Raw genomic sequence first — 230686 nt, forward strand, 5'->3', positions numbered from 1 at the left:
AATAATTGCAGATGCTAGTTTCATAACAGGCTCCCAGTCTGGGTCCGTCATATCAGTTACTAGAACATCACCCTTACTCACCAAATCCATTTCTGATAAGCTGTTAATTATTCTGATTTGACCAGCTCCAATTTTTTGACCAATTGCGCGACCTTCTATAAGAATTTCAGAGGTTTCAAGGAGCTTATAGCGCTCAATTTTCTGAGAACTTTGTCGACTTTTAACAGTTTCAGGCCTTGCTTGAACAATATAGATTTTGCCATCAGATCCATCCAGAGCCCACTCAATATCCATTGCTCTTCCATAATGCACCTCAATTTTCATTGCATATTCAGCAAGTTCTTCAATTTGAGCATCATTTAAACTAAATCTTAGGCGCTCTTGAGCGTCAACTTCAGTGGTTGTAACTGGTGAGCTTGATTTTGCATCTGAATAAATCATTTTTATTGATTTAGAGCCAAGACTTCTAGACAAAATTGCTGGCTTTCCTGATTTTAGTGTTGGTTTATGAACATAAAATTCATCTGGGTTTACAGAGCCCTGAACGACAGTTTCGCCAAGTCCATAAGCAGACGTAATAAAAACAACTTCGTCAAATCCAGACTCAGTGTCTAGAGTAAACATTACTCCACTTGCTCCAATATCACTTCTAACCATTTGTTGGACTCCAGCAGAAAGAGATACCATTTCATGTTCAAAACCCTGATGAACTCTATAGGAAATGGCTCTATCGTTATAGAGTGATGCAAATACTTTTTTAATAGAACTCAAAATATCATCGATACCGCTAACATTCAGATAAGTTTCTTGTTGACCGGCAAAAGATGCTTCAGGTAAGTCCTCTGCAGTTGCTGATGAACGAACTGCAAAGGTTACAGATGGACCATATTTTTCAGTTAATTTTTGGTAACTTTCAACAATAGATTTATGAAGGTCATCGGGAAATGGCGCGTCTTCAACCCACTGACGAATTAATGCTCCAGTTTTGGTGAGCTCTTTAATGTCAGTAATATCTAGCGAAACTAGAAGTTCATTGATTTGAGTTTTTAAATGTGAATGATTTAAGAAAGATTCAAATGCCTCAGCTGTTGTTGCAAAGCCCCCAGGAACTCGAACACCTTGCGAACTCAGCCCACTAATCATTTCACCTAAAGAAGCATTTTTACCTCCAACCTTTTCAACATCAGACATGCCAACATCATCTAGCCAGACTATATTTTCAAACATTAAGGTCCTTTTATATTATTTATTAACTCAAGATTTGATGAAGTAGCATTCATTTTGACACAAAATGTAATACAAGAGTTTTTCATCAAAAGTATAATTTTAATACATTAAAAATGAAGTGAATTATAGATTGTAAAGTATTTCATAATTTGATAATGATACTATATTGCAATTGAATATTATTCCTACTATTTGCTTTTATATGGGCTTTTTTGACGATAGAAAAGTACAAAAAAAATGTATAATTTATGGTTCACAATATTTTCAGGGGTTTAAATAATGGCGACACAAATTGAATTAGCAAATGCTATCCGAGCCTTGAGCATGGATGCTGTGCAAAAAGCAAACTCTGGGCACCCTGGCGCCCCAATGGGAATGGCTGATATTGCAGAAGTTTTATGGAATAAACATTTAAAGTTTAATCCATCAAACTCAAATTGGTCAAACAGAGATCGATTTGTGCTATCAAATGGTCATGGATCAATGCTTATCTATTCTTTACTGCATTTGACTGGGTTCGATTTAAGTATCAATGATCTAAAAGATTTTCGTCAACTTCACTCTAAAACACCTGGACATCCAGAATATGGTTATGCTGATGGAGTTGAGACAACGACAGGCCCATTAGGTCAAGGTATTTGTAATGCAGTAGGCATGGCAATTGCGGAGCGAACTCTTGCTGCTCAGTTTAACAAGCCAGGCCATTCTATTGTAGATCACCATACGTATGCTTTTATGGGCGATGGTTGTCTTATGGAGGGGCTGTCGCATGAATCTTGCGCAATGGCTGGGACTCTTGGTCTGGGAAAACTAATAGCTTTCTGGGACGACAATGATATTTCAATCGATGGGCATATTGGTGATTGGATGGAAAAAGGGGTCCCTGGTCGCTTTAAATCTTACAATTGGCATGTTATATCTGATGTTGATGGCCATGATTCTGAAGCTATCAATGCTGCTATAGTTGAAGCCAAAGCAATGAATGATAGACCCACCTTAATATGCACTCGAACTGTAATTGGTTTTGGATCTCCTAATCTAGCAGGCTCTCATAACTGTCATGGCGCACCTTTAGGTGATGAGGAAATTGCAAAAACACGAGAAAAACTTGGTTGGAATTATGGATCATTCGAAATTCCTGAAGAGATTTATGAGGGCTGGGATCATAAGATTAAAGGTGCTGAAGTAGAAGATGAATGGAATGAAAAATTTAAAGCTTATAGTGTTAGCTTTCCAAGTGAAGCTGCTGAATTTCTGCGTCGAATTTCTGGAAGCTTACCAGATAATTTTGACTCTAAAATGAACGACTTTATTGCTAAAACACAGCAAGATATGCCCAATATAGCATCACGTAAAGCCTCCCAAAATACAATCGAAGCAATGGGCCCCATAGTTCCTGAATTATTTGGTGGATCTGCAGATTTAACTGGTTCAAATTTGACAAATTGGTCTGGAAGCGTTGCAGTTAACGCTGAAAATGCAGATGGAAACTATATCTCCTGGGGAGTTCGTGAGTTTGGTATGGCTGCAATGATGAATGGCATGGTTTTGCATGGTGGCTTTAAGGTTTATGGCGCAACATTTCTTATGTTCATGGAATATATGAGAAATGCTCTTCGAATGTCTGCAATGATGAAGATTGGAACAATTTTTGTATATACCCATGATTCAATTGGTCTTGGTGAAGATGGTCCAACTCATCAGGCTGTTGAGCAGATAGCTACTATGAGAGTCATACCTAACTTTCAAACGTGGCGAGCATGTGATGCCATTGAGTCCGCAGTATCATGGAAAATAGCTATGTTAAGAGGTGATGCACCTACTGCATTAATTTTCTCTAGACAAAACTTGACCCCAATGGAGCGAACCATTGAGCAAGTGAGTAATATTGAGAAAGGTGGATATGTGCTTAAAGATTGTAGTGGCGATGCTGACATAATTTTAATTGCTACTGGCTCAGAAGTTTCATTGGCAGTTGATGCTGCAACAATGATGAGCGATAAGAAGGTTCGTGTTGTATCAATGCCATCCACAAATGCGTTTGATGAGCAAGATCAAGGATACAGGGATTCAGTATTATCGCCTGGAGTTAAGCGCGTTGCTATAGAAGCCGGTGTCGCGGAGTCATGGTATAAGTATGTAGGTCTTGAGGGAGGGATAGTGTCAATGACCACATATGGTGAATCAGCCCCCGCTGGAGAACTATTTAAACATTTTGGGTTTACAGTGGATAACGTAATTTCCACCGTTAACAAAGTTTTAAGTTAATTTTTTTAATAGGAGTTTAAGATGACAATAAAAGTTGGAATTAATGGTTTTGGCCGAATTGGTAGAATGGTTTTTCGTGCAATCGATAAGGATTTTGATAATTTAGAAGTAGTTGGAATTAATGACTTACTAGATAATGATTATCTATCTTATATGCTGAAATATGATTCAGTACATGGAAGATTTGGTAAAGATGTCTCAGTAGAAGGAAATAATTTTGTCATTGATGGAAAAAAGATTCGTTTAACTGCTGAGCATAATCCTGCAGATTTAAAGTGGGGAGATGTTGGTGTAGATTTAGTTATTGACTGTACCGGTTTTTTCTTAACAGAAGAGGGCTGCCAGGCGCATATAGATGCAGGTGCTAAAAAAGTAATACAGTCAGCCCCTTCTAAAGATCACACACCAATGTTTGTATATGGCGTTAACCACGACTCCTATGATGGTCAGTCGATAATATCAGCTGCTTCATGTACCACAAATTGCTTAGCTCCAATTGCTAAAGTGCTTAATGATGAATGGGGCATTAAGCGTGGCTTGATGACTACAGTCCATGCAGCAACAGCGACTCAAAAAGTTGTTGATAGCCCTTCTTTGAAAGACTGGCGTGGTGGCCGAGGTATATTAGAAAATATTATTCCATCATCAACAGGAGCAGCAAAAGCGGTTGGTAAGGTTCTGCCTGAACTTAATGGTAAATTAACTGGAATGTCTTTTAGAGTTCCCACTTCTGATGTTTCAGTTGTTGACTTAACTGCTGAGTTGAATGATGAGTCGGATTATGAGGCAATTTGCGCGGCAATGAAGTCAGCTTCTCAGGGCCCAATGAAAGGCGTTCTAGGCTATACAGATGAAAAAGTTGTTTCGACAGACTTTGTTGGAAGTACTTTTGCTTCAATATTTGATGCAGAGGCAGGCATGTCAATGGACTCTACATTTGTTAAAATAGTCTCTTGGTATGATAATGAGTATAGTTATACGTGCAACTTGTTGCGTTTAGCTGAACACGTTTCACAATAGTTTTAATTTGACTTGGGGGTTTAATGAATTTACTTAAGATGACTGATCTTGATTTAAGCGGAAAGAGAGTTTTAATTAGGCAAGATCTAAATGTCCCAATAAAAAATGGTGAGGTAACCAGTGATAAGCGTATTTTAGCCTCATTACCAACTATTACTCACGCACTTAAAGCTGGCGCTAAGGTTATGATAATGTCACACCTTGGAAGACCAGATGCTGGTGAGTTTGATGAAAAATATTCACTTAAACCAGTAGCTAAACATCTTTCTGATTTACTAGGCCATCCAGTAACTCTTGAATCAAAATGGCTTGATGGTGTAGAGATGAATTTTGGTGAAGTTGTTCTTTGTGAAAATGTCAGATTTAATGTTGGTGAAAAAGAAAACGATGAGGCCTTGTCAAGACAAATGGCATCTTTATGCGATGTTTGTGTGCAAGATGCTTTTGGGACTGCACATAGAGCCCATGCCTCAACCTACGGAGTTGCTGATTTCGCACCAATTGCCTGCGCGGGTCCGCTTCTCGTTGGTGAGCTTGAGGCTCTTGGTAAAGCACTTGAAAACCCAAAAAGACCAATGGTTGCTATTGTTGGAGGATCAAAAGTTTCAACCAAACTAACTGTTCTAGATGCACTTTCTAAAATTGTTGATCAGTTAGTGGTTGGTGGAGGTATTGCTAATACATTCATTGCGGCTCAAGGCTATAGTGTTGGTCAGTCTCTTTGTGAGCATGATCTTATTCCTACAGCCCAAGCATTAATGGAGCATTGTCAAATCCCTATCCCAGGTGATGTAGTATGCGGTAAAGAATTCTCTGAGTTTGCAACTGCAGAAAGTAAAAATTCAAGTAGTGTTGCTTCTGACGACATGATTTTTGATATTGGCCCTAATTCTATTGAAGAGTTATGTGAGATTATGAAAAATGCAGGAACCATAGTTTGGAATGGGCCTGTTGGCGTATTTGAATTTGAGCAGTTTGCAAATGGTACTGAGAAAATAGCGCATGCAATTGCAGATTCAGATGCCTTTTCGATTGCTGGTGGCGGTGATACCTTGGCAGCAGTTAGTAAATTTAATATCGAAGATAAAATATCCTACATCTCAACTGGTGGAGGTGCATTTTTAGAATTTCTAGAAGGAAAGAAACTCCCAGTTGTTGAAGTGTTAGAGAAAAGAATGCAGGAGAAAAATAATTAATAGAAGAACAAAAATTTTAGCCACTCTTGGACCATCAACTGACGATCCTAAGGTTTTAAAAGGAATTTTAGATGCTGGCGTAAACGTTATTCGAATTAATTTTTCGCATAATAATGAAAAAGAACACTTAGAGCGAATTGCTCAAGTCAGAAAGTATGAAAAAGAAAATGATACCTTTATTGGTGTATTGATGGATCTGCAAGGACCAAAAATTAGAATTTCTTCTTTTATAGATAATAAGGTATTACTTAGCAGGGGAGATCAATTTACTCTTGATGCGGAGCTACCAAAATCTGAAGGGACTCAGACTGCAGTTGGGATAGCTTATAAACAACTCCCAAATGATTTAAGTGCTGGAAATACTTTACTGTTAGATGATGGAAAAATAATTCTCAAAGTTTTGCAGATAGATGGGCCAAAAATTTTAACCGAAGTTCTACAGGGCGGAACTTTATCTAACAATAAGGGAATAAATTTACGTGGCGGCGGCCTAAGCGCAAGCGCTTTAACTGAAAAAGATAAGCAAGATATTCATACTGCGGCTAAGGCGGATGCTGATTATGTCGCTATTTCTTTTCCTATACATGCAGATGACATTCGTCAGACCAAGAGGCTTCTTAAGGAGGCTGGATCGAATGCTAGTGTTATTGCAAAAATTGAGCGAGCTGAAGCATTGCAAGAGGATGTTATTAATGAGATTATTCAAGAATCAGCTGGAATAATGGTCGCACGTGGTGATTTAGGTGTTGAAATTGGAGATCCCCAGCTTCCTGCGCAACAAAAACGCCTAATCTTATTGGCAAGGGCAAATGATAGATTTGTTATTACAGCAACTCAAATGTTGGAATCAATGATTACTAGCCCTATACCAACTAGAGCAGAGGTTTTTGACGTAGCAAACGCAGTTTTAGATGGAACTGATGCAGTGATGCTTTCTGCAGAAACTGCAGTAGGTGCTCATCCTGTAGAGGCAGTCAAAACAATGAGTGATGTCTGTTTGGAAGCAGAAAAAAGCCCAACAGCAAAAGTATCTCATCACAGACTTCATGAGCATTTTGAGGGTATTGATGAAACAATTGCTATGAGCTCAATGTATGCTGCTAACCATTTGGGTGCAAAGGTGGTGGCAACTCTCACTCAAACTGGAAAAACAGCGCTTTGGATGTCGAGAATTAGTTCTAATATTGCAATTTTTGCAATGTCAGATAATTATAAAACTTTAAAAAAAGTTACTATTTATAGAGGAGTCTATCCTTGTTATATAGATAAAACAAGTGCGGATGATTGGAATCATGTTAATACCCATGTTATAGAAAATCTGGAGGATAAATCCCAAGTTGAGAAAGGAGATATTGTTATTGTTACAAAGGGGATGCATAAGGATAAATCAGGTGGTACAAACCTGATGAAAATTTTGCGTGTAGGCGATGGAAATTATTAAAAGTAAATTATAAGGGTGAAAAATTATGATAAATAATCAAGAAGAATTAAGACAAACTGCAAATTTATTGGCTGCTAGAGGCAAAGGACTGCTTGCAGTAGATGAGTCTACTCCGACTATAGGAAAACGACTTGCTGGGATTAATGTAGAAAACACAGAAGAAAATCGTCAAGCCTATCGTGGAATGCTCTTTACTGCAGAAGGAATTGGTGAATATATTAGTGGAGTCATCCTTTTTGAAGAGACACTTTATCAAAACCACCTTGATGGTGAAACTATGGTTTCTAAAATTAATAAGCTGGGAATAATTCCAGGCATTAAGGTAGATAAAGGCTTAAGTCCATTAGCTGGGGGGCATGAAGTAGAGACGTGGTGTAAGGGTCTGGAAGGTCTTGCTGAAAGAACTGCTGAGTACTATAAACAAGGAGCACGTTTCGCAAAATGGCGCGCTGTATTGCAAATTACTGCTGATGGATGCCCTACAGATCTTGCAATAAGGGAGAATGCTTGGGGCCTTGCAAGATATGCAAAAATTTGTCAGGTGTCAGGACTTGTTCCCATTATTGAGCCTGAAATTTTAATGGATGGGAATCACACTATTGAGAAGACAGCAGAAGTTCAAGAGAAGGTCTTGGTTGAAGTCTATAAAGCTTGCTCAGAAAATAGTGTTTTCTTAGAGGGAACATTATTAAAACCTTCAATGACTGTTTCTGGCGCTGATAATTCCAATAAAGCTGGCTCAGAAGAGGTTGCCAAGATGACAGTTCGCACAATGAATCGTTGTGTGCCAGCTGCAGTTCCAGGAATTATGTTTCTTTCGGGCGGGTTAACTGAAGAAGACGCTTCTGTTTATCTTAATACTATGAATAGTATTGAACATAAGAGCGCTACCAGTTTGACGTTTTCTTATGGAAGGGCTTTACAGCAATCATGTTTACAGGCTTGGAAAGGAAGTGATATTGAAGCAGGCCAAAAAGCCTTAATGGCAAGATGCCAAGCTAATTCAGAGTCTTCTACTGGTGATTATGTTGCTGGTTCTCAGCCTTCATCTCAAGACACATTATTCGAAGCTGGTTATAAGTATTAATCTTTGCTTTTTATCAGATTTAGACTTAAGAATTTAGTTTAAAGCTTAAAGCGTATAATAAAAGGCCCGAATTATGTCGGGCCTTTTGTATTGTAAAAACAAAAACGAATGAATAAAAGTAAATATTACCCAGTAATTGTTGTTGGTGGAGGCCATGCTGGAACTGAGGCAGCTCTTGCATCAGCTAGAATGGGTGTCGATACATTGCTAATAACTCATAATGTGGAGACACTTGGGCAGATGAGTTGTAATCCTGCGATTGGTGGTATTGGTAAGGGCCATCTTGTAAAAGAGATTGATGCAATGGGCGGCATAATGGCAAAAGCTATTGATGTATCAGGTATTCAGTTTAGAACACTTAACGCATCTAAAGGGCCAGCTGTAAGAGCTACCAGGGCTCAAGCAGATAGAATATTGTATAAAGCAGCCATAAGAAGCAAAATTGAAAATCAAAAGAATCTAAGTTTATTTCAGCAGCCAGTTGACGATTTAATTATTGAAAATAACAGAGTTAAAGGCGTTGTAACGCAAATGGGCTTGGAGTTCTTTGCAGATAAAGTTATCTTAACTTCAGGTACTTTTTTAGGTGGAATTATTCATATTGGCAAACAGAATTATCAAGGAGGAAGGGCTGGTGATGCACCAGCTAATGTTTTATCTGAACGGCTACGTTCTTATGACTTAGGTGTAGGGAGGCTCAAAACAGGAACTCCACCACGCCTTGATGGAAGAACAATTAACTATAATGTCTTACAAAAACAAGAGGGTGATACCCCACTACCAACCTTCTCATTTATGGGGAGATCAACTGATCACCCAGAACAAATTCCATGTTTTATTACACATACGAATGCAAAAACTCATGAATATATTACTAATGGTCTAAAAGACTCGCCACTCTATAGTGGAAAAATAGAAGGCGTTGGCCCTCGATATTGCCCTTCAATTGAGGATAAGGTTGTTAGATTTGCAGAAAGAGACTCACATCAAATATTCGTTGAACCAGAAGGACTTACAACTCATGAAGTGTATCCAAATGGCATTTCAACATCGCTAGCATTTGAAGTTCAAGAGGATTTTGTTAACTCTATTAAAGGTTTTGAAGATGCAAAGATCATTCGTCCAGGCTACGCCATTGAATATGATTTTTTTGATCCAAGAGGGTTAAAACAAACACTAGAAGTTAAGAAAATATCAGGTCTTTTCTTTGCAGGACAGATTAATGGCACTACTGGTTATGAAGAAGCCGCTGCACAAGGTTTGCTTGCTGGAATTAATGCTGCATTACAGATTCAAGAGAAAGACCCTTGGACCCCTAAACGGGACGAGTCTTATATTGGCGTTATGGTTGATGATTTGACGACCAAGGGGGCATCAGAGCCTTATCGGATGTTTACCTCTCGAGCTGAATATCGCCTTTTACTTCGAGAAGATAATGCTGATGAGAGATTAACTCCACAAGCTAGAAAAATGGGACTAGTTGATGATTTACGTTGGCTTTCTTTTAATGGAAAATATGAGCAAGTAGCGAATGAGAAAAAACGTTTAAAGTCTTTTTGGGTTCAGTCAGGAGACGCCCAAGCAGAAAAAGTTTTGGGAATAAAGCTTAGTCATGAATATAGTTTAGAGGCTCTGTTAAAAAGACCAAATATTGACTATAAGCTGCTCAGTAAGATCGAAAATGCAAAGCCCTTTCTGGAAGATAGGATGATTATCGAGCAAGTAGAAAATCAAATTAAATATGAGGGCTATATAAAACGACAATTAGATGAAATTGAAAAATATCGTAAAAATGAGAACACTAAGCTTTCATCAAATATTGATTACAGTGAGATTAAAGCCTTATCCAATGAGGTTAGGCAAAAGCTTAATGAATACAAGCCTGAGACAATTGGTCAAGCTAGTAGAATTCAAGGCGTAACCCCAGCATCAATTTCTATTCTATTGGTTTTTCTGAAAACTTACAAAGCCCTGTCATGAATGAAAACGAGAGGCTGCTCTGTGAAGGGGCGGAGTTAATGAATGTTGATCTTTCAGAGTTTCAAGTGCAGCAGCTCCTTAGGTTTCATGCATTAATTATTAAATGGAATAAGGTATACAATTTAAGTGCCATACGCGACCCTCTAGAGTCAATTAAAAAACACTTTTTGGATAGCCTTTCAATAGTATGTTTCATAAAGCCTGGATTATTACTAGATGTCGGCTCTGGCGCTGGCTTACCTGGGATTATCATTGCAATTATGATGCCTAAAACTAGTGTTTTTGTCATCGATAGTGTTGGCAAAAAATGTCGATTTATGCAAACTGTAAAAACAGAACTGTCTTTGACCAATCTGACAGTAGTTAATAGTAGAGTTGAGTCATTTAGTTATCATGAGTCTTTTCCTCAAATAACATCCCGAGCATTTTCAGATGTTGCGAGTACTATTGAAAAAGTGAAACATTTAATAGCGGATGATGGTCGCTACTTAATGATGAAGGGTGACAATATTGATGAAGAAACTATTCAAAAAATGAAGGCAAAAGTGCATATTTTAAAAGTTCCATTTGTTTCAGATAATCGTTCACTTTTAGAAATTCAGCTATAATTTTTATTTATGGAAATAATAGACTCTCATTGCCACATAGACCGAGTTGACTTAGATGCTTTTGGAGGAAGTATTGAGTCAATGCTCAAGCATGCCAGTGAGCTCTCTGTAAAGAAATTTCTATGCGTCTGTATTGATTTGGAGCATTTTGATCAAGTTCACGATCTTGCATTAGCGCACTCTAATATATATTCATCAGTTGGCGTGCATCCAACAGAAACTAATTGTAAAGACCCAACTACAGAAGAGTTACTTGAATATGCAACAAGCGACAGAATCATTGCAATTGGCGAGACTGGTTTGGATTATTTTCATGTCAAGGAGGATCAGGCTGGCTGGCAAAGAGATCGCTTCCGTAGGCATATTAAGGCGTCCAATATTTCAGGCAAGCCTCTGATTATTCATACTAGAGAAGCTAAATCTGATACTATTAAAATTCTCTCTGAAGAGAAGGCTGAGTCAGCTGTTATGCATTGCTTTTCTGAGGATTGGGAAACTGCCAAGGCGGCATTAGATCTTGGTTATTACATTTCTTTTTCGGGTATTTTGACTTTTAAAAGTGCTCAATCTTTGCGTGATGTTGCAAAAAAAATACCTGCTGAGCGTCTTTTGGTTGAAACAGACTCACCATATTTAACCCCTGTTCCAAATAGAGGAAGGCCTAACAGCCCAGCCTATACATACTATGTAGCAGAAAAACTTGCAGAAATTCGTAATACGAGTATTTCTGAGATTGCTAAAGTTACTACTGATAACTTTAATCGGCTATTTTTTTCGTGACTTTATGACTACTCATGATGCCCCAAGATATATAACTGTAGATGAGTTTTCAATTGGACAGCGTCTTGATAATTATCTAATTAAGCAGCTTAAAGGTGTCCCAAAGTCTCGCATTTATCGCATTATCAGAAAAGGTGAAGTCCGCGTTAATAAAGGCAGAAAGAAAGCAGACTATAAGCTTGTTTCTGAAGATATTATTCGAATTCCACCTATTAGAACCTCTACTGAAAAGGATATTAAGCCATCTGATGGACTACTTAAGTTGCTTAATTCCTCAATTCTTTATGAGGATAAAGGCTTATTAGTTCTAAATAAGACACATGGAATGGCAGTTCATGGGGGAAGTGGTGTTACTATTGGAATTATTGAAGCACTTAAAAGTCAATACAAAGAACCGATTGAACTTGTCCATCGGCTTGATAGAGGAACATCAGGGTGTTTGATTCTTGCAAAAAAACGGTCAGTCTTAAAATCATTTCATGAGCAGCTAGTTCATCATCAAGTGGAAAAGCGTTATATTGCACTTGTTAAAAATAGCTGGAGTAAGAAAAAGCATACCATTGATGCGCCAATTTATCAAAACTCAAGGAATAGTGTTATTGATTCGAAAGGAAAAGACTCAGTAAGTCATTTCCACCCTATTAAAAATTTTCTTATGGGTGATGAAAGTGCCTCGTTAGTTGAAGTTGTTATAGAAACTGGAAGGACTCATCAAATCAGGGTCCATGCAAAGCATGCTGGGCATCCAGTTGCCCAAGATGATAAGTATGGCGATAATAGTTTTGATCAATTGATGAAAAAGAAAGGGTTGAGTCGACTTTTTTTGCATGCTAAATCAATTGTTTTTACAAACCCTATTACTAATGAGATACAAAAGGTAACGGCCCCATTACCAAATGATCTTGAAGAATTTTTAAATAAACTATGAATGCGTATATTCGCTTAATGAGGCTTGATAAGCCTATTGGGTCATTACTACTTTTATGGCCCACATATTGGGCTTTATTTCTAAGTGCAGATGGATGGCCTGATTTAGATATATTGTTCATTTTCACTTCAGGAGTTTTTATAATGAGAACTGCTGGGTGCGTTATAAATGATTTTGCAGATCGAAAAATTGATAAGCACATCGTAAGAACTCAGCAAAGGCCTCTTGCTACTGGAGAAATTTCATCTAACTCCGCGCTAGTATTATTTGGCCTATTATTATTGATTGCATTAGGCTTAGTTCTTCAAACTAATATCTTAACTATTAAATTGTCTTTAATTGCCGTTCTTCTGGCAACTTTATATCCTTTTACAAAGCGCTGGACTAATTTACCGCAACTAGTTTTAGGTGCTGCATTTGGAATGAGCGTACCTATGGCTTTTAGCGCTCAAACTGGAGTGGTTCCTTTAACTGCATGGCTAGTTTTTATTGCAACCCTAGTTTGGACTTTAATTTATGACACTTTTTATGCGATGGCTGATCGCGATGAAGATTTAAAGATTGGAGTAAAGTCAACAGCAATTCTTTTTGCAAAATACGATCAAATTATTATCACTTTGTTGCAAATTTTATTAATTATTGTGCTTATATTAATTGGCAATGTTTTCGATTTAGGATTAATTTATGACTTTTCTTTGGTGATTATTTCATTTTTTATGATTTATCATCAATTTCTACTGAAAAAACGCCAAAAAGAAGAATATTTTAAGGCATTTCTTAATAATAATTTCATTGGTATGACTGCATTTTTAGGGATTTTTCTTTCGGTAATCATCAAGTCATAAGTTTTGTTGTTTTTTTGCAACATTTGAGCAAAATTACGTCATTTTGGCCTATTTTTTTGCTTTTTTTCATCAAGAAAACTTGACACTCTGTTTTTGTTACTATAAAAAGTCCATCAATCAGCAAGTATGTTGATTATTTTAAAAACAAATGGAGAGAAAATATGTTAAGTAATGTAACTGGTTGGATAAAAAAATTAACTGAAGCTGGTGTGGGTCTTGTAGCACTAGCAGTTGTTGTTCAAGTAATATTTGGTTCAAGTGCTTCATTCCTACCTGGCGATGTTGTCGCTAGGCTTACTGATATGATCGGCGCACTTGGTGGTGCTGGCTTAGTTGGTTTAATTACAGCAGGATTGTTGTACACGATCTTTTCTAAGTAATACGTATTAACTCAATAGAAAACCCGCTATAAGGCGGGTTTTTTATTATTTGAATGAAATTTTATTAAGTACTTAATTTTATTGTGCTAAAGCTAATTTTTTAGTCATCACGCACCTAGAAAACTTGACATAGTGATTTTGATACTATAAAAAGTTTATCAATCAGCTGGAAATCTGGTTGTCTTAAAACAAATGGAGAGAGAGTATGTTAGATAATGTAATTGGATGGGTAAAAAAATTAACTGAAGTAGGTGTAAGTTTTATTGCACTTGCAGTTGTTGTTCAAATAATTTTTGGAAGTCAAGCTGCATTCTTACCTGGCGATATTATCGCTAGACTTACGGATATTATTGTTGGACTTGGAGCTGCAAATTTGGTTGGTTTAATTGCCGTTGGTTTGCTGTACAAAATCTTTACTAAGTAATACATATTAACTCAACAAAAAACCCGCCACTAAGCGGGTTTTTTATTATTTGGAAAAGATGGAGTTAAATCCCTCGAAGAAGCTCATTAATTCCAACCTTAGACCTTGTTTTAGCGTCAACCTGTTTAACTATAACGGCGCAATAAAGTGAATAGCTTCCATCTGCCGATGGAAGGTTGCCAGAAACTACAACTGATCCTGCAGGTATTCGTCCATATGATACTTCACCCGTCATTCTATTAAAGATTTTAGTTGATTGGCCAATATAAACGCCCATTGATATAACAGCACCTTCTTCAACGATAACACCTTCAACTACTTCTGATCTTGCTCCAATAAAGCAGTTATCCTCTATGATTGTTGGACTCGCTTGTAAAGGTTCAAGCACCCCACCAATGCCTACGCCGCCTGAAAGGTGAACATTTTTGCCAATTTGTGCACAAGAACCTACAGTTGCCCATGTATCGACCATTGTTCCAGAATCAACATATGCACCAATATTTACATAAGATGGCATTAAAACCGTATTTGAGGCTATATAAGAACCTCTCCTTGCAGTGGCTGGAGGAACTACTCTAACACCCGACGCTTGAAACTCTTCAGCTGTGGTATTTGCATACTTGGATGGCACTTTGTCATAGTACTGCGTATAGCCAGATTGCATAGGGACATTATCTGCAAGCCTAAATGAAAGCAAAACAGCTTTCTTTAGCCATTCATTAACTTCCCAGTTGCCGATACTTTTTTGCTCTGCAACTCTAGCTTCTCCTGAGTCTAGGAGGTGAATTGCCTCATCAACAGCTTGTTTAATTTCATTGCTTGCAGAGTCAGGGGTGATATGCGCTCGATCTTCAAATGCAGCTTCAATAATATCTTTCATAATTGTCATAATAAAAAAAAGTTAATTATATCATTTAGAGTCCATTTGGACTTCTCTAATGATCGTGCTGGTGGTTATGATGATGCTCATAAGTTGCCATCAAGTCATGGATTTGATCAGCAAATAAGTCATTAAATTGAGCATCTTTCAATATGGATTCGGGGAGTCCCTCACAGCAGATATGATGATAAAGGCAAAGAACTTGAGTTGATTCTTTCATTACTCTATGAAGATCATGTGACACCATAAGTACAGCACAGTTTTGCTTTTGATGAATATCCTGAATTAATTTATAAAGCTGCATTTGCCCATCAACATCAAGGTTTTGTGCTGGTTCATCTAAAATCAACACATTAGGCTTATTTAGAAGCGCTCTAGTTAGTAAGACTTTTTGCAATTCACCACCTGAAAGATTTTTGAGCGGCATTTTAAGTAAATCTTCAATACCAGTAAGCTCACAAGTTTGACGCGTGAACTCACGATCAAATTTTTGATTTAATGTCAAAAAATCAATAACAGATATAGGTATGTATGGATTTGCTGTAAATGATTGAGGCGTATAACCAAATTTTAAATTATCGCTATGTATTATTTCTCCAGAATCTTGTTTAATAACACCTAAAAGAATCTTAATTAATGAGCTTTTTCCAGCGCCATTAGGACCTATTAATGTAATAAACTCACCAGGATGAAGTTTAAAGCTGACATCATCAAGGATATTTTTCCCATTATGACTAAGGCTAATATTGTTTAGAGTTATGAGAGCATCTGACATTAGTATATTTTATCTAACAATTCATGCATGAGCTCAAAATATAAAGTTTGAAAGTTTAAATTCATCAAGTAGTTTCCAATAAAAAAACTTGGTTTAGAGGTAAAATTTGAGAATGAATCAGCAACTCATTTTAGTAGATGGCTCGGCGTTTTTATTTCGCTCCTATTTCTCAACGCTATCTCAAAACTTGACAAATGAAAGTGGCTTTCCTACTGGAGCTATGTTTGGTGTTGTAAATGCGATAAAACATCTACAAAGGAAGTATCAGGACGCAAAGATTATTATGATTTTTGATGCAAAAGGTTCAAATTTTCGTCACGAAATGTTTCCTGACTACAAAGCCAATAGAAGCCCAGCAGAGGATGATTTAGTTGTTCAGATTGAACCCCTTTATAAAATAGTTAGGGCAATGGGCTTTCATTTTTTATGCGAGCCGAGTGTCGAAGCAGATGATGTCATTGCGACGTTATCTAAGCTTGCTCGTGAAGAGGGCATTGAAACAATTATTGCTAGTGGGGACAAAGACCTTTTCCAATTAGTCGGAGGCAATATTAAGCAACTTGACATGAAAGGTAAGCTCTATGGTGAGGAAGAAATTAAAGAGAAAATGGGAGTTAATCCAAACCAAATATTAGATTTACTGGCATTAACGGGGGATTCAGCTGACAACATACCTGGAGTGCCTAGTGTTGGACCAAAAACTGCGTCAAAGTGGCTTGAGCTTTATGAAAACATTGAAGGCGTTAAGGCTAATGCAGAAAAGATTGGCGGTAAGGTTGGTGAAAAACTAAGGGAATCTTTTGAGATATTGGATCTTTCTTATAAATTAGTTCAGCTAAAGTTTGATGTCAAGCTTCCTTTAAATATCTTATTAGATGAGCCCGGAGAAAACAAAGAGGAGTTACTAGATCTTTTTAGAGAGTATGGTTTTTCAATGTGGCTTAAGCAATTAGGTGAAAAGACTGTACCTAAAATTGCTCAAAATGATGAGCAGGTGACTGATGAAACTCCCAGCCCTGTTTCTAGTATTGCTCTTAAAGAATATTCTCAAAATCTAATACTTACAGATGAAGACTTTTCTGGATTGCTTACTAAGCTGACCAATAGTGAATCTTTTGTATTTGATTTAGAGACGAATAGTCTTAACTATATGGAGGCTGAGATTGTTGGCCTTGTTTTTCTTATTGAGAAAGATAGTTATTATTTACCAGTTGCACATGACTACTTAGATGCGCCAGTTCAGTTGGCTAGACATAAGGTAATGGCATCTTTAAAGCCCTTGCTCGAGAATAAAGCTATTGGCAAAGTTGGTCAAAACTTAAAATATGATGCCCATATTCTTGCTAATATTGATATTAGTCTAAATGGCATTATTGACGACACTATGTTGAAATCTTATTGTTTGAATTCAGTTGCAAGCCGCCATAATATGGATGATTTAGCCTTACATTATTTGGGGCACAAAACAATTCATTATGCAGATGTTGCTGGTAGCGGAAAAAAACAACTAACCTTTAACCAGGTTGATATTAGTGAAGCAATGCCTTATGCGTGTGAAGATGTCATTGTAACAAATGAGCTAAATAATGTCTTGGAATCAAGGCTTCAAGATTATCCTAAAGTGATGCTGCTTTATAAAAGCATAGAGATTCCATTAATAAAAATTATGTTGAAATTAGAAAGAAATGGTGCGTTTGTTGATGAAACTTCACTCTTTAACCAACAGATTGAGGTTAAAGCTGAAATGATGAAAATTCAGACTGAAGCATATGAGGTTGCTGGCGATGAATTTAATCTTGAGTCTCCAAAACAAATTCAGCAAATTTTATTTAGTGAAGAGGGTTTTGGCCTAGAGCCAAAAAAGAAAACAGCAAAGGGCCAGCCTTCAACAAATGAAGAAGCTCTAAAATTACTTGATCACCCGTTAGTTGATTTAATAATGGCTTATCGTACTTTAACAAAACTAAATTCTACTTATTTAGAGGCCTTACCAAAACAAATTAACAGAAAGACTGGAAGGCTTCATACCTCATATCATCAAGCAGTAACTGCAACTGGTAGGCTTTCTTCTTCAAAACCTAATTTTCAAAATATTCCAATTAGAACAGAGAGGGGTGCTCAGATTAGATCAGCATTCATTGCAAATAAAGATAATGCAATCCTTGCTGCTGATTATTCTCAAATTGAGCTTAGAATAATGGCGCATATTTCACAGGATAAGAGCTTAATTGAGGCTTTTAATAATAATGTTGATGTTCATAGTGCAACAGCCTCTCAAGTTTTTGATACTGAGCTTTCAAATGTTACTAAAGATCAGCGCCGAAAGGCTAAGGCGATAAACTTTGGCTTAATTTATGGTATGAGTGCGTTTGGTTTGGCTAAACAAATAGATGTCTCTAGAACTGAAGCTAAGCAATATATTGATGGTTATTTTGAGAATTATCCTGGTGTCTTAAGGTTTATGGACGAAACTAAAGAAAGGGCTAAAGAGCAGGGATTTGTAGAAACAATTTTAGGTAGGAGGCTATATTTGCCTCAAATTAATTCGAAAAATAAAATGCTGCAGCAACACGCACTAAGAACTGCAATTAATGCTCCTATGCAAGGCTCCTCTGCAGATATTATAAAAAAAGCTATGCTCGATATCCAGTCCTGGATTGATAGAGAAAATAATGGAGTAAAAATGATCATGCAAGTTCATGATGAGCTTGTATTTGAACTTCGAGCTGATAAAGCTAAAGAGTATGGTGAAATTGTTAGGTCTATGATGTCAGATACTTTGAAGTTAAGTATTCCATTAGAGGTTGATGTGGGAATTGGAACAAACTGGCAAGAGGCTCACTAAACCTTAAGTATAGAATTTGAGTATCGACTTATTGATGTGTTAAATTAAAATAGGCTCTAATAACCAAAAAAGTAATAATGAGTTAATTATATGAAAGAGCAACTGCAAAACCTACTTACTAAATGCATCCATGATTTAATTGATCAAGGATTACTTAGTGAGATGCCATCAAAAGTTCGGCTAGATCACACCAAAGATAAAAGTCATGGTGATTATGCAACAAATATAGCCTTAATGCTGGCAAAGCAGGCTAAAACCAGCCCACTGAATCTGGCGCAAGCTATTATCGACCAATTAGATGGCGCTGATTTTATTGAAAAAACAGAAATAGCCGGCCCAGGGTTCATTAACTTCTTTCTGTCAGACAAGTCGAGTACTGCCGTGATAAATGAAATTATTGAAAGTGGTGATGGGTATGGAACATCTAATATAGGAGCAGGCCAAAGTATTCTTTTGGAGTACGTTTCAGCGAATCCAACAGGACCTCTTCATGTTGGACATGGAAGAGGGGCCGCTTATGGGGCAACTGTTTCTAACCTACTAAGATCTGTTGGTTATAAAGTTGATAATGAGTACTATGTAAATGATGCGGGTAGGCAGATGGACATCTTATCTGTAAGCATTTTCTTGCGATATTTAGCGCTCTGCGGAGAAACAATAAGGTTTCCTGATAATGGCTATCAAGGAAAGTATATTAATGATATCGCCAGTAATATTATGCAGACTTATAGTGACGCTTTTCACAAAGAATCCGCATTAGTTTTTGAAGGTATCTGCAAAGATGAGCTTGAAGGAGGAAACAAAGAGTCTCATATTGATGAGTTAATTTCAAGGTCAAAAGAGTTATTGGGTGAAGGCTTTAAATCTATTTTTAAAGTAGGTATTGAAAGTATTCTAAGTGGCATCAAAAAAGATCTAGCTGATTTTGGAGTGGTCTTTGAAAAGTGGTTTTCAGAGCAATCTTTGATTGATAACGGCCTTTCTGAGGCTAGCATTAAAAGACTTCAAGACAGTAAGCACGTTTATAAAAAGGACGGCGCCCTATGGTTTAAAACAACGGATTATGGAGATGAAAAAGATCGTGTAGTAGTCCGTGATAATGGAAATCATACTTATTTTGCTTCAGATATTGCCTACCACCTTGAAAAATTTGAGCGAGGCTATGATAAAGTAATTAATGTTTGGGGAGCTGACCATCATGGTTATATTGCTAGAGTTAAGGCTTCTGTAGCTGCATTTAATCATAACCCTAAAAAATTAGAAATCCTTTTGGTTCAATTTGCAAACCTTTATAGAGGTGGAAAAAAAGTACAAATGTCAACTAGAAGCGGGTCTTTTGTGACCCTAGAGGATTTAAGAAGTGAGGTAGGAAATGATGCCGCACGTTTCTTTTATATCCTTAGAAAGTCAGAGCAGCATATGGATTTTGATCTAGACCTTGCCAAATCAAAGACAAACGAGAACCCAGTTTTCTATATTCAATATGCCTATGCTCGAATTAACTCTGTTTTTAAGCAAGCGCAAGAAAAGGGCATAGTGTTTAATTATCAAGATGCTGATTTAGGATTATTATCAGAAGAAAGTGAAAAATCAATTTTAAGAGAGCTAAGTCGTTATAAAGGTGTCATAGAGTCTGCTGCCATGCAGTATGAACCTCACCAACTTGCTTACTATTTACGTGAATTGGCTTCTCAATTTCATAGTTACTACAATGCCTGTCCTTTTATACTGGATGATCAAGATCTTACCCAAGCTAGGTTGACAGTGATCCACGCAACGAAACAAGTTCTCTTTAATGGGCTAACTATTCTAGGGGTTAGTTCGCCAGAGTCAATGTGAATGATCAGAGGCAAAGAGATCAAGCACTAAATATAGGTGATTCTTTCATTGTTCAAGCTCCTGCTGGCTCAGGAAAAACTGAACTTATAACTCAACGTTATTTAAAATTACTTAGCTCTGCAGATGTGCCAGAAAATATTTTAGTTATGACATTTACCAACAGAGCGGTGGATGAGTTAAAGCATAGAATAATTAGCTCGCTTAATCGAGCAAGATTGCACCCACCTGAAGAGCCACACAAGCTCAAAACCTTTGATCTTGCCAATAAAGTGTTAGAGCAATCAAGTCTGAAAGATTGGAATTTACTGAATCACCCCTCTCGAATAAAAATAATTACTATTGATTCGCTGTCAAGTTTAATTGTCTCAAGGTACCCATCTATTGATCAATTAATCCCACCTCAAACAATGATTAATACTTATGAGTATGAGCAAATTTATCAAGAGGCAGCAGAAAATACCCTTCTACTAATTGAGGAGAGTGAGTATCAAGCTAGCATCTCATCTGTTTTGTTGTACCTTGATAACCATGTTGATAGGTTCTATCGGCTCATAGTTCAGATGCTCTCAAAGCGAGAGCAGTGGCTACCAAAACTATATATTGAGGGTGCTCTTGATATTAATTTATTAGAAATTCTAGCGCAAGAATTAATTGTTGAATATCTTGGAACCTTGAGAGGTGCAGCATCTGGTTTGCTTGATAAATCTTTTTTTAATTTATTAGAAGTTAGTACCAGGCATGATGTTTCTAAGATTAAAAAGTTACCAGGCTCAACTATCGAAGATTTGAGTGATTGGCAAACTATTTCTGAGTTACTTTTAACGAAAAGTACTGGGAACTGGAGAAAGAAAATTGATGCTAATATTGGATTTCCAGCTGAACTTAAGGAAGAAAAACTGATATTTAAAGAAATATTAGAGAGTTTTGATTCTGAAGTTGAATTCAAAAAAATACTTAATAATTTATCTAACTTACCAAGTGCGTATTTTCCAGAATCAACGAGTAAAAGTATCAATGATATTGCACAAGTCTTAAAGTTAAGTGTTGCAGAGTTGAAGGTAATTTTTAAAGAAAAAGGTTTGCAAGATTTTTCAGAAGTTGGTATGCAAGCTATTAATGTGCTTGATAGTCGTGAAGAGGTAAGTGATATTGCGCTATTGTTAGACTATCAAATTAAGCATCTACTAGTTGATGAGTTTCAAGACACTTCATATTCACAATTAAGCTTAATTGAAAAGCTTGTTGATAGCTGGCAAGAGGGAGATGAAAAGTCAATCTTTTTTGTGGGTGATCCAATGCAATCAATTTATAAATTTCGTGAATCTCAAGTTGGAATTTTCCTTGAAGTCATGAAAGGTGGTATAGGTAGTCTTAAAATTAAGCCTCTAGTATTAAGGGCTAACTTTAGGTCAAATAAAAGTATTGTTGAGCAAAATAATAAGATTTTTTCTCAAATATTTCCAAACCAAGATAATTTATTGTTGGGCGCTATTCATTATTCTGAATCAAGCTCTGCTTCAAATATTGAGCAAAATGATGCGCTCACTTTTTACCCGTTTAGTGTAGATCAAGATTCTGAAGAAGCGGAGATGGTGGTTAGTATTATTAAAAAATCTATTTTAAATAATCCACATCAAGAGATTGCAGTCCTTGTAAGATCTAGATCTCATTTAAATGCCATTACATTATTGCTTCAGGAAAGCAGGGTTAATTTTGAAGCCTTAAAAACTGAGCCATTAAGGTCTAATCTTTTTACCAGAGACTTGCTAAGTTTAGCTAGAGCATTGCTTAGTTTGGCGGATCGTTTAGCTTGGCTTTCTATTCTCAGAGCTCCATGGTGTGGCTTAAAGTTAGAAGATTTATTAGTTTTTAGTGATTCAATAGATAAGACAATTTTTAGTCAGTTAATAGATGATGATATCGTTAAAGATTTGAGTGATGATGGTATTTTACGTTCTAGGCATTTATTCCTAGCAACTGAAGAGGCTATTTATAGTGAAGGTAAGTTTTCTTTTGTAGAGCGTTTTTCTTATGCCTTAAGTCAGCTATGTAATGAGATTGAACTTAATGAGCAAGAAAAAAGTATTAGATCTCAATTTCTTTCATTACTGAATCATTGCGAACTAAGTCAAAGTTTAGATATCAAGACAATTGAATTGATGGTTAAAGATTTATATGCACCCTCCCAGTCTGCCTCTGTTAAGTTAATGACAATTCATCAGGCTAAAGGCTTAGAGTTCGATACTGTAATTATTCCTGGCCTTGGTAAAAAAGGAAAAAATGACTCACTATCCTTAATACAAATTCAAGAGTTTTCAAATAATAATATTTTGCTGGCACCTTTAAAATCTTCTTATGAAGACTCTGAGAGTAAAACTTACCTTTATTTGCAGTACTTACAAAAACAACAGGCACACTTTGAATTAATGAGAGTTCTGTATGTTGGGATGAGCCGAGCAAAAGATAAGATTCATTTGTTAGGTAGCGTTTCAAAAACTGGAAGAGCTGTCAGTGGCTCATTGCTGTCATTTTTAAGTAATTATTTTCAACAATCTATCGATGACATTCCAATTCAAGATGCAATAATTCCAGTAGAGACTTCTTTGCCCAAACTTCAGCGTAATAAGATGCTTTCAACTCTTTCTAGTCGAGTCATTAATGACATTAAGCAATCTAAAAATATGCCCAGTAATATTGATCTAATTTATCAAAGTGCATTGGGCTCAATAGTGCATTACTTTCTAGAGCATTATTTATTTGAGCCATCATTTGAAAGTATTGACGCAAGATTTAAGGAGTTTGGATTGCCGACAAAACTAATTCAGTCATATACTAAAGCTGCCTCTCTTTTACTTCTCAATACAAAGCGTGATAAAGATTTTGAATGGCTATTTAAATATCGAGACTCTACTGAAGTAGAAGCCGAATATAGTAATTCAAGTAAAACAGTAATAATTGATCGATTGTTTATTGAAGATGGCACTTTATGGATTATAGATTTCAAGACGGCATCGCTTAACGATGGTGAATCTATGAGCTCATTTATTGGGCGGCAAAAACAGTCACACCAAAAACAAATCAAAATATATCAAGAGGTTCTTGATGATTTTTTTAAACTCCCTTCAAAGGTTGCTCTTTACTGCCCAGCTGCAAGTCAGTTAATAATAATTTAATTGTTTTTGTATTGAAAAATTGCTGGACAAATTCCTTAATTGTACTTATGATGATTTCCAATTTATTAAACCTATAAATATATGACTAAGAAAAATGATATCGTTGGATGGATTGATTACACTCAGAAATATGGTGATAGAAAAATAAGAACCATTAATCCTGATGTGCAGAGTGGCTCAACAGTTCTGTTTAATCATTTTGAAGATATGCAGTTAGCAATGGATCACAATTATCCTGGTGTTGACTATGGAACTCATGGGCTATCTACTCAAAAAGCCTTTGAAGAAGCGATGTGTAAGCTTGAAAATGGTCATATTTCTTATGCATTTCCCTCTGGTATCAGTGCTATTACAAATACACTAATGGCCTTTACTAAAAGTGGGGATGAGGTTTTATTGTGTGACAATGTTTATAGTCCTACTGCAAGCTTTTGCCATAATATTCTTGAAAAATATAATGTAAAGATAACGCATATAGAGTCCAATATAGGTGCTGAAATCAGGCACTATATTAATGATAAAACTAAATTAATTTTTTTAGAGTCTCCTGGCTCTAATACATTTGAAATACAAGATATTTCTGCAATTGTTAAAGAGGCAAAAAAAGCTAACGTACTATCAATTTTAGATAATTCATGGGCTACACCTCTTTTCTTAAAGCCTTTGGATCTTGGTATCGACATTACCATTCAATCTGTAACTAAGTATATTTGTGGCCATTCTGATATCTTGTTGGGCTGCGCAACGGTAAACCAAAAATATGCGGATGAGTTTTCTAAATATTTTGAAACTGTTGAAAATTACGCCAATCCACAGGATTGCTATCAGGCTTTGAGGGGACTGAGATCACTAAAGGTTCGTCTAGAGGCGCACCAAAAATCAGCCTTTGAAGTTGCGAGATGGCTTGATAAGAATGATATTATTGAGACTGTAATTCATCCTGGTCTTGAGTCACACCCTCAGCATGACTTATGGAAGAGAGATTTTAGTGGCGCGTCAGGGCTATTTGCTTTCACATTCAAAAAGTCATATTCAGATGAAAAAATTGCATTATTTGCAAATTCACTTGAAATATTTGCCCTTGGCTTTAGTTGGGGAGGTTATAAAAGCCTCTTAACTGCAAGGCCATACAAGCGAGATGGAGAATGGGTTCATGATGGAAAACATCTAGTTCGACTTAGCATAGGGCTTGAAGACTCAAGTGAGTTAATTGAAGACCTAAAACAAGGCTTCAGGGTTCTTGGGTAGTATTTAAGACTTATCCCTTTTATCGTTTACAACTGTAACTCGCTGCATGTGCCTGAATTCTGGCAAGTAGTCAAAAACTGCATAATGTTGAGTAATGCGATTATCCCAAATAGCAACTGAATTATCTTCCCAGTGAAATCTAACTTGGAATTCAGGTTTTGAAATATGCTGAAATAAAAATTGCAGTATATGATCACTTGGACCTTGACTTTCATTGACAATATTACGAGTAAAGGATTGGTTTATATTTAAATATTTGAGACCTGAAATGGGGTGAGTTCCAATAACTTTATGAACTGCTGAGCCAACGTTCTTTAGAGCATTATTAACCGAATCGATACCACCTTCTTTGTAAAAGTCATTTCTAAATGTACCCATATCATGAATCGCTTCAAGTTCTTCTAGGTGGTCTTTCCATCCATTTGGAAGCTGATCATATGCAGCACTCATACTAGCCCAAAGCGTGTCACCACCAACTTTAGGAACCTTTACGCCATGTAATATGCTTGCAAAGGGAGGACTTTCTTTAAAAGTAAGGTCTTTATGCCAATCATTTGTATCTGGCCTATTATTTGCATCATTTTTAAGTAAAACAATGCTTTGATATCCTTCAACATGTGGGTAGACAGGGTGACCTGGATCAATTTCGCCAAGACTCTCTGCTAATTTTAGGTGAGTTTCTGGGGAAATATTCTGGTCCCTAAAAAAAACAACTTGATGCTTTATGAGTGCGCTGTATATTTGCTCAATGGTCCCACTATTTAAATCCTTATTTAGTGAAACTTTTGAGATTATTGCTCCAATTGAAGGAGTTAGCGGAGTGACTTTCAACATCATAAGGTCCAATAGAGTTTTAAAGAATTTTATTACAAAACAATCACCAATTATTAATTATTATTTTTCAACCACCATAACAGAATAAATAATTGAAAAAATAACAATGGAATGACTGATAAAAGAACTACTTCCCAGCTAAAATTAAAAACAAACCAGCCTGCTGAAAGTGCTGCAAAAGCCTGAAGACCAAAAACTAAAAAATCATTGATTGATTGAACTTTAAACTTTTCATTTTCACTATAGGATCTTGGGAGTAGGTTTGTTCCTCCTATAAATAGGAAGTTCCATCCAAGACCAAGAAAAACTAAAGACCACCAGTAACTGCTAAGAGCATGGCTACTGTATGCAATGAAGACAGAAGCAAAGAAAAATATAACTCCAAGGAGCATCATCCGAGTAAGCCCTAGATATTTAACAATGTAAGCTGTAAATAGTGACGGAAGAAACATTGCGATAACGTGAGCTTGAAGAACTGATTTAGTATGGTGAAGTGAATAGCCATCCATTATATGCATACTGACCGGCGTGGCTGTCATTACAAAGCTCATAACAACATAGCCTGTTGTCGCCGCGCAAACTGCAACTATGAAAGAGCCTTGCTTAATAATTTTAAGCAATGACCTTTTAGAATTATCAATTTGCTGCTTAAACTTTTCAGCTGGCTTAAAGAAGCACATCAATATAAATGCAATTATAAACAAAAGGGAGAGGATGACGAAAGAGCCAACAAAGTCGGTATCAAAGTAATTTTTGCCTAAAGTTGCAATTTCCGTGCCAAGAAAAGCAGAAATTAGCCCACCTAAAAGAACAACTGCAGTTGCTTTTGGTCTTTGTTCAGGCTCCACACTTTCAATCGCTGCAAACCTAAATTGCTGCATAACCGCAACTGTACCACCTAAACAGAAAGACGCAAAACAAAATAAGTAAAATGATTTATTGATGATTGAGAATATACACAGGCCGATTAGAAATATGGTGAAAATGCAAGAGCTCAAAAAAACTTTCTTACGACCAAAAATTGACATCAGCCGGATGGCTGGAATAATACTTACAGCAGTGCCTACTACAATAGTTGCAACTGGTAAGGTAGATAAACTTTTTAAGGGCGCAAGAACGCTTCCAATAATGCCCGCGACAAATAGCATAAAAACGCTAAGGGACATAAAGAGGGCTAAACAGGCAGTTAATATCCAAACATTCTTAGGAAGATTTAACATTGAGCAGTTATCCTGTGAGGTAGAAAAAATTTATTTCTTCTGAGGCCGCTTCCATTTGCTCATTGTTGATTGTTTATTGCGACTCAAGGTAAGCTTATCATCGGGGGCATCTTGAGTAATAGTTGAGCCCGCTCCAATGGTTGCATTTTTTCCGATCGATACTGGGGCAATTAATTGACTATTTGAGCCTATAAATGCTCCATCTCCAATTATTGTTTGACTTTTATTTACACCATCATAGTTGCACGTTATTACGCCAGCACCAATATTGACACCCTTTCCAATTTGACTATCCCCGATGTAACTTAAATGGGATACCTTTGAGTTGTCATCAATTGTTGATTTTTTTACTTCAACAAAATTGCCAATCTTTGCATGACTACCTATTTGAGTTTCAGGACGAATGCGGGCAAAAGGCCCAATACTAGTGTGACTTCCAATAACAGAGCCTTCAATCATTGAATTTGGCATGATATGAGCATTATCACCGATTTTAGAGTTTTTTATAATGCAGTTTGGCGAAATTAGAACATTTTTTCCTAACCTAACTTCACCTTCAAAAACAACATTTACATCGATAATACAGTCATTTCCAAAAGTTAAATTACCCCGACAATCAAAACGACTAGGGTCTTTAATAGTGAGGCCATTGATCATTAGCTCTTCAGCATTTTTTAACTGGTGAGCCCTTTCAGCCTTGGCTAAGTTATTTTTATCATTTATACCCATTACTTCTGCTGAATTTTCACAAATAAATGAAGCAATAGTAACATTATCTTTGGCTGCTTTTTCAACAATATCAGTAAGATATAGTTCGCCCTGCGAATTATTTGGCTCAAGCTGGTTTAAGTACTTTGTTAATAATGCACCAGTAATAGCCATAATGCCCGTATTAATTTCATCAATTTTAAGTTCTTCAGTATTAGCATCTTTATGCTCAATAATTGATTTAATGGATTTTGAAGAGTCTCTTATGATTCGGCCATACCCTGAAGGGTCATTTTGAATTACTGTTAAAAGAGAAAAGCCAGTCTTATTTGCTTTTTCAAGCAACTTTAATAATGTTTGGGTTTGAATTAAAGGAACATCACCATATAGAATAAGACACATTGAGTTTTCTTGAATATTAGGGATTGCCTGAATTACTGCATGCCCAGTTCCAAGTTGATTTTTTTGTAAAACCCATTTAATCAAATTATTCTGTGTTGATTTTTTTACTGATTCTGAGTTATGGCCAATAATTACATTAATTGAGCTTGCCAAGGGCGTTGCTGCATCTATGACATGCTGGATTAAAGTCTTATTACCAACTTCATGAAGAACTTTGGATACACTTGAGTTCATTCTTGTGCCTTGACCTGCAGCCAAAATGATTACATTGACTTCATTATTAGTTGATTGATTTGGCATTAAAAGTATAGTGTTAGGTAGTAAAAAATAGTTTGTATAATGTTACACTTTAGAAATTAAGCTAAGTGAAAATGCGTAAAAAATTACTTGCTGAGTTAATTGGAGCTTACATCCTGGTCTTTGCTGGAACTGGAGCCGTGATGATTAATGATATTACTGGAGCTCTTGGCCATGTTGGTATAGCGCTAACATTTGGCTTTGTCGTAGTGGCACTAATTTATAGCTTTGCCCATTTATCGGGAGCTCATTTTAATCCTGCTGTGACGATAGCTTTTTGGTCAATAGGAGAATTTGATAGTAGGAAGGTTATTCCATACATTGGCGCTCAGATTTTGGGCGCGATAGCTGCAAGTGCAAGCCTATATTTTTTACTTAATGAGAACTTTGTCACCATGTCCGAGGTGAGCTATCTTGGTGCGACTCTTCCTTACGGCTCAGTAACTCAAGCCTTTGGGTTTGAATTGATTTTGACTTTTATATTAATGATTGTTATCTGCTCCTCTGCGGTTCATGGCAAAGCTACAAAAGATTTTGCGGGATTGGCTATTGGCTTAACAGTTGGCCTTGAGGCAATGTTTGCAGGGCCTATAACGGGCGGTAGTATGAATCCAGCTCGAAGTATTGGGCCTGCAGTGATGAGCGGTAATTATGAGCATCTATGGATTTATATAGCGGCGACTATCATTGGCGCTGTAATTGCTGCGCAAGTATTTTTAAAGCTTTTTCAATCCGAGTCTTAATTAGTTCCCATGAAAAAAGTATTGGTTTTGTGTACTGGAAATAGCTGTAGAAGTATTATTGCGGAAGCGCTAATCAATAGTGAGCTTGGTGAGAGAATTGAAGCATATTCGAGCGGCGTATCTGCTAGCGGCTTAGTAAATCCAAATGCAAAAAAAATATTAGAAGTTAAGAATATTTGGAAGGATGAGTACCACTCTAAAAGACTGGAAACACTCTTGCATATTGACTTTGACCTGGTCATTACAGTTTGTGATAATGCAAGTCAAACCTGCCCTATATTTCCAGGAAAAACAGAGCTAGTTCATTTAGGTTTTGATGACCCAGATGGCAAGGATTTTGAAGAATTTGAGGCGTGTTATAAGCAGGTCAAATCGAAACTAATTCCACTGGTAAAATATTTTTTAAATTAGTTACTTTTTTTTAGTTATTTATATAAAATTCGTTTTTTTAGAGGTAGTGATAAGTAGTACTAAATAATTCTTTTTATGGAGATAAATAGTTATGACTAAATCAGGAAATATTACTAGTTTATTTGGAAAGTCGCCAATAAGCCCTTTGCAAAAACACATGAAGCAGGTTCATTCCTGTATCAAAGAGTTTGGAGTTTTTGCTAAAGCTGCTCAATCTGAGGATTGGGACAAGGCGCAAGAAGCTCGAGTTTCAATTGGAAATAAAGAGAAAAAAGCTGACCAGTTAAAGAAAAAATTAAGAATGAACTTGCCTAGTACTTTTATGATGCCTTTCTCAAGAAGAGATTTGCTTGATGTTCTCTTAATCCAAGACTCTATTGCCAACATTACTAAAGACCTTGCTGGCTTGATGATGACTCGTCATATGGTTTTTCCTAAAGAGTTTGCAGAGGACTTTATAAAGCTTGCTGATCTTTGTATTAAGACTTCAGCTTCTGCAATGGTAGCTATTAATGAACTTGATGAGTTGTTAGAAACAGCGTTTAGTTCTCGTGAACGTAAAATTGTTGCAGAGATGGTCAAAAAAATTAATGTCCTAGAGCATGATACTGATGTAGCTCAGAATGATATTCGTAATAAATTATTTTTGCTTGAATCTGAATTACCTCCTGTAGATGTCATGTTTTATTACCGAGCTATTGAGTGGTTAGGCGAGACCGCTGATGCTGCCCAAAAGGTAGGGTCACGTTTTGAAGTAATGTTAACTAAATAACCGGAGCTCTTCATGGAAATTATTGTACAAAATAGTGATATTCTTATCATGCTGGCTATTGGTTTTGGTTTGTTTATGGCTTGGGGTATTGGTGCTAATGATGTTGCAAATGCAATGGGAACATCGGTAGGCTCTGGTGCAATTACATTTAAGCAAGCGGTAGTTATTGCAATTATATTTGAGTTCGCTGGAGCAGTTCTTGCAGGCGGCGAGGTTACGGCAACGGTTCGAAAAGGCATTCTTGATTCTGGATCATTTGTCTCTAATCCAGAATTACTGGTGTACGGAATGCTTGCTTCACTTTTAGCTGCAGCTACCTGGCTATTGATTGCATCTTCTCTTGGTTGGCCGGTTTCGACAACGCACTCTATTGTAGGGGCGATTGTGGGATTTGGCGCTGTAGGAGTTGGAATTGATGCTGTAGCTTGGGGCAAGGTCTATGCAATTATAGCGAGTTGGGTCATCTCTCCAATTATTGCTGGAACGCTTGCAATTGTAATCTTTAAGAGCTTACAGAGCAATATTATTGATACCGAAAAGCCTCTTGAGAATGCTAAAAAATACCTCCCTTTTTATGTATTTTTTGTTGGTTTTATTATCTCTTTAGTGACACTACTTAAAGGACTTAAACATGTTGAATCCTTAAAGCACCTTGGCAAAGATCTACCTACCAGCATGATGATTGCAACTGCAGTGGGAATATTGGCAGCTATTCTTGCAGCTATTATTATTAGGCGTATTAAGATCAATCCCGAAGATGACAGTGACTTTTCATACGCTAATATGGAGAAATTATTTGGTGGACTAATGATTATAACTGCCTGTGCAATGGCATTTGCGCATGGATCAAATGATGTTGCTAACGCAATTGGACCTTTAGCCGCAGTCTATAGTATTGTTGAATCAGGAGGGCAGATCGTCTCTAAGAGTGTCTTACCTTCATGGATATTACTAGTCGGAGGCGGCGGCATTGTCTTTGGCCTAACAACTTTTGGTTACAGGGTAATGAAAACAATTGGTAAAAGTATTACGGAGCTTACGCCTAGTCGTGGTTTTGCTGCTGAACTTGCTGCAGCAACAACTGTTGTTTTTGCTTCCTATACAGGCCTTCCAGTCTCTACTACGCAGGTATTGGTGGGAGCTGTACTTGGTGTGGGCATTGCAAGAGGCCTAGCTTCACTTAACTTGAGAGTTATTAACCGAATTTTTCTTTCTTGGATTATTACGCTTCCAGCTGGCGCCATAATGTCGATTTTATTTTTCTTTATGTTAAAAGGTATTTTTGGCTCGTCATAATCTAATGAAGTTTAGTAAAATGTTTAATAATAAAACTATAAGTAGAGATGCATTATGACTTTAGAAGAGGTCCAGAAAAAACTTGAACTAGGAATAGAGCAATCTGAAGTCACTATGGAGGGTGATGGTTGTAATTGCTCTGCTGTAATTGTTTCACCTATTTTTGAAGGACTATCTTTATTGCAAAGGCAGAGAGCAGTTTTAGCAGTGGTTAAAGAAGAGATAAAGAGCGGTGAGCTTCATGCATTAAGTGTTAAAACATTTACCCCTGCAGAGAGATAGTATATAATTCACGTTCTTTTAAATTTGAAGATATAAAGTTATGCAAACAGACATTCATCCTTCTTACGATACTATTAAAGTTGTGTGCAGTTGTGGTAATTCATTTGAAACGCGCTCAACTTCGGGTAAAGACGAACTTCATCTTGATGTTTGTTCAAGTTGTCACCCTTTTTATACAGGTAAGCAAAAAATTATGGATACTGCTGGACGTGTTGAGAAATTTAAGTCACGTTACGGCGCATTCAAGCGTTAAATATTAATTGATTCACTCTAAAGGCCACAAATGTGGCTTTTTTTGTGTCAGAAGCAAAGCAAAATAAATCTCTACAATGATTATAATCAACCTTTTACTGGGAAAAAATAATGGCATTTGACTACATTAATGCGTTACTAAAAAAAGAAGTATCGCGTACTCCAATTTGGGTGATGAGGCAAGCAGGCAGATACTTGCCAGAGTACCGTGCCACAAGAAAAATAGCTGGTGATTTTTTAACTTTATGTAAGTCAAGTGATCTGGCGTGTGAAGTTACCCTTCAGCCCCTTGAGCGTTTTGATCTTGATGCGGCAATTCTTTTTTCTGACATATTAACTATTCCTGACGCTATGGGGTTGGGGCTTCATTTTGTTGAGGGAGAGGGGCCAAAATTTACTAATCCTCTTCACACGCTCAGCAGCATTGAACACTTAGCCAAGCCAGATGTTGGAACTGAGCTTAATTACGTTAGTGAAGCAGTTTCTGTAATCAAAAAAAACCTTAAAGGCAGAGTTCCATTAATAGGCTTTACGGGAAGTCCATGGACATTAGCAACATATATGGTTGAGGGCGGCACTAGTAAAACTTTTTCAAAGGTAAAGGGCTTGATGTATGAAAACCCAAAGCACATGCACCAACTGCTTGATGTTCTGGCTGATACTGTCATAGACTATCTAAATTCTCAAATTGAGGCTGGTGCGGATTCAGTAATGATTTTTGATACCTGGGGTGGGCTTCTAAGTATGGGTAGTTATGAAAATTTTTCATTAAGGTACATGTCAAAAATTGTGGATGGGATTCACCGTAGCTATGAAGGTAGAACGATTCCGGTGACACTTTTCACTAAAGGCGGCGCTGCATGGCTCGAGCAAATTGCTGCAACTGGATGCGATGCAGTGGGTATTGATTGGACAATTGAGCTTGGTGAGGCGGAAAGGAGAGTGGGCTCAAAAGTAGCATTACAGGGTAATCTTGATCCATCAGTGCTTTATGCATCACCTGACGTAATCAAGGCTGAAGCTTTCAAAGTTCTTGACCAATTCAAGGGGCAAACTGGGCATGTTTTTAATCTTGGGCATGGGATTACTCCTGATGTTAACCCAGAAAGTATGAAAGTTTTAGTGGACGCAGTTCACTCATACCCTACCAAAACTAAATAATCCTAATAATATGGACATTAAATTGAGTTTAACTTTGTCTATGTTAAAATTTAATTAAAAAATAGCATCAATAATTATGTCACGAATCTTAAATATTTTCAAACAACTCGAAGCTAGGAACAAGACTGCTTTTATTCCATTTATCACTGCTGGCGATAGTGGCCTAGATAACTCAGAGGCATTGGTTTTTACTTTGGCAGATAGTGGCGCAGATATTATTGAGTTAGGGATGCCTTTTTCAGACCCAATGGCTGATGGGCCAGTAATTGCAAAATCACATGAGAGGGCTGTTGCAGGCGGCGTTAACTTGCATGATGTTTTTGCAATAGTTGAGAGGTTTAGAGAACATAACCAGTCTACTGGTATCGTCTTAATGGGTTATACAAATCCAATTGAGGTGTTTGGCTATAAAGAATTTGCGCTCAGAGCTCATGAAGCCGGAGTAGACGGAATTTTGGTTGTTGATATGCCTCCAGAAGAGGTCCATGATCTTAAGGAAGAGCTCGACAAGGTTGATATTGATCTTATCTTTTTAGTCGCCCCTACAACCACGGATGAACGCTTACAATATATTGCAGAAATGGCTACTGGCTACATATACTTTGTTTCATTGAAGGGCGTAACAGGCGCAGGAAATCTCGATGTTGCATCGGTTAATCATCATTTAGAAAGAATGAGAAATTATTTTAAATTACCAGTGGGAGTTGGTTTTGGAATAAGTAACGCTGAAGTTGCGAAACAAGTTGGCGAGAATGCTGACGCGGTAATTGTGGGCAGTGCTCTAGTTTCAATTATTGAAGAATTGTCCAGTGACAAAGATACAATGATTACCAAGGTTGGGAATCTGGCAAAGGAAATCTCAAATGCTATTAATTAATTTACAAATACTATGAGTTGGTTAGAAAAAATTATGCCATCTATTGGCATAAATATTAAAAAAAATATTCCAGAAGGAATTTGGAGTAAGTGCCCAGAGTGTAGACGAGTTCTTTATCAAGAGGAGCTTGAGCGTCTTCATTATGTTTGTCCAAAGTGTGACCATCATTTAAGAATATCTGCAAGAAAACGTATAGAAGGGTTTTTGGATATTGAGCAGCAAAATGAGATTGCTGCTAATATTGAGTCTGTAGACCCACTCAAGTTTAAAGATCAAAAAAAATACAAAGATCGTTATCATGATGCCCAAAAAAAGACCAAGGAAAAAGATGCGTTAGTTGTTAAAACTGGAGTGTTAAAAGGGATGCCAATTGTTGTTGCAGCTTTTGATTTTAGTTTTATGGGTGGATCAATGGGGTCAGTTGTTGGTGAAAAATTTGTAAGAGCTGCGAATATTGCTATTGAAAACCAACACCCTTTTGTTTGCTTTTCTGCAAGTGGCGGCGCTAGAATGCAGGAAGGCCTTTTTTCTCTAATGCAAATGTCAAAAACTTCGCTTGCTGTTAAATTATTAGCTGATAATAAAATCCCATTTATCTCAGTCTTAACTGATCCAACTATGGGTGGCGTTTCAGCTAGCTTAGCAATGTTAGGCGATATTCAAATTGCTGAGCCCAATGCAAGAATAGGTTTTGCAGGAGCCAGAGTTGTTGAACAAACGGTTCGAGAAGAGTTACCTGAAGGTTTTCAAAGAAGTGAATTTTTACTTGAGAAGGGTGCTATTGATATGATAGTGCATAGGTCAGACTTACGTCAAAAAGTTTTTCAGATCCTCTCCGCACTTCACCTTAATAACGAAAAATAATAGTAATATTTTTTAAGTGAATCAATTGGATAAATTTTGAAGATATTTTTGGCCAATCCTAGGGGCTTTTGTGCTGGCGTTGATCGTGCTATAGAGATAGTCGAGCGTGCAATTGAAAAACATGGCTCACCAATTTATGTCCGTCATGAGGTCGTTCATAATAAATTTGTTGTAAGTAACCTAAAAAAGAAAGGCGCAATTTTTGTTGATGAGATTAATGAAGTTCCAAAGGGAAGTGTTGTAATTTTTAGTGCGCACGGAGTATCACAAGCTGTAAGAAAAGATGCTGCTGAAATTTCAGATATTATTTATGATGCAACTTGTCCGTTAGTAACGAAAGTTCATAAAGAAGTCACAAGGCGCCAAAAACAAAATCATCAAGTTATTTTGATTGGCCATGCCGGTCATCCAGAGGTTGAGGGAACCTTAGGACAGTCAAATTCATCTAGCCGTATTACTTTAGTAGAGTCAATTAAAGACATTAAAGATCTAGAGTTGTCTAAAGATTTGGACATTTCCTATACAACACAGACCACTTTATCGGTTGATGATACCCAAGAGATTGTTGACTCTCTTAAAGCTAAATTTCCAAAAATTCAAGCACCTAAAAAAAGTGATATTTGTTACGCAACTCAAAATCGCCAGGACTCAGTCAAGTCTATGATTAAAAATTCAGAAATGCTCCTTGTTATTGGCTCAAAAAACTCTTCTAACTCGAACCGACTTAAAGAGATTGCAGAAAATGCAGGTAAGCCCGCTTATTTAATTGATGGAGCAACTGACATTGAAAATGATTGGCTGAATGGTATTACTTCTATTGGAGTTACAGCTGGTGCATCAGCTCCAGAAGTTCTAGTTCAGGCAGTGGTGTCTTATCTGATGATGAATGGTGGTCGTGAAATTATTGAAGTAAGCGGCGCTAGCGAGTCTGTAAATTTTCCAGTGCCTGAGGCGCTAAGAGTCTAAAAGTATTAATTAAATTAATAGAAGATTAGGAATTTGAACTTATGAAAAAATATGGTATTTATGGAATTGGTTCTGCAATAGTTGATACTGAAGTTATTGTTAGTGATTCATTTTTAAGTGAAAATGATATTGGTAAAGGCTTGATGACTCTTGTTGACGAAAAACGACAAAAATACTTAATGGAGGAGCTGACCAGTCAACGCGTGCCTGTTAAAAGGAGTTGTGGAGGGTCTGCATGCAATTCAGTAGTAGCGGCCAGTAGATTTGGATCTTCAGCTTTCTTTTCTGGCAAAGTTGCAAATGATGAAGAAGGTATTTTTTTTGTTAAAGATTTAAATCGTGCGGGCGTGGATTTCCATCAAGTTGATCCTTCTAGTGGAACCACTGGTAAATGCTTGGTAATGATTAGTCCGGATGCAGAGCGAACCATGAATACTTATTTAGGTGCTAGCCTGGAGCTTTCATATCGCGAAGTTGATGAAGGGGCTTTAGCATCTTCAGAATGGCTATATATTGAAGGCTATGTTGTGACTGATGATGAAAGAACAGCTGTTGCAAGAGATGCTATGATCTATGCTAAGAAGAGCGGGGTTAAAACCTCATTAAGTCTTTCTGATCCATTTGTTGTTGAGGTTTTTTCGGATAACATAAGAACAATTATTGGTGACGACGGTGTGGATTTAATTTTTTGTAATGGTGATGAAGCTAGGAGTTTTACTGGAACTCATACAGTAGAAGCGGCTGCTGAAGAATTAAAGAAACATGCTAAAACCTTTGCTATTACAAGAGGTGCAGGTGGGTCATTAGTTTTTGATGGAATCAATATGATTCATACCCCAGGTGTTCTTGCAAGTGCAGTTGATACGAATGGTGCTGGTGATATGTTTGCTGGTGCTTTTTTATATGCACTAGGTCTTGGTAAGGACTTTTCTTGGGCTGCTGAGTTTGCTAATGCTGCTTCATCGAGGGTGGTTAGTCAATTTGGACCAAGAATAAGGGTGATTGAATATATTAGCCTTAAGCAACAATTTAATATTCAATAATGAAATAGTAGGGAAGGGATTTAGAGTTAAAAAAATGCAGCTTCTATTCTGGACTATTAGGTTTTAGGTTACTGGTTCTATAAAATGATATCTTATGTCTCATTTTAATCTATAATTTTCTTCAAGGGGCTAAGGTACTTGAGGGACATAAAATGAAAAAAGCAGTCAGTAGGTTATTTCAGTTAAGAAAAGCGTTAGATGAATGTGAAAAAGAATTTGGATTAGGCGAGTTTTCAGAAGTCGAAAGAGCGGTTTTTTCTTTCATCACTTCTAATTCTAATGTAACAATTACTGCAATAAAAAATGATCCATACTTCTCTAAGTATTCATTATCAACTATAAAACGTGCAGTTTTATTTCTAACTTCTAATGGTATAGTTAGTGCATATCAGTCTTCAACTGATAAGCGCGAGATGATATTAAAATTTGATTAGTATTATGTAAGATATAATAAGATTGAATTTGTTAGTTTTTAACTAATATTGTTTCTTAGAGGCATTGCTAAGTTTGCAAGCTAGTTTGTGCAGGCCTCTTTAAAATACTAAGCACGAGATTCTCCTTAGACTCGTAAAAATCATTTATGATGGTTCGATAAAATTAAGGAAATAAAAACTCTTTCTTATTACATATATAGATGTTGCAAGTCTGATGTAGGTTTTTTACAGACTCTAAACTTGGATAAAACTATGAAAGAACATAGTTACTCATATCTCCTTGATAATTCAGTTATTGTTAACAAGGGATTAGTTTGATGCAAAAGAATGTAACAGAATTTCTATACCAAAATATCATAGCATTTCTAGTCATTGTCTTTGTAACATTCATTAATGGCCAAGCATTTATTAATGGAAATATTATTTGGCTCCCTATTGGGGCAGTATCTTTATGCTATCTTTTATTTGGCTTTAATATTTTTATAGCGGTTTTTCTGGCTATAACATTGTCATCTATGTGGTTTCATGACTCATCTCTTATAGGTATAAATCTTTTACATCTCGTAGGCACATTCTCGCCACTATTAGCCATTGCTAGTATGAAATTTTTTAAATTGTCATATTTTTTTGACGGTGAAAGGATAGTCTTTCAGCACTTACTTTTTTTAGGGGTTCTTACCGCCCTATATAATACAATTATGAAGTTTTTTGCTTATTCATACCTCACTTCAGCAAACGGAGGCCCACTCTTAATTGATGCTTCTCAATTTATTAAAAATTATTTAATTGGAGATATTCTAGGCTCTCTTATTATTTTGTTTTTTGCTGCTTTAGTTATTGTGCCTGGAATTCGATACCTTGCTCCTAACTTTGTGCCATCCGAATATAAATCTAAGTAGACTATAATTATTGGCTTTTCTAAGCTAATAATTAAACTAGGTTACTTATTAATTTACTTGCACTTCTAATACGAGAAAAATCAGCCTCCATAGTTTCATTAGATATTAGAGTATTTTGGTTTTTTAATTGAAACTGCTGTGGTTTCATTTGAATTAAATTAATAATTTTTGATGTATCAATGAGATTTTTTTCATTTAAAGTTATTTCTAGCTTCTCATCATAAATATTAATTTTGAGTATCCCTATTTCCTTAGATTGTATTTTTAATGAGGTTGATTCAAACAGGTTATTAGTTTGATCTGGGAGGAGGCCAAAACGATCAATCATTTCTATTTTTAGATCTTTTAATTCATCATCATTCACAGCACTTGCAATACGCTTATAGAGAACTAATCTCTCATGAACATCTGGTAAGTAAGTGTCAGGAATGATGCAAGCAATGCCTGAGTTAATTTCAACTTCTTCAACTAATGCATCTTTAATATCAAATTTGGTATTATTTTTTATTGCCTTAATAGTGCGTTTTAATAAGTCATGATATAAATTAAACCCAATTTCTGAGATTTTACCGCTTTGATTTTCTCCTAGAAGATCTCCAGCACCTCTAATCTCAAGATCATGATTTGCTAGCATAAATCCGGCTCCAAGCTCCTCTAGTGAGGCTATAGCGTCTAGTCGTTTTCTTGCATTTTCTGAAATTGACTGGTGAGACTTAATTATAAGATAAGCATATGCCTTATGATGAGATCTGCCAACCCTGCCTCGAAGTTGGTGAAGCTGGGCAAGTCCAAAGTTTTGTGCATTATTGATAATAATTGTATTAGCACTTGGAATATCAATTCCAGTTTCAATAATTGTAGTGCAAACTAAGAGCTGAAAGCGCTGATGATAAAAATCAGCCATTATTTGCTCAAGTTCTTTACTTGGCATTTGGCCATGCGCAATTCGAATTTGAAGATTTGGCATAAGATCGCTCAAAGACTCTGCCATATTATCAATTGTATCAATATCATTATGTACAACAAAAATTTGCCCACCTCGATGTAATTCACGAGAACATGCTTCCTTGATAGTATTTTTATCCCATTCATCAACAAAGGTCTGTATTGCTGTTCTTTTAGCTGGAGGAGTAGCAATAATTGACATTTCTCGAAGTGAACCTAATGCCATGTTTAGTGATCTAGGAATAGGTGTTGCAGTCATAGTCAATATGTCACTTTGACCACGGATTTTTTTAAGTGCCTCTTTTTGCTTTACGCCAAATCGATGTTCTTCGTCAATAATAATCAAACCTAAATTATGATATTTAATAGTTCCTTGAATCAGTTTATGAGTCCCAATAATAATATCAATCTTTCCATCATTAAGATGAGATTTAATTTCATTTTGTTCTTTTGTGTTTTTAAACCTTGAAAGAGATTTAATTACAATTGGAAATTTGGAGAAACGGTCATTAAAAGTTTGTTCATGTTGGTTAGCTAAAAGTGTCGTAGGAACAAGAATTGCAACTTGCTTGCCAGATTCAACAGCTATAAAAGCAGCTCTCATTGCAATTTCAGTTTTACCAAACCCAACATCTCCGCAGACTAGTCGATCCATTGGTCTTTCAGATTGCATATCTAAAAGAACATCATCCATTGTTTTTAATTGATCTGGTGTTTCCTCAAATGGGAAGCTAGATACAAAAGAACTATAAGAGTCATTTGGCGCTGGATAAGCAAATCCTTTTTGAGATTGACGCTTTGCATAAATTTCTAATAGTTCAGCGGCCACATCATAAAGTGCTTCTGCTGCTTTTCTTTTTGCTTTGGTCCACTGCTGACTTCCTAACTTATGAAGAGGAGCATTATCTGAACTTGCACCAGAGTATCTAGAGATAAGGTTAAGGGCTGCAATGGGAACCATTAGTACTGAGCCATTTGCATACTCAAGTGAAAGAAAATCTTGTTGATTGCCATCAAAACTTCTACTTTTAAGTCCTAAATATCGGCCAACACCATAGTGCTCATGAACGACAGGATCACCTAACTGGATCTCAACAAGACTTTTAATTGCTTCATCAAAATCTTTATGTTTTGCTCTTCGTCTTCTCCGCTGTTTTACAGCATCTTTTCCAAACAAATTATTTTCAGTAATAATTGCAATTCGCTCAAAAAGAACGCCTTCACTCAGACTTGCATTAGTAATGCAGAGTCCATTATTTTGATTATGAAAGTCACTCCAGTTAGAGCAATCATTTACTTTAAGTTGGTGAGTGGAAAGTAGATCAGTGAGAACACTTTGCCTACCTTCTGATTCACAAACGATTAATACTTGCCCATCAAAATTTTCAATAAACTTAATTAACTTATTAAGTGGCTTTTTTGTTTGGGCTTCTATTTTAAGTGGGGGAAGTATAGAAGATGAGAAGTTATAGCCTTCTTCTTTTTCTATTTTTGAGCTTTGTATTTGTATTTGTTTTTTATCTGAAAGTTTTTTGAAAAATCTTTCAGTATTTAAAAATACTTTATTAATTTCTAGAGGGAGTCTTTCTAGTGAACCCTTACAATATTCAAAACGCTCTAATAATTCTTTAGCTTGAAGCTCCATCGCTTCGTTAAGTCCTTTTTGATAAAAGATTACAGGCTCACCCAAAATATAATCAAATAGAGTTTCAGTTTTTTTAAAAAATAAAGGTAAATAAAATTCTATTCCGCCTGGATAACGTCCTTCACTAACTTCGCTATAAATGAATCCATCAGTATTTCCAAATTCAGATAAATAGTTATCTTTAAAGATTGAAATACTTTCACTATCTGTTGCAAATTCTCGAGCAGGCAGTAATTTGATTTCTTTAATAATTTCAATTGACCTCTGCGAAGATGTATCAAAAGATCTGATTGAATCTATCTCATTATCAAATAGGTCAATTCGATATGGATTTTTAGTGCCCATTGGGTACAAATCAATTAGGGCGCCCTTAATGCAAAACTCACCTTGCTCCATTACAGTTGTAACTCTGCGATATCCTATTTTTATAAGACTTTCAGAAAATGACTTAATCTCAAGATTTTGTTTAGTTTTTAGGTGAAGGCTATATATTTCAATATAATTTTTTGGACATAATCTTTGAGATAACGTCTCAAGTGTTGTTATTACGATGCCAGACTTAAGAGAGGGTAGTTTTGAAAGTGTTTCTAACCTCGATGAGACAATATCTGGATGTGGCGAAAAATGGTCAAAAGCTAAAACCTCCCAACTTGAAAAATCTAATATTTCTAAAGAGGTATTAAAAAAATTGAGTGCTTTTCTAACCTCATCATAATGAGTAATATCTTTTGCAATATAGAGCACTACTTGCTTTTGAGATTCAGCAAATTCAATAAGCGCTAGTGCTTCAGAGGAGCCATAGAGAGATCCCCAATAATTTTTTAAGCCAGATGAGAAAGGCTTAAATTCTTCTGAATATAAAATGCTCATAAGATATGAACATTTTCCTTAGCTAGCATTTTAATAAGTTGGATTATTGGCAGTCCAATTAGACTGTTAGGGTCATTGCCCTCCATACTGCTAAATAATGCAATTCCTAGTCCTTCAGACTTGAAACTACCAGCACAATTAAGAACATCTTCTTTATTTAGGTAGGACAAAATTTGATTATCAGAAAGTTGTTTAAAGGTAACTTTGAAAAGCTCAACATGAGTTTGAATTTTTAAGGTTTCAGTATTTAAGAGAACCAATCCAGTAAGAAATGTAATAGTTTTTCCAGAGCTTTTCTTTAGCTGCAAAAAAGCATTCTCATGACTACCTGGCTTTGTAAAAATTTCATCATCTTCATTATTTCCATTACCAAGGGTAGCTACCTGATCTGATGCAATAATCAAACCTGAATGAGATTTGGCGACCTCTAGAGCCTTTTCTTTAGATAAGCGATTAACTAAATTAAAAGGAGATTCTCCATTTTTTCTTCTTTCATTAATGTTTGGCGCTGCTGCTTTAAAGTCAATACGAAGCTTCTCTAAAATAGCTTTTCTAAATGGCGACGATGAGGCTAGAATGAGTGACACTAGAAGTTTAAAAATTGTAAAATATTCTAATATTTTACTTCAATCAGGCAGAATTTATGAGCTTATCAATAGTAGTCGCAATGGATGAAAATCGTCTGATTGGTAAAGACAATAAGTTGCCATGGCATCTTCCTGCAGATCTTGCTTATTTTAAAAAAATTACTACGGGAAAGTCAATTGTAATGGGTCGAAAAACATATGACTCTATTGGCAGGCCTTTACCAAATCGTCGTAATATTGTAATTTCTCGAAATTTAAAAACTTTAATCACAGGCTGTGAAGTTTTATCTAGCATTGATGATGTCCTCTCAATCACTGAAGATGAAGATGAGGTAATGATCATTGGGGGAGCAAGTCTTTGCGAGCAATTATTGCCCCAAGTTAGTAGACTTTATATTACAAAAATTGAAGGTAAATTTGATGGGGATATCTATTTTCCAGAATATGATGAGTCGGATTGGCGACAGGTTAGCTGTGACTCCCATCTTCCTGATGCATCGAATCAGCATGCTTATCACTTTCTCGTCTTAGAGAGGCAATCATGAAAAATATTATTTTATTTGGTTTAATAGCTTTGTACCTATCAGGCTGCGTTTTTACTAAAGTTGTTACTGTTCCTATGAGGGTTACTGGAGCAGTTATATCTGTAATACCAGTAGTTGGCGATGGAGTAAATAGTGTCTTGGGCGCAAGCGCTGATGTAATCGACGCAATACCTATTTAACTTGCTTGAAGTAACTGCTTACTTTTAGCAGCAAGAACTTCTTTTAAAGCTTTTGGCATTACTTTGACAAAATGAGTTATTTCTTCATTCCAATTGCTGAGTATTTTTTCAGCTATTTTTGAGCCAGTCAATTCGAAATGATTGGTTATAAATTCAAATAACTCTGAAGTGGATTCTTTATCCATTGGATCAAAGTCTATCGTAGATGAATTAGACCTCCCCTGAAGAGTTAAGTTAGGATTATATACAAAGGCTATTCCGCCGCTCATCCCGGCGCCAAAGTTACGACCAACTTCGCCCAGTATTACTGCGCGCCCACCTGTCATATATTCACAACCATGATCGCCAATTCCTTCAACAACAGCAATCAGTCCAGAGTTTCTGACACAGAAACGCTCTGAAACCTGTCCTGATAAATACATTTCACCTCCAGTAGCACCATATCCACAAACATTTCCAGCAATAATTTCATTATGCGCTAAGTAGGTGGAGTCTTTTGGTGGATAAATAACAATCCGACCACCAGACAGGCCCTTACCAACATAATCGTTAGCATCACCCTCAATCGATAGAGTTACTCCATTTGCAAGAAATGCCCCAAAAGACTGACCTGCAGAGCCTTTAAAATCAATATCTATTGAGCCATTTTTTAGATTATTACCATTTCTAGTTTTGACAATATGTGAGGAAAGCATAGCACCAACAGCTCTGTCAACATTAGAAATGTTTGATTTAAATTTAACTTTACCATTTCCTTCAATAGCCTTTTTTGATTTAGCAATTAAATCATGATCCAGTTGTTCATTGAGTTGATGGTCTTGTTTTATAGTTTGATAGGTGCCCGCATTCCTATATTGATTATCAGCAGGTGTTAATATCTTATTAAGGTCAATTGAGTCTTGCTTCCAGTGATTTATTGCTTTGTTCATCTCAAGCACATCAACTCGACCAACCATGTCAGTTAGTTTTTTAAACCCAAGTTCCGCCATAATAATACGTAAATCCTCTGCCACCATAAACAAGTAATTAACGACATGTTCTGGCTTACCAGTAAACTTTTTACGTAAGACTTTGTCTTGAGTTGCAATGCCAACTGGACAAGTATTGAGATGGCATTTCCGCATCATAATGCAGCCTAATGTTATAAGTGGTGCTGTAGAAAAACCAAACTCTTCAGCCCCTAATAATGCAGCTATTGCAACATCTCTACCTGTCTTTAGTTGCCCATCAGTTTGAATAACTACTCTTGAGCGCAAATCATTCATTACCAGTGTTTGGTGAGTTTCAGCAACGCCTAGCTCCCAAGGAAGTCCTGCATGTTTAATTGAGGTTAACGGAGAGGCGCCAGTTCCACCATCATGTCCAGCAATAACAATATGATCTGATTTTGCTTTAGTTACTCCTGCAGCAACAGTTCCTACACCAACTTCAGAAACTAGCTTGACACTAATTCGAGCTGCAGGATTAGATCTTTTAAGATCAAAAATAAGCTGTGATAAATCTTCAATAGAATAAATATCATGATGCGGTGGTGGGCTAATTAGACCAACACCCGCAGTTGAGCAGCGTATTTTGGCAATAAAATCATCCACCTTGCCACCAGGAAGTTCCCCACCTTCACCAGGTTTGGCGCCCTGTGAAACCTTAATTTGGAGTTCATCAGCATTATTTAGGTAGTCAATGGTAACACCAAATCGACCAGAGGCCACTTGCTTGATCGCGCTTCGCCTAGAGTCTCCATTGGCATCTGGAGTCCAACGATTTGGATCTTCTCCGCCCTCACCAGTATTTGATTTACCACCTATTTGATTCATAGCAATTGCAAGAGATTCATGGGATTCTGGAGATATTGAGCCCAAGCTCATTGCTCCTGTAACAAATCTTTTGACAATCTCTTTTGCTGATTCAACTTTATCAATATCAATTGAGGTGCCTGATTTAAATGACATGAGCCCTCTAAGAGTGCAATTTCTAGTACCCTCTTCATTAGATTTTTTAGCAAATTCCCAGTAAGCATGTTGATCATTACTTCTAGCAGCCTGCTGCAAGCTTGTAATAGTTTCTGGCTCCCACATATGTTTTTCACCACCACTTCGCCAAGCATAATGACCAAGATTATTGAGCGAGTTAGAGAGAAATGCTTTTTTATGTTGCTGTTCAGATTCAGTTTGAATGACGTCAAATCCAACACCACTAATGCGACTCGCCGTTTCGAAAAAGCATTTATGCATGACCTCATCAGACAAACCAACAGCCTCAAAGATTTGAGCGCCCTTATATGAAGCAAGTGTTGAAATGCCCATTTTAGCCATCACTTTGAGCATTCCCTTTGCTATTGCCTTACGATATGCACTGACTATAGCCTCATCATTTTCTAGATTTACTAAGTTATCTCTTCTTGCCTGCCATAAGGCTTCAAAAGCTAGGTAAGGATTAATAGCATCTGCACCAAAGCCCGTCAATAGGCAGAAGTGATGAACTTCTCTAGCCTCACCAGTTTCAACAATTATTCCAACTTGAGTTCGCTTATGGGTGGCCACTAAATGCCGGTGAACTGCAGAAGATGCTAGGAGTGCGCTTACAGCATTTCGCTGAGAGTCAATTTTTCTATCAGATAATACGACAAGGCTATGACCATCATTAATAGCTTGGGTGCTTTGTACGCAAATTGAGTCAAGCATTTTACTTAGGCTCTGGCCTTCGTTTATGTCATAGGTGATATCAATTGTTTTACTTGTCCATCCTCGATGATTGCACTCTTTGAGTGAGGATATTTCTTCATTTGTTAGAATTGGGTGATCAATGATTAATCGGTTTGCATTTTCAGCTTTATTCGTAAGTAAATTTCCTTCAGGGCCAATTGAGCAGCTTAAGGACATCACAACTTCTTCACGAATTGAGTCAATAGCTGGATTAGTAACCTGAGCAAAAAGCTGTTTAAAGTAGTCATAAATTATTCTTGACTGATCTGAAAGGCACGCAAGTGCCGAGTCATTGCCCATTGATCCAACTGGGTCTCTCAGCTCAGTTACAAGAGGCAGTAGCATAAACTTAAGAGTTTCAGTGCTATAACCAAAGGCTTGTAAGCGGTTGATAAGTGTATCTGGAAAAAAACCTTTTTCACTAGTATTGGTTTTTAAATCAGATAGAGATATTTGTTGCTCTTTTAGCCAATCACCGTAAGGGTTTTTAGACGCAAAGCTATTTTTAATCTCATCATCATCAACTAACCTGCCTTTTTCAAAATCAACAAGAAACATTTTTCCAGGTCTGAGGCGGCCCTTTGTTTTAACATTATTAGTTGCAACATCTACAACACCTACTTCAGATGCCATAATCACACGATCATCATGCGTTAGATAATAACGTGACGGTCGAAGACCATTTCTATCAAGAACAGCTCCAATATATCTTCCATCTGTAAAGGCAATAGACGCCGGACCATCCCAAGGCTCCATTACATTTGAGAAATACTCATAAAAAGCTTTTTTCTCTTGACTCATTTCTGTGTCATTTTGCCAAGCTTCTGGAACCATCATTAATACCGCTTCCTGAAGAGATCTTCCATTCATTAATAGAAATTCTAGAACATTATCAAAGCTACCAGAGTCAGAAACTTCAGTTTCAATTATGGGTAACGTTTTTGATAAATTATCTCCAAAAATCTCACTTTCTAAGACTCCTTCACGAGCCCTCATCCAGTTAAAGTTACCTTGACGAGTATTAATTTCACCATTATGGGCCATAAACCTGCAAGGCTGTGCACGATCCCATGAGGGGAATGTGTTGGTTGAGAAGCGTGAGTGAACCATTGCTAAATAGGTGCTGAATTTCTTATCATTTAGATCTGGATAAAAGTCTAATAGCTGCGAGCCCATTAGCATGCCTTTATAAATAATTACCCTAGTAGAAAGACTACAAATATAAAAAAGCAATGCTTGAGAAAGTGACTCATCAGTCCGAATAATCTTCGAGACATTTTTTCGAATAATATAAAGAACCGCTTCAAAAGCCTCTGTAGCGATATTCTCTGAGTTACCAATAATAAGTTGTTTCATTACTGGCTGTGAGTTACGAGCTGTATCTCCTACATTTGCTTTATCAGAGTCAACAGGAACATCACGCCAACCAATTAAAGTTTGCCCTTCGTCCTTTATAACTTTTTCAATGACTGAAATACAATGTTTACTTTCTTTATTATCTTGAGGTAGAAAAACATTACCAACACCATAACTTCCAGCATTCACTTCAATGCCAAATAGCGTTTTAATTTCCTCAGAAAAAAATTCGTGAGGTATATTGGTTAAGATTCCAGCACCATCACCAGTATTTGCCTCACAGCCACACGCACCACGGTGGTCCATCCGAGAGAGCATTTCTAAAGCATCTTTCGTAATTTTATGAGAAGAATGACTCTTGACGTTGGCAATAAAACCAACACCACAATTCTCCTTCTCATTATTAGGATGGTAAAGTCCTCGAGCCTTTGGGAGGTGTAATTGTTTATTTTTCATGGAAACTGAATGTAAAACTGAAAATATATAATACCTTATTTTAGCTGATTTTTAAACTTCAAATTTGTCTACTTATATTGTTATAGTGGGGATATTAAGGTAGAATATTTTTATTTTATTACTAATATGTTAGCAATTATTTCACCTTCAAAAACGCAAGATTTTTCTCAATGTGATGTTGATTTTTACTCTCAAACTCGCAACTTAGATAACTCCAGTGAGTTGGTTAGCATTTTAAAAAAGAAAAGCCAATCTCAAATTTCTAAACTGATGTCATTGAGTGAGAAATTATCTAAGTTGAATTTTGATCGCTTTCAAAAGTTTAAACTGCCGTTCAATCGAGAAAATGCAAAGCAAGCAATACTTGCTTTTAAAGGAGACGTTTACAACGGAATTGATGCCCCAACTTTGTCAACTGATGATCTTAATTTTGCGCAAGACAGTGTTCGAATGCTTTCTGGCCTTTATGGCGTTATAAGGCCACTTGACCTAATACAGCCTTATCGTTTAGAGATGGGAACAAAGCTTTCTAACTCTAAAGGCAAGGATCTTTATGAGTATTGGGGAACAGAGATTAGTGATGTCCTCAATGAGGATGAGTCTGAACTTATAGTAAATCTTTCATCCAATGAATACTTCAAAGCTGTAGATAAAAAAACACTAAATGCGAATGTTTTGGATATTGTGTTTAAGGAAAAAAAAGGGGAAGTATACAAAGTTATAGGTATTTATGCTAAGCGCGCAAGAGGTTTGATGGTGAATTACATTATACGAAATCGATTGAAGAGTCCGGAGGGACTAAAAGATTTTGTCGATGAAGGCTATAGATTTGATAAAGAACTTTCTAGTGACTCTTCTTGGGTTTATCTCAGAGACTAAAGCCCACAATATTTGTAAAACTATTTAAAGTGCCTCTGATTCCTTTGACTGGTATTATTTCCAGTCTTTTACTGTGTAAAAACTACTAATGATTAAAGTATATACTTCGCACTCTTGCTTTTACTGCACAAGAGCAAAAAACTATCTCGATAATCTTGATATTGAATATGAAACGCTCAACATTCAGGAAGACAAAGATGCGCGAGACTTTTTTGTTAAATCTGGCTTTAGAACTGTCCCTCAAATTTTTGTAAATGATAAGCTCTTATGTAAGGGTGGGTCTGATGGATTAGCACAAATGAGCAAAGAAGATATTCATAATAAAGTTTTTGAGATTACTGGTTCACGCATTTAAATATCTCTAATTCCAGCAACGCCTTGGGCGCCTATACTCAAAGCTTTTTCAACTAGATTTTTCTTCATCCCGCCAAGTAAAAAAACTGGCAAATTACACTTCTCAATAATGCCAGAGGCATCTTCCCATCCTAAAGGTATAGAGTCTGGATGAGTGAGTGTCTTTTCTATTGGTGATAAGCTGATGTAATCAGCAGAAATATTCTCTGCGTGCAGCGCCTCATCTATGTTATGGGTTGATGCGCCAATTAGTTTTTCTTCAATAACTGGCCTTTCTTTTAATGACATTAGCTCCAAACTCGTTAGGTGCCAGCCATCACAAGGTTCATTAAAGGTTTTGTTTGGTGTATTTAGGATAAGTTTTGCCTGATTTTTTTTACAGAGCCTGTTTATTTTTTTTATGTAAGTATGATCAAGATGAGTCTTACTTCTTAGTTGTATAAATTTAACCCCATTAGTTAACTGTTTTTTACATTCGTTAATGACTATATCAGATTGATGATTATCAGGCGTAATCCAATAAAATTTTGGAAGTGAAAATTTATGAATAATTCTCCACATAGTTGGAAGTAATTTGAAATTTTTGAATTTATCTGCACTACTCCAAGTAATTTCTTGTCCTTCAAACCCTAATGGTTCGCCAAGATAATCATCAACACTATAAACCGATAAATTGATAGTTTTTTCAGGATAGATATGCTGAATCTTTTGAACTAACTTACAGCCTTTAACGGTAATTCCTGTTTCTTCAAAAAGTTCTCTTTTGATTGCGCTAAGGTGATCTTCTCTTGGCTCTACTTTTCCGCCAGGAAGCTCCCAATAACCCGCCATAAATTGATTTTTTTGACGCTTAGCAATAAATACCTCATTGTTACTATTGTGTATTATCCCGACTACTACTTCAATACTGGTATTTTTATAAAGCACGATTTTAATTTCAGGTATTTGATGGATGCATTTTCTATTATCACCGTTAACGCAAGTCCGAGGTAAAATAACGACTTTAATATTTAAAATTATATAGTGAAACTTGACAAAAAAATCCAATCACTTATGCCCTTTAAGGATAGCCTTAAAACCAACCTTATGGGAATTGAAAAAGAGGGTTTACGCGTCTCAGATGATGGAAGTATTGCTCAAACGCCGCACCCAGAGGGATTAGGCTCTGCTCTTAAAAATCCTGCAATTACTACAGACTTTAGCGAGGCTTTACTTGAATTAGTCACTCAGCCTTTAAAGGGGGCTGATCAAGTTCTAGATGAGCTCACGACAATCCACAATTATATTTACCACCACTTGCCAGAAAATGAGCGATTTTGGCCTGCCAGTATGCCCTGTATATTAAGAGGTCAAACCAATATACCTATTGCGAATTATGGCAGTTCAAATTTAGGAATGATGAAAACAGTTTATAGGCGCGGCCTCTCTAATCGATATGGCAGTGTAATGCAGGCGATTGCTGGAATTCATTTTAACTATTCATTTTCATTAGAGTTTTGGCAGTCATATCGTGAATTAATATCACCAAATGATACTGACTCCAAGGGCTTCATGGATGTTCACTACATGGGACTCACTAGGAATGTTTTGAGATATGGCTGGCTAATTCCCTACTTATTTGGAGCTTCTGCAACAGTCTGCAAGTCATTTATGCATGACTATCATGAGCATAACCTAGAAGAATTTGATGACAACACTTTATATTTACCCTATGCGACTTCCCTAAGAATGGGCGATATTGGTTATCAGAATTCTCAGGAGGATGAGAAAGGAGTTAAGGCCAACTATAATAGCTTATGTCATTATATATACAGTCTTCGTGCGGCAATGAAAACTAGCTGTGAGGATTTTGAAAAGATTGGTTTAAAGAAAAATGGAGAGTACCAGCAGCTCAATACAAATATCCTTCAAATCGCAAATGAGTACTACTCTTCTGTTCGTCCAAAGCCTATTTTATATGGAAATGATAGGCCTCTTAGAGCTCTAAATAATAATGGTATAGGTTATATTGAAATACGATCACTGGACATTAATCCTTTGCTTGAAGTAGGAATTGATAAAGAGCAAATTGAGTTTTTAGAAGCCTTCTTATTATTCTGTCTTTTGGAGGACTCACCAGCGATTTCATCATCCGAATTAGTAGAAATTGACTCAAATGCTCTCTTGGTTGCTCACCAAGGTAGACAGCCTAACTTAATTCTTGAGCATGTTGGTGAGAAAGTAACTCTTACTGATTGGGGTGAGAGTCTTTTTGAAAAAATAAAGCAATGCTCAAAGCTATTAAGTGATGCGCATCAAGAATCGGTAGAAAGTATTTCAATTCGAATTAATAATCCTGATTTAACGCCATCAGCAATAATGCTTAATGAAATGCAGCGCCAGGAGAAAGGTTTTTTCGAATTCACTGACCAATATAGTCATAAATATAAAACACAAAATCAGGAGAAAGCTTTTGTTAAAGACTATTTCCTTAGATTAGATGAGCATTCAATTAGATCTATAAAAGAGCAACAAGAAGTTGAATCTAAAGATGTTATAAATTTTGATCAATTTTTAGAAAAGTATTTTGAAGATGACGCTTAAGATAGATACTATATGCGCATTAGCAACTGCCATTGGCCAAAGCGGAATTGGAGTTGTAAGAGTGTCAGGCCCTCTATCTAAAGTTATCTCTAAAAAAATACTACAAACGGATTTAAAGCCAAGGTACGCTTTTTATGGGGCTTTTTATGATAATGAAGGCAACACTATTGATAAAGGAGTAGCAATATACTTCCCTGGACCTAACTCATATAGTGGTGAGGATGTTGTAGAATTCCAGGGTCATGGCGGTATGAGCGTTATGAGAAAGCTTCTAGAAATTGCTTTATTTTTAGGAGCAAGACTTTCTGAGCCTGGAGAGTTCAGTAAAAGGGCCTTTTTAAATGGCAAGATTGACTTGGTTCAGGCTGAAGCAGTTCAAGACTTGATTCAATCGAGTTCAGAAGAGTCTGCCCTGAGCGCTGTAAGATCCTTAACGGGTGAATTCTCAGAAAAGATTAATCATTTACTTGCAGAGCTAACTTCATTAAGAGTTTTTGTCGAGGCAACTATTGATTTTTCTGATGAAGAAATAGATTTTCTTGAGTCTCACCAAGTCTCAACTAAACTTAAAAATTTAAAAGATTTACTTAAGAATATACTCGAGAGTGCCAATCAAGGGGCAATTTTAAGAGATGGACTTCACGTTGCAATTGCTGGAAAACCTAATGCAGGAAAGTCTAGCTTGCTTAATGCACTCACAAAACAGCCGAGTGCAATTGTTACAGATATTGCTGGAACCACTAGAGATGTTTTAAAAGAAACAATTCATATTGATGGAATGCCGCTTCATATTATTGATACAGCTGGACTTCATAACAGTGATGACATTATTGAGCAAGAGGGCATTAAAAGGGCATATACTGAAATTAATAATGCAGATGTAGTTTTACTGGTATTTGATACAAAAGACAATTCACCTGATTTCTCAATACTGCCTGATTTGGTTAAAAATAAACCAGTTATATGTATAAGAAATAAGATTGATCTGTCAAATGCTAGATCTGAAGTTAGAAAGCTAGACAACCAATTGGAGGTTAGTCTTTCAGCCAAGAATGGTGATGGAGTTGACTTGCTAAGAAAGACACTAGCTCAATTTGCCGGCTTAAATTCTGATGGTGAAGGAGTTTTTCTTGCTCGAAAAAGACATATTGACTCAATTGATCAAACTCTTATATACATAAATAGTGCTCTTAAGCAATTAGAGGGAGGGGCGAGTGAGTTAGTAGCAGAGGATTTGCGTCAGGCAGGTATGTCTCTTGGGCAAATTACTGGAGAGTTTTCATCGGATGATCTATTGGGTGAAATCTTCTCTTCATTTTGTATTGGCAAATAGCGTACAATTATTTCTTATCGAAAGAAAAAATAAAGGAAGTTAGAAAGTTCAAAATAAGTCTCTAAATTATTGATTTTAATGGCTATTTATAGGTGATTTAACCTATCAATTTAGACCCATTAAAGTTTATTTGATAAATATTCGTAATATCACTTGACGATACTATTTGAGCATGTATAATTTCCCGCTTTCACCGACCAAAAAGAACTTTTTTAGTTGGTAGCTCTTTAAAAATTTATCAAGCAACTTGTGTGGGCACTCGTGCAAGAAATTGTGCAGTGCACATAAAAAACAAAAGCAGATAAGCTTTTTAAAAAATTGAACTATTGGTTATAAAATGCCAAGTGTTCTAAAAAGTCAAAGATTAAACTGAAGAGTTTGATCCTGGCTCAGATTGAACGCTGGCGGTATGCTTAACACATGCAAGTCGAACGGAAACGATACTAGCTTGCTAGTAGGCGTCGAGTGGCGGACGGGTGAGTAACGCGTAGGAATCTACCTGATAGTGGGGGATAGCCCGAAGAAATTCGGATTAATACCGCATAATCTATTCGTAGTAAAGTGGGGGACTTTCGAGCCTCACGCTATCAGATGAGCCTGCGTAAGATTAGCTAGTTGGTAGGGTAAAAGCCTACCAAGGCGACGATCTTTAGCTGGTCTGAGAGGATGATCAGCCACATCGGGACTGAGACACGGCCCGAACTCCTACGGGAGGCAGCAGTGGGGAATATTGGACAATGGGGGCAACCCTGATCCAGCAATACCGCGTGTGTGAAGAAGGCCTGAGGGTTGTAAAGCACTTTCAATTGTGAAGAAAAGCTAGTGGTTAATAGCCATTAGCCTTGACGTTAACTTTAGAAGAAGCACCGGCTAACTCCGTGCCAGCAGCCGCGGTAATACGGAGGGTGCAAGCGTTAATCGGAATTACTGGGCGTAAAGCGTGCGTAGGCGGTTTATTAAGTCAGATGTGAAAGCCCCGGGCTTAACCTGGGAACTGCATTTGAAACTGGTCAACTAGAGTATGGTAGAGGAAAGTGGAATTTCTGGTGTAGCGGTGAAATGCGTAGATATCAGAAGGAACATCAATGGCGAAGGCAACTTTCTGGACCAATACTGACGCTGAGGTACGAAAGCGTGGGTAGCAAACAGGATTAGATACCCTGGTAGTCCACGCCGTAAACGATGATAACTAGCCGTTGGGGGGATTTACCCCTTAGTGGCGAAGCTAACGCGTTAAGTTATCCGCCTGGGGAGTACGGCCGCAAGGTTAAAACTCAAAGGAATTGACGGGGACCCGCACAAGCGGTGGAGCATGTGGTTTAATTCGATGCAACGCGAAGAACCTTACCTGGTCTTGACATCCTGAGAACTTTCTAGAAATAGATTGGTGCCTTCGGGAACTCAGTGACAGGTGCTGCATGGCTGTCGTCAGCTCGTGTCGTGAGATGTTGGGTTAAGTCCCGTAACGAGCGCAACCCCTATCCTTATTTGCCAGCACATCATGGTGGGAACTATAAGGAGACTGCCGGTGATAAACCGGAGGAAGGCGGGGACGACGTCAAGTCATCATGGCCCTTACGACCAGGGCTACACACGTGCTACAATGGGAAGGACAAAGAGCCGCGAAGCCGCGAGGTGTAGCTAATCTCAGAAACCTTTTCGTAGTCCGGATTGGAGTCTGCAACTCGACTCCATGAAGTCGGAATCGCTAGTAATCGTAGATCAGAATGCTACGGTGAATACGTTCCCGGGTCTTGTACACACCGCCCGTCATACCATGGGAGTGGGTTGCACCAGAAGTGGCTAGTCTAACTTTATTGAGGACGGTCACCACGGTGTGATTCATGACTGGGGTAAAGTCGTAACAAGGTAGCCCTACCGGAAGGTGGGGCTGGATCACCTCCTTAAGAAATGTACGAGTGTTCACACAAGTTGTTTGATAATATTAAAGAAAGAGAAAAAGACCAATAACCCAAATTCAATTTAATTGATATTAAGGGTCTGTAGCTCAGTTGGTTAGAGCGCACCCCTGATAAGGGTGAGGTCGGTGGTTCAAATCCACCCAGACCCACCATATTTTTTCTGGGTTATTAGTTTTTCTATTGGGGCTATAGCTCAGCTGGGAGAGCGCCTGGTTTGCATCCAGGAGGTCAGCAGTTCGATCCTGCTTAGCTCCACCATTTTTCTCAAATGAAAACTTAAATAAGATTTATTTATATGTCTTATTTAAGTTTTTATACCAAGCCTTGGTTTATTCCTTGGTTCGGAGCTCTTTAACAATTTGGATATGAAGTAAAGTTTGTTAAATACAATACAACGTAAAAAGGTGTATTGCATTGACACAACAATTTCAAAAAATATGGATTCTCATTGATAGATTTATCTATCATTGAAAAAATAGAATTCACCGATTGTATCGTAAGATGCAGTTAGTGACTTCTCGGTGTAAAAAGAACCATTAACCCAGATACTTTGGGGTTATATGGTCAAGTGAATAAGTGCATACGACGGATGCCTTGGCAGTAGAAGGCGATGAAGGACGTGATAATCTGCGATAAGCTTCGGTTAGCTGATAATAAGCTTTAACCCGGAGATCTCCGAATGGGAAAACCCAGTGATCATAAGATCATTATCCTTAACTGAATACATAGGTTAAGGAGGCAAACCTAGGGAACTGAAACATCTAAGTACCTAGAGGAAAAGAAATCAACCGAGATTCCCTTAGTAGCGGCGAGCGAACGGGGACCAGCCCTTAAGCAATTTTGAGATTAGTAGAATGTTCTGGAAAGTTCAACGACACAGGGTGATAGTCCCGTATACGAAAATCTTTTAATTGTGAAATCGAGTAAGGCGGCGCACGTGAAACGCTGTTTGAATATGGGGGGACCACCCTCCAAGGCTAAATACTCTCTACTGACCGATAGTGAACAAGTACCGTGAGGGAAAGGCGAAAAGAACCCCGGGAGGGGAGTGAAATAGAACCTGAAATCGTATGCATACAAGCAGTGGGAGCAGACTTGTTCTGTGACTGCGTACCTTTTGTATAATGGGTCAGCGACTTACTTCTCAGTAGCAAGGTTAACCATTAGGGGAGCCGTAGGGAAACCGAGTCTTAAATGGGCGTTTAGTTGCTGGGAGTAGACCCGAAACCGGGTGATCTATCCATGGTCAGTGTGAAGGTTAGGTAAAACTAACTGGAGGCGCGAACCCACTTATGTTGAAAAATGAGGGGATGAACTGTGGATAGGGGTGAAAGGCCAAACAAACCCGGAGATAGCTGGTTCTCTCCGAAATCTATTTAGGTAGAGCGTCGCGTATTACTTCTGGGGGTAGAGCACTGTTATGGCTAGCGGGTCGTCAAGGCTTAGTAAACCATTGCAAACTCCGAATACCAGAAAGTATGAGCGCGGCAGACACACTGCGGGTGCTAACGTCCGTAGTGGAAAGGGAAACAACCCAGACCGTCAGCTAAGGTCCCAAAATTATAGTTAAGTGGGAAACGATGTGAAAAGGCCCAGACAGCCAGGAGGTTGGCTTAGAAGCAGCCATTCCTTTAAAGAGTGCGTAATAGCTCACTGGTCGAGTCGGTTTGCGCGGAAGATTTAACGGGGCTAAACTATATACCGAAGCTGCGGATCGCAATTTATTGCGATGGTAGGAGAGCGTTCTGTAAGCCGTTGAAGGTGAACTGTGAGGTTTGCTGGAGGTATCAGAAGTGCGAATGCTGACATGAGTAACGATAAAGGGGGTGAAAAACCCCCTCGCCAGAAGTCCAAGGTTTCCTACGCAACGTTAATCGGCGTAGGGTTAGTCGGCCCCTAAGGCGAGGCAGAAATGCGTAGTCGATGGGAAACGGGTTAATATTCCCGTACTTCATATAACTGCGATGGGAAGACGGAGTAGGTTAGCTCAGCAAGGCGATGGTTGTCCTTGTTCAAGCGTGTAGAAATGGTTCTTAGGAAAATCCGGGAACCTCTATTTCAAGGCGTGATAACGAGCCCTCTTTTGGGCGAAGTGAGTGAGACCATGCTTCCAGGAAAATCCTCTAAGCTTCAGGTTATATGAAACCGTACCCCAAACCGACACAGGTGGACGAGATGAGAATTCTAAGGCGCTTGAGAGAACTCGGGTGAAGGAACTAGGCAAAATGACACCGTAACTTCGGGAGAAGGTGTGCTCTTGTTATGTGATATCACTTGCTGATTGAGCAAAGAAGAGCTGAAAAAACTAGGTGGCTGCGACTGTTTATTAAAAACACAGCACTCTGCAAACACGTAAGTGGACGTATAGGGTGTGACTCCTGCCCGGTGCTTGAAGGTTAATTGATGAGGTTAGCGCTTGCGCGAAGCTTTTGATCGAAGCCCAAGTAAACGGCGGCCGTAACTATAACGGTCCTAAGGTAGCGAAATTCCTTGTCGGGTAAGTTCCGACCTGCACGAATGGAGTAACGACGGCCACACTGTCTCCACCCGAGACTCAGTGAAATTGAAATTGCTGTTAAGATGCAGTATACCCGCGGCCAGACGGAAAGACCCCGTGCACCTTTACTACAGCTTTGCATTGAACTCTGATCCTACTTGTGTAGGATAGGTGGGAGGCTTTGAAGCTTTAACGCTAGTTAGAGTGGAGCCACCCTTGAAATACCACCCTGGTATGGTTGGGGTTCTAACCTTGGTCCGTAATCCGGATCGGGGACAATGCATGGTGGGTAGTTTGACTGGGGCGGTCTCCTCCTAAAGAGTAACGGAGGAGCGCAAAGGTATCCTCAGCACGGTCGGACATCGTGCAATGAGCGCAAAGGTAAAAGGATGCTTGACTGCGAGACTGACACGTCGAGCAGGTAGGAAACTAGGTCTTAGTGATCCGGTGGTTCTGAGTGGAAGGACCATCGCTCAACGGATAAAAGGTACGCCGGGGATAACAGGCTGATACCCCCCAAGAGTTCACATCGACGGGGGTGTTTGGCACCTCGATGTCGGCTCATCACATCCTGGGGCTGAAGCAGGTCCCAAGGGTATGGCTGTTCGCCATTTAAAGTGGTACGCGAGCTGGGTTTAGAACGTCGTGAGACAGTTCGGTCCCTATCTACCGTGGGCGTTGGAGACTTGAGGGAAGCTGTTCTTAGTACGAGAGGACCGGAATGGACACACCTCTGGTGTTTCGGTTGTCACGCCAGTGGCATTGCCGAGTAGCTATGTGTGGAAAGGATAACCGCTGAAAGCATCTAAGCGGGAAGCCCCTCCCAAGATTAGGTCTCCCTGATTATTTAATAATCCTAAAGATCCTCGAAGACTACGAGGTTGATAGGCTAGGTGTGAAAGTGCAGCAATGTATTGAGCTAACTAGTACTAATTGATCGTGAGGCTTGACCATATAACACCCAAGATATTTGGAGATGTTGTTGTGTCAACAGGCAATATGCCTTATAAACTTTACTTAATCCATTTTGTTATACCTTTTTGGTATAAAAACTTTTTAATTCACTTGAAATAAGTTCAGACTTAATTCAAGTAAGCAGTTTGCTTAGTGACAATAGCAAGTGTGACCCACCTGATCCCATCCCGAACTCAGCAGTGAAACCACTTAGCGCCGATGGTAGTGTGGGGTCTCCCCATGTGAGAGTAGGACATTGCTAGGCTTTAATTCTAAATACCCCGACCTTTTAAGGCGGGGTATTTTTTTTTCTGAATCTTAATCACGTAAAATATAACCACCATTATCCCAAGCATCATGCAGATAGTTTATGACTGATAACTTTAAAGTAAGGAGTATTGCTAGCGGAGTCAGCGTAATTGATTCTGGCTATTTCAGTAATGACTTTGCAGCTATATATATTATTAAGCAGAATAATAAGGTTGCGATTATAGAAACTGGAACCACCTTTAGTATTTCTAATGTTCAAAAAGCACTTGAGAATGATAGCCTAAGCTTTTTGGATGTTGCTTATATAATCCCTACTCATGTCCATCTTGATCATGCAGGTGGTGCAGGTGAGCTTATGAAGCAATGCCAAAATGCGACTCTAATAGTTCATCCTCGCGGGGCGAGACACTTGATTGATCCTACCAAGCTAATAGCTGGAGCTATGGCTGTGTATGGCGAGCAAAAATTTAAGAAGTTGTACGGTGAAATTATTCCAATTGAGGCAAGCAGAGTTATTGAGGCTGATGACAATTTTATTTTAGATTTTAATGGAAGAGAGTTAAAGTTTATTGATACCCCAGGACATGCAAGACATCATTTTTGCATTTGGGATAGGCAAACAGAATCGATGTTTACTGGTGATACGTTTGGCATCTCTTATCGTGATTTAGATCATAATGATGAAGTGTATATTTTTCCAAGCACAAGCCCAGTTCAGTTTGATCCAGAGGAATTGATTAAAAGTATACATAAAATAATGAAGTACAAGCCTAAGCGAGTCTGCTTAACACATTTTGCTGCAATTAGACCAACTCAAAAAGTAGTTGAACAGTTGATAGATGGTATCCATTTTGTTAGCAATTTGGCAAAAAAATATGCAACTGAGGGTGATGCTGAAAAAGTGATTCAAGAAAAGATGATGAATTATTTTTTAGAAGGAATTAAAAAGATTGGCGTCAAAGACCTTGATTTTTGCAGAGAAAGGTTAGAGCTTGATATCAAAATAAATACTCAAGGTTTAATTTATTGGCAAAAAATAGTATAAATTGAGACTTGAATTTCATTAATTAAATATTAAATAAGTATCATATAGCTCTGCTTTCTAAACTTAACTATGAAAAATCTTTTACTATATCTAAACCATTATTTTGCGAAGGTTCCAGGGCAGCTTATACCTTACCGTAAAACAGTTCTTGCATTAGCATTGCTATCCACTATTTTTATGGGGTATGGTGCTTCTCGCTTTGTTTTAGATACTTCATTTGATGTTTGGTTTAGTGAGTCTGATCCTGCAATTGAAGCTTTGGATGATTTTCGTGACCAGTTTGGGAGTGACGATGGTTTATTTATTGTTTATGAGGCTAAAGATGGCGATGTATTTTCAAATAAATCTCTAACACTAATCTCTGAAATAACAGAGGTTTTAGATAACTATAGACAGATAAGTGATGATGTTTGGCTTGAAAAATATGGACTAACTCCTGAAATTGTTGAGTCATTAACTCATATTAAGCGTGTTCAGTCACTATCTAATATTAGAATTCAAAAAAATGAAGATGATGTTTTAAGTTCGCCTCGTTTAGTTCCTAAAAAAATTCCAAGTGACCCCTTGGTTTTAAGTGAAATTAGTTCTGAGGCAGATAATCAGCCAAGTTTGCCGCTCTTTATGTTCTCAAAAGATCATCGTTTTGGGGCAATTTCCATTCAAACAGACTTTGGAGCAATCCCAGTAATTCAAGAATTAAATGACCAGTTCTCTTTGTTTGATGATGATGCGTGGAGTGATGATTTTGATGAAGGTATGGATGACAATGCTGTTATTCAAAAAATTGAATATCAGCCAGATGAGCCAGGACTTTATATTCCATTTATGAAGGCTATAACGGCGATAACGGAACAGCAAAAGATGTCAGAGCATTTTAATTTTTATCCAATTGGCAATTCTGCAATGATTTCCTTAGCTATGGATACGCTCATTCAAGCTGCTTTTCTACTAGTAGGCATGGTGGCAATCATTAACCTGTTGCTTTGGTCATTGTTTCGCTCTGCAAGTGCAGTCGTTCTTCCTCAATTAGCGATTGGCCTCAGTATTCTCTTTGTTATTGGAAGCCTGAGCTGGCTCAATTTAGCATCAACAACTCTTATTGCATTAACAGTGATGCTTATTATTGCGGTTGGCGTAGCTGACTGCGTTCATGTGATGAGTTCTTATTTGTTTTTCAGACGTGATGGTAAAGAGCATGATGAGGCGTTATCAAAGGCCTATGGTAAGACAGGCGTTCCTATCTTATTAACAACAATTACCACGATGGCGGGAATGTCATCATTAGCGGTAACTGGGATGCCAATGTTTGTGCAATTTGGCTTCTCTTCTGCTGCTGGTGTCTTTTTTGCTTTCTTATACACAATATATTTACTGCCAGTGTTACTCAATTATTGGCACCCAATGCAAATTAAAAAGATCCAGGCAATTAGTGCAAGTAGAAAAACGGGAGTAAGGTCGATAGTGTCTTTATTGAAATCAAAAATGTTGAGTTTTTCATGTTTCTTTGTAAATCCAATAGCAAAACTTTCAAAGAGAATGGGTTTGAATTGGCTCTTAGGTGCAGAATGGCTTCAACCTTTATTAAATAGAATTCCAGCTTTTGTGGAGCGCTTCCGATACTCTATAGCTATTATTTTTGTGAGTGTATTTGTAATTTGCATATATGGCGCAACTCAAGTCAAAATTGACTCCAATCTAGTTGAACTTTATTCTGATGATGTTCCTATTGGTCAGGCCTATGAAATTGTTGATGAATACATGATGGGCACAGGAAATATGGAAATCGTTGTAGACACAGCAATTTCAGATGGAATAATGGACCCAGACGTATTAAATGCTATGAATAGACTTCAAAATACAATTGAGGAAAATTATAGTGAATTTATTATCCGAACAAATTCTTTGGCAGATCTAGTAATAGACACTCATGCTATTATGCAAGACTCAGAAGATTATCGAAATATTCCTAATAGTCAAATTGCGGTATCCCAATTGCTTTACTTGTTTAACAGTTCAAATCCTGAAGAGAGAAGAGCCCTTGTCAGTGATGATTACAGTAAGAGTCACATAAGTGTTCAATTAAAAAATGCAGGCTCTAACGAATACAAGGAATTTTTTAACGATATTCAGGCTGATATAAATAAAGAGTTTAATGGATTAAAAGATCGATATCTTAATATAAAAGTTCAAATTACTGGATCATTCGCTTTAATGATGAGGCTTGCTGATGACATTAGTAATAATCAGTTTAAGAGTTTGTCGATAGCAGCTGTGGTTATTAGTCTGTTATTGATGATAACGCTAGGTTCTTTTCAGGCAGGCGTTATGTCGATTATTCCTAACCTAATACCCGCATCATTAGCATTTGGATTAATGGGCCTTCTTGGAGTTCCGCTTGATACAGACACATTAATGATTGCTCCTTTAATTATTGGTATTGCAGTGGATGATACGATTCACTTTATTAGTCACTATAGAATGTCACTTGCACAAAATCACAATATGAAGCTTGCGCTCGTGGAAACTATAAAAGAGGTGGGCCAAGCTGTAACATTTACAACTCTCATCCTAGGCTGTGGGTTTTTAATGCTTACATTTAGTGACTATTTAGGATTAGCAAAGATTGGGACTTTTGGTTCTTTAGCTATATTTGTTGCGCTGCTATGCGACTTATTGTTTTTCCCGGCATTGATTATGATTTTCAAGCCGAAGTTTGGTCAGAAAGATGTTGAAGATAATTTAAATTTTATAGAGGCTACAAAATGAATAAATTAATACTTACTTACTCAAAATCTACTTTGCTTACTTTTGTACTTGGTGCATTTTTAACTCTACAAGCGCCAAATGTATATGCTGAAACTAATTTAAGTGCACGAGAGATTATGCAGAGAGTTGATGTTGAGAGTAGGAAGTCTACTGACTCAGCATTCACCCGTATGAAGTTGACTACTTGCAAGTATGGTCTCAGCGGTGGTAAGGTAAAGTGCGCTGAAAAAGCCCGAGTTAAGTTAATAGAAAATGCACAAATTAATACTGGAGAGGGTAGCCAAGATACTAAGAGTATTGCCATAATCCTTGAGCCAGCAAGTGAAAAAGGAATTGGAATGCTCTCATATAGTTATGATGACAGTGACCGAGATAATGAGACCTGGTTATATCTTTCTGCTCTTGGAAAAGTAAAGAGAATTAGTGTTAGGAACAGTGATGATGAGGAAACTGAATCTGCAAGTATTTTTGGAACTGAGATGACCACTGAAGATCAAGAAACAGGAAAGCTTGATGACTATACATACGAATTACTAGAGTTCGGAACTTTTAGAGGAAGAGAGGTTGCAGTTGTTGAGGCGACACCAAAAAAACATCGAATTAGCAAAAGCAGTTATGGGAAAACGCAAAATTGGATTGATACTGAAAGGTTTATAACTCTTAAGGTACAAATGTTCGATAAATACAACAATCCTATCAAGAAGCTCGAGGTTGGTAAAGTTGAAAAAATTAATGATGTTTGGATGGGAAGAAGTCTGACATTTTTTAATACGGTAAGCAATAGGCTAACAAATATGAAACTTGAGGCGATAAACTTTGATATGGATATTAAAGAAGATTTTTTAACTCAAAGAGCATTGACTGACCAAGCATTTAGAGAGAAATTTCTGAAGGATTTACGTAAACAAGCTAAATAAATTCTGAGTATGTTAAATTTTATCTATAAAGGAATTATTGCTTTAATTATTAGCTTTGGAATTAACTCCATTTCTATTGCTGAGGACGAATTATTATTTGACGATGAATTAGTATTTGACGATTCTGATGAAGAGTTTGGTGAGTGGGATGATGACAGTGATGTCTTTGGTGATAATGACATAAATCTAGAAAAATCTTTTTCTTGGCTGGACTTAAGTGTTTCCCAGAAATATGGTGTTAATCCTGCAAATAGTTATAGCACTGCTATGGAAAGAACTGAGTTGAGGTTAGGAACAAGTGGCTCTGTTTTTGACTCAGGTTATGGCGAAGTAGAAATTAAAGCAATAAAATATTGGCCGAGTGATAGCAACAACGTAATTGAGGCCAGTGATATTGAGGTAGAGAAGGCATTTTTGCAATTTAGTTTTGATGACTGGAGTGCTAAGCTAGGTCGATATACTATTGGCTGGGGTGAGCTTGAGGGTGGCGCACTTGACGTAATTAATCCTTCAGGAGGGCTTACAGACCCATCCATGATTTCCCAATGGATTTTGAGCTCTACTCGTTACTTTGAAGATAGTGATTTAAGTTTTTTTTATAATACAAATCCTAGAATTGCAAAAAGCACATTAATGACACTTAAAAATGATAGCTATGATGAATTTGGATTGCGCTATGGAATAAGTGGGGAGGGAAGTGATATGGCTTTTTATGCTGGTCAGCTAGTTCCTAATGATGCAATCATTAACCTAACAGATGGGTTGGTTTATGCAACACCATATCAATTATTAGGGCTTGGAATGAATAAAGCCTTTGATGATTATTTGCTTAAATTTGATGTTGCCTATAAACATAACTTGCAACAAAACCGTTCAGGACAATTTGTAAAGGTAGATAGAATTGATTGGGACTTGGCTTTTGATATTCAAAAAAATGATAGAACGATCTTGATTTCAGTTAACTCTCAGTACCTATTAGATTTCTACAGTGATTATCTAACGCCAACTTTAACAGGAAGTGTCAGTGCAGATAAAAATAGTACGACATATATGGCAAGAGTAAATGACAAGTTTGGTGATTCAGACTGGAGCTGGAATACCTCCCATATAATATTATCAAACAATGATCTTTCACTAACTTCAGCTGGACTTGACTGGGATATTAATGATCACTGGAAAGCTTCATTGGGCGTCACATATGCAGATGCTAAGCCAAACCGTGCGCTAAGTTTGTTTGACCAGTACCAAAGAGTTAACTTGGAAGTTAAGTACCAGCATTAATGACTCAGTTAGTTAAGGTGTTGCATTTTTAAGTCAACTTAAAGCATCAATCCCTCTTATAGCATAGGATATTGTATAATTTAGCTAAAATAATTTAGGTTTATATAATGTTAGAAAGCAAGCTTTTAAGAGGAAATATTGATTTTGTTGTTGAGCAACTTAAAAGGCGTAATTTTACGTTTGATGTTGATGAGTTTAATAAGCTTGAGGATCAAAGGAAAGTGATCCAGGTTCAAACACAAGAGCTGCAAAATTTACGCAATACTAAATCAAAAGCAATAGGTCAAGCGAAAGCTTCTGGAGAAGACATTAAGCCTTTGTTAGATGAAGTTTCTAGTCTTGGAGAGAGCCTTGATGGTGCTAAGTCCGAATTAAATGCACTCCAATTTAAGATTGATGAGATTGCCATGGCAATTCCTAATTTACCTCATCCTTCAGTTCCTGAAGGTTTTAGTGAGGATGACAACCTTGAAGTTCTTAAGTGGGGGGAGCCCAAAAAATTCGACTTTGAGCCAAAGGATCATGTGGATTTAGGCGAAATGCATGGCATCGACTTTGCTGCTGCCACGAAGATTTCAGGTGCTAGATTTGTTGTTATGACTGGTAAGATTGCAAAACTTCAAAGAGCACTCACTCAGTTCATGCTTGACCATCATACGGAGGTTAATAGTTACACCGAGACGTATGTTCCTTACCTGGTAAATGCAGACTCTCTGATGGGCACTGGCCAATTACCAAAATTTGAAGCCGACTTATTTAAAACGCATCTCCATGGAGAAGAGGGTGATGCGAAATCACTTTACTTAATTCCAACTGCTGAAGTTCCAGTAACCAACATTGTGCGCGACTCAATTATAAAAGAGTCTGATTTGCCTCTAAAGTTTGTAGCGCACACGCCATGTTTTAGATCTGAAGCAGGATCATATGGAAGAGATACTAGGGGATTAATACGTCAGCATCAGTTTGAAAAAGTTGAATTAGTTCAAATCTCTAAACCTAGTGATGCTTACGATGTTCTTGAGGAGCTTACAGCGCATGCAGAGGGCATACTAAAGCTACTAGAGTTACCCTACCGAAAAGTTTCATTGTGTACTGGTGATTTAGGTTTTTCTTCAGCCAAAACTTATGATTTAGAGGTGTGGCTTCCTGGCCAGTCTGCATATCGCGAAATTTCATCATGTTCGTGTTTTGAAGCTTTTCAAGCGAGAAGAATGCAGCTTCGTTGGAAAAACTCAGATACCAAAGAGTCAGAGTTTTTACATACTTTAAATGGCTCAGGACTTGCAGTTGGCAGAACTTTGGTTGCGGTGATAGAAAATTATCAAAATGCGGATGGCAGTATTACAATACCAAAAGTCTTACAGGGCTACATGGGCGGCTCAACTAAGATAAAATAACCCCTTTATTAATTTGGAGTGAGAAATGAATTTACCACCAGAACTATTTCTGATAGCAATGTTTGTACTGATGTATTTTTTATTAATCAGACCACAACAAAAAAGAGCTAAAGATCACAAAACCCTATTAAAAGCCTTAAAAAAAGGCGATGAAGTTGTTACTAATGGCGGTGTCATTGGGAAAATTACTGCAGTTGATGAGTCTTTTGCAGAAGTAGAGATTGCTTCAGGAGTTATAGTTAAATTACAAAAACAGGGCATTAATCAAAAGATGCCAAAGGGAAGCGCAAAATCTATGACTAAGTCAGGCTCTAAGGAAAAAGCAATCCCCAAAGCTAAAAAAACAAAAGCAATCGGCAAAAAAGAGATAGAAAAATAATATATAAAAACTCAATATGAATCATTACGCAGCTTGGAAAAATGCACTTATTGTATTTTTCTTATTCCTCTCAACTCTTTATGCATTGCCAAATCTGTATGGTTCAGATTTGGCGATTCAGATTACGGGAACAGGCGACTATATTGTTGAAGATAGTGATTTAGAGTCTATAAGTAGCACACTGACAGAAAATAATGTTGACTTTAAATCTATAAAGATTGATAGCAATAATATTCTAGTTCGTTTTAACAACTCCCAATCACAGCTTTCTTCTAAGACACTTTTAAAGAACTCACTAAGCAGAAATTATGTGGTTGCTCTTAATCTTGCTCCTTCAATTCCACAATGGCTTGGGAATCTGGGGGGTAAGGCAATGTCTTTAGGGCTTGATCTCAGAGGAGGCGTTCATTTTTTACTTGAAGTAGATATGGAGGCAGTAGTTTCAACCTCTTTAGATCGTTATTACAATGAGCTAAGAACTGCTTTACGTAAGGATAAGTTGTATAAAAAAATTCGTAAAGAAGATAATAGGTTAGTTGTTAGCTTTAAGAGTGAAGATCTTAAGAACAAGGCAAAAAAGGTTTTAAAAAATGATTTGCCTGATTTGGTAATTGTTGAAGGTAGCGAGTTAGAGTTAGAGTTTGGTCTTGAAGTTTCATCAAGTGCTCAATCTACAGCAAAATCTAGCGCACTAAAACAAAATATTACTACCCTTCGTAATCGAGTAAATGAGCTAGGCGTAGCTGAGCCGATAATTCAGCAACAGGGTTCAGAAAGAATTGTTGTTCAATTGCCTGGAGTTCAGGATACGGCCAGAGCCAAAGAAATATTAGGAGCTGTGGCAACCGTTGAGTTTAGGTTAGTTGATGAGCAAAATGATGTTCAAACTGCCATCCAATCAGGAAAAACACCATCGGGCTCAAAGCTTTATAAGTTTAAAGATGGAAGACCTTTACTACTCAAAACAACTGTCATAGCAACGGGTGAAAACATAGTAGATGCATCTTCTAGTGTTGATCAAGATAATCAGCCACAAGTTAGTATTGTCTTAGATAGTTCTGGTGGCAGAACCATGCTGGAAACTACTAAAGAATTTATAGGTTATAGAATGGCTGTTGTTTTTATTGAAAATCAAGTAGAAACAATTATTGAGGATGGTGTTGCTGTGAAGAAGCGCAGTAAGACGCAAGATATTATAAATGCAGCAACAATTCAAGGAACCTTCTCTAATCGTTTCCAGATAACTGGCCTAGACAGCTCTAGAGAGGCGCGAAACTTAGCGTTACTATTAAGAGCAGGTTCGCTTTCAGCGCCTGTTGAAATTATTGAAGAGCGAACAATTGGCCCAAGCTTGGGTGCTGATAATATTCAAAAAGGATTCATTTCTGTTTTGGTTGGTTTTGCCCTAGTGTTAGTATTTATGGCTTGGCGATATCGCGTATTTGGCTTGGTTGCAAATGTGGCTTTAACATTAAATTTAATCACTATAGTTTCAATACTATCTATGCTTCAGGCAACTTTAACCTTGCCAGGAATAGCAGGTATAGTTTTGACAGTTGGTATGGCGGTTGATGCTAATGTTTTAATTTTTGAACGCATCAAAGAAGAAATGCGCTCAGCTAAAGATATTCAAAAAGCAATTTCTGCAGGTTATGAGAAAGCACTGTTGACTATTGCTGATGCGAACATTACAACCCTTATAGCATCCTTGGTGTTATTTAGTTTTGGTACAGGAGCAATTAAAGGTTTTGCTGTTACACTTTCAATTGGAATTATTACCTCTATGTTCACAGCAATTATTGTCTCTAGGGCAATGATAAACCTTATTTATGGTGGAAAGAAAGATAAGGAGTTGGCAATATGAGTCTTAAATCATTAAATATTCCAGTTATTGACTTTGTAGGTAGACGCAAATATGCAATGATTTTTTCTGCAATTTTATTAATTGTCTCTATAGCTTCAATAGGATTTCAAGGTCTCAAATTTGGTATTGACTTCACTGGTGGTACATTAATCGAATTAGGCTATGAAAAATCAGCTGATCTTGAAGGTATTCGTTCAAAGCTTGCTGCTGCGGATTTTAAAGGTGCCAATGTTCAATATTTTGGATCAGATACTGAAGTTCTTATTCAGTTGGAGCCACAAGCTACTTCAAGTGCAAAACTCAGTTCATCAATTATTAGGATGCTTGGTGAGGGAATAGATGTTCGCAGAGTTGAATTTGTTGGGCCAAAGGTTGGTGAAGAGCTAACCAATGATGGCGGCCTGGCAATGCTTTATGCGCTTATTGGAATTTTAATTTATGTTGCCTTTAGATTTGAGTATCGCTTTGCTCTAGGCTCCATTGCGGCCCTTATTCATGACGTGATTATTACGTTAGGAGTGTTTTCATTACTGCAAATTGAATTTGATTTGACAGTATTGGCTGCTATTCTTGCAGTAATTGGTTATTCTCTTAATGATACGATCGTAGTTTTTGATAGAATTCGAGAAAACTTTCTTGCAAGTCGCCAAGTGGAGTCTGGATCAATTATTAATGAGGCTCTTAATCAAACTTTATCACGAACATTAATGACATCCCTCACAACTTTACTTGTTCTTTTTGCTCTATTTTATCTAGGGGGAGAGGTGATTCATAGTTTTGCTGGTGCACTTCTTATCGGTGTGGTAATTGGTACCTACTCTTCAATCTATGTTGCAAGTTCAACTATTCTTGCGATGGGAATTTCCAAAGAAGACATGCTGCCTTCAGAAAAAGAGAAAAAAGAGATTGACGCTAGACCGTAAAAATAACTTTATTTGCTAAATCTTTCAAAAACAAGACACGCATTGGTCCCACCAAAACCAAAACTATTTGAGAGAATGCGATTTAGTTTAACGCTTTTGGTTTTCCTAACAATTGGTAAGCCTATTGCTGCGTCATCAAGATTTTCGATATTCACAGATTCGGCAACAAAATCATTTTGAAGCATCAAAAGTGAATAAATAGATTCGTTAACTCCAGCTGCTCCCAGCGCATGACCCGAAAGAGATTTAGTTGAGCCAATAAGAGGCGTTGAGGTAGTACCAAATACCTCCTTGATTGCACCTAACTCTTTAGCATCGCCAACTGGTGTTGATGTTCCATGAGCATTAATATAATCAATTGAACCATTAAGCCCATCAGTAGCAATCTGCATGCAGCGTTTAGCACCTTCACCTGATGGTGCGACCATGTCATAACCATCAGAAGTAGCGCCATAGCCAACTAACTCTGCAATGATAGTTGCCCCTCGAGCCTCTGCATGGTCTAAAGACTCAAGCACAAGGGCTCCGCCACCTCCAGATATTACAAATCCATCTCGATCTGTATCAAAAGCACGTGATGCCTTATCAGGAGTGTCATTATATTTTGAAGAAAGGGCACCCATAGCGTCAAATAACATAGTTAAAGACCAATCAAGCTCTTCTCCCCCTCCAGCAAACACAACATCTTGTTTGCCAAGTTGAATTTGCTCCATAGCGTTACCAATACAGTGCGCACTGGTAGAGCAAGCAGAACTGATTGAGTAATTTATTCCCTTTATTTTAAAGAGTGTGGAAAGGCAGGCAGAAGTGGTAGAACCCATAGTTCTTGGGACGCGGTATGGACCAACTCTTTTGATGCCTTTTTCTCTTAAAATATCAGCAGCTTCAACAATATTTTGATTTGAAGCTCCACCAGAACCCATAATTAAACCAGTCCTTTCATTCGAAATCATTTCTTCACTTAATCCAGATTCTTTGATTGCCTCATCGAGTGCGATTGCATTAAATATCGCCGCATCAGCCATAAATCGCAGCATTTTTCGATCAATAACATCACTAGTATTGACCTCTGCAATTGCACCATGAACATGAGACCTAAGTCCCATTTCTGAATATTTTTCACTAAATACTATTCCAGATTTAGCAGACTTTAAGGATTTAAGAACTTCGGACTTGTTGGAGCCTAAGCTGCTAACAATACCCATTCCTGTAATGACTACTCTGTTCATCAGAAGGAAGATGTATCAGTAAATAATCCTACCCTAAGGTTTGTTGCTTCGTAGATAGTTTTCCCATCTACTTCCATGGTTGCATCTGCTATACCCATATAGAGTTTTCTCGCAATAACTCGAGATAGACTTATATTGTAAGTAACCTTTTTACTTGTTGGTAAGACTTGGCCAGTAAACTTAATTTGTCCAGAACCAAGTGCTCGACCTCTTCCTGGCCCACCAAGCCAACCTAAATAAAAACCAACTAACTGCCACATTGCGTCTACACCTAGACAACCAGGCATTACTGGATCTTCATTAAAGTGACAATCAAAAAACCATAAATCTGGATTAATATCAAGTTCTGCAGTCATTCCACCTTTACCATATTCTCCACCAGTTTCAGTAATATTTGTAATGCGATCAAACATCAGCATTGGTGGTTTGGGAAGCTGGGCATTGCCAGGGCCAAAAAGTTCGCCCTTACCACAGGTAATTAAATCTTCATAAGAAAAGTTGTTTTGCTTCATAAAGTCCAATAAATCAAGTACTGATAGAATTTTATCATAGTTAAATTACTATTGAAATTCAACTTATGGCCTAATGTCAGCAATAATGTCACCAATATCTTCTAGCCCAACTGATATACGAATAAGGTTTTCAGTGATATGAGTTTGTCGTTTCTCTTCATCTGAGAGTCGAACATGAGTTGTAGAAGAGGGATGCGTGATGGTAGTTTTAGTATCACCAAGATTTGCAGTAATTGAAATCATCTTAGTATTATTTATTAGACGAAAAGCTTCGGCTCTGCCGCCACTAACCTCAAATGAAACTATTCCACCAAAGCCTGTTTGCTGCTTTTTTGCAATTTCATGATTTGGATGGTTTTCAAGACCAATATAGTGAACTTTTTTAACGAAAGATTGGTCATTAAGCCAAACAGCTAATTTCTTTGCACTTCTACAGTGAGCATCCATTCTTATCTTGAGTGTTTCTAAACCTTTTAGGACAATCCAGGCATTGAATGCACTTAAGGTTGGACCAGTGCTTCGAGTAAACGCACTTATTTCATCAATTAATGATTCACTTCCTGCTACAGCACCTGCAAGACACCTGCCTTGACCATCAATATATTTAGTGGCAGAGTGAATGACCAGATCAGCCCCTAAAGTCAGTGGCTTTTGAAGCGCAGGCGTCATGACGCAGTTATCAACAGCTAGTACTATATTGTTTTTCTTTGATATAGCTGCAAGCTTTTCTATATCAACAACTTCACCAAGTGGGTTTGAGGGTGTTTCTAATAAAAATAATTTGGTATTTTTTTTAACACTTTTTTTCCATCCATCTAAATCCCCTAAATCAACAAAAGTAATTTGAATATCAAGCTTTTCAATAATATTATTTAGAAGAACTATGGTTGTTCCAAACATACATCGAGAGGCCACCATGTGCTCTCCAGGCTTAAGAAGAGTCATAATTGTTGCAAAGATGGCAGACATTCCGCTAGCAGTTGCCTGGCATTTTTCTGCACCTTCTAAAGCAGCTAATTTATTTTGAAAGGCGTCAACTGTTGGATTAGTAAACCTCGAGTAAACATTCCCTTTTTGTTTGTTTTCAAAGCGATCAGCAGCTTGTTCAGCACTCTTAAATCTATAACTCGAAGTCAAAAAGATAGCTTCAGAATGCTCTTGCTCCTCTGTTGCATGATGTCCTTCGCGAACTGCTTTTGTTTGAAAATTAAGGTCTTTCATAATTTATGCTCAATTAGTCAGCATCATTGTAGATTAATTCTGAGCTTTCATTGGAAATATTACCCAGTTTGGCATTGTCAGATCTTTGAGCTTCAAGGTTATTAAGATAAGGCTCATCTATGTCTTTGGTGAGGTAGTTGCCATCAAAACATGAGCAATCAAAACTTTTAATATCAGAGTTTCCCTGTTGAACTGACCAAATTAAGTCATCAAGATTTTGATAAATTAATTTATCAGCGCCAATAGTTTTACATACTTCTTCTGTTGTTTTATTGTGGGCGACAAACTCATTTTTACTAGCCATATCAATTCCATAAACATTTGGATATCTAACTGGAGGCGCGGCGGAAGCAAAGAAAACTTTTTTCGCACCAGCAGCTCTTGCCATTTGAACGATTTCCTGGCTTGTTGTTCCGCGAACAATAGAGTCGTCAACTAAGAGTACATTCTTGTCTTTAAATTCGAGTTCAATCGCACTTAGTTTTTGACGAACAGATTTTTTTCTTTGTTTTTGTCCAGGCATAATAAAGGTTCTAGCAATATAACGGTTTCTTATAAAGCCTTCTCGATATTTTAAATTTAACTCATTAGCGACTTGAAGAGCGGATGTTCTTGAGGTATCAGGAATAGGCATTACAACATCAATTTCCTCATATTGCCACTCAGACTTAATTTTAATCGCAAGTCTTTCGCCCATCCTGAGGCGTGATTTATAAACTGAAATTTTGTCGATAATTGAATCAGGCCTTGCAAAATAAACAAATTCAAATATGCAAGGTGATAATATTGAATTATCTGAGCACTGCTGAGAATGAACATTACCTTTACGGTCAATCACAATGGCCTCACCAGGTTCTACATCTCGGGTAATTTTGAAGCCAAGTGCTGTAAGGCCAACACTTTCTGAGGCCAACATATACTTAGTGCCATTTCTTGTAGTTCTTTCTCCAAGGATTAAAGGCCTTATTCCATGGGGATCTCTAAATCCAAAAATACCATAGCCTGGAATCATTCCAATAGCCGCATAAGCTCCCTTTACTCTTTTATGAAGTTTTGTTACTGCATTAAAAATATCATTTTCGTTAATTCGATGTTTTTGCTCTTCAGCGATTTCGCTCGCGAGTATGTTGAGTAATATTTCTGAGTCTGAATTTGTATTAATATGACGAAGATCTTGCTCAAAAAGTTCACTTGCTAATGACTCTGCATTGGTCAGATTTCCATTATGTGCAAATGCTATTCCATAAGGTGAATTTACATAAAAAGGCTGCGCCTCTGCTTCAGAAGAACTCCCAGCTGTAGGATAACGGACATGACCAATCCCCATATCACCAATTAATTTTTCCATATGTTTTGTTCTAAAAACATTACGAACAAGGCCGTTACCTTTGCGCATATAAAAACGACCCTTACTGGCAGTTGTTATTCCAGCAGCATCTTGACCGCGGTGCTGAATAATTGTGAGAGCATCATAAATATAAAGACTCACATCTTTTTTTGTAGTTGATAGTATTCCAACAATGCCGCACATAAGTTAATCCCCTGTAATCTCACTTTCTATGAACTCGACAATTTTATCACCGGGCTCAAGTTCAATAAATAATAAATGTTTAGACAATACAGGCTTTACATCGACCGACCAATCTTGAAATGTTCTTAGAGCGCCACTAGTTTCAACCCATGCATGGTTTTGAGTGACCCAAGTCATGCTTTGAAGGATTAGTACAATGATTAGAACAAAAATGCCACCTTTAAATAACCCTAAAAATGCACCAAGGAAATTATTAGTTATTCCACCAACATTTCTAGCATTGATGAGAGTGTCAAGTGAGCTCAAGACTCTTATAATGCTGTCATAAACTGGTGCCATAAGAGAGGGGTTTTCTGAGTCAATTTTAATGTTAAGGAGTTTTGATAAGGCAATTAGCGCAATTACTAAAATTGCAAAAACTACAGCAAATGTAATAAAATTTCGTAATGAGTCGTTTGCTATTAGTGATTCAATTGTTTGAAATTCAGCTACAGCCCCTCGATAGTTAAAGCTTATTACTGCAGTAATTGCTAATATTGTTGTAACCGCAAAAGGTCGATTTAGAGCGTTTGGATTATCATTATTTGAAGAGGCTTCAGTAAGCCTATAAAAACCTTTTTTGATAAGCCAAATACTAAGGAATATACCACCAAAAGATAAGGCAAAAATAGATTGGTTGTCTGGGCTAATCCAGCTACTTAGGAAAGTCTTTGCAAACGAGTCGTAATATAGCCAAGCTAAGATAATTGCAAATATAACAAAAATAAAGCTAATGATTTCCCTAGCAAGTCCTTGAATAAAGCCCCTAACTACAAAAATAATTAGAATAATCAAGGTAAGCCAGTCTGACCAAGCCAGTAAACTTATAGCACTCCAAACATTGTCAAAAAAATTGCCCATGAGCTCCCTGATAGATAGGTGTAATTTTACAACAGTTTCTTATGGTTTGTCGTTAACTCCAGAAACTATTAACGTTAAACTTTTTTATGATTTTGAATGCATCAGTAATTGTATAAAAAGAGCCAAAAATAACAATTCGTTTAATTTCATTAAGTTCAAGTGATTGGCTAATCGCACTATTCATATTAAGGCAGATAGTGGTCGATTTAGGCTCATTAAACTTATTTTTTAGAGACTCTAAATCGATTGAGCGCTCCGCTGAAATTGGAACTAAAAACCAATGTTTAATGGTTCCAGAGGCGAGTTCAATCATATCAACAATGTTTTTATCAGCCAGCGCTGAAAAAATGGCGACGGTTTCCATTGGGTTTTCTGACAATGTATTTATAAGAGCCTCTACTGCTGCTGGATTGTGTGCCACGTCAAGAACTACTGTTTTATCGCCTATAGTTATTTTTTCAAATCGCGCTGCGACTCTAGCTTTTTTAATCCCTTCAGTAATCATAGAGATGGATACTGGAAAACGATCTGCAAGACTTTCAATGGCCTTAACTGCGACAGCAGCATTAAGCTTTTGATGCGCTCCTTCTAGACCTATTTCATTTTTATAACTTTCAGAGATAAGGGTAAGGGGAGTTTTGATTTGTTTTGCGTATGACAATAAACTTTGAGGCGGGTCTTGATCACCACAAATACATGGTTTTGCGGTTCGCATCACCCCTGCTTTTTCCCTGCCAATCGCCTCTCTTGTATCGCCTAGGTAGTCTGTGTGATCAATTGCAATATTTGTGATAATGCTTACATCACTATCAACCACGTTCACAGAGTCAAGTCTTCCGCCAAGACCAACTTCTAGAATTGCAAGATCCACACTAGCTTCTGCAAATATAATTAAAGCTGCAAGTGTTGAAAATTCAAAATATGTGAGCGTTACACCTTCCCTTTTTGTCTCAATTAATTCAAACGCTTTTATGATTAATTCATCAGAAACTTCCTTACCATCAATCGCAAAGCGTTCGTTATACTTTAATAGGTGAGGCGAGGTAGAGCGACCAACCTTGTATTTTGATTTATGATAAATACTATCAATAAAAGAAACGGTAGAGCCTTTCCCATTTGTTCCTGCTACTGTAATAACTGCATATGGAACTCCACTTGGAAACAGCAGATCATAGACAATTTGAACTCTATCAAGGCCTAAAACAATGGTTTCCTCCATTAATGTTTCTTGCCAATTCAGCCAATCATCGAGAGTTCTTTTATTTTGCATATTGAAGAGTAGTTTTACTAAATCAAAAAAAAGTTTAAATTATTTATCTTCCCAAAACTCACCTTCAATAGTCTCATCTTTGTTAGTTTTTTTTGTTTCACTAGTTTCGCCTCTATTGATAAAGGCTGATTTTTTTTTACTAAAGACGCGCTCTGCATTTTTTTCTAAAAAGTGGTTTATGAAATAGCTTCTACTCCAGGGCATTAAGCCAAGCAAGCCCAGAATATCGGTAATAAACCCAGGTGTTAATAACAAAACACCAGATACTAAAATGACAACCCCCTCAAACATCTCTACTGCAGGAGTCCTTCCTTCAGCAATACTTTGTTGAGCCTTTGCCATAGTTGACCAGCCCTGTTGTTTCAGAAGACGAGAGCCAATAAATGCAGTAATAATCACAAGTAGTACTGTTGAAAGTCCACCAATAGCTTGACCTACAGTTACCAGAACATAGATTTCAGCAAGTGTGACAACAACAAATATAGGAAATAACATTTAACCTCCTTTTATGTTTGTAAAAATTATGTCCCAAACCCCATGGCCTAATTTTTGACCTCGATTTTCGAATTTAGTTAAAGGCCTATTTTTTGGTCTTAAAGAATACATATGGTCACCAGCACAGTTTTTAAAGTGTGAATGTGATTCTAGCAACTCCATAATATGCTCAGCATAGTTCTCCCAGTCGGTAGCTATATGAACAATACCATCTTTTTTAAGTTTGTTGGATAGAAGGTCCAAAAAGCTTATTTGAACAATTCTACGCTTATGATGTTTCTTTTTGTGCCAAGGATCAGGAAAGAATAGCTGAAAATGTGAAATACTGTCATCTAAAATATTGTTTGTTAGAACCTCTACCGCATCATCCTTGATAATTTTGAGGTTGCTAAGTTTATTCTTATTAGCCTCATTAATAAGCCTTCCAACGCCAGCCTCATAAACCTCTATCCCTAAAAAGTTTTGATTAGGCTGATCGATTGCCATCTCAAGTAGGCTGTCACCATTTCCAAATCCAACTTCAAGTGTGACGTTATTTTTTGATAGAAAAAGTTTCTTAAAATCAAGTTTTTTTTCATTAAGATCAACGCCATAATCATGCCATAGCTCATTAAGACCAATAGATTGAGCCTTGGAGATTCTTCCTGAGCGCCTTACAAAGCTCTGTATTTTTCGTAAATATTTTACTTCTGTCATAGTTGGTAATCAATGATTAGCGGAGCATGATCAGAAAAACGCTGCTCTTTATATATTTCGCATGATTTGGCAAGGCCAGCTAAATTGCTACTGACTACCTGGTAGTCAAGTCGCCAGCCTGTATTATTGGCCCATGCCTGTCCTCTATTTGACCACCAAGTGTATTGATATTCTTCTTGGTTGATTTCTCTAAAAGAGTCAATGAAGCCAACATCATCATAAAGTGTATCAAGCCACTCTCTCTCTTCTGGGAGAAAGCCAGAATTTTTTTGGTTAGGCCGCCAGTTTTTTAGGTCAATTTTTTTATGCGCGATATTCCAATCACCACAGATAATATATTTTCTGCCATCTTTTTGAAGTTTTTTTAAATGAGGCATAAAGCGGTTAGTAATAAATTCCATTTTGAATGCTTGCCTCTCTTCTTTTGACGACCCTGATGGAAGATAAATTGAGAGAACACTTAAATCTCCAAAATCAGCTTGAATAATCCTTCCTTCCAAATTCATATCTTCCCAGGGGCTATAAGAGATCTTATCAGGCTTAGTTTTGCAGTATAGCCCCGTTCCACTATAACCCTTGCGCTCTGCACTATGGTAATAGGTATTCATTCCTTCTGGGTAGAACTTTTCATCTAGCTGATCCTCTTGCGCTTTAATTTCTTGAAGGCAAACGACATCAGCATTTTTTGTCTTGAGCCAGCTAAACAGACCTTTTCGCTCAGCAGCTCTAATACCGTTAACATTAATTGTTATAATTCTCATTGCACTTATTTTAATAGTTTAGGAATAACCAATGGAACAGTATCAAAAGGATTTTGTAGATTTTACGTTAGAAACTGGGGTACTCAAGTTTGGTGAATTCACTCTTAAATCTGGGCGAATTAGTCCTTACTTTTTTAATGCGGGGCTTTTTAATAAAGGCAGTCACTTATCTCAGTTAGGAAAGTTTTATGCTCAAGCTATTGAAGCAAGTGGCATGGAGTTTGATGTACTTTTTGGACCTGCTTACAAAGGAATTCCATTAGCAACAGCAACAGCAATTGCCCTTAATGATAGCCTTGGAAGGAATATTCCTTATTGCTTTAATCGCAAAGAAGTCAAGGATCATGGTGAGGGAGGAAGTATCGTTGGGCACTCATTAGAGGGCGATATTCTAATCATTGATGATGTTATTACAGCTGGCACTGCAATCCGAGAAGCGCAAGATATTATCACCACCAATGGCGCTAAAACAAAAGGAGTCATAGTTGCATTAGATCGTCAAGAAAAAGGAAATGGAGAGCTTTCAGCGATTCAAGAGGTTGAAGAAATTTTTGGAATTATGGTTCTAAGTATTATTAACTTGTCCCACATTGTTGACTATTTAAAGGATTCAAAAGATGAAGGCACTGTTCTAAGAATTGAGCGCTATAGATCTCAATATGGCATCAACTAATCCAGCTATTATGAAACGTAATATTTATTTATGTAAGTCGTTATTTCGACAGTTCAACAATAAAGGTTGAAGACTCGACACCAATAATTTTTACTGATTGTCCAGCGCTAAGATTTGAACCTTTAGCAAACCAAAGAGACTCTCCTATCTGGACTTTAGCCACTTCATCCTCGATAGATACTATCATGCATTCTCTCCCAATATGTTTCTTTGCCTTATCATGCAGCTGCTCATCTACTGTTTTTACAGGGTAGTATTTTTTTGATAAAAGAGTTGCCACAACTGCAAGAACTATAAAAATCAGCAGCTGTAATAAACCAGAAACATTAGGAAGCAGAAAGAAAATTATACCAACAGTAATTGCTGATGAGCCAATCCAAAGTAGAAATACTGTCCAGACAAATAGCTCTAAAATTATTAAAGCAATGCCAAGAATCAGCCAGTGGATAAAGTTTAAATCTTCAAATAAGAATTCCATGACATAAGATTTTATATTCTTTCTTAAGTTGTATTAAATTTTTCTTTATTTTTTCTTAAATTTAGTACATAATTCGCTTTGGAGGCGTTAAATGCAAACTAAAAATACTTTAAAAAACCAAGATTTAATTGATCAATTTCATAGAGATGGATATATATTTCTTGAAAAAGCTCTTACAGAGTCTCAATTATTAGCAGTCAATAATCAATTATTATCTTGGGTTGATGAAAGCAAACTTCATTCAGAGTCTTTTGGTAAGATTAAGGATGGTAGGCCACGTTTTGATGTTGATACAAAAAGCCATAGCGCAGATACGCCGGCCTTAAGAAGAATTACATCACCAGCAGAAATATCAGATTCTTGCCTTGATGTTGTTAAAGACAATAGTGCTTTAGATCTTGTTGCTGATATATTTGGGCCTAATATTAAGCACTGGACGAATAAACTAAATCTCAAATTACCCAGCTCAGGGACAGAAGTTAAGTTTCATCAAGATTTTCCTTTCGAGCCCCATTCAAACGAAGATATCATGACAGTTCTTTTTTTTCTAGACGACGTTACACTTGAAAATGGGCCACTTGAAGTTGTTCCAGGTTCACACAATGGGCCTCTTTATTCTTTGTGGCATGATGGAGTTTTTACTGGGGCGGTGGGTTCTGAAATTGAGTTAGCTAATAAAGGTGAAGCCGTAAGCTGCACTGGAAGGGCGGGCTCAGCTTGCTTGATGCACTCTAAACTATTGCATGGCTCTAGTTCGAATCGAACAAAATTTCCACGATCTTTATATATTGTTAGCTATACTGCAGAAGATGCAATACCGTTAACTGAAAACCCATTGCCAAGTGACTTAGATGGAATGATAGTTAGAGGTATAAAGACCGATACAGTAAGGTGCTCAAGTTATAGTGTGGAGTTACCAGAGTACCCAAAAGAGGTTTCTTTTTTTGGGCAGCAGGATAAAACTAAGAGCTCAATGATGTAATAATTTTACTGTTCGTAATTATAATTCCTTTAGTTGAATGGCCTTATTCTAATGAAAAGTGATAATTCTATTAATCAGATTAAAAAGTTTCATCTCGCTAATGATGAGCTAGTGATTGATTGGCAAGATGGCAGTCAAAGTAATCTCTATAGTCATTGGCTAAGAGATCATTGCCAAATGCCTCAATCAAGAAATGCTAATAATGGGCAGCGATTATTTAGTGTTATCAACATACCCAAAAATACCTCTATTGAAGAGGTTAAGCAAGATGAAAGAGGTGATCTACATATTCGGTTCATGCCTGAAAATTATTGGTCTATCTTTTCTCAGAACTGGCTATGGATAAACTGTTATAACCTTAATAATCATTTCGATGATAGAAGTGAAAAAAACAAACATTTGTGGCAAAAAAATAGCTTTAAAGATGGCATGCCTAGGACCAAGTATAAAAATTTTCAAGAAACCGATGAAGGTAGGCTAGAGGTTTTGCGTGCAGTTCGAGATATGGGTTTTTGCATTATCGAAGATGCTTCTATCAAAGAAGGGCTTGTTCAATCTGTAATTTCTCAGCTAGGATTTACTAGAGAGACAAATTATGGAAAATTATTTGAAGTTCGAACTGAAGTAAAACCAAATAATCTTGCTTATACTAATATGAGACTTGGTTCCCATACTGATAATCCGTATCGAGACCCTGTTCCAACAGTACAGCTTTTACATTGCCTAGAAAGCTCAACACAGGGTGGAGAGTCAGTTTTGGTGGATGGCTTTAATGCGGCAAAAAAACTGAGAGAAGAAAGCAGTAAAAATTTTGAAAATTTAACAAATAACTGGATTAATTTTCGTTTTTCTGATGATAAAACAGATCTTAGGTCTAGAGTGCCAATGATAGAAGTTAATGATAATCATGAAGTTATCAAGGTGAGATATAACAATCGATCTATCGATACAATTAACCTGCCTTCAGAGAAGATTCGCCCATTTTATTTGGCATATCGGCACTGGGGAGAGGTAATAGAGAGAGATGAGTTAAAGGTTATATTTCAGTTAGTACCTGGGGAAATAATTATATTTGACAACACTAGAGTGATGCATGCAAGGACCGCTTTTTCTGATAAAGGTAAGCGCCATTTACAGGGTGCTTATACAGATTTAGATGGCCTTTATAGTCTTCTTAATATTCTAGAAAATCGAAATAATGACTAAGATTAATAGTGATAATATTGTAAATCATATCGAAGATGTTTTTAAGAGGCGTGGTGCTGAATCCTATTTAGGTGAAGACGTAACAATGGCCCAGCATATGCTTCAAGCTGCACAGTGCGCTGAGCAATCTGGTGCAGATGCCAGTCTAATTGTTGCTGCACTCCTTCATGATATAGGGCACTATAAAAATGAAATACCTGAGTCAGTACTAGCCAAGGGTATGAACAATTTTCATGAAGAAGCGGGCGCTAATTTTTTAGAAGACTACTTTCCAACATCAGTTGTTGAGCCAATACGTCAACATGTTTCTGCAAAGCGCTATCTATGCTCTGTTAAGTCAGACTATTTTGAACGTCTTACACAAGCCTCAATACACACTCTTAATTTGCAAGGTGGCCCAATGAGTAAAGATGAAGTTAAAGAGTTTGAAAAAAATATTTATTTGGATGATTGCATAAAACTGCGTTACTGGGATGAGGAAGCTAAAGATTCTTCAAAGTCTCATCCACAATTTTCATACTTCAGGCCTTTAGTAGAGTCATTAGTTCAATATTAGTATTTAACTTAAAAATACTCTCTATTTTTAATCGTCATACATGTCTTCATTGGGAAAGTATAATATTAGTCTAACAAATTAAATTTAACCAGTTAATGAATAACAATAAATTACTAATAATCAATGGCCCTGGGCTTTCCGATTTAAGTAACTTTAATGAGTATGGTTATGAGCACCTGACCTTGGAAAAGTTGCAAAAAAAATGTTTGGAGACGTGCAAATCATTAGGCATGGAGCTAGATTTTTTTCAAACTGATGATCAGGCTTCTTTGACAAAAAAAATAGTTGAAGGAATAACAGAGTGTGATGCATTAATTATCAACCCTGTTGGGTACTCGCATGAATCAACTTTTGATTTAGATGCCTATGCTTCAAATATAAAGTTTGATATTCTTAAAAATAAACCCGTGATTGAGGTGCATATTACAAATATTTTCCATGATAACGAGGGCATCTCTGAGCCTGTAATAGTTTCAAAAAGTGGAGTCGGATTTATATGTGGCCTTGGCGTTCATAGCTATGAACTAGCTATTAGAGCAATTCATGAAAAACTAAACCATAATTAGATGAATATTTACGTAATCAATGGACCTAACATAAACCTTCTTGGAACGCGGGAGCCAGAAATTTATGGTAGCGAAACATTGGGTGATATTGAAAAAAAATGTATAGAACAAGGCTTAAAAGATAACCATTCTGTTAAATTTATGCAGTCAAATTATGAGGGCGAAATAGTTGAATGGATTCAGCATGCAATCAAAGAAAAAATCGATGCTATTGTTATTAATGCAGCAGCTTACACCCACACTTCGATTGCAATTCATGACGCATTAAAATCTTTTTCAGGTTTCAAAATAGAGTTGCATATTTCCAACCCACATTTACGTGAATCTTTTCGCCATGTTTCTTATATCTCACCTGTGGTAGATGCTGTAGTTGCTGGTTTAGGTCCAAGTGGGTATAGCCATGTTATTCAATTATTAACAGAGCTAAAAAAACAATATAACGAAGCGTAGATATGTCCTAGTAGGTATTCTAAGATGGGTATTTTTTATTAAGATAAGATTCTACTGAAGTTACTATCATATGGTGCAAATGGAATAACCTCCACTGAGATCATTTCTCCTAATAAATCTAGCAGCATTTGAGTTCCCAGCTCTGATTTTTCTGGATTTACAAATGCGTATGCTAAGTTAAGGTTTACTCTGTGTCCCCAATCACCCGAAGTTATTGTTCCAATGACCTTACCATCCTCCATAAGTGAGGCTCCACCATAAGCAGGAGCGTGCTTACAAGCAACTTTGAGACATACAAGTTTTTGTTTTGGGCTATTTTTAATGCGATTTTGTAATGCGTCTTTACCAATAAAGTTATCTTTGTTTAGGTTAACAAAGCGATCAAGACCAGTTTCAAAGGGATCAAATTCAGTTAATAAATCTGACTTCCATGCTAAAAATCCTTTTTCCATTCTCATGGACTCTACAGCTCTAGACCCAAACAGCTTCATTCCAAACCCTTTTCCTGCATTAGAGATTGATAGATAGGCTGCATACAGAAATGCATTTGGAACATGCACTTCATAAGCAAGCTCACCTGAAAAACTTACTGACATTACAGTGGCTGGAGAAAAGCCTATGAAACATTCCCTGACACTAAGCCATGGAAAGGCCTCCTTACTCCAATCTTCACGACTACAACTAGATAGAACTTCTCTGGAATTTGGCCCTGCTAAAAGAAGAATAGTTTGGTCGTTCGTTAAACTTTTAATTTCAACCTCTTCATCGGCTTTTAAGTGTTGTTTTAGCCAATCCATGTCATGAAACTCAGATGCTGCAGCTGAGCCATACCAGATTCTTTTTGGACCTCGATCTGAGGATGGAAGATTAGAAATTGTTGCTTCACTTTTTATCATTCCAAAGTCATTAAGAAGGTAACCTAATCCAACCCGACCTATCTTGTGAGTAATATTGCCACAAAACATTCGATCAATAAAACTCTCGGCATCTGAGCCACTTATTTCAAAACGGTTAAAGCCATTAACTTCGGTCAGCCCCACATTATTTTGGACATTTTTTACTTCATTTGCGACAATATCAAATGCTTCATCAAAGTGAAATGAAAGCGAAGGATGAAAGTCCTCAGATGGTTTTATGTATTCCACACGCTCCCATCCATTAATGACTGTGAATTCTGCATTTTCTTTTGCCATTACTGGGGTAAGAGGAGTAGTTTTCGCATTGCGAGCAGCTGGGCGATGCTCATGTGGAAAGTGAAAACGGAATTCGTTTTGGTAGTCTTCAATGGCCTTGAGAGAGGTCATCTCAACATTAGCATGAGTTGTAAATCTTCGAGGATCAAGGCACCAGGTATCATAGCAAGCCTCACCATGCACAATCTGCTGAGCGAGAAGCCAGCCATGTCCACCACCTTCACCTAGTCCTGCACGAAGACCAATAATGCAAAAAGCATTCTCCTTGCCTGGAATTTTTCCAACCAGTGGAGCGCCATCAATTGTGTAGGTAATTGGGCCATTAATGATGCTTCTGATGCCAGCATTCATAAGAGCTGGCATGCGCTCAAATGCCCCATCCAAAACATCAGTCACTCTCTCTAAATCATCTGGACAGAGAGCATTCACAAAGTTTGGATCAATGCCATCCATTCCCCATGTCTTACAATTTTGTTCATAAAAACCAATCAAAAGCCCACCCTTATCTTGTCGACAATAATAGTCAGATATTGGGCAACGAAGTAGGGGCATGCGGTGACCTGCCTCAGCTATTTCAGGAATATCTTCTGTTAAAAAATATTGATGCTCCATCGACGCTACAGGATGATGAACTCCCATCATTGCGCCGACTTCATTGACTCTATAGCCGCAGGCATTAACAATAATATCGCAATCAATATCACCATTTTCAGTGGTTACTTTCCAAGTGCCATCTTTATATTGTTTTAGGCCAATGACAGGGGTATTTGTATAAACTTCTGCACCAGCTTGACGCGCTTTTCGGGTTAATGCGTGACACAATTGATATGGATCTATATCTCCATCTAGTGGGTCCCATAATCCACCAATTAAATTTTTTGTTGAGATCAATGGATGACGTCGTTGACACTCCTTTGCATCAATTACTTCAAAATCAACATCCATACCTCGAGCCATTGAAGCGAAGTGATGGTAGCCCTGTATTTGTTCTTTTGTACTCGCAAGTCTTATTCCTCCATCACCGTAATTGTAGTTGATTGGGTGATCTGGATCTTCAGATAATTCTTTGTATAACTTAATTGAATGTGTTTTTAAGCCAACCATTGTTTGGTTCATGCCAAAATTCGTAACCTGTGCCGCAGAGTGCCAAGTTGTTCCACTAGTTAGATCATTACGTTCGACAAGAACAACATCAGACCAGCCCTCTTGAGTAAGGTGATATAAGGTGGAGCAGCCCGCAATTCCTCCCCCAATAACTACAACTTTCGCTTTTGTCTTCATATATTTATTCTCTAATAGTAAAACTCTATTGTTGAGACTGAGACATCAGCTATGAAATCTTTGCCATAGGCCACAATACCAAATCTTCTAATTTTTTTTGGATCCAAGGCTGAGTCTTTTGACCATCTTCGTTCGAATTTATTAAAGGGCAGGTCAATCATTTGCCACTGTTCATTCGCTATGAAAGTTGTAGCATAATAGTCTGATGGAGACCAGCTTTCATTGGTTCGAATGTGAATATAGTAAGTTTCCCCATTGCCTCTTACCTTGAGTCGAACACCTTGAAGGTTTTTACCTTCCTTTTCAGAACTTGCAAATGAGACCCCAGAGCGAAACTGAATAAAGCCACCATTGTTTGCTGTACTAACATTGCCTGTAAGCCTTGCATAATAGGTTTCTCCATCTTGTTCAAGTGTTACTTGGCCATCCGATACCCCGCCCATTACTCGATCACTTGTGTACTGCCAGTACTTACCACTATCAGCATTAAATGGGAACGATAGGTCTTCAACAGCAATCGCTTTTGAGCTAATAGTAATCATAACTATTAGGAATAAAAAATAACTTATTTTTGAAATTTTTAATGAATTTATCAGCATATAAGATAATAGTCAGATCATATAAAAACTATATTATATGGGGATTCAATACTTATTTTTTTCTAAATACTGTGATAATTACATGGTCACTTCCATGGTCTTTATCTGGATTATTTCCATAAACATCTACTTCATAGAAAATTGGCTTAGTAATATTTTTTTTAATTTCTATAAATTTTTTATCAAAACCAGCCTTTTTAAATAACTTATAGTGAATCGTAAAAACAAAAAGACCACCAGAGCGAGTAACCCTTAAAAGCTCATCTAATACATTTGGTCCAACATGCCCATGAGTAAAAGTTCCTGCACTTACAATTGCTCCATAATGATTATCATTTATCAATAATCTTTTCGTTAAGTCTGCCTCGATTATTTTTGAATAACAATTTTTTGCTCTAGCAATTTCTAGCATTTCAGGAGAAATATCAATAGCATCTATTTCGCTTGCACTCTGGTTTAAACATTCTCCAATCAGACCTGTTCCTGCGCCAACATCAAGGATTGGATTATCTGTATCATTGGAATATTTAGCATAATATTTAGCTATTTCTATCGGAGAGCGGTAGTCATTTTGCTTGGCAAAATCATCATCATATGTAGATGCCCAAGTTTTATATAAATTTATTGAATCCTCAGGAGTCTTCAATGAATACGCATCTTTTAAACCTTTTTTTTCAGTCATCCTAAGATTGTATATCAACTTTAACTAAAGTCCAAATTTCGTTTGATGTGTGATGAAGGGATTATTAATAGTTGGCTAAGTTCAATAGAGGGTCCCCAATAACTTCAAGTTAGTAATTAATTTAAATTTGAATCGCTTGATTTCTATTTAAACCTGTATTAGGATCGATAATTGGCTCCGATGAATATTGAGCTAGATAAGCTGTTCTTGTTTTGGATGATTGATTTGCTCCAGAGGCATGAGGCGTAAGACTAGAAAATACCACAAGAGCCCCTGCAGCAACATGTAAAGTCTTTGCTTTGGCCTCATCGACCTCAATAAATAGGTCTTTTGATTTGTCTGACCATTGGTGAGTTAATACTTCTGCAGTGGTCCCTATTTTTTAGGGATAACCGATAAAGGTCCATTCAATGAATGGGTATCATCAAGCGCCAGCCAAGTTGTCAAATAGGGCTTGTGGTCAAAATTTATGTATCCTGAATCTTGATGCCAATTAAAACTCGACTGCGTGTTAGGCTCTTTCATTACGAATTGTTCATTGAAAATAAATGCATCGCCATCAAGTAACTTTGTAACAACTTCCTTTATAGGTTTGCTTTTAAGATATTTCTGAATTGCAGGATAATAGCTACTTTGATTTTTAATAAACTTTCGACCAGCTTTTGAAATATCACCATAATGCTTATTGTTATATGATTGCTTAACTCTATTCGATTCTTTATCAATTTCTTTAAAGATGTCATTGAGTGATTCTTTAAGCTCTAACAATACTCCTGAGCTAACAAAATCTTCTAATACGAGAAAGCCGTGAGATTTGAATTCATTGACTTTTTGTTGTGTTAATTTTTGCATGATAGAATTATATTCTAGATTGAATTAAAGTCCAAACTTCGTTTCATCTGTGAGGGAGGTATTATTAATAGTTAGCCGAGTTCCATGAGCCTGCCTACCCATACCTTCAAAGTCTTTATTTATATGCGAGGGATGGTTTCTCTGAAGGTGGTATGTATAGCTATAAATTATTTATATATATATGTAGTTCATTATGCTGTTTATCTTTCCCTAGCTATGGATTACAATGCGTTTTTTTTAACATAAAAATCATGTATCCAAGGCTATTAGTATCTAGTATTTTTTTAATCTTAACTCTCACCTCAACAGTTGCCAATGCGTCTCATGATCAACGGGGTTGTGTAAAGGATGCCTCTGGTAAAATTATAACCCTTGATGCTCCGGGAGATGTTAACGGAGAAGTTGTCAGAAATGAGGATGGGGGCTCTCTCGAACGTTCCTGTAATGAAGACCCTCTAGAAACCTGGATTAAAATTTATAAGATAGGTTTATGTAAACAAGATACTTCTCATAATGATTTAAGTTCTTGTCAATTTATTGTGAATTCAACTGAGGGCATAGAGCACACTATTAAAAAGTTTACTTCTAGCCCCATTAATACTGATATATTAACAATTAAGCCAGGTAGTTATGATTATGTAGCGGTTGTTATTAGTAATAAGTTCGGCTCTAAGATTTCCTTTGAAACCACTAATACAATCGAAAGTGGTAACCCAAATACAGGCTTTAATCTAGGCAAATATTGCTGGTCAAGCCTCCCTGGGCCAACCACTATAAATAATAATGACACGCTGTTTTTAGATCATGCTCAAGCAGTAGTAGGTGAAGATGCACTCCTGATGGAATGTAACACTTCACCAGGAACGCCTCAATGGACCTATGAGATTTTGAATGACCTTTCGCGAGAAGAGGATTGGAAGCTTAGTATGTGCCACCACCCTGATACTAATGCAAATCAAACGGATGCAGAAGGTGATAGGCAGGATTACGGCTTCATTAAAAATGGTAATTTTTTTGTGAACCTTTTAAAGATGGATAATTCATTCGCAACAGCTTGTGAAAATTCTGCAAAATTACTAATGACCACTGCTTTAGATGAGACTTTCAGTGTTACAAATAAAACTCTGTACCAGCTTAATTTTCAACAAGATAATATCAATTTTATTGAGTTTCTATCTCGGGAGGATGAAGCTGCTTATCCTGATCCTTTTTTATGGAAGATAGGAATTGATATACCAAAATTGTATTTGAGTGTTTCTGAGCCATAAGTAACAGATTATATTTTTAATACAAATTTTTCTAAGTAACCAAACTTGCCGCTATTAAAATCATGAATTGTTTTTGTTTATTGTGACTTGAACCAAAGTCCAAATTTCGTTAATTAAGTGAAGACAAGAATTAAATGCAAAATAATCTTTCAATTTTAATATTGAAAATATTGCCCTAATGTTGCTCTAATTAGATAAAAATAACCCTATTTAGACACATTTTAAGGCAACAATTTTTTTGGGGTGCTTTAGTATAGGGTTTTAGATGGTGGAGGGACAGGGATTCGAACCCTGGAAGGGGATTAACCCTTGCTGGTTTTCAAGACCAGTGCATTCGACCACTCTGCCATCCCTCCAGAAGATGGGTATGATACAGTTTTTATCAATAAAGTAAATCAAATTTATATAAAAAAACCGCAAATTTTTGCGTATAATTTCCCTTTTTTAGAATTTTGTTAAGGTAGTCGTTATGGCAAAAGTATGTCAAGTAACTGGTAAGCGACCAATAAGTGGAAATAACGTTTCACATGCTAACAATAGAACGCGTCGTCGTTTTTATCCAAATCTTCACACACACCGTTTTTGGGTCGAAGCTGAAAACCGCTTTGTTAAGTTAAAGCTATGTGCTAGGGGTCTTCGTATCATCGATAAGAAAGGGATCGATGAAGTTTTAGCAGAAATCCGTGGACGCGGCGAAAAGGTATAGGGAGTAACTTATGAGAGAAAAAATTAAATTAGTATCTTCAGCAGAAACAGGTCATTTTTATACGACTACTAAAAATAAGCGTATTCATCCTGAAAAGGTAGAAGTTAAGAAGTTTGATCCCGTGGTAAGAAAGCACGTGATGTATAAAGAAGCTAAGATTAAGTAATTCTTTATAAAATATTATTAAAAAAGCCGCTTTTTAGCGGCTTTTTTAACGTCTAATCTATTTAGCTTTGAAGAATATTTTCAAGCGGGACCTTTGAAGCTGATTTTTGGTAGTCAGCAATCTTATCAAAGTTCAGGTATTGATAGATCTCACCAGACATAGGCTCTATATCTTTCATTAAAGATAGATATTCTTCAGGAGTTGGAATATAACCTAGTTTTGCTGATATTGCAGCAACCTCAGCAGAGGCTAAGAAAACATTACTATTATCACCAAGTCGATTTGGAAAGTTTCTTGTTGAGGTTGAAACGACTGAAGCACCTTCTTCCACTCTTGCCTGGTTCCCCATGCAAAGTGAGCATCCAGGAACTTCGGTTCGATCTGTTAACCTTTCAAATGTTTCATAAATGCCTTCAGCCCTTAGTTGTTTTTCATCCATTCGTGTTGGAGGGACTACCCATAAGACTGTATTTAACTCAGTTTTATCTTTTAGTAGCTGAGCTGCAGCTCTAAAGTGTCCAATATTAGTCATACAAGAGCCAATAAAAACCTCATCAATTGAAGTTTTGGCAACCGATGAAAGAAGTCTGACATCATCTGGATCATTTGGACAAGCTAGAATTGGTTCTTTTATTTCGTCTAGATTTATTTCAATTACTTCAGCATACTCACAGTCTTTATCGGCCTTAAGAAGCTCCGGATTATCAAGCCACTTTTTCATATCTTGGATTCTTTTGGCAATGGTTTTTTTATCATCGTAACCAGCATCAATCATTGAGCCTAGAAGAGTAATATTTGAAGTTAAGTATTCTGCGATTGGCTCCTTGTTAAGCTGAACAGTGCAGCCATTTGCAGATCTTTCAGCAGTAGCATCAGCAAGTTCAAATGCTTGTTCAACTTTAAGATCTCCTAACCCTTCAATTTCTAAGACACGACCAGAAAATACATTCTTTTTATTAGATTTATCTACAGTGAGCAGACCTTTTTGAATTGCAACATAAGGTATGGCATTGACTAGATCTCTTAAGGTGATTCCAGGCTGCATATTTCCCTTAAATCGAACTAAAACTGACTCTGGCATATCCAGTGGCAAAACTCCAATAGAAGCTCCAAAAGCAACTAACCCAGAGCCCGCGGGAAAGCTAATGCCGATTGGGAAGCGTGTGTGTGAATCTCCACCAGTTCCAACAGAGTCAGGCAAAAGCATACGGTTTAGCCAAGAGTGAATAATGCCATCTCCTGGTTTTAGCGAAACTCCACCTCGAGAATGCATAAAATCTGGAAGAGTGTGCTGAAGCTCAAGGTCGATAGGTTTAGGATAGGCCGCGGTATGGCAGAAACTTTGCATTACAAGGTCTGCAGAAAAACCTAAACAAGCTAACTCTTTTAATTCATCACGAGTCATAGCGCCAGTAGTGTCCTGAGAGCCAACAGTGCTCATTCGAGGCTCACAATAAGTCCCTGGCCTAATGCCCTTAACTCCGCAAGCCTTGCCTACAATTTTTTGAGCTAAAGTAAATCCTGCAGAACTATTTTTTGGATCAACTGGACGCAGAAAAACATCACTTACATTTAAGCCAAGCTCAGATCTTGTTTTGTCAGTAAGTCCTCGTCCAATAATAAGGGGAATTCTTCCTCCTGCACGGACTTCATCTGGCATTGTGCTGGGCGACAGGTTAAAAGTAGAGACCGTATCACCTGATGCATCTTTAATAATTCCTTCATAAGGATAAATTGTAATTTCATCACCCATCTGAAGCTTCGAAACGTCACATTCAATCGGAAGTGCTCCAGAATCCTCTGCGGTATTAAAAAATATTGGTGCAATTTTCCCTCCTAGAACTATGCCGCCACTATTTTTATTAGGGATGAAGTCTATGGACTTACCCATATGCCATAAAACTGAATTGATTGCAGATTTACGCGAAGATCCCGTTCCAACTACGTCACCAACATAGGCTAAAGGAAGTCCTTTTTCTTTAAGCTGCTCAATTTTTTCAAGCGGCTTATCCATTTTTTTGATAAGCATTGCTTTTGCATGAAGAGGAATATCAGGGCGAGACCAAGCTTCAGTTGCAGGCGAGAGATCATCTGTATTTGTTTCACCATCTACGCGAAAAACTACCGCTTTTATGCTTTCAGGAAGAGGCTCTTTCGACGTAAACCAGTCAGCTGAGGCCCAAGAGTCAACTATTTTTTTAGCATGCTCGTTGCGAGTTGATTTTTCTAAAATACTCTGGTGTGCTTCATAGATAAGGATGGTGTGAGAAAGTGCTTTGCATGCTTCCTCAGCAGTTTCATCAATATCAAGTAAGTCAATTAATGAAGTAATGCTGTAACCGCCAAGCATTGTTCCTAATAAAAATGTGGCATGTTTTTGTGAAATAGCCTTACAAGACTCATCACCTTTGGCAATACTTGTTAAAAATCCAGCCTTTACATAGGCCGCCTCATCAACGCCAGGCGGAATTCTATGTGTTAATAAATCTAGATAAAAGTCATCATCTGAGCCTGAAATGAGGCCTTCAACTACTGACTTGGTTTGTTTTGCATTAAGTACTAGGGGAGGAAGGTTTTCTGATTTTCTTTCATCGCAATGCTTTAAGTAGGTTTCTTTCATAATAATACTGACTATTAGATGTTTAAATAAAAGAGTATAATTTTATCCTTTTTAATATGAAAGCTTAAATTTTTTAAAGCAATAGTTCGTATTATGACATTTAATAACCTCACTTCCATTTCACCCATTGACGGTCGTTACAGCGATAAAACAAGCCCACTTAAAGCAATTTTTAGTGAATTTGGGCTAATAAAGTATAGACTTCTTGTTGAGGTGCGATGGTTAGAAGCAATGTCAAACAACCCTCATATTTCAGAAGTTCCAAAATTTAGCCCTCAATCTAATGCAGCTCTATTGGCTATTACAGATAACTTTACATTAGAAGATGCTAAATCAATAAAAGAAATTGAAAGAACCACCAATCATGACGTTAAGGCTGTTGAATACTTCCTTAAAGAAAAAGTCTCTTCAATCCCTGAGCTTCAAAAAGTAAGTGAATTTATTCATTTTGCCTGCACTTCAGAAGATATAAATAATCTGTCTCATGCCCTAATGCTAGAAAATGGAAGGCTTGTCCTTCTTGAAGAAATGAATGCCACGCTAAGTTTAATAACAAAACTAGCAAAAGATAATGCAGAAGTTGCAATGCTTTCTAGGACTCATGGTCAAACCGCATCACCAACCACTCTTGGTAAAGAGATGGCAAATTTTTCTTATCGACTAAGCAGGCAAATTGACCAGCTTAGTGCAGTTCAGATAATGGGCAAGTTTAATGGCGCTGTTGGAAATTTTAATGCCCATGTAAGCGCGTACCCAGAAATTGATTGGCAAAATGTTTCAAAGGATTTTATTGAAAAGCTCGGTATAAATTTTGCGCCTTATAGTTCTCAAATTGAGTCGCATGACTATATTGCTGAGTATTTTCATGCATTAAATCGCTTTAATACAATTCTAATTGACTTTTGTCGCGATATCTGGGGCTATATTTCGTTAGGCTACTTTACTCAGAAAACAACTGAGGGAGAGATAGGTTCATCGACTATGCCGCATAAAGTTAATCCAATTGATTTTGAGAATGCTGAAGGAAATCTAGGTTTAGCTATTGCAGTTGGCGATCACTTTGCAACAAAACTTCCAATTTCAAGGTGGCAGAGAGATTTAACAGACTCTACTGTATTAAGAAACTTAGGTGTTAGCTGCGCCCATAGTTTAATTTCATATGCATCGATATGTAAGGGCATTGGAAAGTTAGAAATTAACGAGAGCAAGTTAACTGAGGACTTGGATAAAGCTTGGGAAGTTTTAGCGGAGCCAATTCAAACAGTTATGCGAAGGTATGGTGTTAAAAATCCTTATGAAAAACTTAAGGACTTGACTCGCGGCAAGCAAATTGATTCCAAAATAATAGATGACTTTATAAATACATTGGAAATCCCCGCAGAGGCTAAAGAAGAGCTTCGTAAGCTAACCCCAATGAATTATATTGGTAATGCGATTAATTTGGCACGTGACATTTAAAACTGATATAATTTCTCGCCTTAATATTTCAACAATCTAAAAGGAGCAAAAAACCCATGGTTAAGATTAGACTAGCCCGAGGTGGAGCCAAGAAAAACCCTTTTTATTCGATTGTAGCAACTGACTCTAGAAAGAGAAGAGATAGTGGTTACATTGAGCGTATTGGATTCTTTAATCCAGTTGCTCGCGGACAAGAAGTCAGGCTTCAACTAGAAGAAGACAGACTGTCACATTGGATTTCACAAGGCGCACAGATTTCTGATCGCGTAAAACAGCTTGTGAAAGAATACAGAGATCCTTCAATTCGTGAAAAACAATTAGCCAAACATGCAGCTAAAGCTGATGATAAAGCTAAAAAAATTGCAGCTGAAGAAAAAGTTAAAGCAGATTCAGAGGCTAAAGAAGCGGCAGAAGCGGCTTCAGCAGCAGCTAAAGCCGCAGCAGAAGCTCCAGTAGAAGAAGCCGCAGCAGAAGCTCCAGTAGAAGAAGCCGCAGCAGAAGCTCCAGTAGAAGAAGCCGCAGCAGAATCTCCAGTAGAAGAAGCCGCAGCAGAAGCTCCAGTAGAAGAAGCCGCAGCAGAAGCTCCAGTAGAAGAAGCCGCAGCAGAAGCTCCAGTAGAAGAAGCCGCAGCAGAAGCTCCAGTAGAAGAAGCCGCAGCAGAAGCTCCAGTAGAAGAAGCCACAGCAGAAGCTCCAGCAGCTGAAGAGAAGCCTGCAGAAAAATAATTTGGTGTCAAAAGCGCCTCATTTAGACGATAAAAAGCTATTAGTTGGAAAGATTAATGGCTTTTTTGGTTTACAGGGCTGGGTAAAGCTCTTGTCTTATACTGATCCAAGAAAAAATATTCTAAGCTATCAACCATGGTACTTCTTGAGTGACGGTGTCTATGAAAAAATTGAGGTAACGAATGGCCGCGAGCAGTCCAAAACCATTGTTGCCCATATTAAGGATGTTGATAATCGAGAACAGTCTCAGGTATTTATTGGAAAAGATATATATATTGATAAAGAACAACTGCCTAAGCTCAATCCAGGTAAGCATTATTGGTATGAAATGATTGGTTTTGAGGTAATTAACCAGCACAATGAAAAATTAGGCGTAGTTGATTACTTTGTTGAGACAGGATCAAACAATGTTCTGGTCACCAAAGGCAAAAAAGAATATTGGATTCCCTATATTGAACCATTTTTAATTTCTACTAATGCAGAAACTAAGCAAATTATTGTTGATTGGGATGAAGATTTTTAATATAGTGTAATTTTCATAAGTTTAATTAAAAATCTCTTGTCTGACTGTTTTAGTTTGGTAGACTTAAATTTTAAATACTAAACTTCAGAAACATATTTCATGAGCTGGATAACAAAACTCTTTCCATTTTTGTTATGGATTAAAGATTTAAGCAATCCCAAAACTTTAAAAGCGGATATTTTAGCCGGCCTTACTGTTGGTTTTGTAATCGTTCCTCAATCAATGGCATACGCACAGTTAGCTGGATTAGGCCCTCAATATGGTCTTTATGCTGCGTTTTTGCCAGTCTTAGTTGCTGCAGTTATGGGGTCATCCAGGCAGCTGTCTACAGGACCAGTTGCGGTTGTATCTTTGTTAACTGCGGCCGCACTTGGGGAAATAGTTACAGATCCATCGAGCTACGCAATTTATGCTGCATTACTGGCGCTCATTGTGGGATTATTTCAGTTTTTATTAGGCGTTCTTAGGCTAGGTTTTGTAGTTAATTTTTTGTCACACCCTGTAGTAACTGGATTTACAAGTGCAGCTGCAATTATTATTGGAGCATCTCAGCTACCTAAAGTTTTTGGTATAAGGGTTATAAGTTCAAATGATTCGGATTGGGTAAGTGCTTGCCAAGCACTTTCTATTCCTGAAAGAGTTGAGAGTGTAGATGTTGGAGGCCTTCATACGATTTGTAACGCAGACCAAAGCTATGAAACTATTGCCAGACTTCTTGAAGCTGCACTTTATTTCACCCATCTTCCTACATTAGCTATGGCGTTAATGGGCGTAGTTGGAATTTTAATATTGCAGCGTTTTTTCCCTAGACTGCCTGCGATTCTTACGGTAGCTGTTCTGTCAACAGCAGCTTCATTCTTGATTGATTATCAAGGGATGGGAGGGGACATTGTAAATTCAATAAACATAAATGGTTTGTTTAGCTTTAAGATACCTCGATTCGACTTTAATGTTATGGGAACATTATTTGTCTATGCAATTACAATCTCATTAATTGGCTTTATGGAGGCAATATCGGTTGCTAAGTCTATGGCAGCTTCGACGAAGCAGCGCCTAGATGTGAATCAGGAACTTATAGGTCAAGGACTATCAAATGTTACTGCAAGCTTCTTTCAGGGTTACCCTGTCTCAGGTTCTTTTTCGCGTTCAGCGGTTAATTTAACTGCAGGTGCAGTTACTGGCTTCTCATCCGTAGTAACAGCAGCTATTGTTGGTATAACTATTCTTTATCTGACGCCTTTGCTTTATCATCTTCCCCTCGCTACTCTTGCTGCTATTATTTTAATGTCAGTAGCAAGTTTGATTCATTTTGCTCCGCTTAAGCATGCATGGAAGGTTGAGAAGCATGATGGACTGGTTGGCTTATTAACGTTTGTGATGACTCTAGTTTTTGCACCGAATTTAGAAAACGGTATCGCTTTTGGGGTGATTATGTCTCTAGGATTATTTTTATATAGAACTATGGAGCCAAATTTTTCTGAATTATCAGTTGAACACGGCTCGATTATTGCCTCAAGGTTTGCGGATGACTCAAATGAAGCTAGCAATGTTGTTAAAGTTGCAAAATGGAGTGGGTCGCTTTATTTTGCTAATGCAGCATATTTTGAAACTAAGTTGCTTGAATTAATTGCTAAAAATAATGAAGAATTAAAATACATTATTGTTGATGTGGCTTCAATTGTTCAGGTTGATGCATCTGGTGAGCAAGTTTTATCTGGCTTAGTTGAAACATGCTCAAATTCAGGAGTTGAAATTCTTTTTGCTAGAACTGAAAGATTAGAAGCAGAGTTATTTCGCTCTGGCTTCAAAAAGCGATTTGGCGATAATCGATTTTTTGATTTAAGAGCGGATGCCTTGAAATATGTTTGGCAAGAGCTAGAAGATAGTAATAATGAGGTTGAGCAACAATAAGTGTTTTTACTTTAGCTAAATTTTCAAAATTAGATTCATTTTTTAGTGATGCATTAACTGGATATTCTTGAAAGATACTTAGTGAACTGCCAAAGATTTTTCTCAATTGGATGAAGAGTTCCCTTGGGTAATAATTGAGAGCTTGAACCACGATAAAGGCCTTGAACAAGAGTTTTATCCTCACTATTTGCAGTATTCATGTAGTCAGCCATTTGCAACACCCAAGCGCCATATTCTGCTGTTGGAACTTCTGCCAATATTTCTGGTGGAACGGCCACCCCCCAAGTTGCTTTAAAGCATCCAATGCCATCTGGCATAACTGAAACCCACCATAAATAATCTGGCATAAGGGTAACCAAGTGGTTAGGAAAAATACAAAAATCAACCATCGTACGACGCCATTTACCTTTCAGTTTGGTATTATTCAGGTGCGCAGAGCCAGGACCACTTTCTGACTCTTGGGGGGCGTAATGATAGCAATAATGATCACTATCCTCACCACAGATATAGTCTTCTATAGGTTTTTTGTGATTAGCAAATGTTTTTTGATGCGCAATTGGAACATGATAACTCTCAGTAAAATTTTCAATTAAGTTTTTCCAGTTTGCATCCCAGGACATGCTCTCACGTATTATAGTTTGATAGCTACCCATGTCATATTGACCAACAATATTTTTACGTAAACCCTCAAGTGCAGAGGAAACTTTTTTATTAGGGTTTTTTGCTAACGTTATATATATAAATCCTTCCCAGATCTCGATATGAAGAGCTTTTAAATGATGCTTTTCAATATCAAAATTAGTCTTCATCTCCATAAATGGCGCATGCTTTAAGGACCCATCTAGCCCATATGTCCATGCATGATTAGGACAGGTAAAAGCAAAAGCATTGCCAGCTAATTTTGCTATAAGACAAGTAAATCGGTGGGCACAGGCATTTACAAATCCCAGAATCTCGTTAGATTCTTGTCGAATAATTACCACAGGCGTGCCTGCTATGTCATGGGTCAGGAAGTCGCCAGTATTTGGAATCTCATCAGTACGAGCAATACAAATCCATTCCTGATTGAAAATCCGCTCTTGTTCATGATTATAAAATTCGATAGAGTGGTTTGCTGCAGCTGGAATCGGTGATGCTTCTTCAAATGATTTTTTAGCAGATTCATCTATAGCCTTGACGACGCTTTTAAGCGGAGAATTAGAATGATGGTTCAGGTAAATTTCTAATGACATAAGATAATTATATATTTTGATAGTGAGCTTTTACAAAGTAGAGGCCTTGCGGTTCTGCAGTTGGTCCTGCTTCTTTTCGATCTTTACTGGCTAATACTGATAGCATCCATTCAGTACTTTCTTCTTCTCTCCCAATCTTTAAAAGTGTTCCTACCAAGTTGCGAACCATGTGGTGCAGAAAAGCATTTGCTTTAACCTTAATAATTAGATCGTCACCTACTTCATCAATTTGAAGGTATTCGATTGTCTTAATAGGAGATTTTGCTTGGCACATACTTCCTCTAAAGCATGAAAAGTCATGCTCACCGACCAAAAAAGCAGCTGCTTTTCTCATGTCATCGATGTTGAGGGACCTAGGCTCCCATAAATAATAGCCAGTCTTTAGTGATGACCTAACAGGATGATGATGAATTTTGTATTCATAAGAGCGTGCGTGAGCATTAAATCTTGCATGAAAATCATCATTAACTTCCTTAGCCCATTTAAAATTTACATCACTTGGTAGGTTCGCGTTCCCACCAAAGAGCCACGCTCCATCGATCCTACTCGTTTGAGTTTCAAAATGAATGACTTGCTCTTGTGCATGAACGCCAGCATCGGTTCTGCCACTACAAAATACCCTTACAGGGTGATTTGCTATCTTAGATAAAGCAGGCTCAACAACACCTTGGACTGTTCTTAGGCCAGATTTCTGGATTTGCCACCCATGAAAATCCGTACCTAAATATTCAACACCAAGTGCAATTTTCATAAGCAACCGCTAATTTTTTTTATTGTAAAATCGATAATAATATTTTAACAAACTATTGTAACTATCTAAATGAGTCTATTCTGGATAATACGAACTTTATGAAAGAAAATAACAAGCCTACGGGCATTAAAAAACTTTGGTCTGCTTCAATCTATTCTGCAAAAGGCTTTAAGGCTTGCTATCAGTCTGAATATGCATTTAGACTTGAAGTGTGGTTGGCAGTTGTGCTGACTCCGCTTGGTTACTGGCTTGGCGAATCACCAGTTGAAAAAGTACTTCTTATTACGCCTATATTTTTAGTTTTGATTGTTGAAATGTTAAACTCAGCAATTGAGGCTGTTGTTGATAGGATTAGTCTTGAGCAGCATGAGTTATCAGGCTTTGCTAAGGACGTTGCATCAGCAGCAGTTTCAATATCTTTAATTATTTTCATATTTACATGGATCATTATTCTTCTCTAAAAAGCCTGATTGAAAATGATCTAGAGTGTCATTATTTTGATTCTCTAGAGAGTACTAGCTCCTTTCTAAATAGTTTGCCAAGCTCTAATATAACCCAGCTATGTGTCACGCGAGAGCAAACTCAGGGAAAGGGCCAGCATGGTAGAGAATGGTTATCTCAGAAAGATGGTAGTATTCTTCTCTCAATTCGTCAAACATTTGGAATTGATATTAATTTAAACGGCTTAAGTTTAGTTGTTGGTTTGGCAATTATTAGGGCTTTAGAGAAAGAATGTAGAATTGATGGGTTTAAAATTAAATGGCCTAATGATATTTATTTTAGGGGAGCAAAATTAGCAGGAATTTTGTTGGAAAACAGTATTCAGGAAGGGTCTCAATCTGTCATTATTGGGGTTGGCCTTAACTATCATTTAGAGCAAGAAATGTCCTTCGATATTCCTTGGATTGATCTTTCAAAAATTGCCAAGACATTGCCAGATATTCATGAACTTACAGCATCAATTATTAATAATATCTTATCCATGTCAGATTATTTTAAATTAAATGGTTTATCAGATCTCCTTTCTCAATGGGATCAATACGATATGCTTAAAGGTGCAAAGCTAAAATCAATAGAATTTGGCAAATCTTTTGAGGGAGAGGTGGTAGGAATTTCCAATCAAGGCGCATTAAAAGTTTTAACAGAAAATGGCACCAAGGAGCTCTATAGCTCCAAGAATATTGAATACATTTAGGGTAAGATAGTTAACAGTATTAACGCATTAAAATAGAATGTCACAACATAAATTAGAAGTAAAAAATCTTTACAAAAAATACGCAAGACGAGTAGTCGTTAATGACGTCTCATTTTCGGTTAGTGCTGGAGAAATTGTTGGCCTTTTGGGCCCTAATGGTGCAGGAAAAACTACATGTTTTTATATTGCGTGTGGGTTAGTCAGATCTAGTAAAGGCGAGGTTATTCTTGACAATAAAAGTATAGGCCATATGCCAATTCATAAGAGAGCTAATCTTGGTATTGGTTACCTTCCACAAGAGCCTTCAATTTTTAGAAAATTAAGCGTCCAAGATAACATCATGGCTGTTCTTGAAATGAATAAATCAATCTTACCAAAGGATAGAGCTCGCCGACTCGAAGAACTTTTGAATGAATTTAAGGTTGAACATGTTCGTCATATTAAAGGTATTACTTTGTCTGGTGGTGAGAGAAGAAGGGTAGAAATTGCTAGAGCATTAGCGATGGATCCAAAGTTTATTTTGCTTGATGAGCCTTTTGCTGGAATAGATCCAATATCTGTTGGTGATATACAAGAAATTATTTATCAGCTCAGAGATAAGGGAATTGGCATTCTGATTACTGATCATAACTATAGAGAAATGCTTGATACTTGTAATCATTCTTATGTTTTAAGCGATGGAAAGATAATTGCACAAGGTGGAAAGGATTCTATTTTGGCAAATGAAGAGGTGAAGAAGGTTTATTTAGGTGAAACGGCAGGTGGCTAATAAAAATTTAATTACATTGGGGATTGAGTCCTCATGTGATGAAACAGGAATAGGAGTTTACAGCAGTAAAAAAGGCCTTATTTCGCACAAACTTTTTTCTCAGGTTGATTTACATGCTGAATATGGGGGCGTGGTTCCAGAACTAGCTTCGAGAGATCATATTCAAAGAGCCCTTCCTTTGATTAAGGAAGCGCTTAGTGATAGTCACATTCAATTAAGGGACCTTACAGGCATAGCCTATACCGCTGGACCAGGATTGTCAGGAGCTTTATTGGTTGGAGGTTCTATTGCTCAGAGCCTAGCTTGGGGGCTTGGAATTCCAGCACTTGGAGTTCATCACATGGAGGGCCATCTTTTAGCTCCTTTATTGGAGGTTGATAAGCCACAGTTTCCATTTGTAGCGCTTCTGGTTTCGGGTGGCCATACTTTACTTGTCGAGGTTACCAGAATAGGTGAATATAAAATCCTTGGCGAATCATTAGACGATGCAGTTGGTGAGGCTTTTGATAAAACCGCAAAAATACTCGGTTTAGGATATCCTGGTGGCCCTGCGCTTGCAAAACTTGCAACGAAAGGCGCTAAAGATAGATTTATCTTTCCTAGACCAATGACAGATAGGCCAGGCCTTGATTTTAGTTTTAGTGGTTTAAAGACATTTGCTAAAAATACATTTATTGAGTTTCCAAATGAAAAAGAAGATATTGCAAAAGCTTTTGAAGTTGCTGCAACTGAAACGCTAACAATTAAATGTAGCCGCGCACTCAAACATACCGGGTTTAAAACTTTGGTTGTGGCTGGAGGAGTTAGTGCTAATCTTTCACTTCGTAAATCCTTAAATGAAATGACTGATAAACTTGGTTCCAATGTCTTTTATCCAGCACTTGATTTTTGTACAGATAATGGTGCTATGATTGCTTTAGCTGGCCACTACCGGTTTCTTGCTGGGCAGACTAATGACCATTACGAAATATCAATTAAGCCTCGCTGGAGTCTTGAAGAGCTTCAACCAGTTTAGATTTGTGCTCGATAAATTTTCCTGTATTGCTATTTAAAGAAATCATTTTGCGGATTAAGGTGCATATAATATGGTTGTTAATTAAATTAAAAATTCTATGCTTATAATTCCTGCAATCGATTTAAAAGATGGTGAATGTGTTCGCCTTAGAAAAGGGTTGATGGAAGATAGTACGGTTTTTTCTAATAACCCAACAGAGATGGCAGCTAAATGGGTTGATGAGGGCGCAAGGAGACTTCACTTAGTTGACCTTAATGGTGCGTTTGAAGGGAAGCCAGTTAATGCAAAGTGCGTTAATGAAATCACAAAAAAATTTCCAAATTTACCTGTCCAAATTGGTGGAGGGATTCGTGATTTAAAAACTGCTAGTGCCTATGTTGATGCTGGAATAAGCTATCTTATTATTGGAACCATGGCTGTAACAAAGCCTGAGTTTGTGTCTAATTTATGTAGAGAATTCCCAGATAAAATTATTGTTGGACTTGATGCAAATAATGGGCTTGTGGCGACAGAGGGATGGGCTAAACAGACAGATTTAAATGTCGTAGATTTGTCAAAAAAATATGAGCAATATGGTGTTAATTCAATTATTTATACTGATATTGCTAGAGATGGAATGATGCAGGGCGTTAATGTTGAGGCAACAGCTAATCTTGCAAAGCACACTTCCATTCCAATAATTGCGTCTGGTGGTATAACTAATCTTGATGATATTGCTGCACTTTTGAAAAATGCGCATCATGGCATCATGGGCGCCATAACTGGAAGAGCTATTTATGAGGGAAGACTTGACTTTCATGATGCACAAACGATGAGCGATATTTATGATAGTTGAAGTTGCTTACGCTCTGCCTAATAAGCAAAGCCTCATAAGCATTGAGGTTGAAAGTGGATCTACATTAAAAGAAGCTATAGAGGCTTCTGGGATTCTTGAAGTTTTTGAGCAGATTGATCTTACAAAGGATAGGGTTGGTATTTTTTCTAAGTTTGCAACCCTTGATACTATCCTTGGTGAAAAGGACCGAGTTGAAATTTATAGACCTCTTGTAGCTGATCCTAAAAAAGCTCGTAAGGAGAGGGCAGCTGAGGGAAAAGCAATGCGAAGCAATAAAAAAAACCAATCCAAGGTAAAATAAGCAACATACAATCCATTCATTATAATTATGAACGCAGAAAAACCTCCCAGTTGGCCATTATTTAATAGGTTATTTGATAAGGTTTTCCCACGAACTTTAAAGCCCCGAGCACAGTTAATGCAGGCCTTAGAAGAGGCTGAAGAAAACCTAGTTATTGATCCATATAGCAGGTCTGTTATTGAAGGCGCGTTGCAAGTCGAAAGCCTAAAAGTGCGAGACGTAATGGTTCCTCGATCAAAAATGACTATGATAAATTCAGAGTCATCCACTGAGGATTTGCTTCAAATCATGGTCAGTTCATCACATTCCCGCTTTCCAATTCACAATGTTGAGCAGGACTCAATACTGGGTATTGTATTAGCTAAAGATTTGCTAGCTCACTTTGCTCAAGATAATAAGGACGAGTTTAACTACAGAGAGTATCTTAGGGATGCTTTATCTGTTCCTGAAAGTAAGCCTTTAGGCGTTTTGCTGAGAGAATTTCAACAAAATAAATCGCATATGGCAGTTGTTCTTGACGAGTATGGAGAGATTGCTGGATTAGTAACTCTAGAAGATGTGATTGAGCAGATTGTTGGTGAAATTGAGGACGAACATGACAAGGAAGAAGATAATATTATTGATTATGGAGATGGGCGCTATTTGCTTCAGGCCAATACATCTCTAGAAGAGTTTAATGAGTTTTTTGAATGTAATATCATAAGTGATAATTACGACACTGTAGCTGGTTTAGTCATTTCAGGTTTTAGCTATCTCCCAGAGCAAATGAGTGAAATTAGCCTTCATGGCTTTGAGTTTAAGGTTCTAAAAACTGATACTCGTAGACTCCTGCTACTTGAAGTGCAACGCAAAATAATAGACATTAAGTCCTCAAAAGATAAAGTTAGTTCTTAATTGTTTTGTCAAAAGTTATCAATCAATTAGTATAATCCAGCATTATGAATTCACTCGAACAAACAACGCAGTTAGCGATTGACCTAATTAAAAAAAATAAAGTGACAGATTTTGAGTTTTCTGTTGGAAAAAGCTCTGGTATTTCTACTGCAGTCAGATTATCAAATGTTGAAACATTGCAATACAGTCTAGACACTAGTTTTGATGTGAGCGTTTATATTGGGAAAAATAAAGGCCAGGCTGCAAGTGTTGACCTCAGTAAAGAGAGCCTAAAGAAGGCTATTGATTCTGCATGCTTAATTGCTAAATATACTCAAGAAGACCCCTTTAATGGACTAGCTCCAAAGGACAGGATGGCTTGGGATGCACCTCATTTAGACCTTTACCATCCTTGGACTCTGGACGCTAAAGAAAGCATTGAGATTGCTAAAGAGTGTGAGCAGATTGCATTAGAGCAGACTGAAATTGATAATTCAGATGGCGCTGAGTTGTCAAGTTTTGAGGGCGAAAGCTATTACGCTAATTCAAATGGACTGATCACTAAGTCAAAAAACAGTAAGCATTCGCTCTACTGCTCTTTGATAGCAAAAAGAGACTCTGAAATGCAAACGGGCTATGAATATGCAATTGCTCTTGACTCTAGAGATTTAACGAGCCCATCTATAATTGGTCTTGAAGCTGCAAAAATGGCCCAACAAAAACTTGGTTCGCGTAACTTGGAATCTCAAAAATGTCCTATTATATTTACTGCGCGACAATCATCCGGTTTATTTTCGCAATTGCTAGGAGCTCTGAGTGGCTCGAGGCAGTATAAAAAAACATCCTTCTTGTTAGACTCGTTAGGCAAAAAAGTCCTACCAGGTTCTATTAATATTTATGAAGACCCGCTTCAATTAAAAACTCTTGGCTCAAGGGCATTTGATTTAGACGGGGTATTAAAATCAAAACAGTTTTTTGTCGAAGATGGAAGGGTGACCACGTACCTAATGGGCCAATACTCTGCAAACCAACTTGGATTGGAGTCAACCGCAAATGCTGGCGGCGTCAGCAACTGCCGAGTTAGCTCTAATTATGATGGTGGAATTGAAGAATTAACAAAGAATATGGATAAAGGCCTTATTGTTACTGACTTAATGGGGCAGGGCATTAATGCAACAACGGGTGATTATTCTCGTGGTGCAAGTGGTTTTTGGGTAGAAAAGGGTGAAATTCAATATCCAGTTTCTGGGATTACTATTGCTGGAAATCTAAAAGATATGTTGAAGAATGTGATTTCAATAGGTAATGATTTTGATAATAGAAGTAATCTAAAAGTGGGCTCAACTTTGGTAAGTGAAATGACTATTGCTGGGGAAGGGTAATTGAAAGAATTTGATGTCATCGTTATTGGTGGCGGTATGATTGGTCTTGCATTTACTTTAGCGCTCTCAAGAAAAAAAAACCTTAAAATTGCAATTATTGATCCAAATGAATGCAACCCAGAGATCAGCAGTTCATTCCACACCAGAGTCAGTGCAATTACTCCATCGTCAAAAGATTTTCTTAGTTCTATTAATGTTTGGGATGACATTAATAGAAAACAAGGGTTTGTGTCAACACGGGTATGGGATCAAAACTCTCATGGACACCTGAACTTTTATGCAAAAGATGAAGGAATTGAACATCTTGGATTCATTGTAGAGAATGATTTAATACAATCTGCTTTATATCATGCAATCGCTCAAACTAAGGTTCAAATTATTCATGCAAAACTCGACGAGTTAATAAAAAATGAATTTGGCTATGAGGTTGCCCTTGATAATAAAAAAAGCTTATTTTGTAAGTTGGTGATTGGCGCTGATGGAGCTAATTCCCAAGTAAGAAGTCTTGCTAATATTGAAGTATCTTCACATGACTATAAGCAAAAAGCTATTATTGCTAATGTAGTTAGTGAAAAGTCACTAGAGAATACAACTTGGCAGAGGTTCTTATCAGATAGTATTATTGCTCTATTGCCTCTTTCAGAAAATCAGGCTTCAATTGTATGGTCCTGTAAAGATGAGTTTGCTGATAAGCTCGAAGAGATGGATGCTACTAGCTTTAACCAATCTTTATCTCAAGCAGTTGAATATCGATTTGGTGATTTGAAGCTACAAAGCTCAAGGAATATTTTTCCCTTAGTCTCAAGGAGTGCTAAGGACTATACGCTTTCAAATCTTGCTTTAATAGGTGACGCGGCTCATAGTATTCATCCATTAGCTGGCCAGGGCGCTAACTTAGGTTTTTCAGATGCAATGGAGCTTAGTAAGCAGATAGTTGAAAATACTGATAAATCATTGGGCGATCCCCTAGTTTTAAGGAAGTATGCAAGAGCACGCCGATTAGATAATGAGTTAATGTCAAAAACAATGACAGGACTTGATTGGGCATATAAAGAAAATAATGAGTCATTTCGATGGCTTAGGGGTTTTGGCATGAACATTATTGATGAGACCCCAATCCTCAAATCATTTTTCCAAAAACAAGCGCTCGGTAAGGCTAAAAACGACTAGCTACTCGAGGAAGCGGGTTGGAGTGACTATGCTATCAACTGGAACATCCCATGGCTTTGAGTCCAAATGGTCAACTTCTTGACAATCAAATGCAAGACCAAAGAGTTTTGGTGCTTGGTAATTCTTACTTTTTAGTTTGAAACTTAATGTCTTATCATAGAAGCCACCACCCATTCCTAAACGGTTTTTATTTTTATCAAATCCAACAAGTGGCATAAAAATAAGGTCCATTTGTTTAGCCTCCATTACAGGGGTATGGATTGGCTCATCGATTCCAAATCTATTTTTTCTAAAGTGCTCACCCATTTCAGCAAATTTAAGTTTTTCTTCAACCAGAATTGGGAGGTAAACAAAACAGCCATTATTTTTTAAGAATTTAATAGTATCTCCTGTCTCAATTTCTCCATCATTAGGAATGAAAATTGCAATATGTTTGGCATTTTCGAAAAGGCCATTTTTTTGACATTGGTGCAGGATTTTTTGACCATCTTCCTTGCGGGTTTTTTCATCAATGGATTTGCGGAGTTGTCTGAGTTGTCTTCTTAGTTCTATCATTAATGAAGATTTTAAGAGAAAAGCTGTTTAATTAGTAAAGTAATGTAATAGAGTGAAGTTTAATATTCTTCAGATAGGTCCATTGTGCCGTGTTGAATTGTCCTGAACCTTTCTGGTTCAAGGCGGAAGTTCGATGTTTACCGCAGGTTTCCCACTTCAAGGTGGGCTTACACAATAGCAACCAATCTCATCTCCTTTTCTATACTTAATCGGCTCAGGGAAATAAATCAAAGCACGAACACAACAGATGATTAATTATCACCTCTGACTAATTTAATTGCAATACAGTTTCTTCTTAATATTTAAAAATATACTTAATTTTTAGAAGGTTGTTCGTATAGAATTACCCGATTCATTATTTCCTACAAGTTTACTAAGTGACTATATTAGCTGCAATTTTATTATTAGTTATCATTATGGACCCTATTGGGAATGTCCCTGTATTTTTAAGTATTCTCAAAAATATACCACTCGAAAGACGAAGAATAATAATTATTCGTGAGCTGTTAATCGCTTTCATAATTTTATTGTTTTTTATGTTTGTTGGTAGATATTTGCTTCAGATGCTAGAAATAGAACAATCTTCACTTGGGGTTACAGGAGGAATTATATTGTTCATCATTGCTATAAGAATGATTTTTCCAGGTACTAAGCCTCTATTTGGTCACAATGAAACAACAGAGCCTCTTATTGTTCCTCTAGCTGTTCCAATGCTTGCTGGCCCTTCAGCTATTGCAGCAGTTATATTATTTATGGCTCAAGAGCCAAATAGATGGGTTGAATGGACCTTTGTTGTATTTGTTGCTTGCTTAATATCAGGTGTCATATTAATCTCTTCAGAAACACTAGGAAGAAAACTTGGTAATAGGGCATTAATCGCAATTGAACGGTTAATGGGCATAATATTGGTGATGGTCTCGGTTGACTTTATATTAGATGGAATTAAACAAACATTTGGTATTTAATTTTTTAACCTTCCAGTTTAGTGAATTTGCAATTTAACTATAAAGCACTGATTTGCTATGTTGTAAGTCACAAGCTATAATTGCCTCTTTTTTTTGAAGATTGAAATGTCAAAAAGTTCTGCACCTATAGTAATGAAATTTGGTGGGACAAGTCTTAGGGATGAGATTTCTCGTTCCCATGTCTTAAATCATATCAAACATTATGCTGATTCTGGTGAAAGAGTTGTGGTTGTAGTTTCTGCAATGGGTCGGAAGGGTGAACCATATGCAACGGATACACTTGTAGCTCTATTAAAAGATGTGGGTCATAATATTAATCCAAGAGAACTAGATCTCGTTATGAGCGTTGGTGAAACGCTATGCTCAGCTTTCTGTGCGCATCTTTTAAGTTGTAACGGAATGCCTGCAGTTTCATTTAATGGAAGACAGTCAGGAATTTTGACGGATGATAATGCTGGGAATGCTGAAATACTCGATGTGAATCCATCTCGTATTGTTGAGGCGCTTGATCAAGGAGATATTGCAGTAGTGGCAGGTTTTCAAGGGGTTAATGAAAGGGGTGATATTCGCACACTTGGAAGGGGCGGAAGTGACACTTCTGCAGTAGCATTAGCGGCAGCTTTAGGTGCAGAGAAGGTTGAAATATTTTCTGATGTTGATGGTATTGCAAATTGTGATCCAAGACAGGTGGAAGCCTCTAGTTATCTTGAGTCAATCAGTGTTCAGCAAATGTTAGCTATGGCTGATGAAGGGTCAAGAGTTATTCACCCTCGAGCAATTGAGGCCTCGATTAAAACTAAAACACCAATTGTTGCAAGAAACACTTTTAATAATTCAATTGGAACGACTATTCATCATAAAGAAGCATCTGAAAAAGAGGTTGTTGCTATTGCTCATCGAGATAATATGGTGCTAATAGAATTTGCGCTTGAGCATAAAGCCTCAAGTCATGTCGATGGCGTTGTATATATTGACTCAAGAAGATTGTTACTTAACGATGATGTTTATTTAAGTGATAAATTAGCGCAACTTGAAGAAAAACTAGGTTTCTATAAGTTGAGCAGGCATTGGGCTACGATTTCTGTTGTCTTCAATAATAAGGTTTCTAAAAAACCAGCTGATCTTGATTATGCTGAGCTTTTAGATTCACCTAAAAATATTATCAGCTATCTTCTTAAAGAAACAAAGGTTAGGGAAACATTAAAGTTTCTGCATGGAAGATATACTTAAATAAAGGCTAAGGCTTGTAACCGCCGTTATTGACGTAACTTAATAATATTTCATCAGAAAATTCTATTTCTAGTTCCGCTGCTTTCTTTTCTACCGGCTCTCTTAGGTCGCCATCAGCTATTTCAATTATTTCATCATTCCAATCAGTAAGGTATGAGTCAGAATCTGTAGCATCTGCAACTGACGCTGCAGAGTCAACAGCCTCCATAAAGCGATTATCTAGCTGAACTTTTTCAACTTCTCTTCTGCTTTTTTTAATGATAACCATTGTTGGTATATCGCGCCATTTCTTTATTATTAAATTCATCTAATTCTCCAAAAAATATAGTAAATTATAGCCGGAATAAATTTTGAAAAATTCTACCATTAACTAATTGATGTAATTGCTATAATTTAGGTATATAATTCGCTTTTTTTTGGTGAGAGTTTACATTGAGGATTTGATGAAAAATAAAACACAAGTGGTGGTTATTGGAGGTGGAGTTGTTGGCGCAGGGACCCTATACCATTTAGCAAAGAAAGGTTGGACTGATGTCGTATTGGTTGAGCGCAAAGATTTAACTTCTGGCTCAACATGGCATGCAGCTGGCTTATTGCCACTCTTTAATATGAGTTATTCAGTTGGAAAACTACATCAATATTCAGTCGACTTCTATCATGAGCTAGAAAAAGAGACTGGGATGAACGTTGGCTTTAGTGTCGTATCAAATATCCGCCTTGCAAATTCTCAAGATCGAATGGACGAGTATAAGTATTATGCTGGCGTTGGAAGCACCGTAGGTGTTAATGTAAATTTTTTAACGCCAGAAGAAATTAAAGAAGTTTGGCCTTTATGTAATACGGAGGGGTTGTTGGGCGCTATTCAGCATCCTGACGATGGATATATACAGCCAGCAGACTTAACTCAAGCATTATGCAAAGGTGCTAGAAATCGTGGTGCTGAGATTTATGAGCACACACTAGTAGAAGGAATTACACAACAAAAAGACCAGAGCTGGATTGTATCCACCGATAAAGGCGACATTGCCTGCGAGCATGTTGTCTCTTGTACAGGTAGTTTTGCCAGAAAAACTGGTGAAATGGTTGGTTTAGATGTTCCAGTAATTCCTGTTGAACATCAGTTTCTAGTAACAGAGCCTCATCCAGAAATTTTAGAAAGAAAAAAACAAGGACTTCCTGAAATGGCCGTTCTACGTGAATCTGATGCAGCCTATTATTTGCGAGAAGAGGCTGGCGGAATGATCTTAGGAATTTACGAAAAAGGCGCACCTGTATGCTATGTTGATGGCCCTAAAGACGACTGTCAATATGAGTTATTTAATGGTGAACTTGATCGCATAATGCCGCATATTGATCGCTGTATAAATCGTGTTCCTGCGTTTGGTGAAGTAGGAATTAAGGATGTATATAACGGAGCTATTGCATACACTCCTGATGGAAATCCAATTGTTGGTCCTGCGCCAGGACTAAAAAACTTTTGGCTCAATGAAGGCCATAGTTTTGGCATAACTGCTGCGGGTGGAGCTGGATGGCAGTTGGCTGAGTGGATTGTTGATGGAGAGCCTACAGTTGACATGATGGGCGTTGATCCTCGTCGTTTTGGTCCTTATGCTACTCGAGGATATTTGAAAGAAAAAAATGAAGAGGCTTACGCAAATGTTTTTACAACTCACTATCCCGATGAAGAGAGAAGTGCTGCAAGACCCTTGAAAACCGCACCCTGTTATGATCGTATGAAAGCTTTGGGGGCTGTGTTTGGAAGTGTATATGGTTGGGAGCGTCCAAATTGGTTCATGCCTAGTGCTGATTATTCTCTGAGTGTAGAGGAGTTAAATCAAGAAGATCCAGCAAAAGTATTGATGAATAAAAACCATGCGACAGCTTTAGAGGATGGACGAATTGTAGAAAAAAATTCATTTAGGCGCTCTAATTATTTTGAACATGTTGGAAATGAATGCAAGCATGTTAATGATAAAGTTGGACTACTAGATATGTCTGCTTTTGCAAAGTGTATAGTTAAAGGACCTGGAGCAGAGGAATGGCTAGAATATATCTTTGCAAACAAGATGCCTAAAGCTATTGGTAGAATTAGTCTAGTTCATATGCTCTCTTTAAATGGAGGGGTTCGAGCGGAATTTACAGTCTATAAAACCGGTCCTCGAAGTTATTATTTAGTTTCAGCAGGTGCATTTGAAACGCATGATCATGACTATTTATTTAAGCTCGCACCAAAAGATGGAAGTGTGAATATCCAGCGAGTTACAACACAAACTGGTGTGCTTGTTTTAGCTGGTCCAAGGTCTCGTGATGTCCTTCAAAAACTGACTGATACTGATTTATCAAACGACAACTTTAAGTGGCTAACAGGTAAAAAAATTAATGTAGGCTACGCAACTGCAGAAGCCCTGAGAGTTAACTTTGTTGGTGAGCTTGGTTGGGAGCTCCATCATCCAATTGAAATGCAGAATTACATATTTGATCAGCTAATGCAGGCTGGAGCTGAGTTTGAAATTAAACCATTCGGCATACGTGCAATGGATAGTATGCGCCTTGAAAAATCTTACCGATTAATTCCAAGAGAGATGTCAATTGAATATTCCGCTTATGAGTCTGGTCTTGATCGTTTTGTAAAGCTTGATAAAGAAAATGATTTCATAGGTAAATCTGCTCTCAAAGAGTGGCAGGATCGTGGGCCTTCAAATGGATTTGTCACTCTGGAGGTTTTAGGAGTAGTTGATGCAGATGCACGCGGTTCAGAGGCGATCTATAAAGATGGCGAGGTTGTTGGAAGAGCTACATCTGGAGGATATGGCTGGCGCTGTGAAAAGTCACTCGCTCTAGGGCTTGTAAGGCTTGAACTTGCAACTCTTGGAACAGAACTTGAAATTGAGATATTGGGTGAAAGGTATAAAGCTATAGTGATAGAAGAGTCACCTTTTGACTCAACGAATGAGTGCCTAAGGAGCTAAAGAATGTCTATTATTAAAAAACAATCTGAGTTACACGAAGACATGGTGACATGGCGTCATCACATTCATAAACATCCCGAGCTTAGCTTTAAAGAAGACCTAACTAGTGACTATATAGCTGCAGTTCTTGAGGCCAATGGTATCGAAATGCATCGTGGCTTGGCAGTTACAGGAATAGTAGCCACTATTCATGGAAAAAAAGAAGGACGTGTTATTGGTCTACGAGCAGATATGGATGCTCTTCCTATTCAGGAAAAAAATGATTTTAGTCATAAATCAGTTCATGATGGAAAGATGCATGCATGTGGTCATGATGGTCACTCAACAATGCTACTTGGCGCTGCTGTTCACTTAAAAGAAAATAATAATTTTTCAGGAACAGTTCATTTTATTTTTCAACCAGCTGAAGAAGGCGGTGGTGGCGGTCGTGTGATGGTTGAAGAGGGTATATTTGAAAAGTTTCCTTGTGAAGCTGTATATGGGATGCATAACTGGCCAGGAATGGCTGAAGGGCAATTTGCTGTTCATGATACGGCTGTAATGGCTGCTAATGAAACACTCAAAATTTCTATCAAAGGCAAGGGTGGCCATGCAGCAATGCCAGATCAGTGCGTTGACCCTGTAGTAATTGGAGCTCAAATTATTACTGCACTTCAAAGTGTGGTTTCAAGAAATGTTGCCCCTCTTGATTCTGCTGTCGTAAGTATTACAATGCTTGATGCAGGCTTTGTCTCTAATGTTATTCCAAATGACATGAACCTAACTGGCTCTTTAAGATACTTTTCAACAGATGTAGGGAATGAAGTCAAAGCAAAAATTAAGAAAATTGTTGAGGGTATAAGTCACTCAATGGGAGCGACAGCAACGTTCAGTTCAACGCCAAATTATCCAGCAACAGTTAATACCCCAAAACATGCTGAGCTTTGTGCAAACGCTGCAGCAGAGGTTGTAGGAAGTGGCAATGTTTTGAGAAATGAGAAGCCAAGTATGGGCTCTGAAGATTTTTCTTTTTTGCTTAATGCCTCAGAGGGTGCTTATATTTGGATTGGGAACGGGCTAGTTCCTGAGGATGGTCCTGAGGGGGGCTGCATGCTCCACAATACAGAATATGATTTTAATGATGAGATTCTTCCTCTTGGAAGTAGCTATTGGGTGCAACTAGTCCAAGGTATTCTCAAGTAAGTATTTTTTTGATTTTAAGGTTTAATTTATGTTTTCTCATGCGATTGTTAGGGTTCCTGGAAAGAGTCTAATTAATGGATTAAGCGATTCGAAAGATTTAGGATTACCAAATTATGATAATGCAATTATTCAGCATACGGCTTATATTGAGGCACTGAAATCTTGTGGTGTTGAAGTTAATGTTCTTGAGTCTTGTGAACAATACCCAGATTCAACATTTATTGAAGACGTAGCTCTAGTAACTCCAGAGTGCGTAATAATTACGCGCCCAGGAGCTCCAACCAGAAGAGATGAGGTGAGTCAAATAGATTCTGTATTAAGAAAAGAATTTATCCATATTGAATATATTGAAGCGCCAGGAACAATAGAGGCTGGAGATATTATGATGGTGGGTAGTCATTACTATATTGGTTTGTCAGATCGAACTAATGTTGATGGTGCTGAGCAAGCAATTAAACTGCTGCAAAAATATGGTTTAACGGGCTCAACTGTTGAGCTAAATGATGTTCTTCACCTTAAGACTGGCCTTTCTTATCTAGAAAATAATAAGTTAGTAGTATGTGGAGAGTTCCTGAGTAATCCAATTTTTGAAAATTATGATTTTATAGAAATACCACAAGAAGAAAGTTATGCGGCAAACTGTATTTGGGTCAATGACTTTGTAATTATTCCATCTGGATATCCAATATCAAAAGGGAGGATTTCAGATGCAGGTTTTAAAATAATTGAAGTTGATGTTTCAGAATTCAAAAAGCTTGATGGAGGTTTAAGCTGTTTGTCTTTGAGGTACTAGGAAATTCTTAAGTTTAATGATCAAGGTTTTAATTTAATCAAATATTTCTTTAATTTCTTCAAACGTTGCGGTTATAGCATGAACATTTGAGTAACCCATTTGTTGAATTGTTAGGGCTGCAAGTGAGGCCCGACCTCCACCAGCACAGTGAGTCAATATTAAAGTTTCAGGATTGGGACACTGCTTGCCGATTTTCATTTCAATTAATCCTCTAGAAATATTTATCGAATCATTGAGACTCAATTCTTCATAATTATTTACTTCACGAACATCAATAATTACAGAATTATTTGAATTTTGATAGAGAAGTTTTGCTGCGTTTGCATCAACGCAATTAATTTTTGTTTGAGCATCTGATATTAATTCACCTGCACTTTTGATCATTGAGAATCCCTTAATAGTTAATAAAGTTGTGTTTTAATGTTTGAAGTGACGAATACCCGTAAATACCATTGCTATTCCATGTTCATCAGCAGCAGCAATTACTTCCTCATCACGCATAGACCCACCAGGATGAATAATAGCACTAATTCCAGCTTCTGCAGCAGCATCTATTCCATCTCGAAAAGGAAAAAAAGCGTCTGACGCCATTACTGAGCCTTTGACTTCAAGGTTTTCATCGGCAGCTTTAATGCCAGCAATTTTAGCAGAGTAGATCCTTGACATTTGACCTGCTCCAACCCCGATCGTCATTTGGTTTTTTGCGTAGATAATTGCATTAGACTTTACATATTTAGCAACTTTCCAAGCAAACAATAAGTCGAGCATTTGTTTGCTAGTAGGCTGAATTAAAGATACGCATTTGAGATCAGAAGATTTTAAAATAACTAAATCTTTATCCTGAATAAGAAGGCCTCCAGATATTTTCTTATAGTCAAAAGCATGTTTAGCCTTTTGAAGATCACCACACTCAAGAACCCTAATGTTTTCTTTTTTAGATAGTATAGATTTAGCTTTAGAGCTGATTCTTGGGGCAATGATTACTTCAACAAATTGTTGCTTGGTAATAGATTGAGCTGTCTCTTCATTAAGTTCACGATTAAACGCAATAATTCCCCCAAATGCAGATGTTGGGTCCGTTTGATAAGCACTAAGATAGGCCAAGTGAATATTTTCCCTTGTTGCTACTCCACATGGGTTCGCGTGTTTAATAATAACGCAGCAAGGCTCTTCAAAATCTCGAACGCATTCTAATGCTGCATCAGCATCTGCCAAATTATTAAAGGAAAGAGGTTTTCCTTGGATTTGTTTACTGGAAGAAACAGATGCCTCAGTAAGGTTAGTCTCCTTATAAAATGCAGCACTCTGATGAGGGTTTTCTCCATAACGCATGGTTTGAGACTTTACATATTGCAAATTTAAAGTATTTGAAAACCCATCTTGTTCTCGTCCTAAATAATTAGCTATAGCGCCATCATATTGTGCAGTGTGTTCAAAGGTTTTTAGCGCTAGAGCTTTTCTGGTATCCAATGCAGTATCACTATTATTATTTAATTCATCTAGAATAAATTGATAATCAGCACTATCAACTATTACAGTTACTGATTCATGATTTTTTGCACTTGAACGTAGCATTGCAGGTCCACCAATATCAATATTTTCAATGGCATCATCGTGGGTACAGTTTGGGTTTGAAATAGTTTGTTGAAAAGGATATAAATTTACAACGACTAAGTCAATTGGGCTGATGTTATTTTCTAACATTACAGCTTCATCTTTACCTCTTCGAGCCAAAATTCCACCATGGATCTTTGGATTGAGAGTCTTAACACGGCCTGACATCATTTCTGGATAGCCTGTGAAATCCGATACTTCAATTACAGGGATATTATTATCTTTTAGAAGTTTGGCAGTTCCACCCGTGGAAATAATTTCGATATCTAGTGAAGAAAGTCCTAGAGCAAATTCAACTACTCCAGTTTTGTCAGAAACGCTAATTAAAGCTCGCTTAATAGACATCTTTTAAGAATTAAAATTTAGATATTTTAAGGAATTGATTATAAACTCTTACAGGTTATAAAGGCTTACTTTTTTCTTTAGGGTCGCTCTGTTTATGCCAAGGATTCTGGCAGCTTCGCTTTGATTTTGATTGACTTTATCGAGGACAAACTTAATAGTAGCTGACTCAGTTTGTTGGGTAACCATCTTAAAAACTCCATTTGATGTTTCACCATTCAAGTCCGAGAAATACTTCTCGAGACTATCTTTGATACAATCCTGTAAACCCCTTTGTGTCATATTGAATACAAAAAATCATGAAAAATTGAATATTGTTCAGAGTGATCAGACACTCTATTAATGTTTGGCCAAAATGCTGTCCCTTTTTCTTGGTCAAGGTGCATAGAATACCAAAAAATATGCTTTCTGGATAACTGTGTGCCCATTTTATGTCCATAAAAATCATGAATTTGAAGAATATGGCTCAAGATAAGGGGAATTTTTTTATCTAAAGAAGTCTCTTCTGCTTTGTTTCCTGTCTTTAAAAAATGGTTAACCTGACCAACCAGCCAAGGATTTCCTTGTGTTGCTCGACCAAGCATGATGGCATCCGCACCAGTGAAGTCTAATACATCTTTAGCTTTTTCTGGGGAGGTGATATCACCATTTGCAACAACAGGAATTGATACCATTTTGGTAATCTTTTTAACTGTATTAAATTCAGCTTCACCATTATATTTTTGTGACCTAGTTCTCCCATGAATTGCCAGCATTTGTATGCCAAACTCTTCAGCAATTTTTGCGATAATAGGGGCATTTTTATTTTCTTCATTCCATCCTGTGCGCATTTTGAGAGTAACAGGAATATCAACTGCATTAACGACAGACTTAATAATGTCTTCAACAAGTTTTTCGTTTTGCATTAAAGCTGAACCGGCAGCTTTATTGCAGACCTTTTTTGCAGGACAGCCCATATTGATATCTATAATATCTGCCCCAAAATCAACCGCTTTTCTGGCGGATTCAGCTAATTCTTCTGCCTCTGAGCCTGCTATTTGAATACTAATAGGAGATTGTTCTGACGTAAAGTCTAAACGGTGTTTGGATTTATTTGAATTAAGAAGGTGGTTTTGCATCACGACCATCTCAGAAGTTGTTAGACCAGCACCTTGTGCTCTGCATATCATTCTAAAGGGTTTATCACTCGTACCTGCCATTGGCGCAAGTAAAACTTGTGATGGAAGAGAGTAAGGGCCAATATTCATAAAATTAAAACTTTAAGGTATTTTTTTCGGCTTTCTTTTTTAGGCGTTTTTGTTTCAATTTAGATAAATGATCTACAAATAATATGCCATTTAAGTGATCCATTTCATGTTGTATACAAACTGCCAGCATCTCACTTGCATGAATTTCACACAACTCACCAAGCTGATTAAGCGCACTAACTTTTATTTCATTAGATCTTTTAACACTTTCATAGTAATTTGGAACTGAAAGGCATCCTTCCTCCCATTCAATTTCGCCATTTTTTTCAATTATTTTTGGGTTTATTAGACATAGTGGCTGGTTGCATTCATCTGAAGTATCAATGACAATGATGCGCTTATGAAAATTAACTTGGGTTGCGGCTAAACCAATTCCAGGAGCGTCATACATAGTTTCAAACATGTCTTTAACTTGCTTCTTGATCTCTGTATTAACGACGTCTACTTCTTTTGCAACCGTCCTTAAGCGTTTATCGGGGTACTTTAAAATTTCTAAAATCATGTTTTAATCATAACAGTGTTATGTATTTCGTTAAGTTGATTTGGATAATCTTGGTTAAAGTGCAGGCCTCTGCTTTCTTTTCTTGAGATGGCTGATTCTACAATAATTTTTGATGTTTGAGCTAAGTTTCTTAGTTCAATTAAATCATCAGTTATAGTATAAATGCGGTAATATTCATCAACTTCTTTGTTTATTTGTTGAATTTTTAAATAGGCTGAATTAAGTCGATTATCACTTCTGACTATGCCTACAAAGTTCCACATAATGAGTCTGATTTCAAGCCATAAGTGGGAGATTACTACTTTCTCTTTTGAAGGGGCTACTCTAGAAGCATCCCATTTTGTAATAGAAGGGAATACTTCTTCGAAGACACTTTCATTAATATGCTTGGCGCAAGATTTTGCAAAAACAATGCATTCAAGTAAAGAGTTGCTTGCTAATCTGTTGGCACCATGCACACCACTATGAGCTACTTCTCCAATTGCATAAAGGTTTTTAATATTACTTTGTGCATCTAAATTTGTATCAACTCCACCGCAGGTGTAATGAGCAGCTGGGACAACTGGCAAGGCTTCATTACATATATCAATACCTAGCTCATTGCATCGCTGTGAAATAGTGGGGAAGCGTGACTTGATCCATTTGGCATCTTTGAATGATATATCAAGATAAACGCAGTCATACCCATTAACCTTCATTTCATTATCGATAGCTCTTGCCACAATATCCCTGGGAGCAAGTTCAAGTCTGCTGTCATACTTGTGCATGAATTCTTTACCATTTGGTAGAAGAAGTTTTGCTCCTTCGCCTCTTAATGCTTCAGAGATTAAAAATGACTTAGCATGAGGATGAAAAAGACACGTTGGGTGAAATTGTGTAAATTCCATATTAGTAATATGACAACCAGCTCGATAGGCCATGGCAATTCCATCACCAGTTGAGGTGTCTGGGTTTGAAGTATAAAGGTAGGATTTTGATGCTCCTCCAGTGGCTAATATAGTTTTATGGGAAGAAAAAGTACTAACCTCTTTTGTACTTTTATTGAAAACATATGCTCCATTGCAGTTTCCATCATTAACTAGCAAGTCAACTGCTACATATTGCTCAAAAAGTGTAATATTATTTTTTTGTTTAACTTTTGCTAGTAAGTTAACTTGGATTGATTGACCAGTTTTATCAGCAACATGAGCTACTCTTTTTGAACTATGACCACCTTCAGTAGTTAGGTCGTAGTTGTTATTGACGTGTGAAAATTTTACACCAGTATTTTCAAGGTCTGAAATTGCTGAAGGAGCTTGCTCCACCATAAACCTAATACTTTTTTCACTGCCTAAGTTAAATCCAGTATTTATTGTGTCCAAAATATGTGACTCAAAGTTATCTTCTGGGTCAAGCACTGCAGATATGCCTCCTTGAGCATAATAAGAAGAGCCTTCTAATACTTTATCTTTTGCTATTACAGCTATTGAGAGCTTTTCAGAAAGCTGAATTGCATTCATCAAGCCTGCAGCTCCAGAGCCTATAATAAGAACGTCAAATTGATAATTGTTTGCCATAATTTATTGATACAAAAAGACACAAAATAAAAATTATTAAATTAATTTTTATATATAATTTCGCGTAAGTTAAAAACTACTATATTTAACTTATTTCTCCTTTTAATAGTAGACTAACCCCACTCTCTTATTCGAGGTGGGGTTTTTTATTTTATAAGCCTTTGGTTATTCATTTTGGGTTTAAAAATTATTAGTAACTTGGGAAGTAATGTTAGATTAACAATTACAGCACTCAACATAGCAGTCGCCATAAAAATACCAAAATAAATACTCGGAGTAAAGTGCGATAATATTAGTACTAAGAACCCAATTGCAACTGTGGCAGCTGTATAAAACATTGAGATACCAATAGTGCTATGCGTTCTGTACATCGAAGATAAGTAGTCACCATCCTTTAAAACCTCATTTTGAAATCTACTGATGTAATGGACTGCATTATCAATTCCGATTCCAATAGCAATGGCTGCTATAGTTATTGTCATAATATCTAGCGGTATATTTGCTAAACCCATAACCCCTAAGATTAATAGCGATGGAATTACATTTGGCAACACAGCTATAAGTGCAATTGATGCTGATCTAAATATGAATAAAAAAAGTATAAAGATAATTATAAAGACGCTAGTTATAGTCTTTATTTGAGATTTAAATAAACTTTGAAGAAGATTGTTGTAAAGTGAAAATGTCCCTGTGAAATAAAAATCTTCTTGATTAAAGTTAAAGTTTTTAATCAACTCATTATTGATGTCATTAATGAGTTGGTTTCTATTTAACCCTATTGTTGTTTCTTTAATTCTTGCTACTATCCTTATTTGGTCACTATCATCTGATATATGTGGCTTTAAAATCTGTTCTTTAGCAAATTCAGGCATATTATTTTTACCTAAAGTTAACAAAAATCCATTAGGTGTTTTGCCATTGTTTGATTTTTTAAGGATCTGCATGAATGTATCAATTGACAAAACCTTTCCAATGCTGGGTATGCCATCAAGGAACTTATGAACCTCATGGAAGTCATCCCTTAAACTTGAATCTGCCCAATATGCATTTGCAATATCATTAAAAACAATTTCCAATGGAACTGTCCCGCCCAGCTCTTTATCAATTAAGTTAAGCCCTTGATAAATCTCTGTATCTTTTTTAAAGTAGTTTATAAAGCTATTCTCTACTGTAAGTTTACTTACGCCAATAAAAGCAATAATCATAGTTAAAATGAGAGTTACTAGTATTCGCTTACCAAACTTATCTGTAATAATTGCAAATTTTTCTAATACTAAGAATTGATCTGGATGACTTGCAGTTATAGGTTTTGGTAGAAGCATCGTAAATATTGCAAAACTAATAAATGATAATACAAAAGCTATCATTACTCCTATACTCATCATTAAGCCAAAGTCAATTACAGGTTTAACATTACTTGTAGTTAATGAAACAAATGCAGCTATAGTTGTAATTACGGTGAAGGTGCATGGTTTAATCATTTCTGTCAAAGTCTGCTTTGTTAATTCTGAAGACGTTGCATCAGGATTATTGCTCGATATTTCTCTATAGCGAACCACTAAATGAATAGTTACAGATAGGGTCATAACAAGAAGAAGAGAGAAAAAATTTGCTGAAATAACGGTAACTTTCCAGCCAACAGCACTTATTACTCCAGTCATGAAAAGAGCTCCAATAATACTAATCATTATTGGAACTGCAACCCATCGAATTTTATGAAAAAAGAATGCTAGCATTATGGACATTGCCAAAATAACAGCAAGACTAAATACTATTAAATCATTTTTGATATATGCAATTGCATCATTTCTTATCATTGGAACTCCGCCCAAGAATAAGCTTGCTTCATTTCGATATTCATTCATCGTTAGACGTATGTCTTCGATTATTACTTTCAAAGTTTCTTGATTAATTAATATTTCTGGATTGTCAGTAGCAAGTGGAATTAACAACGCTGTTGTTTTTAAGTCTGTGCTAACTAGGTTGTTAGCGTAAAGTGGGCTATTTTTAAATTCATTTTCAATGTAAGACAGTTCTGCCTTGCCATTATCAATTGTATAAACATCACTCGCAAGTTCAATAAGAGAAAGAGGTGGAGATTCAAATAGAGAAACGTCAAGTATTGATATTACTGAATTAATACCTTCAATATTGAGTAAGTCATCTCTTAAGGAGCGCAGGTGAGATATCTGTTTAGTGCCAAGTATAGTTTCTTCATTAGCCGTGTAGCTAATTACTAACGATTCATCAGAGCCAAAAGTTTTTTGAGTATCAAAATAAAGTTCTAGGTTGTTATCACCCTCTAGTGATAATGACTCTGAGGAGGCATCAAGTGAGAAATTTTGAATTTGTAGAAATGTTGCTCCAATAACAATTAAAAACAGAGCTAAAGACCATGCTGGCTTCTTAATTAAGAAATTCAATAAAGAATTAAGCATATCTGCCTAGTTCAAGTTAAAAGGTAAATTTGACAGATAGCTCAGAACCTCTCATGATGTCTAAATGCGTTTCAAAAAGGGATTTGGAGTGCCATTCATTTTCATTTAGACGAGTAACAAGAGTTGCATGCATTTGGTTTTTTGATCCAACAACTACAAATAATTTTCCACCTAAATTTAGAAGTTTTTTTAAGTCTTTATTAATTTCAGGAAGAGCACATCCTAGAACAATTGCATCAAACTGTCCATTCTCAAAATTAGAAGTTAGAAAGCTTTCATGCTTAAGGGTTATATTGCTTAAATTAAGTTTATTAATCTTACTTTTTGCTAAAGCATGTAAGTCTTTATCAGCATCAATACTTATAACTGAATTTGATAGTAAAGATAGTACGGAGGTAAAGTAACCACTTCCAGTGCCAACTTCTAGAACATTTTCATGGCCTTTTAGATCAAGGCTATCTAGAATCCTACCCTCAATTTTTGGTGAAAGCATTTTGCCTACCTTATTAAGAGGTATTTCAATATCAGCAAATACTAACTTCTGATATTCTTCTGGAACAAAGTTTTCACGTGGGGTATCTGTTAATGCTTGATTTGCTCTCACATTGAGACCACCCCAAGGCCTTACTTGCTGTTCAATAACATTTTTTCTGGCTTGTTTAATATCCATATTTCACCTATTTTTTCTTTCTTGGTGGCATCAAATCTGTAATTGTCCCTTCAGCCATTTCAGCTGCAAATGCAGTCGTTTCTGAAAGAGTAGGGTGTGCATGAATCGTTAAAGCAATATCGCTCATATCACAACCCATTTCAATGGCTAAAGTAGCCTCAGAAATTAAATCACCAGCATGATTTCCACAAATACCCATGCCAAGAATCTTACCTGACTCAGCATCAAATAAAGCCTTTGATACACCTTCACTTCTTCCAATACTCAAGCTTCTTCCAGATGCAGCCCATGGAAACACACCTTTATCAAACTTAACTCCAGCTTCTATGAGTTCTTTTTCAGTTTTACCAGTCCATGCTACCTCTGGATCTGTATAAGCGACTGAGGGAATTGTAAGAGCATTAAATCCAGTTTTTTTGCCACTAATTACTTCTGCTGCAACTTTAGCTTCATGAGTGGCTTTATGAGCAAGCATTGGTTGTCCAACAATATCTCCTATAGCAAATATGTTATCAACATTAGTTTTCATTTGATTATTTGTAGCAATAAATCCACTTTTATCAATATTAACACCAGCTTTTTCAGCATCAATTAATAGGCCATTAGGGGTTCGCCCAACAGCAACTAAAACCTTGTCAAATGTGTCTGACTCTGGAACATCTTTACCTTCAAACTCAACTTTTATTCCTTTTTTTGCTGCAGTCATTTTGGTAACTTTAGTGTTTAAAAAGACATTAGCATAAGTCTTTTTTATTTTTTTAAATAATGGAGTAACAATATCTTTGTCTGCCACAGGAATAATTTGATTGCCAAGCTCAACCATAGTAATCTCACTTCCAAGGGCATCATAAATTGTAGCCATTTCGAGGCCAATAATGCCACCACCAACAACCAGCATTCTTTTAGGTATGTCATCCAACATCAGGGCATCTGTGGAGTCCATTACTCGCTTGTCCTCGAATGGAAACATTGGAAATTTTGTTACTCTTGAGCCTGTTGCAATAATACATTGCTCAAATTCAATGACTTCATCAGTCCCATCAAGTGCCACTTGATTCTTTGAAAGAAATTTTGCATAGCCCGTAATTACTTTGACTTTTCTTGCTTTAGCGAGGGCTTGAATGCCACCAGTAAGCTTACTTACTATAGCTTCTTTATTTTTTCTAACACCATCAATATCTATTTTAGGGCTTTTAAAAGTAACACCAAGTTCATTTGCATGCTTGGCTTCGTTGATTACTTCAGCAGTATGAAGAAGTGTTTTAGAAGGAATACAGCCCACATTTAAACAAACCCCACCAAGAGTTTTATGACTTTCAATTAAGGTAACTTCATTACCTAAGTCAGCCGCACGAAAAGCAGCTGTGTACCCGCCTGGACCAGATCCAATAACTAAAACTTTAGTTTTAATCATAATAACATCTCCATAATATTGCTAAGAACTTGATTTAGTTCAGCCATAAACTTCGCTCCCTCTGCACCATCTATAACTCTGTGATCATATGAAAGTGCGAGTGGAATCATTGCCGTAGGCTCAAAAGAAGTCCCATTCCAAACTGGCTTTATTTGTGTTCTAGAGACTCCTAAAATTGCAACTTCAGGTGAATTAATAATTGGCGTAAATTGGGTCCCACCAATTCCACCTAAGCTTGAAATCGTAAAGCCCGCACCTTTCATTTCGCTTGCCTGTAATTGACCCTCTCTAGCTCGTGAAGAAATATCAGCAAGTTCTTCAGCGAGTTCAACTAATGATTTTTTACCCACATCTTTTACAACTGGAACCAGCAAGCCATTTGGCGTATCAACTGCAATACCAAGATTAAAGTATTTTTTTACTATTAAATTTTCACCACTCTCATCTAAAGAAGCATTAAAGTTTGGATGACGTTTTAAAACTTGAACGACAGCCTTCATAATGAAAATTAGGGGACTTAATTTAATATTTCTTTCTTTTTGATGTTTGCGAAATTTCTCTAATTGCTCAATATTGACTTCATCAAATTGAGTGACATGAGGTATTGAGCTCCAACTACTTGAGAGGTGTTTTCCGGATATTTTCTTAATTCTAGATAATGGAACTACCTCTACTTCATTATCAGTATCTCCATTAATAACTATTTGTTTTACAAAAGACTTTAAATCTTCCTCTAAGATCCTACCTTTTTTACCTGTACCTTTAATCTTTGATAAGCTAACTCCAAGTTCTCTTGCTAATTTTCGTATAGAAGGAGAGGCGTGAGAATTTGAATCAGTATTTAAAGAAATTTCTTCTTTAGGGTCTTCAGTTATTGAGCTTGAAACACTTGGTTCTTCAATCTCAATATGTGAACTACCTGTTACTTCTGAATTGCTAGGAGCAGCTGTTTTATTTGAAGCTTCTTCTTCAGGTTCAGAATCACTCTCAATGGTGAGAATGAGCTCGCCTTTAGCTATTTTATCTCCAACTTTTACTTTAAGACTGGCTACCTTTCCTGGAAAGGGCGCAGGGATTTCCATTGTAGCTTTGTCAGTTTCTAATGTAATAAGACTGTCATTTTCATTGACAGTATCTCCAACTTTCACTAAAACTTCAATAACATCAACAGAGTCAAAATCACCTATATCTGGTAACTCGACATTTTTTTGTGAAGTATTAGATTGATTACTTGAACCCGTTACTTCTGAATTGCTAGGAGCAGCTGTTTTATTTGAAGCTTCTTCTTCAGGTTCAGAATCACTCTCAATGGTGAGAATGAGCTCGCCTTTAGCTATTTTATCTCCAACTTTTACTTTAAGACTGGCTACCTTTCCTGGAAAGGGCGCAGGGATTTCCATTGTAGCTTTGTCAGTTTCTAATGTAATAAGACTGTCATTTTCATTGACAGTATCTCCAACTTTCACTAAAACTTCAATAACATCAACAGAGTCAAAATCACCTATATCTGGTAACTCGACATTTTTTTGGGTTGGCATATAGACTATTAAATAGCTTTGTATTTTAAGCATGTAATTATCCCAAATTTAGCTTGTGAAGTGGGATAAATATGAAAATAAATTTACATGTCAAAACTAATTTATTTTTATATAATAAGTTAATTATTTTTTTATAATCTAAGTAAGATAATTTTATGACATTAGCACTTTCCACAGATAATCTAACCAAAATATATTCTAATAATCTTGAGGCACTGAAGGGTGTAAATCTAAGGGTAGAAAAGGGTGATTTTTTTGCACTTTTAGGCTCTAATGGCGCTGGAAAAACTACGGCAATTGGAATTATTTCAGGCTTGCTAAAGAGCACCTCTGGTGAGGTAAAGATAAATGGTCTAGATCAAAATAAACATGCAAATGAAGTAAAACAAATGATTGGCTTAATGCCTCAGGAGTTTAACTTTAATCCCCATGAGCCTAATATGGAAATTCTTATGAACCAAGCTGGTTACTTTGGAATTTCTCGCGCAGAAGCTAAAATTCAAGCTGAAGTTCTTTTGAAAAAGATGGAGTTATGGGATAGACGATTTGATGTTGCTCAATCCCTATCTGGTGGTATGAAAAGGCGACTGATGCTGGCTCGAGCATTGATGCATAAACCAAGCATATTAATTCTAGACGAGCCAACTGCAGGAGTTGACGTTGAAATTCGTAAATCAATGTGGGATTACTTAACTCAGCTTAATAAAGAGGGTATGACAATTATATTAACTACTCATTATTTGGAAGAGGCAGAATCTTTATGCAGGAATATTGCAATTCTTAATGATGGCGATCTTGTTGAGCAGACTAATATGAAGAAGCTTCTTTTAAAAGCGAAGAGGCAAGTACTAATTCTAGACACTATCGAAAAATTGACAAACAATGTTTCTATCACTAATTGTGATTGTCTAGTAATAGATGACACTACTTTACAGGTTGCACAAGGAGAAAATACTTCAATCTCAGATGTAATTTTAAGTTTGTCAGCTCAAAATATTAATGTGTCCCACCTTCGTAGTTCACAAAACCGCTTAGAAGCTTTATTTTTATCAATTACTAGTTAAATATTATTATGTGGATTGCTTATAAAACCATTGTTACAAAAGAGATACTAAGATTTGTAAGAATTTGGATTCAAACGATAATTCCTCCAGTTATTACAACCTCACTCTATTTACTAATATTTGGTGGTTTAATGGGTGGGAGAATTGGTCAAATGCAGGGCGTTGATTATCTGAATTTTATAGTTCCTGGAATTATTCTTATGACAGTAATTATGCAATCTTATGCGAATACAGTTTCCTCATTCTTTATGACTAAATACAATAATAGCTTTGAAGAGTTATTAGTTTCTACAACTCCTAATTGGGTTATTTTATTAGGCTTTGTGAGTGGTGGTGTTTGTAGGGGGCTAACTATTGGTCTTGCAGTAACCTTTACAATATCATTTTTTGTTGAAATTCAAATTCATAGTTTTATAGTTATAGGTACAACCTTTCTTATAACGTCAGTTATGTTCGCTTTAGCTGGCTTTATAAATGCAGTTTTTGCCAAGACTTTTGATGATATTTCAATCGTTCCAAATTTCGTTTTGCTTCCATTAACGTATCTTGGCGGTATGTTTTATAGTATTGATATATTGCCTAGCTTCTGGAGGAGCGTATCAATTTTTAATCCAATTTATTATATGATGGATGCTTTTAGAATGGGATTTTTAGGTATTGGCTCTGTTGAATTATGGAAGGCTTTTTTAGTGCCTTGTATTATGATTATTATTTTGGCATTAATCGCTAATAGGCTTTTAAGTCGAGGTGTTAGTATAAAGACAGAATAGGCAGAATGCTCTACAGACCCTATTGCGAAAAGGTTTTAAAGTATTTGTATATTAAATGTATATTAAAAGTATTAATATAACCCCTCACACACATCTAACGAAATTTGGACTTTAATTTAAGTTAACATATAACCATATTTTTTTAGGAGAGACTAATATGGCTCGATCAAAACATGTGGATTTAAATGTTTTAAGCTTCTCAATCTATGCGATTGCCATTATTACATCAGGTGCTTACCTGGGTAACTTAATCAATATGGGGGTGGTACATGCGGCTTTCTGGTTAACCTTAGAGCCAGTTGCATTCATGAATGACTTCGCAGGTAAATTTGATTTGCTTTTGATGACTCTGCCATTAACGTTTTTACCTAGCTTACTTGCAATAATTTTTGCTATCTGGAGCACATGGAAAACTATACTCGCTCGAAATTATTGGCTTTGTGCGCTTGTTCTATCTTTGATCGGGCTTGGCCTATCTGCTGTCTACTTTATACCAATGAATAATGGGTTTGTTGCGCAATCATTTACACCAGAAGAGGCTCGTGTAAATCTTGAATTCTGGTACAACTTACATTGGGTCCGAGTTGCACTATCTGCTGTGTCTTGCCTGTTTACGCTCTTGGCATTCAAAGCTACGGTAAATGCTCACCACCAAATAATCCAAAGTTAGAATTGGTAATGGCAATTCAAAACCTTATGTAAGGTTTGAGATGTAATGGTCGAATGAGGTCAATGAACTTAGTTACACATTAATTAACCCTCCCTCGCACATCAAACGAAATTTTAAATATAATATCGAATTCATTTTTAAATACTTTTTAACTAATGAATCTAAAAACAGAGAGTATTAATAAAAATTTTAGTTCTTTTGCAAAACTACTGCATTGGGGTTTTGTATTATTATTTCTTTATGGTTTACTAAAGCAAATAGACAGTATTAATCAATTAGAAGATGAAAATCTATTAATGTTCGAAATAATATTTGCTTTAGCATTTTTATTATTACTCATTATTCGCTTTGTTTATATGAAAACCACCCAACAGTCATCAATACCAGAACACACATCTAAATCTCAAAAATTAGCAGCTAAAATTGTTCATTATGGAATGTATATATGCCTTGCATTAATTCCATTTACTGGATTAATAATTGGCTGGTTATTTTGGTTAGATTTAAAGGATGGGTTTTTAATTAATTCAGTAATTGCAACTCATGAATTTACAGTATCAATTATCTATTGGCTTATTGGATTCCATATTGTCGCTGCAACTTATCATCGCTTAAAAAAAGACGGAGTTTGGTCCTCAATGGTGCCGTTTTGGAAGGAATAGACTGAGAAAAACTACTCAATTAAATGTGAGTCAGTTCTGACCTTCTTTTAAATAAAAAATGTATATTAAAGTGTATATTAACGAGAACTTTAGCCCACTACCTAAAAGGAAAAATAGTCATATGTATATTAAATGTATATTAAAGATATGTTGTACCTATGCGTTTTAGTAGGGAAGTGAGTATAAAGACAGAATAGGCAGAATGCTCTACAGACATTATTGCGAAAGGTTTTTCAAGTATTTGTATGTTAAATGTATATTAAAAGTACTAATCTAACCCCTCCCACATCAAACGAAATTTTAAATATAATGCTGACTTTGTTTTAAATACTTTTAACAATGGATGAATCAATTAACGTGTTTGGTGAAAAATTAGAAATCTGTGGCATGGATCCAGTTACTGGATTCTACAGAGATGGTGAGTGTAATACCTGTAAAGATGACTCTGGCTCTCATACAGTTTGTATTGAAACTTCGCAGGAATTTTTAGACTACACAAAATCGCAAGGAAATGATTTATCTACTCCTATGCTGGATTATGGCTTTGAAGGCTTAGAACCAGGTGATAGTTGGTGTGTATGTGCTGGGCGTTGGTTAGAAGCAGAGAAAAGTGGCATGGCACCAAGACTGAATTTACAAAGTACGCATATAAGAGCATTGGAAATAATTCCAATGGAGCTTCTCAAAAAATATGCAGTAGATGAGTAAAATGGAGAATTTAAAAAATGACACATAAAGTGATTACCTGTTTTTTTTGTTTTGAGCAGTTTGAAGTTTCATTAGAAATTGGCCCATCTTTTATTGGTAATGACGTTGAGATTTATGACTGTGAGATATGTTGTAATCCAAATAAACTCGAATATGAAGTTTATGATGGTGAAATAATCATAAATAATGTTGGTGATGGAAATGAATAAATTCATCTAATCTTTTATTGAAAAAATAACTGGCTTTCATCTAGACGAAGATAATCACTGGGTAGCAGACTTATCTTGTGGCCACACTCAGCATGTCAGGAATAATCCACCTTGGCAACAAAGAGAATGGGTTTTGTCAGATAACGGACGTAATGACTTTATAGGATTTGAATTTGAATGTAAGTCTTGCAGGGATGAGTATGACTTTCAATAAGACTGAAATTGCATAGATTAATAATTAACCATACTCTTTTTCTTATCAGGTATCGCTTCTGGAATTAATGATGGATCAGGTGAAGGAAAGACAGTTCCATTTTCACCCTCAGAAGAATCAGATTCTGGCAAAGTTGAAACCTCAATGCCTCCGTAGCATAATATTTCTCTCTTATCTACTTCATCTAGAATATTTTTTGGGGTTGAAGATGATTCCATCCATCCACAAAGATCATCATTAGACCAATCATCAAGATAACCTGCATGTGAAACATTTAACAAGCTAGTAATAAATAAAATTGAAATGAGTTTTTGCATAAAAAATCTTTAGCAATGTGCCCAATTAAATTAGGGCACATTTAAAATTATAGTTTAGACATCTAGCAGTCTTAGAGCGCCATTAAGATAAACTTCAGACATCCCATGATCTCCAGAGCCATGTGCTTTGACACCTTCTTCATGAAGCATAAGTGCAGCAGTAATTAAAGTTGCATACTTTGCTTGATCTAATGTTGCAATTTTATCTTCAACTTGTGATGTTAGCATTGGGCATGCTCCAGCAAAAGCCATAGAAGGCAAAAGTAAAACTATAAAAGTAAGAGAGAGTATTTTTTTCATGTCATCATTCCTAAGTTAATATAAAGGAAAGACATTCTACAATAAAATTATTCACTATAAAGCCTTTCATAATAGGGATTATTATGAAATATTTTTTTATAAATTATGAAATAACGAGAACTAGAATGCACTACCTCAGTTCAAGTTGATATAAAATAATAGAATGAAAAAACTACTCTTAATCTTATTGATATCTCTTGGTTTAATTGGGTGTACTAGTAACCAAATTTTTGTTGGCAGTTCACCAGAGCCTATGCCAGTGGTAGACTATGTCGACCTTGATCGGTTCATGGGCGATTGGTATGTAATTGCTACTATCCCAACGTTTCTCGAAAGGGACGCCTACAATCCCATTGAAACCTATAAGCGTGATAATGATGGAAGTATTGCAACGACCTTTACTTTTAATAAAGGAAGTTTGAACGGTCCAACTAAGATATATCGACCTCGTGGATTTGTTAAAGATAAGCGCACCAACGCGATTTGGGGTATGCAGTTTGTCTGGCCAATAAAGGCGGATTATAGAATTGTGTATTTAGATGATACCTACCAACAAACCATTATTGGGCGAACCAGTCGAGACTATGTATGGATTATGGCACGAACGCCAACGATTTCCCAAAAAGACTACTCAAGCTTGGTGGCTCGGGTAGATTCCCTTGGGTATGATCTAGATGATTTGCAAAAAGCAACTCATAAATGAGTTACTGAATCAATAGTATTTTTGTAAGGAGAAGTTTTTAGTTAGGAGAAGTAAGAATGGCAAAGTATGGAGTTATCTTAAAGTTGAGTTATAAAGGAAAGGCTATTGAAGAGGCAGATGTGCCTATCATTGTTGATGCTCTAGACCTAGAAGAAGTATTACGCACCCTAGAAGAAGATATGGAAATTCAAATTGAACTAGAAGATTTTGCAAATCAGAATTATGGGGAACTTGAGTTTGATGCTTGGAAACCTATAAAGATTTTCCAATTTACCTTGACGGAAGATGGTGATATAGATGAAGATAATGAGCCTAATGTTGTTTGGGAAGTATGAAAAAAATATTAGTCAATAATTCATGACCACACCTCATACCTCATAGAGGACTTTAGCTATGACCCAATAGCTCCCTCATCTCCACTCATAATTCTTTTAATATTTTCGCGATGAGTAAAATAAATAAAAAGATTTATGAGAAAAATTACTAGAGTGGCTTTAAAGTTATGAGTGGTAATAAAATAAAAATATACAGGAGAAAGTAATGTAGCAGTTAACGCTGCAACAGATGAAATTTTTATTACTTTTGCAACGAAAAGCCAGATAATTGAAAATGTTAATCCCACAAAGAAGTTTAAACCTATTAATCCTCCAAGGTAAGTTGCAACACCTTTTCCTCCTTTGAAACCATAAAAAATTGGAAATACATGCCCAAGAAATGCACAAAGTAAAATGATTGTCAGCTCAAATAAACTAAAGCCCAAATAATGAGCCAGAATTACCGGTAAAGTTCCCTTTAAGCCATCAAACAACAGAACGAATGCGGCTATTTTTTTACCCCCTATACGAAGAACATTAGTAGCACCAGGGTTTTTAGAGCCTTTAGTTCTTGGGTCTGGGAGGCCCATAATCTTACAAATAATAATAGCGCTTGAGATTGAACCAAGCAAGTAGCTAGCAATTAGAAAGTAAAACAAGTAGTTCTCCTGATTTTGACCCTAATGAATTTTAGGACTATTTATAAATTATATCAATGAAAACATTTTATTGTAGCAATCAAAGGATTTCTCAAAGGTATCATAATAGTTTTTTTTAGGGTAGATTAAATATGGATATTGTTTTTGTTCAGGGTCTTAAAGTAGATACAGTTATAGGCATTTATGATTGGGAAAGAAAAATTCGCCAAGACATAATATTAGATATAGAGATGTCTTCAGATATTGCTAAAGCAGCAGCTACTGATCATATTGATCAGGCTTTAAACTATAAAAATATTTGTAAGCGTATTATAGGTTTTGTGAAAGAGTCTGAATTTCAACTAGTTGAAACCTTGGCAGAGAAAATTTGCCAGATTATTCTTAATGAGTTTGATGTTAGTTGGGTTAAATTAAAACTAAACAAAGGAGAGGCAATTACTGGCGCTGAAGGTGTTGGTGTAATTATTGAGAGGTCAGCTGGCTAATGAGCTTACTGCACTTTAACATTGGCTCAAACCAAGATAGACGAAAAAATATTCGTTTAGCATTGGATAGTCTTGAATCAAACTTTACAGAAATTACTATGTCATCACTCTTTGAGAGTCCCTCCGAAGGCTTTGTTGGGAGTAAATTTTATAATATTGGCGTTAATGTTGAAACAGATAAAAATATTAATGATGTTGTAAATATTTTGCATGATATTGAAAATACCTTGGGTAGGGATCGTAACTTACCAAAGTTCTCTTCTAGAATAATAGATTTAGATCTTGTTTTATATGATGATGTCATTGACGATAAATTAAATATTCCTCGACGCGATATTTTAAAGTATGCTTTTGTTTTAGCACCTCTTGCAGAGCTTAATCCAAATGGTATTCATCCTCAGGAAAGAATTTCCTATTTGGATCTTTGGAAGGAGTTCCAATCAAGCAAGGAATTTGACTTAAACCAGTATAATATTGATAAACTTTTTGATTAATGAGTACAAATATGAAAAAAATAACAGCACTATCTTCTCTGATCATTCTTTCAGTTTTTGTGTTTTTTACAAACACCACTCAAGCAGAATTTGTTGCTGGTAAAAATTATATTGTCTTAGATAAGGCAATTGAAACTGAGACTGGCAGTCAAGTGGAAGTTAGAGAACTTTTTTGGTATTTTTGTCCTCATTGTTTCACTGTTCATCCTTTGCTAGATAATTGGTTAAAAACAATGGATAGTTCTGCTCAATTTATTCTTCAGCCGGCAGTTTTTCCAGGTTGGGAGTATGGAGCTAGTTTTTACTATATTCTTGAGGAATTAGGCGAAGTGGATAGATTACACGGAGCCCTATTTAATGCAATCCATATTCAAAAATTACAGTTTAAAACACAACAAGACTTTGTTGCATGGCTCGCTTTTAATGGAGTAGATGAAGAGAAGGCAAATAAAGTTTATAACTCCTTCCCAGTAAAAATTGCTGTTAATAAGGCAAAGGCTAATACTTATAAATATCGTATTCCTGGAGTCCCAGCTTTTATTGTAAATGGCAAGTATATGGTTAATGGAACCAGTGCTGGAAGTTCTGAGAAAATTTTTGAAGTAATTGACTATCTAATTCAAAAAGAATCTCAATAATAAATATGGTTAGGCTTGAAGCCGATTCAGTTTTATTATTTTCGGGGCTAGACCCATCTGGAGCAGCAGGGGTTTCAGCGGATATTGAAACAATAAATCAATTTGGAGTGACTCCACTTCCAATAATTACTACGCTTACTGCTCAAAATACTCAGCGAGTTCTATCTCTTGAGCCAACAAAAAATAGCCTTTTAGAGTTGCAGTTTAAGTTAATTGATGAGGATATTAGTTTTAATACAGTCAAAATAGGACTACTAGGCACATCGTCACAAGTTAAAACTATTTCAAAATTGCTATCTAATAAGCAGGGACTAAATATCGTTCTTGATCCAATAATAAGTTCGAGTACAGATGATATTCTAAGCAGCAAAGAGATGATTGATGCCATGAAGAATGAGCTCATCCCTTTGTGCTTAATAGTGACACCTAATTTAGCTGAATTAAACGCTCTGGCTCCTGGACTCAATGAAGAGTCAGCAATATCTAGTTTAAATTGCCCTTGGGTACTTTTAACGACTTCTGATAGCTCTGAAATTCAAGTTGAACATCGTTTATATCATAATGCTAATTTGATAAGTAAATTTACCTATAAGAAATTGACAGGCCAGTATCATGGTTCTGGATGCACATTATCTAGTGCCATTGCAGCTTTGCTGGCAGATAATGTACCTGTTGAAGATGCCTGTAAAAAGGCTCTTGACTATACCTACCAATCTTTATTAAGCGCTAAAAAGGTTGGTAAAATGCAGTATCATCCAAATAGAACTTTTCCTAAACAATTATGACCTTTATTGATCAATGGCTAAGATCTGATATTAGAAATATCAATGCTTACCATGTTCCTTCTGCAAAGAATATGCTCAAGATGGATGCAATGGAAAGTCCATTTGGTGTTCCTGAAGAATTAAAAGATGAATTCTTAGAGTATATATCAAGATCAGAAGTAAATCGCTATCCAGATGCAAGTGCTGAAGAACTTCAAGTTACTCTAAGAAACTTAATGGGCATCCCAAAAGATTTTGGCGTGCTTCTTGGAAATGGCTCAGATGAGTTAATTCAACTATTGTCACTAGCCTGCAGCAGTGGTGACTCGATAATGAGCTTTGAGCCAAGTTTCGTGATGTACGAACTGGTTTCAAAATTTGCACAATTAAATTATCATGGAATTCCATTGGATGAGAATTTTGATATTGATTTAAACGCTACGATATTAGCTATTAAAACTAAAAAACCAAAGTTAATTTTTATAGCTTATCCAAACAATCCAACTGGAAATGCTTTTGATTATGATGTGATTAGAGAAATTATTCAGTCTACTGATGCTTTAGTGGTTCTTGATGAAGCTTACTATGCATATTCGGAGCGAAGTTTTTTGACTGAAATTGACAATTTTTCAAACCTAGTGGTACTTAGAACCATTTCAAAAATTGGTTTTGCAGGCTTAAGACTTGGTTTATTAGTCGGAAGCGAAGAAACTATTGAACAATTAAACAAATTACGGCTTCCATATAATATAAATATTTTGACTCAGGTGAGTGCAAATTTTTTACTTAAAGATAGTCAGCGTATTATAAGTAATGCCAAAATAATTATGAATGAAAGGGGCCGACTTTATGACGAGCTTTCTTTAATTCCAGGACTTACTGTCTATCCATCTCAAACTAACTTTCTTTTAGTAAAGTCTGACAATGCAAAATCTTTATTAGAATCATTAAAAGAAAGTGGAATTCTTATAAAGGGTTTTGCAATTGGTTCGCAATTAGAAAATTTCATACGCATCAGTGTTAGTGAAGCAAAAGAGAATAATGTTCTTTTAGAGTGCATCAAGGATTACTATGGTTAATCGTGAAGAGTTAAAAAATTACTGTAATACCTATCTTGATATTGATAAATTTAAGGATTATTGCCCTAATGGACTTCAGATTGAAGGTTCATTAAATATCACTAAAATTGTAAGTGGTGTTAGTGCTAATCTAGAGCTTATCGAGAGAGCTATTGAAGAAAAAGCAGATGCTATTTTTGTTCATCACGGTGTTTTTTGGGATAATGAATCAAAAACAATATCTGGCGCAAAGAGAGCTAAGATTGCTTTATTGCTTAAACACAATATCAATCTTTTTGGTTTTCACCTTCCCCTTGATGACCACGATGAGGTTGGAAATAATGTCGAGCTTGGAAGGCGCTTAGGGATAAAAAATATGGAGCCTGTTGTAGGGGGTTTGCTATGGCAAGGGGAGCTAAACACTAATATAAGTGATTTTTCAAAATTGATTGAAGAAAAACTAGATAGGGCGCCTCAAGTATTTGGCAAACAGAGTGGGAAGATTAAAAAAATTTCTTGGTGCACGGGAGCTGCTCAAGGTTTTATTGAGGATGCAATCAATCTTAACGTCGATTTGTATTTGAGTGGAGAAGTGTCAGAAAAGACCCCTGCAGTTGCTAAAGAAAACAATATTACATTTATTTCTGCTGGCCATCATGCGACAGAAAGATATGGGGTGCAGGCTCTATGCAAACATCTTTGTTCTCAATTCAAATTACAACACCACTATATTGAAGTTGATAATTCTGTTTAATCTTATTACTATTTGGAGTTAGTATGGAGCGGTTAAATTTTTCTAGTTCTTCTAACTTTAGTCGAATCATTTATGGGATGTGGCGTTTAGCTAATGACGCTAATACATCAACCAAACATATTAGTAACAAAGTTAATTTATGCTTAGATCAGGGAATCACAACGTTTGATCAAGCTGCAGTATATGGTTTGTATACTGCAGAAGGCTTATTTGGAAGTGTTTTGAAGGAAACTCCATCCTTAAGGCATAAGATTGAAATCGTATCAAAATGCGGCATAGTAAATCCCTCTGATAGATACTCTAGTGCAACATTTAGTCATTATGACACTTCAAGAGAGCATATCTTTGACTCTGTTGATGCATCTTTAAAGAATATGTCTACAGATTATCTAGACCTATTATTAATCCATCGACAAGATCCTTATATGGATCATCTTGAGACTGGAAAGGCATTAGATGATCTTGTTTTGTCTGGAAAAGTAAAGGAAGTGGGCGTCTCAAACTTTAAGCCTTGGGATTATAGGTTGTTGCAGTCAGGTATGAAAAGCCCATTGATAACAAATCAAATTGAGATGTCTTTAGCTGCAACTGATGCGTTTACAAATGGAGATCTTGCTTTTCATCAAGAGGAAAAAACAACTGTAATGGCTTGGTCACCACTTGGGGGTGGGAAATTGATGAGTAATAATGGATTACTTGGCAAGGCACTCGCAAAGATTGCAGCTAATCAAAATGTTGATATGGCAGCTGTTGCCGTTGCGTGGATATTAGCTCATCCAGCCAAAATTTGCCCTGTAATGGGTACAAATAATTTAGATAGGATTGCAAAAATTTCTGATGCAATGAAGGTTAAGATGGATCGTGAGACTTGGTTTGAGCTTTATACTGCATCATTTAATGATGGTGTTCTGCCATGGCGCCTTCCTTAATTTATTTAAAATAACAATACTTTGACTTGGCTGAATGAAATAAATATCCTAAAGTATTGAATATATTTATGAATATTAGTCCCAGTCCTTCGTATAATCTATAGTTTTTTTAGTTTCTTCAAATTATTATGAGCAAAAAATATAACATTGCTATCGTTGGCGCAACTGGTGCGGTTGGGGAAACATTGATCTCAATTCTTGATCAAAGAAAATTTCCTATTGAAAATTTGTACCCACTAGCATCCAAACGCTCCGCTGGAAGCAAGGTTTCATGCCAAGGAAAGTCATGGATTGTTGGGGATCTAGATACTTTTGATTTTTCTAAAGTTCAAATAGGTATATTTTCTGCTGGCGGCGATATTTCAGAAAAATATGCGCCAATTGCTGCTGCACAAGGGTGCATTGTAATTGATAACACATCTCACTTTAGAAGGGATGATGACATTCCGCTGGTTGTTCCAGAGGTTAATCCTCACGCGATAGCTAATTACACTAATCGAAATATTATTTCTAATCCAAACTGTTCAACAATTCAGATGCTCGTTGCTTTAAAGCCGATATATGATGCTGTTGGAATCTCTAGAATTAATGTTGCAACATACCAAGCGGTCTCTGGAAGTGGAAAAGAAGCGATTACTGAGCTTACTAATCAAACTGCTAATTTATTAAATGGTAATGATGTAGAGGTAGATGTTTATACCAAACAAATTGCTTTTAATGCTATTCCACATATTGATACATTTCAAGATAATGGATATACAAGAGAGGAAATGAAAATGGTTTGGGAGACTCAAAAAATATTTGAGGATGATAACCTTCTTGTTAATCCTACTGCTGTAAGGATTCCAGTAGTATATGGCCATTCAGAAGCTGTTCATATCGAGACTAAAGAAAAAATTACTGCGATTGATGCTCGAAACTTACTTGAAAAAGCAGAAGGTGTCATTGTTATGGACGAAAGAAAAGATGGTGGATATGCAACACCTTTTGTTGAAGCAACCAATACTGACGCTACATATGTAAGCAGAATTAGGGAAGATATCAGTCATGATAAAGGTTTAAATTTATGGGTTGTGTCAGATAATATTAGAAAAGGGGCTGCTCTTAATAGTATTCAAATAGCTGAAATACTCATCAGAGACTATATTGCTTAAGATAAAATCAAATTATGATTACTAAAGAACGTAAGACAAATGAAACTGACATAGCCGTTAGTCTAGAGCTATATGGAAGTGGAAAAGCTGAGATTGAAACAGGCGTTCCATTTTTAGATCACATGCTAGACCAAATTGCTCGCCATGGGTTAATGGATATTTCAATTAAATGTGATGGTGATAATGAAATAGACGATCATCATACGGTTGAAGATGTTGGAATAACTTTTGGACAAGCGTTCTTTGATGCTGTAGGTGATAAAAAAGGATTGACGCGTTATGGCCATGCCTATGTTCCTTTAGATGAGGCATTATCAAGAGTAGTTATAGATTTATCTGGCCGACCTGGGCTGGATCTTGGGGTTAAATTTACAAGAGATAGGGTAGGTACATTTGATTTAGATTTAATTAGAGAATTCTTCCAGGGTTTTGTAAATCATGCCCTAGTTACTCTCCATATTGATAATTTGAAAGGCATAAATTCTCATCACCAAGCAGAAACTGTTTTCAAAGCTTTTGGAAGAGCGCTTCGAATGGCTGTGACTCCAGATGAGAGGCAAGCAAATACAATCCCTTCGACCAAGGGCTCACTTTAGAAGACAATTAGGAAGAGCAACATGCAAACAATTGCAATTGTTGACTATGGAATGGGAAATGTACGTTCTGTTCAAAAAGCTATTGAGCATGTGGCGCCAAATGATAAGTGCCTTCTTACTAATAATCCAAAAGTCATAAGAGATTCTGACCGTGTTGTTTTTCCAGGACAAGGGGCGATGGGTTCGTGCATGAGCGCTCTTGCTTCAAATGAACTAATTGATGAAGTTAAATTAGCTTCGAAATCAAAACCATTTCTTGGAATATGCCTTGGTTTGCAATTATTATTTGACTATAGTGAAGAAAATAATACAACTGAAGGGCTTTCAATAGTTCCAGGAAAAGTCATAAAATTTCAAAATAGTGATCTTAAAATACCACATATGGGTTGGAATAGAGTAAATCAAGTAAAGAATCACCCACTATGGCATAAAATTGACAATAACAGTCGCTTTTATAGTGTGCACAGTTATTATGTAGAAGAGGTCGATGAAAGTTGTGTTGCCGGAACGACAGATTATGGACATACTTTTACATCTGCAATTGCAATCGATCAACTCTTTGCCGTGCAATTCCATCCAGAAAAGTCACAAAGTGATGGGCTGCAACTACTTAAAAACTTTACTAATTGGTCATAGTAAATTAGCTTTTGATTAGTTTTTTTAGATTGACTAAATAATTACCTTGATCTAAAGTAGTGTTATTCTTTTGAGAATTGAATATCATTTCGGCTATACATTCCATCATCAGATGTTCAACTTCATGCGTGTCACTATGCTTTGCAATAAGTTTTTTGTGTATATCATTAATTCCAATCGGCTGATCAAGTGTGAGCTGATCTTGAAGAGCTAAATGAAGATTTATGTGAAGGAATGGATTTGTTTTTCCTTGCTCTGGGAAATACTCTAAATTTATATCATTAATGAGAGCATGATACTCTGGATGCTTCTGAACTATCAACGCAAGCTGAAGCTCAAGAGGCTCTAGTATTTCGCCATTGATATGTTTTTGCCATGAGCTGGCTAGAAATTCTCTTTGTTTAGATCTATCTTTTGAGAACACTATAGTTCGTTAGATCTTAAAGGTTTTTCTCTTCATACTCACATAAGTCTAAAAGCTTACACTCTGTGCAATGTGGTGATCTCGCCTTACAGACGTATCTTCCATGAAGAATCATTAAATGATGAGCTGGGACTTTAAATTCATCAGGTATGAACTTAATTAGTTTCTTTTCAACTTCTAGAACTGTTTTTCCTGAGGCTATTGCTGTTCTATTGGCTACTCTATATATGTGAGTATCAACTGCAATAGTTGGTTGTCCAAATGCTGTATTAAGAACTACATTTGCAGTCTTGCGGCCCACTCCAGGAAGCGCCTCTAATTCTTTTCGAGTTTCAGGAACATTTGAGCTATATTTATCTATTAGTATCCTGCATGTTTGAATAATGTGTTTTGCTTTTGAATTAAATAAGCCAATCGACTTAATTGTGTCTCTAAGCGTATCCTCACCTAGCTCAAAAATGCTTTCAGGAGTATTTGCAAGAGGGAATAAGATATCAGTAACTTGGTTTACACTTTTATCAGTTGCTTGCGCTGATAATGTCACAGCCACTAATAATTCAAATGATGTTGAGTAGTTCAGTTCAGTTGTCGGGTTTGGAATTTGCTTTAAAAGCCTAGCAAACATTTCACTTCTAGTTTCTGCGTTCATTTGAACCTTTTTTCGTTAAACTAAGGTCGAATATTATACTTAAACTTTGCTTATTTTTCAATAGCAAGGTATTTTGATTATAGAAATGTCTGTGCATAGTTCTCAAGATCTCTCCATAAATTTTGTTTCTCAGGAGATTTTTCTTGTAAGTTAAATAAGCTGCGCTCAAAATTATCAATTGATAAGAAGCCATTCTCACCATTTTGCACTCGTGATTGAACAATTTCAAACCACTGCTCCTGTTCAAATTCATTTAATAATTGGGGATAGTTTCTAGCTTTAAAGTTCAGGAATAATTTTGTGAGCCTCCTATCTTCAAAATTTGGTTCAAAGTGCTTTATTTCCTCTTCTGAAAGGCTTTGAATTTGATTGCATATAGCTCTATCATTATTACTAATAAAGCCATCATATAGAGATTGATCAACATCATTACTTGGCTCTCTTTCCCCTTTGTCATTATAAATCGATTGGACCTTTTCTTCAATTTTTTTTATGTTGTTTTGAATGTAAAGTAAATTTTTTAAACAATTCTCCATATTTAAATTAAACTTCTCCACAAGGGCTGGAGACAACTTAAAGCTAGTTGAATTTGGACTACATACAAACATCGGACTTTTATTAAAAACTAGTTCATTTAGCTCTAATTTATTGATCCCTTTTGGGAGGTCTGTTTTTTTAGAAAATGTGAGTGTTTTCAATTCATCAATCTCAAGCTCCATTAGAATTTCAGGATCCTGATTAAGATTAAAGACGATTGCGCGATCTGAATAATCGGGGTGATAACATATTGCAGTTACTAATCGAGTAAAAGATGATTTATAGCCAAAGGGTGAGCTTGTTAAAAGCATTGGATGAAGCAAACGAACTTGTCTGCTAACTTCTTTTTTATCGTTTAAGCTAAGGGCATAATCAAAAAACTTTGGCTGACTTTTTTTAATAATAGCTGCAATCCCAATTGTGGCTCTTACATCAGCCATAGCATCATGCGCATTAGTATGCTCAATGTTATTTGCAGGCGCAAGTGTATCCAGTTTGAAAATTGGCCTATTCTTATCATTTTTAACCCACTTAAGGCTCCCCTCTTCTTTGTGAGCATAACAGAAACGTGCAACATTGAGAATATCCCATCTTGCGTTACCATTTTGCCAATGCCAAGAATATGGGTCTATGAAATTTCTAAATAGAGTGTGCCTTGTAAATTCATCATCAAATGCTATAGAGTTGTAACCAACAATGCAGGTCTCAGGTTTTGAAAATTCTTGATGTATCTTTTTGATAAACTCATGCTCTATTAATCCTTTTTTCTCACATAATTGTGGTGTTATACCTGTGACTGCACATGCCTCAGGCGCAGGCAAGGAATCATGGGTTGGTTTACAGTAGAACATATGTTCTTCAAGAATATTAAGATTTTCATCAGTTCTAATGCCAGCAAACTGTGCAATTCTTTGAACTTTTGGCGATAATCCAAAAGTTTCATAATCGTACCAATAGAATGTTTTCATAGATTGTTTTTTTGGATTAATTATATATGTAACAAATACTTGTAATTGAAAGAGATATTATTTTGATTAAAAAAATGAGGTCATAGAGGTTTTAAACGATACAAGATTAAATGAAAGCAATTTGATTTAAGACAGGCAATAAAAAACCCAGCACTTAGGCTGGGTTTTCATTAAATAATTCTTAAATTATTTTGGTACTACGTTGGCAGCTTGAGGTCCTTTGGCACCATCTTCAAGTTCAAATTCAACTTCTTGACCTTCTTCTAGTGATTTGTAACCATCACCTTGGATTGCTCTGAAGTGAACGAACACATCATCACCACTTTCTTGCTCAATAAAACCAAAACCTTTTTTTGCGTCAAACCATTTAACGCGTCCTGTTGTTGTAGACATTCCGTCTCCTAAAAATAAATAAAACATGGAAAAGACGCAACCAACCCAAATTACTGTGAAACCGACTTACTACGAAGCAACAACACACTATTAAATTAGCTGTATTTTAACCAGCAATGTGATTTTAACCTATATTTTTGCCTTAAATACGCCTATTTGCTTGTAATTAGTAGCAATTAATCTTTTCTTTTTGGCTTGCCTCGTGAGAATTTCTTATCTTTATGTCTATTAGGCCTATCTCCACCTTTGCCTCTTGGCTTTCTCTCAAACTTTCTTTCACCACCCCTTCTTGAAGAATTTCTTTTAAAATCATCATTTTTTTGATGAGGAGAAGTCGTATTATTTTTTTCTGATAGCTCTTCAATATTAAGTTTTTTATCAAAAACCCTAGTTTTTTTCAAAATAGCAAGCGTTTCTTTTGTCATTTCATCGGGAAGATCAATTGTGGTAAAGTCTTGAAATATTTGGATTGCTCCAATAAACTCACTACTAATTTCAGCCTCATTAGCTATTGCACCCAAGACGTTACCCGGCTTAATGTTATCTTTATGACCAACAGCTAGCCTATACCTTCGCATTTTAATTGAAGGGTTATTTTTTAGCGGATCTGCATGAACTGAAATAGAAATTTTAGCCTTACTGCCTTCCTTAAATGAGCCTTGGCTTAACTCCTTTTCACTAAGAAGTAATGGCTCTGTACCTTGCGCCATCAATGCTAATGCTGATGCTATTTTAAAAGCATCAACTTCATGCTCTTTTTGGAAACTTAGGATGAGTTCTTCAAAGATTCCCAACTCTTGATTATTAAGAGTATCACTTATTCTTTGTTTAAAATTTGTTACCCTTTGCTCATTAATAATTTTGGCAGAAGGAAGCTGCATTGGTGTGATTGGTTGACGCGTAATTCTTTCAATTGTCTGAAGCATTCTTCTTTCTCTTGGCGCTACAAATAGTATTGCTTTTCCTTCCCTACCTGCTCTACCTGTTCTTCCAATTCTGTGAACATAAGACTCTGGGTCTTGAGGAATATCATAATTCACAACATGAGAAATGCGCTCAACATCCAATCCTCTAGCAGCTACATCGGTGGCAATTAGAATATCAATTTTCCCTTTTTTAAGTTGCTGGATTGTTCGCTCTCTTTGATTTTGAGCAATATCTCCATTAATCGCTTCAGATGAAAAACCTCTTGCAGATAATTTTTCTGCCAAATCTACTGTTGCTGTTTTTGTTCTTACAAATATTAAAAGTGCATCAAATGTTTCTACTTCTAAGATTCGAGTCAATGCATCTAACTTATTAACGCCACTAACCAGCCAATATCTTTGACTAATTGTTTGTGCTGTAGCAGTTTTTGTTTTTATCTTAACTATTTTTGGATCGTTTAAGAATTTTTCTGCAACTCTTCTTATTACGTCAGGCATTGTTGCTGAAAAAAGTGCAATTTGACGTTCTTTCGGCAGCTTTTCCATTACCCACTTTACATCATCAATAAAGCCCATTCTTAACATTTCATCAGCCTCATCAAGCACCAATGCTTTTAGTGAGCCAAGCTTAAGGGTACCTTTTTTTATATGGTCCATTACTCTTCCAGGAGTTCCTACAACAACATGGACTCCTCTTTTTAATGGCCTTAGCTGAATATCATAAGACTGTCCACCATATATAGGAAGTACATGCAGTCCTTTAAGATGCCTAGCATAGGTTTGAATGGCCTCTGAAACTTGGATTGCTAGCTCCCTTGTCGGGGTTAACACTAAAAGCTGAACTTGATTAGTACTAATATCAATTCTATCAATTAATGGGAGTGAAAATGCTGCTGTTTTGCCAGTACCAGTTTGCGCCTGTCCAATAACATCGTGACCATTTAGCAAGTAAGGTATACACTGCTCTTGAATTGCTGAAGGCGTTTCATAACCAACTTCATCAAGCACCTTTATTAAGGCCTCGGAAAGACCAAAACTTTTAAAATTTACGCTTGATTCATGTTCAGACATGTGAAGTGGGGGGAGTAAAAAGGTGCGTATTATACCTTAATTTGAAATTTTACATCTATAACCAGTATTTATCACTAGCATGAAGATCATAAAAATAAATTAAAACCATTTGATTGAGCAGCCCATTGAGGGAGTCTGATTGCTAGGACCATTTCCTGAAATTGCAATTTCTTTCATGGCTTCAAATAACTCTCTTTTCGCTCCATCAACTGACTCTTTTCTTGACTCATTAAGTCTCCCACGATATTGGAGTCCAAGGTTTTTGTTATAACCAAAAAAGTCTGGTGTACATACAGCGCCAAATGCTTTTGCCACTTCCTGCGTTTCGTCAATTAGATATGGAAAAGGAAAATTTAAATCGGAAGAAATTTTTTTCATATTTTCAAATGAATCTTCTTCATATTCATTAGGGTCATTTGACATTATGCCGACACTATTTATGCCTAATTCAGAAAGCTCTTTTGTGTCAAGAATTATTTGATCAATAATTGATTTGACGTAAGGGCAGTGATTACAGATAAACATTACTAGTAAGCCATTGGATCCTTTAAGACTATTTAGGTCATAAAGCTTCCCATCAACCCCCTTCAGCTCAAATTCAATTGCGGGTAAATTAAAATCACAAATTGGGCTTTCAGTCCTTACCATAATTTTCTCAACATCCTAATGACTATGATTTTAATATAGTTTGGATGATGTGTCCTGCCATCATTAATCCAAAAATATTAGGCATATATGATATTGCTCCATTCACCGCTCTTGGTCTTCCTGGAGGACACAATTCGTTTTTATCCAAATCTTCATGTGGGAGGGCTTTTATTTGAACCTCTGTGGAATGAACAACTGGAAATTTTAAAGATGCGTGTTTACTTCTGAGTTGTCTTCTTAGCTCTCTAGCAAGACCACAATATTCTGTTTTATCCATTCTAGAGATTGTAACTTTGGTTGGGTCTAGTCTACCCCCAGCTCCCATGCTAGAAATTATTGGTTTGCCTGAGCGATTACAGGCATCAATTAAATTTGTCTTACAGGCAATTGCATCAATACAGTCCGCAACAAAATTTAAATCTTCATTCTTGGCTATTGATTCTGCTTCCTTGCTATCAATAAAAAGGTTTTTTTCATTGATTACAGTATCAGGGTTAATATCTCTAAGTCTCTGCGCAAGAACTTTGACTTTTGAGCCACCTAAAGTTGAATGCAGAGCAATTACCTGACGATTAAGATCCGTATTTGAAATAGTATCGTAGTCAATTAAAGTCAACTCTCCAATTCCTGCCCTGCAGAGTGATTCAGCGCATGCTCCTCCAACACCGCCTAATCCAGCAATGACAACATGTGATTCTGCTAATTGAGCTAGGCCTAGTTGACCAACTAATATTTCAGTACGTGCACAACTTCCTGACATTAATCTATATTAAAAATATTACGTGTATTTTGGTCACACTGATCAATTACCTCATCAACAGTGAGCTTTTTAATTCTTGCAACTCTCTCAGCTACCTGAATTAATTCATCAGGGTTTTTATGGTCATCAGTTTCAATCACAATAGACTCAATTGGTAAAAACTTCACAATATCGTGCAGTTTGTAAGCTTGAGGATTGGTTAATGTATTACCAAAACCAAACGAAAAATTAATTTTCAGTAAATTTTCAGCTTGTTGAATACTGCCTGAATATGCGTGAATTACACCTCGAGATTTAGAGTGCGATTTGAGTAAGTCAGTCACATCTTCAGTTGCTTGGACTGAATGAATTATTAAAGGCAGATCAAAGCGAGTTGCCAAAGATATCTGCTCATCAAACATAAATCTCTGCGTATTCTGATCTTTAACTTTAACATAATCAAGGCCGCACTCACCAACCGCAACTGGCTTTTCTTCCTCGATACGAACTTCAAGATTGTATAAATCGATCATTTGATGATTTTCAATAAACCAAGGATGAATTCCAAGTGCAAAGTGACTATTATTGTCTGCTGAGCAGCAAGCAATAACGCTATCCCAGTTATCTTTCCCAGTTGATGGAACAATAACCCCAGTTGTAGAGCTAGAAGGGGAGTTAACATTATCAAAATCTAAGTGTATATGTGAGTTAAGCATTATTTCCTTTTTAATCTAATGGATAATATAATAATATTTTTTTGTAAACAAAACAAATGAAACTTTTTTCTTATAAATTATCTCAGATTCATCTAGTTTTGCTTATTGCAGGTTTTTTAACGTTAACTGGTAATTTTACATTTTTCGAAAAAACATTGCTGGTTTATCCTCTTTTTGAGAACTTGTTTTTTTTAGGGTCTTTATTTTTATTTTTATTTACTTTCTTGGCTGCTTTACTGCTTTTGATTTGCTATAAAAAGTCAACTAAGCCAATTTTAATTCTATTACTATTAACTTCATCACTAGTTAGTTACAGTACAAATAATTATGGCATTGTATTTGACCATAACATGATAACCAATACATTTGAAACAGATACTAGTGAATTTCTTGACTTGGTAAATTATAAATCAATTTTATATTTTCTAGTTTTGGGGCTTCTACCTTCCTTTATTGTATTCAAAGTTGAGTTAAAAAAATTAAAGTTAAATGCACAATTTCTTCAGAGGCTTAAATATTTCATAGTTTTGGTAGTTGTTTTTGTAGTAGTTGTCTTGTCATTTTCAAAGCATTACACATCTTTTGCAAGAGAGAATCGTGATTTAAGACTCTACATCAATCCAACATATTATTTATATTCTGCAGCTAAGTTTATTGATTCAAAGATTACGACCTCTGCAGCTCCCTTTAAGGTAATTGGTCTCGATGCACAAATTAACAAGAAGTCTGACAAAAGGCGTTTGGTGGTTTTTGTCATAGGAGAGACTGTAAGAAGGGATCATATGTCAATTAATGGTTATGACCTTCAAACTAACCCTTATTTGGAAAAAGAGGAGGTCATCTCATTCAAGAATTTGACTTCGTGTGGAACTGATACTGCTTGGTCTGTTCCATGCATGTTTTCTTTATTAGGACGGGATGAATACTCTCATGCAAAGGGAAAAAATATGAGTAATGTTCTCGATTTAATAAGCCATGCAGGTGCCAGTGTTATTTGGTATGAAAATAACTCCAGTTCAAAGAGTGTCGCTGATCGTATTGCTTTTAAAGACTATCGTACATCAAAGCAAAATTCTATATGCAATCCTGAGTGCAGAGATGAAGGGATGCTGGTTAATATGCAAAGCTATATTGATGATCAAAATGATAAAGATACGTTGATTATTCTCCACACTATGGGGAGTCATGGTCCAGCTTATTACAAGAGGTACCCAGAGGAATTTGAAGTATTTGTTCCTGTATGTAAAACAAGCCAGTTAAACGAGTGTAATGATCAAGAAATTAGTAATGCTTATGACAATACAATTCTTTATGCAGATTATTTTCTTTCAAAAGTTATAGGGCTTTTAAAGAGAAATTCACAACAGCTAGATACAGCAATGTTTTATGTTAGTGACCACGGGGAGTCTTTAGGAGAAAACGGTCTTTATTTACATGGAATGCCATATTTTATGGCGCCAGACGAGCAGATTGATGTTCCAGCAGTGATGTGGCTAAATGATTCAATGTCTAAGGTTTTTGATGTTGAGTCAATAAAGAAAAAAGAAGAGCTTCCTCTCTCCCATGACAATTTATTTCACACTTTATTGGGATTAATGGACGTTGAAACTAAGCTTTATGATGAGAGTCTTGATTTAATGTCAAAATAGTCCGGAAATTGTTTCTCATTTTATGAATAGATATTTAATGTCATTGCCATATGAAAACTTACATCAAGAATAAAAAGTGATTATAATAGTCCGATTATTCTGATCCGACATATAGAAGTGAGTTATGAAAACATTTAGTGCGAAAGCTGAAGAAGTGAAAAGAGAGTGGTTTTTAGTAGATGCAGATGGCAAGACTCTTGGGCGTCTAGCAACTGAAGTTGCATCTCGTCTTCGTGGTAAGCATAAGCCTGAATTTACCCCTCATGTTGATACAGGCGATTATATTGTGATAGTGAATGCAGCTAAAATAACTGTTACTGGAAACAAATTTAATGACAAGATGTATCATCACCATACTGGCTATGTTGGTAATTTGAAATCAGTTCCATTCAAAGATCTTCTTGCTAAAAAGCCTGAGGAAGTTATTCAAAAAGCTGTTAAAGGAATGTTGCCAAAAGGCCCATTAGGCAGAGAAATGTTTAGAAAAATGAAGGTTTTTGCTGGTAGTGAACATACCCATCAATCTCAACAACCACAAGTATTGGATATTTAAGGCATATTATTATGGCAGATAAAGAAGTGTTTTACGCAACTGGAAGAAGAAAGACATCAGTTGCTCGTGTTTACATGACTAAAGGTAAGGGTATTTTTACAGTTAATAAAAAGCCTATGGCTGAATATTTCGGTAGAGAGACATCTTCAATGATTATCAACCAACCGCTAGATGTGGTTGAAATGCATAACAAGTTTGATTTTACTATCATGGTTAAAGGTGGTGGTGACACAGGTCAAGCTGGTGCTATTAGACTTGGAGTTACTAGAGCCTTGATGGCTTATGATGAGGCAACTCGTCCTGGATTACGAAGTGCTGGACTAGTGACACGTGATGCACGTGTAGTTGAGCGTAAGAAGGTTGGTAGGAAGAAGGCGCGTAAGAGTGAGCAGTACTCAAAACGTTAATCTTGCAAACAAAATCTAATTCAAAAAACCCGCTACTCGCGGGTTTTTTTATACCTAAATTTCTAATGACTTAGTTTGTATAGTCGTAACGACCCAGTTGGTTGAATTGGATAACTGATTTAATTGAATCAATATATTCAATGCCAGGAAATGCATAATTACCTAGACCCTCTGCTAGAACGATCCCTTTAATGGGCTGCATATCATTGCGCTGCTTTTCTCTTATCTGTCGAAGCTCTTCATAGGCATAGCTTCGATTAATATTAAGTACATAGTAATCTATGCACTCTTCTAAGGAATTAAAGCTCGCAACCTCATGCTTTGCGCTCAAATCTCTTTCTTTAGGAATTATTCCACAACCTTCAGAAAAACACCAGATTCCAAAATAATTATTAAAATCCTTGGCAAATCTTGATCTTCCCCAATTTGACTCATTTGCTGCTTGAGCAAGAACAAGGGAAGGGGGGAGAATATCAATAACTTTTAATAACTCTTCTTGAGTAGCTGGATGTTTGACCCGATACTTTGATGCTAATTTTTCGAGTTCATTGACGCTTAATTCATTATTCAAAATAGAATTTCTAAGCTGAATTATCTCAGCATTTTTTTTATGAATTGCTGGAAGAAGGTAATTAAAAAAAACTTCTTTTCTTACAACAGTGTTTTTAATGGAATCAAAACTAGGCTTAAACGATGAAAGTGATGCTGAAGAAACAAGAGTACTTACTGAAAATAGCGTGACTAAAAGACAGAGGTTTTTTAGAATTTTTTTTATATTTCTATATTTATTGACCATTAATTAATCAATTTACAGTTGAAATTTAAGATTATTATCCAGTAAAAACACAGTTTTATCTTTCTAATTTTAAAAATAATAACTAGTCTTTAATATCCCAATAGATCTTTAAATTATATGGCTGTGCTAGAAGTTAAATTGAAGCTCACAAAGCTTCTTGTAGAGCTTTGAGCTGGATAATAAATCTTGATGACTCCCTTCAGCAATTAATCGACCCTTATCGATCAGTAAAATACGATCTGCATGCATAATTGTTGCAAGTCTATGAGCAATTATCAATGTAGTTCTGCCCTCCATTAAGACTTTTAAAGCGTCCTGCACTTTTTGTTCACTATCTGCATCTAGAGCGCTGGTGGCTTCATCTAGAAGAAGAATCGACGGGTCTTTGAGTATTGCTCTCGCTATAGCAATACGTTGACGCTGGCCTCCTGATAAGCGAACACCTTGCTCACCAAGATAGCTACCAAAGCCATCCGGAAGCTGCTCTATAAACTCTAACGCATAGGCTTCTTTTGCAGCATCCTTTATTTGATTTAAATTTGCAGCTGGGTTGCCATATCCAATATTATGCGTGACATCAGCTGAGAACAATGTTGGCTGTTGCGGCACTACTCCAATACTTGAACGAAGAGTCTTAGGATCGAGATCAACTAGGTTAATATCACTAACATCAATACTGCCTCTAGATGGATCATAAAATCTTTGTAGTAGCTCAAAAATAGTTGTCTTGCCTGCACCTGAGAGGCCAACAATTGCAACTGTTTCACCTTCCTTGACTTTAAACGTAAGTTCTTCAAGAGCTGACTGTTCTGGTCTTGATGGGTAGCTAAAGTGAACATTGTTAAAGCTTAGAGAGAGGGCGCCATTATCTAATTTTCTAGGCGCAACTGGGGCAAAAATCTGTGATTTTTCTGCTAATAATTCAAGAAGTCGTTCTGTTGCTCCAGCTGCTCTTTGCAACTGCCCATAAATCTCTGAAATAACAGCAACGGACCTTGCAACCATGATTGCATAAAAAACAAATGCTGCTAGTTCGCCGGCTGTGATTTGTCCATTTGCAACATCTTTAGCGCCAGCCCATATCATAGAGCCTAGACCCGTAAAAACTAGAATCATTGCCGCTGCAATTAGCAGGGAGCTCTGCATTATTCGCTTTTTTGCAACTGTAAAAGCTTTTTCAACTTCCTCGCTGAATGCTTGAGATTCTTCAGGCTCACGAGTAAAGCTTTGGACTACTTTAATGTTTTGTACTATTTCTCCAGCATAGGTTCCAATATCTGCAACTGTGTCTTGACTCTTTCTTGAAAGCGATCTTAAGCGTCGTCCATATATTGCCATAGGGAGAAGGATAATGGGGACGCTAACAAGAACAATAATAGCAAGTTTTAAATTGGTAATAATCATCATTGTGAGTCCGCCAAAAAATAGAAGGACGCTACTCAGGGCCATTGATATTGAGAAACCAAAAATAGATTGAAGCAAAGTGGTGTCAGTTGTTAATCGTGCATTTATTTCTCCGCTTCGGTTTACTTCAAAATAATGAGGGTGTAAAGTAAGTAAGTGATTAAATACTGCTAGGCGAACATCATTACTGACTCTTTCGCCAATCCATGAGACGAAGTAAAAGCGTACAAAGGTTGCTACTACCATAGTGATTAAAACTACTGCAATGAGTAGCATTGCCTTATTATCAAGGGTATAAATCCCCTCATCTATAAATAATTTAATGCCTTGTCCAAATAATAAAAATGCTAACGAACTAAAAATGAGCGCAATAATAGCAATTAAGGCAATTTTTTTATAAGGTCTTAAAAAGGGTGCTAATCGAAGCAGGAGACGTAAGTCTTGCTTCTGAATATTTTCAGTACTAGAAATTTTTCTGTTAATTAGGCTCATTTTTTAGGAACTTAAGGGTTTTATTTGAATTGGTTTACTCTTCGCTAGGCTTTCTTAAAAGGAGCTCATTAACAGCCTCCCTGGGAGTGGTCCTACCTTCAGTTACTGCAAGAACTTGTTCGCAAATTGGCATTTCGATTTGATGATTATTTGCAATCATAATTACCAGCTCTAAAGCTTTAAACCCTTCAACTGTAGCATTGATATTTTTTAGAGCTTTATCGGTAGGTATATTATTAGCCAGTTCTTTACCAAAACGACGATTTCTAGACAAATCATCCGAGCAGGTGAGAACTAAATCACCCATTCCAGAGAGTCCTTGGAAAGTAACCTTATCTGCTCCTAGAGCTTCGCCTAGTCGAGTCATCTCGGCCAAGCCTCTTGTAATCAGAGCGGCTTGTGTATTTGCACCAAAACCAAGTCCATTTGCAATTCCGGCAGCTATTGCTAGTATATTTTTTACTGAGCCACCAACTTGAACACCAACTATATCAGAATTTGTATAAGCCCGTAAATTACTAGTTTGTATTGTTTCAGCCCAAAAATCTCTTGTCATTTTATCTTGAGAGGCAACAACTATGGCAGCAGGTTTTTTTTCAACAATTTCTGCAGCAAAAGTTGGTCCAGATATTGCGCAGGGATGATGACTAGGAAATTTTTTACTAAACGATTCGTGAAGAAGTTGTCCATTGTCTGGATCAAACCCTTTTGTTACCCAAGCAATGGGTTTACTTTTTACATGAGGGCTGAGGTTTTTAAGTACGCTATTAAATGATGAGCTTGGGGTTGCAATAAGAACGGCTTGCGATTCTTCGATAACCTCAAAGCTATTGCCTATAGAGATGTTAGAGTTAAACGGTACGGATAGTGTCTCATGCTGATTACCTAGTCCCTTAGTGTTTGCTTTATCTTTTGTAATTAGAAAAATTTTTTCAAATTTTTCACTTAGAGCAATTGCAAGAGCGCTTCCCCATGCACCAGCTCCAATAATCGCTAAAGATTTTTTCATATTAGTTATTTTTGAATTGGTAATTCAGCTTTTTGCCAAGCATTAAAGCCGCCTTTTAGGCTAGATACATTTTGAAATTCATTTTTAGAAAGAAAGCCTGAAATTTGATCAGATCGAGTGCCACTTTTACAATAGACAAGTATATTTTTTGATTTATCAAGTGAGCCCATTTTATTTTTAACTTGGCTCATAGGGATATTAATGTCATTATTAATAAATCCAGAAGAGCGTTCTTTTTCTTCACGCACATCTAGAATGATCAGCTCATCATCATCCATCAAAGAAACTGCAGCATGGGTATCAACTACTGCATATTTTTTAAACGTGTCTCCATAGATGTTTACTATAAGAAGAATAATAAGAGCAAGTAAGGTTCCAGTGAGTAAAAGCTCACCTTGTAAAAATTGAATTAATTCCATGATTATTGATTGTCCTGTAAAAAAGTATTAAGCATTTGATGTCCATGTTCTGTGAGAATAGATTCAGGATGAAATTGGACGCCTTCAATTGGGTAAGAGTTATGACGAACACCCATTATTTCTTCAATATCTCCAGACTCTGTATTAGTCCAAGCGGTTACGTCAAAGCAATCTGGTAAGGTCGTTTTTTCAGCTACTAGTGAGTGGTAACGAGTTGCATTAAGAGGATTTTTAAGGCCTTTAAAAACGCTCTTAGAGGTGTGATGAACAGGTGAAACTTTACCATGCATAATCTTCTGGGCGCCAATAATATTTCCACCAAATGATTGAACAATTGCCTGAAAACCTAAACATACGCCTAGTATAGGAAACTTTCCAGCAAACTTTTTGATTAGCTCTAAAGAAATTCCAGCTTCATTTGGAGTGCATGGGCCTGGCGATATTACGATATAGTTAGGGTTTAAACTTTCAATCTCATTAATAGAGATTTCATCATTTCTATAGACGACAACTTCTTGACCAAGTTCACCAAAATACTGAACCAAGTTATAAGTAAATGAATCGTAGTTGTCGATCATTAGTAACATAGAAAAACCTAATTTAAAGCCGATTAAACGAAATTTATTTTACAGATAAAAATGATACAAAGTTGAGGCACTGAAAGTAGCAGCTAGTCTCCCTAAAGCCACAATCTCTTAGTCGGTCAATGTGAGTTTTTTTAGTTTCAGTAATCATCACGTTTTCAATTGCTTGTCGTTTGTTTGCAATTTCAAGCTCGCTATAGCTATTTTCCCTTTTAAAATCTAAGTGAAGCTTTGTAATATGATCTTGTGTTTCAGGATCCTCAAAGTGTATCTTTTCACTAATTATTAATACGCCTCCAGGGTTTAGGCCATCATATATTTTTTTTAAGAGCGCAGCTCTTGCTCCAACATCAATAAACTGCAGCGTTAAGTTCAAAACAACAATAGACGCATCATTGATCTCGGTGTCAGTAATGTCTGAACAAAGCACTTGCAAGTTATCAATTTTATTAGATAAGTTTGCTTGACATTTTTTTACCATTTCAGCTGAGTTATCAATAGCAATAAATTTGTTATTTTTATTTTTATTATTTAGTGCTAGCGCAAATGATATTGCTCCTGTCGACGAGCCAAGATCATAATAGTTAGTATTATCTTGCCCATACATTCGGGCGACAAGGCCAACCATTTGAATCATAGAGTCATATCCAGGAACAGATCTTCTAACCATATCATCAAATACCTTAACCACATCTGCATCGAAACGAAAATCAGCTATATCAACAATACTGTTAAACAATTTATCACGCATAAAGTGACTCCAAAAAAATTTCAGAAACAAGTAATTTGGTTTTCCCAATTTTAAAAGTTGAACGCCTGGCCCATGATTTATTGAAACTTCCAACTTCAAGATGACCACGTTTAATTTGAGGATCATTAAATAAAATTTCTCCCAATGGCTTGGCTCCAATTTTTAGAATTTCACTTGTATCCGCTGTCAACGGGATTAATGAGCGTGCAATAACAACGGGTCTTTGAGATCCAATAAGCTCAACTTCTCTTACAATAAAAGTCTGATTATTACTAGCTGCGAGAAGCTTTAATTCGCAATCATAGGGATTATCTTGCTCTTGAGAGAGAACATTAACTTTGAAATCTTCATATTTATCTCTAAGTTTAGCAGTTAAAGATTGGCCATCCAGTAGCCAGTTGCAGACGTGCTCAGGAACCCCTTCTTGAGGATTAAAAATTCGCCATTGAAACTTATCTGGATTGAACATAGGTTAGGTATTTTACAAGAGTCTTTAATTTTAATGAGTTCTAGAAGACATTAGGCATCGAAATAGTGAGTTTTCTCTTCATCAATCCAGCGCGTCATTAGAGCATTTTGACTAGTATGCTCTGCTTCTAGCATTTTTGATGAGTAGTATCCCACCTGCTTGAGTAGGTAAGAATCTCTAACAATATCTGCAATTTTCATTGATGCAATGCCAGTTTGCTGTGTCCCTAAAATTTCACCCGGACCACGCAGCTCTAAATCTTTTTGAGCAATCAAAAATCCATCATTACTCTGACGAAGAATATCAAGCCTTTCTTTGGCTGTTTGACTAAGGGGTGATTGATACAGTAAGACACAAGCACTTTTTTCAGAGCCTCTTCCAACCCGGCCCCTTAGTTGATGAAGTTGAGCCAGACCGAGACGCTCTGCATTCTCAACAATCATCAGACTTGCATTAGGGACATTGACCCCAACCTCAATTACAGTTGTAGCAACGAGAAGGTTGGTTTCTCCTTTAGAAAAGTCTGACATAATAATTTCTTTTTCTGACTTTGTTAAGCGCCCATGAATCATTACAACTTTTAGATCTCTAAGGTTATCTGTGAGATATGTATATGTTTTTTCAGCAGACTCGGCTCGAAGAGCTTCTGACTCTTCAATTAAAGTACACACCCAATAAATTTGACGTCCTTCCTTTGAAATTTGTTTAATTTTGGTAATTAGTTCATCCCTTCGAGCGTTACTTAGTGCAACAGTTTCAATTGTTTGGCGACCTGGAGGTAACTCATCAATAATTGAAGTATCTAAGTCAGCGTAAGCGCTCATCGTTAATGATCTGGGGATTGGCGTAGCGGTCATGACTAATTGATGAGGTGTTAAGATAGCTTTCTTAGAAAGTGATAGTCTCTGATGAACTCCAAACTTGTGCTGCTCATCAATGATCACTAATGCTAAATCCTCAAAGTAAACATTTTCTTGAAATAATGCATGGGTTCCAATAATAACTTTTGCTTTTCCATTTTCTATAAGACTTAAGTTATCTTTTCTTTCTTGAGTATTTTGAGAGCCTGACAGAAAAGCAATGTGAATACCAAGTGGGGTGAGGTAATTACTAAAATTTTGAAGATGCTGTCGAGCTAGAATTTCAGTTGGCGCCATTACGGCAGTTTGGAAATTATTTTCAGCTACTTGAAGAAGTGCAAACACTGCTACGATTGTTTTTCCAGAACCTACATCACCCTGAAGTAATCTATGCATTGGTTCAGAGGTTGATAGATCCTCATTAATTTGGCTAATGCATCGAGATTGAGCAGAAGTTAGATCAAACTCCAGTGAGCTTAGAAGTTTATTGCTCAATGCATTTTTAATAGAAATTTTTTTTGATTCTTTACTTTTTCTTGCTTCTTTAATTTTCAGAAGACTTAGTTGGTGGGCTGCCAGCTCTTCAATAATTAATCTCTGCTGAGAAATGTGAGTAAAGGTTTCAATTTTTGATAAATCTTCATTTTTATTAGGGTGATGAAGCAAGAATAAAGAGTCTTTTAAGCTTGGCATCATACTTTGTGTTATCTTTTCAAAATAATCATCAATTACGCTCGCTTTTAAGACGTCTAAAGCATTATTTACCCATTGTTTCATTTTATTTTGACTAACGCCGGCGCAAAGAGGATAAACCGGTGTTAAGGTTGACTCAAGGAGTGGCTTTTGATCTTGCGAAATAATTCGATATTCAGGATGGTGCATTTCAAGGCCTTGGCGGCCGATTTTTATTTCACCAAAGCACTGTAGAGTCTCACCGCGAATAAGTGCTTGCTTTTGGTACTGCGTAAAATGAAAAAATCGTAATAGAACTCTTTGGTTTTGATTGTCCGATAAGTAACAAAGAAGCTGTCTCTGCCTTGCAGGAATGACTTCAATTCTATCAATCGTTACTTCAATTAGGATTTCGTCTTCAACACTTGCTCTGGAAAGCGACGTTATAGTTGTTTTGTCTTGATAACGACTTGGCAAGTGAAACAGTAAGTGTTCAAGCGTATGAATCCCTAGTTGGTTTAACCTATATGAAGTCTTCTGTCCTAATCCACTAATCGAAATAATTGGATCAGAGAGTGAAGGCATAAAATTAGAAACTGTAGGAGTTTGAGTCAGTTACCATTACGCCATCCATTTCAACGCTCACACCTTTTGGGAGTTCGTTTACACCAATAGCTGCTCTGGCTGGATATGGCTCTGTAAAGTAGGTAGCCATAATTTCATTTAATGTAGCAAAATTACTTAGGTCTGTTAAGAAAATGTTAAGTTTAACGATATCGCTTAAGCTGCCTTTTGATTCTTGACACATGGCTAATAAATTCTTAAATACTTGGTGAATTTGCTCTTCAATGCCGCCTTCCACTACTTCCATTGTTTCAGGAACCAAAGGAATTTGCCCTGAAAGATAGATCGTAGTTCCGCCTGTAACAGCAACAGCTTGAGAGTATGTTCCTACTGCAGCAGGGGCCTTATTGGTGGAAATAATATGTTTTTTCATGATGATAGATTTAAGTAATAAATATGTTTTATTATATTCTGGATCGTCATTTTTTTGGAGAACTCTTTAATAGTTAATGTGTTGCACCATTAACGTCATATTTGAGACTCCAAATGATTAATCCAGCAAAAATGGATAAAATGAAGGCAAAAAATAATGATGAATTGTAGTTATTATATTGATCAAATAACCAGCCGGCAAGAGAAGGTGACACTAAGCCCGCTGCTCCCCATGCGGTAAAAATTCTTCCATAGGCCCAAGCTGAGTAATCAGGTCCAAATACGTGATTCACTAAGGTTGGATAAATTGCAATTAAGGCGCCATAAAGAGAAGCGATAAGAGTCAAAAATATTAACATTAGATTAATACTTGTAAATGTTGAAAGGCTTAATAGGGCGAGAGAGCTTATAGTCAAAATTACTAAAATAGGGCGCTTGCAACCAAATCGATCTGCAAGCCAGCCAGCATATATACCTGCAATACCACTTCCAAGAGCCATTAGGGAAATAGCAGTTATTGCAATTTCAGATGACCCTCCTGATGCTTTAATAATTGGCACTGCATGACCTATTGTCATAAGGCCAGCAAAAACACCAAGGAAAAAGGCCAGCCATAGCTTAATAATTTTTCCTTTAACACTTTGATTTTTGCTAATGGATTTTGTTTTTGCAGTTAAGTCTTTTTTTGCTAATCGAAAAAGAATTAAACTAATAATAATAACAATGGTTAGTAGTGAAACACCAATCATGTAGCCAGCTTTAAAGTCAAAATAACTAAAAAGTAGTGGGTAAAGCATCGAGAAAATAACAGCACCAAACGCATAGGATGCTGACACAGCGCCAAGCACCAAGCCGAGCTTTTGGCTTGAGGTTACAGAGGAGGCTGCATACAGTGAAAATCCATATCCTAGGCCACTTGCAAACCCAAAGCAAAAGCCATAGCCAACTATCCATCCAATCCAACTACCTGTATTTGATATAAGGACGCCAATTAAGGGCAATATTGCTATTAAAACGATGATCAATGATGGAGACAATTTACGATATAGGGTGGATCCAAAAAATACAGCAACTGTTACGCTGATTAACCCAGTTGAATAGATAAGACTTGATGCCATCCTGCCTGCATTGATTTGCAGTTCAATGCCTTCAATTAAAGTACTAAATGCATGAATAGTGCCCATACAAAAAGTAATTAAAAGGCACGAAATGATAACTAAGGATTGTTTATTCTTCTCTGAAGGGGTACGTTTTTCCATTAATGAGACTATACATTAAGAATCAACAATTGGATAAAAATTAAAAGCTTTAGTGAGGGGTTATGCCTCGGATCTTTTCAGAGCGACGGCGAAGCCATTCAAGTGTGGAAAGTAATACAATCGAGAAAATCACAAGAAGAGTGGCAGCAGCTAGAATCGTTGGACTTATCTCATTGCGAATTCCAGACCACATCTGTCTTGGAAGCGTGTACTGATCGGGGCCACCAACAAAGAGCACAATAACGACCTCATCAAAAGAGGTAATAAATGCAAATAGTCCACCTGCTATAACCCCTGGCGCTATTAGTGGCGCTTGAACTTTGAAAAAATTTCTTAGCGGTGTTCCGCCTAAACTTGAAGCAGCGCGCAGTAAGTTACTATCAAATCCAGAGAGTGAAGCAGAGACTGTTATGACAACAAATGGTATCCCTAAAATAGTATGGGCAATAATAAGGCCTGGTAAGGTTGCAACAAGGTTGACTTTAGCAAAAAAGAAAAACATTCCGGCAGCAGTAATGATAAGCGGGACAATCATTGGAGAAATCATAAGCGCCATTATTAAACGGTTAAACGGCATATGTCTATTAGACAAACCAAGTGCTGCTAATGTGCCTAAGACACTTGCAAAGAAAGTGGCAAAAATTGCAATGATAGCACTATTTTTAAAGCCAATCATCCACCTATCTGTGCAGACAGTTGTTCCTGAATTTTCAGAACAAATACCAAACATTTCTTTGTACCAGCGAGTTCCATAGCCATCAAAGTTAAAAGACCAAGTCTCAAAGCTAAAGAATTTCATTTCAGGGCTAAATTGCAAGAAAACAGAATTAGTAAATGATAGTGGAATAACAACAATCAGTGGGGCAACTAAGAAAAACAATACAAGCCCACAAAATATCCTATAAGTATAGTGCCATAGTTTTTCTCGAGGTGTTGTGTATGAAGGAAATTTCATGACTATCCCATTTTTAAGTTATCAAGGCCAATCAGTCTGTCATATGCCCAATATAGAACCAAAACTGCAGCTAGAAGAATTGCTCCCATAGCAGCAGCAAGACCCCAATTTAATGTTCTCTGCATTTCACGCGCAACAAAGTTACCAATCATTATTCCATCTTTTCCGCCAACCAATTCTGGCGTGATGTAGTAGCCAATGGCAACAATAAATACTAATATGCATCCAGCGCCAATACCTGGAACTGATTGAGGCATATAAACACGAATAAAGGCTCGCGTAGGAGTGGCACCCAGGTTTTGAGCTGCCTTCATGTAGCTTGGAGGTATTCCCTTCATGACGCTATAGATTGGCAAAATCATAAATGGCAGAAGTACCTGCGTCATTACAATAATGGTTCCAGTAAAGTTGTACATCATAGGAAGTCGATCTTCATCACTAAAACAAAGGTCAATATTGGTAGCACCAAAAAATGGCAGGTCCACCATTCCTTCAAAGCAAGGCAGAATATACATTAATGTGTCATTAACAACACCATTTTGCTGAAGCATAATCATCCAAGCAACAATTCTTACTAGGAGCGACGTCCAAAATGGCATCAATACGCATATCATTAATAGATTTGAGGTTTTCATTGGAAGTGTTGCTAGTAAATAAGCAACTGGATAGGCAAGCAGTAAACAGAAAATAGTCACCATCAGGCTTACTTGGAGAGTTCTAATCCAAATTGTGTTATAAATTTTTAAATACTCTGCCTTCTGAATGATATTTTTATTGGCGTCATACTTCAGGTCAACAGCGTTTAGATAATAGCCCATCGTGTAGGGGTCTTTCATTGCCCCTAACGACTGCCAGAATTCAACCTTGGCCCAGCGCTTATCTCTTTTAATCATCTTTTCTTTGTAGGGCGCCTCCCACTTAAAAGGTTTAACTGCTTCCTTTGATTTTTTATCAACCTTTAGAGCTTCTTTGACTGTTTTATTTATTAAACTTTTCCAGCCAGAGAACTCATAAGTCATTCGAGTGCCAGATCTACCGAGTAAATTCTTACCAATAACATTTCCTTCACCATCTTTAATTTTGATTGTGACTCTAATATCGTTTACAACTGCGGCAAACATTTCTTCACTAGGGAGTTGGGATTTATCTTCCCATAATTCGTACTGAGCAAATGTCTGTGGAAATACATTATTAATTTGGATGTCATCAATACTTCTTGATAGAAGCGAGCCAATAGGCGTTACAAACATTAATAATAAGAATAATAGTGGGGGTAGAATTAACAGAAAAGAGCGAATTTTTGTTCTACGCAAAGATTTGCGTAAGCTTACTTTAAGCGGTACACCATCGTTTGTTAGTAATGGTTCTTGAGAGTTTGTTATCGAAGTATCACTCATAAAATATTCATTAAATCTATAACTTGTTTGTTAGTTTTTAAAAAATAAAAACAGGTCGTTATAAAACCCGACCTGTTTTATTAAACGAGGTTAAATAAATAAGCTCGTTTTAGGTTAGCTACTTATTGAGCCATCCAAGCTGCATAGCGATCATTTATTGCTTGACCACTATCTGCCCAGAAATCAGGATTGGCCATAATACCACCTGCCATATGCTCATCAGTATTAGGCATATGCTCCATGATTGCTACACCAGTATTGAACCATGGCTCACCCGCTTTCATAATATCAAGACCAGATGTGCGCATAGGACCATAGTTGATCCATTTAGCTTGATCTGCTTGCGCCTGAGAGCTAGAAGCATGAACTAAGAAGTGCATAGCTGCAGCACGGTTTGGAGCACCTTTAAGAAGAACTAACCATTCCTCTTCAAGTACTTGTCCATCCCATACAGTAACATAGTCAGCGCCGTCATTAAGAACAGCACCACCGATACGGCCGTTATACGCTAGTGACATAGAAACCTCACCAGAATTAACTAGATCAAGTGGCTTAGCACCTGAAGACCAAAATACTACGTGATCTTTGATTGTATCAAGTTTAGCAAAAGCACGATCTTGTCCTGCTTGAGTACCTAATACATCATAGATATCATCAATAGCAACACCGTCAGCATACAATGCCATTTCTGTTATAGCACTAGCCCAAGTATGAATACCACGCTTTCCTGGGAATTTTTCTACGTCAAAGAAGTCTTGTATAGTTGATGGTTGATCACCTGAGAAGGTGTCAGCCTTATGGAAAGGAACGTATGACCACCAAATTTGCGGAACTACGCAATCATTTGGAACCGGTACCATCGTATCATCATCCATTGCTACACCAGTAGGCGAAGGTAGGAACATGCTGCGATCTAGCTCTTCGAAAAGACCCTCATCACAACCAATACGAGCATCCGATGCAAGTACGTCTACGATATCCCACTGAACACTTCCAGATTCAACTTGAGCACGAACCTCACCCAATCCACCATTGTAACTAATCATATTTACATCTCCACTTGAGTAAGTGTCAACGTAAGCTTTTTGTTGTGAAGCTGAATAGCCACCACCCCAAGAAACAAAAGTTACTTCTGCTTGGACTGCACCAGCCAACATCGCTGTTGAAATAGCACCGGCAACCAGAGTTTTTGTTATTACATTTTTCATATATTTCTCCTAAAGTTAAGTCTAAGCTCTAACCATCTAAAGCAAGACAATCTTCCGACATCCAACCAATATCAACTTGTTTACCTTTTTTGAGGTCAACATTATCGATTGAATTAGGAATTTTGACGATAAAATCGTCGTGTCCACACACACTAAAGCGTGTGCGAATATGGTCGCCATGATAGATAAGTTCTTCTACCTTGGCTGAATATGTGTTTGGCGTTTTTCCTTTTTTTGGTGCAACCATGATGCGCTCTGGTCTTAATGATAGTGTCGCGCGATCTCCAACCTTGCCAACATTAACCTTGGTGGCAACAACGATATCTCCAGAGTCTGTTTTTACTGTGGCTGTATTTCCTTTAATGGCTTCAACGGTTCCCATTAGGCGATTATTTTCACCAATGAAGTTTGCAACGAATGAGTTTTCAGGTTTTTCATAAAGATCTTCTGGGGAAGAGCACTGAAGAACCACACCATCATTAAAAACAGCAATTCGGTTCGACATAGTTAGCGCTTCAGTTTGGTCATGCGTTACGTAGACCACTGTTAATCCAAGGCTTTCGTGAAGGTGCTTAATTTCATACTGCATCTGCTCTCTTAAGTTTTTATCCAGTGCGCCTAAGGGCTCATCCATTAAAACTAAATCAGGATCAAATACAAGAGATCTTGCTACAGCAACGCGCTGCTGCTGACCGCCTGATAGTTGCATTGGGCGTCTTTGACCAAATTCACCTAACTGAACCATATCCAGAGCGCGATTAACTTTTGCCTCTCTTTCAGCTTTGCCAAATTTGCGTACTTCAAGAGGAAACGCTAGATTTTCAGCAACCGTCATGTGCGGGAAGAGGGCGTAGTTTTGAAATACCATACCAATGCCTCGTTTGTGAGGAGGGACATTGTTAATTGGCTTTCCTTTTAAGTAGATTGTGCCATTAGTTGTTGGCTCAAATCCTGCAAGCATCATTAGGCAGGTCGTTTTTCCAGAGCCAGATGGCCCTAGCATTGTAACAAACTCACCTGGTGCGACATCTAAATTGAAGTCTTTAACAACAAGTATTTCACCATCATAACTTTTTTGCACATTTTCAAACTTTACTAGCGGTTCTTTATTACTCATAGATAAACACTTTTTTTAAACAAAAATAAACTCAAAAGGCGGCTTTTGACCGTCTGTTTTAGTTACTAAATAATTACATTATATTAAACTTTTAGGTTTTATTCAAACTGCCTATTGAAGGCTTTGTATAAAGCTTAAATTGAGCTTAATTCAATAAAATTTTATATAACAAAATGAAATATACCATACATAATTAAGTGAGTGTTTCTAATATTGGTACAAATTACATTATGAATTCTACTAATTTAGTTATATTAAAGTGTCAAAAGAGGTCTAATTCAATGAGTTTATAGGTTTGATTGCAGCCATAAAAAAAAGGGCAGCTTAAGCTACCCTTTTTTATTAAGAAAACTATACTAGTCTTCTACTTTTTCGCCCATAAGAGCAGTCATAATAAGAACAGTTATACCACCAGTGGTGATTGCTGAACTAAAAATACTTCCCATAAGCTTTCCAAATGTACCGCCTATATTACTAGCTAGAGCTCCTGCAAACTGAGGAACTAGTAAAACACCTAGACCCATACCAAAAGATACAGCTAATATAAGCATATTACGACGATTCATATTTACTGTTGAAAGGATCTTGATTCCTGCCACCGCAACAGTTCCGAACATTACGATCGTAGCACCGCCTAAAACAGAGGCTGGCAGTGCTCTAAGGATTGATCCTACATGAGGGAATAGGCCCATAATAACAAGGATTATTCCAATCCAAACTCCTACATGCCTACTTGCAATACCAGTTAACTGAATTACACCATTGTTTTGGCTAAACGTTGTATTAGGGAACGTATTAAAAGCAGCAGCAATTGCTGAATTAACGCCATCACCTAGAACACCATTTTTGATACGAGTTAAGTAACCTTCGCCCTTGATCTCTTGTTTTGATATCATGCAGTTAGCAGTAATATCACCAGAAGATTCTATTGTGGTAATTATGTAAATTAACGCAATAGGTATAAAGGCAATAATATCAAAATCAAAGCCATACTTAAAAGGTATAGGAATACTTATAACTTGTTGAACAGCGAACAATGAGCTGAAACTAATCTTACCCAAAACTGCTGCTACAACAAACCCTATAACTAGTCCAATAACGATCGATGATAAACGTATCCACTGATTGTTAGAACGATTCAATATAATGATTGAAATCATCACTATGAATCCGAGGGCTATATTAGTTAAAGAACCCCAAAACTGTGGCTTATTATCTAGCAGCCACTGGCCACCACCAAGATCCGTTAAGCCAACCTTAATAAGACTAATACCAATAATAGTAATTACTGTACCCGTTACAATTGGAGTGATCAGTTTTCTAAGTTGCGGTAAAAACTGACTTAAGCCAATCTCTATAAACGCTCCTAAGAAACACACACCCATTATCATTGCAAGAATTTCATCTGGCCCACCACCTTGAGCCTTCGCAAGAAAGCCAGCTGCAAGAACAGAGCTAAGAAACGCAAAACTTGTTCCTTGAACGCAGATCATTCCAGCACCAATATTCATAGGTTTTTTTGCTTGAATAATTGTTCCAACACCTGAAACCATAAGCGCCATACTTATAAGATAAGGTATCTGTTCACCTAGTCCAAGTGCGCCACCAATGATTAAGGTTGGGGTTATTACGCCTACAAAGCTTGCAAGTACGTGTTGTAGTGCTGCAAAGAATTTTTCAGCGGTTGGCGGATTCGCCTCTAGCTCGTAAATTAATTCTGAATCTTGAGTCTCTCCATCGCTCATATTCATTCTCCTTTTATTAGTTAATATTATTTATATTTATCCTACTTTGTGAAGTCATATTGAAGGTATTTTAATTACCAATAATAATTCTTAACAATTAGCATATTACCATTAAATAATATTATTTATGGCTAAATTTGACCTATAAAAAGAATCTTCTGAAGATAAAGTAATTAGGAGAAAGTTTAGTCGAGTTGAGAAGATGGTGCCCGGAGCCGGAATCGAACCGGCACGCCCGTTAAAGGCGCAGGATTTTAAGTCCTGTGTGTCTACCAATTTCACCATCCGGGCGAAGAAGGATTAAGAACGGGAAATTATATACTATCGATAATATTTTTTTTATCAATTACTCATTAAGAAAAGCTAAAGAATTATTAAAACCTTTTCTCAAGCCATTTAATAAACTGCTTGGTTGTTTGATCGCGATTAATTTCATTTAAACTTTCATGACGAGTGCCCTCTAAAATCGTGCAGGTGACATCAGAGAGTCCACTGTTTTGAAGTTTTGTTGCTAGTTTTTCCATGTCACCTCCATTTAGAGTGCATGGATCTTCAGCTCCGCCAACAATATGTACTGGAAGAGCTTTAGGTAATTTTTGTATATTTTTTTTATTGCCTGCATAGAAAATGCCACCCAGCACCTCTCTCCACATAGATATTGATATTTCAAACCCACAATAAGGGTCGTTGACATATAGGTCCACTTCATTTTCATCCCGAGATAGCCAATCAGATTTAGTACGATTGGGTTTAAATTTTGAGTTCCAAGCCTCAAAAGAAAGCTTCCAGGCAATTAAGCTTGGAAGGTTTTGATTACGAAAAAAACCTTCTATTGCTAATATTATTCTTGAAGCTTTTGGCAAGAGACCTGTTTCAATTCCGCTATTCCAGCATGCAAGAGCATTGACTTGATTTGGATACTTTAATGCAAAGTTTAAATTAATGATTGAGCCAAGAGAGTGTCCAAAGCAAATTACTGGCCTGTTAGGAAGCCTTTCTTTAATTAGATTTATAATTTCATTTTGATCTTCTAATACTTTATTGAGTCCATCAGATTTAGCAAACACTCCTTGCGGCGCATCATCAGCTATAGTAAGTCCATGTCCCCTCATATCATGAGCAAAAACTGCAAAGCCAGCGCCCATTAACTCCAATGCAAATCGAGAGTACCTCTTTGAGTGCTCAGCCATTCCATGAGTTATATGGACCACAGCCCTAGCTTCACCTAAAGGTAAAAGGCTATGTAGATTAATTTTTGAGCCAGTTGGGCTTTGATGAATTTCGGTTTGCATAAAATTAATAATTTTATTCTTTAATCACTTACAAATAATATAGTAGCCCATTTAATAAATACTTACAAATAATAAATATAATGAAGCGATTAAACCTTTAACGCAGAAAGATAAATTATTTATGTAAAATTTATCTTTTATGAGTTTAAATTTGTTGAGGTTGTTTCTATAATGAGTTATGTATTAGCATTACTTTTGGGTTGGGTTGGATTCTCTCTTATTAAGAAATTCATGAGTCAAGTCCCAGCAAGTTCTTCAAAGAAAAAAACTGGGCAAAAAATGCTTGCATGTTCAGTTTGTGAAACTTACATTCCAGAGCAAGATGCTATTGTTAAAAATGGTAAAATTTTTTGCTCTAAAGAGCATTCGGAGTAAATAAATGAAGTTTCTATTTGATTTTGGCCCCATAATCCTTTTCTTTGTTGTGTATAAATTCTTCGGACTTTACGCTGCTATATATGCAATGATTGCGTCAACCTTCGCGCAAATGATGTACGCCAGAATAACAACTGGAAAGTTTGTGACCTCACAGGTCCTTACCTTTATTTTGCTGATAGTTTTTGGCGGAATCAGTATTGCATTAAGAGATCCTGCATTCGTTATGTGGAAAGTAAGCGTTCTGTACGTAATATTTGCAATTGCACTGATCTGCAGTAACTGGATTGGAAGTAAGACGCTGCTCGAAAGAATGATGGGTAAAGAGCTTGATCTTCCTAAAGCTATTTGGACTCGCTTAACGTGGTTTTGGGGTTTTGGTTTTGTAGGTATTGCCATCGTTAATGCCTATTTTGTAAATACTGCACTCACTGCTAGGCAACAATTTTTAGACAGCGGAATACTAGTCGATCCAAAGATAGACCTGAGTAACTTTGACTGCGCTCAAACGCCTCTAGAAAATCTGTGCTTATCTGCTCAAAGAACTGAAGAAGCCTGGGTAAACTTTAAATTATTTGGAACTCTAGGCCTTACTTTGATCTTAATAGTTATTACTGTGCTTTCAATTAGCAAGCATATCAAAGAAAAGCAGGCTGAGTCTTAATAGAAAATCTACTGTCTTCAGTAATTAAATTCTTTACATTGGAGTAATTCTTGTCAATAATTGGTGCACTTGTTGCATACAAAGGTAAGCCGGCAAAGATTGTTGCCTCAACTACCCATAAGTATGAAGTCAGTTTTTCTGATGGATCTTCACAAAAAGTGAGAGAAAAAGATTTTCGTTATATCCATCCTGAGTACTCAAATGTAACTGATCAATGCAGTAAGGCTGATATAAGCATCCTCAATGATCTTCAAGAAGACTCATTATCGCTTCAAGAAATAACCGAGTGGATTTTTGATGACTTTACAAGCCAAAACGCTTGGTGCGCTTACTTGATGTCTGAAGACGGTTTATACTTCTATTGGGCTAAAGATGTTTTAATGCTTCGCCCAATAGAGCAAGTTAAAATAATTCAAAAACAAAGAAATGAAAAAGCTTTGGCAGCAGAAAGCTTGGAAAGATGTATTATTAATTTAAATAATAATATTTTTGATAATGATGACATTGTTTGGATCAATGAAATAGAGCAAGTCGCCTTAAATCAATCAAAGCATAGTAAGGCGATGAGCACTTTATCTATTGAAAATACTTCAGAAAATGCTCACGAACTTCTTGTTAAGCTTAAGTACTGGTCTGAGTTTACAAACCCCTATCCTCAGAGACATAAGGTTTATTTAGATGAGGAAGTGAAAGTTGAATCAAAAGAACTTTCAAGAAAAGACCTAACCCACCTAACCTCCCTTGCCATAGATAATAGCGACTCTAGTGATGCAGATGACGCTATTAGCATTGATGGAGATAAACTTTGGATTCACATTGCAGATGTTGCAAGTTATGTAGAGATTGACAGCGAGCTTGATATTTTTGCCCAAAAAAGAGCCTCAAATTTATATCTTCCTGATCAAATTCTTCATATGCTGCCTCCAGAGTTATCTTCTGTTTGCTCTTTGGGGAGTAGTGAGATTTCATATGCCATCTCAATTGGATTAAGACTTGATAGCTCAGAAATAAATGATATCGAGATTCACTTAAGTAAAATAAAAGTTACAAATATGAGTTATGAGCATGCCGATAGAGTCATAAATGAAAATGAGGTTTTGTCTGAATTGAATGATATTGCTATTTCTCATAAAGCCTTTAGGAGAGATAATGGCGCAATCAAATTAAACCTTCCAAATGTTGATGTTAAAGTTAAAGATCAAAAGGTTTTTATTAGGCCTCAAGTGGATAGTGCTAGTAGAGAATTAGTTGCTGAGATGATGGTAATTGCTGGGCGCACGATTGCGCAGTTTGCAATTGAAAATAATATTTCATTGCCCTATCTAACTCAAGAGGCTGGGAGTTTTAGCGAAGAAGTTATTGATAATATACAAAAATTAACTATTGCAAAAGCGTTCGAAGCCTCTAGAGGATTTAAAAGATCTAAGATAACAGTAAAGCCTTCTATACATTCAGGCTTAGGACTCTCAGCATACACAAGGGCTACGAGTCCAATGAGGCGCTATCTAGATTTATTAGTTCAGCAGCAATTGGTAAGGTTTTTAAGCAATCAACCTACTTTGGATGACAACGCTGTTAAAGATAGAATTAAGGTAATTAACTCGTCGATGCCAAAAGTAAATAAGGCAAGTCGTCAAAGTATTGAGCACTTCAAGTGTTTATACCTGAAGCAAAATAATACTTGGGAAGGGAAGGGCGTTGTTGTTGAAGTAAATGGTGAGAAGGCTCTAATAAATATTCCATCTCTTGCAATGATGACTCAAATCAAATTCAAATCAAAAATTAATATTGAAGATAAGGTGAACTTAAAGGTTGGCTCAATTAATCTTTTTGAGCGGTCAGTTAATTTCAAGCCACTCTAGGCCGTCACTCAATTTGATAGCATTGCCTTTGTTTTGAGACCAGTCGCCCAAGACATAGCGCGTGTAATTTTTCATAGTATGAGCTTTTTGACGATGGGTGTGACCATGAATTAAATCATAGCCTGGATACTTTGACATTAAGAGGTCAGTACTCTGTTGGTTTACATCCATAATCTTTGAGGATTTATAACTTTGAGCTTCAACACTTTTTTTGCGAAGCTGGCCCGTTAACTTGAGGCGAATATTTTTTGTTAAATGCAGAAAAATATACTGAACCAGTGGATTTCTAAGAACCCTTTTTAACTTTTGATAGTTAATGTCATCAGTGCAAAGACTGTCTCCATGGATTAGAAGAAACTTCTTTGTGTCGTGCTCCAGTTCGTAAGGCTCATTGATTAATGTGCAGCCAGTTTCAGCTTCAAAATTATGTGAGAGCAGAAAATCACGATTACCAACCATTACAAAGACTTTAGTTTTTTTTGATAATTCCTTTAACGTGGAAATAATAGCTTTGTGACTTGTAAGTGAGACGTCATCGCCTAGCCAAGTGTTAAACAAGTCTCCTAAAATAAATAGCTGATCTGCTTTGGACGCATGATCCTCACAAAAGGTATTAAAAAAATTAACCTTATCACCCTCAACGTTTGTAAGGTGTAAATCAGAGATGATTAATGAAGTTAACATGCTTTTATTGGCCAGAATTAATCTGGCCCCATAAAATTAATCTTTAATAGAGGCTTTGATAATCATAACAGCCTCGCCAGGGACATCAGAATGACCACCTAAATTTATTGTTTCAACTTTTTCAATTTTATCAACCACATCTTTGCCTGCAACGACTTCACCAAAAACGCAATAGCCCCAACCATCTTGACCTGGAAAATCTAAAAATTGATTGTCATTAACATTAATAAAAAACTGCGAACTGGCTGAATGGGGCGCGGCAGTTCTTGCCATAGCAAGACTATACTTAACGTTCTTTAGGCCATTTTTAGCCTCATTTTCAATATTAGCTTTCGTGGGTTTTTGCTGCATGTCTTCAGTCATGCCTCCGCCTTGCACCATGAAGCCAGGAATAACTCTATGGAAGATGGTTCCATCAAAAAAACCGTCTTCTACATAATCAGTGAAATTCTTAGCTGAAATTGGCGCTTTATCCGCGTCAACATTGATGTGAATTTCACCCATGTTCGTCTCTAAAATAATCATGTTTTGTCTCTGTTGATTTAAAACAGAGAATTATAACTTATTTCATTAACAGTGCTTTCATTAAGAGCAACGTTCGAGTATAATTCCTTCCTTTTTAGCAATCAGATTAGGATTTGTTATGTACGCAGTCATTAAAACAGGTGGAAAGCAATACAGAGTTACAGAAGGTGAGACTCTAAAAATTGAGAAGCTTGAAGTAGAGCCTGGAAAGAAAGTAACCTTTGATGAGGTCTTAATGGTCGCAGATGGTGATAAAGTACAAGTTGGCTCTCCACATGTTGCGAAAGCAAGCGTTGAAGCGAAAGTAATCTCTCAAGGCAAAGGTAAAAAAGTACACATTTTAAAATTCAGACGTCGTAAGCACTCTATGAAGCAACAAGGGCATCGTCAGCTGTTTACTGAAATTCAAATTGATAAAATTAAGGCATAAGGGGTAATCTATGGCACATAAAAAAGCAGGCGGTAGTACTAATAACGGTAGAGATTCAGAGTCTAAAAGACTTGGAGTCAAACGTTTTGGCGGCCAAGTAGTACTTGCTGGAAATATTCTAGTTCGCCAAAGAGGAACTAAATTTCATCCAGGCACTAACGTTAAGAAAGGTAAAGACGATACTTTATTTGCAGTTGCGGATGGAAAAGTGCAGTTTGAAAAGAAAGGTAAATTTAATCGTCAATACGTTTCAATTCAGACAGCTTAGTAATTTACTGTTACTTATTTTAAAAAGCGCCTTCTGGCGCTTTTTTGTTATTAATCTCAATTATAATTAGTCTTATTATGAAATATTCAATCGTATTCCCAGGTCAAGGCTCTCAATCTCTAGGCATGCTATCTGATCTTCGAAGTAATTTCTCAGTTGTTAATGAGATTTTTCAAGAAGCAAGCGACGCAATCAATTTAGATCTATGGAAGATTGTTAATGAAGATCAAGAACTATTAAACCTTACTGAGAACACTCAGCCAGTAATGCTGGCAGCCGGCTATGCCACTTATAAAGTTTTAGCAGGCGAGGTTAATTTAACGCCTATCTCTATTGCTGGGCACAGTCTAGGTGAATATACGGCGCTTGTGGCTTCTGGTTCTTTAAGTTTTTTTGATGCGGTTCAATTAGTGAGAAAAAGAGCTGAACTCATGCAAGCGGCAGTGCCAAGCGGCTCAGGTTCTATGGCCGCTATACTCGGACTTGATCATACAAGAGTGATTGAGATATGCCTTAAAGCGAGCGATAAAGGGGTTGTTGAAGCTGTGAATTTCAATTCACCAGGACAAGTAGTTATTGCTGGAGAAAAAGACGCATTAGCCCATGCATGTGAGTTAATGAAAGAGGCTGGAGCAAAAAGGGCATTGGTTCTCCCGGTAAGCGTTCCATCTCACTGCTCACTCATGAAAGACGCCGCAATGGAATATAAGTACTCAGTTGATAATATTAATTTTCAAATGGGTAGTGAGAAAGTAATTCATAATGTTGATGCGGATTATTCAAGTAATATTGAAGAGATAAAATTAAAATTAGTTGAACAGCTTCATAAGCCAGTTCTTTGGACATCAACAGTTCAAAAAATGAAAGAATCATGCGTTGAAAAGATAATTGAAGCTGGTCCTGGGAAAGTATTGGCTGGGCTGACAAGGCGCATTGATAAGTCTTTGAGTGGTTTGGCTATAATAGACTTGACTTCATTAAAATCTACAATTGAGGAGATATCAAATGCTTAACGAAAAATTAGTCTTAGTTACTGGTGCAAGTAGAGGTATAGGCCAAGCAATAGCTTTAACTTTAGGTAAATCTGGTGCTACAGTTATTGGAACGGCAACGAGTGAAGAGGGCGCCAATAAGATATCTAAAATATTTACTGAAAACAATATCCTTGGTAAGGGTATGAGGCTTGATGTTACCGATAATGAACAAATTTCTGAGCTTTTAAAGAGTATCACTGCAGACTACGGATCTGTAGATATTTTGGTTAATAATGCTGGCATCACTCGTGATAATATCCTTGTCAGAATGAAGGAGGATGAGTGGGATGATATTATTAATACCAACCTTTCTTCTGTCTATAAGATGTCAAAGGCTGTGCTGCGGGGTATGATTAAAAAATCTGGGCGAATTATCTCTATTACTTCAGTTGTCGGTGCTATGGGGAACGCAGGTCAGTCAAACTATGCTGCTGCAAAGGCTGGGATTATGGGCTTTACTAAGTCGTTGGCGAGAGAAGTTGGCGTTAGAGGTATTACTGTTAATGCAATAGCCCCTGGCTTTATTCAAACAGATATGACTGATAAGCTTCCTGAAGACCAAAAAGTAGCACTAGCTTCGCAGATCCCCTTAGCTAGATTGGGCACTACTGATGAAGTTGCACAGGCAGTTTTATTTTTAGCTGGTGATAGTGGCTCTTATATCACTGCTCAAACAGTCCATGTAAATGGTGGCATGTATACTGTTTAAGGAATTCAATGGCTATTCTAATTCTGCTCTTTAATGAATGCCTGTCTGATAAACACTAAAAAAACTGAAAAGAAAAAGCCAAGAAAAGGGGCAAGCAATAAAAGGAATTTAGAATTATTGTGTGCTCCACTTGCAATCTCATGAATTGGTCCAGTTGTATTTTTTTGATCTCTAACTAATATAAGTTGCAGCTCAAAATTTTCTTTTTCTTGGGTTAATTCAAACAACTCTTCAGACGCCAAATCTGTTGTTGAGTCGGAGTTAAGTTGCAGCTCTAAATTGTTTTTTTCTTGGTTTAATTCAAACAACTCTTCAGACACCAAATCTGCTGTTGAGTTGGAGTTAAGTTGCAGCTCTAAATTGTTTTTTTCTTGGTTTAATTCAAGCAACTCTTCAGACGCCAAATCTGTTGTTGAGTCGGAGTTAAGTTGCAGCTCTAGATTGTCTTTCTCTGTAATTAAATTTTGTATTTCATTTTTTAAAGTAAGAACTTTAGCATTATATGAATAAATAAGTTGCTGTAAAGTTGGAGATGAAGAAATTCTTTTTATTGTAGCAGCATAGTCAGCCTCTAACAGAGCCAAATTATTTTCTTCTACAGGAATTAGTTCTATTAATAATTTTATTTTACCTTGAAGGGTAGTTATTTCATTATTGATAGTTTTTATTGCATTAGTATCATTAACTTTCTGAGTTGCTTTTTTAACTATTAAAGATTCATTAATAGAATCTATTCTATTATCGATAGCTTTTATTGCATAAACGGCATTAACTTTCTGAGTTGCTTGTTGAACTTTTAAAGATTTATTAATGTAATTTATTCTATTATCAATAGCTTTTATTGCATTAGTAGCATTAACTTTCTGAGTTGCTTGTTGAACTTCTAAAGATTTATTAATATAATTTATTTTATTATTGATAGCTTTTATTGCATTAGTAGCCCTAACTTTCTGAGTTTCTATAAGATTGGATAAGATGCGTGTATGCCTATCTTGGATGAATATTATGGTTTTTTCTAGTAGGTTTTTATTAAATTCAGATGAAGGTGATATGTAACTAATTTCCAATAATTTGTCTTCTATAGAGTCCAATTTTAATTTATTCTTTTTTAGACGTTGTCTATAGATTAGATCAACTTTTAATTGCGAGACTAGACTTGGAATAGGCTCAATTAATTGTTCTTCTCCATTAACTAATTCATAAGATCCGATTTCTAACAAAACACTTGATACAAATCTTTCCTCTCGAAATGAGTTATAAATGAAAGTTGATAATAGAAAAGCTAAGGTAATTGAAATTATTAATTTTTTTGATTTAATCAAAATTTTAATTATCTCTATTAAGTCTATTTCATCTTCAAGTAAGTCATTATTTAGTTTATTATTTTTCATTATTTTTTTTCTGTGACAATAAAATTGAATTATATTATCACATAAACCAAAAGTAGCTACCTGCGGAGTTTAAAAAATTTATGTAATATGTCACTACATTCTTTTTGTAGAATGCCTCCAGTAATACTAACCTGATGTTTAAAACAACTTAAACTCCTGAAGTCAGTGCATGATCCACAAACTCCTGTTTTAAGATCATAGGCTCCATAGACAATACGACCTACTCTGGCATGTATAATTGCTCCAAAGCACATTGCACAGGGCTCAAGGGTTACATAAAGTGTAGTATCAGTTATGCGATAGTTTTCTAGCTTTTTACCTGCGGCTCTTAATAATTGAATTTCAGCATGTGCAGTTGCATCATTTTTTGATATCGGCTGATTATGAGCTTTTGCGATAATAAGTCCATCTTTGATCAAGATAGCTCCTACTGGAACTTCACCTTGCTCTTCAGCTTTTCTGGCCTGCTCGAGTGCAAGATTCATCCATTTTTTATCTTCATTCATAGTTTGATTTTATCAAAAGTTTATTTTTTAAAGATAGTTTCCTGCAGAAGCTAATTGGAATGCAATAGTAAACATAATAAATGCAACTAGTCCATCAAGGATTTTCCATGAAAAAGGGCGTAGCATTATTGGTGTTAATAACCTTGCTCCGTATGCAAGGCTGAAGAAAAAAACGAAGCTAGCTAAGCAGGCGCCTAACGCAAATGTAATTTTTTGAAATCCAGAAAATTGTTGAGATATTGACCCAATAAGAATCATGGTGTCAAGATACACATGTGGGTTTAAAAAAGTTAATACTGCCGCAATTGATATAGTTGGAAGAAGATCCCTTAATATAGAGGCTTCAATTTCAATAGTATTATTAGATTTAAGTGCAGATCTTAATCTTATAAGACCATAAACAGTGAGCCAAACAGCAGATAAGCCAAATAAAATGTTTGAATTTTGGCTAATGAAATTACTTAAAAAAAATGATATACCTGCAACTCCAATGCAAATTAGCAGAGCATCAGAAAGGGCACAAAATAAAGCTATATAAAAGACATGTTGACCAAGAATACCTTGTCTTAGAACAAAAGTATTCTGAGCTCCAATGGCTACGATTAAAGAAAATCCAAGAAAAAAACCAGTTAAAAAAGAATGTATCAAAATGCAATACCTATTTTGTATGCATTTTTATTCATTCCCACTCAATGAGAACACTCTTATAAGTCATTGATTTAAAAGTATTTTCTGAAAAGTGTCCAAGTAGTGTGTAAGTTTTAAGGGTATCAAATATATTCATTTATATTACTTTTTGTATGGATTCCATTGTTTCCTTGCACAGTGTGTAAGTATATTTTACATTCGATTGTTGCAGGAGTAGAATTCTCTCATAGTTCAAAATAACATCTACTTATGAAAAAACAATTATTACTTCTTCTTTTGGTAAGTTTATTTATGACCAGTTCTAGTTTTGCTTACACAATTTTGGGAACTAGAACATGTGGAGATTTATTATCAAGCGATAGAGACAACAATAAAATTACTGAATTAGTAGTTGGCGTATGGATGCAGGGATATATAACTGCAAGAAACTATGAACTTAGTAGAGAGGTAGATCATATTGATGTAGATTCACTTTATTATGCAGTAATTAAATTTTGTAGAGATAACCCATTACAGGATAATGATGATGCAGCAATTCATATATACTCTAATTTAGAGTTTAAATAAATAAACTCCAACATACAAAGTCAATCAGTCACTATGGAATAGTTTTCGAGTTCATGCTTTATATGAAAACGAATAAGAACAAAAAGTGTGTAAGAAAGTGTGTAAGTCAAATTCAGAAATGCACTTGTACGGAGGTTTAAAGTAAGTGTGTGTAAGTAGAGTGTAAGTTTAAAATCCTTTAGTAGTAGGGGTTGTAGAGTTTGTAGTTACTCCCACTCAATAGTAGATGGTGGTTTTCCTGAAATATCGTACACAACTCTCGAAACTCGTGAAATTTCATTCATGATGCGATTAGAGACGTGGTCTAAGAAGTCATACGGAAGTCTTGCCCAGCGAGCAGTCATAAAATCCACAGTCTCAACAGCGCGAAGTGCTATAACAAAGTCATACCTTCTTTCATCTCCAGTGACTCCTACAGATTTAACTGGAAGAAATACTGCAAAGGCTTGATCAACCTTTTCATATAAGCCTTGATTATTAAGCTCTTCCATGAAAATATGATCTGCCCTTCTTAAGATATCAGTGTATTCTTTTTTAACTTGACCAAGAATTCTAACACCGAGTCCTGGTCCAGGAAAAGGATGGCGATAGAGCATTTTTTTTGGAAGGCCAAGTTTTACTCCAATCTCTCTCACTTCATCTTTAAATAACTCTTTTAATGGCTCAACCAGTTCGAACTGCATATTATCTGGTAGTCCGCCAACATTATGATGAGATTTGATAACTTTAGCTTTGCCCGAAGCGGCTCCTGCCGACTCAATGACATCTGGATAAATGGTGCCTTGGGCGAGGAATTTTATGTCTTTTATTTTTTGTGCTTCTTGATTAAATATTTCAATAAAAGCTCCACCTATTATTTTTCTTTTTAACTCAGGATCAGCTTCATCTGAAAGTTGATCATAAAAGTACTCTTGAGCGTCAGCCCTAATAACCTTTACGCCAAGATTTTGAGAGAAAGTCTTCATTACCTCATCACCTTCATTAAGCCTCAGTAAGCCGTTATCTACAAAAACACAGGTTAGTTGATCGCCAATAGATTGATGTAGAAGCATTGCTACGACCGAGGAGTCAACACCGCCTGAGAGGCCTAAAAGAATTTTTTTGTCACCTACTTGAGACTTTATTTTTTCTAATAAGTTATCAATAATATTTTTCGTAGTCCAGCTCTTTCCACACTGACAAATAGTTGTTACAAACCTTTCTAAAATTTGAATTCCTTTTTTGGTGTGGGTGACTTCCGGATGAAATTGAAGACCAAAGTAGTTCTTTTTACTATTTGCAAAGCCTGCAATTGGGCAGCTATCGGTTGATGCAATTAATTCAAAGTCTTTTGGTAGTTTCGTTACCTCTATCCCATGGCTCATCCATACATCTAATAATCCATGGCCCTGTGAATTAATTTCATCACTAATATCAGTTAAAAGGTTTGAGTGATTTCTAGCCCTAATTTGAGCGAACCCAAATTCGGCTTTTTTAGAGCTTTTCGCTTCGCCTCCAAGTTGAACTGCCATTGTTTGCATTCCGTAACATATGCCTAATATTGGCACTTTTAAATCAAATACGATATTTGGTGCTCGTGCTGAATCGTTTTGATTAACTGTATCAGGACCGCCGGAGAGAATAATGCCACTAGGGTTAAATTTTTCAATAAAATAGGGGTTGACATCATATGGCACTAATTCACAGTAAACGCCTATTTCTCTGACTCGTCTTGCAATGAGTTGGGTATATTGTGATCCAAAATCAATTATTAAGATTTTATTTTGTTGTATGTTAGTCATAAAAGATATGCTTTTAAAAACAGTTATTAATACTTTATATTTTAATGAAAATTAGAGATCGTTACATTGCTAAAACACTTTTAAGCTACACAATAGTTGTTCTTATGGTTTGGACTAGTATTTACAGTTTTTTTAACTTTTTAGCAGAGTTAAATAGCGTTGGCACAGAGGACTATACAATCCTTGCAGCATTTACCAATATTATTCTTCAATTACCAGAAGTTGCTTATAAGCAAGCATCACCAATAATATTATTGGGCTGTATTTTAGGTATGGGACACTTAGCTACAACTGGGCAGCTTCTTATCTTTCGAGTCTCTGGTGCTTCTATATTTAAAATTACGTTACTTACTTTAAAAAATTCCCTTATCTTTGTACTTTTTTTTATTTGTATAGGGGAATTTTTAGCTCCGATTTCAAGTAATCTTGCTAAAAGTAGCAAGTTAAATGCTATGGGAAATTCTAGTACATCCTTTAATCAAGAGGGTTTTTGGATTAGAGATGGCGATAATTTCATTAATGTTAAAAAAAATATTAATGGCATATTATTTAGTGGAATTACAGTTATTGAAGTCAACTCATTAAATAAGATTGAAAGAGTTATTAAGTCAGAAAATGCTATATTTGATGGGGATTCTTTAGACATGAGTGGCAGCGAAATTTTTTCTATTGATGAGTCAAACTATTTTGATAGAATTTCTTTAAAAGAGCGAAATTCTTATGATAAAACAGTTTCATTTGATCAGGATTTGATAAATAGTTTAGAAAAAGAACCTGAAGATCTTTCGACTTGGACTCTTATTAAGCAGATTCGATTTTTGTCTGATAATAAATTACGCTCAGTGGTATTTAAGGTAGAACTCTATAAGCGTTTAATTCAACCTATAACTCTTATTGCAATGATCTTGCTTGCAATGTTATTTATCTTTGGATCTACAAGGGATGTAACATTGGGGAGAAAAATATTTTTTGGAGTTGCGCTTGGGTTGTCATTTGAAATGTTATCAAGAGTTGCTAGCGCAATGGCATTAGGATTGGACTTTAGCCCTTTTTTGAGCTCTATATTGCCATCTATTGTGGTCATGTTTAGTGCAGTAATTTTATTATTAAAAAAATCTTTTAGCTAATCAAATGAGCCAGGTTAATTTAAAGACTGTAAAGCAAAATCTAAAAATGCCTAATCGATTTGACGTTATTTTGCTAAACGATGATTTCACTTCAATGGAGTTTGTAGTTGATGTTTTGCGGAGATTTTTTCATAAAGAGTTTCAAGCTGCTGAAGCAATTATGCTTAAAATCCATATAGATGGAGAAGCGGTATGTGGGTCATATTCTTATGATGTTGCGCAAACAAAAGTTAAGCAAGTTATAGGTTATTCTAGAGAAAATGAACAGCCACTGATGGCTGTATTAAGGGAGCTAGGTATATAATTTTTTTTAATTTAATGTCTATTGAGATGATAAAATTTTATTATTATATTAATTTAAATAAGGAAGAAAAATGTTAATCAAATCTATTGAATCATTAGATAAAGGTTTAAATGTTTTTTGGAGTGATGATTCCTTGAGTTGCTATCCTTGGTTTTGGCTTAGAGATCATAGTGAAAGCAAAGAAGACTTGCATCCAGATACTAAGCAGCGTCAGATTGATTCATTTAGTGAGCCACTAAATAATACTGTCAAGGACATATGGCTTGATGTCTCCTCTGAAAGTATTTTTATTAAATGGAGTGATCAGTCTGAAAGTAGTCTTTCTTTTAAATTACTTCAAACTATGTCAGTGCCTAGCCTTCCTCAGTCATATATATTGAATTTGACAAATGTATGGAATTCCTCAAATGAAATTAAAGAATTTCCTGAAATAACCTATCAGGAACTTATGAGTGATGGAGGAATAAAAACTTGGCTAAATCATATTCAAAGAGTTGGCTTTGCTTTAGTAACAGAGACTCCTGAAACTCCAGAGGCAACAAAAGAGCTTATGGAGAGAATGGCTTATATTAGAAACTCTATTTTTGGAGGCTTTTCTGTTTGGGATAATAAACTTGAAAATCCTGATGATACTGCCTTTACATCACTAGCTATTGAGCCTCATACAGATGGAACATATGTTCATGACGCGCCAGGACTTCAAACTTTGCACTGCATAAAAAGAGATTCTGTTGGTGGTGAAAATCAATTAATTGACGGCCTTGCAATTGCAGAAAAAATGAGGCAAGATTATCCTGATGCATTTAATATTCTGTGTAATGTTAATATTCCTGGGCGCTATATTAAGCCAAATACTTATTTAGAGGCACATCGACCTTTATTCCGTGTCAATGATAATAGTGAAGTTATTCAGGTAAGCTTTAATAACCATGACCGCGCGCCGTTTAGGTTGGAAAATGAGCTAATGGTTAAGTTTTATGATGCTTATAAAATATTTCATAATCTAGCAAATGACTCAAGTCGTCAATTTGAGTTTATGTTGGATCCTGGAAAAGTATTAACGTTTGACAATTGGCGTCTCCTTCATGCGCGTTCATCTTTGACAGGGTATCGACAACTTTGTGGTGGCTATCATAACAGGGAAGATTTTGAAAGTAAATTGAGATCTATCTAAATATTTATTTAAGATTAATTTGAATTTTATTTTGATTCAAATTGCATACAGTGATGTTAAAATTAAGGATTAATTGAGTTAATAACAAAAATAGTATTTTATGATTGAACAAGGACTACAGCAAGAGATTAATATGGTGATGACTGAGGCTAGAAATCGTCGCCTTGAATTTGTAACAGTGGAGCATTTATTATTAGCCCTTCTTAATATGGATGAGGTTGTTGCATTTCTTCGGGGTAAACGAGTGAATATCGATGAACTTCGTGCTGAACTTGATCAATATATTGACTCACACACACCCATTATCTCTGAAGATGCTGAAATAGATATTGTTCCAACAGTTGGGTTTCAAAGAGTTCTCCAAAGGAGTGTTTATCAGGCACAGTCTGCTCAAAAAAATTCGGTTAACGCGATGAATGTCTTTGTTAGTATTTTTTCTGAAAAAGAATCGCATGCTGTCTATATGCTTAAATTAAATAACATTTCCAGATTGGATGTTATGGAGGGAATTTCCTCCCATTTAGCAGATAATCCAGCTGAAGAAACAAAAAAAGTTGAAGGTGAGAAGCAAGCTAGGCCGTCTTCTCTTGAATCTTTTACAACTAATTTATGTGAAAAAGCTAGACTTGGTGAAATTGACCCTCTTCTTGGCAGAGAAGAAGAAGTTCTTAGAACGGTACAAATTTTATCAAGACGGCGTAAAAATAATCCTTTATTTGTAGGACAAGCTGGAGTTGGTAAAACCGCTATTGCTCAAGGTTTAGCCAAGAGAATTGTAGATGGACAGGTCCCTGAAATTTTAAAAAAGACAACTATATATTCTCTAGATGTTGGTGTACTAATTGCGGGCACAAAGTATAGGGGTGACTTTGAAAAGCGACTAAAGTCAGTACTTACTGATTTAGAAAAAGATAAGAATTCAGTACTTTTTATTGATGAAATCCATACTTTAATTGGTGCAGGTAGTGTTTCTGGTGGGTCTTTGGATGCATCTAACCTTCTTAAGCCAGCTCTAGCAGATGGCTCACTTAAATGTATAGGATCTACAACCTATGATGAATACCGTAAGATTTTTGAAAAAGATCATGCGCTTACAAGGCGTTTTCAAAAAGTAGATATTGAGGAACCTTCAGTTGAGGATACAATCAAGATTTTGCATGGTTTAAAAAAATATTATCAAGCTCATCATAAAGTTAAATATTCAGCTGCATCTTTAGTTTCTGCAGCAGAGTTAACGCATCGACATATTGGAGACAGACGCCTTCCAGACAAAGCGATTGATGTCATTGATGAAGTAGGTGCGCTTCAGCAGATACTTCCGAAATCAAAACGTAAAGTCAATATTGGTGTTCCTGATATTGAAAATATTGTTGCTAAGTTAGCACGTATTCCTTCGCGCCAAGTCACTAGTGATGATAAATCTTTACTTAAAAGTTTAGAGAGTGATCTTAAACTCGGTGTATTTGGCCAAGATAATGCTGTTGAGTCTTTATCAACTGCTATAAAACTTTCTCGCTCTGGACTTTCTCCAGTTGAGCAACCAATGGGCTCTTTTTTATTTGCTGGCCCTACAGGAGTAGGTAAAACTGAAATTTGTAAGCAGCTATCAAGGATCATGGGCGTCAAATTATTGAGATTTGATATGTCTGAATATATGGAGAGGCATGCTATTTCTAAACTTATAGGCTCTCCTCCAGGTTATGTAGGTTATGACGAAGGAGGTCTATTAACTGAGGCAGTAAATAGTAATCCTTATGCGGTTCTTTTACTAGATGAGATTGAGAAGGCGCATCCTGATATTTTTAATATCCTATTACAAGTCATGGATCATGGAAAGCTTACTGATGCTAATGGCCGCGAAGTTGACTTTAGTAATGTGATACTTGTGATGACTTCAAATGTAGGCGCTCAAAATGTTCAAAGAGCTTCCATAGGTTTTAATGAGCAAGATCATTCCCTTGATTATGAAGGCGAGCTTAAAAAGATATTCACTCCAGAATTCAGAAACCGTCTCTCAGAAATTATTTACTTTAATAAGCTTAATGAAGAGGTTGTTGTCTTTGTAGTCAATAAATTTCTTTTTGAGCTGGAAGACGTCCTTGAAAAAAAGAATGTTTCATTGATCGTTTCAGATGCAGCTCGAAAATGGTTTGCAGAGAATGGCTATGACTCCATGATGGGTGCGCGCCCAATGATGAGATTAATTGAAAGAGAGGTGCGTAAACCTCTCGCTGACGAACTTCTTTTTGGAAAGCTAAGCTCTGGTGGAACTGTTAAAGTAGGTGTTAGTAAAGATAAGATTGCCTTAACAATCAGTTAATGAGAATTCTTATAAGTAATGATGATGGCTACAAGGCCAAGGGTATCAAACAGCTTACAAAATCTCTGAGTGAAATTGCAGAAGTCATTGTTGTTGCTCCGAGTGAGAATAAATCTGCAGCAAGTAGCTCATTAACTCTTGGAAGACCATTAAAACCAATCCAAATTGAGAAAAATATTTATGCAATTGATGCAACACCGACTGATTGTGTTCATCTAGCGTTGTGTGGTTTTATAAAGGAGTCAATTGATTTGGTGGTAACTGGTATTAATTTTGGGGCAAACCTAGGGGACGATACAATCTATTCTGGAACAGTTGCCGGTGCTATAGAAGGGCGTTTTTTAGGACTTCCATCAATTGCAATGTCTTTAGCTAGTTGGGAGTGTAATCACTTCGAGACAGCGGGAGAAATTGCCAAGAGATTAGTTTCTCAAATTGACAAATCTGGACTATCCTTTAACACCATTATTAATGTTAATGTTCCAGATATTCCTCTTAGTGAAATTAATGGTATTAAGAGTACTTATCTAGGAAGTAGGCATAAATCTGAACCAAGTATTAAGGATAAAGAGGATACATCTCTTTATTGGATTGGTGAGAATGGGAAGGAGGACGATAATTTAGAGGGTACAGATTTCCATGCAATTTCTAATAACTTTGTTTCAGTCACTCCTCTTCAGATTGATACAACTAAACATTCTGAAGTAAAGCGAGTGAATGACTGGCTTCAAAAAATGGATTATTGATTCCAGGTATCTCTGAGCCCAACAGTTTTGTTAAATACTAGTCCTTCAGACTCACTGTCTCTGCAAAAGTAACCCTCTCGTTCAAACTGGTAAGAAAATTCAGCTTTTGCATCTGATAAGTTTGGCTCAACAAGTCCATTTTTTATCTCAAGAGAGCTGGGGTTTATTGAAGATGATAAGTCGTCAAATTTAGCTGGATTTGATTCTAGAAAAAGGCGGTCATATATTCTAAATTCAGCGTTAATAGCCTTACTGGATTCAACATAATGAATGACACCTTTAACCTTCCTTCCGTTGGATGGATTTTTACCTAAAGTGTCAGGATCATATGTGCAATAAACGGTTTTAATATTGCCATCATTGTCAATATCAAAATGAGTTGCTTTAATAACATAAGAATTTCTAAGGCGAACCTCTTTATTAAGCGCTAATCGTTTATATTTATTATTTGGCGCTATTTCTACAAAGTCTTCTTTGTCAATATATATTTCACGACTAAAGAAAATCTCTCTTGTTCCCATTTCTTTATTTTGAGGATGAACTGGGGCTTTAAGGGATTCAATTTTGCCTTCAGGGTAATTTGCAATTACTAGTTTTATTGGATCAATTACAGCCATTGTTCGAGGTGCAGTAATATTTAGATGATCTCTAATCGAAGATTCTAAAATTGAAGCATCTGTCAGGCTATTAACTTTTGAAACACCAACCCGCTCTGAAAAGTTCCTTATTGACTCCGGAGTATATCCCCTTCTTCTCAGTCCTGAAATTGTTGGCATTCTTGGATCATTCCAGCCAGAAACATAGCTATTATCAACTAATAGTTTTAGTTTTCTTTTGGATGTTGTTGCATACTCCAGATTTAGGCGAGAAAATTCGTATTGGTGCGGGCGATCAATTTTATTGAATTCATCTAAGTGCTCTAATAACCAATCATAAATTCGACGGTTATCTTGAAACTCCAAAGTGCATAGTGAGTGTGTAACACCTTCAATAGCATCACCAAGACAGTGAGCAAAGTCATACATCGGATAAATACACCAGTCGTCATTTGTCTGGTGGTGTGTCTCAAAACGAATCCGATAAAGAGTTGGGTCACGCATACACATAAAGCTAGAAGACATATCAATTTTGCTGCGCAATACGCACTCTCCTTCCTTAAACTCACCTTCTTTCATCTTCTTAAATAGGGCTTTATTTTGCTCTATACTAGTATCACGATAAGGGCTATTTAAGCCAGGATTCTTGAGTGTTCCTCTATATTTTCGAGCTTCATCATTAGTCAAAAAACAAACATATGCTAGCCCCTTAGAGATAAGTTCTTCAGCACATTTATAAAAGATATCAAAATAACGTGAGCTATATTTGACTTCACCATTCCAATCAAAGCCTAGCCATTGTATGTCTTTTTTAATTGAATTAACATACTCAATATCCTCTTTAGCAGGATTTGTATCATCAAACCTTAGATTGCAATAGCCGGCATAATCTTTGGCTACTCCAAAGTTGATGTATATTGATTTTGCATGACCGATGTGAAGGTAGCCATTTGGCTCTGGCGGAAAACGTGTAAGAACTGAGCTATGAAGTCCAGAATCTAAATCTTTATTAATTTGATTATGTATAAAGTTAGTAGGTTTGATTAGTGAAATAGTGTCCCTCATTCTTTCATTTTTTACATGTAAAATATCGCAGCATTATATCATTAAAGATCAGTAGTCCATGAAAGAGCAACTATTAGGTAAGAATTATTCTCAATCTGTAAATTTATTAATTTTTATCTTTCCAATAGTTATAATTTCATTACAAGTTGCTGGAGATCTAGTTTTATTTATCCTGGCAATGATGGGTATATTTATTGCTATTTCAAAAAAACTATCCCCATTCGCCATTCAAGAGATTAAGGTTTTTTCATACCTAACATTTGGGTATTTTTTGGCTGTTTGCATATCAGTACTTTTTTCAGGTCAGGCGACAGCATTGGCACACTTCATACCCAGAGATTTTCATTTTTTATTTGCCCCTTTTATTGCACTTGCTCTGTTCAAGGCAGAAATTAATATCAATTATCTACTCTCGGGTATTAAGCTGGGACTACTATTTATAGGACTAGTTATCTTGTATCGGTTTGAAGCAGGGTATACACTTCCATCTGGTGTTATGAATTCTGCAGTGCTTGGAAATCTTGCAGTCTCGTTATTTTTTGTTATTCTTGTTTTTTTTCAAAAAGAATCATTTAAAAATAAGGCTTTTTCTCTCTTATCGTTGTTGTCTGGTTTATTTATAATAATTGCTTCAGGTACTCGTGGCGCATGGCTATCTTTTTTTTTATTATCAGGTGTTTATCTTTATTTTCTTTACAAGCAAAAAAATAACTTAAATATCAAATCAAAATTTTTTATAGTTCTTATTATTGCTCTTATCATTTCAATACCTGTATTTAGTCAATCTTTCAAGGACAGGACCCAGAGTGCATATACAGAAATTACTAGTTGGGTATCAGGAGATACATCTGCGACTTCTGGAGTGCTTCATAAATCTGTTAGTGTGCGATTGGATATGTATAGTTTAGCAATAGAAAAAATTAAAGATGTTCCTTTTTTTGGTCATGGATACCGTACCTCAAATGTTGTTGTTTTTGAAGATGTAAAGAGCTCATCTGGCCAACTAGCATATACCTACAATCATTTACATAACGCTTATTTAACAAACTATTTCAATGGTGGAGTTATTTTATTAGGAGCTCTTCTTCTACTTATATTTGCTCCACTTAGAATATTTTTAAAAGCCAATATTCAAAACCGTGAAGACCCAGTGTTTATTGCGGGTGCTTTGTTATCCTTAGGATATGCTAGTTTTGGCTTTGTGAATATTTTATTTGGTGACACATACATGAACGGATTCTATGTATTCTTTTTAGCCATTATTTTACTTCTAACTATTAAGTTCATAAAGAAACCAGAAGTTTGAAATACTTGCCTTTAATTTATTTATTTGATATGCTGAATTTCATATGTTTAAAAAGATTGTATAAACTTTAATTTTACTAATGGCAATACAATGAATCTAAGAGATTTAGTAAGGCAGTTATTTTTAACCTCTGGCAAGTCTATTGCTGAGGCTACAGATATAAAAGATCTTGAGCGGTTTATTAAAAAATTTAGCCCTAAATCAGTCGGTAAAAAACTCATTCGTTTTGGGGGTGAAGGGGATGGTGCTTATTTGTTACCCGATGACCTTTCTGGGATTAGCAAATGCTTTTCTCCAGGGGTTGATGAAATGTCTACTTTTGAAGAAGAGCTTGCTGAGAGATATAATATATATTCATTTATGACTGATTTTTCTGTTGATAAGCCATCAATTGATAGTAAATTCTTTCACTTTGATAAAAAATTCTTAGGTAATAAAAATGATGAAAAGTTTATAAGGCTTGAGGATTGGGTACAAAACAATACTAATGATGATTCTGATCTTCTGTTACAAATGGACATTGAGGGTGCGGAATACGAGGTGATTATTGACACGCCAAAAGATGTGTTTAAAAAATTTCGAATTATGGTGGTAGAATTTCACCACCTTGATATGATTTTTAACAAAAATGCTTTTAAGATGGTTGAAGCAGTATTTGATAAATTCAGTAGTGATTTTACTGTGGCTCATATTCACCCAAATAACTCACGCCCAATCATTAGTAAAAACTCAATCGAAATACCAGAGCTGCTAGAGTTTACGTTCTTGCGAAATGATAGGGTTCATTTGAGTGACGAAAAGTTAAAATTTCCACATGACTTAGATGAGCAATGCGCACCTCATAGACCATCACGTCATTTACCAAAATGTTGGTGGAATTAATTTTGTTAGTTAACATAGATTCTTAGACATCTTTGTTCCTAACGTAACCCTTAAATGGCATCAGCCAAAAATACTTTTTAGCATCAGCTAAAATCTTATAACTAATTCTAGTTACAACATATTTTAATGTTCTACTTTTAATTGCATTATTCCTTGAATTCATCAAATTTGATTTAAAAGTAACCATATCTTGTTTGAGAATTGGTGGAATTACACTGAAAATATTAACATTTGCATGCCTTTTGTACCTAACCCAATCATCCATGATAAACCATGCTTTGGAGTTGACGCTTAATAATTTTTTTGCTGTTTTACGATTCACAATGTATCCTGCACTATCCAAGGATTGGACAACTTCCACAACTTTATAATCTTTATTTAAACTTATTGAGTTGTTATTCAAATATGAAATTACTGGAGTTAGTAAAAATACGTGATGATTGTTTTTATTGATTATTTTTTTTGTGAGAAGCTCTATTACATAAATAAATTTATCAACAATGAAATCAGCATCATCTTCTAAAATAATTGCAATATCACTTTCTGAGTCTAAAAATTTTTTAAAACAAAGCATGTGATTAAATGTACTTGCTAACTCTCCACGAGTTAGATCTCTACCTAAAGCATCTATCGCCCTTTTTGAATCATGATTTTTAGAAATTGCATCAGGGGTTAATTCAACATCGTCATTAATAGACATAAATTCAAATTCAAATGGCATTTTTTCAAGTAATTCACTTAATGCGATTCTTCTTTCGTAATTCTTATCTGGGTTCATGACATATATAATAATTTTCATTCTGCTTCACTCTGCTCGTTATGTATTTGGAAAGATTCCCTTGTATGAATTTTAAATTAATCTAAATTTAAAATCTTTTAATACTCTATTAGACAATGAAATCACTCTTTTTAATTATTATATATCGCCTTTGCGATTTCGTTAATATGTAGAGCTGTCTTAAAGCCAATTTAAATTGATAGTACAATCTCTTTATAAAAAAGTAAATACCCCCTTTATAGTTGTGATTGTTACTTACAGTGGATTTTGATATAACGCTCAAATAAATGTTATTAACTCCATAATCTTTGCACTGATCTAATTGAATTATTGGAGATGGTTCAACTTGAAATGCCTTAAGTGAATGGCAGGAAGTTATATGTGCATCAGCTAACCCGATCCCTTTATTTTTTTCGAGTAGAGTTAGTTTTTTTGCCCCTGATGGCCATAATATATAGCCAGCTGCGCCAGTTCTATCTTGATATAGTCTAAGTAATTTTGAGTTGTAACCAATATCTATAGATGATCTTGAAACAAATTTCTTTCTACTCCTATTCTCTAAGTTAATTAGATCAGTATTTTCAATTGTATTAAGGCTATGAAGAAGTTCCGGTAGGAGTCTTGACATGATTGCATCATCTTCTAATATAAGTGCAGGTTTATTACTTTTTATTACCCTATTCCAAGCTGCTCTATGGGAGAAGTAGCAAGCAACTTCAGTTTTTCTTAAAGGCCTTTGCCAGTCATAATAATGTTTTTTATAAGTGTTATCGCTAATATCTTCAACGGTTGTTGCATCTAGAATTTTGTATGCAAGACCTAGTTTAGTTAGCTGATCTTTTTGGAGCCTACGGCGTTCGATAGAACAAGGTAAATTAATCACAAATATCTGCACTTACCACCAGCCTGTTTTATTTCTTTTATGTCTCTCTCTTAGTCTCATGAATATAGTATCGTGTTCCTGTAAGCGAAGGAATATTTCTAGAAGTATCTCACCAGCAATGTTTATTTTGGCTACTTTGTCAATTCTCCATCTCATATTTCTAAGGGTGTCGTCTGTTCCAATTTTAAAGACAGATGTTCCATCAAAGAGAGGGATTCTTTCTTCATTGTCTAGCCTCGTAATTTTTTCTTTATCATCTACGTTATTATTAAAATTAGTAATAAAGCGCTCACTTTCTTGTATTTTTACAGTATTAAGAAGACATGAGCAGGCAAGAGATAGACCCTTGATAGCATCATTATCTGAAAAATCTGCAAAAGTATCTGTGGCAGATAAAAGCCAGCGCATGTTTAAATTCTTTAATAAATAATCTTTCTCTTCTTTCCAGAGTTGTTGTAACAAAGCAAAGTGATTTTCTGTATCAAAGTCGCGCCTGATAAGTACGACGATTTTAGCATGCGTGTAACAGAGTTCACTTTGACCAACAAACTCATCTCTCAGCGCAACAAAATGCTCGTCTAGATTATTTGAGCTGCCATGAGTGTATTTAATTTTATCACCATCAATAACTATTTGCTTCTGTTGAGAAAAGTCTATTGATATATGCTCTGACAATTCTTTTGCTCCAGAACGCCTTTTATGCCTACTTAATGAGAACCATTTTTCAAATTTAGTTTTATCTCTACGACTCATTATTTTTTAACCTTTTACTTTTCCAGGAACTTCGAATAAGTGCACTTCGATAATACTTAATAATCATAACAAGAGTTAATAGGTTTGCTTTAAAGATACTTTTCCAAAATAAAGGTAAGGTTATTAATGTTCGTAATATCCATGATATTAAAGTATTGATCATAATCACCAGATGCAAAGTCAACCTGTTTATGCCTCTAGTGTGTTCTTGGATAAAAACATGACTGGATGTAACCACTTCAGATTTAGTTATAGCAATAGTTTTAGGATTTCTTCTAGATGATCCACCATGTAAATGTTCAAGTTCTACATTCCGGAGAAGAGCAATTGTTTTGCCATATTTAGTTACTTTGAGGCATAAATCAGGATCTTCTGAATACATCCAAAATATGTTTTCACTCCATTGTCCAATTTCCATAAAAATTTTTTTTTGTATTAAAACCACCGAACCTGCAACCCATTCTGGATACCAAACATTATTATTTTCTGGAAACTTTTTTGCTATTTTACGTGAAAAAGCTAATTTATAAAATGTACGAAGCCAACCTATGGTAAGCCATGGGTTTATAAATGCAATCTCTCTTTCTCTCTTACCAGCTGAATTGAGCGTTCTGCAAGATGTGATTCCTACATTTGGATTAGCCACTGCAAAAATAAACATATCATCGATAGCATTGCTCTTGGTTAGAGTTACATCCGGGTTTAAGAATAATAAATATTCACCTTTAGCATTATCAGCGCCAAGATTACACCCACTAGAAAAACCATAATTACCCTTATTGGCAATAAGTTTTATTTCATGAAATTTTTGCTTAAAGTTATTAAATTGATTATCTTGAGAGTCATTATCCACAACTATAATTTCATAACTTGAGTTTGGTGACCATTTGTTGAATGATTCTATACATTTAGTCAGAACCTCCCAACTTCTATAATTGACAATAATAATGGATAAATCTATTTTACTCAATTCAATATTCCTTCATTTATTGTGACTGGATTCTATATAAACTTATCAAATGTTTAACTGTTAAAAAAGCCTTTAAAAATCACCAAATGGCTAAATTAATTAATATTTTCCTCATTTTTAACAGCTTTAAACTCCCAAATTAAATGGGATTTTTTTATAAAATAAATAGTGTAGAAAATATTTTTTAGAGTTTTTAAAAGCCACATATCATTTCTAGTTTCTTGAGTTAATTTTACCCACTTGACCTTTTTAACAATTTTAAATTTTCCTGTGAATCCATACATACGAGCTTTATATTTAGGACTAGTAAAGTAAGTATGAGTTTTTTTGGTTATAAAGTTAACATGGGTTGGATCAACAAAAGCCTCATTTCTAGGGTAACCAGGCGTAATGCCATGAAACATACCACCAGGTTTTAATACTCTATATATTTCATTCATAACATGAATAAATGGAAATACTCCAGCATTATTAATTGTGGCCACTCTTGGTACATGTTCTAAAAAATCATATGCTGATACTGAGTCAAAGGTTGAATCAGGGAATGGAAGAGAATCAAATATTAAGTTGCATTTTTGGTAGCTAAATTCTTTTGTATCTAGATCAATTATGTCAACACCATAAAGCTTATCAGCATTATAAGGGTTTCTAGGATTGGAGTTACAACCAATATCTAAGTGGCTCGTATGTTCCATATTTTACTCTCCAGTTCCTTTATTTCTGTCATCTTTTAACTCTTCCCACCAAGCTTTGTTGTTAAGATACCACTCGACGGTTTTTAAAATTCCAGAATTAAAATTCTCATCAGGACTCCATCCTAATGTCTTGAATATTTTGGATGCATCAATTGCATATTTTAAATCGTGCCCTGGTCTTTCATCAACAAAAGTGATTAGTTTTTCATATTTACTTATACCTTTAATTTTACTTGGTCTTACTTTGTCTAGTATTTGACAAACAGTTTTAATCACATCTATATTCTGAATGGCATTATGGCCACCAATATTATAAGTTTCACCTGGAATCCCTGAAAGTGCTACTAGAAGAAGCGCCTTAGCATGGTCATCAACATAAAGCCAATCTCTTACTTGTTTGCCATTCCCATATACTGGAATAGTCTTTCCTTCAAGCGCATTTAATATAGTAAGTGGAATGAGTTTTTCTGGAAACTGGCAGGGCCCATAGTTATTTGAGCAGTTAGTAATGAGAGTAGGAAGTTGGAAAGTTCTTTGCCAAGCTCGAACTAAGTGATCTGAACTAGCTTTGGAAGCTGAATAAGGAGAACTAGGTGCGTAAGATGTCTTTTCAGTAAAAAGCTCATCTGAAAGGTTTAAATCACCATAAACCTCATCAGTTGATACATGATGAAAGCGAAAATTATCTTTTTTTATACCATTTTTTAATCCAAACCAATAATTTTTAGCTTGCTCAAGTAGAACGTAAGTCCCAAAAATATTGGTTTGTATAAATTCATCTGGAGCTTCAATTGATCTATCTACATGAGTTGAAGCGGCAAGGTGAATAACTATATCAGGTTGATATTTTTCAAAAATATTTTTTATTTCTTCAAAATTACATATATCTATTTTTTCAAATGAGTATCTTTCGTTACTATTTATTTTTGATAATGATTCTAAGTTGCCTGCATAGGTCAACTTGTCAATATTTATAACATGATGATGTGTATTATTAATAAGATGTCTTATTAAGGCTGATCCAATGAAGCCTGCACCACCAGTTATTAAAAATTTCTTCATTGAGAATTGATGCCTTGTAGTAAAGTTTTAGAAACTTTATCGATATCTTCAAAACTTAATTCTAAATGAAGTGGTAAAGACAGTATGCGTGAAGAAAAATATTTGGATTTTGGGAGTTTTGATTTAGTATTAAAAAGGCCATAGTCAGTATTTTGGCGATAGTGAACTCCAGGAAAAATATTGTGAGTTGATAAATAATCTATCAACTCTTCTCGATAATCAACTACTACTTGAAAGATATGCCTTGATGTTTGATCTGAGTCATGCTCAATGAAATCAACTTTACCTTTTAAATTTTTTTTATACCGATTTGCTAAATCTCTTCTATATTGATTATCCTCTTCCAAATATTTAAGTCCAACAATTCCAAGAGCTGCCATTATTGAGTTTCCATGGTATTTATAACCTACTTGATTAACATTGTAGTCCCATTTATATGTACTCATAGCACTCCGAGAGAAGGTATCTTTATTGATTCCTAACCAAGATAACTCCCTAGCTTTTATGTCATCATTTTCGCTATTAAAACAAATCATGCCGCTATCAGCTGTTGGAAGGTTTTTTACTGCCTGAAAAGAAAAAACACTTACATCTACATCAAATCCAACATGTCTACTATTAATATGACTGCCAGACATATGTGCAGCATCAAGAATAATTGCTAAGTTATTTTCACTAGCAATACTAATAATTTCAGTCAAGTTCTTTGTATTTCCACCTATTCCTACAAAAATAATAGCCTTGGTTTTTTTATTAATTTTCTTTATAACTGATTGAGGGTTTAAATTTAATGAATCATCAATATCAGCAAAACAAGGCTTAAGGTTTTCATACACAATAGAGTGATTAGTAGATATAAATGTTAATGGAGTTGTTATAATTTCATCACCGTCTTGCCAGCCATGTTTTTCTTTTAATATCTTAACTGCAAGATGTAAGCCAGCCGATGCAGAGTTTAAGAAATGTGCATTATTTAGACCTGTATAAGTTTTCCATTGATTTTCAAACTCAATGGTTTTATAGCCCATACCTGTCCAGCCTAAATCAAGACACTCTTTTATTTCAGAAAGGCATTCATCTACTCTAAATTTGGGCTTTAATACTTGAATATTTTTCATCTTATTTTTTTATTAAATAAGTTTTTTTTATCTTATCTAACGAAGGTAGCTGACTATCTTTGTCTGAAATTTGTAATAATTCATAAGGCAAGCCCCAGTTAATATTTAGCTGTTTGTCATCAAAAGAGATACCACTTTCATGTTTATTTGAATAGTAATTATCTACCTTGTATGAAAATGTTGCGGTATCAGTAAGTGCCACAAAGCCATGGGCAAAGCCCCGTGGTATAAATAGTTGATATTTACTCTGTGCTGTAAGCTCAATAGATACATGCTGGCCAAAGGTAGGGCTTGATTTGCGTATATCAACTGATATATCCAATACACTTCCATCAATTACTCTAACGAGTTTAGCTTGTGTATATGGCGTTAGTTGATAGTGAAGGCCTCGAATTACACCTTTAGTAGATTTAGATTCATTATCCTGCACAAAGTTAACTTTGTATCCAATGGCATCTTCAAGCAGGTCTTGTCTAAAAGTTTCTATAAAGTAGCCCCTATCATCACTATGCACAGTGGGTTCAATCAGTAACACATCTGAAATTGACTGAGGAATAAAGTTCAATTCCCTTCCTCTGCACACTTAATTAAGTATTGGCCATATTGGTTCTTAGCAATGGGTTGGGCTAATTTAATGAGTTGTGCTTTATTAATATAGCCTTTTTCATAAGCAATCTCTTCGATACAAGCTACTTTTAAGCCCTGTCTTCTCTCGATGATTTCTATAAAGGTTGAGGCCTCTAATAAGCTCTCATGAGTCCCTGTATCTAGCCAAGCGTATCCTCTGCCCATTAGTTCAACGCTAAGACGTTCTTCATTTAAGTACATCTGATTAACTGAGGTAATTTCTAACTCACCCCTGTCAGATGGAATAACTTCTACAGCTTTTTTAACAACGTCATTAGGGTAGAAGTAAAGACCAGTTACTGCGTAGTTACTTTTAGAATTTTCTGGCTTCTCTTCAATGGTGAGTGCTTTGCCATTGGCATCAAAATCAACGACACCATAGCGCTCAGGATCTTTAACATGATAACCAAACACAGTAGCCATATTTTTATCTTTAGCATTTGAAATAGCATTAGCCAGCATACCAGTCAAACCATGGCCATAATAAATGTTATCACCCAGAATTAAACAGGCATCGTCATCACCAATAAAATCTTTGCCCAAGATAAATGCTTGAGCCAGTCCGTCAGGAGAAGGTTGAGCTACATAGCAAAATTTCATACCAATATCAACACCACTACCAAGAAGTTGTTTAAAGTTTGGTAAGTCTTCAGGAGTAGAAATAATCAAGACTTCTTTTATGCCAGCCAACATTAAAACTGACAGCGGGTAATAAATCATTGGCTTATCATAAATGGGCATTAATTGCTTAGATATGGATTTGGTAATGGGATATAGCCTAGTACCAGAGCCACCAGCCAATATAATCCCTTTCATTGCAGATTTGTGTGTTTTACTCATTAGTTGTCCAATAGTCTTTAATCCATGGAGATGGTTGAATGTGCCGATACCATTTTCCACTGCGACCTATAATTGCCTCAGGAGGGTTAGGTAGGCCATGAAACAAAATAACTCGAGCCCCCTTAGGTATTGAGGGAGCTAAGACCCATGATTTAATCCAAGATGGACAGCAATTATACTTGAAGCTCGGGACACAGCTTTCATTCCAAAACTCTAATTTACCGAGCTTATCAAGTTCACGTGATAGATAAGCTTGTTCATGACGCACCTCATTCTTTACTTGCTCAGAGTTCTCCTCAAAGTAGTCCAAAATTTGTGGGTATTTTCCAATTTCAAATCGAAATACTGAGGAGTTCCCCTCCCTCTTTTTTGTATTCTTTTTGTCACGTGCAATCAAAAAATCACCAGGCTGACTAAAGAATATATCTAGGTTCCCAACAATTACAACATCTAAGTCAAGAAAAAGTGTTGGCCCAGAAAGTCCACCAAAATTTTTTTTAAATACAGTAAGTTTCCTCCAGCCGCGCTCAGGTGATTCAGAAGGGAGAGCTAGCTCTGGGAGTTCTTGTACCTCTACTTCTGGCCTAATACCTAAGCTATTTTCAGTGAAGCATATAAATCTGAACTTGGAGTCCATATTTCGAGACACCATTGCATAAAGACGGTTTACATACTCTACTGTGAACTTGTCACCCCATTTCATACAAATAATATTCATAGCTTGGTTGGGGTTAAGGGCTCTAAACTGCAGGAGAGGTTATAAGTAGTAAAATTCTCACCAATAGTGTAGAGCAAATTTTTTGTATTGGAGTCGATAATGCTATTCATCTGTTTGTATTGATAGTCTTCTATAATTATAGAGCATAACTAAGAAAAATAAAAAAGGAAAATGATCGCTACTCATTAAAACATATATCCACCAATATGTTTATGATTGAAGACCTTTTTCCACTTAGTTGTGGTTAGTAAAATTGGTAGTTAATAGTTTTCACAAAGCTGACTATTAAAATGTGTCCATTCATTTAACACTAGCAGCCTCATTTTTAAAAACAAAGACTAAGGAACTTGCTATACTAAGCGATGAAACCAGTAACCTAAAATCTGACTTATAAGTAATAGCTACTAAAAGATGATAAGAGCCATTAATAGATTCTCTTGAAGAGAATTAGGATGATGTAATTTACAAAGGAAATAAAATAGTGAAAATAACAATAGTAGGAATTGGATATGTGGGACTCTCAAATGCTGTTCTTTTAGCTCAACACAATGAAGTAATAGCTCTTGATATAATTCCAGAAAAAGTAAAGATGCTTCAAAATAAAATATCTCCAATAGAAGATAAAAAAATTAGTGAATATTTAAAGAAAGATGACTTAAACTTCTCAGCTACTTTAGATAAGCAAGTAGCGTATAAAAATGCAGATTTTGTTATCATCTCAACTTCTACGAACTATAATCCAGCAACAAACCATTTTGATACAGAATCAATAGAATCTGCTCTAACAGATATTCTAGCGATAAATCTAAATACAACTATAATCATAAAGTCCACTGTGCCAGTTGGATATACTAAAGCTGTAAGAAAAAAATTCAATGCAGATAATATAATATTTTCCCCAGAATTCCTAAGAGAGGGTCGCGCCTTACATGACAATTTATATCCAAGTAGAATAATTGTAGGTGAAAGATCTGATAGAGCTGTTATGTTTGCTGGACTTCTAATAAGAGGCGCTATCAAGAAAGATGTATCTGTTTTATATACGGATTCGACAGAAGCGGAAGCTATAAAGCTATTTTCCAATGTATATCTTGCAATGAGAGTTGCATACTTTAATGAGCTAGATTCTTTTACTGAAAAATATCGTTTAAACACTAAGGATATTATCAATGGTGTAGGATTAGATTCAAGAATAGGCACGCATTATAATAACCCTTCTTTTGGTTATGGTGGATACTGCCTTCCCAAAGATACAAAGCAATTAAAAGAAAACTTTAAAAACATTCCAAATAATTTAATTAGTGCAATAGTAGATTCAAATGAAACAAGAAAAGAGTTTATTGCAAGTCAAATATTATCTACAAATCCTAAAGTGGTTGGCATATATAGATTACTTTTCAAGTCAGGATCAGATAATTTTAGAAGCTCCTCCATTCAAGATATTATAAAAAAAATCAAAGTTAAAAATATAGAGGTAGTAATCTATGAGCCAGTTCTTGAAGAGGGCAGCTTTGAAGGTTTAGAAGTGATAAAAGATATTGTAAAGTTTAAATCTGTATCTCACATAATAGTTGCAAATCGACTAGATGAAACTTTAGAAGATGTAATGGATAAAGTATATACCAGAGATATATTTAGAGGTGACATGTAATGAATAAAAAAAAAATATTAGTCACAGGTGGAGCAGGGTTTGTCGGCTCTCATCTTTGTGAAAGACTTACTAAAAATGATAATAATGAGGTGTATTCTTTAGATAATTATTTTACTGGAAGTGCAGATAATCACGTAGAAAATGTAACTTACATAAAAGGTAATACATTAGATATATCCACTTTAATTTCTTTTGATCCTGATATGGTTTATCATTTGGGTGAATATAGTAGAGTTGAACAAAGTTTTGATGATGTAGAAAAAGTTTGGCAATACAATAAAGATGGAATCTTTGCAGTTTTAGAGTTTGTACGAAAAGCTGGGTGTAAAATTCTTTATGCTGGAAGTTCTTCAAAATTTGGAGACGAAGGATTAGGTCGAAGTGCTAGCCCCTACGCATGGTCAAAAGCTACAAATACAGAGCTTGTAATGAACTATGGTAATTGGTTTAATGTGCCTTATGCAATTACATATTTTTATAATGTATATGGACCTAGAGAAATACAAATGGGAAAATATGCAACATTAATAGCGCTATTTAAAGAAAAAATGAAAAACAATGAGCCGCTTACAGTGGTAAGTCCAGGAACTCAAAAAAGAAATTTTACACATATCGATGACATTACTAACGGACTCGTTTTAGTAGGCAAAAATGGATATGGTGATGAGTTTGGAATAGGGAGTAGTGAGGCTTTTAGTGTTCTTGATATAGCCACAATATATGGTGGACAAGTACAAATGTTGCCCGAAAGAAAAGGTAATAGAATGACAGCTGATGTTATAAGCTCTAAGACAGAAGCTTTGGGGTGGAAGTGTAGCATAAGTGTTAAAGATTATATTGAAGAGTTAAGAATTAATAGTTGGTGTCATTTTTAATGTTTGGCAACTGAAGGGGTAGGCATTGTCTAAAATAATTCCAGTTATTCTATCAGGTGGCTCAGGTACGCGCCTTTGGCCGCTATCTCGCGAAGAACACCCTAAGCAATATTTACCGCTGGTGGGGGATAACACTATGCTGCAAGAAACCATCCTGCGTCTTAACGGATTAGATAGTCTTTCAGACCCGATTATCATTTGTAATGCAGGTCATCGCTTTTTAGTCGCAGAGCAGTGTCAGCAAATTGGCATTAAAAATCCAACAATATTATTAGAGCCTGTTGGCAGGAATACTGCTCCCGCAATAGCAGCAGCAGCATTACAATCTTTAAAAGATTTAGAGGATCCGATATTGCTAGTTTTATCAGCCGACCATGTCATTCAAGATGTTGGTGCTTTTCATGAAGCTATTGACATAGCAAGTCTTCAAGCTCAGGGTGGTAAGCTAGCTACTTTTGGCATTGTACCAACTGATGCAAATACTGGCTATGGTTATATTAAATCATCAAAAGAGAATAACAATGGCGCACACAAGGCTGAAGAGTTTGTCGAAAAACCAGATCTAAAAACCGCTCAATTTTACTTAGAGCAAGGTAGTTATCTTTGGAACTCTGGTATGTTCATGTTCAAAGCACAAACCTTTATTGATGAGCTAACAAGATATGCTCCTAATATCGTTACATCTGTTAATAATTCTGTTAATAATGCCCTACAAGATCTAGACTTTATTCGCCTAGAAAAACAAGATTTTGAGTCATCTCCATCGGACTCTATCGACTATGCTCTTATGGAAAAATCTAACAATGTAGTGGTTGTTCCACTGGATGCTCAGTGGAGTGATATTGGTTCATGGCCAGCACTATATGATATTGGTACAAAAGATAGTCAAGGTAACGTCTTTAAAGGTGATGTTATTACTCAAGATGTCACCAATTCCTACATCAACGCTAACCAGCATATGTTGGTAGCTATAGGTATAGATAATCTAATTATTATAGATACACCTGATGCAACCTTTATTGCCACACAAGACAAAGCTCATGAAGTAAAGAGTATTGTTGAATCCATAAAAGCCAGTGGACGGGGCGAGTTTACCACACACCGAAAAGTTTACCGCCCTTGGGGGTGGTACGATTCTATTGAATCAGGTGAACATTTCCAAGTAAAAAGGTTACGAGTTAAGCCCGGTTCTAAGCTTTCACTACAAATGCACCATAAACGAGCAGAGCATTGGGTAGTTGTTATTGGCACGGCAACCGTTACTAGTGGTGAGCAAACATTTACCCTTAACAAGGGCGAATCTACCTACATCCCAATATGTACTATCCACGCTTTAGAAAACCAAACCAACGAGCCCCTAGAAGTTATCGAAGTGCAGAGCGGCTTCTACCTAGGTGAAGATGACATTGTCAGATATGAAGATGTGTACGGTAGAGTCAAAGATTAAAGTTAGATGAAAAAAATTTTATAGTCAAAATGCACTAAATATTGAGTTAAAATTATCGCCTAGGTTTATAGGTTGATAGTTGTATTTGAACATTTTTATAGTGACGGTGTTTATCTGCATATATCAACACTATGTTAATTTGTCTTATGAGGTTGAAATAGAAGAAATACCTAATCCGTCTGCTGAACAACATAATAAATATCAATGGTTAACTATTGATGAGTTGTTAATAAGTAAACAAGTACATAAATACGTATAAGAATTATTTTAAAGTTAAATATGATAAATAATAAAGTAGCATTAATAACTGGTATCACTGGACAAGATGGTGCCTACTTAGCAGAATTCTTACTAGATAAGGGTTATGAGGTACATGGAATTAAACGTCGCTCTTCATCATTTAATACTGATCGTATTGATCATCTATACCAAGATCCTCACGAGATAGGGCGTAAATTAATACTCCACTATGGTGATCTGTCTGATTCAATGAGTTTGGTAAGTACTATTCAACAAATCCAACCTGATGAGATCTACAACCTTGGTGCACAATCCCACGTTGCAGTCTCATTTGAAACTCCAGAATATACAGCAGATACAGTTGGTCTTGGGGCGCTCCGTATTCTAGAAGCTATTCGTATCTTGGGTTTAGAGAAGAAAACCCGTTTCTATCAAGCCTCTACTTCAGAACTATATGGGGAAGTACAAGAAATCCCGCAAAAAGAGACTACACCATTCTATCCGCGCTCTCCATATGCTGCAGCAAAACTATATGCTTATTGGATTACCATTAACTATCGTGAAGCATATGGTATTTATGCCTGTAACGGAATTTTGTTTAATCATGAATCACCAGTTCGCGGTGAAACTTTTGTTACCCGTAAAATAACCCGCGCGCTTGCACGTATCTCCTTAGGCTTGCAAGAAACAGTCTATCTTGGCAATATGAATGCCAAGAGAGACTGGGGTCATGCCAAAGATTACGTTGAAATGCAATGGCTAATGCTTCAACAAGATGAGCCAGATGATTTTTGTATTGCCACAGGCCAACAATTCTCAGTTCGTGACTTTGTCAACTTTGCCTGGGGTCATCTAGATAGGTCTATTCGTTGGGAAGGTGAAGGCATGGATGAAAAAGGTTATGACAGTGAAACTGGCAATTTACTCGTAGCAGTTGATCAGCGTTACTTCCGTCCAACTGAAGTTGAAACATTATTAGGTGATCCGTCTAAAGCTAAAGAAAAACTAGGCTGGGAACCAAAAATAACTTTTGAAGAGATGGTACATGAGATGATGGAAAATGATATAAACATTGCTAAGCGTGATTCATTAGTTAAAAAACACGGTTTTAAAGTGCCAAACTTTAACGAGTAGAATAAGCACAAGTAAACTATTAATGAATCTTAACGATAAAATCTATATTGCAGGACACAGGGGCTTGGTAGGCTCTGCTATTGTCAGGCAATTAAAGTTAAGAGGTTTTACTAATCTTATTATGCGCACGCATAAAGAACTTGATCTTACCAATCAAGCAAAAGTGCAAAACTTCTTCATACAAGAAAAGCCCGACTATGTTATTTTAGCTGCTGCTAAAGTGGGAGGCATTCATGCGAATAACACTTATCCTGCAGACTTTATTTATCAAAACATGATGATAGAAGTTAATGTTATTAACTCGGCATATGAGAACAAGGTTAAGCGTTTACTATTTTTAGGCAGTACCTGTATCTATCCTAAAATAGCTAAACAACCTATGAGTGAAGATGCATTATTGACTGATTTACTAGAGCCAACCAATGAGCCATACGCTGTAGCCAAGATTGCAGGTATTAAGCTATGTGAATCGTATAATCGTCAGCACGGTACAGATTTTAGATCAGCTATGCCAACTAACTTATATGGCATAAATGATAACTTTCATCCAGACGACTCACATGTTATTCCCGCACTAATGCAAAGGTTCCATAAGGCAAAGGTCAATAATGATCCTGAGGTAGTAGTATGGGGGACGGGTAATGCCCTGAGAGAATTCTTATTTGTAGATGATATGGCAAAAGCCTCCCTGTTTATATTGGAGCTAGATGAGGATACTTATCAAGGTAATGTTCAACCAATGCTGTCACATATCAATGTTGGTACTGGTAAAGATGTAACTATTAGAGATATGGCGCAGATGCTGAAGCAAGTAATTGGCTTTAAAGGAAGATTGATTTTTGATACAAAAAAACCAGATGGTGCGCTAAGAAAATTGATTGATACATCACGTTTATCTAATATGGGTTGGAAGTATAGTGTAGATTTGAAAGAAGGACTTAAAAAGACTTATGACTGGTATCTGAAGGAAGATAGGTTATCAAAATGAATTCTATACCAATATCTAAGCCCAGTATTTCTCAAAAAGAGATAGAGTATGTTTTGGACGCAGTAAAATCTGGATGGGTTTCTTCGCTTGGTAAGTATATTGATATTTTTGAAAAAAATTTTGCTGATTATTGCGGTACAAAATATGCAGTAACCACCTCAAACGGAACTGCTGCATTACACCTAGCTTTAGTATCATTTGGAATAGGGCCTGGAGACGAAGTAATAATTCCAGACCTTACATTTATTGCTACTGCGAATGCAGTCAAATATTCTGGCGCTAAAGTTATTACAGTTGATATTGATAAGGACACCTTGTGTATTAATGAAGATGAAGTTAAGAAAGCCATCACTAAAAATACAAAAGCAATAATACCTGTCCATCTTTATGGCCATCCTGCTGCTATGATAGAATTAAATGAAATTGCTAGAAATCATAATCTTATAGTTATTGAAGATGCTGCAGAAGCGCATGGAGCTGAAATTAATGGTATTAAGGTTGGTGGGATTGGTCATGCAGGTACGTTTAGCTTTTATGGCAATAAAGTTTTAACAACTGGTGAAGGCGGAATGGTTACTACTAACGATAAAAATATTTATGATAGGCTAAAGTATTTAAGAGATCATGCTATGGATTCAGATAAAAGGTACTGGCATGAAGAGGTTGGTTTTAATTATAGAATGACAAATTTACAGGCGGCAATGGGTGTTGCTCAATTAGAAAGAATTAATGAAATACTTGATAAAAAAAAGAAAATATTTCAGTGGTATGAACAACAACTGCATAATGAATCAAAAATCAAACTAAACTTTGAAAGTGAAGGATATAAAAATGTTTATTGGGTTGTCTGCATAGAAATTAATGGCTTTGATGAAGAAAAAAGAGATTCTCTAATTGAAGCTCTTAAGGCTTCTGGAATTGATTCTAGACCATTTTTTTATCCAGTCTCTGATATGCCAATGTACAAATCAAATGATACAAAGATTGCACACTTAGCATCAAAAACTGGATTAAATTTACCTAGTTTTTTTGATATTACAAAAGAAGAGGTAGGTTATGTATGCAAAAATTTAAAAAAGCTATTACAATAAAAAATAATAAAATAGTCTCTATAATTCAAAGATATAACTCCTAAATTCACTATGCAAGATTATTATAACGGTTTTTATAAAGAGCTTTCAAGGCTAGATGAACTTGGAAATAACTTTACAAAGATAGAGTCTTTTTTGCCAAAATTAAATGGACATGAAAAAATACTTGATATAGGTTGTGGGCATGGGGGTGTTTGTCATAATTTAATTAAAAAAGGTTTTCATGTTTCTGGTGTGGAAATAAATCAAGAAGCAATTGCAAGTCTCAAGAAAAAGAATTTCAATGTTATTGAATGTGATATAACCAAAGAATTAAATATAAAAGAAAAGTTTGAAGTTGTGTTACTTCTTGATATCTTAGAGCATCTTTTTGATCCTTATTTGTTATTAAAAGAGTCAAAAAAAATTACTACTGAAGATGGATATATAATAGCAACTATCCCATTATATTTTGATATAGTTGACAGGTTTAAAATTCTATTTACAGGAAGCGTAATTAGTATGGACAATCTATGCTATGGAAGGGAAAACTATGAGAAATTTAGAAGCTATAACTATGATCATATTAGATTTTTTAGACCTAAAGAAGTATTTGAAATGGGTAACAATTTAGGATTAAAAGTAGATAAAGTTGAATACCAGGTCACAGGTTATGGTGGAAAAAATTTATTACTAAAAATTTTAACGAAGCTTATTGCAAATAAATATACACTAAATTTAAACCCTAGTCTTTTAGCGCATTCAATGAAAATTAGATGGAAGATTAAGTGAAAAAAGTAGGGGTTCTTGCTTTCTCCAGTATACATACTGGGGGCGTATTGCAATATACTCAAACATTAATAGATGCTCTTAATGAAGGTAGTGGTGAAAATTATAAGTTGGTAGTGTTTACTTTTAAAGATTGTACTTTTGATTCTGGGAATGCAGAAGTTAGAGTTGTTAAAAAACCAAATACTGGATATTTTAAAAAAAGTATTATTATGGCACAGCTTTTTTTTAATTTAAAAAAAAAATGGGGGCTAAGTAAGGATGAAATTCTAAAGTTTAATGGGATAGATCTATTTTTCAATCCAACCATATCTTTATATCCAAATTTTTATCTTGATACTCCATTTGTATTTACATTACATGACTTTCAAGAAAGATACTATCCAAAAAATTTTTCAAAAGTTGATAGAATAACTAGATGGCTGATGAAAAAAACACTGTCAAATTCTGCACAACACATCATATGTGAGTCTAATTATGTAAAAGAAGATATTTTGAATTTTTTAAAAACAGAAGAGTCCATGGTTAGTGTCGTTCCATCTCCACCAGCAAAACTGTTTAGTGATTTTTATTTTTACAAGAATGAAGCCTCTAATGTAAAATTGAAATATTCCCTTCCAGATCAATATATTTTTTATCCAGCTCAATTATGGATGCATAAAAACCATATTAGGTTAATACATGCATTTTCTGAACTAATAAAAAAGAATCCAGAGTTGCATTTAGTAATAACTGGAGTGAAGGAAAATAACTATTGGCGTGTTATTGAAACTATCAAACTTTTGAATGTTGAAGATAAGGTGTTACATTTAGGCTATGTAGATAAGAATAACATGCCGTATATCTATAAGATGTCTAAATTACTCATTATGCCTTCATTATTTGAAAGTATCAGTATTCCTATATATGAGGCATTCTCTATAGGGGTTCCAGTTTGTTCTTCCAATGTGGTTGCTTTGCCTGAGCAAACAAATGGGGGGCTTTATTATTCAACCCAAAAGATACTAAAGATATTGAAAATAAAATTCAGAAAGTGTTAAGTGACTCATCCTTACAGGAAGAGTTGATTCGTCGTGGAAGGTTAGTTATTGATAATCTTGATAATAATAAGTATGCAGCTAGTATTATTAAAATTGCATTAAAATTTTTAAAATAACTTTAGCCATAAGGATATTGTTGACAAATGGAAAAAGGTGTTTGATGAAAAATAGATATCTAAATTTGAAAGGGCGAGGCTTAAGATTAGAAGCACGGATACGGCATTTTTAATGACTGATTTTTTACAAATTATTATTTTATCTAGAGATAGAGTTGATCTTATTCAAAATTCAATTGATTCAGCAATAGCTCAAAATGAACCTGGGCTAGACTACGAAATTATTATTTCTGATAATTCTGATAATGACGATGTAAATGAATTAATAAATAAATATTATTTAAAAAGCAATAAAATTAAATATATTAGAAGGGAGCCTCCGTTATCAGGAAATGCTCATTATGAGGTGGTTATTTCTGAACTAAATGCTAAATATGCAGTAATTTTTCATGATGACGATATTTTGCACCCTGATTATATTAAGCAAATAACTCCATTGATATTGAATGATTCTATCGCTGCAGTGGGTTGTAATGCACTGACGTTTAATAATAAAATTGGTGACGCTACAAAAAAAACGCATAACTTCAAAAGTATAAAAAAATTTGATAATAAGAAGGATTTTCTTCAACAATACCTTGTTGGTAATGGAGGGATAGCGCCTTTTCCAGGGTATATCTACAAGACTAAATTTATACAAAAAATACCATTTAAATCTCTTATATCAGGGAAGCATCTTGATGTTTCTTTACTAGCTTCATTGTTAGATTATGGAGCAATCGCTTGGATTCCAGAAGCTTTAATGTATTATAGAGTTCACTTGAAGGGAGATAGTGCTACTGAAGTTATTCCTCATAGACTTAAGTATCTAAGATATGCTTATTCAGAGGGAATTGATAGAGAATCAAAATCAGTTTTTTTGTCTAGATATTTGTGGTGGTTTAATTGGATAAGACAGCAAGGTTCATTTACTTCTAATATTTCAAAATGGAAATATAGAATTGTAACAAAATTTCTTATTTTCAGGTTTTTTAATGTTATTTCCACTTCTTACTTTTGGTTTAAAATTTTAAAAAAAATGAGTAATTAAAATGACGTCTGATTCTAATTCTGTATTAAGATAATATTTTTGTGGCATAAAAATTAATTAAACATGCACTTTATCCTGTTCAATTAGCTAGGAATTTTAGTGCAAAATGTTCTATACATTCCTGATTAATAAAGTATATGAAAAATATTAAAATTTCAAATAAACTTAAAGTAATTCATGTTATTACATCTCCATGTGGTGGTGGTGCAGAAACTCTAGTAAGAGAATTAACTCAACGAACAAATGCTTTGGGCGTTAACTGTAAAGCGGTATATTTTAATTATTCGTCAGAATGTGCAAAAAAAATCGAGTTTTTTGACTATGAACTGAATTTACATGTGAATTATCGAAATCCTTTTGCAATAATTAAATTAAGAAAATTGTTTAAGTCAGAATTATCGGAATTACCAGAATCTTCTAGTTTGGTTATTCATACCCATTTAACATGGCCAATGTTTTTTGTGCCCTTTGCAAGTTTAGGGCTTCCGGTGAAGTTGATTTTTACTGAGCATGCCACTTTTAATAGCCGGAGAAATTACTTTTTTTTAAAATATATTGAAAGAGTATTTTATGATCGATATGCCCATGTAATTACTATTACTGAAGGGGTTAAAGATAGTTTGCAAAATTGGATAGGCTTTAGTTTGTCTAATAAAATCTCTACTATTGTTAATGGCGCCCGTTTTTTTCCTATTAAAGATAGAAAGCCACTTGGCAAATGCATAAAATTTATTTCCGTTGGCTCCTTGATATCTAAAAAAGGTTTTGATAGAACAATTAAAGCGCTCTCTCAACTTGAGAATATTGATTGGCAATATGAAATTATAGGTGAAGGCACTTTAAGGCATGAGCTTGAAAAGTTAATTGCTTCGCTTGGTTTGCAAGATAAGGTTGTAATGTCTGGTTGGAGCTCCATGTTAGAAGGAAAATACCATAACGCTGATATTCTGCTTGTTCCCTCTAGATCTGAAGGGTTTGGTCTTGTAGCAATTGAAGCCATGTCAACTGGATTACCAGTAATAGCATCTGATATAGAGGGCCTGAATGAGGTTGTTTCTGATTCTATTGATTCCTGTTTTTTAGTCAAAAATGCAAATGAGATTAGTGAGTGGCTTAATAAAATTAAATTATGCATTAATGCTTTAGAAAATGATCAGGCTTATATTGCTCAAAAGTCTTATCAGCATTCTCAAAAATTTACTTTAGAAAAAATGACCAAGGACTATATTGATTTATACATGCAGGTTATTAAAGAATGAATACTTTCTTCTTGATTGGTGGCAATTCGGATTGGCAATCTGGGTTAGACCTTAAAAAAAGATTGCTTGGTGCTGGTACTCGATGAATTCTAAATTAACTTTATCACGATTACTGAAATCAACAAATCTTTTTTGGTTGTCAATTATTGTTATTGTAGTGCTAAAATTTTTACTCTTTACCTATTTAATTGTATTTTTCCCTGATGCTCATCTTGGTGGTGGAAGTGATGCTGATTATTACCATAGATATGCTATAAACTTTGGTAGTTTTGAGGTATCTGATGGCAGTAGTTTTTGGCCAGTATTGTTACGATTCTTTAGTGATTCTGGCTTATATAATCGAGATATATTTAGCCTAATTTTATTCGTAATGTCCATAACTTTATTACCTTATTTATTCTACAAGCTTGTAAAAGTTCAAGCCAATATAATTAAACCTGTTAGAGCTGGATCATTTCTTTTGATTATTTTTTATCCAACGTTGTTTTACTATTCATTAGATGTATATCGTGAAGTTTTTATGTTTGGTGTTTTATTGCTCTCTTTATTGGTTTACAAAAAAAGCCTTGAGGTTAATTTGCTAAGAAGTACCATCTATTTCCTTATTTTCTTGGGCTTGACTTTCTTCTTATATATGCTGCGGCCTTATTTGGGTGCTGCACTAGGCGTAACACCATTTGTTTATTTGATTTTTTCTAAAACTAAAAAGTATATTAAGTCATGGATATTTTTGTATTTTGGGATATTGGTTTTGGCTAAAGTTACCGGGGTGATTGACCCAATACTTGACTATAGAGCGGGGTTTCAATCTGGAGGCTCAACATTAGGTATTGGGTTGCTTGATAAAAATCCAATTATGTTTCTTGTTTATTACTTGTACAGTCTCTTTGGGCAGTTGTTTGGTTTATTTCTGGTAAATATTATTGCAGTACTAGTTTTTCTTCTTGAGTCTGTTCCATTTATTATAGCATTTATCTATTTACTTAAAAATATAAGATTTATGACTAGGTTTTCGAGTTTCTTACTGATATTTTTTATTATTTACACTACCGTTTGGGTATTAGGAAATGATAATTTAGGTACAGCAGTTCGTTTGCGAATACCAAGTTATTTTTCTATTTTTGCTTGTATGTTTATTGTGTATCAGATGAAAAGTAAGTTTAGCTTTAATAAAATTGTTTAGAGGAGTATGAAAATGCTTGAAGAAGATAGGCCCATAGTTTCAGTTGTAACCTCACTGTATGATGCTGAAAAATATATTGAAGAAACTGTAAAAAGCGTGATAAATCAAACTTATGAAAACTGGGAAATGATTATAGTTGATGATTGTTCTTCCGATTCGAGTAGAGATATAGTAAGAAAGTTTGAGCGTAAAGATAATCGAATCAAATTAATAGAATCTAAAACAAACTTTGGAGGTCCCTCAAGACCTAGGAATATAGGTCTAGAAAATGCAAAAGGTAAGTATATTGCTTTTTTAGATTCAGATGATGTTTGGTTAGCAAATAAATTAGAAAAACAGATAGAGTTTATGAAAGATAATGACTGTGATATTGTTTATGCAATGGCAAATATTATTGATAAAAATGGTAAACAGCAAGGTCCCTCAAAAGACTCTAGAGTCTTTAATAAATTAAAATATATAATGAATAATGAAAATATACTTTTTTATACTAATTATATTAATATAAACACTGTAATGATGAAAAATTCAAATAATATAAAATTTACAGAAGATAAAAATTTAATTGCGTTAGAGGACTGGTATTTTTGGATCGAGGCTCAAAAAAGTTTAAAAATAACATTTCAACAAAAAATACTTGTTAACTATAGGGTTCATAATAGTTCAATTTCACAGAGAGGGTTAGATTTAGGATATAGAAAAGGTTTATATATGCTCTCCTGTCTTTTATTAAATAATAATATTTCATTATTTCATTATTCAATGAGTAGTTTATTTAATATAGTAAGAATTATTGCTAAAAAATTTGGAGCTATCTAAACTTAAATAGATGATTGGATCTGCCTGAGTGATTTTGAATGATTGGCTATACTAATTTCAATTTAGAATGCTTATTTCTTTACTTTAAAATTACAGGCAACATATTTTATATACCAGCTATTGTAGATTGTCAATAAAAGGATGAGGCGACAAATATGACTATAATAATAGGCAAGAATAGTAATTTATCACATCATTTGATAGGTAAATTAAACAATTCAACAGCTATATCTTCAAGAGATATTATGTCTGATATAAATATATTATCTAAATATAAAGAGCAGGAGGTGAATTTAATATTTAATAATTTTCAGCCAGCAGTAAAACTAAATGAAATGCTTAATACTGAAGAATACATAATGAATTCTATTGGTGTAACCTCTAAAGTATTAAACTATTGCCTAGTTGCTAATATAAATATAAATAAAATTATATATACAAGCAGTAGTTCTGCGTATGGCAATAATATATTTTGCACTGAAACTGATGAAATTATGCCCTCGAGTTTGCATGCTTCTTTAAAAGTTGCAAATGAAAAGATGATTGAAAAATTTTGTGAAAACAACAAGATTAACTATACCATTGTAAGAATATTTAATATGTATGGAGGGTTTGATAAGTTCTCTATCATTAGTAAGCTTATTTCTGCGATAAGAGACAATAAAGAGATATCAATTGTAAATTATGGGAATTCTATAAGAGATTTCATACATATTGATGATGTAGTTGATGTGTATAAAAAACTTTTAGAGGTTGAGGGCATTAAACTTATAAACATTGGAACGGGAATAGGAACTTCTGTTAAGAGCATAATTGATTTTTTAAAACAAAACAATATCAATATCAAAATCAATAATATTTTTAGAGACGAATTAGAAACTTCAACTGCAAATATTAATCTCTTAAATGAACTTCTAAATAAAGAATCATTTTTAAGAATAGAGGATTATGTTAAAAAAGAGTTAAGCTTTTGAGGAAGATTCTCATACTTACAACAATACCTATGAGTTTAGCTACTTTACTTAAGGGCCAAGCTAAATATTTGAGTGAGTTTTATGAAGTTAAACTTGTTACATCTAACTCTCATATAAATTCTAGAATAACTGAGTTTGAAGGGGTGGAGGTTAAGACTGTAGACATGTCTAGAAAAATAACTCCTTTTCAGGACTTAAGGGCATTATATAAGCTTTACAAGTTTATCTTAAATGAAAATCCTGATATTGTTTATACATTTACTCCAAAAGCTGGTCTCCTTGGTATGATGGCTTCTTTTTTAGCCAGAGTGCCAGTAAGAATACATAATGTTGTAGGTATGCCATTGATGGAAGCTAATGGAAAAAAGCTTATTCTATTAAAGTTTACTGAGCGATTGACATATTTTTTTTCCACTAAGATTTTTTGTAATAGCTTTGGACTAAAAGAACATATTAATAGCAACTTAACTTCATTACCTATTACTGTAATAGGCCAAGGTTCAATTAATGGCGTCGATACAAAGTACTTTAAAAATAAATATAACAAAGAGGAGGAGCTTAAAATAAGAGGTGAATATAATATATTGAAAGATGACTTTGTTATAACATTTATTGGAAGAATTGTAAAAGATAAAGGGATAAATGAATTGGTAGAATCATTTATAAATCTTGTAAAAAAATACCCAAATTTAAAACTTTTGTTAGTGGGTGATTATGAAGAAGATTTAAATCCAATTAATAAAAAAAATAAGAAATTTATAGATGAATTTGAATCTATTATAACTGTAGGTTTTAAAAATGACATTAGAAAGTTTTTAGGGATTACAGATTTATTTACCCTCCCATCATACAGAGAAGGCTTACCAAATTCACTGCTTGAAGCTGGCAGTTTTGGTATACCTTTGCTTGCAACTGATATAAATGGATGTAATGAAATTATTGAAAATAATGAAACGGGCATACTTGTGAAAAAGAAAGATGTAAAGAGTTTAGAAGAAGGCATAGAAAAACTGATAGTTAATAAGAAACTTTATTCATATATACGAGATAATGTCAGAGATAGGATCATAAAGAAATATGATCAAAATTATTTTTGGAAAGAGTTAAAAAATGAATTTAAGAAAGTTCTTTGATATATGCCCTTATAATATTTTTGTATACGGTTAACCCTGCCAAAATAGTGGTTGATTTTGGGTGGTGCCATCCAACAGGTAAAGTTTGTTAGATATTGATCTAAAAATGTTTCAATAGTATTTTAATAGAAAGTGGTTATAAGATTTTATGGTTAATTTGGCCTTGGGCATGAAAAAATGAAGCGTATATTTGATCTAGTTACGATTTTCTTTGGGTTAATAATACTGCTGCCTGTAATAATGCTAACTGCATTAGTGCTAATAAGTAAGTTAGGACTGCCAATATTTTTCCAACAATCTCGTCCAGGTTTGAATGGAAAAATATTTAAAATGCTTAAATTTAGGACAATGACTAATGATTATGATAAAAATGGAAGGCTTCTATCTGACGAATCTAGGATGACTAAATTAGGTAAACTTTTAAGATCAACGAGTTTAGATGAGTTGCCTAGTTTATGGAATGTTTTAAAAGGTGATATGAGTTTAGTGGGACCTCGTCCATTATTGGTAGAATATTTGCCTTTATACTCTATTCAACAGGCTAGACGTCATGAAGTTAAGCCAGGAGTTACAGGTTGGGCACAGATTAATGGACGCAATACAATTAGTTGGGATGAAAAATTTAATTTAGATGTGTGGTATGTCGATAATCAATCAATTTGGCTAGATATTAAGATATTATGGCTTACAGTAAGAAAAGTGATTGCCGGTAATGGAATAAATCAAGCTAATCATGCTACAGTAGAACGCTTTAAGGGTAATAATGGAAATTGATAGGTTTTCTAATTGGAAGTATCCAGATATTGAAGATGGGAAGCCCACAAAATATAATTGGGTTGTGCAAAATATAGATGGTTTAGATTTAGGGTTCAAAACCGATATTGGTGCTTTTTCATACATTAATGCCAAATATGGAGTTGTAATTGAAGACGAGGTGCAGATTGGGTCACACTGCTCTATTTATTCGACATCTTCTATTGATAATTCCTATGGTAAGGTTGTATTAAAACATAATTGTCGGATAGGAAGTCATTCAACGATTCTTCCAGGTGTGTCCATTGGTGAAAACTCGATAATTGGTGCACACAGTTTGGTAAATAAAGATATTCCTGATAATGTTGTTGCTTTTGGCATCCCTGCTAAAGTGTTGCGTAAATTGAATAATGATAAATAATCAATTTTCTCCTTGGCCATCTTTTACCCAAGAGGAAGCTGATGCAGTTCAATCTGTTTTACTATCCAATAAAGTTAATTATTGGACTGGTAACGAGTGTCGTGAATTTGAAAAAGAGTTTGCGGCTTGGTCAGATGCTAAATATGCAGTAGCTCTTGGAAATGGCACTCTAGCTTTGGACGTTGCATTTAAAGCTTTGGACATTAGCATTGGCGATGAAGTGATTGTGACCTCGCGCACCTTTGTTGCCTCCATTTTCTCTATTGTAAACTCTGGGTTGGTGCCTATATTTGCTGATGTAGATTTAGATACTCAAAATATAACAGCAGAGTCTGTTCGATCCGTAATTACAAATAAAACTAAAGCAATAGTTTGTGTTCATTTGGCAGGCTGGCCATGTGAAATGGATGCAATAATGCAGATTGCTAGTGAATTTAATTTATATGTTATTGAAGATTGTTCACAAGCTCATGGAGCAAAATACAAAGGTACATCGGTTGGTTCAATTGGACATATTGGTTGCTGGAGTTTTTGTCAAGATAAAATAATGACTACTGGTGGTGAGGGCGGCATAGTTACTACTAATGATGAATCTTTTTGGCGCAAGATGTGGGCATATAAAGACCATGGTAAGAGTTATGAGGCTGTGTATGAACGAGAGCATCCCGAAGGATTTAAATGGTTACATGAGTCATTTGGAAGTAATTGGCGCATGACTGAAATGCAAGCAGCAATTGGTAGAATTCAGTTAAAAAGAATGTCAGACTGGCATACTAAGCGCCTTATTAACGCCAATAAAATATGGAATAACACTAAGAAGTGTAAAGGTTTACGTACACCAAGTATTCCTGATTATATTGAGCATGCTGCTTATAAATGTTATGTGTTTATTGAATTAAAAGAATTAAAAAATGGCTGGAGTCGTGATAAAATTATTACAGAGATAAGCGCATTAAGTGTGCCGTGTTATTCAGGGTCTTGTTCTGAGGTATATTTAGAGAAGGCTTTTAGTGATACTGCATTTAGGCCTAAAGAAAGACTGATCAATGCGAAAGAACTGGGGGAAACTTCTTTAGTGTTTTTAGTGCATCCAACTTTAGCTAAAGATGAAATCCAACAAACGCTCGATGCAATTTCATCTGTCATGAGTCTGGCTACTAAATAATTATAAAAATATTGTTAACAAGTAGGACTGGCTCTAATACCTGTATTGAATTAATCAAAGCTTACTATGTAATATTTAGGTATTTCATACGCATTCAAAAACCAAAGAATAAAAATGGACTATATCAAAAAACTTAAAAACTTATTAGACATTGAAACAAAACGCAAATTGATGTGGTTAGTGGTATTTTCAATCTTTATGTCAATAGTTGAAACAGTTGGTATTACAGCAATTATGCCATTTATTGATGTTGCAACAAATTTTGATAATATCAACAATAACCAATATTATAAATGGGTGTTTGATTTTTTTGACTTTAATAATAATGTAAATGGAAAAATTAATTTTTCTATTGTTTTCGGTTTGACTTTGATTGGGTTTTATATCTTTAGAGCCAGTGTGAATTTGTCATATGGATATGTTATGGCGAAATTTACAGAGACTATTTATGCAAAAGTAACAAAAAGATTATTTACAACATATTTATCAATGCCGTATCTACTATTTTCTAGAAAAAATAGTAGTTATCTAACTAAGGCAATTGTTACAGAGGCACAACTTATGGGTTTTATTGTGACTGCTGTATTGATGATGTTAACCGAAGTCTTTGTAATTATTTTCTTATATACGACAATGCTGATTGTCAGTTGGAAAATAACCCTTGTCTTTACGATTATTCTAGCAACTTTAGTATTGCTATTAACTATGTCTATTTCTAAAAGAGTAAAGTTAATTGGTGTAGAAAGAGCTCAAGTACAAGGAAAATATTTTGAAATAGTTAATCGACTATTTGGAAACTTTAAGCAAAGTAAGTTAAAAGATAAAGATAGAATAAATGCAGATAATAATGAATTTCAAATGACAGTAAATAGATATACACATATAAATTCTGTTAATGCTTTTTTAGGCATAATACCAAGGATAGTTTTAGAAACTATTGGCTTTTCTTTAGTTATTTGCCTATTATTACTTCTTTTATATTTAAACCAAAGAAATGTGAGCTATTTTTTACCTACTTTAAGTTTATTCGTATTGGCTTTGTATCGTTTATTGCCATCGGTCAATCGTATTGTCAATAGTTATAATGCAGTTTTATGGCACCATAAATCAATTGATATTATTACTGAAGAACTTAATACCTTAAAGGAGGATTTATCAGATAAAAGTATAGTATTTAAAGATAGAATTGAGCTAAAAAATGTTAATTTTTCTTACCAGGACAGATTAGTTTTAAGTGATATAAGCCTAACTATTAATAAAGGTGAAAAAATAGGAATTGTGGGTGCAAGCGGTACAGGAAAGAGCACTTTGATAGACTTAATTATTGGTATACATCAGTTAAATCAGGGTGAAATAACTATCGATGGCATGCCATTAAATAACACTAATTTACAAAACTGGCGCTCACAGATTGGCTATATTCCACAGCAAGTTTATTTGTTTGATGGTAGCATCGCAGAAAATGTTTGCTTTGGAAAAATGCTAGATAAAAGCTTATTGGAGAAAGTTCTAAAGCAAGCAAATATCTTTGATTTTCTTGAAACTAAGCAAGGTATTAATACTTTGGTTGGTGAGGGCGGTATTCAATTAAGTGGAGGTCAAAAGCAGCGAATTGCTATTGCAAGAGCATTTTACAGTGAGCCAGATGTCTTAGTTCTAGATGAAGCAACAAGCGCACTTGATGAAGAAACGGAAAAGAAAATAATGGATGAAATTTATCTTGCAGCTCAAAACAAGACTTTGATTATTATTGCGCATAGGCTGAGTACAATTAAATTATGTAGTAAAATTTACGAGATAAAAAATAACTCTACACTAGTGAGTATTAAATAAATATTTTTGAATCATTCATTTAGCTTGAAGGCTACTCTAGAGCCTTTTTCAACTCAGGGATATTTAGATATGCTATCCAGATCGGATTTAAAAGATGTAATGTCAATTTATAAATACTTAACGTTTGAGGGTTTGTAGCCATTAACTAGAAATTTATTAATTACTTTAAGTATGGATCATGACAAGTATAAATTCTTTATCTGCAAAAGATTTAGAGATGAACCAAACATGAACTCGCTATCCTCGTCTGCAACAATAAATTTATCATATCCATATTCAAGTAGAAAAAAAGAAAACTCTCCATTTTGTCTGAATCTTTGATACAGCAAAAATCAGGAGGCGCTTACTGAATGATTCTCAACAGACAGTTTATTTAAACTTTCAATTTTATGCTCCGATTCTTTACTCATAGGCAAAATTCCATCAGATGCCCAAAAATATAGGTTATGCCTTGAAGGGTAAATTGTTTCAAAAACAACTACATTGGTAAAATGAGGGTTAAAAAACCGAATTAAATCTTCCTTACTCTTAAATTCATATTCATGTTGATGAAGAGATTTAGAGCCATCTATTTTTTCAACTATTGTGTAGCCACTAACAATACCATCCTTTGCAAGTCTTATTTTTATGTCTTTCATTATCAAGTCTATTTCTGTCTCTGTAAAGTGCTCTATAGCAGCATCCCAAACTATATTTTCAAATAGACCTTGTGGCATTTGAGTTCGGATATCAGCCAACACAAAATCAATATTTTTCGCACTATTCTTCTTTTTTGCTGTCTTAATTGCCTTTAAATCGAAATCACATGCAATAACTTTTTGAGAGCGATGGCTATAGAAATTTTTGGCATTAAAACCGTCTCCGCACGATAATTCTAATACAGATCCTCCTTTAAGTGCAAGTCCACCAAAAACACCTCGTTCCAGCCACAATGGGTTTTTTGTCTTATCCCATTGATAATATAAATCAATATTATGGTCAAAAAACTCAGGACCAGGGGGAAGACCCCAATGAATAAACATCAGCCTCTTATGAGCATTTTTGACCCAAAGTGCAGCAATATAGCATTCAAACTCAGTTATGAATTCAAGTAAATTTTTCAAAAAAAATATTTTTTTAGAAAATATTAATAGAAGTTTTTTCATTGTTTTAATAGCCAAAAAAATATTATTGATAATATTATATCTTTGTTTACAAAGCCTTCCTCTAAAATATGCGATGTTTTAAGGAGATATTTGTAGTCAACCTTTGTAATATCCTACTTTAACCCCAATCTTTTTTATCTTTAAGATGATTAATGAGAACATAGATGAACTATTGTCGTTTAGTGTATTCTTTTTGATAAATGAGTTGGTTGGATTGGAATTACATTGTGAACTAAAAACATGGAATGACTTTTTCATTAAAGGGCCCCATCCAAATTCATTTGGTCACTGCTGAGTGATTTTTTGTATGTACATAAAAATGGTAGGATTGATTAGACTAATATGCGCAGTTATTTAAAAGAGATAATTTTCCTTCTAGGGAAGGATAAAAAAAGAACCCCATATTTATTAATTCTATTTTTTAGTGTGTCGATATTTGACGTTATTGGAATAAGTATTATAGGGCCATATGTCGCACTAGTATTAGATCCAACTGTGTCACAAGGATGGCTAGGTAATATCATTATCTTACTAGGCTTACCACAACAACAATCTGACTTGCTCATTATATTAGGGTTAATACTAATAGCCATATTTTTTATAAAAACAATATTGGCAGTTCTTGTGCATCGTAACATTGTCAGCTTTAGTCAGAATAAGATGGCTGATTTGCGCTCTAAGCTAATGCAAACATACCAAATTATGCCCTACTCAGAATATGTACAGCGTAACAGTTCTGAATATATCTATAACATTCAAACTCTTACTGGTCAATATAATGCACAAGTTTTACAGCCTGTCCTTTATATTGTGAGTAATGGCATACTCTCACTAGCATTATTGATTTTGTTAGCTTGGCAAGATATCTTAGCTTTGGCTCTGTTTGCAATCTTGTTAAGCACCGTTATTTTTGGATATGATAGATTATTAAGAAGTAAAATTAAAAAATATGGAAAAGAAGTCAATATCGCGTCCACAACTTTGGTGAAAGCAGTTCAAGAAGGAATGGAAGGGTTAAAAGAGATACGGATCTTAAATAAAGAAAATTTCTTCTACCAATTGGTAGATATTAATGCAAAAAAGTACGCTAAATATAATACATACTCTCAGGTAGCTGGCATAGTCCCAAGATACCTTTTAGAATTAACAATAGTAATCTTTGTAGTCTTGTTAATAATTATTACTATTTCTAAAGGTGGCACCATGGAAGCAATGTTTCCAACACTGGTAATGTTTGGTGTAGCAGCTATAAGGCTACTTCCAGCTGCAAGTATATTATCAAGCAGTTTAATTAATCTACGATATAAAAGAGATGCGGTATCACGTCTATATAAAGATCTAAAAATCCATCAGCAGATAACAACTGATAGTCAATTGTTAACTAAGTTTTATTCACCAGCCGATATTCAATTTACGCCGTTCAATAGACTTGAACTAAAAAAAATAAGTTTTAAATACTCAAAAGAGGTTGAGAAATCGCTAGATAATATATCTATGACTATAAAGTCTGGGGATTCAATCGGTTTGATTGGTACTTCTGGTTCTGGGAAGACAACCTTAGTAGATCTCATGTTAGGATTATTAGATTCACAAGAAGGAACGATAAAATATAATGAAAAATCATTTGAAAAATCATTGCAAGAGTGGCGCTCACAAATAGCATACCTTCCGCAAGATGTGTTTATTATTGATAGTACAATTAAGCGTAATATTGCACTAGGAGTCAATGATGAAAAAATTGATGAGGAAAGAGTTGATTTAGCATTGAAACAGTCACATCTTCTAGAATTTGTAAATCAACTACCACAAGGAAAGGAAACCTCTCTTGGGGAACGGGGAGTAAGACTCTCAGGTGGGCAACGCCAACGTATAGCCCTGGCAAGGGCTTTTTATCACGGTAGGAACGTATTAGTGATGGATGAGTCAACGAGCGCCTTGGACAACGATACAGAGCGAGAGGTTGTAGCAGAAGTAGGGAGATTAAAAGGTGAAATAACTATGATTGTAATTGCACACAGATTATCCACCTTACAGCATTGTGATCGTATATATGAATTGAAACAAGGGCGTATTGTCAATAGTGGAACGTATCAAGAGATTTTAGAAGACTTATTAGAAAAGAATAGAACAAAATGAAACCTATAAAATTACAAAGTTTGGAAAATATAATACATAAGAACGACAAGTATTCAAAAGCGAGCTCTTCCCTTTTTGAATACAATCTTCATGCTAAGCATGATTTACAGGGTTGGCGAAATTTGCTTATTGATAAAGCAAGTAGATTTGCAAATAAAACAACAACATTGGACCTAGGGTGCGGGCATGGAGATAAAACATATAGAATGTTGATGAAATCCGACATTGCAATAAAAAAAAGTTATCTTATTGATTTTTCTGAGGTTGCAACAAAAGTTTTTAAGGGTAAGTATATAGAAGAGAATGCTGTTATATATAATGATGATGCACTATTAGCATTAGAAAATATAAAAAATAAAGAGATCGATATAGTGCTACTATTTGGCTTTATTCATGAGGTGGAAGAACGAGGAAAGCTTATAAATATGTTAAAAGATAGGATGTCTGAGAACTGTTTAGTGTTATTTTCAGATAATTTATTATATTTTACTGCGGAAGAAATATTTAGTGACTTGAATAGGCTATGTCTTCCAGCAACTACTTTTAAAAAAGTTTTTAAGTTTGGAATGTTTCACATATATAAATCAAAATCTAACATTAATGGAAAATCTAAGTATGTTTTTTTTAGACATATTGGAAGGATGGATGAAGTTTTTGGTATTTTTGGTAAAAAACATAGAGAATTTTTCAAATTTAATATACAAAGGGAGATAAAGCAATGAATGTATTGTCATCTTTAAAAGCAAAGGTTAAGACTTTATTAAAGTTACATGGAGATACATATCATGAGCCTGATGCAAGAGACAAGTATTTAGAGACAATAGAGTTAAGTTATCTTTATAGCATGTTCAACTTATTCAATAGAGTACAGAAAGTACCAGGTCATATAGTTGAGGTAGGCGTTGGAGCAGGTAGAAATGCCATAGTACTTGGGAAGTTATTAAAGTTTACGTCACAACATTCAAATGCAAAGTATTTTGGATTTGATACTTTTGAAAGTTATACCAAACTAGACTTGAAAGAAAATGATGGACTTAGTTCAACTAGATGGAAAGATAATAGCATTGAATTTGTAAAAAATAGAATAGATAATCATGGACTTAACAAAATTTGTGAATTTATTGTTGGTGATATAAGACGCTCACTTCCTGAATTTATTAAAGAGTCACATGCTAGGCATGGTGGTGATTCGCTTTATTGCAGATTGGTATATATTGATACTTCATCATATACCCCGTCAAAAGTGTCTTTGGAGGCTTTATACGAACTAGTTGTCCCTGGAGGTATTATAGCTATTGATCAGCGTAAACAAGGTGGAGAGTGGAAGGCGTTAGTTGAATTTTGTGAAGAGGCTGGTTGTAAATTAGTTGCAGGAGATAATTATAATGATGTGCCTGCTTATATCTTAAAAGAGTAATTTTAAGGAGTCAAAATATGGGAGTAATAAGAAATAATAAAGATGCTGGAGATGGCATTAAAGTAGAGGAAGGCTCTTGGTCGTTTGAGGGCAATGTAGCAAAAACATTTGATAGTCACATTTCTAATTCAGTACCATTTTATAAAGAATGCCATAGTCTTATTGGTGACTTGTCTCATTTTTTTATAAATAATGAGTCTGTATGTTACGACATTGGGTGCTCAACTGGCTCATTAATAAACAAATTATCATTATCATGTAATTCGAAATACACAAAATTTATTGGAATTGATGTTGTTGAAGAAATGATTGATTTTGCAAATTCTGAAAATAATCAGGACAATTGCGAATTTGTTTGCAAAGATGTCTTTGAATATGATCTTGAAAAGTCCGACTTAATAATAATGTACTACACACTTCAATTTATTAAGCCGTCGTTAAGACAGGCTCTTGTGGACAAGCTTTATGAATCTTTAAATTGGGGTGGAGCTCTTCTATTATTTGAAAAGGTGAGAGCTCCTGATGCAAGGTTTCAAGATATGACAACTTCACTATATAGCGACTATAAAATTAAACGTGGATATTCAAGCGAAGAAATTTTAAACAAGACTAGAAGCTTGAAAGGTATTCTAGAGCCTTTTTCAACTCAGGGAAATTTAGATATGCTATCCAGATCTGGTTTTAAAGATGTAATGTCAATTTATAAATACGTAACATTTGAAGGGTTTATAGCCATTAAGTAGAATTTTATTGTTTTAATTTGACTAGACTAAGAGTGAGATATGTTAAAAAACAATGAATAAAAATCTATGAAAAAAAATTTAGACTTAATCACACTTCATTCGATAAATGTTCCTGGTGCTCTCGATACTCTTGATAGATATGGTATTTGTGTATTAAAAAACTACGTGTCTTCGTCTGACATTTCAAATTTGCTTATCGAACATGAAAGAAGTTTTAATCTTGAAAACTGTGATGGAATTTATAGCACTGAAAAACACCCAAACAATAAATATGGCTTAGTTTCTAGAGGGAAAATAAATAAATTTAATGATAAACTTAGTACAGTAAGATCGATTTTTTCATCTGATTTTATAAAAGATATTTCTGATAGTTATTTTGGTTCAAAATCATCAGTGTGTGACGATATTTTTTTTACTCATGAAAAAGAGTCAAATGTTCCAATTTTGCCGTGGCATTTTGACAGGCAGCAGTCTTTAAAATTTTATATCAATCTAGTGAATGTTAATAAAACTAATGGGGCATTTGAATATGATATTGGCTCTCATAGGGAAGGACATTTTCGCGCTAATTTTTACATTTTATCTGGAGTAAAAGTAGGGGACATTCCCAATGATATCCCAGATAATGAGCTACATAACCCAACAACAATTATAGCAGATGCTGGTGACTTAATTATTTTTGATCCAGATGGATTTCATAGGGGTGGTATTATTATGGAGGGTCAACAAAGAAAAGTAATAAGAGGGCAATCACACCCGATTCCAAATAGAGGATATACAGCAAGATTTTTCGATACTCACTGGTGGCTTCAAAGCCCTTTAAATTTAATGAAGTTTTTAAAAAATAGTGCAATAAGAAATATTCCGAATAAAAGACTAACAAGAGCAAATACAAGAGGATGATTTATATTAATGCTAGCCATGTTAAAGGATTGATATCTTTGGTAATGTATAAAAAATTTATGATAAGTTTAATAATGATGCTGAACTAGTTTTATGGGGCGCAGACAATACTATGCGGGAGTTCTTGTATGTTAATCACTCAATATGGGGCATAATAATAGAGTACACATCAGAAGACATAAGCAGCTTGTTATTAATTCCATCTCCTAAAAAGGTAATTATAGGTAGAAGTGTAAAAAACATGGATTCAGATAAAGACACCGTATTTATGTCTAAATTAAACACTTTATTGTTAATGCATGCCAAGTATTATAATAAATCTTTACAAACTGATATCGTTACTATGGGACACTTTAAGTGGGTTGTAGGATTTTTTGTTGCAACGATAGTGGGAAAATAACGATTGTTACAATAATAAATACTTCAAGTTTTCAGATGGCAAGCTACTTTACGAAGAGCGGATATAAATTTAATAGATATCATTTTTAGGAGAAAATTTTGTACTATATTAGAGATATAGATAATTATCAAGTTTATTCAGATACAAAGCTTACTGAGATTGTAGAGTTGCAGAAAATAAACGAAATTAAATTTCTTTGTGTGATAAATTCTATGAATTGCATTATTGGCATTATTTCACTTGGTGATATTGTGAATGCATTAGCCAAAAACGGTTCTGTAAAAAATATTACAGCAGAAGGCGTAATGAATAGTAAATTTGCCTATGCAAAGAAACATGACAAGAAAAATACCTTAATCCATCTTTTGGAGAAGTATAAATTTGTTCCTGTCTTGGACAGTAATAAAAAAATCAAATTAATAATGGCGGGCGACCCTTTAAAGCGTGAGTTTAAAATTGGTAATCACCAAATTAAAAATCAAGAAGATTATATTCTAATCGCAGAAATTGGTAATAACCATAATGGAAGTTTAAAAAAGGCTTTTGAATTAATTAGACATGCTAAAAGTAGCGGAGCAGATATTGCTAAATTTCAGATGCGAGATTTAGATAGCCTTTATGGGGATAATTCTATTTCACATGATCTTTCAACTGAATATGTAATCAATCTTTTGAAAAAAATGTCGCTTACTAATAACGAGATGTGCCAATGTTTCGATTATTGTAAAGAGATTGGTATTACGCCACTTTGTACTCCGTTTGATTTAGTTAGTCTTGATACATTAGAAAAATATGGCTTAGATGGGTATAAAGTGGCTTCTGCTGATTTGACGAATCATGAATTACTGACTGCATTAGTAGAGACTAAAAAACCATTAATTGTCTCAACTGGCATGTCTAGTGACGAAGATATTGATGCTGCAATTTCATTATTAGAGGAAAACTATGTGAATTACGCACTTTGTCATGCAAACTCTACTTATCCTGTGCCATTTTCAGATGTACATCTAAACTACATTGATAATCTAAAAAGAAGAACAAATTCTGTAATTGGTTATTCAGGACATGAAAGGGGGTGGCACATTCCGCTAGCAGCATTTACTAAGGGCGCACAGATTATTGAAAAACACTTTACATTGGATAAGAGTTTAGAAGGTAATGACCATAAAGTTAGTCTACTGCCTGGTGAGCTATCTGATTTAAATCAATGCCTTTCTGATTTATCTCAAGCATTAGGTATTGGCTATAAAAGACAGCTCACTCAAGGTGAAGCAACTAACAAGGTTGCCCTAGCTAAGTCACTTTTTTGTGTTAACCCTATCAAGCAAGGGGAATTAATTTTAGAGTCAAATATTGTTGTCATGTCACCAGGAAATGGTTTGAGTCCTCGTCATAGAAAAGCACTAATTGGCAGACCGTCTAATCGTGATATAGAGTCAGGGCAGCCATTCTACTCAATAGATTTAGAGGTTGAGCAAAAAATAGAAAAGATTAATCCACCGAAATATTTTAAATGGTGTATTCCTGTTAGGCATAGGGATGTTTATAGATTGTATGAAATATTTAACCCTCCAGCAATAGAATTTCATTTATCCTTCAAGGATTTGTTAATAGATGATAAAAAAATATTAACCAGGCCTTTGGGGTGTGAAGTAATTATCCATGCGCCAGAGCAGTTTGATGGTGACTTTGTTATTGACCTATTTTCTGACGACAATAATATAGTTGAACAATCTATAAAATTACTTAATATGGTTTTTATTAAAGCAAGAAAAATTTCTAGTCTTATAGGGTATGAGGATAAACCCAAGATTATCATCAACTGTGGGGGACATACAACAGATGGTTTTTTAAGTGATATAGATGTCAAAAGGATGATTAATAATTTTGCAACTAATATTGAAAAGTTAGATTTTTCTGGTTGCAGGTTTCTCGCACAAACTATGCCACCCTATCCATGGCACTTTGGAGGGCAATCTTTTCACAATCAGTTTACCAGCGCAGAGAATATTAATGCTATCTTAAATAGCACGAAAGCTAAAATTGAAATATGCCTAGATACATCCCATAGTTATATGTGGTGTAATCATACTTCTGAAAATTTTAATCGATTTATAGATGAAATTTCATGCCATGTGACACATATTCATATTTCAGATGCATCAGGTGAAGCTGAAGAAGGCTTACAAATTGGTAGAGGGGATATAAATTTTGTACATATGTTAGATTCATTAAAAAGCTTAAAAAATAATGCTACACTTTTGCCAGAGGTATGGCAAGGGCATGATAATTTTGGAGCAGGATTTAAAATTGCACTAGAAAAATTAAATGAACTTCATTATTAAAAAATATCAATAGTTTTTTTGGAAGTTAGAGGATATTTATTGATATTAAATTATACAATAATATGACTATAAGCGAAAAAATGGCAAACAAAATTCCTGGATTAACAGTAAGTATTCCTTTATTTTTTAATGAAAATGAATCAATTGATTACAAAACATTAACTAAATATATTGAGGATCTTGGGACGCAAAAATATATTGCCGCCATATATAGCATGGCATACAATACTCGCTACAGAATGTTGAGCGAACAAGAGGTTCTAGAGGTTAATATTGAGATTCTGAGATTAGCTAAAGAAAATAATTTAGTATGCTATGTTGGACATCCTTATATTTTTAATAGACAAAGATTAGAGGACTATTTAGAGAGTATTTCTAAATATAATCCTGCAGGCATCTCAATGCTTTATCCTGAAAGGTATTACGGAATAGATGAGCCAATTATTGATTTTTTAAAGTTACCGGAAAAGTTCGGTTTAAAGTCTGTGCTTCATGAAATGAAACTGGTATCAGGGTTTGACGGCTCCCTTATTAATTGGCCTGCAGATTTGTTACGTAAAGCTATTCGATTAGATTCAGTAATTGGGGTGAAAGAAGATTCTAAAGATGAAAACATTACTCAAATTGTTTTACAAGAGTGCAAGAAAAAAGGTTCAGTATGCATTCTTGCTGGTGGGGGTAAGCTGCAAGCGTTAAAATATATAGACAAAGGGTTAAACACTTGGCTTAATGGCTCAACTATTTTTTGCCCAAAAATTATAGATAAGATATATCCTGCAATTATGAAAAATAATGATAGAGAAATCTCCTTTTATATTGAAAACATAGAGAAGCCTTTTTTTGATGAAATTGTGAAAATTTTTGGGTGGCATTTAGCACACAAAGCGGCGTTACAGTTTTTTGGCTATGGAATGAGGTATGAGAGATTCCCTCATCCAATAATGCCTTTAGATTCGTATAATAAAATTTCTGATACTTTAAAAAATATCCAAAATAGTATTAAAAAATTATGATTGATGTTCGTAATTTGCAATCCTTATTATGTTTCAGTTATAGATCTTTTATTGAAAAACTAAACAATAAGCTATAAAGGGTATAAAAAAATATTTATATTATGAATAAAATTAAATATACTGCATTTGTACCAGCAAGATCTGGCTCTAAAAGATTACCAGGCAAAAATATTAAATTATTAGCTGGAAAACCATTGGTTGTTTGGACCCTTGAGGCTTTTATTAACTCTAGCAAGGTTGGTGAAGTTATTTTTTCAACTGATTCTATGGAATACTGGCAAATAGTAAAAGAATATATTAAATCAGATAAGCTTATTTTAGATTTTAGGAGCTCAGAGGAGGCTGGAGATTCAGTCAAGATATTTGATTATCTTAAAAATGAAAATAAGAAAATATTTGACAATAGGGATGGTGTTTTTATTTTGGCATTACCAACAGCGCCTTTTCGAACAACAGCTCATATTAATGAGGCAATAGATTTATACGAAACCCTAGGGAAGCCAGTTTTCTCAGCAGTACAATATGGTTTTTCCATTTCATTTGCATTTACACAAAGTGATAATAATTGGCAAGCTGTATTTGAGGATAGTCCAATGATAACAGGCAATACTCGTAGTCAAGATCAGGCTGAAATTTATCATCCAAACGGCGCTATTTATCTACGGCCTATTAATGATTTAAGATCAAATGAATTAACAACTTTGTATGAAGGTGCAATCCCATACATAATGAGTGATATTGATTCAGCTGATATCGATAACGAGATAGACTTTATGGTAGCTGCAGCTGTTATAAAAAGTAAAAAAACAATCAATTAGCTACTAAGGGTATTTAAATTGAAGACTTCTGATGCATTTAAATTAATTGTCCAGGTAGAGAATTTGGTTAATATTGACGTATTTACATGGAAAGGTTTTAACACCTGGCCAATCGTTAGGCAAATATTATGGTTTGAGTTAACAAATGGTTCTTTAAATAATAAACTAGATACCCAGAAAACTTTTCTAGAAGTTCTTGTAAAGATTACAAGGCTAGTATCAACTATGTATTATTCATTCAGAAGGGAACAAGTAAGCACAAATAATACAAAAATATTTATCTCCCGTCCAACTTATTTACAGGAATTACATTCTGGGAAGTATTTTGATAGAATAGTAGATCCAATTATTGAGTCGTTAGATGTAAATGAAAAAATAACCAAATATTACGTTTCAAAGCCATCAAAAGAGAAAGAGTTGATGTATGAGTCTTTGGTTATGCGCCAAAGTATTTCTATTAACGTTCCAACTCTCACTATTGAACAAAAAAAAGTCATACATCAAATCGAGCATGTATCAGGTATTAATGAATTAGAGTTGCAACAAAGGTATAAAATTTTTTTAGGTTCATTTATTAGGTGGTTTATTTCAGCAAAAAGAATTTTATCAAAACAGAAAAAATTAAAAGAGATATATTTATCGAGCTGGTATTTTCCAGATATGATGGGAATTTGTGCCGCTGCAAGCGAGCTAGGTATTAAAACAATAGATGTGCAACATGGCAAGCAAGGAAAATATCAAGCCATGTATAGTGGTTGGACAAAAATTACTGAAAGCGGCTATGCCTTAATGCCAAATAATTTTTGGTGCTGGGGTCAGCCAAGTTGTGACCATATTCTTGCATCATCTGCAGGAAGAAAAAACCACACTCCATTCATTGGGGGCTATCCTTGGATAGATTACTATAAGAAAAAAATAATTCCAACTACTTCTTATATTCATAACAAAATGGTCAACGTACTTCTAACAATGCAACCCCCACAGGGCGAGAATAAAGTGAGAATCCCAGATTTTATTATTGACTTCATGTCATCTAGACAGATGATAGATGTTCATTTTACTTTTAGACTCCACCCAAATGATATTGTGGGAAGAGATTATTGTGAACATAAATTAAAGTTAATTAGTCAAGATTTATACTCATTAGATTTTGGCAATAAAAATTTGTATGATGTTTTTATGGTTTCAACAGCCCATATAACTGCATATAGCTCATGCTGTTATGAGGCAGCAATATTTAATGTACCAACATTATTGTTTGGTAAGGAGTCAAGAGATATTTATGAAGATGAGATAAGGGACGGCTTCTTTAAATGGACTGATGGAAATGTGCCTGATTTAAGTACATGGATAAGTAATTTAAAAGATAATAATGTAAGCTGCAGTAATTACATTAAAACAACTAATTAAATGATTAATTTAGCACCAATAGTTTTATTTGTCTATAACCGTCCAGACCATACAGTGAAAACAATAAAAGCTTTACAGAAAAATGAGTTAGCAAGTGAAAGTGAACTTTTTATATATAGTGATGAAGCAAAAAATGACGATGCTCAGATAGCTGTTGATAAGGTGCGAAAGTATATAAATAAGATAGACGGATTTAAAAAAGTTACAGTCATTAAAAGAGAAACAAACTGGGGACTTTCAAGATCGATAATTAATGGCGTTACAGACGTAATTAATAAATATAAAAAGATAATTGTTCTTGAAGATGATCTGGTTACTAGTTTTTACTTTTTGAGGTTTATGAATGAAAGTTTAGATATGTATGAAAAAGATAATCAGGTTGCATCTATACATGGCTATATCTACCCAATAGAAAACTTGCCTGATAATTTTTTTATAAGAGGTGCTGATTGTTGGGGGTGGGGAACATGGAAAAATAAGTGGGATATTTTTGAACCTGATGGACAAAAACTTTTGAACGAATTAACTGCTAAAAACTTATTAAAAGAAGCTGACTTTAATAATAGTTTTGGTTTTATAAAAATGTTAAAAGGTCAAATAAATGGTAAGAACGACTCTTGGGCCGTTAGATGGAATATGAGTGCATTTTTAAAAAATATGGTTACTTTATATCCAGGGAAAAGCTATGTACAAAATATTGGATTCGATTCTCAGGGCACACACTCTACAGAAACTGATGTTTTTAATGCAAATTTAAACACAGAGTTTATTCTAGAAAGAATAGAAACTAATGAAAATCTTGAGGCAAGAAAAAAATTTGAATTATTTTTTAAAAAAATAAAACCTTCTGTGCTTAGAAGAATAACATTAAAAATATTATTTACTTATGAAAAATTTTATTAAATCATTAATTCCCCCAATTGCACTAAAAACTTTGCAAAAAATCAGATTCTATAGATATGGCTGGAAAGGTGATTATGCCACTTGGCAGGACGCTGAAAACGACTCTATTGGATACGATAGTGAAAAAATACTTCAAAAAGTAAAAACATCAATGCTAAAGGTGAAGAGTGGCGAGGCAGCATATGAGAGAGATGGTGTAATATTTGATGAAATCCAATATTCTTGGCAACTTCTTTCAGGACTTATGTTTGCAAGTAGCGTGGGAAAAGGTGCGCTCAAGGTTCTTGATTTTGGAGGAAGTTTGGGAACTAGCTATTATCAAAATAAATTTTTTTTAGATAAACTTGATGATGTGTCCTGGAGCATCGTTGAGCAGAAACACTTTGTAGATACTGGAAAAAAATATTTTGAAGACGATAAGCTGAAATTCTTTTATGATGTGAGTGAATGTATAAGGCAAGAAAACCCAAATGTATTACTGCTTTCGAGTGTTCTTATGTACATAGAGAAGCCTTATGAATTGCTAGATACCCTATTAGAATATGATTTTAAATATATATTAATAGATAAAACTCAGTTTAGCAAAAGCAATGAAAGAATAACACTTCAAATTGTTCCGCCAAGCATTTATAAGGGGAGCTATCCTTGTAGGTCTTTTAAGGAAGCAACTTTAAAGGAGTATTTTATAAAACATCAGTATAGTATATTAGAGGATTTTCATTCTTATGATGATCACGATGAATTTGAATTTAAGGGAATGATTATAGAGAAGGTCAATAATCAGAATGTATAACTATTACACACTTTTCGATAGTAGCTACTTAACTCGTGGCTTACCATGTACGAAACGCTCAAAAAATATCAGTAGTAATATCTTCGTACGATTAATACAAAAAAATGCTTAAAAGATTAAAAAAAATATACAAGCAAGAGCAGTTTAATCCAAAAATACTTGGATTAGTTGTTAATCCGTTTTATTTTGCAAGAAAAGGTTTGTATAAAAATATATCAGAATTAACTCCCAATCTAAAGGGTAAGCTACTTGATGTTGGCTGCGGTACCAAGGCTTATCAATGTATGTGCAACGTAGAGAAATATATTGGATTGGAGATAGATAATGAAGATAATAGAAGTCATAGTTCTGCAGATATTTTTTATGATGGTAAGGTAATACCTTTTGAAGATAAAATTTTTGACAGTATTTTATCAACCCAAGTGTTTGAGCATGTATTTAACCCAAATGATTTTTTAAAAGAGATAAATAGAGTTACAAAAATAGGGGGAATGTTTCTTTTAACAGTTCCATTTGTTTGGGATGAACATTCACAGCCTTATGACTATGCTAGATATTCATCTTTTGGGTTGGAGCATATTTTAAATAACAATGGCTTTAAAATAGTACATTTTAAAAAAAGTGTAAATGATTTTAGTATTATTTTTCAATTAATTAATGCTTACGTAGTGAAAACCCTGGTAACAAAGAATTCATATTTAAATCTACTTATAGCGTTATTATTGATTGCACCATTTAATATTATCGGATTGTTTTTTTCAAAAATATTACCAAAAAATAATGATTTATATTTGGATAATATTGTTTTAGCAAAAAAAAATAAAGATGTATAGCTACTGCACTTTATTTGATAGCAACTATTTAACTCGTGGTTTGGCTATGTATGAATCGCTTAAAAAATATAGTGATAATTTTCATCTTTATATTTTTGCATTCGATGAAAAAAGTGATGAAATGTTAAGAAAATTATTTTTAGAGCATGTCACTATCATATCACTTTCGAAGTTTGAAGACGAAGAGCTCTTAA

The 230686-nt window shown here is 35.7% G+C and carries 224 protein-coding genes, 4 tRNA genes, 3 rRNA genes and 1 other RNA gene (2 of these 232 only partly in view); 144 read left to right on the top strand and 88 right to left on the bottom strand.

Annotated elements, in window-relative coordinates; all coding sequences use genetic code 11:
- A protein-coding gene (ppsA, locus tag ABXT44_RS00595) for a phosphoenolpyruvate synthase (protein ID WP_416687221.1) crosses the window boundary here: on the bottom strand, positions 1-1227 show its 5' portion. 1137 nt of this gene lie to the left of the window's left edge; the window shows 1227 of its 2364 coding nt (coding positions 1-1227); its start codon is at positions 1225-1227; the stop codon falls past the left edge of the window.
- A 279-nt stretch (positions 1228-1506) separates the two neighbouring features.
- Between ppsA and tkt the strand changes: the two genes are divergently transcribed.
- The 12 genes from tkt to ABXT44_RS00655 all read left to right on the top strand — a co-directional run bounded on the left by tkt (position 1507) and on the right by ABXT44_RS00655 (position 14184).
- Positions 1507-3495, top strand: a complete 1989-nt coding sequence (gene tkt / locus ABXT44_RS00600) for a transketolase (RefSeq protein WP_416687223.1) — start codon at positions 1507-1509, stop codon at positions 3493-3495.
- Between the two features lie 21 nt (positions 3496-3516).
- The gene (gene gap, locus ABXT44_RS00605; RefSeq protein WP_416687226.1) at positions 3517-4515 is read left to right on the top strand and encodes a type I glyceraldehyde-3-phosphate dehydrogenase; all 999 of its coding nucleotides are present in this window, start codon (positions 3517-3519) and stop codon (positions 4513-4515) included.
- A gap of 23 nt (positions 4516-4538) precedes the next feature.
- Positions 4539-5711 (top strand): phosphoglycerate kinase, encoded by a 1173-nt coding sequence (locus tag ABXT44_RS00610; protein ID WP_416687227.1) that lies wholly within the window; start codon positions 4539-4541, stop codon positions 5709-5711.
- Positions 5704-7152, top strand: coding sequence for a pyruvate kinase (gene pyk / locus ABXT44_RS00615; RefSeq protein ID WP_416688496.1), 1449 nt, complete (start codon positions 5704-5706; stop codon positions 7150-7152). The genes ABXT44_RS00610 and pyk overlap by 8 nt, the downstream gene beginning before the upstream one ends.
- A 25-nt stretch (positions 7153-7177) precedes the next feature.
- The gene (locus tag ABXT44_RS00620; protein WP_416687229.1) at positions 7178-8239 is read left to right on the top strand and encodes a class I fructose-bisphosphate aldolase; all 1062 of its coding nucleotides are present in this window, start codon (positions 7178-7180) and stop codon (positions 8237-8239) included.
- A 108-nt stretch (positions 8240-8347) separates the two neighbouring features.
- Positions 8348-10219, top strand: a complete 1872-nt coding sequence (mnmG, locus tag ABXT44_RS00625; RefSeq protein WP_416687232.1) for a tRNA uridine-5-carboxymethylaminomethyl(34) synthesis enzyme MnmG — start codon at positions 8348-8350, stop codon at positions 10217-10219.
- Positions 10216-10827, top strand: coding sequence for a 16S rRNA (guanine(527)-N(7))-methyltransferase RsmG (gene rsmG / locus ABXT44_RS00630; RefSeq protein WP_416678236.1), 612 nt, complete (start codon positions 10216-10218; stop codon positions 10825-10827). Before mnmG ends, rsmG begins: the two co-directional genes overlap by 4 nt.
- 9 nt (positions 10828-10836) lie before the next feature.
- Entirely contained in the window at positions 10837-11607 is a 771-nt protein-coding gene (locus ABXT44_RS00635; RefSeq protein WP_416687233.1) for a TatD family hydrolase, read from the top strand.
- Between the two features lie 4 nt (positions 11608-11611).
- Positions 11612-12535, top strand: coding sequence for an RluA family pseudouridine synthase (locus ABXT44_RS00640; protein ID WP_416687235.1), 924 nt, complete (start codon positions 11612-11614; stop codon positions 12533-12535).
- On the top strand, positions 12532-13380 hold the full coding sequence (ubiA, locus tag ABXT44_RS00645; RefSeq protein ID WP_416687237.1) for a 4-hydroxybenzoate octaprenyltransferase: 849 nt from the start codon (positions 12532-12534) through the stop codon (positions 13378-13380). Before ABXT44_RS00640 ends, ubiA begins: the two co-directional genes overlap by 4 nt.
- A gap of 161 nt (positions 13381-13541) precedes the next feature.
- Positions 13542-13760 (top strand): hypothetical protein, encoded by a 219-nt coding sequence (locus ABXT44_RS00650; RefSeq protein ID WP_271537261.1) that lies wholly within the window; start codon positions 13542-13544, stop codon positions 13758-13760.
- Positions 13761-13965: 205 nt separating this feature from the next.
- Entirely contained in the window at positions 13966-14184 is a 219-nt protein-coding gene (locus ABXT44_RS00655) for a hypothetical protein (RefSeq protein WP_271537260.1), read from the top strand.
- Positions 14185-14248: 64 nt separating this feature from the next.
- On the opposite strand, the gene dapD is transcribed toward ABXT44_RS00655, so the two are convergent.
- Complete coding sequence (gene dapD, locus ABXT44_RS00660; RefSeq protein ID WP_416687239.1) at positions 14249-15064, bottom strand: 2,3,4,5-tetrahydropyridine-2,6-dicarboxylate N-succinyltransferase; 816 nt, start codon at positions 15062-15064, stop codon at positions 14249-14251.
- Positions 15065-15119: 55 nt separating this feature from the next.
- Positions 15120-15839, bottom strand: coding sequence for a metal ABC transporter ATP-binding protein (locus tag ABXT44_RS00665; RefSeq protein ID WP_271537258.1), 720 nt, complete (start codon positions 15837-15839; stop codon positions 15120-15122).
- Between the two features lie 112 nt (positions 15840-15951).
- Between ABXT44_RS00665 and polA the strand changes: the two genes are divergently transcribed.
- The 4 genes from polA (at position 15952) to metC (ending at position 24944) form a co-directional block, all read left to right on the top strand.
- The gene (polA, locus tag ABXT44_RS00670; RefSeq protein WP_416687242.1) at positions 15952-18684 is read left to right on the top strand and encodes a DNA polymerase I; all 2733 of its coding nucleotides are present in this window, start codon (positions 15952-15954) and stop codon (positions 18682-18684) included.
- Positions 18685-18774: 90 nt separating this feature from the next.
- A complete protein-coding gene (argS, locus tag ABXT44_RS00675) occupies positions 18775-20523 on the top strand; it encodes an arginine--tRNA ligase (protein ID WP_416687244.1) in 1749 nt (582 codons plus the stop codon).
- Complete coding sequence (locus ABXT44_RS00680; protein ID WP_416687246.1) at positions 20520-23696, top strand: UvrD-helicase domain-containing protein; 3177 nt, start codon at positions 20520-20522, stop codon at positions 23694-23696. Before argS ends, ABXT44_RS00680 begins: the two co-directional genes overlap by 4 nt.
- Positions 23697-23777: 81 nt before the next feature.
- Entirely contained in the window at positions 23778-24944 is a 1167-nt protein-coding gene (metC, locus tag ABXT44_RS00685; protein WP_416687248.1) for a cystathionine beta-lyase, read from the top strand.
- Between the two features lie 3 nt (positions 24945-24947).
- Here metC and ABXT44_RS00690 read toward each other — a convergent pair whose 3' ends face one another.
- From ABXT44_RS00690 to glmU, 3 genes are read right to left on the bottom strand one after another with little or no spacing between them, the layout of a single operon-like run.
- Entirely contained in the window at positions 24948-25781 is an 834-nt protein-coding gene (locus tag ABXT44_RS00690) for a TauD/TfdA dioxygenase family protein (RefSeq protein WP_416687250.1), read from the bottom strand.
- Between the two features lie 50 nt (positions 25782-25831).
- Positions 25832-26998, bottom strand: a complete 1167-nt coding sequence (locus ABXT44_RS00695) for an MFS transporter (RefSeq protein WP_416687253.1) — start codon at positions 26996-26998, stop codon at positions 25832-25834.
- 30 nt (positions 26999-27028) lie between these two features.
- Entirely contained in the window at positions 27029-28408 is a 1380-nt protein-coding gene (gene glmU, locus ABXT44_RS00700) for a bifunctional UDP-N-acetylglucosamine diphosphorylase/glucosamine-1-phosphate N-acetyltransferase GlmU (RefSeq protein WP_416687254.1), read from the bottom strand.
- Between the two features lie 71 nt (positions 28409-28479).
- Here glmU and ABXT44_RS00705 point away from each other — a divergent pair, with 71 nt between their 5' ends.
- From ABXT44_RS00705 to ABXT44_RS00765, 13 genes are all read left to right on the top strand, one after another.
- Entirely contained in the window at positions 28480-29148 is a 669-nt protein-coding gene (locus tag ABXT44_RS00705; protein ID WP_416687257.1) for an MIP/aquaporin family protein, read from the top strand.
- Between the two features lie 9 nt (positions 29149-29157).
- Entirely contained in the window at positions 29158-29559 is a 402-nt protein-coding gene (locus tag ABXT44_RS00710) for an arsenate reductase ArsC (RefSeq protein ID WP_416678273.1), read from the top strand.
- A 91-nt stretch (positions 29560-29650) separates the two neighbouring features.
- Positions 29651-30331, top strand: coding sequence for a TIGR00153 family protein (locus ABXT44_RS00715; protein ID WP_416678276.1), 681 nt, complete (start codon positions 29651-29653; stop codon positions 30329-30331).
- A gap of 12 nt (positions 30332-30343) precedes the next feature.
- Positions 30344-31627, top strand: a complete 1284-nt coding sequence (locus ABXT44_RS00720; RefSeq protein ID WP_271537241.1) for an inorganic phosphate transporter — start codon at positions 30344-30346, stop codon at positions 31625-31627.
- Between the two features lie 54 nt (positions 31628-31681).
- Positions 31682-31909 carry a BolA family protein gene (locus ABXT44_RS00725; protein ID WP_416678278.1) on the top strand — a complete coding sequence of 76 codons (228 nt, stop codon included), beginning with the start codon at positions 31682-31684 and terminating at the stop codon, positions 31907-31909.
- Positions 31910-31949: 40 nt separating this feature from the next.
- Positions 31950-32162, top strand: coding sequence for a 50S ribosomal protein L31 (gene rpmE, locus ABXT44_RS00730; protein WP_271537236.1), 213 nt, complete (start codon positions 31950-31952; stop codon positions 32160-32162).
- 110 nt (positions 32163-32272) lie between these two features.
- Positions 32273-33322 carry a uroporphyrinogen decarboxylase gene (gene hemE / locus ABXT44_RS00735; RefSeq protein WP_416687259.1) on the top strand — a complete coding sequence of 350 codons (1050 nt, stop codon included), beginning with the start codon at positions 32273-32275 and terminating at the stop codon, positions 33320-33322.
- Between the two features lie 76 nt (positions 33323-33398).
- Entirely contained in the window at positions 33399-34199 is an 801-nt protein-coding gene (trpA, locus tag ABXT44_RS00740) for a tryptophan synthase subunit alpha (protein ID WP_416687262.1), read from the top strand.
- Between the two features lie 12 nt (positions 34200-34211).
- Positions 34212-35063: an acetyl-CoA carboxylase, carboxyltransferase subunit beta gene (accD, locus tag ABXT44_RS00745; protein ID WP_416687263.1), complete on the top strand. Its 852-nt coding sequence runs from the start codon at positions 34212-34214 to the stop codon at positions 35061-35063.
- 36 nt (positions 35064-35099) lie between these two features.
- Complete coding sequence (gene ispH / locus ABXT44_RS00750; protein WP_416687265.1) at positions 35100-36029, top strand: 4-hydroxy-3-methylbut-2-enyl diphosphate reductase; 930 nt, start codon at positions 35100-35102, stop codon at positions 36027-36029.
- 41 nt (positions 36030-36070) lie between these two features.
- Complete coding sequence (locus ABXT44_RS00755) at positions 36071-37072, top strand: adenosine kinase (RefSeq protein ID WP_416687267.1); 1002 nt, start codon at positions 36071-36073, stop codon at positions 37070-37072.
- Between the two features lie 152 nt (positions 37073-37224).
- A complete protein-coding gene (locus ABXT44_RS00760; protein ID WP_416687269.1) occupies positions 37225-37506 on the top strand; it encodes a hypothetical protein in 282 nt (93 codons plus the stop codon).
- Positions 37507-37823: 317 nt separating this feature from the next.
- Positions 37824-38405 (top strand): hypothetical protein, encoded by a 582-nt coding sequence (locus ABXT44_RS00765; protein ID WP_416687272.1) that lies wholly within the window; start codon positions 37824-37826, stop codon positions 38403-38405.
- A gap of 31 nt (positions 38406-38436) precedes the next feature.
- Here the strand turns inward: ABXT44_RS00765 and mfd are convergent, their stop codons facing one another.
- Both mfd and ABXT44_RS00775 read right to left on the bottom strand, forming a co-directional pair.
- Complete coding sequence (mfd, locus tag ABXT44_RS00770) at positions 38437-41865, bottom strand: transcription-repair coupling factor (protein ID WP_416687275.1); 3429 nt, start codon at positions 41863-41865, stop codon at positions 38437-38439.
- Positions 41862-42452, bottom strand: a complete 591-nt coding sequence (locus tag ABXT44_RS00775) for a Maf family protein (protein WP_416687276.1) — start codon at positions 42450-42452, stop codon at positions 41862-41864. The genes mfd and ABXT44_RS00775 overlap by 4 nt, the downstream gene beginning before the upstream one ends.
- Before the next feature lie 56 nt (positions 42453-42508).
- Here ABXT44_RS00775 and folA point away from each other — a divergent pair, with 56 nt between their 5' ends.
- A complete protein-coding gene (gene folA, locus ABXT44_RS00780) occupies positions 42509-42997 on the top strand; it encodes a type 3 dihydrofolate reductase (protein WP_416687279.1) in 489 nt (162 codons plus the stop codon).
- Positions 42994-43176, top strand: a complete 183-nt coding sequence (locus ABXT44_RS00785; protein WP_416687281.1) for a DUF6726 family protein — start codon at positions 42994-42996, stop codon at positions 43174-43176. The genes folA and ABXT44_RS00785 overlap by 4 nt, the downstream gene beginning before the upstream one ends.
- On the opposite strand, the gene gltB is transcribed toward ABXT44_RS00785, so the two are convergent.
- Complete coding sequence (gene gltB / locus ABXT44_RS00790) at positions 43173-47690, bottom strand: glutamate synthase large subunit (RefSeq protein ID WP_416687282.1); 4518 nt, start codon at positions 47688-47690, stop codon at positions 43173-43175. The genes ABXT44_RS00785 and gltB overlap by 4 nt on opposite strands.
- Positions 47691-47816: 126 nt before the next feature.
- Here gltB and yaaA point away from each other — a divergent pair, with 126 nt between their 5' ends.
- Entirely contained in the window at positions 47817-48569 is a 753-nt protein-coding gene (gene yaaA / locus ABXT44_RS00795) for a peroxide stress protein YaaA (RefSeq protein WP_416687284.1), read from the top strand.
- Positions 48570-48657: 88 nt separating this feature from the next.
- A complete protein-coding gene (locus ABXT44_RS00800) occupies positions 48658-48924 on the top strand; it encodes a glutaredoxin (RefSeq protein WP_271537209.1) in 267 nt (88 codons plus the stop codon).
- Here ABXT44_RS00800 and ABXT44_RS00805 read toward each other — a convergent pair.
- Positions 48921-49850: a Nudix family hydrolase gene (locus ABXT44_RS00805; protein ID WP_416687286.1), complete on the bottom strand. Its 930-nt coding sequence runs from the start codon at positions 49848-49850 to the stop codon at positions 48921-48923. The two genes, ABXT44_RS00800 and ABXT44_RS00805, sit on opposite strands and share 4 nt — an antisense overlap.
- Before the next feature lie 96 nt (positions 49851-49946).
- Here ABXT44_RS00805 and gshA point away from each other — a divergent pair, with 96 nt between their 5' ends.
- The 15 genes from gshA to secF all read left to right on the top strand — a co-directional run bounded on the left by gshA (position 49947) and on the right by secF (position 69054).
- On the top strand, positions 49947-51506 hold the full coding sequence (gshA, locus tag ABXT44_RS00810) for a glutamate--cysteine ligase (protein ID WP_416687289.1): 1560 nt from the start codon (positions 49947-49949) through the stop codon (positions 51504-51506).
- The gene (gene mnmE, locus ABXT44_RS00815; RefSeq protein WP_416687291.1) at positions 51496-52839 is read left to right on the top strand and encodes a tRNA uridine-5-carboxymethylaminomethyl(34) synthesis GTPase MnmE; all 1344 of its coding nucleotides are present in this window, start codon (positions 51496-51498) and stop codon (positions 52837-52839) included. The genes gshA and mnmE overlap by 11 nt, the downstream gene beginning before the upstream one ends.
- A 366-nt stretch (positions 52840-53205) precedes the next feature.
- Positions 53206-54746: ribosomal RNA gene (locus tag ABXT44_RS00820) — 16S ribosomal RNA — on the top strand.
- A gap of 90 nt (positions 54747-54836) precedes the next feature.
- Positions 54837-54913: transfer RNA gene (locus tag ABXT44_RS00825), tRNA-Ile, on the top strand.
- A gap of 30 nt (positions 54914-54943) precedes the next feature.
- Positions 54944-55019, top strand: a tRNA-Ala gene (locus ABXT44_RS00830).
- 304 nt (positions 55020-55323) lie between these two features.
- Positions 55324-58212, top strand: a 23S ribosomal RNA gene (locus ABXT44_RS00835).
- 149 nt (positions 58213-58361) lie between these two features.
- Positions 58362-58477 (top strand): 5S ribosomal RNA (rrf, locus tag ABXT44_RS00840).
- Together the 16S, 23S and 5S rRNA genes with 2 tRNA genes alongside form the textbook arrangement of a ribosomal RNA operon.
- A 105-nt stretch (positions 58478-58582) precedes the next feature.
- A complete protein-coding gene (locus ABXT44_RS00845; protein ID WP_416687294.1) occupies positions 58583-59527 on the top strand; it encodes an MBL fold metallo-hydrolase in 945 nt (314 codons plus the stop codon).
- A 177-nt stretch (positions 59528-59704) separates the two neighbouring features.
- Positions 59705-62293, top strand: coding sequence for an efflux RND transporter permease subunit (locus tag ABXT44_RS00850; protein ID WP_416688385.1), 2589 nt, complete (start codon positions 59705-59707; stop codon positions 62291-62293).
- The gene (locus tag ABXT44_RS00855) at positions 62290-63210 is read left to right on the top strand and encodes an outer membrane lipoprotein-sorting protein (protein ID WP_416687296.1); all 921 of its coding nucleotides are present in this window, start codon (positions 62290-62292) and stop codon (positions 63208-63210) included. The genes ABXT44_RS00850 and ABXT44_RS00855 overlap by 4 nt, the downstream gene beginning before the upstream one ends.
- 9 nt (positions 63211-63219) lie before the next feature.
- On the top strand, positions 63220-64491 hold the full coding sequence (locus tag ABXT44_RS00860) for a Tat pathway signal protein (protein ID WP_416687298.1): 1272 nt from the start codon (positions 63220-63222) through the stop codon (positions 64489-64491).
- Between the two features lie 107 nt (positions 64492-64598).
- Entirely contained in the window at positions 64599-65888 is a 1290-nt protein-coding gene (gene serS / locus ABXT44_RS00865; protein ID WP_416687301.1) for a serine--tRNA ligase, read from the top strand.
- Positions 65889-65913: 25 nt separating this feature from the next.
- Positions 65914-66267, top strand: coding sequence for a preprotein translocase subunit YajC (gene yajC, locus ABXT44_RS00870; protein WP_271537331.1), 354 nt, complete (start codon positions 65914-65916; stop codon positions 66265-66267).
- A 16-nt stretch (positions 66268-66283) separates the two neighbouring features.
- Positions 66284-68131, top strand: a complete 1848-nt coding sequence (gene secD, locus ABXT44_RS00875; RefSeq protein WP_416687304.1) for a protein translocase subunit SecD — start codon at positions 66284-66286, stop codon at positions 68129-68131.
- Positions 68128-69054, top strand: coding sequence for a protein translocase subunit SecF (secF, locus tag ABXT44_RS00880; RefSeq protein WP_416687306.1), 927 nt, complete (start codon positions 68128-68130; stop codon positions 69052-69054). The genes secD and secF overlap by 4 nt, the downstream gene beginning before the upstream one ends.
- An 8-nt stretch (positions 69055-69062) precedes the next feature.
- Here the strand turns inward: secF and fabB are convergent, their stop codons facing one another.
- From fabB to ABXT44_RS00925, 9 genes are all read right to left on the bottom strand, one after another.
- Positions 69063-70283, bottom strand: a complete 1221-nt coding sequence (fabB, locus tag ABXT44_RS00885; RefSeq protein WP_416687307.1) for a beta-ketoacyl-ACP synthase I — start codon at positions 70281-70283, stop codon at positions 69063-69065.
- Positions 70283-70795 carry a 3-hydroxyacyl-[acyl-carrier-protein] dehydratase FabA gene (fabA, locus tag ABXT44_RS00890; RefSeq protein WP_271537339.1) on the bottom strand — a complete coding sequence of 171 codons (513 nt, stop codon included), beginning with the start codon at positions 70793-70795 and terminating at the stop codon, positions 70283-70285. The genes fabB and fabA overlap by 1 nt, the downstream gene beginning before the upstream one ends.
- Positions 70796-70858: 63 nt before the next feature.
- Complete coding sequence (locus tag ABXT44_RS00895) at positions 70859-72016, bottom strand: O-succinylhomoserine sulfhydrylase (RefSeq protein ID WP_416687310.1); 1158 nt, start codon at positions 72014-72016, stop codon at positions 70859-70861.
- 13 nt (positions 72017-72029) lie between these two features.
- Positions 72030-73547 (bottom strand): amidophosphoribosyltransferase, encoded by a 1518-nt coding sequence (gene purF / locus ABXT44_RS00900; RefSeq protein WP_416687312.1) that lies wholly within the window; start codon positions 73545-73547, stop codon positions 72030-72032.
- 3 nt (positions 73548-73550) lie between these two features.
- Positions 73551-74447, bottom strand: a complete 897-nt coding sequence (locus ABXT44_RS00905) for a CvpA family protein (RefSeq protein ID WP_416687315.1) — start codon at positions 74445-74447, stop codon at positions 73551-73553.
- A gap of 52 nt (positions 74448-74499) precedes the next feature.
- On the bottom strand, positions 74500-75717 hold the full coding sequence (locus tag ABXT44_RS00910; RefSeq protein ID WP_416687318.1) for a bifunctional folylpolyglutamate synthase/dihydrofolate synthase: 1218 nt from the start codon (positions 75715-75717) through the stop codon (positions 74500-74502).
- A gap of 39 nt (positions 75718-75756) precedes the next feature.
- Complete coding sequence (locus tag ABXT44_RS00915) at positions 75757-76212, bottom strand: FxsA family protein (RefSeq protein WP_416687320.1); 456 nt, start codon at positions 76210-76212, stop codon at positions 75757-75759.
- Entirely contained in the window at positions 76213-76908 is a 696-nt protein-coding gene (gene trmB / locus ABXT44_RS00920) for a tRNA (guanosine(46)-N7)-methyltransferase TrmB (protein ID WP_416687322.1), read from the bottom strand.
- Positions 76905-77669 carry an exodeoxyribonuclease III gene (locus ABXT44_RS00925; RefSeq protein ID WP_416687326.1) on the bottom strand — a complete coding sequence of 255 codons (765 nt, stop codon included), beginning with the start codon at positions 77667-77669 and terminating at the stop codon, positions 76905-76907. The genes trmB and ABXT44_RS00925 overlap by 4 nt, the downstream gene beginning before the upstream one ends.
- 31 nt (positions 77670-77700) lie before the next feature.
- Between ABXT44_RS00925 and pyrE the strand changes: the two genes are divergently transcribed.
- Positions 77701-78342, top strand: coding sequence for an orotate phosphoribosyltransferase (gene pyrE, locus ABXT44_RS00930; RefSeq protein ID WP_416687329.1), 642 nt, complete (start codon positions 77701-77703; stop codon positions 78340-78342).
- A 40-nt stretch (positions 78343-78382) separates the two neighbouring features.
- Here pyrE and ABXT44_RS00935 read toward each other — a convergent pair whose 3' ends face one another.
- Positions 78383-78820, bottom strand: a complete 438-nt coding sequence (locus tag ABXT44_RS00935) for an NfeD family protein (RefSeq protein WP_416687331.1) — start codon at positions 78818-78820, stop codon at positions 78383-78385.
- A gap of 91 nt (positions 78821-78911) precedes the next feature.
- On the opposite strand from ABXT44_RS00935, the gene ABXT44_RS00940 reads away from it, so the two are divergent.
- From ABXT44_RS00940 to ABXT44_RS00960, 5 genes are all read left to right on the top strand, one after another.
- Positions 78912-79802, top strand: a complete 891-nt coding sequence (locus ABXT44_RS00940) for a phytanoyl-CoA dioxygenase family protein (RefSeq protein ID WP_416687333.1) — start codon at positions 78912-78914, stop codon at positions 79800-79802.
- A gap of 51 nt (positions 79803-79853) precedes the next feature.
- Entirely contained in the window at positions 79854-81008 is a 1155-nt protein-coding gene (locus tag ABXT44_RS00945; RefSeq protein WP_416687336.1) for a gamma-butyrobetaine dioxygenase, read from the top strand.
- Positions 81001-81564, top strand: coding sequence for an HD domain-containing protein (locus ABXT44_RS00950; RefSeq protein ID WP_416687338.1), 564 nt, complete (start codon positions 81001-81003; stop codon positions 81562-81564). The genes ABXT44_RS00945 and ABXT44_RS00950 overlap by 8 nt, the downstream gene beginning before the upstream one ends.
- Positions 81565-81659: 95 nt before the next feature.
- The gene (locus ABXT44_RS00955) at positions 81660-82130 is read left to right on the top strand and encodes a type II 3-dehydroquinate dehydratase (protein ID WP_416687340.1); all 471 of its coding nucleotides are present in this window, start codon (positions 81660-81662) and stop codon (positions 82128-82130) included.
- Positions 82131-82580 carry a type II 3-dehydroquinate dehydratase gene (locus ABXT44_RS00960; RefSeq protein WP_416687343.1) on the top strand — a complete coding sequence of 150 codons (450 nt, stop codon included), beginning with the start codon at positions 82131-82133 and terminating at the stop codon, positions 82578-82580.
- 38 nt (positions 82581-82618) lie between these two features.
- Here the strand turns inward: ABXT44_RS00960 and ABXT44_RS00965 are convergent, their stop codons facing one another.
- The 5 genes from ABXT44_RS00965 to ABXT44_RS00985 form a co-directional block, all read right to left on the bottom strand.
- The gene (locus tag ABXT44_RS00965) at positions 82619-85054 is read right to left on the bottom strand and encodes a GcvT family protein (protein WP_416687346.1); all 2436 of its coding nucleotides are present in this window, start codon (positions 85052-85054) and stop codon (positions 82619-82621) included.
- Positions 85055-85065: 11 nt separating this feature from the next.
- Positions 85066-85653: a CIA30 family protein gene (locus ABXT44_RS00970; protein WP_416687348.1), complete on the bottom strand. Its 588-nt coding sequence runs from the start codon at positions 85651-85653 to the stop codon at positions 85066-85068.
- Positions 85654-85705: 52 nt separating this feature from the next.
- Positions 85706-86335: a class I SAM-dependent DNA methyltransferase gene (locus ABXT44_RS00975; RefSeq protein ID WP_416687351.1), complete on the bottom strand. Its 630-nt coding sequence runs from the start codon at positions 86333-86335 to the stop codon at positions 85706-85708.
- Positions 86336-86456: 121 nt separating this feature from the next.
- Positions 86457-86714, bottom strand: coding sequence for a phytanoyl-CoA dioxygenase family protein (locus ABXT44_RS00980; RefSeq protein ID WP_416688387.1), 258 nt, complete (start codon positions 86712-86714; stop codon positions 86457-86459).
- Positions 86711-87187 (bottom strand): phytanoyl-CoA dioxygenase family protein, encoded by a 477-nt coding sequence (locus ABXT44_RS00985; protein WP_416687354.1) that lies wholly within the window; start codon positions 87185-87187, stop codon positions 86711-86713. The genes ABXT44_RS00980 and ABXT44_RS00985 overlap by 4 nt, the downstream gene beginning before the upstream one ends.
- A 251-nt stretch (positions 87188-87438) precedes the next feature.
- On the opposite strand from ABXT44_RS00985, the gene ABXT44_RS00990 reads away from it, so the two are divergent.
- A complete protein-coding gene (locus tag ABXT44_RS00990) occupies positions 87439-88455 on the top strand; it encodes a hypothetical protein (RefSeq protein WP_416687357.1) in 1017 nt (338 codons plus the stop codon).
- Between the two features lie 266 nt (positions 88456-88721).
- Here ABXT44_RS00990 and ABXT44_RS00995 read toward each other — a convergent pair.
- Positions 88722-88811, bottom strand: a tRNA-Ser gene (locus tag ABXT44_RS00995).
- 113 nt (positions 88812-88924) lie between these two features.
- On the opposite strand from ABXT44_RS00995, the gene rpmB reads away from it, so the two are divergent.
- Positions 88925-89161 (top strand): 50S ribosomal protein L28, encoded by a 237-nt coding sequence (gene rpmB / locus ABXT44_RS01000; RefSeq protein ID WP_271556916.1) that lies wholly within the window; start codon positions 88925-88927, stop codon positions 89159-89161.
- A 10-nt stretch (positions 89162-89171) separates the two neighbouring features.
- Positions 89172-89327: a 50S ribosomal protein L33 gene (rpmG, locus tag ABXT44_RS01005; protein ID WP_271556915.1), complete on the top strand. Its 156-nt coding sequence runs from the start codon at positions 89172-89174 to the stop codon at positions 89325-89327.
- 61 nt (positions 89328-89388) lie between these two features.
- Here the strand turns inward: rpmG and acnB are convergent, their stop codons facing one another.
- Positions 89389-91947, bottom strand: coding sequence for a bifunctional aconitate hydratase 2/2-methylisocitrate dehydratase (acnB, locus tag ABXT44_RS01010; RefSeq protein ID WP_416687360.1), 2559 nt, complete (start codon positions 91945-91947; stop codon positions 89389-89391).
- 93 nt (positions 91948-92040) lie between these two features.
- Here acnB and purB point away from each other — a divergent pair, with 93 nt between their 5' ends.
- From purB to ABXT44_RS01030, 4 genes are all read left to right on the top strand, one after another.
- The gene (purB, locus tag ABXT44_RS01015) at positions 92041-93405 is read left to right on the top strand and encodes an adenylosuccinate lyase (RefSeq protein ID WP_416687363.1); all 1365 of its coding nucleotides are present in this window, start codon (positions 92041-92043) and stop codon (positions 93403-93405) included.
- Positions 93406-93461: 56 nt separating this feature from the next.
- Positions 93462-94130 (top strand): 30S ribosomal protein S16, encoded by a 669-nt coding sequence (rpsP, locus tag ABXT44_RS01020; RefSeq protein ID WP_416687365.1) that lies wholly within the window; start codon positions 93462-93464, stop codon positions 94128-94130.
- Positions 94131-94134: 4 nt separating this feature from the next.
- Positions 94135-94653, top strand: coding sequence for a ribosome maturation factor RimM (gene rimM, locus ABXT44_RS01025; protein WP_416687367.1), 519 nt, complete (start codon positions 94135-94137; stop codon positions 94651-94653).
- Positions 94654-94752: 99 nt separating this feature from the next.
- A complete protein-coding gene (locus ABXT44_RS01030; RefSeq protein ID WP_416687369.1) occupies positions 94753-96564 on the top strand; it encodes a SulP family inorganic anion transporter in 1812 nt (603 codons plus the stop codon).
- A 53-nt stretch (positions 96565-96617) separates the two neighbouring features.
- Here ABXT44_RS01030 and ABXT44_RS01035 read toward each other — a convergent pair whose 3' ends face one another.
- Positions 96618-97796, bottom strand: coding sequence for an SRPBCC family protein (locus ABXT44_RS01035; RefSeq protein ID WP_416687372.1), 1179 nt, complete (start codon positions 97794-97796; stop codon positions 96618-96620).
- A 7-nt stretch (positions 97797-97803) separates the two neighbouring features.
- Positions 97804-98547, bottom strand: coding sequence for a tRNA pseudouridine(38-40) synthase TruA (gene truA, locus ABXT44_RS01040; protein WP_416687374.1), 744 nt, complete (start codon positions 98545-98547; stop codon positions 97804-97806).
- A 98-nt stretch (positions 98548-98645) separates the two neighbouring features.
- Between truA and ABXT44_RS01045 the strand changes: the two genes are divergently transcribed.
- The 9 genes from ABXT44_RS01045 (at position 98646) to ABXT44_RS01085 (ending at position 106087) form a co-directional block, all read left to right on the top strand.
- The gene (locus ABXT44_RS01045) at positions 98646-99008 is read left to right on the top strand and encodes a diacylglycerol kinase (RefSeq protein WP_416678378.1); all 363 of its coding nucleotides are present in this window, start codon (positions 98646-98648) and stop codon (positions 99006-99008) included.
- Positions 98987-99742: a biotin--[acetyl-CoA-carboxylase] ligase gene (locus tag ABXT44_RS01050; protein WP_416687376.1), complete on the top strand. Its 756-nt coding sequence runs from the start codon at positions 98987-98989 to the stop codon at positions 99740-99742. Before ABXT44_RS01045 ends, ABXT44_RS01050 begins: the two co-directional genes overlap by 22 nt.
- 37 nt (positions 99743-99779) lie before the next feature.
- Positions 99780-100511 carry an LPS export ABC transporter ATP-binding protein gene (lptB, locus tag ABXT44_RS01055; RefSeq protein WP_416687379.1) on the top strand — a complete coding sequence of 244 codons (732 nt, stop codon included), beginning with the start codon at positions 99780-99782 and terminating at the stop codon, positions 100509-100511.
- Positions 100504-101526 carry a tRNA (adenosine(37)-N6)-threonylcarbamoyltransferase complex transferase subunit TsaD gene (gene tsaD / locus ABXT44_RS01060; protein ID WP_416687382.1) on the top strand — a complete coding sequence of 341 codons (1023 nt, stop codon included), beginning with the start codon at positions 100504-100506 and terminating at the stop codon, positions 101524-101526. Before lptB ends, tsaD begins: the two co-directional genes overlap by 8 nt.
- Before the next feature lie 97 nt (positions 101527-101623).
- The gene (gene hisA / locus ABXT44_RS01065) at positions 101624-102361 is read left to right on the top strand and encodes a 1-(5-phosphoribosyl)-5-[(5-phosphoribosylamino)methylideneamino]imidazole-4-carboxamide isomerase (RefSeq protein WP_416687384.1); all 738 of its coding nucleotides are present in this window, start codon (positions 101624-101626) and stop codon (positions 102359-102361) included.
- Positions 102351-102662: an RnfH family protein gene (locus tag ABXT44_RS01070; RefSeq protein WP_416687386.1), complete on the top strand. Its 312-nt coding sequence runs from the start codon at positions 102351-102353 to the stop codon at positions 102660-102662. Before hisA ends, ABXT44_RS01070 begins: the two co-directional genes overlap by 11 nt.
- A 27-nt stretch (positions 102663-102689) precedes the next feature.
- Complete coding sequence (locus ABXT44_RS01075) at positions 102690-103556, top strand: HlyC/CorC family transporter (RefSeq protein WP_416687388.1); 867 nt, start codon at positions 102690-102692, stop codon at positions 103554-103556.
- Between the two features lie 44 nt (positions 103557-103600).
- A complete protein-coding gene (gene pmbA / locus ABXT44_RS01080) occupies positions 103601-104917 on the top strand; it encodes a metalloprotease PmbA (RefSeq protein ID WP_416687391.1) in 1317 nt (438 codons plus the stop codon).
- Positions 104918-106087 carry a UbiH/UbiF/VisC/COQ6 family ubiquinone biosynthesis hydroxylase gene (locus tag ABXT44_RS01085; protein ID WP_416687393.1) on the top strand — a complete coding sequence of 390 codons (1170 nt, stop codon included), beginning with the start codon at positions 104918-104920 and terminating at the stop codon, positions 106085-106087.
- Here the strand turns inward: ABXT44_RS01085 and ABXT44_RS01090 are convergent, their stop codons facing one another.
- Entirely contained in the window at positions 106088-106642 is a 555-nt protein-coding gene (locus ABXT44_RS01090) for a 5-formyltetrahydrofolate cyclo-ligase (protein WP_416687396.1), read from the bottom strand.
- A 73-nt stretch (positions 106643-106715) separates the two neighbouring features.
- Positions 106716-106895, bottom strand: a non-coding RNA gene (ssrS, locus tag ABXT44_RS01095) — 6S RNA.
- Positions 106896-107019: 124 nt separating this feature from the next.
- Here ssrS and ABXT44_RS01100 point away from each other — a divergent pair.
- Positions 107020-107607, top strand: a complete 588-nt coding sequence (locus tag ABXT44_RS01100) for a MarC family protein (RefSeq protein ID WP_416687399.1) — start codon at positions 107020-107022, stop codon at positions 107605-107607.
- A 105-nt stretch (positions 107608-107712) separates the two neighbouring features.
- On the top strand, positions 107713-108837 hold the full coding sequence (locus ABXT44_RS01105; protein WP_271537747.1) for an aspartate kinase: 1125 nt from the start codon (positions 107713-107715) through the stop codon (positions 108835-108837).
- A 7-nt stretch (positions 108838-108844) separates the two neighbouring features.
- Here the strand turns inward: ABXT44_RS01105 and ABXT44_RS01110 are convergent, their stop codons facing one another.
- Positions 108845-109144 (bottom strand): virulence factor, encoded by a 300-nt coding sequence (locus tag ABXT44_RS01110; RefSeq protein ID WP_416687401.1) that lies wholly within the window; start codon positions 109142-109144, stop codon positions 108845-108847.
- 136 nt (positions 109145-109280) lie between these two features.
- On the opposite strand from ABXT44_RS01110, the gene ABXT44_RS01115 reads away from it, so the two are divergent.
- Genes ABXT44_RS01115 through ABXT44_RS01125 form a run of 3 tightly spaced genes read left to right on the top strand, consistent with a single transcriptional unit; the run spans position 109281 to position 113781 of the window.
- Positions 109281-111806 (top strand): GcvT family protein, encoded by a 2526-nt coding sequence (locus ABXT44_RS01115; RefSeq protein WP_416687403.1) that lies wholly within the window; start codon positions 109281-109283, stop codon positions 111804-111806.
- A gap of 3 nt (positions 111807-111809) precedes the next feature.
- A complete protein-coding gene (locus ABXT44_RS01120) occupies positions 111810-112988 on the top strand; it encodes a M20 aminoacylase family protein (RefSeq protein WP_271537894.1) in 1179 nt (392 codons plus the stop codon).
- A 28-nt stretch (positions 112989-113016) separates the two neighbouring features.
- Complete coding sequence (locus ABXT44_RS01125; RefSeq protein ID WP_271541248.1) at positions 113017-113781, top strand: dimethylarginine dimethylaminohydrolase family protein; 765 nt, start codon at positions 113017-113019, stop codon at positions 113779-113781.
- A gap of 33 nt (positions 113782-113814) precedes the next feature.
- On the opposite strand, the gene ABXT44_RS01130 is transcribed toward ABXT44_RS01125, so the two are convergent.
- The 10 genes from ABXT44_RS01130 to ABXT44_RS01175 form a co-directional block, all read right to left on the bottom strand.
- Positions 113815-114165, bottom strand: a complete 351-nt coding sequence (locus ABXT44_RS01130; RefSeq protein ID WP_271537897.1) for a rhodanese-like domain-containing protein — start codon at positions 114163-114165, stop codon at positions 113815-113817.
- A 33-nt stretch (positions 114166-114198) separates the two neighbouring features.
- Positions 114199-115740 (bottom strand): bifunctional phosphoribosylaminoimidazolecarboxamide formyltransferase/IMP cyclohydrolase, encoded by a 1542-nt coding sequence (gene purH / locus ABXT44_RS01135; protein WP_416687406.1) that lies wholly within the window; start codon positions 115738-115740, stop codon positions 114199-114201.
- A 48-nt stretch (positions 115741-115788) separates the two neighbouring features.
- Positions 115789-116019 carry a helix-turn-helix domain-containing protein gene (locus ABXT44_RS01140; protein WP_416678406.1) on the bottom strand — a complete coding sequence of 77 codons (231 nt, stop codon included), beginning with the start codon at positions 116017-116019 and terminating at the stop codon, positions 115789-115791.
- Positions 116016-116984 (bottom strand): tRNA dihydrouridine synthase DusB, encoded by a 969-nt coding sequence (gene dusB / locus ABXT44_RS01145; RefSeq protein ID WP_271541251.1) that lies wholly within the window; start codon positions 116982-116984, stop codon positions 116016-116018. Before dusB ends, ABXT44_RS01140 begins: the two co-directional genes overlap by 4 nt.
- Positions 116985-116988: 4 nt before the next feature.
- Entirely contained in the window at positions 116989-117486 is a 498-nt protein-coding gene (def, locus tag ABXT44_RS01150; RefSeq protein WP_416687408.1) for a peptide deformylase, read from the bottom strand.
- Complete coding sequence (nadB, locus tag ABXT44_RS01155; RefSeq protein WP_416687410.1) at positions 117483-119042, bottom strand: L-aspartate oxidase; 1560 nt, start codon at positions 119040-119042, stop codon at positions 117483-117485. Before nadB ends, def begins: the two co-directional genes overlap by 4 nt.
- 146 nt (positions 119043-119188) lie before the next feature.
- Positions 119189-121480, bottom strand: a complete 2292-nt coding sequence (locus ABXT44_RS01160; protein ID WP_416687412.1) for an efflux RND transporter permease subunit — start codon at positions 121478-121480, stop codon at positions 119189-119191.
- Between the two features lie 16 nt (positions 121481-121496).
- Entirely contained in the window at positions 121497-122150 is a 654-nt protein-coding gene (locus ABXT44_RS01165) for a protein-L-isoaspartate O-methyltransferase family protein (RefSeq protein WP_416687414.1), read from the bottom strand.
- Positions 122151-122157: 7 nt separating this feature from the next.
- A complete protein-coding gene (gene lpdA, locus ABXT44_RS01170) occupies positions 122158-123564 on the bottom strand; it encodes a dihydrolipoyl dehydrogenase (protein WP_416687416.1) in 1407 nt (468 codons plus the stop codon).
- A complete protein-coding gene (locus ABXT44_RS01175) occupies positions 123561-125135 on the bottom strand; it encodes a dihydrolipoyllysine-residue acetyltransferase (protein ID WP_416687419.1) in 1575 nt (524 codons plus the stop codon). Before ABXT44_RS01175 ends, lpdA begins: the two co-directional genes overlap by 4 nt.
- A gap of 122 nt (positions 125136-125257) precedes the next feature.
- On the opposite strand from ABXT44_RS01175, the gene ABXT44_RS01180 reads away from it, so the two are divergent.
- The 7 genes from ABXT44_RS01180 (at position 125258) to ABXT44_RS01210 (ending at position 129399) form a co-directional block, all read left to right on the top strand.
- Positions 125258-126166 carry an ABC transporter ATP-binding protein gene (locus ABXT44_RS01180; protein WP_416687421.1) on the top strand — a complete coding sequence of 303 codons (909 nt, stop codon included), beginning with the start codon at positions 125258-125260 and terminating at the stop codon, positions 126164-126166.
- Between the two features lie 8 nt (positions 126167-126174).
- Positions 126175-126936 carry an ABC transporter permease gene (locus tag ABXT44_RS01185; RefSeq protein WP_416687423.1) on the top strand — a complete coding sequence of 254 codons (762 nt, stop codon included), beginning with the start codon at positions 126175-126177 and terminating at the stop codon, positions 126934-126936.
- A 157-nt stretch (positions 126937-127093) separates the two neighbouring features.
- A complete protein-coding gene (locus ABXT44_RS01190; protein ID WP_416687425.1) occupies positions 127094-127606 on the top strand; it encodes a hypothetical protein in 513 nt (170 codons plus the stop codon).
- Between the two features lie 155 nt (positions 127607-127761).
- Entirely contained in the window at positions 127762-128268 is a 507-nt protein-coding gene (locus tag ABXT44_RS01195; protein WP_416652459.1) for a cytochrome b, read from the top strand.
- A gap of 339 nt (positions 128269-128607) precedes the next feature.
- Positions 128608-128976, top strand: a complete 369-nt coding sequence (locus ABXT44_RS01200) for a DUF2237 family protein (protein ID WP_416687427.1) — start codon at positions 128608-128610, stop codon at positions 128974-128976.
- A 17-nt stretch (positions 128977-128993) separates the two neighbouring features.
- A complete protein-coding gene (locus tag ABXT44_RS01205; RefSeq protein WP_416687429.1) occupies positions 128994-129185 on the top strand; it encodes a CPXCG motif-containing cysteine-rich protein in 192 nt (63 codons plus the stop codon).
- A gap of 16 nt (positions 129186-129201) precedes the next feature.
- Positions 129202-129399, top strand: coding sequence for a DUF3565 domain-containing protein (locus ABXT44_RS01210; RefSeq protein WP_416688390.1), 198 nt, complete (start codon positions 129202-129204; stop codon positions 129397-129399).
- A gap of 17 nt (positions 129400-129416) precedes the next feature.
- Here the strand turns inward: ABXT44_RS01210 and ABXT44_RS01215 are convergent, their stop codons facing one another.
- Positions 129417-129716 (bottom strand): transposase, encoded by a 300-nt coding sequence (locus tag ABXT44_RS01215; protein WP_416687432.1) that lies wholly within the window; start codon positions 129714-129716, stop codon positions 129417-129419.
- A gap of 54 nt (positions 129717-129770) precedes the next feature.
- Positions 129771-130016, bottom strand: coding sequence for a hypothetical protein (locus ABXT44_RS01220; protein WP_271541271.1), 246 nt, complete (start codon positions 130014-130016; stop codon positions 129771-129773).
- 163 nt (positions 130017-130179) lie between these two features.
- Here ABXT44_RS01220 and ABXT44_RS01225 point away from each other — a divergent pair, with 163 nt between their 5' ends.
- Both ABXT44_RS01225 and ABXT44_RS01230 read left to right on the top strand, forming a co-directional pair.
- A complete protein-coding gene (locus ABXT44_RS01225) occupies positions 130180-130719 on the top strand; it encodes a lipocalin family protein (RefSeq protein WP_416687434.1) in 540 nt (179 codons plus the stop codon).
- A 56-nt stretch (positions 130720-130775) separates the two neighbouring features.
- On the top strand, positions 130776-131054 hold the full coding sequence (locus tag ABXT44_RS01230) for a hypothetical protein (protein ID WP_416687436.1): 279 nt from the start codon (positions 130776-130778) through the stop codon (positions 131052-131054).
- Positions 131055-131110: 56 nt separating this feature from the next.
- On the opposite strand, the gene plsY is transcribed toward ABXT44_RS01230, so the two are convergent.
- The gene (gene plsY, locus ABXT44_RS01235; protein ID WP_416687438.1) at positions 131111-131692 is read right to left on the bottom strand and encodes a glycerol-3-phosphate 1-O-acyltransferase PlsY; all 582 of its coding nucleotides are present in this window, start codon (positions 131690-131692) and stop codon (positions 131111-131113) included.
- A 131-nt stretch (positions 131693-131823) separates the two neighbouring features.
- On the opposite strand from plsY, the gene folB reads away from it, so the two are divergent.
- The 10 genes from folB (at position 131824) to hisH (ending at position 139200) form a co-directional block, all read left to right on the top strand.
- Positions 131824-132177 (top strand): dihydroneopterin aldolase, encoded by a 354-nt coding sequence (gene folB / locus ABXT44_RS01240; protein WP_271541275.1) that lies wholly within the window; start codon positions 131824-131826, stop codon positions 132175-132177.
- Entirely contained in the window at positions 132177-132671 is a 495-nt protein-coding gene (gene folK / locus ABXT44_RS01245; RefSeq protein WP_416687439.1) for a 2-amino-4-hydroxy-6-hydroxymethyldihydropteridine diphosphokinase, read from the top strand. The genes folB and folK overlap by 1 nt, the downstream gene beginning before the upstream one ends.
- A gap of 11 nt (positions 132672-132682) precedes the next feature.
- Positions 132683-133309, top strand: a complete 627-nt coding sequence (locus ABXT44_RS01250) for a thiol:disulfide interchange protein DsbA/DsbL (RefSeq protein ID WP_271541279.1) — start codon at positions 132683-132685, stop codon at positions 133307-133309.
- Positions 133310-133314: 5 nt separating this feature from the next.
- Positions 133315-134094 carry a bifunctional hydroxymethylpyrimidine kinase/phosphomethylpyrimidine kinase gene (thiD, locus tag ABXT44_RS01255; RefSeq protein ID WP_416687441.1) on the top strand — a complete coding sequence of 260 codons (780 nt, stop codon included), beginning with the start codon at positions 133315-133317 and terminating at the stop codon, positions 134092-134094.
- Positions 134091-135152: a histidinol-phosphate transaminase gene (gene hisC, locus ABXT44_RS01260; protein WP_416687443.1), complete on the top strand. Its 1062-nt coding sequence runs from the start codon at positions 134091-134093 to the stop codon at positions 135150-135152. The genes thiD and hisC overlap by 4 nt, the downstream gene beginning before the upstream one ends.
- Positions 135145-135885, top strand: a complete 741-nt coding sequence (locus ABXT44_RS01265) for a Nif3-like dinuclear metal center hexameric protein (protein WP_416687445.1) — start codon at positions 135145-135147, stop codon at positions 135883-135885. The genes hisC and ABXT44_RS01265 overlap by 8 nt, the downstream gene beginning before the upstream one ends.
- 23 nt (positions 135886-135908) lie before the next feature.
- Positions 135909-136814, top strand: coding sequence for an aldo/keto reductase (locus ABXT44_RS01270; protein WP_416687448.1), 906 nt, complete (start codon positions 135909-135911; stop codon positions 136812-136814).
- A 128-nt stretch (positions 136815-136942) separates the two neighbouring features.
- Positions 136943-137968 (top strand): aspartate-semialdehyde dehydrogenase, encoded by a 1026-nt coding sequence (locus ABXT44_RS01275; RefSeq protein ID WP_416687449.1) that lies wholly within the window; start codon positions 136943-136945, stop codon positions 137966-137968.
- 14 nt (positions 137969-137982) lie between these two features.
- Complete coding sequence (gene hisB / locus ABXT44_RS01280) at positions 137983-138564, top strand: imidazoleglycerol-phosphate dehydratase HisB (RefSeq protein WP_271541288.1); 582 nt, start codon at positions 137983-137985, stop codon at positions 138562-138564.
- Between the two features lie 21 nt (positions 138565-138585).
- Positions 138586-139200, top strand: a complete 615-nt coding sequence (gene hisH, locus ABXT44_RS01285) for an imidazole glycerol phosphate synthase subunit HisH (RefSeq protein WP_416687452.1) — start codon at positions 138586-138588, stop codon at positions 139198-139200.
- Positions 139201-139204: 4 nt separating this feature from the next.
- Here the strand turns inward: hisH and ABXT44_RS01290 are convergent, their stop codons facing one another.
- The 8 genes from ABXT44_RS01290 to ABXT44_RS01325 form a co-directional block, all read right to left on the bottom strand.
- Positions 139205-139624 (bottom strand): DUF1841 family protein, encoded by a 420-nt coding sequence (locus ABXT44_RS01290; RefSeq protein WP_416687456.1) that lies wholly within the window; start codon positions 139622-139624, stop codon positions 139205-139207.
- A 16-nt stretch (positions 139625-139640) separates the two neighbouring features.
- Entirely contained in the window at positions 139641-140273 is a 633-nt protein-coding gene (gene nth / locus ABXT44_RS01295) for an endonuclease III (protein WP_416678472.1), read from the bottom strand.
- Positions 140274-140350: 77 nt separating this feature from the next.
- Positions 140351-141778 carry an exodeoxyribonuclease I gene (gene sbcB / locus ABXT44_RS01300; RefSeq protein WP_416687458.1) on the bottom strand — a complete coding sequence of 476 codons (1428 nt, stop codon included), beginning with the start codon at positions 141776-141778 and terminating at the stop codon, positions 140351-140353.
- Positions 141779-141964: 186 nt separating this feature from the next.
- Complete coding sequence (locus ABXT44_RS01305) at positions 141965-142171, bottom strand: cold-shock protein (RefSeq protein ID WP_114114942.1); 207 nt, start codon at positions 142169-142171, stop codon at positions 141965-141967.
- Positions 142172-142347: 176 nt separating this feature from the next.
- Positions 142348-144168: a DEAD/DEAH box helicase gene (locus ABXT44_RS01310; RefSeq protein ID WP_416678476.1), complete on the bottom strand. Its 1821-nt coding sequence runs from the start codon at positions 144166-144168 to the stop codon at positions 142348-142350.
- 99 nt (positions 144169-144267) lie between these two features.
- Positions 144268-144816 (bottom strand): thioredoxin family protein, encoded by a 549-nt coding sequence (locus tag ABXT44_RS01315; protein WP_416687461.1) that lies wholly within the window; start codon positions 144814-144816, stop codon positions 144268-144270.
- A gap of 22 nt (positions 144817-144838) precedes the next feature.
- Positions 144839-145576 (bottom strand): tRNA threonylcarbamoyladenosine dehydratase, encoded by a 738-nt coding sequence (locus ABXT44_RS01320; protein WP_271541305.1) that lies wholly within the window; start codon positions 145574-145576, stop codon positions 144839-144841.
- Positions 145576-146271 carry a TatD family hydrolase gene (locus ABXT44_RS01325; protein WP_416678482.1) on the bottom strand — a complete coding sequence of 232 codons (696 nt, stop codon included), beginning with the start codon at positions 146269-146271 and terminating at the stop codon, positions 145576-145578. The genes ABXT44_RS01320 and ABXT44_RS01325 overlap by 1 nt, the downstream gene beginning before the upstream one ends.
- 56 nt (positions 146272-146327) lie before the next feature.
- Here ABXT44_RS01325 and ABXT44_RS01330 point away from each other — a divergent pair, with 56 nt between their 5' ends.
- The 3 genes from ABXT44_RS01330 (at position 146328) to rpsI (ending at position 148880) form a co-directional block, all read left to right on the top strand.
- Entirely contained in the window at positions 146328-147920 is a 1593-nt protein-coding gene (locus ABXT44_RS01330) for a phosphoethanolamine transferase (RefSeq protein ID WP_416687463.1), read from the top strand.
- A 124-nt stretch (positions 147921-148044) separates the two neighbouring features.
- Positions 148045-148473, top strand: a complete 429-nt coding sequence (rplM, locus tag ABXT44_RS01335) for a 50S ribosomal protein L13 (RefSeq protein ID WP_271541310.1) — start codon at positions 148045-148047, stop codon at positions 148471-148473.
- 11 nt (positions 148474-148484) lie between these two features.
- Positions 148485-148880: a 30S ribosomal protein S9 gene (gene rpsI / locus ABXT44_RS01340; RefSeq protein ID WP_416687466.1), complete on the top strand. Its 396-nt coding sequence runs from the start codon at positions 148485-148487 to the stop codon at positions 148878-148880.
- Positions 148881-148950: 70 nt separating this feature from the next.
- On the opposite strand, the gene ABXT44_RS01345 is transcribed toward rpsI, so the two are convergent.
- From ABXT44_RS01345 to ABXT44_RS01425, 17 genes are all read right to left on the bottom strand, one after another.
- A complete protein-coding gene (locus ABXT44_RS01345; RefSeq protein ID WP_416687468.1) occupies positions 148951-149676 on the bottom strand; it encodes a glucosaminidase domain-containing protein in 726 nt (241 codons plus the stop codon).
- Between the two features lie 126 nt (positions 149677-149802).
- Positions 149803-151572 carry an ABC transporter transmembrane domain-containing protein gene (locus ABXT44_RS01350; protein ID WP_416687469.1) on the bottom strand — a complete coding sequence of 590 codons (1770 nt, stop codon included), beginning with the start codon at positions 151570-151572 and terminating at the stop codon, positions 149803-149805.
- Positions 151573-151606: 34 nt separating this feature from the next.
- Positions 151607-152581 carry an NAD(P)H-dependent glycerol-3-phosphate dehydrogenase gene (locus ABXT44_RS01355; RefSeq protein WP_416687472.1) on the bottom strand — a complete coding sequence of 325 codons (975 nt, stop codon included), beginning with the start codon at positions 152579-152581 and terminating at the stop codon, positions 151607-151609.
- A gap of 5 nt (positions 152582-152586) precedes the next feature.
- Positions 152587-153000: a rhodanese-like domain-containing protein gene (locus tag ABXT44_RS01360; RefSeq protein ID WP_271541318.1), complete on the bottom strand. Its 414-nt coding sequence runs from the start codon at positions 152998-153000 to the stop codon at positions 152587-152589.
- Positions 153001-153002: 2 nt separating this feature from the next.
- The gene (locus ABXT44_RS01365; RefSeq protein ID WP_416687475.1) at positions 153003-153587 is read right to left on the bottom strand and encodes an aminodeoxychorismate/anthranilate synthase component II; all 585 of its coding nucleotides are present in this window, start codon (positions 153585-153587) and stop codon (positions 153003-153005) included.
- Positions 153588-153621: 34 nt separating this feature from the next.
- On the bottom strand, positions 153622-154335 hold the full coding sequence (gene cmoA / locus ABXT44_RS01370; RefSeq protein WP_416687477.1) for a carboxy-S-adenosyl-L-methionine synthase CmoA: 714 nt from the start codon (positions 154333-154335) through the stop codon (positions 153622-153624).
- Positions 154328-154804, bottom strand: a complete 477-nt coding sequence (locus ABXT44_RS01375; RefSeq protein WP_416687480.1) for a chorismate--pyruvate lyase family protein — start codon at positions 154802-154804, stop codon at positions 154328-154330. The genes cmoA and ABXT44_RS01375 overlap by 8 nt, the downstream gene beginning before the upstream one ends.
- A 50-nt stretch (positions 154805-154854) precedes the next feature.
- Entirely contained in the window at positions 154855-156921 is a 2067-nt protein-coding gene (gene recG, locus ABXT44_RS01380; protein ID WP_416687482.1) for an ATP-dependent DNA helicase RecG, read from the bottom strand.
- A 4-nt stretch (positions 156922-156925) separates the two neighbouring features.
- Positions 156926-157333 carry a RidA family protein gene (locus tag ABXT44_RS01385; protein ID WP_416687485.1) on the bottom strand — a complete coding sequence of 136 codons (408 nt, stop codon included), beginning with the start codon at positions 157331-157333 and terminating at the stop codon, positions 156926-156928.
- A 73-nt stretch (positions 157334-157406) separates the two neighbouring features.
- Positions 157407-158591, bottom strand: coding sequence for an MFS transporter (locus ABXT44_RS01390; RefSeq protein ID WP_416687486.1), 1185 nt, complete (start codon positions 158589-158591; stop codon positions 157407-157409).
- A 49-nt stretch (positions 158592-158640) separates the two neighbouring features.
- Complete coding sequence (locus ABXT44_RS01395; RefSeq protein ID WP_416687489.1) at positions 158641-159546, bottom strand: ABC transporter permease; 906 nt, start codon at positions 159544-159546, stop codon at positions 158641-158643.
- A 2-nt stretch (positions 159547-159548) separates the two neighbouring features.
- A complete protein-coding gene (locus ABXT44_RS01400) occupies positions 159549-160943 on the bottom strand; it encodes an ABC transporter permease (RefSeq protein ID WP_416687490.1) in 1395 nt (464 codons plus the stop codon).
- A 122-nt stretch (positions 160944-161065) separates the two neighbouring features.
- A complete protein-coding gene (locus ABXT44_RS01405; RefSeq protein WP_416687493.1) occupies positions 161066-162151 on the bottom strand; it encodes an extracellular solute-binding protein in 1086 nt (361 codons plus the stop codon).
- 28 nt (positions 162152-162179) lie between these two features.
- Positions 162180-163268 carry an ABC transporter ATP-binding protein gene (locus tag ABXT44_RS01410; protein WP_416652526.1) on the bottom strand — a complete coding sequence of 363 codons (1089 nt, stop codon included), beginning with the start codon at positions 163266-163268 and terminating at the stop codon, positions 162180-162182.
- A 356-nt stretch (positions 163269-163624) separates the two neighbouring features.
- Entirely contained in the window at positions 163625-165013 is a 1389-nt protein-coding gene (locus ABXT44_RS01415; RefSeq protein WP_416687496.1) for a uracil-xanthine permease family protein, read from the bottom strand.
- Between the two features lie 203 nt (positions 165014-165216).
- Positions 165217-165304: transfer RNA gene (locus ABXT44_RS01420), tRNA-Leu, on the bottom strand.
- An 83-nt stretch (positions 165305-165387) separates the two neighbouring features.
- Positions 165388-166305 (bottom strand): alpha/beta fold hydrolase, encoded by a 918-nt coding sequence (locus ABXT44_RS01425; protein WP_416687499.1) that lies wholly within the window; start codon positions 166303-166305, stop codon positions 165388-165390.
- A 171-nt stretch (positions 166306-166476) separates the two neighbouring features.
- Here ABXT44_RS01425 and ABXT44_RS01430 point away from each other — a divergent pair, with 171 nt between their 5' ends.
- From ABXT44_RS01430 to ABXT44_RS01440, 3 genes are read left to right on the top strand one after another with little or no spacing between them, the layout of a single operon-like run.
- Positions 166477-166680 (top strand): PP0621 family protein, encoded by a 204-nt coding sequence (locus ABXT44_RS01430; protein WP_416687500.1) that lies wholly within the window; start codon positions 166477-166479, stop codon positions 166678-166680.
- 4 nt (positions 166681-166684) lie between these two features.
- Positions 166685-167344 carry an inner membrane-spanning protein YciB gene (locus ABXT44_RS01435; protein ID WP_416687503.1) on the top strand — a complete coding sequence of 220 codons (660 nt, stop codon included), beginning with the start codon at positions 166685-166687 and terminating at the stop codon, positions 167342-167344.
- 50 nt (positions 167345-167394) lie between these two features.
- Positions 167395-169206 (top strand): ribonuclease catalytic domain-containing protein, encoded by a 1812-nt coding sequence (locus ABXT44_RS01440; protein ID WP_416687506.1) that lies wholly within the window; start codon positions 167395-167397, stop codon positions 169204-169206.
- Here ABXT44_RS01440 and ABXT44_RS01445 read toward each other — a convergent pair.
- Entirely contained in the window at positions 169183-169890 is a 708-nt protein-coding gene (locus ABXT44_RS01445; protein WP_416687510.1) for a UDP-2,3-diacylglucosamine diphosphatase, read from the bottom strand. The two genes, ABXT44_RS01440 and ABXT44_RS01445, sit on opposite strands and share 24 nt — an antisense overlap.
- A gap of 36 nt (positions 169891-169926) precedes the next feature.
- Positions 169927-170415 carry a peptidylprolyl isomerase gene (locus ABXT44_RS01450; protein ID WP_271541773.1) on the bottom strand — a complete coding sequence of 163 codons (489 nt, stop codon included), beginning with the start codon at positions 170413-170415 and terminating at the stop codon, positions 169927-169929.
- Positions 170416-170533: 118 nt separating this feature from the next.
- On the opposite strand from ABXT44_RS01450, the gene rplU reads away from it, so the two are divergent.
- The 4 genes from rplU to fabG all read left to right on the top strand — a co-directional run bounded on the left by rplU (position 170534) and on the right by fabG (position 172856).
- The gene (rplU, locus tag ABXT44_RS01455; protein ID WP_416687513.1) at positions 170534-170845 is read left to right on the top strand and encodes a 50S ribosomal protein L21; all 312 of its coding nucleotides are present in this window, start codon (positions 170534-170536) and stop codon (positions 170843-170845) included.
- 10 nt (positions 170846-170855) lie between these two features.
- Positions 170856-171113 carry a 50S ribosomal protein L27 gene (rpmA, locus tag ABXT44_RS01460; RefSeq protein ID WP_271541775.1) on the top strand — a complete coding sequence of 86 codons (258 nt, stop codon included), beginning with the start codon at positions 170856-170858 and terminating at the stop codon, positions 171111-171113.
- 77 nt (positions 171114-171190) lie between these two features.
- Positions 171191-172126 (top strand): ACP S-malonyltransferase, encoded by a 936-nt coding sequence (fabD, locus tag ABXT44_RS01465; protein WP_416687515.1) that lies wholly within the window; start codon positions 171191-171193, stop codon positions 172124-172126.
- On the top strand, positions 172119-172856 hold the full coding sequence (fabG, locus tag ABXT44_RS01470) for a 3-oxoacyl-ACP reductase FabG (RefSeq protein WP_416687517.1): 738 nt from the start codon (positions 172119-172121) through the stop codon (positions 172854-172856). The genes fabD and fabG overlap by 8 nt, the downstream gene beginning before the upstream one ends.
- A gap of 17 nt (positions 172857-172873) precedes the next feature.
- Here the strand turns inward: fabG and ABXT44_RS01475 are convergent, their stop codons facing one another.
- The 3 genes from ABXT44_RS01475 to ABXT44_RS01485 are packed head-to-tail and all read right to left on the bottom strand — an operon-like array spanning position 172874 to position 175401.
- On the bottom strand, positions 172874-174247 hold the full coding sequence (locus ABXT44_RS01475) for a Wzz/FepE/Etk N-terminal domain-containing protein (RefSeq protein WP_416687520.1): 1374 nt from the start codon (positions 174245-174247) through the stop codon (positions 172874-172876).
- Positions 174248-174303: 56 nt separating this feature from the next.
- Complete coding sequence (gene tadA, locus ABXT44_RS01480; RefSeq protein ID WP_416687523.1) at positions 174304-174753, bottom strand: tRNA adenosine(34) deaminase TadA; 450 nt, start codon at positions 174751-174753, stop codon at positions 174304-174306.
- Between the two features lie 27 nt (positions 174754-174780).
- Positions 174781-175401 carry a LysE/ArgO family amino acid transporter gene (locus ABXT44_RS01485; protein WP_416687525.1) on the bottom strand — a complete coding sequence of 207 codons (621 nt, stop codon included), beginning with the start codon at positions 175399-175401 and terminating at the stop codon, positions 174781-174783.
- 249 nt (positions 175402-175650) lie between these two features.
- On the opposite strand from ABXT44_RS01485, the gene ABXT44_RS01490 reads away from it, so the two are divergent.
- Complete coding sequence (locus ABXT44_RS01490) at positions 175651-175968, top strand: hypothetical protein (RefSeq protein ID WP_416687527.1); 318 nt, start codon at positions 175651-175653, stop codon at positions 175966-175968.
- 206 nt (positions 175969-176174) lie between these two features.
- On the opposite strand, the gene guaA is transcribed toward ABXT44_RS01490, so the two are convergent.
- On the bottom strand, positions 176175-177749 hold the full coding sequence (gene guaA, locus ABXT44_RS01495; protein WP_416687529.1) for a glutamine-hydrolyzing GMP synthase: 1575 nt from the start codon (positions 177747-177749) through the stop codon (positions 176175-176177).
- 44 nt (positions 177750-177793) lie between these two features.
- On the opposite strand from guaA, the gene lptG reads away from it, so the two are divergent.
- The 5 genes from lptG to surE all read left to right on the top strand — a co-directional run bounded on the left by lptG (position 177794) and on the right by surE (position 183420).
- Entirely contained in the window at positions 177794-178876 is a 1083-nt protein-coding gene (lptG, locus tag ABXT44_RS01500; RefSeq protein ID WP_416687532.1) for an LPS export ABC transporter permease LptG, read from the top strand.
- 4 nt (positions 178877-178880) lie between these two features.
- A complete protein-coding gene (locus ABXT44_RS01505; protein ID WP_416687534.1) occupies positions 178881-179180 on the top strand; it encodes an ATP-dependent Clp protease adaptor ClpS in 300 nt (99 codons plus the stop codon).
- Between the two features lie 70 nt (positions 179181-179250).
- Complete coding sequence (locus ABXT44_RS01510) at positions 179251-180354, top strand: trimethyllysine dioxygenase (protein WP_416687536.1); 1104 nt, start codon at positions 179251-179253, stop codon at positions 180352-180354.
- Positions 180355-180454: 100 nt separating this feature from the next.
- Positions 180455-182674, top strand: coding sequence for an ATP-dependent Clp protease ATP-binding subunit ClpA (clpA, locus tag ABXT44_RS01515; RefSeq protein WP_416687538.1), 2220 nt, complete (start codon positions 180455-180457; stop codon positions 182672-182674).
- Positions 182674-183420 carry a 5'/3'-nucleotidase SurE gene (gene surE, locus ABXT44_RS01520; RefSeq protein ID WP_416687541.1) on the top strand — a complete coding sequence of 249 codons (747 nt, stop codon included), beginning with the start codon at positions 182674-182676 and terminating at the stop codon, positions 183418-183420. The genes clpA and surE overlap by 1 nt, the downstream gene beginning before the upstream one ends.
- On the opposite strand, the gene ABXT44_RS01525 is transcribed toward surE, so the two are convergent.
- Positions 183414-185081 carry a glutamine--tRNA ligase/YqeY domain fusion protein gene (locus tag ABXT44_RS01525; protein ID WP_416687544.1) on the bottom strand — a complete coding sequence of 556 codons (1668 nt, stop codon included), beginning with the start codon at positions 185079-185081 and terminating at the stop codon, positions 183414-183416. The genes surE and ABXT44_RS01525 overlap by 7 nt on opposite strands.
- A 58-nt stretch (positions 185082-185139) precedes the next feature.
- On the opposite strand from ABXT44_RS01525, the gene ABXT44_RS01530 reads away from it, so the two are divergent.
- Positions 185140-186387 (top strand): O-antigen ligase family protein, encoded by a 1248-nt coding sequence (locus ABXT44_RS01530; protein WP_416687546.1) that lies wholly within the window; start codon positions 185140-185142, stop codon positions 186385-186387.
- 90 nt (positions 186388-186477) lie between these two features.
- Positions 186478-187269, top strand: a complete 792-nt coding sequence (locus tag ABXT44_RS01535; RefSeq protein ID WP_416687548.1) for an FkbM family methyltransferase — start codon at positions 186478-186480, stop codon at positions 187267-187269.
- 22 nt (positions 187270-187291) lie between these two features.
- On the opposite strand, the gene ABXT44_RS01540 is transcribed toward ABXT44_RS01535, so the two are convergent.
- The 10 genes from ABXT44_RS01540 to ABXT44_RS01585 all read right to left on the bottom strand — a co-directional run bounded on the left by ABXT44_RS01540 (position 187292) and on the right by ABXT44_RS01585 (position 195713).
- The gene (locus ABXT44_RS01540) at positions 187292-188068 is read right to left on the bottom strand and encodes a glycosyltransferase family 25 protein (RefSeq protein WP_416687550.1); all 777 of its coding nucleotides are present in this window, start codon (positions 188066-188068) and stop codon (positions 187292-187294) included.
- An 88-nt stretch (positions 188069-188156) separates the two neighbouring features.
- Positions 188157-188930 carry a glycosyltransferase family 25 protein gene (locus ABXT44_RS01545; RefSeq protein ID WP_416687551.1) on the bottom strand — a complete coding sequence of 258 codons (774 nt, stop codon included), beginning with the start codon at positions 188928-188930 and terminating at the stop codon, positions 188157-188159.
- A gap of 12 nt (positions 188931-188942) precedes the next feature.
- Positions 188943-189683: a hypothetical protein gene (locus ABXT44_RS01550; protein WP_416687554.1), complete on the bottom strand. Its 741-nt coding sequence runs from the start codon at positions 189681-189683 to the stop codon at positions 188943-188945.
- Positions 189673-190653, bottom strand: a complete 981-nt coding sequence (locus ABXT44_RS01555; RefSeq protein WP_416687556.1) for a glycosyltransferase family 2 protein — start codon at positions 190651-190653, stop codon at positions 189673-189675. The genes ABXT44_RS01550 and ABXT44_RS01555 overlap by 11 nt, the downstream gene beginning before the upstream one ends.
- A gap of 95 nt (positions 190654-190748) precedes the next feature.
- Entirely contained in the window at positions 190749-191348 is a 600-nt protein-coding gene (locus ABXT44_RS01560) for a class I SAM-dependent methyltransferase (protein WP_416687558.1), read from the bottom strand.
- 3 nt (positions 191349-191351) lie between these two features.
- Positions 191352-192410 (bottom strand): dTDP-glucose 4,6-dehydratase, encoded by a 1059-nt coding sequence (gene rfbB, locus ABXT44_RS01565; RefSeq protein ID WP_416687561.1) that lies wholly within the window; start codon positions 192408-192410, stop codon positions 191352-191354.
- Positions 192407-193528, bottom strand: coding sequence for a DegT/DnrJ/EryC1/StrS family aminotransferase (locus ABXT44_RS01570; RefSeq protein ID WP_416687563.1), 1122 nt, complete (start codon positions 193526-193528; stop codon positions 192407-192409). The genes rfbB and ABXT44_RS01570 overlap by 4 nt, the downstream gene beginning before the upstream one ends.
- 1 nt (position 193529) lies before the next feature.
- Positions 193530-194093, bottom strand: a complete 564-nt coding sequence (gene rfbC / locus ABXT44_RS01575) for a dTDP-4-dehydrorhamnose 3,5-epimerase (RefSeq protein WP_416687565.1) — start codon at positions 194091-194093, stop codon at positions 193530-193532.
- On the bottom strand, positions 194090-194971 hold the full coding sequence (rfbA, locus tag ABXT44_RS01580; protein ID WP_416688392.1) for a glucose-1-phosphate thymidylyltransferase RfbA: 882 nt from the start codon (positions 194969-194971) through the stop codon (positions 194090-194092). The genes rfbC and rfbA overlap by 4 nt, the downstream gene beginning before the upstream one ends.
- Positions 194972-194987: 16 nt before the next feature.
- Positions 194988-195713, bottom strand: coding sequence for a glycosyltransferase (locus ABXT44_RS01585; protein WP_416687568.1), 726 nt, complete (start codon positions 195711-195713; stop codon positions 194988-194990).
- 481 nt (positions 195714-196194) lie between these two features.
- Between ABXT44_RS01585 and ABXT44_RS01590 the strand changes: the two genes are divergently transcribed.
- The 18 genes from ABXT44_RS01590 to ABXT44_RS01675 all read left to right on the top strand — a co-directional run bounded on the left by ABXT44_RS01590 (position 196195) and on the right by ABXT44_RS01675 (position 215633).
- A complete protein-coding gene (locus ABXT44_RS01590) occupies positions 196195-197364 on the top strand; it encodes a nucleotide sugar dehydrogenase (protein WP_416687571.1) in 1170 nt (389 codons plus the stop codon).
- Positions 197364-198239, top strand: coding sequence for an NAD-dependent epimerase/dehydratase family protein (locus ABXT44_RS01595; RefSeq protein WP_416687572.1), 876 nt, complete (start codon positions 197364-197366; stop codon positions 198237-198239). Before ABXT44_RS01590 ends, ABXT44_RS01595 begins: the two co-directional genes overlap by 1 nt.
- Before the next feature lie 34 nt (positions 198240-198273).
- On the top strand, positions 198274-199686 hold the full coding sequence (locus ABXT44_RS01600; protein WP_416688395.1) for a mannose-1-phosphate guanylyltransferase/mannose-6-phosphate isomerase: 1413 nt from the start codon (positions 198274-198276) through the stop codon (positions 199684-199686).
- 279 nt (positions 199687-199965) lie between these two features.
- Entirely contained in the window at positions 199966-201060 is a 1095-nt protein-coding gene (gene gmd / locus ABXT44_RS01605; protein WP_416687575.1) for a GDP-mannose 4,6-dehydratase, read from the top strand.
- Between the two features lie 22 nt (positions 201061-201082).
- The gene (fcl, locus tag ABXT44_RS01610) at positions 201083-202048 is read left to right on the top strand and encodes a GDP-L-fucose synthase (protein WP_416687578.1); all 966 of its coding nucleotides are present in this window, start codon (positions 201083-201085) and stop codon (positions 202046-202048) included.
- The gene (locus ABXT44_RS01615; RefSeq protein WP_416687580.1) at positions 202045-203139 is read left to right on the top strand and encodes a DegT/DnrJ/EryC1/StrS family aminotransferase; all 1095 of its coding nucleotides are present in this window, start codon (positions 202045-202047) and stop codon (positions 203137-203139) included. Before fcl ends, ABXT44_RS01615 begins: the two co-directional genes overlap by 4 nt.
- Positions 203140-203190: 51 nt before the next feature.
- A complete protein-coding gene (locus tag ABXT44_RS01620; RefSeq protein WP_416687582.1) occupies positions 203191-203910 on the top strand; it encodes a class I SAM-dependent methyltransferase in 720 nt (239 codons plus the stop codon).
- The gene (locus ABXT44_RS01625; protein WP_416687583.1) at positions 203907-204947 is read left to right on the top strand and encodes a glycosyltransferase family 4 protein; all 1041 of its coding nucleotides are present in this window, start codon (positions 203907-203909) and stop codon (positions 204945-204947) included. Before ABXT44_RS01620 ends, ABXT44_RS01625 begins: the two co-directional genes overlap by 4 nt.
- 228 nt (positions 204948-205175) lie before the next feature.
- The gene (locus ABXT44_RS01630) at positions 205176-206093 is read left to right on the top strand and encodes a glycosyltransferase family A protein (protein ID WP_416687586.1); all 918 of its coding nucleotides are present in this window, start codon (positions 205176-205178) and stop codon (positions 206091-206093) included.
- Positions 206094-206230: 137 nt separating this feature from the next.
- Positions 206231-207352, top strand: coding sequence for a glycosyltransferase (locus ABXT44_RS01635; RefSeq protein ID WP_416687589.1), 1122 nt, complete (start codon positions 206231-206233; stop codon positions 207350-207352).
- Between the two features lie 82 nt (positions 207353-207434).
- Positions 207435-208535, top strand: coding sequence for a hypothetical protein (locus ABXT44_RS01640; protein WP_416687591.1), 1101 nt, complete (start codon positions 207435-207437; stop codon positions 208533-208535).
- Positions 208536-208547: 12 nt separating this feature from the next.
- A complete protein-coding gene (locus tag ABXT44_RS01645) occupies positions 208548-209354 on the top strand; it encodes a glycosyltransferase family 2 protein (RefSeq protein WP_416687593.1) in 807 nt (268 codons plus the stop codon).
- A 155-nt stretch (positions 209355-209509) separates the two neighbouring features.
- The gene (locus ABXT44_RS01650) at positions 209510-210328 is read left to right on the top strand and encodes an NAD-dependent epimerase/dehydratase family protein (protein WP_416687596.1); all 819 of its coding nucleotides are present in this window, start codon (positions 209510-209512) and stop codon (positions 210326-210328) included.
- A 29-nt stretch (positions 210329-210357) separates the two neighbouring features.
- The gene (locus ABXT44_RS01655) at positions 210358-211461 is read left to right on the top strand and encodes a glycosyltransferase family 4 protein (protein ID WP_416687598.1); all 1104 of its coding nucleotides are present in this window, start codon (positions 210358-210360) and stop codon (positions 211459-211461) included.
- A gap of 177 nt (positions 211462-211638) precedes the next feature.
- Positions 211639-212235 (top strand): sugar transferase, encoded by a 597-nt coding sequence (locus ABXT44_RS01660; protein WP_416687600.1) that lies wholly within the window; start codon positions 211639-211641, stop codon positions 212233-212235.
- On the top strand, positions 212225-212635 hold the full coding sequence (locus ABXT44_RS01665; RefSeq protein ID WP_416687602.1) for an acyltransferase: 411 nt from the start codon (positions 212225-212227) through the stop codon (positions 212633-212635). The genes ABXT44_RS01660 and ABXT44_RS01665 overlap by 11 nt, the downstream gene beginning before the upstream one ends.
- Entirely contained in the window at positions 212625-213800 is a 1176-nt protein-coding gene (locus tag ABXT44_RS01670) for a DegT/DnrJ/EryC1/StrS family aminotransferase (protein WP_416687604.1), read from the top strand. Before ABXT44_RS01665 ends, ABXT44_RS01670 begins: the two co-directional genes overlap by 11 nt.
- Positions 213801-213914: 114 nt before the next feature.
- Complete coding sequence (locus ABXT44_RS01675) at positions 213915-215633, top strand: ABC transporter ATP-binding protein (protein WP_416687606.1); 1719 nt, start codon at positions 213915-213917, stop codon at positions 215631-215633.
- A gap of 332 nt (positions 215634-215965) precedes the next feature.
- Here ABXT44_RS01675 and ABXT44_RS01680 read toward each other — a convergent pair whose 3' ends face one another.
- Positions 215966-216778, bottom strand: a complete 813-nt coding sequence (locus ABXT44_RS01680) for a class I SAM-dependent methyltransferase (protein ID WP_416687607.1) — start codon at positions 216776-216778, stop codon at positions 215966-215968.
- Between the two features lie 342 nt (positions 216779-217120).
- Here ABXT44_RS01680 and ABXT44_RS01685 point away from each other — a divergent pair, with 342 nt between their 5' ends.
- The 14 genes from ABXT44_RS01685 to ABXT44_RS01750 all read left to right on the top strand — a co-directional run.
- Positions 217121-218914, top strand: a complete 1794-nt coding sequence (locus ABXT44_RS01685) for an ABC transporter ATP-binding protein (protein WP_416687610.1) — start codon at positions 217121-217123, stop codon at positions 218912-218914.
- A complete protein-coding gene (locus ABXT44_RS01690; protein ID WP_416687613.1) occupies positions 218911-219636 on the top strand; it encodes a methyltransferase domain-containing protein in 726 nt (241 codons plus the stop codon). The genes ABXT44_RS01685 and ABXT44_RS01690 overlap by 4 nt, the downstream gene beginning before the upstream one ends.
- Positions 219633-220331, top strand: a complete 699-nt coding sequence (locus ABXT44_RS01695; RefSeq protein ID WP_416687615.1) for a class I SAM-dependent methyltransferase — start codon at positions 219633-219635, stop codon at positions 220329-220331. Before ABXT44_RS01690 ends, ABXT44_RS01695 begins: the two co-directional genes overlap by 4 nt.
- Positions 220332-220348: 17 nt before the next feature.
- Entirely contained in the window at positions 220349-221074 is a 726-nt protein-coding gene (locus ABXT44_RS01700) for a methyltransferase domain-containing protein (RefSeq protein WP_416687618.1), read from the top strand.
- 66 nt (positions 221075-221140) lie between these two features.
- Positions 221141-221977 carry a phytanoyl-CoA dioxygenase family protein gene (locus tag ABXT44_RS01705; protein WP_416687620.1) on the top strand — a complete coding sequence of 279 codons (837 nt, stop codon included), beginning with the start codon at positions 221141-221143 and terminating at the stop codon, positions 221975-221977.
- 112 nt (positions 221978-222089) lie between these two features.
- A complete protein-coding gene (locus ABXT44_RS01710; protein WP_416687623.1) occupies positions 222090-222377 on the top strand; it encodes a hypothetical protein in 288 nt (95 codons plus the stop codon).
- A gap of 98 nt (positions 222378-222475) precedes the next feature.
- Positions 222476-224722, top strand: coding sequence for an N-acetylneuraminate synthase family protein (locus tag ABXT44_RS01715; RefSeq protein WP_416687626.1), 2247 nt, complete (start codon positions 222476-222478; stop codon positions 224720-224722).
- 80 nt (positions 224723-224802) lie between these two features.
- Positions 224803-225735: a hypothetical protein gene (locus ABXT44_RS01720; RefSeq protein WP_416687629.1), complete on the top strand. Its 933-nt coding sequence runs from the start codon at positions 224803-224805 to the stop codon at positions 225733-225735.
- Between the two features lie 101 nt (positions 225736-225836).
- Positions 225837-226553: an acylneuraminate cytidylyltransferase family protein gene (locus ABXT44_RS01725; RefSeq protein ID WP_416687631.1), complete on the top strand. Its 717-nt coding sequence runs from the start codon at positions 225837-225839 to the stop codon at positions 226551-226553.
- Positions 226554-226571: 18 nt separating this feature from the next.
- Positions 226572-227963 carry a hypothetical protein gene (locus tag ABXT44_RS01730; protein WP_416687634.1) on the top strand — a complete coding sequence of 464 codons (1392 nt, stop codon included), beginning with the start codon at positions 226572-226574 and terminating at the stop codon, positions 227961-227963.
- Positions 227964-228866, top strand: a complete 903-nt coding sequence (locus ABXT44_RS01735; protein ID WP_416687636.1) for a glycosyltransferase — start codon at positions 227964-227966, stop codon at positions 228864-228866.
- The gene (locus tag ABXT44_RS01740; RefSeq protein WP_416687638.1) at positions 228850-229659 is read left to right on the top strand and encodes a methyltransferase, TIGR04325 family; all 810 of its coding nucleotides are present in this window, start codon (positions 228850-228852) and stop codon (positions 229657-229659) included. The genes ABXT44_RS01735 and ABXT44_RS01740 overlap by 17 nt, the downstream gene beginning before the upstream one ends.
- A gap of 104 nt (positions 229660-229763) precedes the next feature.
- A complete protein-coding gene (locus ABXT44_RS01745; RefSeq protein WP_416687640.1) occupies positions 229764-230492 on the top strand; it encodes a class I SAM-dependent methyltransferase in 729 nt (242 codons plus the stop codon).
- Positions 230485-230686, top strand: the 5' end (the start) of a protein-coding gene (locus ABXT44_RS01750; protein WP_416687643.1) for a glycosyl transferase. 752 nt of this gene lie beyond the right edge of the window; the window shows 202 of its 954 coding nt (coding positions 1-202); the start codon lies at positions 230485-230487; the stop codon falls past the right edge of the window. Before ABXT44_RS01745 ends, ABXT44_RS01750 begins: the two co-directional genes overlap by 8 nt.

Source organism: Candidatus Pseudothioglobus sp. Uisw_041 (assembly GCF_048087625.1).
In the GTDB taxonomy this organism is placed as follows: domain Bacteria; phylum Pseudomonadota; class Gammaproteobacteria; order PS1; family Pseudothioglobaceae; genus Pseudothioglobus.

Coding starts and splice junctions, on each gene's coding strand:
- ABXT44_RS01655 (WP_416687598.1), top strand. CDS start 210,358: ATGAGTTTAGCTACTTTACTTAAGGGCCAAGCTAAATATTTGAGTGAG.
- ABXT44_RS01675 (WP_416687606.1), top strand. CDS start 213,915: ATGGACTATATCAAAAAACTTAAAAACTTATTAGACATTGAAACAAAA.
- mnmE (WP_416687291.1), top strand. CDS start 51,496: ATGACGCTTAAGATAGATACTATATGCGCATTAGCAACTGCCATTGGC.
- ABXT44_RS01355 (WP_416687472.1), bottom strand. CDS start 152,581: ATGAAAAAATCTTTAGCGATTATTGGAGCTGGTGCATGGGGAAGCGCT.
- ABXT44_RS01190 (WP_416687425.1), top strand. CDS start 127,094: ATGGCTCGATCAAAACATGTGGATTTAAATGTTTTAAGCTTCTCAATC.
- ABXT44_RS01075 (WP_416687388.1), top strand. CDS start 102,690: ATGAACGCAGAAAAACCTCCCAGTTGGCCATTATTTAATAGGTTATTT.
- mnmG (WP_416687232.1), top strand. CDS start 8,348: ATGAATAAAAGTAAATATTACCCAGTAATTGTTGTTGGTGGAGGCCAT.
- ABXT44_RS01195 (WP_416652459.1), top strand. CDS start 127,762: ATGAATCTAAAAACAGAGAGTATTAATAAAAATTTTAGTTCTTTTGCA.
- ABXT44_RS00760 (WP_416687269.1), top strand. CDS start 37,225: ATGAAAAAAGCAGTCAGTAGGTTATTTCAGTTAAGAAAAGCGTTAGAT.
- pyrE (WP_416687329.1), top strand. CDS start 77,701: ATGGAACAGTATCAAAAGGATTTTGTAGATTTTACGTTAGAAACTGGG.
- ABXT44_RS00915 (WP_416687320.1), bottom strand. CDS start 76,212: ATGTTATTTCCTATATTTGTTGTTGTCACACTTGCTGAAATCTATGTT.
- ABXT44_RS00940 (WP_416687333.1), top strand. CDS start 78,912: ATGCAAACTAAAAATACTTTAAAAAACCAAGATTTAATTGATCAATTT.
- rfbB (WP_416687561.1), bottom strand. CDS start 192,410: ATGAAGAAATTTTTAATAACTGGTGGTGCAGGCTTCATTGGATCAGCC.
- ABXT44_RS00800 (WP_271537209.1), top strand. CDS start 48,658: ATGATTAAAGTATATACTTCGCACTCTTGCTTTTACTGCACAAGAGCA.
- cmoA (WP_416687477.1), bottom strand. CDS start 154,335: ATGCGTGATAAATTGTTTAACAGTATTGTTGATATAGCTGATTTTCGT.
- lptG (WP_416687532.1), top strand. CDS start 177,794: ATGAAAATTAGAGATCGTTACATTGCTAAAACACTTTTAAGCTACACA.
- yaaA (WP_416687284.1), top strand. CDS start 47,817: ATGTTAGCAATTATTTCACCTTCAAAAACGCAAGATTTTTCTCAATGT.
- ABXT44_RS01180 (WP_416687421.1), top strand. CDS start 125,258: ATGACATTAGCACTTTCCACAGATAATCTAACCAAAATATATTCTAAT.
- ABXT44_RS01310 (WP_416678476.1), bottom strand. CDS start 144,168: ATGTCTGAACATGAATCAAGCGTAAATTTTAAAAGTTTTGGTCTTTCC.
- ABXT44_RS01660 (WP_416687600.1), top strand. CDS start 211,639: ATGAAGCGTATATTTGATCTAGTTACGATTTTCTTTGGGTTAATAATA.
- ABXT44_RS01450 (WP_271541773.1), bottom strand. CDS start 170,415: ATGATTATTTTAGAGACGAACATGGGTGAAATTCACATCAATGTTGAC.
- hisA (WP_416687384.1), top strand. CDS start 101,624: ATGCTTATAATTCCTGCAATCGATTTAAAAGATGGTGAATGTGTTCGC.
- metC (WP_416687248.1), top strand. CDS start 23,778: ATGACTAAGAAAAATGATATCGTTGGATGGATTGATTACACTCAGAAA.
- rplU (WP_416687513.1), top strand. CDS start 170,534: ATGTACGCAGTCATTAAAACAGGTGGAAAGCAATACAGAGTTACAGAA.
- ABXT44_RS01320 (WP_271541305.1), bottom strand. CDS start 145,576: ATGTCAGGAAGTTGTGCACGTACTGAAATATTAGTTGGTCAACTAGGC.
- ABXT44_RS01720 (WP_416687629.1), top strand. CDS start 224,803: ATGGCAAACAAAATTCCTGGATTAACAGTAAGTATTCCTTTATTTTTT.
- ABXT44_RS01435 (WP_416687503.1), top strand. CDS start 166,685: ATGAAGTTTCTATTTGATTTTGGCCCCATAATCCTTTTCTTTGTTGTG.
- folB (WP_271541275.1), top strand. CDS start 131,824: ATGGATATTGTTTTTGTTCAGGGTCTTAAAGTAGATACAGTTATAGGC.
- ABXT44_RS00665 (WP_271537258.1), bottom strand. CDS start 15,839: ATGTCAGATGCTCTCATAACTCTAAACAATATTAGCCTTAGTCATAAT.
- ubiA (WP_416687237.1), top strand. CDS start 12,532: ATGAATGCGTATATTCGCTTAATGAGGCTTGATAAGCCTATTGGGTCA.
- ABXT44_RS00650 (WP_271537261.1), top strand. CDS start 13,542: ATGTTAAGTAATGTAACTGGTTGGATAAAAAAATTAACTGAAGCTGGT.
- ABXT44_RS01640 (WP_416687591.1), top strand. CDS start 207,435: ATGAATTCTAAATTAACTTTATCACGATTACTGAAATCAACAAATCTT.
- ABXT44_RS00970 (WP_416687348.1), bottom strand. CDS start 85,653: ATGCTGATAAATTCATTAAAAATTTCAAAAATAAGTTATTTTTTATTC.
- ABXT44_RS01070 (WP_416687386.1), top strand. CDS start 102,351: ATGATAGTTGAAGTTGCTTACGCTCTGCCTAATAAGCAAAGCCTCATA.
- ABXT44_RS01365 (WP_416687475.1), bottom strand. CDS start 153,587: ATGTTACTAATGATCGACAACTACGATTCATTTACTTATAACTTGGTT.
- folK (WP_416687439.1), top strand. CDS start 132,177: ATGAGCTTACTGCACTTTAACATTGGCTCAAACCAAGATAGACGAAAA.
- ABXT44_RS01630 (WP_416687586.1), top strand. CDS start 205,176: ATGACTGATTTTTTACAAATTATTATTTTATCTAGAGATAGAGTTGAT.
- ABXT44_RS01505 (WP_416687534.1), top strand. CDS start 178,881: ATGAGCCAGGTTAATTTAAAGACTGTAAAGCAAAATCTAAAAATGCCT.
- ABXT44_RS00695 (WP_416687253.1), bottom strand. CDS start 26,998: ATGTTAAATCTTCCTAAGAATGTTTGGATATTAACTGCCTGTTTAGCC.
- lpdA (WP_416687416.1), bottom strand. CDS start 123,564: ATGATTAAAACTAAAGTTTTAGTTATTGGATCTGGTCCAGGCGGGTAC.
- ABXT44_RS01140 (WP_416678406.1), bottom strand. CDS start 116,019: ATGACACAAAGGGGTTTACAGGATTGTATCAAAGATAGTCTCGAGAAG.
- ABXT44_RS01175 (WP_416687419.1), bottom strand. CDS start 125,135: ATGCTTAAAATACAAAGCTATTTAATAGTCTATATGCCAACCCAAAAA.
- sbcB (WP_416687458.1), bottom strand. CDS start 141,778: ATGAAAACATTCTATTGGTACGATTATGAAACTTTTGGATTATCGCCA.
- ABXT44_RS01205 (WP_416687429.1), top strand. CDS start 128,994: ATGACACATAAAGTGATTACCTGTTTTTTTTGTTTTGAGCAGTTTGAA.
- ABXT44_RS01165 (WP_416687414.1), bottom strand. CDS start 122,150: ATGGATATTAAACAAGCCAGAAAAAATGTTATTGAACAGCAAGTAAGG.
- ABXT44_RS00925 (WP_416687326.1), bottom strand. CDS start 77,669: ATGAGAATTATAACAATTAATGTTAACGGTATTAGAGCTGCTGAGCGA.
- mfd (WP_416687275.1), bottom strand. CDS start 41,865: ATGAGCATTTTATATTCAGAAGAATTTAAGCCTTTCTCATCTGGCTTA.
- ABXT44_RS00765 (WP_416687272.1), top strand. CDS start 37,824: ATGCAAAAGAATGTAACAGAATTTCTATACCAAAATATCATAGCATTT.
- ABXT44_RS01405 (WP_416687493.1), bottom strand. CDS start 162,151: ATGAAAAATGTAATAACAAAAACTCTGGTTGCCGGTGCTATTTCAACA.
- folA (WP_416687279.1), top strand. CDS start 42,509: ATGAGCTTATCAATAGTAGTCGCAATGGATGAAAATCGTCTGATTGGT.
- dapD (WP_416687239.1), bottom strand. CDS start 15,064: ATGAAAGATATTATTGAAGCTGCATTTGAAGATCGAGCGCATATCACC.
- acnB (WP_416687360.1), bottom strand. CDS start 91,947: ATGAAAGAAACCTACTTAAAGCATTGCGATGAAAGAAAATCAGAAAAC.
- fabB (WP_416687307.1), bottom strand. CDS start 70,283: ATGAACAGAGTAGTCATTACAGGAATGGGTATTGTTAGCAGCTTAGGC.
- purB (WP_416687363.1), top strand. CDS start 92,041: ATGACATTTAATAACCTCACTTCCATTTCACCCATTGACGGTCGTTAC.
- serS (WP_416687301.1), top strand. CDS start 64,599: ATGTTAGAAAGCAAGCTTTTAAGAGGAAATATTGATTTTGTTGTTGAG.
- ABXT44_RS00945 (WP_416687336.1), top strand. CDS start 79,854: ATGAAAAGTGATAATTCTATTAATCAGATTAAAAAGTTTCATCTCGCT.
- polA (WP_416687242.1), top strand. CDS start 15,952: ATGAATCAGCAACTCATTTTAGTAGATGGCTCGGCGTTTTTATTTCGC.
- thiD (WP_416687441.1), top strand. CDS start 133,315: ATGGTTAGGCTTGAAGCCGATTCAGTTTTATTATTTTCGGGGCTAGAC.
- ABXT44_RS01510 (WP_416687536.1), top strand. CDS start 179,251: ATGTTAATCAAATCTATTGAATCATTAGATAAAGGTTTAAATGTTTTT.
- tkt (WP_416687223.1), top strand. CDS start 1,507: ATGGCGACACAAATTGAATTAGCAAATGCTATCCGAGCCTTGAGCATG.
- secD (WP_416687304.1), top strand. CDS start 66,284: ATGAATCATTACGCAGCTTGGAAAAATGCACTTATTGTATTTTTCTTA.
- ABXT44_RS01410 (WP_416652526.1), bottom strand. CDS start 163,268: ATGAGTAATAAAGAACCGCTAGTAAAGTTTGAAAATGTGCAAAAAAGT.
- ABXT44_RS01360 (WP_271541318.1), bottom strand. CDS start 153,000: ATGGAATTAATTCAATTTTTACAAGGTGAGCTTTTACTCACTGGAACC.
- fabG (WP_416687517.1), top strand. CDS start 172,119: ATGCTTAACGAAAAATTAGTCTTAGTTACTGGTGCAAGTAGAGGTATA.
- ABXT44_RS01325 (WP_416678482.1), bottom strand. CDS start 146,271: ATGCTTAACTCACATATACACTTAGATTTTGATAATGTTAACTCCCCT.
- ABXT44_RS01535 (WP_416687548.1), top strand. CDS start 186,478: ATGAATCTAAGAGATTTAGTAAGGCAGTTATTTTTAACCTCTGGCAAG.
- ABXT44_RS01530 (WP_416687546.1), top strand. CDS start 185,140: ATGAAAGAGCAACTATTAGGTAAGAATTATTCTCAATCTGTAAATTTA.
- ABXT44_RS00655 (WP_271537260.1), top strand. CDS start 13,966: ATGTTAGATAATGTAATTGGATGGGTAAAAAAATTAACTGAAGTAGGT.
- ABXT44_RS01650 (WP_416687596.1), top strand. CDS start 209,510: ATGACTATAATAATAGGCAAGAATAGTAATTTATCACATCATTTGATA.
- nth (WP_416678472.1), bottom strand. CDS start 140,273: ATGAACGCAGAAACTAGAAGTGAAATGTTTGCTAGGCTTTTAAAGCAA.
- argS (WP_416687244.1), top strand. CDS start 18,775: ATGAAAGAGCAACTGCAAAACCTACTTACTAAATGCATCCATGATTTA.
- ABXT44_RS01230 (WP_416687436.1), top strand. CDS start 130,776: ATGGCAAAGTATGGAGTTATCTTAAAGTTGAGTTATAAAGGAAAGGCT.
- ABXT44_RS01700 (WP_416687618.1), top strand. CDS start 220,349: ATGGGAGTAATAAGAAATAATAAAGATGCTGGAGATGGCATTAAAGTA.
- rpmA (WP_271541775.1), top strand. CDS start 170,856: ATGGCACATAAAAAAGCAGGCGGTAGTACTAATAACGGTAGAGATTCA.
- rpmG (WP_271556915.1), top strand. CDS start 89,172: ATGAGAGAAAAAATTAAATTAGTATCTTCAGCAGAAACAGGTCATTTT.
- ABXT44_RS01125 (WP_271541248.1), top strand. CDS start 113,017: ATGTTTTCTCATGCGATTGTTAGGGTTCCTGGAAAGAGTCTAATTAAT.
- ABXT44_RS01045 (WP_416678378.1), top strand. CDS start 98,646: ATGAAAGAAAATAACAAGCCTACGGGCATTAAAAAACTTTGGTCTGCT.
- ABXT44_RS00960 (WP_416687343.1), top strand. CDS start 82,131: ATGAATATTTACGTAATCAATGGACCTAACATAAACCTTCTTGGAACG.
- ABXT44_RS01395 (WP_416687489.1), bottom strand. CDS start 159,546: ATGAAATTTCCTTCATACACAACACCTCGAGAAAAACTATGGCACTAT.
- ABXT44_RS01315 (WP_416687461.1), bottom strand. CDS start 144,816: ATGGTAAGGACTGAAAGCCCAATTTGTGATTTTAATTTACCCGCAATT.
- ABXT44_RS01390 (WP_416687486.1), bottom strand. CDS start 158,591: ATGGAAAAACGTACCCCTTCAGAGAAGAATAAACAATCCTTAGTTATC.
- ABXT44_RS01350 (WP_416687469.1), bottom strand. CDS start 151,572: ATGAGCCTAATTAACAGAAAAATTTCTAGTACTGAAAATATTCAGAAG.
- secF (WP_416687306.1), top strand. CDS start 68,128: ATGAGTCTTAAATCATTAAATATTCCAGTTATTGACTTTGTAGGTAGA.
- ABXT44_RS01430 (WP_416687500.1), top strand. CDS start 166,477: ATGAGTTATGTATTAGCATTACTTTTGGGTTGGGTTGGATTCTCTCTT.
- ABXT44_RS01265 (WP_416687445.1), top strand. CDS start 135,145: ATGGTTAATCGTGAAGAGTTAAAAAATTACTGTAATACCTATCTTGAT.
- ABXT44_RS01185 (WP_416687423.1), top strand. CDS start 126,175: ATGTGGATTGCTTATAAAACCATTGTTACAAAAGAGATACTAAGATTT.
- ABXT44_RS00860 (WP_416687298.1), top strand. CDS start 63,220: ATGTTAAATTTTATCTATAAAGGAATTATTGCTTTAATTATTAGCTTT.
- ABXT44_RS01345 (WP_416687468.1), bottom strand. CDS start 149,676: ATGGTCAATAAATATAGAAATATAAAAAAAATTCTAAAAAACCTCTGT.
- rplM (WP_271541310.1), top strand. CDS start 148,045: ATGAAAACATTTAGTGCGAAAGCTGAAGAAGTGAAAAGAGAGTGGTTT.
- pmbA (WP_416687391.1), top strand. CDS start 103,601: ATGAATTCACTCGAACAAACAACGCAGTTAGCGATTGACCTAATTAAA.
- trmB (WP_416687322.1), bottom strand. CDS start 76,908: ATGACAGAAGTAAAATATTTACGAAAAATACAGAGCTTTGTAAGGCGC.
- ABXT44_RS01550 (WP_416687554.1), bottom strand. CDS start 189,683: ATGAGTCGTAGAGATAAAACTAAATTTGAAAAATGGTTCTCATTAAGT.
- ABXT44_RS00755 (WP_416687267.1), top strand. CDS start 36,071: ATGAAAAAATATGGTATTTATGGAATTGGTTCTGCAATAGTTGATACT.
- ABXT44_RS01670 (WP_416687604.1), top strand. CDS start 212,625: ATGATAAATAATCAATTTTCTCCTTGGCCATCTTTTACCCAAGAGGAA.
- ABXT44_RS01740 (WP_416687638.1), top strand. CDS start 228,850: ATGAAAAATTTTATTAAATCATTAATTCCCCCAATTGCACTAAAAACT.
- ABXT44_RS00710 (WP_416678273.1), top strand. CDS start 29,158: ATGAAAAAAGTATTGGTTTTGTGTACTGGAAATAGCTGTAGAAGTATT.
- ABXT44_RS01090 (WP_416687396.1), bottom strand. CDS start 106,642: ATGATAGAACTAAGAAGACAACTCAGACAACTCCGCAAATCCATTGAT.
- ABXT44_RS01415 (WP_416687496.1), bottom strand. CDS start 165,013: ATGAGCGATGGAGAGACTCAAGATTCAGAATTAATTTACGAGCTAGAG.
- ABXT44_RS01680 (WP_416687607.1), bottom strand. CDS start 216,778: ATGAAAAAACTTCTATTAATATTTTCTAAAAAAATATTTTTTTTGAAA.
- ABXT44_RS00725 (WP_416678278.1), top strand. CDS start 31,682: ATGACTTTAGAAGAGGTCCAGAAAAAACTTGAACTAGGAATAGAGCAA.
- ABXT44_RS00635 (WP_416687233.1), top strand. CDS start 10,837: ATGGAAATAATAGACTCTCATTGCCACATAGACCGAGTTGACTTAGAT.
- ABXT44_RS01160 (WP_416687412.1), bottom strand. CDS start 121,480: ATGCTTAATTCTTTATTGAATTTCTTAATTAAGAAGCCAGCATGGTCT.
- ABXT44_RS01695 (WP_416687615.1), top strand. CDS start 219,633: ATGAATGTATTGTCATCTTTAAAAGCAAAGGTTAAGACTTTATTAAAG.
- ABXT44_RS00785 (WP_416687281.1), top strand. CDS start 42,994: ATGAAAAATATTATTTTATTTGGTTTAATAGCTTTGTACCTATCAGGC.
- ABXT44_RS01305 (WP_114114942.1), bottom strand. CDS start 142,171: ATGTCTACAACAACAGGACGCGTTAAATGGTTTGACGCAAAAAAAGGT.
- ABXT44_RS01620 (WP_416687582.1), top strand. CDS start 203,191: ATGCAAGATTATTATAACGGTTTTTATAAAGAGCTTTCAAGGCTAGAT.
- lptB (WP_416687379.1), top strand. CDS start 99,780: ATGTCACAACATAAATTAGAAGTAAAAAATCTTTACAAAAAATACGCA.
- hisH (WP_416687452.1), top strand. CDS start 138,586: ATGCAAACAATTGCAATTGTTGACTATGGAATGGGAAATGTACGTTCT.
- ABXT44_RS01560 (WP_416687558.1), bottom strand. CDS start 191,348: ATGGAACATACGAGCCACTTAGATATTGGTTGTAACTCCAATCCTAGA.
- gltB (WP_416687282.1), bottom strand. CDS start 47,690: ATGAAAAATAAACAATTACACCTCCCAAAGGCTCGAGGACTTTACCAT.
- ABXT44_RS00990 (WP_416687357.1), top strand. CDS start 87,439: ATGTATCCAAGGCTATTAGTATCTAGTATTTTTTTAATCTTAACTCTC.
- gap (WP_416687226.1), top strand. CDS start 3,517: ATGACAATAAAAGTTGGAATTAATGGTTTTGGCCGAATTGGTAGAATG.
- ABXT44_RS01330 (WP_416687463.1), top strand. CDS start 146,328: ATGAAACTTTTTTCTTATAAATTATCTCAGATTCATCTAGTTTTGCTT.
- ABXT44_RS01105 (WP_271537747.1), top strand. CDS start 107,713: ATGTCAAAAAGTTCTGCACCTATAGTAATGAAATTTGGTGGGACAAGT.
- ABXT44_RS01375 (WP_416687480.1), bottom strand. CDS start 154,804: ATGTTCAATCCAGATAAGTTTCAATGGCGAATTTTTAATCCTCAAGAA.
- ABXT44_RS01445 (WP_416687510.1), bottom strand. CDS start 169,890: ATGTTAACTTCATTAATCATCTCTGATTTACACCTTACAAACGTTGAG.
- ABXT44_RS00895 (WP_416687310.1), bottom strand. CDS start 72,016: ATGAAAGACCTTAATTTTCAAACAAAAGCAGTTCGCGAAGGACATCAT.
- ABXT44_RS01475 (WP_416687520.1), bottom strand. CDS start 174,247: ATGAAAAATAATAAACTAAATAATGACTTACTTGAAGATGAAATAGAC.
- ABXT44_RS00950 (WP_416687338.1), top strand. CDS start 81,001: ATGACTAAGATTAATAGTGATAATATTGTAAATCATATCGAAGATGTT.
- ABXT44_RS00845 (WP_416687294.1), top strand. CDS start 58,583: ATGACTGATAACTTTAAAGTAAGGAGTATTGCTAGCGGAGTCAGCGTA.
- trpA (WP_416687262.1), top strand. CDS start 33,399: ATGTCACGAATCTTAAATATTTTCAAACAACTCGAAGCTAGGAACAAG.
- nadB (WP_416687410.1), bottom strand. CDS start 119,042: ATGGCAAACAATTATCAATTTGACGTTCTTATTATAGGCTCTGGAGCT.
- fcl (WP_416687578.1), top strand. CDS start 201,083: ATGAATCTTAACGATAAAATCTATATTGCAGGACACAGGGGCTTGGTA.
- ABXT44_RS01745 (WP_416687640.1), top strand. CDS start 229,764: ATGCTTAAAAGATTAAAAAAAATATACAAGCAAGAGCAGTTTAATCCA.
- rfbA (WP_416688392.1), bottom strand. CDS start 194,971: ATGAAAGGGATTATATTGGCTGGTGGCTCTGGTACTAGGCTATATCCC.
- ABXT44_RS00965 (WP_416687346.1), bottom strand. CDS start 85,054: ATGAAGACAAAAGCGAAAGTTGTAGTTATTGGGGGAGGAATTGCGGGC.
- truA (WP_416687374.1), bottom strand. CDS start 98,547: ATGAAAATTGCACTTGGTGTTGAATATTTAGGTACGGATTTTCATGGG.
- rpsI (WP_416687466.1), top strand. CDS start 148,485: ATGGCAGATAAAGAAGTGTTTTACGCAACTGGAAGAAGAAAGACATCA.
- ABXT44_RS01225 (WP_416687434.1), top strand. CDS start 130,180: ATGAAAAAACTACTCTTAATCTTATTGATATCTCTTGGTTTAATTGGG.
- glmU (WP_416687254.1), bottom strand. CDS start 28,408: ATGCCAAATCAATCAACTAATAATGAAGTCAATGTAATCATTTTGGCT.
- fabD (WP_416687515.1), top strand. CDS start 171,191: ATGAAATATTCAATCGTATTCCCAGGTCAAGGCTCTCAATCTCTAGGC.
- ABXT44_RS00720 (WP_271537241.1), top strand. CDS start 30,344: ATGGAAATTATTGTACAAAATAGTGATATTCTTATCATGCTGGCTATT.
- rpsP (WP_416687365.1), top strand. CDS start 93,462: ATGGTTAAGATTAGACTAGCCCGAGGTGGAGCCAAGAAAAACCCTTTT.
- ABXT44_RS01250 (WP_271541279.1), top strand. CDS start 132,683: ATGAAAAAAATAACAGCACTATCTTCTCTGATCATTCTTTCAGTTTTT.
- ABXT44_RS01120 (WP_271537894.1), top strand. CDS start 111,810: ATGTCTATTATTAAAAAACAATCTGAGTTACACGAAGACATGGTGACA.
- ABXT44_RS01200 (WP_416687427.1), top strand. CDS start 128,608: ATGGATGAATCAATTAACGTGTTTGGTGAAAAATTAGAAATCTGTGGC.
- ABXT44_RS01425 (WP_416687499.1), bottom strand. CDS start 166,305: ATGCAAACCGAAATTCATCAAAGCCCAACTGGCTCAAAAATTAATCTA.
- ABXT44_RS01685 (WP_416687610.1), top strand. CDS start 217,121: ATGCGCAGTTATTTAAAAGAGATAATTTTCCTTCTAGGGAAGGATAAA.
- hisC (WP_416687443.1), top strand. CDS start 134,091: ATGACCTTTATTGATCAATGGCTAAGATCTGATATTAGAAATATCAAT.
- ABXT44_RS00955 (WP_416687340.1), top strand. CDS start 81,660: ATGAATAACAATAAATTACTAATAATCAATGGCCCTGGGCTTTCCGAT.
- ABXT44_RS01525 (WP_416687544.1), bottom strand. CDS start 185,081: ATGAGGGACACTATTTCACTAATCAAACCTACTAACTTTATACATAAT.
- ABXT44_RS01710 (WP_416687623.1), top strand. CDS start 222,090: ATGCGGGAGTTCTTGTATGTTAATCACTCAATATGGGGCATAATAATA.
- rpmE (WP_271537236.1), top strand. CDS start 31,950: ATGCAAACAGACATTCATCCTTCTTACGATACTATTAAAGTTGTGTGC.
- ABXT44_RS01735 (WP_416687636.1), top strand. CDS start 227,964: ATGATTAATTTAGCACCAATAGTTTTATTTGTCTATAACCGTCCAGAC.
- ABXT44_RS01615 (WP_416687580.1), top strand. CDS start 202,045: ATGAATTCTATACCAATATCTAAGCCCAGTATTTCTCAAAAAGAGATA.
- ABXT44_RS01270 (WP_416687448.1), top strand. CDS start 135,909: ATGGAGCGGTTAAATTTTTCTAGTTCTTCTAACTTTAGTCGAATCATT.
- ABXT44_RS01110 (WP_416687401.1), bottom strand. CDS start 109,144: ATGAATTTAATAATAAAGAAATGGCGCGATATACCAACAATGGTTATC.
- guaA (WP_416687529.1), bottom strand. CDS start 177,749: ATGACTAACATACAACAAAATAAAATCTTAATAATTGATTTTGGATCA.
- ABXT44_RS00705 (WP_416687257.1), top strand. CDS start 28,480: ATGCGTAAAAAATTACTTGCTGAGTTAATTGGAGCTTACATCCTGGTC.
- ABXT44_RS01725 (WP_416687631.1), top strand. CDS start 225,837: ATGAATAAAATTAAATATACTGCATTTGTACCAGCAAGATCTGGCTCT.
- ABXT44_RS00690 (WP_416687250.1), bottom strand. CDS start 25,781: ATGATGTTGAAAGTCACTCCGCTAACTCCTTCAATTGGAGCAATAATC.
- purF (WP_416687312.1), bottom strand. CDS start 73,547: ATGTGCGGCATTGTTGGAATACTATCAACTACAAAAAAAGATGTGAGT.
- ABXT44_RS01570 (WP_416687563.1), bottom strand. CDS start 193,528: ATGAAAAATATTCAAGTATTAAAGCCCAAATTTAGAGTAGATGAATGC.
- rsmG (WP_416678236.1), top strand. CDS start 10,216: ATGAATGAAAACGAGAGGCTGCTCTGTGAAGGGGCGGAGTTAATGAAT.
- purH (WP_416687406.1), bottom strand. CDS start 115,740: ATGTCTATTAAGCGAGCTTTAATTAGCGTTTCTGACAAAACTGGAGTA.
- accD (WP_416687263.1), top strand. CDS start 34,212: ATGAGTTGGTTAGAAAAAATTATGCCATCTATTGGCATAAATATTAAA.
- dusB (WP_271541251.1), bottom strand. CDS start 116,984: ATGAATATTGGCCCTTACTCTCTTCCATCACAAGTTTTACTTGCGCCA.
- hisB (WP_271541288.1), top strand. CDS start 137,983: ATGATTACTAAAGAACGTAAGACAAATGAAACTGACATAGCCGTTAGT.
- clpA (WP_416687538.1), top strand. CDS start 180,455: ATGATTGAACAAGGACTACAGCAAGAGATTAATATGGTGATGACTGAG.
- yajC (WP_271537331.1), top strand. CDS start 65,914: ATGAATTTACCACCAGAACTATTTCTGATAGCAATGTTTGTACTGATG.
- ABXT44_RS01585 (WP_416687568.1), bottom strand. CDS start 195,713: ATGAATATTATTTGTATGAAATGGGGTGACAAGTTCACAGTAGAGTAT.
- ABXT44_RS00640 (WP_416687235.1), top strand. CDS start 11,612: ATGACTACTCATGATGCCCCAAGATATATAACTGTAGATGAGTTTTCA.
- ABXT44_RS01220 (WP_271541271.1), bottom strand. CDS start 130,016: ATGAAAAAAATACTCTCTCTTACTTTTATAGTTTTACTTTTGCCTTCT.
- ABXT44_RS01540 (WP_416687550.1), bottom strand. CDS start 188,068: ATGAAAATTATTATATATGTCATGAACCCAGATAAGAATTACGAAAGA.
- recG (WP_416687482.1), bottom strand. CDS start 156,921: ATGCCTTCACTCTCTGATCCAATTATTTCGATTAGTGGATTAGGACAG.
- ABXT44_RS00985 (WP_416687354.1), bottom strand. CDS start 87,187: ATGCAAAAATTAACACAACAAAAAGTCAATGAATTCAAATCTCACGGC.
- ABXT44_RS00850 (WP_416688385.1), top strand. CDS start 59,705: ATGGGGTATGGTGCTTCTCGCTTTGTTTTAGATACTTCATTTGATGTT.
- ABXT44_RS01595 (WP_416687572.1), top strand. CDS start 197,364: ATGAATAAAAAAAAAATATTAGTCACAGGTGGAGCAGGGTTTGTCGGC.
- ABXT44_RS00715 (WP_416678276.1), top strand. CDS start 29,651: ATGACTAAATCAGGAAATATTACTAGTTTATTTGGAAAGTCGCCAATA.
- ABXT44_RS00610 (WP_416687227.1), top strand. CDS start 4,539: ATGAATTTACTTAAGATGACTGATCTTGATTTAAGCGGAAAGAGAGTT.
- ABXT44_RS01645 (WP_416687593.1), top strand. CDS start 208,548: ATGCTTGAAGAAGATAGGCCCATAGTTTCAGTTGTAACCTCACTGTAT.
- ABXT44_RS00935 (WP_416687331.1), bottom strand. CDS start 78,820: ATGGAATTCTTATTTGAAGATTTAAACTTTATCCACTGGCTGATTCTT.
- ABXT44_RS01705 (WP_416687620.1), top strand. CDS start 221,141: ATGAAAAAAAATTTAGACTTAATCACACTTCATTCGATAAATGTTCCT.
- ABXT44_RS01030 (WP_416687369.1), top strand. CDS start 94,753: ATGAGCTGGATAACAAAACTCTTTCCATTTTTGTTATGGATTAAAGAT.
- ABXT44_RS01275 (WP_416687449.1), top strand. CDS start 136,943: ATGAGCAAAAAATATAACATTGCTATCGTTGGCGCAACTGGTGCGGTT.
- ABXT44_RS00975 (WP_416687351.1), bottom strand. CDS start 86,335: ATGACTGAAAAAAAAGGTTTAAAAGATGCGTATTCATTGAAGACTCCT.
- ABXT44_RS01665 (WP_416687602.1), top strand. CDS start 212,225: ATGGAAATTGATAGGTTTTCTAATTGGAAGTATCCAGATATTGAAGAT.
- ABXT44_RS01635 (WP_416687589.1), top strand. CDS start 206,231: ATGAAAAATATTAAAATTTCAAATAAACTTAAAGTAATTCATGTTATT.
- ABXT44_RS01400 (WP_416687490.1), bottom strand. CDS start 160,943: ATGAGTGATACTTCGATAACAAACTCTCAAGAACCATTACTAACAAAC.
- ABXT44_RS01130 (WP_271537897.1), bottom strand. CDS start 114,165: ATGATCAAAAGTGCAGGTGAATTAATATCAGATGCTCAAACAAAAATT.
- ABXT44_RS01690 (WP_416687613.1), top strand. CDS start 218,911: ATGAAACCTATAAAATTACAAAGTTTGGAAAATATAATACATAAGAAC.
- hemE (WP_416687259.1), top strand. CDS start 32,273: ATGGCATTTGACTACATTAATGCGTTACTAAAAAAAGAAGTATCGCGT.
- surE (WP_416687541.1), top strand. CDS start 182,674: ATGAGAATTCTTATAAGTAATGATGATGGCTACAAGGCCAAGGGTATC.
- def (WP_416687408.1), bottom strand. CDS start 117,486: ATGATTTTAGAAATTTTAAAGTACCCCGATAAACGCTTAAGGACGGTT.
- ABXT44_RS01115 (WP_416687403.1), top strand. CDS start 109,281: ATGAAAAATAAAACACAAGTGGTGGTTATTGGAGGTGGAGTTGTTGGC.
- ABXT44_RS00855 (WP_416687296.1), top strand. CDS start 62,290: ATGAATAAATTAATACTTACTTACTCAAAATCTACTTTGCTTACTTTT.
- ABXT44_RS01385 (WP_416687485.1), bottom strand. CDS start 157,333: ATGAAAAAACATATTATTTCCACCAATAAGGCCCCTGCTGCAGTAGGA.
- fabA (WP_271537339.1), bottom strand. CDS start 70,795: ATGAAGCAAAACAACTTTTCTTATGAAGATTTAATTACCTGTGGTAAG.
- ABXT44_RS00910 (WP_416687318.1), bottom strand. CDS start 75,717: ATGCAAAATAAAAGAACTCTCGATGATTGGCTGAATTGGCAAGAAACA.
- ABXT44_RS01035 (WP_416687372.1), bottom strand. CDS start 97,796: ATGTCATTAGAAATTTACCTGAACCATCATTCTAATTCTCCGCTTAAA.
- ABXT44_RS00620 (WP_416687229.1), top strand. CDS start 7,178: ATGATAAATAATCAAGAAGAATTAAGACAAACTGCAAATTTATTGGCT.
- ABXT44_RS01050 (WP_416687376.1), top strand. CDS start 98,987: ATGGATCATTATTCTTCTCTAAAAAGCCTGATTGAAAATGATCTAGAG.
- ABXT44_RS00905 (WP_416687315.1), bottom strand. CDS start 74,447: ATGGGCAATTTTTTTGACAATGTTTGGAGTGCTATAAGTTTACTGGCT.
- tadA (WP_416687523.1), bottom strand. CDS start 174,753: ATGAATGAAGATAAAAAATGGATGAATCTTGCACTCGAGCAGGCCAGA.
- rpmB (WP_271556916.1), top strand. CDS start 88,925: ATGGCAAAAGTATGTCAAGTAACTGGTAAGCGACCAATAAGTGGAAAT.
- ABXT44_RS01490 (WP_416687527.1), top strand. CDS start 175,651: ATGAAAAAACAATTATTACTTCTTCTTTTGGTAAGTTTATTTATGACC.
- gmd (WP_416687575.1), top strand. CDS start 199,966: ATGATAAATAATAAAGTAGCATTAATAACTGGTATCACTGGACAAGAT.
- ABXT44_RS01215 (WP_416687432.1), bottom strand. CDS start 129,716: ATGCAAAAACTCATTTCAATTTTATTTATTACTAGCTTGTTAAATGTT.